Genomic DNA, 190,929 nt, shown 5'->3' with positions numbered 1-190,929 from the left:
GACTCAAACAGGTCGCCTGGCTACCGACGAGATAAGACTGGGGGAAGAATCAGCGCAATACATCACCTGCAAATGCGCTTGGATCTCGCGCATACCTTGACAAGAAGCGGTCACAGCCACACTTAGAAAAGTTAAGTTTTGGAGCCTAAACTTGGCTCAAAATCAGCAAAAGCTAACTAAAAGCTTTGCGCTGACACAGGATTGAGAAAAAGAAGATGCTGGGCAGGCTGGAAAACTAGTGGCCATGAGGGCTCGGCTGCAGATCGTAAAACGTGACTAAAATTTAATAGGACAGATAGACGTTGTGCGCCATCTTGCCGATTTCCAGGTGGAAGGCATCGTTGTAGAGCACGCGGTTTTCCACGTCCTGGGTCTCGATGGCCTGGCGGAACTGTGCCTGGATGGCCTTGAGCCCCTCTATTTCCTGCGCCGTGGCGTGGGTCGCCGCCAGCTGCGTGGTGGCGATGTAGATCAGCGGCGCAGCCAGGAAGAAGCTGTGCAATGAGTCGTGGTTCATCGCCGCCACCCGGGGCGCGCGATTGGCTTCCAGCTCGATGTAGCCCTCGGCCGCGATCTGGCGCAGCAGCTCGCGCACCGGGGGCCGCGACAGGCCGAACTCTTCGCACATCGCCAGTTCGTCGACCACCGCGCCAGGCGCCAGCTCCATGCTGAGGATGCGTCGGCGCAGGGCGTCGGCGAGGACGCCCTTGCGGTCGAGGGGCACATCGCCAGTGGTTGAGTGGACATCAGCGTTGGCTTTCATGGAGGCCTTTTTGGTTGTCATAGGTCTGTGTCTACAATTTGTATAATGACTATAGGTTAGCGCTAGACAATGTGTCTACAGCTTTTTCGATGAGCGGTTACAGGGCCAGCAAGCCCTTCGTCACGCCCTGGGTATTTGAGCACATCGCCAAATGCGGCGCGCCCCGAGCACGTGAACGATCAATTGCCGCACACGCTTATCCATTAGCGACGAAATCATGCCCGGCAGCGACGAATTCCGCTCGCCTGCGCCCAGGCCAAGCTTCGCTCAAACCCGTGAACGTGCGGGGACGGCGAGTATTCTGACTGAATTTTTTAGGTATACACAAAGAATACAATTCGATTGACCGACTTTCGATCCCGTGCCAATTTCGTAGCACAGCCCTGCGGCGGCCTCGGCCCGGCCCCGGTTCTGCGCAGGTGAATTTCAACAACAAAGGGCGCCAACGCCCAATCGCCACCACGAAGGAGCAGCACATGAATCGCATCCGCAAGGCGCTGTGCGCGCTGGCCATGGTCGGGCTTGGCCTGTGCCAGGCCCAGGCCGAAGAAAAGGTCATCAACATGGGCACCCTGTCGTGGGAAGACCTCACGCCCATCACCGGCATCACCAAGAAGGCCCTGGAAGACGCCGGCTACACGGTCAAGGTGACCTCCTTCTCCGAATGGGGCATCGCCTACGCCGCACTGACCAAGGGTGACGTGCAGCTCCTCGCCTCGCAGATCGACTACGTGGCCCAGGACTTCTGGAACAAGAACAAGAACCGCCTGGAAAAGCTCTCGCCGGTCTCCCACGGCCTGTACCAGGCCATTGCCGTGCCCAAGTACGTGCCCATCGACTCCATCGAACAGCTCAACGAAAACGCCGACAAGTTCGGCAACAAGATCATCGGCATCGAGCCAGGTTCCGGCCTGATGAACGAAGCCGCCAATGCCGTGAAACAGTACGACCTCAAGCTCAACCTGCTCGAAGGCAGCACCGCGGCGATGACCGCTGCGCTCAAGTCGGCAGTCGACCGCAAGGAATGGGTGGCCGTGACCCTGTGGGAGCCCACCTGGATGGCACTCAAGTACGACACCAAGTTCCTCAAGGACCCCAAGGGTGTGTTCGCCCCACCGCAGGGCTACTACTGGATCGGCCAGAAGGGCTTCGCCGCCGCCAACCCCCAGGCCCGCGAGGTGATCGCCAGCGTCTACGTGCCGCTGGCCGACATCGCCGCGATCAACGCCGCCGTCAACGATGGCAAGAGCATGGACCAGGCCATCAAGGACTGGACCGACAGCCACGCCGACCTGCTCAAGCGCTGGGAAAACATAAAAAAGTACTGATTGCGGCGTAACCGCCTTTGCCACTGCCGAACTTGAACACAAGAACACACCAGAAAACTCTGGTTCGGGTGCACCTATGAATACCGATAATGCTGTTGAAACCCTGGTCGATTGCCGCGGCGTCTGGAAGATCTTCGGCGACCGCGCGCCGGCCGCCCTGCAAGCCTACCGCGAGCGCGGCCTGAGCAAGACCCAGATCCTCCAGGAATACGGCTGCGTGGTGGGCGTCTCGGACGTCAGCCTGCAGGTCCGCCGCGGCGAGATCTTCTGCATCATGGGCCTGTCGGGGAGCGGCAAGTCCACGCTGATCCGCCTGCTCAACCGGCTCATCACCCCCACCAGCGGCGAAGTGCTGGTCAAGGGCCGCGACATCGCCAAGCTCGATGCCGCCACCCTGCGCGACGTACGCGCCAAGCACATTGGCATGGTGTTCCAGAGCGTCGCCCTGCTGCCCCACCGCACGGTGCTGGAGAACGCCGCCTTCGGCCTTGAAGTGCAGGGTGTGAACAAGGCCGAGCGCCATGCAGTGGCCGGGCGCGCCCTGGCCAAGGTGGGCCTGAGCGACTGGGCCAACCGCTACCCGTCCGAGTTGTCCGGCGGCATGCAGCAACGCGTGGGCCTGGCCCGGGCGATTGCCTCCGACCCGGAAGTGATCCTCATGGACGAGCCGTTCAGCGCCCTCGACCCGCTGATTCGCCGCCAACTGCAGGAAGAGTTCCGTCAGCTGACCAAATCGCTGGGCAAGTCGGCGGTGTTCATCACCCACGACCTGGAAGAAGCCATCCGCATCGGCGACCGCATCGCCATCATGAAAGACGGGGTGATCATCCAGGAAGGCACCGCCGAGGACATCGTGCTCAGCCCCGCCGACGACTACGTGGCCGAGTTCGTCGCCGGTATCTCGCGCCTGCACCTGGTCAAGGCCCACTCGATCATGCAGCCACCCGCCAGGGGCGAGAACCTCGAACACCTTGAATGCGCCAGCCCCGACAGCGACCTCGATACCCTGATCAACCTGCTGATCCGCTCCGGGCAGGATGCCGTGGGCATCCGCGACAACGGCGTGCTGGTTGGGGTAATCAGCCAGCGCGCCCTGCTGCGCGCGGTGCAGGGCGTACCACCGGAAACCCCGCTGCACGCGGTGCCCACCTCGCGGGAGGGCTCGGCATGAACCCCGCCGACTTTGCCGCTGCCTTCGACGAAACCGTCGACAACGGCCTGATGTGGCTATCGGATAACGCCTCGCAGCTGTTCGACGCGATCAACGACGTGCTCAAGGCGCTGTACGAGGCAGTGCTGGCCGTCACCACCCTGGCGCCCTTCTATGTGGTCGCCGTGCTGTTCGCCCTGCTGGCCTGGCGCCTGGCCGGGCGGCGCTTCGCCCTCGGCACCTTGGCCGCGCTGCTTTTGTGTGCAGTGATGGGGCTGTGGCCACAGACCATGAGCACCCTGGCCCTGGTGTTGACCGCCACCAGCCTGGCACTGCTGGTGGGCATCCCCTGCGGGGTGGCCGCTGGCCTGTCACCCACCCTGTACCGCATCAGCGAACCGGTGATGGACCTGATCCAGACCCTGCCACCGTACATCTACCTGCTGCCGGCCATCGCCCTGCTCGGCTACGGCGCGGGCACCGCGCTGGTGGCCACCTTCATCGTCGCCGTGCCGCCGGTGGTGCGCCTGACCGCGCTGGGCATCCGCATGACCCCCAAGGTGTTCATCGAGCTGGGCCACGCCAGCGGCACCACCGCTTGGCAGCAGTTCGTCAAGATCCGCCTGCCGTTCGCCCTGCCGAGCATCATGACCGGCATCAACCAGAGCCTGATGATGGCCTTCGGCATGGTGGTGATCGCCGGTATCGTCGGCTCCGGCGGGCTGGGCGAGGTGATCTACAGCGCCATCCGCACGTTGGACATCGCCCGTTCGATCAATGCCGCCATCGCCATCGTGGTGCTGACCCTGATCCTCGACCGCCTCGCCCAGAGCGGCACTCGCCAGGAGCCCGGCCATGACCCTCACTGAGCTGAACGTTTCCCCCGGCGCCTACCTGGCCCCGCTGTTCGACTGGCTCAACGCCAACCTGCACGGCCTGTTCGTCGCCATCAGCCACTTCGTCGAGGCGGTGCTCGGCGCCATCGAAGCCGCCCTGCTGCTGCCACCGGCCTGGGCGTTGATCGCCGTGGTGTGCGGGCTGACCGCAGTGTTCATCAACCTGCGCAGCGCGCTGCTGGCCGGAGTGCTGCTCGGCTTCTGCTGGCTAAGCGGTTTCTGGACCGCGTCGATGCAGACCATCGCGCTGGTTTCGGTGGCGGTGCTGATCGCCGTGGCCGTGGCCTTTCCGCTGGGCATCCTGGCGGCGCGGGTGAAGCGCTTCGACGAGGCGATCGGGCCGCTGCTCAACATCATGCAGACCGTGCCGCCTTGGGTGTACCTGATCCCGGCCGTGATCATCTTCAGCCTGGGCAAGGTGCCGGCGATCATCGCCACCATCATCTACGGCATCCCGCCGATGCTGCGCCTGACCAGCCTGGGCTTTCGCCAGGTACCCAAGGACCTGCTGGAGCTCGGCCAGGCCACCGGCGCCACGCCGCGCACCATCCTGCTCAAGATCGAACTGCCCAGTGCCCTGCCCACCCTGCTGGTGGGCCTGAACCAGTGCATCTTGCTGTCGCTGGCCATGGTGGTGCTGGCCGGGCTGGTCGGTGCCGGTGGCCTGGGTGCGGAAGTGACCCGTGGCCTGACCCGCATGGAGATGGGCCTGGGCCTGCGCGCAGGGCTGGCGATCGTCGCCGTGGCGCTGTTGCTCGACCGCCTCTCCCGTGGCCTGCTCGAACGACGCAAGGGGGCGCTGCCCAGCCACTGACTCAATGGCGGCGGGCCCCAGCGCCCGCCGTTTTCCCACGTGCCTGCAAGAAGAGAAACACCCGTTGCTCCCGACACGACATTTCAGCAACGCCCTGCAAGGGCACAACTCACGCTTCACCAGCAACGCAGCACCGCCCACCGGCCAACAGGCCCGCGTGGGCTTTCTGCTGCTGGAGCACTTTTCCTTGCCGGCCTTCACCCAAGCCCTGGACACGCTGGTGACCGCCAACCTGATCCAACCCGACGCCTGCGTCAGCACCACCTTCAGCCTCGACGGCAGCTCGGTGACCAGCGACCTGGGGATCGTCATCTGCCCCGCCGGGGCCATGGCCCACAGCCTCGAGCAACCGCTGGACCTGTTCGTGGTGTGCGGCGGGCTGCGCACCGCGCTGTCGGCATCAGCGGAGCTGGCCGGCCTGTTACAGGCCCTGGCGCGCAAAGGCGTGGCCCTGGCCGGGTTGTGGAACGGCGCCTGGTTCCTCGGCCAGGCCGGGCTGCTGGACGGCCATCGCTGCGCCGTGCACCCGGAGCACCGCGGCGCGGTGGCCGAGATCGCCCGGCACAGCCAGGTCTCGAGCGACAGTTTCGTGGTCGACCGCGACCGCCTCAGCGCCGCCAGCCCCAGCGGCGCGTTCGGTATGGTGCAGGAATGGCTCGGCCGCCTGCGCGGCAGCGAGCTGGCCGAGGGCATCGGCGCGATCCTGGCGTTCGAGGCGTCACGCTACAAGCGCGCCACGCCAGCGCCGCAGACCAACATCAGCGAGCCCCTGCGCGAGGCGATCAACCTGATGAGCGCGAACCTCGAAGAGCCGCTGAGCCAAGACCAGCTGGCCGACTATGTGGGCCGCTCCAAGCGCCAGATCGGGCGGTTGTTCCAGCACCAGCTGGGCACCACGCCGGTGCGCTACTACCTGGAGCTGAGGATTACCGAAAGCCGGCGGCTGCTGCAGTATTGCGACCTGCCGATCCTGGACGTGGCGGTGGCCTGCGGCTTTGTTTCGGCGAGCCACTTCAGCAAGTGCTATGCATCGTTCTTTGGCTACAGCCCGTCGCGGGAGAAGCGGTTTGGCTGTGTGAAAGCGCCGTCCAGGTAGTGGATACACAGACTGTAGGAGCGGCCTTGTGTCGCTAAAGGGCTGCGCAGCAGCCCCAACAATCCATGCAGCGACACTGAGATCCTGGGGCCGCTTTGCGGCCCTTTCGCGACACAAGGCCGCTCCTACAAAATCAGGCTTGCACCAGCATTTGCGTCTGCTTGTGCCGCCGCTGATTGACCACCCCGACCAACAGAATCACCACCGCCAACCCAAGGGTCAACGACACCTCCAACCGATGCTGCGGCATCACGAACATCACCCCCAACGCAAACACGATGAAGCCGATCACCGCCCAGGTCAGCCAGGGGTACAGCCACATCTTGAAGGCGACCTGCTGGTTCTGCTGCTCCAGCAACGCCCGCATGCGCAGCTGCGAGCAGGCGATCGCCAGGTACACCAGCAAGGCGATCGAACCCGAGCTGGCCAGCAGGAAGCCAAACACCTCGGCCGGCGCAAAGTAGTTGACCACGGTGGTGAGCATGCCGATCAGCGTGCTGCCGATCACCGCCGCCCGCGGCACCCCGACCTTGGACGTACGCCCGATGGCCGCCGGGGCGTCACCGCGCTTGGCCAGCGAGAACAGCATGCGCGAGGAAATGTAGATCGACGAGTTCAGGCAACTGGCCACCGCCACCAGCACCACCATGTCCACCAGCAGCTTGGCGTAGGGGATCTGCATGATCTCCAGCGCCCGCTGGTAAGAACCCTGCACCGGCAGCAGCGGGTCGTTCCACGGCACCACCGAGATGATCACGAAGATCGACAGCAGGTAGAACACGCTGATGCGCCAGATCACCGAACGGGTGGCCTTGGCGATATTGCGCGCCGGGTCCGAGGACTCGGAGGCAGCGATGGTCACAGCTTCGGTGCCCAGGTAACTGAACATGGTGGTCAGCAGGGCACCGATAATCGCCGTCCAACCATTGGGCATGAAGCCGCCGTGTGCGTTCATCAACTGCGCCAGGCCACTGACCTCGCGCGCCGGCAAGGCACCCGCCAGGGCAAACGCACCCAAGGCGATGAAGGCGACGATGGCGATAACCTTGAGCATGGCGAACCAGAATTCGAACTCGCCGTACTTGGCCACGCTGAACAGGTTGGTGGCGGTCAGCAGCACGGTCATTGCCAAGGCGAAACACCAGGGCTCGATGTGCGGCAACCAGTTGTTCAGCACCACCCCGGCGGCGATGGCCTCGATGGGGATCACCAGCACCCAGAACCACCAATACAACCAGCCGATGGTGAACCCGGCCCAGCGCCCGATGGCGCGGTCGGCGTAGGTAGAGAACGAGCCGGTGTCGGGGCTGGCCACGGCCATCTCGCCGAGCATGCGCATCACCAGCACCACCAGGGTGCCGGCCAGTGCGTAGGCGACGATGGCCGCGGGGCCCGCGGCGGCGATGGCATGGCCGGAGCCGACGAACAGCCCGGCCCCGATCACCCCGGCGATCGACAGCATGGTCACGTGCCGGGGTTTGAAACCTTGCGCCAGCTGGCCGCTGGCGCTTCCCGCGCTTGGATTGGTCATCCTGGTCCCTTCTTGGTGTTGTTATGGGAAAGGGCGAAGCCTGGCAGGCCAAGGCCCCGCTGCGAATCAAGCTATGCCAGCGCGCCCGCCACCAGTTGCCCAAGGCGGTCGCGCAGTTGGCCAGGAAGGTCGGCGGGCGATTGCACTGAACGGCCTCGGCCCGGCCACGGTCTGCTGGATATCACTGACCAGAGGAGACCGTGCAATGCTCGATATCCATTCATCCCCGGCCGTGCCGGAACACAATGTCCAAGGCCTGGAGCGCATCAGTTCGCTGGCCGGTGGCGTGCTGATGATCAGCAAGGGCCTGCGCCATGGCGGGCTGCTGGGGATGCTGCAGGTGGCCGTGGGTGGCCTGGCCCTGGCACGGGGTGTCAGCGGGCATTGTTCGACCAAGGCGTGGTGGCGGCGCCATCGAGCGGAGTATCACCGCCTACAGCGCGACATCGAGCGCGGGGCGGCGCAGTTGCAGGCGCTCAAGGCCAGTGCCGATGCGGCGACCCGCGGGGTGACGGTGACGGGCAAGGATCCGTTGGCCGGCAGTTGAGAATGCAATCGCGGGGCAAGCCCGCTCCCACGCGATAGAACGTGGGAGCGGGCTTGCCCCGCGATAGGTTTCAGATCAGCGCAACAGCTTGCTCTGCAACACCTCGGACTGGCGCCCGAGCACGTTCTCGCTGATCTGCACGAACTCTTCGGTGCTGACGCTGGACAGGCGCATCAGCGCCCGGGCGACGTCATCCAGCGAGCGCTTGTCGTGGTTGTGCAGGCGGATCTCCTTGTCCAGTGCCTGCAACAGCAACACGCCACGGGCAACCTGCGCGGCCCCGGCCTGCTCGCCCTTGAGCTGCGTGACCTTGTCGCCGAGGCTGTGCAGGCGTGCCTGCAACACGGCGTAGCGATCGTCGCTCATGCCCCCGGCGCGACGCAGCAGTTCCGTGGCGTAGTAGTCGGCGAAGCTCTCGCCGAGCCAGTCGCTGGCGTCGCGATCATTGATCTGGGCGAACAGCTGCACGATTTCGCGCAGCAGCGGGCTGTTGCCGTTGTCGTTGATCAGCGGGCTGGCGCTGTGCAGGTACACCGAGTTGCTGCCGGCCAAGGCGCCGCGCCACATGCCGTCGCGGGCACCAACCAGCAGCAGCTTGGAGGGGTTGCGTGGGTACACAGCCTGCAACTGCGGCCAGACGAACGTCAGCAGGGTGAGCGTGTCCATGCGCCGCATGCCCTGCCCTTGTGGCGCGGCCACGGTGACTTCGGTCTCGCCCAGGCGCGCGCGGCGGCTGCCGAGGTTGCCGGCAAGCATCCAGCCGGTGGGGCGGTCGAACAGCCGCGACACATCATCGATACGGAATTTCTGCCGGCCGATGCGTGGCCAGGCGGTTTCCACGCTTTTCCAGCCGGCCGGCAACTCGACGCTCAGGCGCGCTACCAGCTCGGTGCCATCTTGCTGATCGAGGCGTGCCGGCGGCACCAGTTGATCGCCCCGCAACAGCGCCCAGTGCGAAGTAATGCGTGCCTCATGACTGGCGCCATGCAACTGGTCCAGAAGCACCCGGTAACTCAGGCTGGTCTTGCCCGGCGCCGGGTGCCAGACCCCACGCCCGTCTTGTGCCTGCCACTGGCCATCGGCTGCAAAGTCGCTGTAGGCCCCGGCCTTGCCCAGGTCGAAATCCAGGCTGCGCACCACGCTGCCGTCGGCCAGGGTCAGGCGTACCTCGGCCTGGCCGCTCTGCGGCAGCAGGCGCACCTGGTAATCGAGGTCGACTTTCTTGGCCAGGACCTGCGAGCTGGCCAGCAGGCCAAGCAGCAACAACAGCGGGCGACGCATACAGAAACTCCTTGTTCCCCAGAGGCGAGAGCGCTTCAACCAGCGCGAAAAATCAGGTGGTCTTCCCAGTCGTCTTCATCCACGTCGTTCTCGCTGAGCATGCGCCCGGACCGGGAGATACGCTGCTCGTGGACCTGCTCGCGATCACCGCACACCAGGTGGTGCCAGGCCGGCAGATCCTTGCCTTCGCTGACCAGGCGATAGCCGCAGGTGGGCGGCAGCCACTTGAACTGGTCGGCCTTGCCGGGCGTCAGTTGAATGCAGTCAGGCACCTGGGCGAAGCGATTGGGGTAGTCGCTGCACTGGCAGGTGGTGAGGTCGAGCAGCTTGCAGGCGATGCTGGTGTAGTAGACGCTGTTGTCCTCTTCGTCCTCGAGCTTCTGCAGGCAGCACAGCCCGCAGCCGTCGCACAGCGACTCCCACTCCTGCGGGTCGAGTTCATCGAGGGTCTTGCGCCGCCAGAAGGGCGCGGTATCGGCGATCATCACACGTGTTCCTGCAATCCACTTGAATCCGCGGCGCGCGGCGGCGCCAGTCTAGAGGCTGTCTGGTGGCAAAGCCAGACCGCTTGTCAGTGCTCGTCGGAGGCAGTAGCGTGCGCTTTTCGCCCATTCACGCAGGAGCATCCATGAGCGCCACCCCTCGCATCGCCGACTACGCCATCAACGAGCAGTTCATCAACCGCTGGTCGCCACGGGCGTTCACCGCCGAGCCGATCAGCCAGGAAACCCTGCTGAGCTTCCTCGAAGCCGCGCGCTGGGCCCCCTCGGCCTACAACTCGCAACCCTGGCGCTTCCTTTATGCGCGCCGCGACACGCCAAGCTGGGAGCGCTACCTGGGCATCCTCAACGAGTTCAACCGCAGCTGGGCGCAGCACGCATCGGCCCTGGTGCTGGTGATCTCCAAGACCACCTTCGCCGCGCCTGGCTCGGACGAAGAAAAGCCGGCCCTGTGGCACACCTTCGACACCGGCTCCGCCTGGGGCCACCTGGCGCTGCAAGCCAGCATCAGCGGCTGGCACACCCACGGCATGGCCGGTTTCGACCAGGACCTGGCCCGCAGCGAGCTGAAGATCCCCGAGGGCTACGTGCTGCACGCCATGGTGGCGATCGGCAAGCTGGGCGACAAGGCGACCCTGGCCGAGGCCCTGCAAGCCCGTGAAGTGCCAAGCCCGCGTCGGCCGCTGAGCGAGCTGGCGGCTGAGGGTGAGTTCAGCCTCTGATCAGCTGCAAGCTCAAAGCTAGAAGCTGCAAGAAGAAGCGCGAACACACTTTCTTGCAGCTTGAAGCTTGAATCTTGTCACTAGTAACCCCGGGCGAAGTCCACCTCGCCACGCAACCCCTGCCCCGCTGCATACGCCCGCGCATTCTCGACGAACAGCCGCACCATCGCCGAAGGCGAAGTCGGTGCCGAGCTGTGCCCGGTCAGCAGCAAGCCCCAGGCGGTCCAGAACGGATGGCGCTGGGGCAGTGGCTCCTGGCGGCACACATCGATTACCGCGCCGGCCAGATGGCCCTGTTTCAATGCTTCGACCAGGTCCGCATCGACCACCGCCGCGCCACGCCCGGCATTGATGAACAGCGCGCTGGGCAGGAAGCGCTTGAACAGCGCCGCGTTGTAGAGGTCGTGGGTGGCGGGGGTGTCGGGCAGCAGGTTGAGCACGTAGTCGACCTGTTCGACCATCCGCGGCAGCTGGTCGAGCCCGGCCACTTCGACAAAGGGCGCCTGCTCACGCGCGCTGCTGGCCACCCCGTACAGGGTGACACCGAACGGCACGAGGAACTCGGCGACCCGCTGGCCGATATCGCCGGTGCCGACGATCAGTACCCGACGCCCCTCCAGCGTGCGCCCGGGGCGGTCGTCCCAGCGCCGTTCCACCTGGCTGACCAACCGCGACAGCACCTCACGCTCGTGCGCCAGCATATAGGTGAGCATGTACTCGGCCATCACCTGGCCGAAGATACCCACCGCGCGGGTCAGCCGGTAGTCGCGGGGCAGGCCCTCGGCCAGCAGTGGGGTGATGCCGGCCCAGGTCGACTGCATCCACTGGGGTTTGTGGCCCTGGCGCAGCAGGCTGGCCAGCAGATCCGGCTGGCCCAGCCAGACCCGGCAGTCGGGGGCGTAGCGGGACAGCTCGGCGGAATCACCGCTGGTCAGGACCTCCAAGTCCGGTGCCGCCTCGCCCAGCAGGCGAGCGTAGTGGGCATGATCCTGTTCGGCGATCAGAACGCGCATGTGCAACACAACCTTGGCAAACAACGAAAGCGGCCCGCCAGGCGGGCCACGGGGAGAGAACGAACGCGGCCGGATCAGGCCGGGTCGTTGCGGCGCAGCAGCTCTTCGGGCAGGTGTTCGATGTAGTCATCGTCCGGCGGCGGCATCTGCAGGTGATAACCCTGGTTGTCGAGGTTCTCCAACACTTTTGCGATGTCTTCGCGGGCCAGCTTGCGCTCAGGGGTGAGCACCAGGTCGAAGGCGTGCTTGGGGGTGCCAAAGAACGGCAACAGGCCTTCCGGTACGCGTTCCAGGCCATCGGCCTTGAGCACGTAGAGGTACATTTCGTTCTTGCGTGGGCTCTTGTAGATCGAGCAGATACGTTTCATTGCTTGTCTCCGGCGCCTGCCAGGTCGTCCAGCAGGGCCTGGCCCATGCGCTCACGGCGCCAGCCGCGCAGCGAATCGGGCAGTTGATAGGGGCCGTTGGGGTAGCCGCTCTTGAGCAGGGCTTCGAGGGCCTTCTTGCGCAGCATCAGCTCCGGGGCGATCTGCAAGCGCTCGCCTTCGGCCTGGCCGATGGCGCGCAGGCGCTTGAGGATGCCGGCGGCTTCGATCGGCAGCGGCTCGGGCAGGCGCTGCGGCCACTGCTCGGCGGGTTGCGAGGCGGCGCGCTTGATCAGCTGGAGGAGGGCCTCCCCATCCTGACGGATGGTGCGCGGGTGCATCTCCTCGATTTTCGCCAGGGCCGACAGGCTGTCGGGTTGGCCCTTGGCCATGGGCCACAGCGAGTGTTCCTTGAGAATACGGTTGCGCGGCACATCGCGGCTGCGGGCTTCGCGCTCGCGCCAGGCGCACAGCTCGCGCAACACCGCCAACTGTTGCGGGCCCAGTTTCCAGGCCAGCTTGACATCGCGGTACAGGGTTTCGGGCTCGACTTCGCGGCGCATCGCCGCCACCAGTTCGGCGCCATCGTCGAGCACCCAGGCATATTTGTCGTCGGACAATTTCGGGCGCAGGGCGCTGAACAGCTCGGCCAGGTGCACGGCGTCCTCGGCGGCGTAGCTCACCTGGGTGTCGGACAACGGGCGTTGCAGCCAGTCGGAGCGGGTCTCGCCTTTGGGTAGCTCCAGCCCCAGCACCTCTTGCACCAGGCGCGAGTAGCCCATGGAGAAGCCGATGTTGAGGTAGCCGGCGGCCAGCTGGGTGTCGAACAGCGGTTGCGGCAGCTTGCCGGTCAGGCGCAGCAACACTTCGAGGTCTTCGCTGCAGGCATGCAGCACCTTGACCACGCTGCTGTCATCGAGCAGTTCGCCCAGCGGCTGCCAGTCACGAATCAGCAGCGGGTCGATCAGGAAAGCGTGCTTGCCATCACCGACCTGGACCAAGCCGGCCTTCGGGTAGAAGGTGTCGACCCGCATGAATTCGGTATCGACCGCCACGAAGGGCAGTTCGCGCCACGTTCGGCAGTGTTCGGCCAGGGTCTGGTCGTCACGGATCCAGTGTATTTCAATGGCCACGAGGCTCTCCCACTAACATTGGCGCGCAGTATATACGGCGCGGCCCCTGGGGGTGAAACCTCGCGCCTTCCATGGTGCCGGGCGGTCGTGCGCTCAGCGTCCCGCCGCCAGCCACGGCCGGCAGCTGGCGAACATGTCCAGCGATGGTTTGTAGACCTCGGTGTGCACCTGCAACAGGCCGAGCATCGAATGGAACAGGTTGTCCTGGGACAGCGGCGCATCGCGCAGTTTGGCCATGCAGTCGGTGTCCAGGCCAAAGTCCTGGCGGTAGCTGTCGGAGAACCAGGCCAGCAGCGGCACGTGTTTCTGCTGGTCCGGCGCCATCATATACGGCGTGCCGTGCAGGTACAGGTTGTATTCGCCCAGCGACTCGCCATGGTCGGACAGGTAGAGCATCGCGGTGTCGACCTTGTCCTGCTTGCTGCGCAGGGTGTCGATCAGTGCCGACAGCACCTTGTCGGTATAGGCCAGGGTGTTGTCGTAGCCGTTGATGATTTCCTGCTGGCTGCACTGGTTCAGCGCGTTGCTGTGGCATACCGGGGTGAACGGCTCGGTGCCCGGCGGGTAGCGCTTGAAGTACTCGGGGCCGTGGCTGCCCATCTGGTGCAGCACCAGCACGGTGTCCTGGTCGAGGTTGTCGATCAACTCGCCCAGGCCCTGCAAAAGGATTTCGTCGTGGCACTCGCCCGTGGCGCACAGGGCGGGGTCCTTGAGATTGCTCACGTCGACGAACTGCACGCGATCGCAGGTGCCCTTGCAGCCGGACTGGTTGTCGCGCCACTGCACGGCGAGCCCCGCGCGCTGGAGGATGTCGAGCAGGCCTTCACGGTTCTTGGCAACCCGCGCGTCATAGTCCTTGCGGCCCATGCCGGAGAACATGCACGGCACCGACACGGCGGTCTCGGTGCCGCAGGAGTGAACGTCGGTGAAACTCAGCAAACCGTCCTGCTTGGCCAGATGCGGTGTGGTGTCGCGGGCATAGCCGAGCAGGCCGAAGTTATCCGCCCGGGCACTTTCCCCGACCACCAGTACGGTGAGTGACTTGCGCGCATGGTGCTGCCAGGCGGCATCGCGACGGGCATCTTCGCCGTATTGCTGGAAGGGCCGCGCGGCAGTACCGACCTTTTCACTGACATAGCCGATGGAGGCGCCGACGATATTGCTCGGGGTGAGCATCAGACGCAGTTCATGGTGGTTGCGAAACAGTGATGACAGCCCTTGGTAATTGACCAGCGCCACCGACCCCAGGGCCGCCACGCAGGCGCCGCTGACCACCAGCTTACCCAGCAGCTCACGGTGCCAGGGACGGTAGGCGATGTTCGCCTTCCACACCAACAACGAAGGCAGTACGCCCAACAGCAGTATATAGAGGGCAAACTTCAGGGAGAGCAGGTCGCAAACTTCCGCGACATTGGTTTCCGCGATATTGCGGAACATGCCGACATCAATAAGTACGCCATATTGATTCATGAAGTAAGCAACCCCAGCGCCACTCATGAACAACAGGATCAATACCGGTTTCAATACATAACGAAACGCCAACAGTGTCAGGATCAGATTGAACGCGAACAGCATCAGTACGGCAAACGCCAGGCCCAGCCACAAGCCCACCATGCCGGGCGGCACGATGGCTTCGAGGTGTTGCCAGAGAAACGCGTTCAGGCCGATCAACAGGTAAAGGCTGGCCAGCAGCGTGACCCATTCGGTCCGCAGGGATTTGACGTTGAGCATGGCGTTCGCAAGTAGAGTTCATGAGTGGCCAGGGTGCCCGGGCGGGCACCTTGGGAAGTTGGCCGAACTCTAGAAAGCCTAGCATCAATTTTTTGTGAAAAACTTGGTAACAATTGGTGGGGCAGCGTGTTTCATCAATTAAACAAGTTTCATTCAGCGAATGTTCAGCCGGGCAACCGCAGCTTGGCGTACGGCGCACGGTCGATGTCCAGCACCTCGACGCACAGCTGGATATCCAGCCCGGCCTTGGCCGGAATTGCCTCGTGCAGGACATCGAGCAGGCTGCTGGACAGTTGCTGCTTCACCTGTTCCGAACGCCCGCTGAGAATCGCCAGGCGCACATGGGCGAAGGCGCGCTCGCCCGGTGCGGTGCCCACGCGGTATTGGCCGAAGGCCTGGGCGCGGCTTTTGATGTCCAGTTCCTCGGCGAACTGGCCACTGCCGACCAGGGCGTGGTTCAGGCGCAGCAGCAGCACATCGACGTTGAGTTCGTGCAGGTTGTCGCTGTATTCCAGGTTCAGGTGAGGCATGGCACAGGTTCCAGTCACGGGAAGATGGGCGACAGCCTACCCCAGTCCCGCAATGTGGCAAAGGCGACTATCCTCATGGTTCAGGCTCGTTCGACAACCCCTCCAGAGAGGTGAAGAAATGCCAGTTCCGCATGATTTGCTCGCCGACCTGCACGTGACCGCCGACCAGTTCCAGGCACTGATAGACAAGGACCACGACCTGCACAAGCTGCACAAGGAATACAACGCCAAGGACAAGGAGGTGGTGGCCGCCGAAGGCAATGGCACCAACGATGAGGCGGTCAACCGCCTGCGCAAGGAGCGACTGCTGCTCAAGGACAAGATCGAACGGATCGTCCACCCGCCCAAGTCATGATGAGAATTCACTGACCCTATCGCCGGCAAGCCGGCGATAGGGCATCCATCTTCACACGGCAGCCGATGCCTTCAACGCCGTATCCAGGTCCTCGATCAAGTCGCGGTAATCCTCGATCCCCATCGACAACCGCACCAGGTTCTCGCTGATCCCCATCACCCCTTTCTGCTCCGGGCTGAGCGAGTTGTGCGACATGCTCCAGGAGTGGTTGATCATGCTCTCCACCCCACCCAGCGAGTCGGCCAAGACGAAGATCTGCAAGGCCTCGACCAGCCGGTTGACCGCCGCCCGGTCACCCTTGATGCGCATGGCCACCACCGCCCCGCCGGTACGCATCTGGCGCTTGCACAGAGCATGCTGCGGGTGGCTCTCCAGCCCTGGGTAGTACACCTGCTCGACCTGCGGATGGCCTTCGAGGTACTGCGCCACGCGCAGGGCGTTGGCGCTCTGGCGCTCCATGCGCACGTCGAGGGTCTTGAGCCCGCGCAGGGCCAGGTAGCAGTCGAACGGCCCCTGGATCGCGCCCACCGCCATGCTGATCTTGCGCAGGCGCCCCAGCAGTTCCTGGTTGGCCGCCACCACCACGCCGCCGGTAAGGTCGGAGTGGCCACCGATGTACTTGCTCGCTGAATGCATCACCAGGTCCACACCCAGGGTGATCGGCTGCTGGTTCCAAGGCGAGCAGAAGGTGTTGTCGATGCAGGTCATCACGCCACGGGAGCGGGCCAGGTCGCACACGGCCTTGATATCCACCAGGTGCAGCAGCGGGTTGGTCGGCGACTCGATCCAGATCAGTTGCGTCTCGGGACGGATCGCCGCGGCCACGGCGTCGATGTCGTTGAGGTCGACGTAGGTGGTGGTCAGGCCCGAGGTGCGCCCACGGTAGTCTTCCAGCAGACGGAAGGTACCGCCGTAGACACCGTTCATCACCACCACGTGGGCGTCCTTGGACAGCAGTTCGAGCACCGTGGCCGTGGCGCTGACGCCCGAGGCGCAGGCGACCGCGCCGACGCCCTCCTCCAGCGCGGCAACGCAGGTCTCGTAGGCATGCCGGGTGGGGTTGCTGACGCGGCTGTAGGCGTATTCAGGGTGGTCATCCAGGCCGCGCTTGATGAACGAGCTGGAGGTGACGATGGCCGGGAAGATGGCGTTGTCGGCGACGCTGGACTGCTCGCCGGCGTGGATGGTGCGGGTGGCAAAATTGCGCGGCTTTTCGGACATGGTCGGGTCCATTGACTGAAGGTGGAAAAGCGCAACTATCTCATATCCTTCAGCTGCCGGCGTCGCAGGAACGCTAACACCTCACGGACAAGGCCTGGATTCCAAGCCACCTCGCAAAAGGCTAATCTCTGGAAAAATTTTCTCGCCTCGGGCCGCATGACGCCATGGACAGTTTCGACCAGCACATCCTCACCCTGCTCCAGCGCGACGCCTCGCTGTCCCTCAAGGACCTGGCCGAGGCGGTCAACCTGACCACCACCCCCTGCTGGAAGCGGGTCAAGCGCCTGGAAGAGGAAGGCTATATCCGCGGCCGTGTCGCCCTGCTCGATCCCGAACGCCTGGGCCTGGGCCTGACGGTGTTCGTCCAGCTCAAGACCCAGCGCCACGACAGTGCCTGGCTTGCCCAGTTCGCCGCCACGGTGACGGCGTTCGAGGAGGTGATGGAGGTGTACCGCATGTCCGGCGACTGGGACTACATGCTGCGGGTGGTGGTGGGTGACATCGCCGCCTACGACCGTTTCTACAAGAAGCTGATCACCAGTACCGACGGGCTGTCGAACATCACCTCGAGCTTTGCCATGGAGCAGATGAAGTACACCACGGCGTACCCGGTACATCGCTGATTTCACTGTCAGCAGGCCCGGCCTCATCGCCGGCAAGCCGGCTCCCACAGTTACGGGAGCAACTGTCTTGCACGGTTTTTCTGTGGGAGCCGGCTTGCCGGCGATGAGGCCTTTGACGGCAACCGATCAATCAGCCACCGTCGCCGCGATCCGATTCCCCGCCTGGGCCTTCTGCAACTTGATCGCCACGAACTTCGAGGTCGGCGTATAGGTCCCCTCGCCATAGCTCTCCAACGGCACCAGCGGATTGGTCTCCGGGTAATACGCTGCCGCCTGGCCCTGCGGTACGTCATAGGCCACCAGGCGGAACCCCGACACCCGCCGCTCGACACCGTCCTCCCACAGCGACACCAGGTCCACCTGCTCACCCGGCTCGAAGCCCAGGCGGCGGATGTCGGCCTCGTTGACGAACACCACTTCGCGCAGGCCGAACACGCCACGGTAGCGGTCGTCCAGCCCATACAGCGTGGTGTTGTACTGATCGTGCGAGCGCAGGGTCTGAAGGATCAGGTCCGGCTTGTCGCCCCGTGCCAGCACCGCCGCATTCACCAATTGTTCGGGCAATGCGCTGGCGGTGAAGCGCGCCTTGCCGGTGGCAGTACGGAACTGGCGATCCGCGGCATTGTTGCCCAGGTGAAAACCACCCGGATGCTGCAAGCGCTCGTTGAACGCGGTGAAACCCGGGATCACGTCGGCGATCATGCTGCGGATGCGGCCGTAGTCGGCAATCGCGTATGCCCAGTCGATCGGTTTGTTGCCCAGGGTGGCCTTGGCCATGCCAGCGACAATCGCCGGCTCCGAACGCAGGTGCGGCGAACGGGGTTTGAGCTGGCCGTGGGAGAGATGCACCATGCTGAAGGTGTCCTCGACCGTCACACCCTGCGGCCCTTCGGCCTGCAGGTCGATCTCGGTACGCCCCAGGCACGGCAGGATCAGCGCATCGCGCCCGGTGACCAGGTGCGAACGGTTGAGCTTGGTGGAGATCTGCACGGTCAGTGCGCAGTTGCGCAGCGCCGCATGGGTGCGTGGGGTATCCGGCGTGGCCTGGGCGAAGTTGCCGCCAAGGCCGATGAACACCTTGGCCCGCCCCTGCTCCATCGCCTGGATCGCCAGCACGGCATTGTGCCCGTGCTCACGCGGCACCTTGAACTGGAAGCGTTTTTCGAGGGCATCGAGCAGCTGCGCCTTGGGCTTCTCGTCGATGCCCATGGTGCGGTCGCCCTGCACATTGCTGTGGCCACGCACCGGCGACAGGCCGGCGCCCGGTTTGCCGACATTGCCGCGCAGCAGTTGCAGGTTGACGATCTCCTGCACCGTCGGCACCGAATGGCGGTGCTGGGTGACGCCCATGGCCCAGCACATGATCACCCGCTCGGCCTTGCGGTACATGCGTGCGGCCAGTTCGATCTCGGCCTTGCTCAGGCCGGACTGCTCGACGATGTGCGCCCACGAGGTGGCGTCCACCAACGCCAGGTAGTCCTCGACGCCGCTGGTGTGTTCGGCAATGAACGCATGGTCGAGCACCGGCGGCTCGTCTTTGAGCTGCGCCTCGCGCTCCCACTGCAACAGGAACTTGGCGATGCCGCGCATGGCCGCCATGTCACCGCCCAACGCCGGACGGAAGTAGGCGGTGTTGGTCGGCTCGGAACCGTTGCTGAGCATCTCGAACGGGTGCTGCGGGTGCTGGAAGCGCTCCAGGCCACGCTCCTTGAGCGGGTTGAAGCACACCACCTGGGCACCGCGCTTGACCGCCTCGCGCAACGGTTCGAGCATGCGCGGGTGGTTGGTACCAGGGTTCTGGCCGATGACGAAGATCGCGTCGGCCAGTTCCAGGTCGTGAAACACCACGGTACCCTTGCCCACCCCGAGGGTTTCGGCCATGCCCACGCCACTGGCTTCATGGCACATGTTCGAGCAATCGGGGAAGTTGTTGGTGCCATAGGCGCGGACGAACAGCTGGTAGAGGAACGCCGCCTCGTTGCTGGCCCGGCCCGAGGTGTAGAACTCGGCCTGGTCGGGTGATTCCAGACTGTTCAAGTGCCTGGCGACCAAGGCGAAGGCCTCGTCCCAGCTGATCTCGACGTAATGGTCGGTGCTGGCGTCATAGCGCATCGGGTGGGTCAGGCGCCCCTGGTATTCAAGCCAGTAGTCGCTCTGCTCAAGCAGTGCGCTGACGCTGTAACGGGTGAAGAACGCCGGGTCCACCGAACGGCCGGTGGCCTCCCAGTTGACCGCCTTGGCGCCGTTCTCGCAGAACTTGACCATGTCGCTTTCGGGCGATTCGCCCCAGGCGCAACCGGGGCAGTCGAAACCGCCGTTCTGGTTGGTCTTGAGCATGGCCCGCAGGTTCTTGAAGGCGTTCTCGCTGCCCAGCCAGCTCTTGGTCACGCTCTTGAGCGCGCCCCAGCCGGCCGCCGGCCCCTTGTAGTCCCTGATGTGTTCGTCCTGGCTCATGCTCTGATTGCCCCGCGCGGTATTTTTACCAGCCTAAAAAGCGCCCCCTGTTACGTCCAATCGATATGAATGAAGGCGTGATAAACCGCGTCGATCACCCGATGCAGGCCTTGACAGCCGTGGCCTTGAGCCGTGATAGAGGAGACTGATCGAACGGTCGGGCAAAGCAATTTGACGCCACTGGACGCAGGTTATAGCTTGAATCTTGTCCGCGGCCTCAAGCCGCCCCCACCACCTCACAGGTCGAGCGCGAACGTGGAAAAGAACCCCCAGGCCCTGATCGACGGTTTCAACCGCAAAGTCGACTACCTGCGGATGTCGGTCACCGACCGCTGCGACTTCCGCTGCGTCTACTGCATGGCCGAAGACATGCAGTTCCTGCCGCGCCAGCAGATCCTCAGCCTCGAAGAGCTGTACCAGGTGGCCGAACGCTTCGTCGCCCTGGGCACCCGCAAGATCCGCCTGACCGGTGGTGAGCCGTTGGTACGCCAGGGTATCGTCGGGCTCTGCGAGCGCATCGCGGCGTTGCCCGGCCTGCGCGAATTGTGCCTGACCAGCAACGGCTCGCAGCTCGGCCGCCTGGCCCAACCGCTGTTCGACGCCGGCGTGTCGCGCCTGAACATCAGCCTCGACAGCCTCGACCGCGACCGCTTCCGCGCCCTGACCCGCACCGGCGACCTCGACCAGGTCATCGCCGGCATCGACGCCGCGCGCGCCGCGGGCTTTCGCCGCACCAAGCTCAACGCGGTGGTGCTCAAGGGCCGCAACGACCATGAAATCGTCGACCTGGTGCGCTTCGCCATCGACCGCGAGCTGGATATCTCCTTCATCGAGGAAATGCCCCTGGGCGTGATCAGCGAGCATGAGCGCGGTGAGTCGTTCTGCTCCAGCGACGACGTGCGCGCACGCCTGGCCGAGCACTTCTCACTGGTCGAATCGGCCGAATCCTCGCAAGGCCCGGCACGCTACTGGCGCCTGGCCGAGGCGCCAAACACCCGGGTCGGGTTCATTTCGCCGCACAGCCACAACTTCTGCGCCACCTGCAACCGCGTGCGCCTCACCGTCGAAGGCCGCCTGCTGCTGTGCCTGGGCAACGAGCATTCGATGGACCTCAAGCAGGTCCTGCGCCAGCACCCCGGCGACAGCGCGCGCCTGGAAAAGGCCATCCGCGACGCCATGCAGCTCAAGCCCTACCGCCACCATTTCGAAGTGGGCGGCGAGGTGCAGATCCTGCGCTTCATGAACATGACCGGCGGCTGATCGGCCGCCTCTGGAACCGCCTTGATCGTCCATCCACGCCCCGACATGCTGCGCGTGCTGTTCACCCTCAAGGGCTCTATCGTCAAGGGCATCGCCCTGCGCTGCCTGGGGGTCACCCTGCTGGCGGCGCTGATCGTGCTGGTCGAGCGGCACTACCCGGCGCTGTTCTACCCAGTCAGCGCCACGCCCTTCACCCTGCTCGGGCTGTCGCTGTCGATCTTCATGAGCTTTCGCAACAACGCCTGCTACGACCGCTGGTGGGAGGGGCGCAAGGCCTGGGGGCGGCTGATCATCGAGGTGCGTTCGTTCGTGCGCGAAAGCGTGGTGATCGACGACCAGGCGCTGCGCGCGCAAATGCTGCGCGGCCTGTGCGGCTTCGCCCACGCCCTCAACGCGCGGCTGCGCAACGAAGACGAGCTGCCCCTGGCCCGCACCTGGCTGGCCGATGCGGCACCGGTCACCCCGCACAACGTGTGCGACGGCATCCTGCGCAACATCGGCGCACAGTGCTCTCACCTGGCCAAGGACGGGGCCATCAGCGAGTTCCGCTACACCCTGCTGGAGCAGCGCTTGACCGGTCTGTCGGAGGTACAAGCCATATGCGAAAGGATCAAGGGCACGCCATTGCCGTTCCCCTATACCCTGCTACTGCACCGCACCATCTACATCTTCTGCCTGCTGCTGCCGTTCGCCCTGGCCGAGCCGCTGGGCTGGCTGGCGCCACTGTTCACCACCATCGTCAGCTACACGTTCTTCGGCCTGGATGCGATCGGCAACGAACTGGAGGACCCGTTCGGACGTGACGAGAACGACCTGCCGACCGATGCGCTGGTGCGCACCGTCGAGCGCGACGTGTTGTCGGCGTTGGGGTATGAGCCGCTGCCACCGGCGATGGTGCCGGTGGATCATGTGTTGAGCTGAAATCGCCGGGGCTGCCTGGCAGCCCTTTCGCCAGCAAGCCGGCTCCCACACCGACGGCGCGAGTCTTGAGCAAGGCGCAGTGGGAGCAACTGCATTGAACCGCTTTTTGGTAGGAGCGGCCTCGTGTCGCGAAAGGGGTGCGCAGCGCCCCCAGGATCTCGAATACACCTCAAGATCGCCGAGGCCGCTTTGCGGCCTGTTCGCGACACTAGGCCGCTCCTACAGAGATCGCGCAAGATGTGGGTGCCGGCTTGCCGGTGATGAGGCCCTGGCGTTCAGCCGCGACTTGCGCAGGCGTCGATCGGCTTCAGGTGCGCGACGAAATTGCACGGCCGGTGCCGCGCATCCAGCTGCTCGGCGAGAATCCCTTCCCATGCGGTGCGGCAGGCACCGGTAGAGCCCGGCAGGCAGCACACCAACGTGCCGTTGGCCAACCCGGCCAAGGCTCGGCTCTGCACAGTCGAGGTGCCGATATCGAGGATCGACAGCGCGCGGAACAACTCGCCAAACCCATCAATGCGCTTGTCCAACAGGCATTCCACCGCCTCGGGAGTACTGTCGCGCCCGGTGAACCCAGTACCGCCGGTGATCAGCACCACCTGCACCTGCTCGTCAGCGATCCAGGTCGCCACCTGGGCGCGGACCCGGTACAGGTCATCCTTGAGCAACGCCCGCGCCACCAGGCGATGGCCGATCTCCACCGCACGGCTGGCCAGCAGCTCGCCGGAGGTGTCGTTGTCGTAGGTGCGGGTATCGCTGACGGTCAGCACGGCGATGTTCAGCGGCACGAACACCGCGTCCGGTTTCACACTCATGGGTTCTGCTCCTGGATTGGCATCGCGCCACGTTAGAAGCATGCCCTGGCAGCGTCCAATCGATAGCGCATACCGCACGATCAAGGGCCTCTATCAACGGCCGATCAAGCGCCTCTATCAACCGGTCACCATTTAGAATTGGCCACCCACCGCAGAGTTGGTTAAGGTCGCGGAACCCGCCCACCCCGCTCGCCAGGCCGCCTTCATGGACATCAAACAGCTCAAGTTCCTCATCGCCCTCGACAAGACCCGCCACTTCGGCCAGGCCGCGGCGCTGTGCCACATCACTCAACCCACGCTGTCCATGCGCCTGCGCAACCTCGAAGACGAACTCGACCTGGTACTGGTCAAGCGCGGCCAGCGCTTCGAGGGTTTCACCGAGGCCGGCGAGCGCATCCTGGCCTGGGCCCGCACCCTGCTCGCCGCCCATGACGGCCTGCAGGCCGAGGCCGCCAGCTGCCGTGGCCAAGTGGTCGGCAGCCTGCGCCTGGGCACCGTGCCGCTGGCCAGCTTCAACCCCATGCAGCTGTTGATGCCGCTGCGCGAGAAATACCCCGAGCTGAACTTCCAGCTGTCGTCACTGAGCTCCGAACAGATCGTCGACGGCCTGTCGCGCAACCAGCTTGACCTGGGCATCTGCTACCTCGACCAGGTCAACGCCAGCTTCTTCGAAGTGATCGAGCTGAGCACCACCACCATGGGCCTGCTGCACGACACCCGGCACTTTGGCTTCGAAACGGACACGGTGCGCTGGGACGCACTGGGCGATCTGCCCTTGGGCCTGCTGAGCAAGGGCATGCACTACCGCCAGTCCCTGGACCTCAGTTTCCGCAGCCGGGGCCTGGAGCCCAACGCGGTACTGGAAAGCGACTCGACCTTCCAGCTGATCCAGGCCATCAACGCTGGCGTGTGCTGCGCGGTGATGCCACTGGACTGCGGCCTGGAAGACCTCAGCGAGCACATGCGCATCGTTCCGATCGCCGACGCCAGCATCCACAGCCCGGTGGGCCTGCTGCTGCGCCGCAGCGAACCACGGTCGGCAATCGCCGAGCAATGTTTCGACGAGGCACGGGCGCTGTTCAGCCAGCGCTGATCAGTACTTGATCAATGCAAGCATGGCCACGTTGCGCGGGCGGGTAACCCCGGAATAACCACGGTCGCCGAACAGGCCTGGCAACGAGTAGTTGACGCGCGCATCGACCCCGCCCAGCGAGATGGTTGCGTATTCGGCCGTCGAGTAGGCATCCACACCCATCGCGACTTGCGAAGCCGGGCCGGCATTCTGCGAGGTCGATGCACTCCAGACGCCATTGGCAATGCCTTCGGTCGTGTCGTAAGGGTAGAGGCTGCCTTTCTGCCGCGAACCGAATACACGGCCCTGGTCAATGCCGCGACCGTCATCGAAGCCTCGAATGAATTCGCCGCGCAGATCGGGCAGGCCGAAGGTGGTGGCACCGTCGCCGGCCCCATAGGTGATGCCGATGGCCGCAAACAGCGCGGCATACTCGGCGCGCGACACCACAGCCCCATCAGCCTTGAGCCAACCCACTGGAACGGCGTTGACTGCGGAGTATTTGATGTCGCCCGGGGCGAAACCGGAGAAGCCGATCAGTTGGCCGAGTGTCACGGCGTGTTGGCTGTGGGTGGCATTGGCCACCTGCTGCGCGCCGCCCTCGCAGCTCAGCAGGATCCAGCAGAGCGCGCCATTGTTGAGCAGTGGCCCAAGGTAGGAGACCAGGGTCACGTTGCCGCCAGCCACGATCTCGTTACCTTGCAGGGGTTGCCCACCCAGGCCGTAGATCGGTGCAGCGGCCAGGCCGTCGGGTGCATAGGATGCATCGGCAGTGTTGGTGCTGCTTGCACGAAAGTGCTGGACGATGCCGTCGGTGGTCGGCAGTAGCGCAAACGGCAGGGAATTCTTGGCGGTGAAAAGGGTAGTCATCATGAACATCCTGTATCAGAAATGATTTTTTAACCCACCAGGTTAGGGGATCGAAAACCACTCTATGCATTTACGCATATACAGTCAATGCATAAATGCATTTACAATCATTCAAAGGCCTGCCGCCTGCCGGTACTGGCGCGGGGTGAACCCGGTCAGCTGACGGAACTGCCGGCTGAACGCGCTGTGGTCGGTGTAGCCGCAGCGCAAAGCCACCTCGATGATCGGCAAGTCACTGTGCAATAACTGGTGGGCGTGCTCCAGGCGGGCCTTGTGGATCATCTGCCGCGGGGTGAGGTGGAACACCCGCTTGCAGTAACGCTCCAGTTGCGCCACCGAAATACCGGCGATGCGGGTCAGCTCGTTCATGCTGATCGGCTGGTGAAAGTGCGTGCGGATATGCGCGTCCACCGCAGCCAGGCGCTGGTAGGCGGGGTGGGTGTCGGCGGCGGATTGCAGGTCGACGGAGATCCCCGCCAGGCCAATGATCCTGCCGGCGGGGTCATACAACGGGCGCTTGTGGGTGAGGCACCAGCCCGGCTCGCGGCTACCGTACAGGTGCAACTCAAGTTGATCTTCCAGCACCAGCCCCTGTTCCAGCACCCGCCGGTCCTGCTCGGTGTAACCCGGGCCCAGGCGTGCCGGGAACACCTCGGCGCTGGTCTTGCCCAGCAGCGGCTGCAACTGCCTGAGGCCACAGCGCTGCACCAGCGTGCGGTTGGCCAGTACGTAGCGCGCCTGCTCGTCCTTGATGAAGATCGCCGCGTTGGCGATGACGTCGAGCATGGGCAGGAGCCAGACCACGCCGGTGAGCAGCGCCTCCAGGGATTCGGGGCGGTGTTGATCCAGCTGCTGGTACAGGGTGGCCAGTGGGTTGTTGGTCATCGGCTTGCATCTCCAGTGGCTGTTACGGCCCTTTCGCGGGCAAGCCCGCTCCCACAGGGACGGCGCTGAGTGCGGAATTGGCGCCGGACCAGTGGGAACGGGCTTGCCCGCGAAAGGGCCAGCACCGCCACTGCATATCTGAAGCCCGCACCGGGTATGCCCCGCAGACTATTCACCGGGCAATACAAGGCGCCAGCATTTTTTGCAACTGTGCCGATTTCGTCATCCACCTTGCAGAAAACCATCAAGAACCGAGACCCCGATCGGTCCACGCTATGCCCCACGCAAGCCGCACCACGACCTACAAGAACGCGGCGGACAAAGCCGCATCGTGACATCAGACCTGCCTATCCAAAACCTACAAAAAGGCGACCCCATGTCAGGCAAATTCAAGAAACAGCTGTCATTGCTGGACCTCACCTTCATCGGCCTGGGAGCCATCTTCGGCTCCGGCTGGCTGTTCGCCGCCAGCCACGTGTCGGCCATCGCCGGCCCGGCCGGCATCCTCTCCTGGTTCCTCGGCGGCTTCGCCGTGCTGCTGCTGGGCATCGTCTACTGCGAGCTCGGCGCCGCCCTGCCGCGCGCCGGTGGCGTGGTGCGCTACCCGGTGTACTCCCACGGCCCGCTGCTGGGCTATCTGATGGGCTTCATCACCCTGATCGCCTTCTCTAGCCTGATCGCCATCGAAGTGGTCGCCTCGCGCCAGTACGCCGCGGCCTGGTTCCCCAGCCTGACCAAGGCCGGCTCCAGCGACCCCACGGTGCTCGGCTGGCTGGTGCAGTTCGCCCTGCTGGGGCTGTTCTTCGCGCTCAACTACCGCAGCGTGAAGACCTTCGCCAAGGCCAACAACCTGGTCAGCGTGTTCAAGTTCATCGTGCCGCTGCTGGTGATCGGTGTGCTGTTCACCTTCTTCAAACCGGAAAATTTCGAGGTGCAGGGCTTTGCCCCGTTCGGGATGTCCGGCGTGGAAATGGCCGTGTCGGCCGGCGGCATCATCTTCGCCTACCTGGGCCTGACCCCGATCATCTCGGTGGCCAGCGAAGTGAAGAACCCGCAGCGCACCATCCCCATCGCACTGATCCTCTCGGTACTGTTGTCCACCGCCATCTACGCCCTGCTGCAACTGGCCTTCCTCGGCAGCGTACCCACCGAGATGCTGGCCAACGGCTGGGCCGGCGTAACCCAGGAACTGGCCCTGCCCTACCGTGACATCGCCCTGGCCCTGGGCGTCGGCTGGCTGGCCTACCTGGTGGTGGCCGACGCGGTGATCTCGCCCAGCGGCTGCGGCAACATCTACATGAACGCCACCCCGCGCGTGGTCTACGGCTGGGCGCAGACCGGCACCTTCTTCAAGTACTTCACCCGTATCGACGAGCAGTCCGGCATCCCGCGCCCAGCGCTGTGGCTGACCTTCGCCCTGTCGGTGTTCTGGACCCTGCCGTTCCCGTCCTGGGAAGCGCTGATCAACGTGGTCTCCGCCGCCCTGGTGCTGAGCTACGCCGTGGCCCCGGTGACCGTCGCCGCCCTGCGCCGCAACGCCCCCGGCATGGCCCGGCCGTTCCGGGTCAAGGGCATGGGCGTGCTCGGCCCGCTGTCGTTCATCATCGCCGCGCTGATCGTCTACTGGTCGGGCTGGAACACCGTGTCCTGGCTGCTGGCCCTGCAGATCGTGATGTTCGTGCTGTACCTGCTGTGCCGCCGCTTCGTGCCCACCGAGCATCTGTCCATCGCCCAACAAGTGCGCTCGTCGGCGTGGCTGATCGGCTTCTACGCCGTGACCATCCTGCTGTCCTGGCTGGGCAGCTTCGGTGGCCTGGGGGTGATCGGGCATCCGTTCGACACGGCGGTCGTGGCTGCTGCGGCGCTGGGCATCTACTACTGGGGCGCAGCGACTGGCGTGCCGGCGCACCTGGTGCGGCTGGATGGCGAGGATGAGAGCGAGGCCGGTGCCGAAGGCCAATTCAGCCAGCGTCCAGCTGCGGTTGCTTCGTGAACCGTACGTGCCCTTTCGCCGGCAAGCCGGCTCCTACATCAGCCATGGACAAACCCATGAAACAGATCCACGTCATCGATTCCCACACCGGCGGCGAACCAACCCGCCTGGTGATGGACGGTTTCCCGCAGTTGACCGGCCGCAGCATGGCCGAGCAGCGCGACGAGCTGCGCGAACTGCACGACCACTGGCGCCGCGCCTGCCTGCTGGAGCCACGCGGCAACGATGTGCTGGTCGGCGCGCTGTACTGCCCACCGGTCTCGGCGGATGCCACCTGCGGGGTGATCTTCTTCAACAACGCCGGCTACCTGAACATGTGCGGCCACGGCACCATCGGCCTGGTCGCCTCCTTGCAGCACCTGGGGCTGATCGCGCCCGGCGTGCACCGCATCGACACCCCGGTCGGCCAGGTCAGCGCCACCCTGCACGAGGACGGCGCGATCACCGTCGGCAACGTACCCGCCTACCGCTACCGCCAGCAGGTGGCGGTCGAAGTGCCGGGCCATGACGTGGTGCACGGTGATATCGCCTGGGGCGGCAACTGGTTCTTCCTGGTCAGCGACCACGGCCAGCGCATCGAACTGGACAACGTCGAAGCCCTCACCGCCTACACCTGGGCCCTGCTCAAGGCCCTCGAAACCCAGGGCATCACCGGCGAGCACGGCGCCATGATCGACCACGTCGAGCTGTTCGCCGACGACGCCCACGCCGACAGCCGCAACTTCGTGATGTGCCCGGGCAAGGCCTACGACCGCTCGCCCTGCGGCACCGGCACCAGCGCCAAGCTGGCGTGCCTGGCCGCCGACGGCAAGCTCGCCGAGGGCCAGGTATGGACCCAGGCGAGCATCACCGGCAGCCAGTTCCAGGGCCGTTTCGAACGCGACGGCGAACGCATCCGCCCGTTCATCACCGGCCGTGCCTACATGACCGCCGACAGCACGCTTTTGATCGACGAACACGACCCGTTTGCCTGGGGCATCTGACCCCTCTAACCCCCACGAACACAGCTAGGAGTGACAACCATGACCGACAACATCTTCACCGGCTGCATGCCCGCCCTGATGACCCCTTGCACCGCGCAGCGCACGCCCGACTTCGACGCCCTGGTGCGCAAGGGCCGTGAGCTGATCGAGGCCGGCATGAGCGCCGTGGTGTACTGCGGTTCGATGGGCGACTGGCCGCTGCTGACCGAGGCCGAGCGCCAGGAAGGCGTGGCGCGCCTGGTGGCCGCCGGCATCCCGACCATCGTCGGCACTGGCGCGGTGAACACCCGTGAAGCGGTATCCCATGCCGCCCATGCCGCCAAGGTCGGCGCCGCCGGGCTGATGGTCATCCCCCGCGTGCTGTCCCGTGGCGCCTCGTTGATCGCCCAGAAGCATCACTTCGCAGCGATCCTCGCGGCGGCACCGAAACTGCCGGCGGTGATCTACAACAGCCCCTACTACGGCTTCGCCACCCGTGCCGACCTGTTCTTCGAACTGCGCCGCGAATACCCCAACCTGATCGGTTTCAAGGAGTTCGGCGGCGGTGCCGACCTGCGCTACGCCGCCGAGCACATCACCTCGAAGGATGACGACGTGACCCTGATGGTCGGCGTCGACACCCAAGTGGTGCACGGCTTCGTCAACTGCAACGCCACCGGCGCCATCACCGGCATCGGCAACGCCCTGCCGCGCCAGGTGCTGCAACTGGTAAGCCTGAGCAAGCAAGCCGCCAAGGGTGATGCCAAGGCCCGGCGCCTGGCCCGGGAGCTGGAGTCGGCACTGGCGGTGCTGTCGTCGTTCGATGAAGGCTGCGACCTGGTGCTGTACTACAAGCACCTGATGGTGCTCAACGGCGATACCGAATACAGCCTGCACTTCAACCAGACCGATGCGCTGACCGACGCCCAGCGCCACTACGCCGAGCAGCAGTACACGCTGTTCCGCCAGTGGTACGCCAACTGGTCGGCCGAGCAGAACGTCGCTTGATCATTAGGCCGGGGGCTGCTGTGCAGCCCATCGCGACACAAGGCCGCTCCTACAGAAAAGCGCGATCTCCTGTAGGAGCGGCCTTGCGTCGCGAAAGGGCTGCGCAGCGGCCCCTGATCACCGAATAGCCATAGCCTCGAACTCCAAGGACACCCCATGACCCTGACAGGCAACCTGTTGATCGGCCAGCGCGCCGTAACCGGCACCCAGGCCGCGATCCACGCCATCAACCCGGCCACCGACACACCGCTCGCTCCGCCCTACCCCGGCGCCAGCGCCGAACATGTGGCCCAAGCCTGTGCCCTGGCCTGGGCGGCGTTCGATGAATACCGCGAAACGCCACTTGAACAGCGCGCACGCTTTCTCGACACCATCGCCGAACAGATCGAAGCCCTGGGCGATGAACTGATCGACCGCGCCCATGCCGAAACCGGCCTGCCCAAGCCACGCCTGCTGGGCGAACGCGGCCGCACCTGCACCCAGCTGCGCACCTTCGCCCGGGTGGTACGCGCCGGCGAGTGGCTGGACCTGCGTGTGGACAACGCCCTGCCCGAGCGCCAACCCCTGCCGCGCCCGGACTTGCGTCAGCGCCAGGTAGCCCTGGGCCCGGTGGCGGTGTTCGGCGCCAGCAACTTCCCCCTGGCCTTCTCGGTGGCCGGCGGCGATACCGCCTCGGCCCTGGCCGCCGGCTGCCCGGTGGTGGTCAAGGCCCACGGTGCCCACCCGGGCACCAGCGAGCTGGTCGGCCAGGCGGTGGCACGGGCGGTGCAGCAGTGCGAACTGCCCGCAGGGGTGTTCTCGCTGCTGTACGGCGCAGGCCGCGAAGTGGGCATCGGCCTGGTCAGCGACCCACGCATCAAGGCCGTCGGTTTCACCGGTTCGCGCAGCGGCGGTATCGCCTTGTGCCAGGCGGCCCAGGCGCGGCCGGAACCGATCCCGGTGTATGCCGAGATGAGCTCGATCAACCCGGTGCTGCTGTTCGACGCCGCGCTGCAAGCCCGGGGCGACGCCCTGGCGCACGGGTTCGTTGCTTCGTTGACCCAAGGCGCCGGCCAATTCTGCACCAACCCCGGCCTGGTGATCGCCCGCCAGGGGCCGGCGCTGGAGCGCTTTATCGCCGCCGCCAGCGCACACCTGCACCAGGCAGTGGCGCAGACCATGCTCACACCCGGTATCGCCAGTACCTACGCCAAGGGTGTAGCGGCGCTTGGCGATAACCACAACACCCAGACTGCCGCCAGTGGCTTGCCCGCCCAGGGCCCGAGCCAGTGCCAGACGCAGTTGTTCGTCACCTCGGCTCAGGCGTTCCTGTCGGACCCAGCCCTGCAAACCGAAGTGTTCGGCGCCGCCTCGCTGGTGGTGGCCTGCGACAGTGACGAGCAGATCGGCGAGATCGCCGAGCACCTGGAGGGCCAACTGACCGCCACCCTGCATCTGGATGAAGCCGACCTCGACAGCGCCCGCCGGCTGCTGCCAGTGCTGGAACGCAAGGCCGGGCGGCTGCTGGTCAACGGCTGGCCGACCGGTGTGGAGGTGTGCGATGCGATGGTCCACGGCGGGCCGTTCCCGGCCACCTCGGATGCCCGCAGCACCTCGGTGGGTACTGCGGCGATCCTGCGTTTCCTGCGGCCGGTGTGCTACCAGGACTTCCCCGAGGCACTGCTGCCGCAGGCCCTGCAGCACGGCAACCCGCTGGGCTTGCGGCGGCTGCTCGACGGCCAGCGGGAAGGCTGAGCGATGACCGCCACTGAAACTGACATCGCCGTGGTCGGCGCTGGCATCGTCGGCGTCGCCTGTGCCTTGCAACTGGCCCGCCAGGGCCGCCGAGTGCTGCTGATCGACTGCCAGGCACCCGGCCACGGCGCGTCCTGGGGCAATGCCGGGCACCTAGCCACCGAGCAGGTATTCCCCATTGCCGACCTGTCGATTCTCAAGCGCCTGCCGGGCATGCTGCTGGACCCGATGGGCCCGCTGCGCCTGGACTGGAAGTACCTGCCCAAGGCATTGCCCTGGTTCACTCGCCTGCTGCTCAACCTGCGCCCGGCGCCATTCCAGCGCAGCGTGGCCGGTATCCGCGCGTTGAACGAGGGCAGCCTCGGCGCCTGGCAGCGGCTGCTGGGCTCCATCGGAGGCAGTGATCTGTTCAGGGAGGACGGCTCGCTGCTGATGTTTGAACGCCCTGAGTCTCGCCCACTGCTCGAGGCCTTGCAGGCACGCATGCGCCAGCAGGCGGTGGCGGTGCAGGCCTGGTCGGCGCAGCAGGTCCGCGACGCGGCGCCGCAGTTGAGCCGTACGATACAAGGGGGGCTGTTCTTCCCGCGTACCGGTCACTTCATCGACCCCTACCGAGTCGTTTGTGCCTTGTTCGACGCCGCCCAGACGGCAGGTGTGCGGTTCGCCAAGCGGCAGGTGAGCGGCGGCCAACTACATGCCAACGGCGTCACCCTGCACAGTGACCAGGGTGAGTTGCCGGCTCGCCAAGTGCTGATCGCCTGCGGTGCGCATTCGGCGAAGCTGGTGCACGCCTTGACCGGCAAGCGCGTGCCACTGGACACCGAACGCGGCTACCACCTGATGTTGCCCAATGAGCATGAGCGGCTGCCGTTCGCCGTCACCTCGCTGGAACGCAAGTTCATCATGACGCCCATGGCCGGCGGTTTGCGCCTGGCCGGCACGGTGGAGTTCGCCGGGCTGGACGCGGCACCGAACATGCAGCGGGCCAGGCAGTTGCATCGGTTGAGCGAGGGACTGTTCCAGCGTGAACTGGATGCCGAGGGGGCGACGCCGTGGATGGGCTTCAGGCCGTCGTTGCCGGATTCGCTGCCGGTGATCGACCAAGTGGCGGACGGCAGGGTGCTATTGGCGTTCGGGCACCAGCACCTGGGGTTGACCCAGGCGGCGGTGACGGCGGAGTGGGTGGCCGGGTTCGCCACAGGTGGGGACACGCCTGCGGCTTACAGGCTGGATAGGTTTTGATACAGAGGGGCCGCTGTGCGGCCCATTCGCGGGTAAACCCGCTCCCACAGGTTCTGCGTTGCCCTTGGGTTTACCTGCGAAAGGGGCTGCGCAGCAGCCCCTTGCAATCTCAGCGATAACGCTCGAGCCAGTGCGCGTAAGGCGCTGGCAACGTCCACGACGCCTTGTCCACACCCAGCGCCTTGGCCGCAGCATACGGCCAGTGCGGGTCCGCCAGGTGCGCGCGCCCCACCGACACCAGGTCGAGCTGATTGGCTTGCAAGGCGCCTTCGGCCAGCTCCGGCGTACCAAAGCCCCAGGCCGAGGTCACCGGCAGTTTCGCCTCGCGACGCACGCGCTCGGCAATCGACCCCATGAACGCCGGGCCCCAGGGAATGTTGGTCTCGGGGATGGTGAAACCGACGCTGACACTCAACAGGTCCAGGCCACCGGCCTTGAAGCGACGAGCTAGTTCGATGGATTCCTGCAAGGTCTGCTCGTCACGCCCGTCATACTCCAGCACACCGAAGCGTGCGGTCAGCGGCAGGTGCTCGGGCCATACCTCACGCACCGCGGCCAAGGTCTCGAGGAGGAAACGGCTGCGGTTGTCGAAGCTGCCGCCGTAGGCGTCGGTACGCTGGTTGGAATGCTCGGAGAAGAAGCTCTGGCCCAGGTAGCCGTGGGCGAAGTGCAGCTCGATCCACTCAAAACCGGCATCGCGCGCGCGGCGGGCGGCGTCGACGAAGTCCTGCTTGACCCGGGCGATGTCGTCCAGGGTCATGGCCTTGGGCACTTTTGGCAGGTGGGCGCCAAAGGCGATGGCGGACGGGGCAATGGTGTCCCAGCCACGGGCATCGTCGGCCGCGATATGGTCATCGCCTTCCCACGGGCGGTTGGCGCTGGCCTTGCGCCCGGCATGGGCGATCTGGATGCCTGGTACGGCACCAGCGGCCTTGATCGCCTGCACCACTGGCACGAAGGCCTGGGCATGGGCGTCGCTCCAGATCCCGGCGCAACCGGGGGTGATGCGCCCTTCCGGCGATACCGCGGTGGCCTCGACCACCAGCAGCCCGGCGCCGCCACGGGCCAGGCCGGCCAGGTGCACGTGGTGCCAGTCGTTGATCATGCCGTCCTCGGCCATGTACTGGCACATCGGCGGGATGGCGATGCGGTTGCGCAGGGTGACGTCCTTGAGGGTGTAGGGTTCGAACAATGCGGCCATGACGGAACTCCGGGGTGCGTTAACTTACGATTGTTCGATCATATTCGAACTATGGCAATTTGTGAAACCCCCGTTATCATGTCGCCATGCGAACCTATACCCACCCCTCCCCCGACAACCTCACCCTGGAGCGCCTGCTCTACGCGCTGAGCGACCCCGTGCGCATGGAGATCGTCCGCCACCTGGCCGGCGTGGCCGAGGCCAGCTGCGGCGAACTGGACGGCGGGCGGCCGAAGTCGAGCATGTCCCATCACTTCCGCGTGCTGCGCGAGGCGGGGCTGGTGTTTACCCGCAACGTGGGCACCACGCACATGAATTCGCTGCGCAGCGACGAACTCGAAGGGCGTTTCCCTGGGCTGCTGGGCAGCATTCTCGGGCAGCGCTGATACACGATGCGTGGGAGCGGGCTTGCGCCGCGATTTCGCCATGAGACATAAACACCGCTAGCTGTATCGACGCGATCGCGGGTCAAGCCCGCTCCCACAATATCCGGCGTACTGACCTGCAGGCACAAAAAAACCACGAGGCCGCCAGGGGCGACGCTCGTGGTTGGTGTTGCCGGGCACGCCCGGCAAGCAGTCAGGCCTTACAGCGCCATGTCGTTCGCAGGCTTGCTCTCGACCGGTGCGGCTGGCGCAACGCGGGTGCTGACGCTCTGGTCGATCACGGGTGGCTTCTCCAGCTGCAGCACCTCAGCGGTGTAGTCCCACTCTTTCTGGGTGGCCGCCGCCGAATCGTTCAGCTTGGTGCCGTAGCTTGGGACGATCTCCTTGATCTTGGCCTGCCACTCTGGGGTAGCAACCTTTTCCTTGAACACCGTCTGCAGCACATTGAGCATGATCGGCGCGGCGGTCGAGGCGCCTGGCGAGGCACCCAGCAGGCCGGCGATGGTGCGGTCTTGCGAGGCCACCACTTCGGTGCCCAGCTTCAGCACGCCGCCCTTCTCTTCGTCACGCTTGATGATCTGCACGCGCTGACCAGCCTGCCACAGCTTCCAGTCTTCCTTCTTGGCGTTCGGGAAGTAGGTCTGCAGGGCTGCGAAGCGGTCGTCGTCGGACTGCATCAGCTGGCCGGCGAGGTACTCCACCAGCGGGTACTGGTCGATACCGACGCGGGCCATAGGCCAGACGTTGTGGGTGGTGGCGCTGCTCAGCAGGTCCAGGTACGAGCCATTCTTCAGGAACTTGGTCGAGAAGGTGGCGAATGGCCCGAACAGGATCACGCGCTTGCCGTCGAGCACGCGGGTATCCAGGTGCGGTACCGACATGGGTGGTGCACCGGTGGAGGCGATGCCGTAGGCCTTGGCCATGTGCTGCATGGCGACGGTCGGGTTCTCGGTGACCAGGAACGAACCACCCACCGGGAAGCCTGCGTATTCCTTGGCCTCGGGGATGCCCGACTTCTGCAGCAGCTTCAGCGCGCCGCCGCCGGCACCGATGAACAGGAACTTGGCGTCGGTGGCGTGCTTGGTGCCATCCTTCAGGTTCTTGTACTCGACGTGCCAGGAGCCGTCTTCGTTGCGGGTGATGTCCTGCACTTCGCTGGAGAGCTTCAGGTCGAAGTTCTGTTTGGTCTGCAGGTGGCCGACGAACTGGCGGGTGATCTCACCGAAGTTCACGTCGGTGCCGATCGGCGTCCAGGTCACGGCCAGTTTCTGGTTGGGGTCACGCCCTTCCATCATCAGCGGGACCCACTTGGCGATCTGCGCGTGGTCCTCGGAGTACTGCATCGGGCGGAACAGCGGGCTGGCCTGCAGGGCGTCGTAGCGCTTCTTCAGGAACTTGATGTTGTCATCGCCCCAGACGAAGCTCATGTGCGGGGTGGTGTTGATGAACGAGTGCGGGTTCTTGAGCACGCCCTGGCGAACCTGCCAGGCCCAGAACTGGCGGGAGATCTGGAACGACTCGTTGATCTCGATGGCCTTGGTGATGTTGACGTTGCCGTCTTTGTCTTCCGGGGTGTAGTTCAGCTCGGCCAGCGCGGAGTGGCCGGTACCGGCGTTGTTCCAGCCGTTGGAGCTTTCTTCGGCGACGCCGTCCAGGCGCTCGACCATTTCCATCGACCAACTCGGTTCCAGCTCGTTGAGCCAGACCGCGAGGGTGGAACTCATGATGCCGCCGCCGACCAGCAGCACGTCGACTTTCTTGGTGTCTTCGGCGTGCGCTTGCATGAAGCTCGCCGCAACAGCCAGACCCAGCAAGGTCTTGCCAGCTTTCTTGAACATTGATCAATCCCAGTGTGTAGAACGGAGGGTGGGCCTGTGGCTGGCCCAAGGGTTCCATGTTCTTCAGCGCAGGCTTGTTGTGATCATTGTTCAGCAGCCAGAGAGCATTGGACGCGCCAGCCTTTGGTCGGATTGACCGACAAGGCTGAAACGATTTACGGATTGTATATGAATTGCCAGCACAAACAAATTGCGCGGCCAGACGCAAGGCGGCGGGTTGCCACGCGACAAGCCGCCACGCCCCTGGCATGGCCCTGTGCTCGAATCAATGTCCACAAAACAAAAACCCCCGGCCACATCCATGGCCGGGGGTCTTGGATCGGGTCATCAATGACCCGATCGGGGTACTACCAAGATTACTGCTGCTGAGGCAGCTTATCGATCGCGCCGCAGCCGCCGATGATCTTGGAGATGGAAACCGATGGGTGGAACAGGTAGTCGTACGAGCAGTTCTTAGGCTGGTTGTAGACCTGGCCGGTGCAGCCGGACAGCAGGGCAACGCCCGAAACGAGAGCAACAGCAACAGTAGCTTTGATCAGCTTTTTCATCTAGAAAATCCTTTAGTCCATGATCCGCCATCATTCTGATGGCCGGCGGATCATACGGGAAAAGTTCATCTAATCAAAGCGTGTTAGTACATCTGCACTAATGGCATGAGCAATTAAGTAAGATGCTTGACGTCAACTAAAAATCAACCCAAGAGGCGGTTATCGGCACGGGCGCAAGAATATTTAGCAATCCCTGTGTATTTTCGTATCTGGTCCGCGCCCACCCCAGCTGCGATCGGACTTGCGGCAAGCTACAACCTTCGGGCATGGCAATGCGCGGGAGCGAGATCAAGCGCGAATACTCAGCCATTTGATTTCGTGCTTGCCCGCTTATTAGATCGGTGCTCCCAAGCACAATCTACATGCTGTTCAAGTAGGCCGGATGAAGATCATATTTATCCCCGAACCGCCTCGAATTGCAGCAGTTTCGAACATAAGCGTCGATTTCAGAACTTGGTGATCCGCGTGCAATTACTGCATGCCACCGATTGAAAACGGGAGCATTTTGCCGACAGGGAAACTGACAGCTTCCGACTACTCGTTGTCCATTTCCGAATTGGCTGTGCACTAGCCTCTGTCCTTCACTGCACACGCAAGGCGCAACGAACCGCCACCTTCCAGCGCAAGCGCTTCGCCTAAACAGCACCGCACAAATGAAAAAAGCCCCGAGACGTTAATCTCGGGGCTTTCTCATGTATGGCGGAGAGATAGGGATTTGAACCCTAGGTACTGTTGCCAGTACAACGGATTTCGAATCCGTCCCGTTCGACCACTCCGGCATCTCTCCAATGGCGCGCATCATACCAGCGTTTTCGTTTCTGGCAAATCTTTTTTGAAAAAAATTCGCGTGGTATCAGGCGCTTGCGTGAACGCGCCGGTTACAGCGGCACGCCCAGGCGCTTGGCAACTTCTTCGTAGGCTTCGATCACGTCGCCCAGGCCCTGGCGGAAGCGGTCCTTGTCCATCTTCTTGCGGGTTTCTTTGTCCCACAGGCGGCAACCATCCGGGCTGAACTCGTCACCCAGGACGATCTGGCCGTGGAACACGCCGAACTCCAGCTTGAAGTCGACCAGCAGCAGGCCTGCGTCGTCGAACAGCTTGCTCAGCACTTCGTTGACCTTCAGCGACAGCTTCTTCATCTCGACCAGTTGCTCGGCGGTGCCCCAGCCGAAGGCGACGACGTGGGATTCGTTGATGAAGGGGTCGCCCTTCTCGTCGTTCTTCAGGAACAGCTCGAAGGTCGACGGTTCGAGCTTGATGCCCTCTTCCACGCCCAGGCGCTTGACCAGGCTGCCGGCGGCGTAGTTACGCACCACGCACTCGACCGGGATCATGTCGAGCTTCTTCACCAGGCACTCGTTGTCGCCCAGCAGCTTGTCGAACTGGGTCGGCACGCCGGCTTCTTCGAGCTTCTGCATGATGAAGGCGTTGAACTTGTTGTTCACCATGCCCTTGCGGTCCAACTGCTCGATGCGCTTGCCGTCGAACGCCGAGGTGTCGTTGCGGAACAGCAGGATCAAGCGGTCGGCGTCGTCGGTCTTGAATACCGATTTGGCCTTGCCGCGGTAGAGTTCGTCGCGTTTTTCCATGATGGGCTCCGCTTGCTTGAGTAGGTGGGCTAGGCGATCAGGCGCCAGTCGAGCCCATGGTCTTGATTAGCCACCTGGAGCCAGTCCGGGTCGCACCCGAGGGCGTCGACGAAGCACTGGCGGGCCAGATGTGGCAGGTTGTTCTTGCTGCTGAGGTGGGCCAGCACCAGGTGCTGTAGGTTCTGCCAACCCAGCTCGGCCACCAGGCTCGCGGCCTGGTGGTTGTTCAGATGTCCTTGGCTGCCGCCGACCCGTCGCTTGAGGAACTGCGGGTAATGCCCGCGCGCCAGCAGGTCACGGCAGTGATTGGCCTCGATCAGCAAGGCGTCGAGGCCCTGGTAACGCTCCAGCAGGTGCATGTCGTAGCTGCCCAGGTCGGTCAGCATGCCGAAACGCCGGCGGCCGTCGCTGATCACGTATTGCAGCGGCTCGTAAGCGTCATGCTCGACCCGTGCAGCGCTGACCTGCAGCTCACCAACCTGCAGCACATCGCCACAACCGAGAAAACCGGCCACTTCCACCGGCTTGCGCAGGCCACGCAAAGTGCCCTGGCTCATGTAGACCGGTACATTGTAGCGGCGCGACAGCAACCCCACCCCATGCACGTGGTCGGCATGTTCGTGGGTCACCAGCACCGCGCTCAGCTGCGTGGCCGACACCCCGAGCAGCGCCAGGCGCCGCTCGGTCTCTCGTAGCGAAAAGCCGCAGTCGACCAGGATCAACGAGTCACCGCTGGCGATCAGCGTGCCGTTTCCCTGGCTACCGCTTCCAAGAACCGCGAAGCGCACTTAGCCCAGGCGGTCCTGGATCGCGCTCAGCACGCGGCGGGCCACATCGGCCGGGGCCACGGTGTTGATGTTCTTCTCGACGGTTACCTGGACGTTGTCACCCACCTTGCTCAGGCGTACCTGGTAACGCTCGGCGCGGGCTTCACGCTCTTCCTTGGTCGCTTCGCTGCCGAACAGGCGGCTGAAGAAGCCAGGCTCCTTCTGCTTGTCGTCGGGCTTCTCGGACAGGTTGATGTAGTACAGGCCCAGGCTGCGGTTGATATCTTCCACACGCCACTCGCCCTGCTCCAGGGCGCGGCCGACGCCAGACCAGGCGCGGTCGAGGTCGGAACCGAGGTACAGCACCGGGTTGCCACTGCCGTCCTCGGTGAGGCTGACCTGGCTCGGTGCGTCGAAGTCACGCGCGGCCAGCAGCGACACCGAACCGCCCTTCTCGGCGTTGCGGTTCATGCTGGCGAGCATCTCGTCGACCAGCAGCGCATCGGCGCCGGTGTTGCTCGAAGTCGCCGGGAAGTCCGGTTCGGCGCTGCTGCCGGCCGGGCGCTCGACGCTGACCACGTACACTTCCGAGGTGTTGCGCTGCACGCCAGGCTCCATGCGCACACGCACGCGCACTTCGCTGTCCGGGCTGCTGGAGGCGCTGGCCAGGCGTTGGCCAAGGGATGCCGACAACTCGTCGAAACGCTGCCAGGTGGTGTTGAACTCACCGGTCTGCGGGCGTTCTTCGGCGATGCGGAAGCCGTTGTCCTCGAAGAACTGGCGAGTCACCGGCCAGACTTCGGCGGGTGCACGCTGGGCCAACACCCAACGGCTGCTGCCGCTGCGTTGCAGGCTGAAATCGCTGATGTCGGCGCTGGCCGACAACGGTTGCGGGCGCGGCACCTCGAACTCGCCGGTGGCGCGATCGTCGGCGACGTTACGCGGGATCGGCAGCAGCGGATCCATGCGCTTGACGTTGGCCGCGTCCGGCGGCAGCTGCATCGGCGCGGTAGGGTGCGCCTGCAGGTAGTCGCTGCCACGGTCGCGGAAATAGCCATCCTCGCCCCACAGCCAACCGCAACCGCTGGTGCTGGAGATGATCAGGGCAAGGGTGGAAAGACCAGCCAGTCGCTTCATGCGGTGTACTTCCTCGTTCAAACCAGTACGCCGGACTGGCGCAAGGCAGTACGGACTTTTTCGTGACAACCTTCGCTCAGCCAGGTCAGTGGCAGGCGGATGCCCTGCTGCATCAGGCCCATTTCGACGAGCGCCCATTTCACCGGGATCGGGTTGGCTTCGCAGAACAGGTCTTTGTGCAGCGGCATGAGTTTTTCGTTGATCGCGCGGGCCTTCTCGGCATTGCCCTCAAGGGCGGCCTCGCACAGGTCGGCCATCGCGCGCGGGGCGACGTTGGCGGTGACCGAGATGTTGCCTTTGCCGCCCATCAGGATCAGCTCGACGGCGGTCGGATCATCGCCGGACAGGACGATGAAATCCTTGTCGACGCCGTCGATGATCTGCTTGGCGCGCACCAGGTCGCCGGTGGCTTCCTTGATGCCGATGATGTTCTTCACGTTCGACAGGCGGATCACGGTGTCGGCCTGCATGTCGCAGGAGGTGCGGCCGGGTACGTTGTACAGGATCTGCGGGATGTCGACGGCTTCGGCGATGTGCTTGAAGTGCTGGTACAAACCTTCTTGCGTTGGCTTGTTGTAGTAGGGGACTACCAGCAGGCAGGCATCGGCGCCGGCATTCTTGGCATTCTGCGTGAGGTGGACGGCTTCGGCGGTGGAGTTGGCACCGGTACCGGCAATGACCGGAATGCGCTTCTTGCTGTGCTTGACGCGCTCGACGACGTGCTTGATGACCAGGATGTGTTCTTCGACGTCGAGGGTGGCGGATTCACCGGTGGTGCCGACAGCGACGATCGCGTGGGTGCCATTTTCCAGGTGGAAGTCTACAAGTTTGTCGAGGCTGTCCCAGTCAAGACGCCCTTGTGCATCCATGGGAGTGACCAATGCCACCATACTGCCCGCAATCATGTAACTGCTCCTGCCGGAAAAAGAGAGCGGTAATGGTACTGGGGGCATCGGCCTTGCACAAGCGAAGCAGGCGGGCGGAGCATTCCCCTTCGCGCCGCTTTTCGCTACCCTTGATCCTTTGATCGGTACAGCGCGGCCCGCCGGGCCGTCGACAGTGCTCCCGGCCTGTGCTCACCGCCGCCAAACCACGGCTGTGAGCTGGCGCAAACCGCAGGCTTGCCCCCGTCCTGTACCGACCGCTCATCGCTTTAGGAATGCTGCATGTCCACCCCCACCGTTCGCGAACAATTCCTCGTCATCAGCGCCCTGGGGCCCAACCCCATGGAACTGGCCAATGTTCTGAGCCGCGCAGCTTTCGAAAACCGCTGCGCGGTGATCACCTCGCGCCTGAGCCGCCACGGCGAAACCAGCGCCCTGGTGCTGCAGGTCGGCGGTAGCTGGGATGCCCTGGCCCGCCTCGAAACCACGCTGCCGGGCCTGGCCAAGAAACACGGCCTGACCCTGGACGTGGTGCGCAGCGCCGAGCAGGAAGTGCGCCCGCAGGCCCTGCCTTATGTGGCTTATGTCAGCGCCGCCTATCGCCCGGACATCATCAACGAGCTGTGCCAGTTCTTCCTCGACCACCGCGTCGAGCTGGATGCGATGACCTGCGACACCTACCTCGCCCCGCAGACCGGCAGCAGCATGCTCAACGCCCAGTTCACCGTGATCCTGCCGGCCGGCACCCAGATCAGCTGGCTGCGCGACCAGTTCCTCGACTTCGCCGACGCGCTCAACCTCGATGCGCTGATCGAACCGTGGCGCCCACAGAACCCCGTGTAAGGAAGCATTCCATGGCCGTAGCACTCGACCAACCCGTCGCCGACTTCCAGGCCCAGGCCACCAGCGGCCAGGCCGTCAGCCTCGCGGGGCTGAAGGGCCAGCAGGTGGTGCTGTACTTCTACCCCAAGGACAGCACCCCGGGCTGCACCACCGAAGGCCAGGGTTTCCGTGACCAGCATGCGGCATTCCAGGCCGCCAACACCGTGGTGTTCGGCGTGTCGCGCGATGGCCTCAAGTCGCATGAGAACTTCAAGGCCAAGCAAGGCTTCCCCTTCGAGCTGATCAGCGACAAGGACGAGGCGCTGTGCCAGCTGTTCGACGTGATCAAGCTGAAGAAGCTGTACGGCAAGGAATACCTGGGCGTGGACCGCAGCACCTTCCTGATCGACAAGGACGGTGTGCTGCGCCAGGAATGGCGTGGGGTGAAGGTGCCAGGGCATGTGGATGCGGTGCTGGCGGCGGCACAGGCCTTGAACAAGGCTTGAGATCGCAGGGGCCCCTTTCGCGGCACAAGGCTGCTCCTACAGGACCACGCGATCCCCTGTAGGAGCGGCCTTGTGCCGCGAAAGGGCTGCAAAGCAGCCCCAGCAATTACAGCATCGGCGCGACCGATACCTCCTGCCGCGGCCAGGCATCGAGCACGGCCTTGAACAGCGTCGCCAGCGGGATGGCGAAGAAGATCCCCCAGAACCCCCACAACCCACCAAACAGCAGCACCGCGCAGATGATCGCCACCGGGTGCAAGCTCACCGCCTCGGAGAACAGCAGCGGCACCAGCACGTTGCCGTCGAGCGCCTGGATGATCGCGTACACCGCCATCAGGTAGATGAACTGGTCGCCCCACCCCCATTGGAACAGTGCGATCAACGTGACCGGTACGGTTACCACCACCGCCCCGACGTAAGGCACCACCACCGACAAGCCCACCAGCAGCGCCAGCAAGGCGGCGTAGTTGAGCCCCAGGCTGATGAAGGCGATGTAGGTGGCGATCCCGCAGATCAGGATCTCGATGCCCTTGCCGCGAATGTAGTTGGCGATCTGCCGGTTCATCTCGTCCCCCACCCGGTTGAGCAGGTTGCGCTCGCGCGGCAGGTAGCCACTGACCCAGCGGCCGATCAGCTCGCGGTCCTTGAGGAAGAAGAACACCAGGATCGGCACCAGCACCAGGTAGATCATGGCGTTGACCAGCAGCGGCAGGCTCGACAGCGAGAAGGTCAGCGCCCACTGGCCGAACTTGCCGATCTCGCCGCGCACCGACTCGATGGCGCGCAGCACCTGCTCGTCCGACACCAGGTGCGGGTAGCGCTCGGGCAGCAGCAACAACAGCGACTGCCACTTACCCAGCATCCCCGGCAGCTCGTTGAACAGCGTGATCAGCTGATGCCAGAGCAACGGCACCAGCACCAGCATGAACACCGCCAGCGCCCCCATGAACAGGGCGAACACCAGCCACACCGCCAGGTGGGACGGCACCTTCAATTTTTCCAGGGCATTGACCAGCCCCTGCATCAGGAACGCCAGGACCATGCCCGCCAGCACCGGCGCGAGCATGCCGCCCAGCGTCAGCACTACGGTGAAGGCCAGGAACAGCAGGACCGCCAGCACCACCGCCTCCTCGTCGGAGAAGTAGCGCTGCATCCAGTCGCGTAGCACTTTGAACATTGACGATCCTTGAAAGAAAGACTCAGGCCTTGCGCAACCAGTAGGTGTACACCCCGGCCTCGGCCGTTTCGCGCAGCAGCGTATGACCGGCCAGCCGGGCAAAAGTGCGGAAGTCGCGCTGTGAACCGGCGTCGGTGGCGATCACCTTGAGCACCGCGCCACTGGCCAGGCGGTTGAGCTCCATCTTGGCCTTGAGCAGTGGCAGCGGGCAGTTCAGCCCGCTGGCGTCGAGTTCGGCGTCGCAGGTCGGGGTGTCACTCATCGGGTTCGCCTCCGGGGCGGTGCGGGGAAGCCCGCTAGGATAGCGCCACTGGTCGGCTTCGCGCGACCCGGCTACAGTAAGGCTTTTGACCGACACGAGCTCGTGCATGAATCTACTGCGCCCCACCCTGCTGGCACTGGCCTGCCTGATGGCCCTCCCCGGCCACGCCGATGACCTGCCATCACTGGGCGATGCCAGTTCCGCGATCGTTTCGCCGCAACAGGAGCACCAGCTCGGCCGCGCCTGGCTGAGCCTGCTGCGTGGCCAAGTCAACCAGTTGAACGACCCGCAGCTCAAGGACTATGTAGAGACCAGCGTGTACAAGCTGGCCGAAACCAGCCAGCTGCAGGACCGGCGCCTGGAATTCATCCTCATCGACAGCCGCGAGCTCAACGCCTTCGCTGCCCCGGGCGGGATCGTCGGGGTCAATGGCGGGCTGTTCCTCAACGCACAGACCGAAGGCGAGTACGCCTCGGTGCTGGCCCACGAACTGGCGCACTTGTCGCAACGCCACTTCGCCCGTGGCGTCGAGGCCCAGCAGCGCATGCAACTGCCCATGATGGCCGCGCTGCTGGCCGGTATCGTGCTGGCCGCAGGTGGCGGCGGCGATGCCGGCATCGGCCTGATCGCCGGCACCCAGGCTGCGGCGATCCAGGAGCAGCGGCGCTTCTCCCGGCAAAACGAACAGGAAGCCGACCGCATCGGCATCCTCAACCTGGAAAAGGCCGGCTACGACCCGCGCAACATGCCATCGATGTTCGAGCGCCTGGCCCGCCAGTACCGCTATGACGCCAAACCCCCGGAATTCCTGCTGACCCACCCGGTCACCGAATCGCGTATCGCCGACACCCGCAACCGCGCCGAGCAGGCCCCCAAGGGCGGTGTCGAGGACAGCCAGCGCTACCAGCTGATCCGCGCCCGCGTCGCCCTCACCTACGAAGGCACCCCGGGCCTGGCCGCCAAGCGCTTCCGCGCCCAGCTTGACGAAAACCCAAACCTGGATGCTGCGCGCTACGGGCTCGCACTCGCGCTGATCAAGGGCGGCCAGCTCAACGAAGCACGGGAAAACCTCAAGCCTCTGCTGGCCAAGGCGCCCAACGACATCACGTACAACCTGGCGCAGATCGACCTGGACATCACCAACAATCGCCTGGCCGACGCCCAGCAGCGCGCCACGCGCCTGCAAGGGCTGTACCCGGGCAACTACCCGCTCAAGCAAGTACGCGCCGACCTGCTGGTCAAGCAAGGCAAGCCGGCCGAAGCGGAGAAAGTGCTGGATGACCTGGTGAAGAACCGCCCGGACGATCCGGACGTGTGGTACGACGTGGCCGAAGTGCGCGGCCTGTCGGGCAACACCATCGGCCTGCACCGCGCCCGCGCCGAGTACTTCACATTGGTGGGTGACTTCGACCAGGCGATCCAGCAGCTCGACTACGCCAAGCGCCGCGCCGGCAGCAACTTCCCGCTGGCCTCGCAGATCGACCAGCGCCAGCGTGAAGTGATGGAGCAGCAGCGCATGGTCAAGGACATGATGGGGCGTTAGCACCAACCGCCGGTAAGCCGCCTCCTACAGGGCCAGTGCAGGCCTGAAGGTTATTCGATACCTGTAGGAGCGGCCTTGTGTCGCGAAAGGGGCGCGCAGCGGCCCCAAGATCCGCGCATCTAACCCGCAATCGCGGGGGCCGCCTTGCGGCCCTTTGGCGACACAAGGCCGCTCCTACTAGGCCCGTGCAAGCAAGTCAGGCGTTGCCCGACAACTTCAACCGCGCCGCCTGGGTGAAATCGAGCATGCGGTTCAGCGGCTTGATCGCCTTGGGGATCAGCGCCGGCTCGACGAAGATTTCGTTGCTGCCGGTACGCAGGCAATCCAGCACCCGCTCCAGGGTGTTCATGGCCATCCACGGGCAGTGCGCGCAGCTGCGGCAGGCCGCGCCGTTACCGGCGGTGGGGGCTTCGACGAATTCCTTGTCCGGGCACAGCTGCTGCATCTTGTAGAAGATGCCGCGGTCGGTGGCGACGATGAAGGTCTTGTTCGGCAGGGTCTGCGCGGCCTTGATCAATTGGCTGGTGGAGCCCACGGCGTCGGCCAGCTCGATCACCGCCTCCGGCGACTCCGGGTGCACCAGGATCGCCGCGTCCGGGTACAGCGCTTTCATGTCGGCCAACTGACGCGACTTGAATTCTTCGTGCACGATACAGGCGCCATCCCACAGCAGCATGTCGGCCCCGGTCTGCTTCTGGATGTAGCGGCCCAGGTGCTGGTCCGGGCCCCAGATGATGGTCTCGCCGTTGTCCATCAGGCTTTCGACGATTTCCAGCGCGCAACTGGAGGTCACCACCCAATCGGCCCGCGCCTTCACCGCAGCGGAGGTGTTGGCGTAGACCACCACGGTACGCTCCGGGTGCTGGTCGCAGAAGTCCGAGAACTCCTTGACCGGGCAGCCCAGGTCGAGCGAGCAGGTGGCTTCCAGCGTGGGCATCAGCACGCGCTTTTCCGGGGTGAGGATCTTGGCCGTCTCACCCATGAAGCGCACCCCGGCCACGATCACCGTTTCTGCTGGGTGGTTCTTGCCGAAGCGGGCCATTTCCAGCGAGTCGGACACGCAACCACCGGTTTCCTCGGCCAGGGCCTGGATCACCGGGTCGCAATAGTAGTGGGCGACCAGCACGGCGTTCTGCTGCTTAAGCTCAGCGGCGATGGCCGCACGGTATTCGGCCTCTTGCGCGGGCGTCAGCGGGTTGGGCTGCTTGGCATCGAGGTGGGCCTGAACCAACAGGCGTTCGGAAATCTGGGTCATGATCGCTGGACCTGCGGGGCGCGTGCGCGCGTCAGTCGAGTGTATCACCCGGCCCTGACAGATCGGCTAATGGTGCCGGACGGCCTGCATGGCGGGCCTTCGCGGCCCCTTCTGTGGGCGCGGACTATTATCGGACGGCGAAGGCTACAGGCAATCCGTGCGATGCAAAAGGGGTTTTTGCTTTGCCTGAGCCAACGCAATCGCGGGGCAAGCCCGCTCCCACGCAACGCACTGTATCGGGCTTGCGTGGGAGCGGGCTTGCCCCGCGATCAGGGTGCTGCGCGGGCGATCAACCTTGTGGCTGCAAGGCCGCCAGGTGGGCGCTGATCAGCATGGCGAACTCTTCCACGGTCATCTTCTTGCCGTTGAAGTCGACCATGCCATCGGCGTACTGCAAGCTCGACACCACGTCGGTGCCCTGCACAGTCCCCATGCCGCTCTGCACCGCCATCAAACCGACCATTTCACCGGCCTGGCTGGACTGCTGGGCGATGGCTTGCGCGTCGGTCTCGCCGTCCAGCAATGCCTGCAAGGTGGCCAGGTCGCCGACCATTGGCTTGGACACGCTCAGCTTGCTGTTCAGGCGGCTGACCAGCTGCTTGCCCAACTGATCAGGCGGCAGGTCGAAGGAGCTCGGGGCGGTGAAGTCCATGGCCAGGCTGAAGTGGCTTTCGCCGTTGGCGGTCTTGAACGACAACTTGTCGATCGCCAGCTTCGGCTGGCCCGCCAGCAGCTTGCTCAAGTCCTGCTTGGCCTTGGCCTGGCCCTGGATAAGGGACTCCACCGTTGACACGTCCTTGCCTTCGACAGCCGCCTGCTGGATGACCGGCAGATTGCCCTGATACCACTGCATCAACCCCTGCATGGCCGGGATATCGATGGACTTCATGGTGACGACCATCTCGCCGCTGCCCACCTTGCGCCCGGCGTAGGTGATGTCGCCGACCTTGTATTCAAGACGCCCGGACAACTTGTCCTTGGCCTCGCCATCGGCGCTGTAGAGGTTGTTCTGCTGCAGGTTCTTGAGTACCAGCACGTCCTGCTTCGGCCCGCTGGTGACCTGCACATCGGCCACGGCCAGGTCGATGTTGCCGACATAGACCATGTCGTGTTGGGTCTCGCTGAGCTTGCCGCCAATCTTGAAGCCATTGAGCAGCAGCTTGACCGGCGCCTGCTGTTCGTCAGCGAAGTTGATCTCCAGGCGGTCGGCATTGGCATGAACCTCGGCGGCCTTGCCTTCACGGTCGCCACGCACCCGCAACTGCATGCCGGAGAAATCCAGGACCTTGTCGCCATCCTGTTCAAGCTTGACTGGCGCGAGGCGAATATCGCTTTCGACGGTGCCACCGTAGCCCAGGCTGACTTGGCCGGTAACCGGCGCCTGATCGCCAGCGGCGGCGAACCACGGCGCGGTGAAGTCATCCTTTTCCAGCGCGCTGTTGCTGGTGGCCATCACCGGCATCAGCTTGAACGCCTTGACCCGCGACCAGGGGAACGGGCCGTGCTCGATCTGGTCGACCACGCCGACATCGAAGCTCAGCGTCTCGTTCTCGCCGAGCTGGATATCCTTGGCCTTGAGGCGGTAGTGCGCGGTGCTGGTGAAGAAGCGCTGCTCCAGCGAGGCCAGCTCGATGGTCATGCTGCCACCGCTGCCGACCAGGGCCTTCTTCAACTCGTCGTTACCCTGGACGATGGAGCGCTCCAGCTCCGCCGGCAGCTGTTTGCCGGTGTACCAGGCGCCAGCGGTGGTGGCGACGGCGATGGCGACGGCCAGGCCGGAAAGGATACCTACTGATTTCTTCATGAATAGAACCGATTGCTGTCCATAGGAGTGCGGCTGGCAAGGATAGCCCATTGCCGATGGCCACTGCACGGGCCCAATCGCGAGGCAAGCCCACCGCCTCCAAAACCCATGGGATCGTAAATTTTTACGAACACTGGAATCGATTTACGCACTATCCCACGGGTAAAAAGCACCGCGTTTCGGCCAAAAAAACCGATTCACCCTTCATCTCTGTAACACTTTGTCATGTTTAACTTGACACCCACCTAGGCATCGTTTTTTATTTCACCCACCTTGCAAGCGCCCCATCCAACGAAGAAGAAAAACGCGCCGCCATGCCCCTACGCACCAGCCCCCACGCGCCCTCTTTTTCGTCCCGGCGCAGCCAGCCCTGACACCCGCGCCCTCTCCGCGCACTTCGTAGCTCCAACATAAAAGGTGAACAACATGGAGCCCACCCGCTCGACCCTGCCGTGCCCGTCGCACGCCGCGCCCGTTGTCCAGGTAGAGGAGCATCGCCCGCATGCAGCCTGACCACAGCGCCACCGGCAACGGCCAGTTCCGTAAATCCCTGCGCCTCTGGCACGTGGTGATCATCGGCTTGGCCTACCTCACCCCGATGACCGTGTTCGACACCTTCGGCATCGTCTCCGGCATCACTGCCGGGCACGTACCCAGCGCCTATATCCTGGCCCTGGTCGGCATATTGTTCACCGCGGTGAGCTACGGCACCCTGGTACGGCGTTTCCCACAGTCGGGCTCGGCCTACACCTACACCCAACGCGCCATCAACCCGAGCGTGGGCTTCCTGGTCGGCTGGTCGTCGCTGTTGGACTACCTGCTGCTGCCAATGGTCAACGCGCTGCTGGCCAAGCTGTACCTGTCGGCGATGTTCCCCGAGGTGCCCGAGTGGATGTGGGTGGCCGGCTTCGTCACCCTGATCAGCCTGATCAACATGCGCAGCATCAACCTGGTGGCGCATTTCAACCTGCTGTTCGTGATTGTCCAGGTGGCGATCATCAGCGTGTTCATCTATCTCTGCGTACGTGGCCTGGATCAAGGAGAGGGCCTGGGCACGACGTGGAGCTTGATACCTTTTGCCGACCAGCAGACCCAGTTCAGTGCGCTGGCCGCGGGTGCGACCATCCTGTGCTTCTCGTTCCTGGGCTTCGACGCGGTCACCTGCCTGTCGGAAGAAACCCGCGATCCGGGCAAGACCATTCCCCGGGCGATCTTCCTCACCGCGTTGATCGGCGGCGTGGTGTTCATCAGCGTGTCGTACTTCATCCAGGCCTACTTCCCGACCATGCAGCGCTTCCATGACCAGGAAGCGGCGCTGCCGGAAATCGCCCTGTACGTGGGTGGCAAGCTGTTCCAGTCGGTGTTCATCGCCTGCACCGTGATCAACACCATCGCCTCGGGCCTGGCCTCGCAGACCAGCGTATCGCGCCTGCTGTACGTAATGGGCCGCGACAATGTGATCCCCGCCAGCGTGTTCTCGCGCCTGCACCCAAGCTACAAGACCCCGGTGCTGAACATCGCGGTGGTCGGCCTGATCGCCATGTCGGCAGTGTTCTTCGACCTGGTGACCGCCACCTCGATCATCAACTTCGGCGCGCTGGTGGCGTTCAGCTTCGTCAACCTGTCGGTGATCAACCACTGCTACTTGCGCGAAGGCAACCGCCAAGGCCTGGCGAACAAGATGAAATACCTGGTGCTGCCGACCATCGGCTTCTGCATCATCGTTTCACTGTGGCTGGACCTGAATGAACACTCGCTGATGTTCGGCGGGGTCTGGGCGGCACTGGGCGTGCTGTACCTGGCCTGGCTGACCAAGGCCTTCAGGGTTGCACCACCGAACTGCATCGCTGAGTGACCCACACCCGACGCCCGCCTGACCGCGGGCGTCGGCATGTTCATCGAGAAGGAAAAGCCCATGTCGCCGCGCCGCCTCTCCATCCAGTGGAAGATCACCCTGCTCGCCGGCCTGTGCCTGCTGGCCATCGTCATCCTGCTGGTGGCCACCTCGCTGCTGCAGGCCCGGCGTAACGCCGAACAGGTGTTCCAGGCCAACACCGAGCTGCTCGACCACAGCGCCCGCCTGCGCTTGCAGGCCCATGGCGAGACCCAGGCGCTGCGCATCCAGCGCTACTTCATGGACGCCTACCAGTACGGCAACGGCTTTGCCCGCCTGGTGCAAGCGCTCAAGGCCCGCGGCGGCGCCGAGCTGCGCCCTGAACTCAACCGCGAGGCGCGCGCCGCCCTGGCTGGCAACCCCGACCTGATCGGCCTGTACCTGGTGTTCCAGCCCAATGCCCTGGATCAGCAGGATGCCCACTTCGTCGGCCGCGCCGACGCCGGCAGCAACGACAGCGGCCGTTTCTCGCTGTACTGGTCGCAAAGCAGCCCGGGGGCGTTGGAAACCGAGGCCATGCCCGAAGCCATGCTTGCCGACGCCAGCATTGGCGCCAACGGCTCGCCCTACAACCGTTGGCTGACCTGCCCGCTGGAAACCGCCAAGGCCTGCGTGCTGGACCCGTACTTCGACGAGATCAACGGCAAACAGGTGCTGATGACCAGCATCGCCCTGCCGCTGCTCGAAGGCGGCAAGGTGGTCGGCGTGATCGGCCTGGACATCGGCCTGGACAACCTGCAGCAGCTGAGCCTGGCCGGGCGCCAGGAGCTGTTCGACGGCCAGGGCCAGGTGAGCATCGTCAGCCCGGCCGGGCTGCTGGCCGGTCACAGCCAGGATGCCACGCAACTGAGCAAGACCCTGGAACAGGCCTTTGGCAGCGCCGCCTCGGCTTTCACCGCCCCGATGCGCGCGGGCCAGGCGGTCGAGCGCCTGGATGGCGGCATGATGCGCATCTCCCGCCCCTTTACCCCGATTCCCGGTGCCGCCCCCTGGCAGGTGCTGCTGGAACTGCCGGAAAGCGTGCTGCAGGCACCGGCAGTCGCCCTCAACCAGCGCCTGGACGAGCACAACCAGCATGCCAACCTCACCAGCCTGCTGATCGGCCTGGGCGCCGCGGTGGCGGGCCTGCTGCTGGTGTGGCTGACCGCCCGCGGCGTGACCCGGCCAATCCTGGCCGTGGCGGCGCGGCTGAAGGATATCGCCAGTGGCGAAGGCGACCTGACCCGGCGCCTGGACTACCAGCGCGACGATGAACTGGGGCAGCTGACCGGCTGGTTCAACCGCTTCCTCGACAAGCTCCAGCCGGTGATCGCCCAGGTCAAGGGCTCGCTGCAGGAAGCCCGTGGTACTGCCGACCAGTCGGCGCTGATCGCCAGCCAGACCAGCGCCGGCATGCAGCAGCAACACCGCGAGATCGAGCAGGTGGCCACCGCCGCCAACGAGATGAGCGCCACCGCCCAGGACGTCGCCCGCAACGCCTCCCAGGCGGCCCAGGCCGCGCGCGGCGCCGACCAGGCCACCCGTGAAGGCCTGACTCTGGTCGCCGCCACCCGCGAGGCCATCGAGCAGTTGGCCGACGGCATGGACGCGGCGATGGCGCAAGCGCGCTCGCTGGAAAGCCGTGGCGAGCAGATCGGCTCGGTGCTCGAGGTGATCCGCGCCATCGCCGAGCAGACCAACCTGCTGGCACTCAACGCCGCCATCGAAGCCGCCCGTGCCGGCGAAGCCGGGCGCGGCTTCGCGGTGGTCGCCGACGAGGTGCGCAACCTGGCCCAGCGCACCCAGGTGTCGGTAGAGGAGATCCGCCAGGTGATCGAAGGCTTGCAGCAGGGCACCCAGGACGTGGTCGGCGCCATGCACGGTGGCCAGCGCCAGGCCCAGGACAGCGCGGCGCAGATGGAGCAAACCCTGCCGGCGTTGCAACGCATCGGCCAGGCGGTGACGGTGATCACCGACATGAACCTGCAGATCGCCTCCGCCGCCGAAGAGCAGAGCGCGGTGGCCGAGGAAGTGAACCGTAACGTGGCGGGGATCCGCGACGTGACCGAGTCGCTGTCCGGGCAGGCCGATGAGTCGGCGCGGATCAGCCAGGCGTTGAATCGCCTGGCCAACCAGCAGCAGGCGCTGATGGAGCAGTTCCGCGTGTAGCGACAAGGGTGACCCTGTGCGAGCAATCGTCTGACGGTGCTTGCACTGGCCTCATCGCCGGCAAGCCGGCTCCCACAGTCTTTGGGCTTGCACGTTACCTGTAGGAGCGGCCTTGAGCCGCGAATGGGCCGCAAAGCGGTCCCAACGACCTTGAATGCCATAGAGAAACCAAGGACCGTTCTACGGCCCATTCGCGGCACAAGGCCGCTCCTACAGAGCCCCGTGAACGACAGTTGCTCCCAGACAATCAGGAACATCCGCCAACTTCGATAGTTTTCATATCCTGTTGACGATCTTTTCACCCCCGCTCACTTAGCGTCGCCCCCTACTGGCCGCCAGTGTTCACGCGGCCTCCAGGCTTGCGAGGCGCACGTGACCAGCTCCACCCCTTCCACACCAAAACCCATCGATTGGGCCGGCCTCGGCTGGCTCCTGCTGTTCTTCTGGTACTTCTCCGGCGTCACCCAGGCCCTGCTGCTGTTCAGCGGCACCACCGGCTTCGCCGGTTTTCGCGACGCCTTGATTCTCAGCAGCCTGTGGCTGGCACCGGTGCTGTTGCTGCCACGCCTGACCCGCCCGCTGTCGGCGTTGATAGGGCTGGTGCTGTGGGCGAGCTCGCTGGTGGGCCTGAGCTATTTCGGCATCTACCGCCAGGAGTTCTCGCAGAGCGTGATCTTCGTGATGTTCGAGTCGAACACAGCCGAAGCCGGCGAATATTTCAGCCAGTACTTCAGCCTGACGCTGTGCCTGGCGCTGCTGGCCTACACCGTGGTGGCGGTATTGCTGTGGACGCGCATCCGCCCGGTCACCCTGCCCCTGCGCAGCCGCGTGCCGCTGGTCGCCGCGCTGCTGCTGGCGATCCTGGTCTACCCCTTCTACAAGCAGATGGTCACCCAGCAACGCAGCTTCGCCGACGCCCGGGAAAAGGTCGAACAACGCATGGAGCCGGCAGTGCCCTGGCAGTTGCTGGTCGGCTACCGGCAATACCGCCAGCAGCTGGACAACATGCAGGCGCTGCTGGAGCAGAACGCCGCCCTGCCACCGCTGCAAAACCTGAAGGACAGCAGTGGCGACGCACCGCGCACCCTGGTGCTGGTACTGGGCGAATCGACCACCCGCGAGCACATGGGCCTGTATGGCTACAACCGCGACACCACGCCCAACCTTGACGCCCTGGCCGCCAGCGACAAGGGCCTTACGGTGTTCCGCAACGTGGTTTCGCCGCGCCCGTACACCATCGAGGTGATGCAACAGATCCTTACCTTCGGCGACGAGCAGCACCCGGACCGCTTCCTCACCGATCCATCGCTGATCAACCTGATGAAACAGGCGGGCTACAAGACCTTCTGGATCACCAACCAGCAGACCATGACCAAGCGCAACACCATGCTCACCACCTTCGCCCAGCAGACCGACGAGCAGGTGTACCTGAACAACCAGCGCAACCAGAACGCCCGCCAGTATGACGAAGTGGTGCTGGCGCCCTTCGACAAGGCACTGCACGACCCGGCGCAGAAGAAGCTCATCATCGTCCACCTGCTCGGCACGCACATGGACTACCGCTACCGTTATCCAGCGGACTACGAGCATTTCAAGGACAGCACCGGCGCCCCGCCTGCGCTGTCACCCGAGCAGGTGAAAACCTACAACTTCTATGACAACGCGGTGCGCTACAACGACTTCGTGGTGTCCAGCCTGATCAAGCGCTATTCGGCGAGCAGCCCGAACGGTTTTCTGCTCTACCTGTCCGACCATGGCGAGGACGTCTACAGTTCGGGCAAGCACGACCGCCTGGGGCGCAACGAAGGCGACCCGACCCGGCCGATGTACACCATCCCCTTCCTGCTGTGGACCTCGCCGAGCTGGCAGGCCAGCCACCCACGCGATCTGCAGGCCATGGCCGGGCGCCCTTACAGCAGTTCGCACTTGATCCACACCGTGTCCGACCTGGCCGGGCTCAGCTACGACCGCTACGAGCCAGGCAAGAGCCTGGTCAGCCCGCAATTCGTCGCCAGCCCGCGCTGGATCGGCAACCCCTATGCCAAGAATGGCCTACATGAGTTCGACCGGCTGCCCGGTAGCCAGGTCAAGGACCAGCAGCGCACCGCCGCCACCGACAAGGCGCGGCCAGGCGAAGGATGACGTGCTGCATTCACGAATTGCCCTGTGGGAGCCGGGGCCCCCACAGGGCAATTTGCCAAACGACAAAAACGAAAAAGCCCGCCATGAAGGCGGGCTTTTCGTACTGCAATATGGTGGGTCGTGTAGGATTCGAACCTACGACCAATTGGTTAAAAGCCAACTGCTCTACCAACTGAGCTAACGACCCGTTGGATGGCGCGTATATTACTGATTTCCCACGAGAAATCAACACCCCATCAGAAAAAAATCAAAAATACCGGGTCGGATCCTCGACACCGGCGGCCTTGAAGCCATCGGCACGCAGGCGGCAGCTGTCGCACTTGCCACATGCACGGCCATCGTCGTCGGCCTGGTAGCAGGAGACCGTCAGGCTGTAGTCCACACCGCGGGCAATACCGGCCTGAACGATTTGCGCCTTGCTCAGGTTCTGCAGCGGCGCCTGGATCCTGAAGCCCTGCCCCTCCACGCCCGCCTTGGTGGCCAGGTTGGCCATGCGCTCGAACGCCTCGACGAACTCGGGGCGGCAGTCGGGGTAACCGGAGTAATCGACGGCGTTGACGCCGATGAAGATGTCACGCGCCTCCAGCACTTCCGCCCAGCCCAGGGCCAGCGACAGGAACACGGTGTTGCGCGCCGGCACGTAGGTGACCGGGATGCCTTCGCTAGGCGCCTCGGGCACGTCGATGCTGCTGTCGGTCAGGGCCGAGCCGCCGATGCCGTTCAGGTTCAGGCCGATCACCTTGTGCTCGACCACACCCAGGTCACGGGCCACTCGCGCCGCCGCTTCGAGCTCGGCCCGGTGGCGCTGGCCGTAGTCGAAACTCATGGTGTAGCAGGCATAGCCTTCGGCTTTGGCCATGGCCACCACGGTGGCCGAGTCCAGGCCACCGGACAGCAGGATTACCGCACGTTTGTCAGTCATGTCTTTTCTCTCAGCGTCCAGGTTCGTCGTTCCACAGCAGCTTGTGCAGCTGCAGCTGGAAACGCACGGGCAAGTTGTCGGCGACGATCCAGTCGGCCAGGTCGGAGGCTTTCACCTGATGGTGGCTGGGCGAGAACAGCACCTCGCCGGCACGCTCGGCCAGGTTGTACTGGATCAGCTTGGACACTGCCCAGTCGTAGTCCTCGCGGGAACAGATGACGAACTTGACCTGGTCGTTGCGGGTCAGCAGCTCGATGTTCTCGTAGCGGTTGCGGTGCGACTCTTCGGAACCCGGGGTCTTGAGGTCGACCACCCGGCTGACACGCACGTCGGCGCCGGAGATATCCAGCGCGCCGCTGGTTTCCAGAGACACTTCATAGCCGGCATCGCACAGGCGCTTGAGCAACGGCAAGGCATTGGGCTGGGCCAGCGGCTCGCCACCCGTCACGCAGACATAGCGCGGCTTGAAGCCGGCCACTTGCTCGAGGATGGAGTCGAGGCTGCGGATGGTGCCGCCGGTAAAGGCATAGGCACTGTCGCAGTACTGGCAGCGCAGGGGGCAACCGGTCAGGCGCACGAATACCGTGGGCAGCCCAGCCGTTCGTGTTTCACCCTGCAACGAGTAAAAGACTTCGGTGATGCGTAATGTGTCTTGCATGATCGCCACGGGCGTGACAGCTAAACAGGCTGTCCGCCTCCGTCAGGCACTGTCGCGGACTCGACATGGCGTTATCCGCGGCAGCGTGTTTACGAAAAAAGGGCAGTGATTCTAACGAAAAAACCCGCGACAGGCGCGGGTTTCTTCATGAACGCTTCGCTCAGAGCTTCTGCAGGTCGCGTTGAGCCAGTTGCGCGGCGGAAGTGCCGGGGTACTGGGTGATGACTTGCTGCAGGATGCCCTTGACCTTGTCGGTGTGGCCCAGGCGGCGCTCGACGTCGGCCAACTTGTACAGCGAATCCGGCACTTTGCTGTGCTGCGGATACAGCTGGCTGACCTTGGCGAAGGCCTGGCCGGCGCCCTGCAGGTCGCCTTTGGCGAGGTTCACTTCACCCAACCAGTATTGCGCGTTGCCGGCGTACTGGCTGTTGGGGTACTTGCGCAGGAAGGCGCCGAAGGCCTGGCTGGCCTTGTCGAAGTCTTTCTGCTTGATCAGGTCGAACGCGGCGTCGTAGTACAGCTTTTCTTTGGCCGGATCGCCCGGCTCGCTGCTGGCGGCCGGTTGTTGCTGCGCGGCGCTGGCGCCGGCGGCGGCACCCGTGGCTGCGTTGTTCGCACCACCGGTGGAGGAATTGTCGGGAGTCGCGGCAGGCGCGGTACCACTGCCGATGCGGCGGTCCAGGTCCTGATAGCGCTCGAGGTTTTCCTGCTTCATGCGCGACACATCGTTTTGTAGCTCTTCGATGATGCCTTGCTGGCGGGAAAGCTGGTCCTGCATCTGCTGCAGCTGCATGAACAGCTGGCCATTTGCAGAAGCAGGGGCCGAAGCCCCTGCTCCGGCATAGGCGCCGCTCGTGCCATAACCCGCAGGTGGATAGCCACCCGCGTTGTCATCTACTACGGGAACCGCAGCCCACGCCGAAAGCGGCAGGCTGAGTGCGAGGACGGTTACTACACGGCGGCACATACGCATAAGAACTTACTTACGCAGTTCTACGCGACGGTTCTGAGCCCAGGACTGCTCGTCGTTGCCAGTGGCAACCGGACGCTCTTCGCCGTAGGAGACCAGTTCCAGCTGAGCAGGGGAAACGCCCTGCAGAACCAGGTAACGCTGAACGGCCTTGGCACGACGCTCACCCAGAGCCATGTTGTACTCGCGGGTGCCGCGCTCGTCGGTGTTGCCTTCCAGAACAACGCGGTTGCCGTTGGCTTTCAGGTCCTTGGCGTGAACGTCCAGGGAGCGCATGGCTTCTGGCTTCAGGTCCGAGCTGTCGTATTCGAAGTAGAAGGTGGTGATTGCGCGCAGGGCGGCTTCTTCGCTCAGGGAACCGTCGACAGCGCCAGTGTTGGCACCGTAGCCAGCGTTAGGGTCAACAGCGCCTTCACCAGCGTTGTCACCGCCCTTCGAGGAGCAACCTACAGCTACGGCCATGGCCAGAGCCAGCGCAGCAAACTTACCAAACTTCAGCATTTCCATCTTGAAACTCCTAATGAAACCCCAATGTGTTAAGCAAAACGTGTTACGCCGCAATCAGTTCAGGTAAGGGGACCAGGACGGTTCTCTGACTTCGCCTTGAGCGGTAGGAAGTGGGAGCCTCACGCGGCCGTTAAGCGACACGAGCATCAAGACTCCCCGGCCCTGCTGGCGGGTGGCGTAGATTAGCATGGTGCCGTTTGGCGCAACAGTGGGTGACTCATCAAGACTGGTCTCGGTGAGAATCTTTACACTTCCACGTTGCAGGTCCTGGGCAGCCACTTTGAAGTTGGTGAACCCTTGCTGGCGGTGAATCATCACCAGGGTCTTTTCGTCCGCCGACAGTTTCGGGTTGGCGTTGTAGTTACCGACGAAAGTTACCCGCTCGGCGCCACCACCACTGACCGACTGTTTGTAGATCTGCGGCTTGCCGCCACGGTCGGAGGTGAAGTACAGGGTGTTGCCATCCTTGCCCCAGAACGGCTCGGTATTGATACCGGGGCCGGCGGTGACACGGCTGATCTGACGCGAGGCCACGTTCATCACGTAGATGTCCGGGTTGCCGTCCTTGGACAGCACGAACGCCAGGCGAGTACCGTCAGGCGACCAGGCCGGTGCGCCGTTCAGGCCTTCGAAGTTGGTGACCTGTTCGCGGCGGCCGGTGTCGATGTGCTGAATGAAGATGCGCGGACGCTTCTGCTCGAACGACACGTAGGCGATGCGCTTGCCATCTGGAGCGAAACGTGGCGACAGGATCGGCTCGCGCGACTGCAACAGCGTCACCGCACGGGCGCCGTCATAGTCCGAGCGCTGCAGGGTGTAACGGGTGTTGTTGGTCGAGAAACGCTCGGCGGTCACGTACAGCATACGGGTGGAGAACGCACCCTTGATGCCGGTGAGTTTCTCGAACGACTGGTCGGCGATGTAGTGGGACATGTCTCGCAGTTGATCCACGCCGCCGGCGACGCTGCCGGTCAGCACTTGCTGCTCGGTGGCGACGTTGAACAGGGCGTAGCTCACCTGCAGGCGACCGCCGGCCGGCACGATGCTGCCAACCATGACGTACTGCGCGCCCAGTGCTTTCCAGTCGCGGAAGATGACTTCGCTGGCCTGGGTGGGCTGGCTGATCATGTTCTGCTTTGGAATGGGCGAGTAGTAGCCGGAGTTGCGCAGGTCATTGCCGATGATATCGGCCATGTCCTCGGGCAGCACGCTGCCGCCCTGCACACCGAACGGTACAACTGCGATTGGGGTGGCCCGGTCGCTACCGCTGGTGACCAGGATGTTCTTTTCTTCTGCCATGGCCATGCCTGCCACGCAGCACAGCAAGACCAGGAGTCCTCTCAGACGTTTAATCACAACGCTAGATCCTCAGGTGTAAATGTCATCTTGAATGAGCGATACGGATTGAAATCGCTCGGCTTCAAGCCCTGCATTTCAGTCAACCGACCAATGTTCTTCACCGCGGCCACGGCCGAGCTGTCGAACGGACCGTCGCCGCTGGACTTGGCCACACTCACGTTGGTGATGGTGCCGTCCGGCAACATGTTGATCTGCAGAACTACCGTCATGCCCTTGCGCGCGGATGGCGGACGCGCCCAGCCTTCGGCTGCACGCATACGGATCAGGTCGTCGAAGTCGCCGGCTACCTGGTCACCCTGCTCGTCGGCCAGCGCCTGCTGCCGCTCGGTGGTGTCGGACAACAGCTCGGCCAGTGCCTGAGCCTTCTTGTCTTCCGCCGACTTGCGGGCCGCTTCCTGTGCCTTTTTCTTCTGGGCGTCTGCCGCGGCCTTTTTCTTGGCCTCTTCAGCTGCCTTCTTCTTCGCCTCCTCGGCCGCCGCTTTCTTCTTGGCGTCCTCGGCTGCTTTTTTCTTCGCGTCTTCGGCGGCTTTCTTCTTCGCCTCTTCCGCGGCTTGTTTCTTGGCTTCTTCCTCGGCCTGTTTCTTGGCCTCTTCTTCAGCCTTTTTCTTGGCGATGTCGGCCTGCTGCTTTTCAGCGGCCTTCTTGGCCTCTTCGGCTTTCTTCTGTTCGGCGGCTTTCTTCTGCTCGGTGGCCTTGGCGGCCTCTTCCGCTTTCTTCGCCTCGGCGGCCTCGCGGGCTTCCTCGGCTTTTTGAGCGGCGTCGGCTTTCTTTTGTTCCGCAGCCTTCACGGCTTCCTGCTCGACCTTCTTCTGCTCCAGCTGCTCGACTTCGGTCTGGCGCGAGGCGGTCTTCTTCGCTTCCCCGGCAATCTTCTGATTGGTCTGGGTGGTCGCCTGGCTCTTGGACTTGAGCTGGTACAGCGTAGCCTGGACGATCGGCTTGGAGGGCGGCAGCTCGGGTGTCATGGCAAAGCTGACGAACAGCATGCCGAACACCAGCACGTGCAGGCCAATGGCCCAGACACTGGGCCAGAAGTAGCTTTCCGAGGCGGATGGCTCTCGCTGCTGCATCAGGGCGCCTCGGTAATCAGGCCAACGTTACCGACACCGGCCTTCTGCAACCCGCCCATGGCACCCATGACCGCGCCGTAGTCGACAGCCTTGTCGCCACGAATGAAGACCTGGGTCTGTTTACCCTGGTCGCGACCGGCGGCGATGATCTTGGTCACCGCGCTGGTCATTTCCGGCAAGGTCATGGCCTTGTCCATCTGCTTTTCGGTGTCGACTTCGCTTCCCAGGTTCCAGAAGTAAGTCTTGTCGGCCTTGATCGAGATGGTCAGGACCTGGACGTTGTTGTCCTGCGGCAGGGCTTCGCTGGAAACCTTGGGCAGGTCCACCTTCACGCCCTGGTTGAGCATGGGGGCGGTCACCATGAAGATGACCAGCAGCACCAGCATCACGTCGATGTAGGGCACCACGTTCATCTCGGCGACCGGCTTGCGTTTGTGGCGAACTCGGGCCATGGGTTTCTACCTGATCACTCTTCGCTGGTGTGTACTTTGCGGTGCAGGATCGCCTGGAACTCGTCGGCGAAGGTGTAGTAACGGCCAATCAGCACTTCACTGCGTGCGGCAAAGCGGTTGTAGGCGATGACCGCCGGGATCGCGGCGAACAGGCCGATCGCAGTGGCGATCAGGGCCTCGGCGATACCGGGTGCCACGGTGGCCAGCGTGGCCTGCTGGGCGCTGGCCAGGCCGCGGAAGGAGTTCATGATGCCCCAGACGGTACCGAACAGGCCGATGTACGGGCTGGTGGAACCGACGGTGGCCAGGAACGGCAGGCTCTGCTCGAGCTTCTCTTCTTCACGGGAGATGGCAACGCGCATGGCACGACCAACGCCTTCCATCACCGCGTCCGGGTCGACACCCGGCTGCTGGCGCAGGCGCGAGAACTCTTTGAAACCGGCGCGGAACACTTGCTCGACGCCCGAGTCCGGGTCTGGGTTGCTGCCGGCCTGGCGATACAGCTTGGACAGGTCGATACCCGACCAGAAACGCTCTTCGAAGGCGTCCAGGGCACGACGACCGGCACGCAGCATAGTGCTGCGCTGGAAGATCATGATCCAGGACATGACCGAGGCGGCCACCAGAGTCAGCATGACTAGCTGAACCACGATACTGGCATTGGCGACCAGGCTCCACATGGAGGTATGGTCGACGACGTTTGCTTCCACGCTTATTCTCCTGCGTTGGATTGAGTACCCGCGCCGTCCGCCAGGAAGGCGTCACGCAGCTCCTGGGGTATGGCACGGGGTTTGAAAGTGTCGGCACGCACGGCGGCCACAAGGAACTGCCCTTCGCAGAGCAGCACTTCATCCTTTGCTCGCCATACCTGCTGCACAAAGCGCAGGCTGGCGCGATTCAACTCAAGCACTTGCGCGGTTACCCGCAATTCGTCGTCCAGCCGCGCCGGCGCGTGGTAGCGCGCTTCGCTGGAATGCACGACGAACAAAAGATTGTCACCGGCCAGTTGCGTCTGGGAGAAGCCCAGGTGGCGCAGGCGTTCGGTGCGCGCCCGCTCCATGAACTTGAGATAGTTCACGTAGTACACCACCCCACCGGCGTCGGTATCCTCGTAATAGACGCGACAGCGGTGTGCGAACGGTTCCAGCCCATTTTGCGCGCGCATACTCTAGTGCTTACTCCTGATCTTGCCAATCCGCCCTGGCAACTGTTTTTGCCGGGTTAATGTCGTATTGCCAGCGTTTGATGGGCATGCCTGCGGTAGGACCACGAAAACGCCGGTTCGATCTGTCATTCGTCGTCCTGTGCCGCATATTCCCCACCTTCGCAGAACCGACCCGGGATATTGAGGCCGAAATGCAAGTAGGCATGGCGCGTGACCACACGCCCGCGGGGCGTACGCATGATGTAGCCCTGCTGGATCAGGTACGGCTCCAGCACGTCTTCGATGGTGTGACGCTCTTCGCTGATGGCCGCGGCCAGGTTGTCGACCCCCACCGGGCCGCCGTCGAATTTCTCGATCATGGTCAGCAGCAGGCGCCGGTCGGAATGGTCGAAACCACGCTCGTCGACATCCAGCAGGTTGAGTGCCATGTCCGCCACGGCCTTGGTGATCTCGCCCTTGCCACGCACTTCGGCGTAGTCGCGCACACGGCGCAGCAGGCGGTTGGCAATACGGGGAGTGCCCCGCGCACGGCGGGCGATCTCGAAGGCGCCCTTGTCTTCGATCGACAACCCGAGAATGCCGGCCGAGCGGCTGACGATGGTCGCCAGGTCACGGTCACTGTAGAACTCCAGGCGCTGGACGATACCGAAACGGTCGCGCAGCGGGTTGGTCAGCATGCCAGCGCGGGTGGTGGCGCCGACCAGGGTGAACGGTGGCAGGTCGAGCTTGATCGACCGCGCCGCCGGCCCTTCACCAATCATGATGTCCAGCTGGAAGTCTTCCATGGCTGGGTACAACACTTCTTCGACCACCGGCGAAAGACGGTGAATTTCGTCGATGAACAGCACATCGTGGGGCTCGAGGTTGGTGAGCATCGCCGCCAGGTCACCGGGGCGCTCGAGGATCGGGCCCGAAGTGCTCTTGACCGACACGCCCATCTCCTGGGCGATGATGTTGGCCAGGGTGGTCTTGCCCAGGCCTGGCGGGCCGAAGATCAAGGTGTGGTCCAACGACTCGTTGCGACCGCGCGCGGCCTGGATGAACAGCGCCATCTGCTCGCGCACCACTGGCTGGCCGATGTACTCCTCCAGGCGCAGTGGACGGATCGCGCGGTCCTGGACCTCTTCGCGGTCGCGTCCGGAGGCGGCGATCAGTCGGTCGGTCTCGATCACTTGGTAATCATCCCTTTGAGGCTGCGACGAATCAGTTCTTCACTGCTCAGGTTGGCCTTGCCTTCGATGGCAGAGATCGCCTTGCTGGCCTCCTGCGGCTTGTAGCCCAGCGACACCAGCGCACTGACCGCGTCGGCTTCAGCCGTGTTGACGCTGGCCGCCGGCAGCGGGCCGTCGGACACCAGGGTGAACATGGCGGGCGACGTTTCCCAGGCTTTGAAACGATCCTTGAGCTCGACCAGCAGGCGCTCGGCGGTTTTCTTGCCTACGCCTGGCACGCGCACCAGCACGGCCGCGTCCTGGGCTTGCACGCAACGCACCAGGTCGTCCACTTCAAGCCCGGACATCAGTGCCAAGGCCAGCTTCGGGCCAACGCCGTTGAGCCGGATCAGCTCGCGGAACAGTTCGCGCTCGCGCTTTTCCGCGAAGCCATAGAGCAGATGGGCATCTTCACGTACCACCTGGTGGGTATGCAGGGTGACCACCTCCCCCACTTTGGGCAGGCGGTACAGCGTGGTCATCGGCACTTCGAGCTCATAGCCCAGGCCGTTGACGTCGACAATCAAGTGCGGCGGCTGTTTTTCCGCCAGGGTGCCGCGCAAACGTCCAATCACGTTCCGATCCTTCCTCTCGGGTGCCGGTCAGAAACCGCACAACCCTATCAGCAAATGCGCCGGGCGAACGTTTCACCCGGCCAAAATGTGTATCAGCGCATGAAGCCGTTACAGACGCAAGCGCCCGCCGCGCCTTCGCGCCGTGCTCAGGCCATGCGGAATCAGGCTGGAGCGTGTGTGCGCATGGCACAAGGCGATGGCCAGGGCGTCAGAGGCGTCGACCTGAGGCTTCTGCGTGAGTTTGAGCAGGTGCATGACCATCATCATCACCTGCTCTTTATTGGCGCCGCCGGTCCCCGCCACCGCCTGCTTGACCTGGCTGGCGGTGTATTCGGCGATTTCCAGGCCCGCCTCGGCGGCGGCGACGATGGCCGCGCCCCGGGCTTGCCCGAGCTTGAGCGCCGAATCGGCATTGCGGGCCATGAACACGCGCTCGATACCCATGGTCACCGGGCCATGTTGGCGAATGATCTCGCTGACGCCACGAAACACGACGAGCAGCCGATCGTGCAGCTCGCCATCACCGGTGCGGATACAGCCCGAGGTCACGTACTCGCAGCCGCGCGCAGTCTGGCGCACCACGCCGAAACCGGTGATGCGCGAACCGGGGTCGATACCAAGAATCAGAGTCATAACGCCTGCATCAATTGCATTTCATATTGGTCTATTCGCGGGCAAGCCCGCTCCCACAGGTAGTGCGCCATCTAGACGAACTGCGCACTACCTGTGGGAGCGGGCTTGCCCGCGAATAGGCCTGACGGTTACCGCCAACCTTAACCCAGCGCTTCCATGATCTCGTCGGAGATCTGGGCATTGGAATAGACGTTCTGCACGTCGTCCAGGTCTTCGAGCATGTCGATCAGCTTGAGCACCTTCTCGGCGCCCTCCTGATCCAGCTCTGCGCTGGTGGTTGGCTGCATCACGATCTCGGCATCCGAAGCCTTGAAACCGGCCTCTTCCAACGCATTACGCACGGCGTAGAAGCTGTTGAACGAGGTGAACACGTCGAAAGAGCCGTCGTCGTTGACCACCACGTCGTCGGCATCGGCCTCCATCGCGGCTTCCATCAGCGCATCTTCATCAATGGCCAGCTCGGCGGCGAAGCTGATCTGCCCCTTGCGCTCGAACAGGTAGGCCACCGAGCCGTCGGTACCGAGGTTGCCACCGCACTTGGTGAAGGCATGGCGCACGGCCGCAGCGGTACGGTTGCGGTTGTCGGTCATGGCTTCGACCATGATCGCCACGCCGCCTGGGCCGTAACCTTCGTAGCTGAGCTCTTCGACGTTGTCGCTTTCGTTGGTGCCGGCACCCCGGGCCACGGCGCGATCGATGATATCGCGGCTCATGTTGGCACCCAGGGCCTTGTCCAGCGCCAGGCGCAGACGCGGGTTGGACGCCGGGTCACCACCACCCTGCTTGGCGGCGACGGTCAGCTCGCGGATCCACTTGGTGAAGATCTTGCCTCTCTTGGCATCCTGGCGCTCTTTGCGGTGCTTGATGTTCGCCCACTTGGAATGACCAGCCATAACGACTCCGAATCCTTGAAACAGAAACAGGTTCCGCCCCGAAGGGCGGAACGCGAAAAATACGTGGGCGCAGCGCTACCGTTGCGCCCGAGGTCGTAATTACTCGACCTTGGTCTGCTCGCGCAGACGGATGTGCAGCTCGCGCAGGGCCTTGGCGTCGACCAGGCCAGGGGCCTGGGTCATCACGCACGCAGCGCTTTGGGTTTTCGGGAAGGCGATCACTTCACGGATCGACTGCGCACCGGTCATCAGCATGACCAGGCGATCCAGGCCGAAGGCCAGGCCACCGTGGGGCGGTGCACCGAACTTCAGGGCGTCGAGCAGGAAGCCGAATTTCTCTTCCTGTTCCGCCGCCTCGATACCCAGCAGACGGAACACCGCCTGTTGCATCTCTTTGCGGTGGATACGGATCGAGCCGCCACCCAGTTCGGTGCCGTTGAGCACCATGTCGTAGGCACGCGACAGCGCGGTGGCCGGGTTGGCCTCCAGCTCTTGCGGCGAGCACTTGGGTGCGGTGAACGGGTGGTGCAGTGCGGTGAAGCTGCCGTCTTCGTTCTCTTCGAACATCGGGAAGTCGACGACCCACATTGGGGCCCACTCGCAGGTCAGCAGCTCGAAGTCGTGGCCCAGGCGGATACGCAGCGCGCCCAGGGCTTCGCTGACGACCTTGAACTTGTCGGCGCCGAAGAACACGATGTCGCCATCGACCGCACCCACGCGGTCGAGGATGTTGTTGAGGTTGGCCTCGGGGATGTTCTTGACGATCGGCGACTGCAGACCTTCGACACCCTTGGCGCGCTCGTTGACCTTGATGTAGGCCAGGCCCTTGGCACCATAGATGCCGACGAACTTGGTGTACTCGTCGATCTTGCTGCGCGGCATGCTGGCGCCGCCTGGCAGGCGCAGGGCGGTGACACGGCATTTAGGGTCGTTGGCGGGGCCGGCGAAGACCTTGAAGTCGACGTCTTTGAGCTGGTCGGCAACGTCTACCAGTTCCAGCGGGATACGCAGGTCCGGCTTGTCGGAACCGTAGCGGCGCATGGCCTCTTCGAAGGTCATGTGCGGGAAATCACCGAACTCCAGATCCAGCACTTCCTTGAACAACTTGCGGATCATGCTTTCGGTCAGGCCCATGATCTCGCTTTCATCGAGGAAGCTGGTCTCGATGTCGATCTGGGTGAATTCCGGCTGGCGGTCGGCGCGCAGGTCTTCGTCGCGGAAGCACTTGGCGATCTGGTAGTAGCGATCGAAGCCAGCGACCATCAGCAGCTGCTTGAACAGCTGTGGCGACTGCGGCAGGGCGAAGAAGCTGCCGGCGTGGGTGCGGCTCGGTACCAGGTAGTCACGCGCGCCTTCTGGCGTAGCGCGGGTGAGGATCGGGGTTTCGACGTCGAGGAAGCCGTTTTCGTCGAGGAAGCGACGGATGCTGCTGGTGATGCGCGAGCGCAGGCGCAGCTTGTCGGCCATTTCCGGGCGACGCAGGTCGATGAAGCGGTAACGCAGGCGGGTTTCCTCGCCCACATCGGAGTATTCGTTCAGCGGGAACGGCGGGGTTTCCGCTTCGTTGAGCACGTTCAGCTGGTAGCCGAGGATCTCGATGGCGCCGGAGGCCATGTTGGCGTTCACCGCGCCGTCCGGGCGCTTGCGCACCTTGCCGGTGATCTGCACGACGTACTCACTGCGCACGCGGTCGGCGGCGGCAAAGGTTTCGGCGCGATCCGGGTCGAACACGACCTGGGCCATGCCTTCGCGGTCACGGATGTCGAGGAAGATCACCCCGCCGTGGTCGCGGCGACGATGGACCCAGCCGCAAAGGGTGACTTCCTGGCCGTCCAGGCTCTCGTTTAGTTGGCCGCAATAATGGCTGCGCATCATGGTCGTGGTTTCGCTTCTCGTGATTCGTGTATTCGGTGGAGGTCTTCGCCGCCCAAGGGGCTAATACTGCAAGACCCGGTCGGTGCAATTCAACTCAGTCGGCCTTGTCGCCGCCTGCCAGGTTCTTTTTCGCCCCGGTCTTGAAGTCGGTCTCGTACCAGCCATTGCCGCTCAGGCGAAAGCCGGGGACCGACAGCAGCTTCTTCAATGCCGGTGCCTGGCACGCCGGGCAATCGGTCAGCGGCGCTGCGCTGATCTTCTGCAACACCTCCATCTGGTGTTCGCAGGCTGCACATTGATAGTCGTAAAGGGGCATGGGTGTCTCTCGTCAACCACATCGCACGCTGCCCAGGGCAGCAAAGAGCGGGATTATATATGGTTAACAGGAGCAGTGCAGCCCGCCCGGCGATCAGTGCGCATCCGGCGCCTCCTGCAACCACGCCACGCAGATGACCCGGATCAGCCCGCTGAAATTCCTCACCCCACCATGGCGAAGGTGCACCTCGCGGTCCACGTAGGACAGTACGGCGCTGACCGAGCAGCGATTAGCCTGGGCAATGCGCTCGAGAATTCGCCAGTACACCGCCTCCAGGCGCAAGCAGGTGGCAAAGCCATTGAGCCGCACCGAACGTGAGACCGGCCCGGCCTGCTGCATATCGAAATCCATCCGGAACGGGTCGATGCTCGGCCTTCCCGCGCCCTGCCCCAATCCACTTTTCAAACCTTGCGCCACACCGTCCATCGCACCGCTCCATCGTCACGAAACTCCCCGTTCGTCAGAGCGAACGGAATCCATGACGCCAATGAAGCGCTACGCTGCATCTGGATTGCAGCGGCAAGGCCTTCCCCTCAAACGGCCGGGGCCTGCACCGACTGCGATGCAGGCCCCGGCCCTCACGCATTGCATGCGATGCAAGCGGTAATCAGTTCCCGTCGAGCAATACGCGCAACATCCACGCGGTTTTCTCGTGGACCTGCATGCGCTGGGTCAGCAGGTCGGCGGTCGGTTCGTCGCTGACCTTGTCGACCACCGGGAAGATGCTGCGTGCAGTGCGCACCACCGCTTCCTGCCCTTGGACCAGCTGGCGGATCATTTCTTCCGCTGCCGGCACCCCCTCCTCCTCCTTGATCGAAGAATGGCTCGCATAAAAGGCATAGGAACCCGGTGCCGGGAAACCCAGTGCACGGATGCGTTCGGCAATGGAATCCACCGCCAGCGCCAGCTCGTTGTATTGCTCCTCGAACATCAAGTGCAGGGTCCGGAAAGACGGCCCCGTAACGTTCCAGTGGAAGTTGTGGGTCTTCAGATAGAGCACGTAGGTATCCGACAAGAGCCTTGACAGCCCATCCACGATGGACTTGCGATCTTCTTCACTGATACCGATATCGATTGCCATGAAGTTCCCCTTTGCATGAGGCCTGATCGTGCAGGCGGGCGTGATTCACTGTAGCAAGCACCGCCCGCTGGCGCATGCATCAAGACGCCACTGGCCGCCTGCGGTTTGAGAAGCCTGCGCCTTTGCTGTTAAATAGGCAGCGTGCCACCCGTGCGGACAGTCATTGCCGGGTGCATAGGCGGGTTCGCCACGTTTTCGCGCCTACACCTCACGCGCACCGTGCGATCCGCTCATCCTGTGATCGGCCTTATTAATGTGAGCCAAACCAAATGTTCAAGATCGTCCATCTGGTGACGGGCGTGGCGGCCTTGCTGCTATCGCTCATACCCAGCCTCAGAACCGACGCGACACCCCTGCTGCAAGAACCCGAGGCCGTCTACCTGGCGCTGCTCGGTCTGCTCAACCTGATCCTGGCCTCCGCCTTGCCGCTGTACTACAAAGGCATGCGCCAGCAACTGCATCGCGCGGCAAGCATCCTGCTGGTGCTGGCCGTGGCCCTGCAAACCCTCACCCTGCTGGCCCGCCCGGAGCTGGGCAGCCTGCCGGCACTGGCTTGCGCCGTGCTGGCCAGCGTGCTCCAACTGCTCGCCAGCTTCGCCCGCCCCCCGCGTAAAGCGCGCAACCCGGGCGTTGCACAGGATATCGGCAAGCGCGATACCGGCACCGTGAAGTGGTTCAACACGTCAAAGGGCTTCGGCTTCATTTCGCGCGACTCCGGTGACGATATCTTCGTGCACTTTCGCGCCATCCGCGGTGAAGGCCACCGCGTGCTGGTCGAAGGCCAGCGCGTGGAGTTCTCGGTGATGCACCGCGACAAAGGCCTGCAGGCCGAAGACGTGGTCGCGGTTTCGCGCCGCTGACCACCCTGCTCCGCCGTCTTCAGTAATGAGGCGGTGGAGCCTCTTCCCCCTCGCTGCCGTACTGGCCGACCATCTCCTCGTAACGTTTGATCAGCTCAGCCACCTGCAACTGCAGGCGCTCGATCACCCGCCCTTGCTCGACCACCACGTCATTGAGCGCCTGAATGGTGTCATCCTGGAACGCCTGGCGGGTTTCCAGCTCTATGATCTGCTCTTGCAGGCTCATACCTCAGCTTCCTTGAAACTGTCACCTAGCAGCATGCGCACTCGCTCACGGATGCCCTCCACCTGCTCAGGCGCGTACGCAACGGCCGGCACCTTGCCCCAGACTGGTGCAGGCCAGGCCGCATCGCCATGGCGGCGAACAATGACATGCATGTGCAGCTGGCTGACTACGTTACCCAAGGTCGCGACATTCATCTTGTCGGCGGCGAACGCATCCTTCAACGCCTCGGCCAACGCGGTGGTCTCCTCCCACAATTGCCGCTGGTCAGCCTCGTCGAGGTCGAACAGCTCACTGACCTCGGCACGCCGCGGCACGAGGATGAACCAGGGGTAATTGGCGTCCTTGCTCAGCAGCAGACGGCAAAGCGGCAAGTCGCCCAGCGCCAGGGAATCCTGTTGCAGGCGAGAATCGAGGGTGAACACGGCGAACCTCCTGAAAAACCAAATGCCCGCCCATGCAGCGGGAACAGGGGCGAAGGATACCCTGCCGGTTGCGTTCCCACACCCGCAAAACACACAGACGGGACGACGCCCCAGCCCCACTTCGGTAACACCGCGCTACTTTTCGCACCACAATGATGCGGCTCGTCACCGCACCACCACACTTTCGTCACAGAAAACAGCCAGGATCAACAGTCAGCGGTAACACCTTGACTTTCAAGGCAGCTCGCAAGCACGCAAACCATTGCTCGAACGTTTGCGCCGACACCGGGCCATCACCCCCGCGTTTGCTGAGGTTTCCCCTTGGCGCGACGGGCATTTGTGAAAATTTCATCAAGCGTTCGCAATTTTGAGCACGCTTGTTGCATTCGCTTGACGCCAAGTCGGCACGACACCTGCATTGGCAGGTGAACGCGACAAATGACAACAGCGGCATCGGATCCACCAGGGAGTTAGTCGGCCGCACTTTGTGTTTACACATAAATGACGGCTTGACAGCAGCGCTGGCGTTATACGCCCAACTAAGCAGGGCGTGATTTGCGACATGGAAATAACTGTAAGCGACACGGCCATAAAGTTAACGAAAGGTTGTTTTTACCCGTATCGCCAAGAATAGTCTGCGTGATATACATTTTCGCCGACATAACAAGAAAGAGCTGCCCCGATAACTAAAAAACCTGGGCGCAGCGGTACTCTTCCTAAAAACCAAAGGAGCAAATCACGATGCGCGTGATGAAGTGGAGCATGATCGCCCTGGCCGTTGCGGCGGGAACCTCGCAGCTGGCCATCGCCTCTTCGCAAGATGAATCCAAAGGCTTCATTGAAGACAGCAAGCTGAACGTCAAGACCCGGATGCTGTACTTCAGCCGTGACTTCCGCAACAACCCGCACGACGAGAAGAGCCGCGTTGAAGAAACCGGTCTGGGCTTCCTCGGCACCTACGAGTCCGGCTTCACCCAGGGCACCGTGGGCGTGGGCATCGACGCCATCGGCATGCTCGGCCTGAAACTCGACAGCGGCAAGGGCCGTGCCGGCACCGGCCTGTTCCCGACCGGCAGCGATGGCCGTTCGCAGGACGATTACTCCAAAGGCGGCGGCGCGGTCAAATTCCGCGTATCCGACACCGTGCTGAAGGTGGGTGACCAGTTCACCGCGCTGCCGGTGTTCGCCACCGACGACAGCCGCTTGCTGCCAGAGATCGCCCAGGGCGCGCTGATCACCAGCAACGAAATCAAGGGCCTGACCCTGCACGCCGGTCGCTTCACCAGCCTGACCGCGCAAGCTGAAACCAACCGCGACAGCCTGCACCTCAAGGAAGCTGATGTCGTCGGCGGCACCTATGCCTTCACCGACTCCCTGAGCACCAGCCTGTACTACTCCAAGGTCGAAGACTACTGGCGCAAATACTACGCCAACATCAACTGGGCGCTGCCGATCTCCGACAAGCAAGGCCTGGTGTTCGACTTCAACATCTATGACACCAAGAGCGACGGCGCTGCCCTGTACAAGGCCTTCGACGGCGACAAACTGGACAACCGTGCATTCAGCCTGTCCGGCGCCTACAACATTGGCGCGCACACCTTCACCGTGGCCTACCAGAAAGTTACCGGTGACGGCGACTACGGCTACGGCGTGGACGGCGGCGGCACCATCTTCCTGGCCAACTCCATCGCCCGTTCCGACTTCAACGCCGAAGACGAGAAGTCCTGGCAGGCTCGCTACGACCTGAACTTCGCCGAGTACGGCATTCCGGGCCTGACCTTCATGACCCGTTATGTCCGCGGCACCGGCGCCAACGTCGCCGGCACCGACAACGGCAAGGAATGGGAACGCGACGTGGACATCAAGTACGTGCTGCAGGAAGGCCCGGCGAAAGACCTGAGCTTCCGCGTCCGTCAGGCCACCTACCGCTCCAGCGATGGCGTTTACTACGGTTCGAGCTCGATCGACGAACTGCGTCTGATCGTCGAGTACCCGCTGAGCATCCTGTAAGCCTCTGCTTGCACTGCCCCGCGAACAAAAAGCCCGGCCCAGTGCCGGGCTTTTTCATGGCTGACAAGCACATGCGCCTGGGGCATCCTGTACGCTTTCGTTTCGCCCCCGTACAATGCGGGGTCATTTCACATTCAGGCAATCGACACGGCTCACCATGCGCACCAGTCAATATTTGCTCGCCACCCAGAAAGAAACCCCGGCAGATGCCGTGGTCATCAGCCACCAGCTCATGCTGCGTGCCGGCATGATCCGCAAACTGGCTTCCGGCCTGTACACCTGGCTGCCGATGGGCCTGCGGGTGATGCGCAAGGTCGAGGCCGTGGTGCGCGAGGAAATGAACGCCGCCGGTGCCCTGGAAGTGCTGATGCCGAGCATCCAGCCCGCCGAGCTGTGGCAGGAGTCCGGCCGCTGGGAGCAGTACGGCCCTGAGCTGCTGCGCCTGAAGGACCGTCACCAGCGCGAATTCTGCGTCGGCCCAACCCATGAAGAGGTCATCACCGACCTCGCGCGCAACGAGCTGTCCAGCTACAAGCAGCTGCCGCTGAACATGTACCAGATCCAGACCAAGTTCCGTGACGAGATCCGTCCGCGCTTCGGCCTGATGCGCGGCCGCGAATTCATCATGAAGGACGCCTACTCCTTCCATGCCGACCAGGCTTCCCTGCAGGAAACCTACGACCGCATGCACCTGGCGTACTCCAACATCTTCACCCGCCTGGGCCTGGACTTCCGCCCAGTGCAGGCCGACACCGGCTCCATCGGTGGTAGCTACTCCCACGAATTCCACGTACTCGCCTCGTCCGGCGAAGACGATGTGATCTTCAGCGACAGCTCCGACTACGCCGCCAACATCGAGAAAGCCGAGGCCATCCCGCGCGAAACCGTGCGCCCGGCCCCAAGTGAAGAGCTGCGCCTGGTCGACACCCCGGACGCCAAGACCATCGCGCAACTGGTCGAAAACTTCGGCCTGCCGATCGAGAAGACCGTCAAGACCCTGATCGTGCATGGCGCCGAAGAAGGCAAGCTGGTCGCGCTGGTCGTCCGTGGCGACCACGAGCTCAACGAAATCAAGGCCACCAAGCTGGAGCAGGTCGCCGACCCGCTGGTCATGGCCAGCGATGCCGAGCTGCGCGACGCCATCGGCGCTGGCGCAGGCTCGCTCGGCCCGCTGAACCTGCCGCTGGAATGCATCATCGACCGCTCGGTCGCCCTGATGAGCGACTTCGGCATCGGCGCCAACATCGACGACAAGCACTACTTCGGCGTGAACTGGGAGCGTGACCTGCCCGTCCCACAGGTCGCCGACCTGCGCAACGTCGTCGAAGGCGACCCGAGCCCGGACGGCCAGGGCACCCTGGTGATCAAGCGCGGCATCGAAGTCGGCCACATCTTCCAGCTCGGCACCAAGTACAGCGAAGCACTCAAGTGCCAGGTACTGGGCGAGAACGGCAAGCCAGTGGTGCTGTCGATGGGCTGCTACGGCATTGGCGTGTCCCGCGTGGTCGCTGCCGCCATCGAGCAGAGCTACGACGACAAAGGCATCATCTGGAACGACGCCCTGGCCCCCTTCCAGATCGCCCTGGTACCGCTGCGCTATGAAACCGACGTGGTGCGCGAGGCCACCGACAAGCTGTACGCCGAACTGACCGCCGCCGGCTTCGAAGTGCTGCTGGACGACCGTGACAAGAAGACCAGCCCCGGCATCAAGTTCGCCGACATGGAGCTGATCGGCATCCCACACCGCATCGTCGTCAGCGACCGCGGCCTGGCCGATGGCAACCTGGAGTACAAGCACCGCACCGAGTCCGAGGCCCAGGCCTTGCCGCTCAATGAAGTGCTGAGCTTCCTTCAGGCCCGCATCCGCCGCTGATAAACCGTTGCGCGAGTGATCATGTCCAAGCGAAGTACCTACACCCTGGGGGGCGCCGCACTGTGCGGCGCCCTGCTCCTCGGCGGCTGTGCCAACCAGATGTCCCAGCGCAGCGACCATGAGGAGCGCGTCGAGCGCAAGCTGCTCGAACACAGTCTGCAGATCGATGTCGGCGAGCCCAAGGTGATGGAGCTTCCGCAGCGGCGCGTGCGCATCCACGAACAACAGCGTTTCGAGGTGACCGAGTTCGAGGTGACCCGCCGCTACGACCGCTACACGCCCTACCAGCCCTGGCGGGAGATCTACGAGATTCCGCTGGGCGCGGTGGCAGTGGTGGCCGGTATCGGTGCCAACGTGGTCAACGTGTTCGCCCTGGGTAACCTGCCGGACAGCGTCACCCACGACTGGCTCAGCTATGGCGTCGACGGGCTCAACCCGTTCATGAACGTGCCGTCCAACGGCCGTGCCCAGCAGAACCTGGCCGGCATCAGTGAAGTCGAGAAAGGCAAGCGCGAAGAGTTCACCAGCCTGCCCTGGAACGAGCGACTGGTGGAGGTCAAGGCTGGCAAGAAGACCCATGAGCTGACCACCGACAAGAATGGCGTGCTGCGCCTGAACCTGCTGGACAGCCCATTCTCGGAGCAGAACCTCAACCATGTCGGCACCCTGCATTTGCAGGTGATCGATGAGGACAACGGCGTGCGCGGCGATGCCAGCCTGCTGGTCAGCGGCAACCTGCGGGGCAAGCTGCTCGAAGCCCACGAATTGATCTTCGACGACCTTGAGGACGACGATGTCGGCCAATGGGTGCATCGGGTCAAGCGCCTGTCGGAACTGGGCCTGGAAGAAGAAGCCAGCGAACTGGAGCAGAGCCTGATCGAGCTGACCCGCAACGATCCGGAGCTGCAACAGGAGTTTCTCAAGAGCCTGACCAAGGCGACTGGGCGACTGGTGGCCGATCCGGGCGCGCAGTAATGCAAAAAAGGGGCTGCAGTGCAGCCCCTTTTCTATAGGTCGCCGAACAACTCCAACTGTTCATGCGCCCCGCGCAGATCACGCAACCTCACCCCAACCCCCAGCAAACGCACTGGCTTGCCGCCCCGGGCAAACGCCTGGCTGAGCAACTGCCGGTAGCTCTCCACATCCCGCCCCGCCCCCGCCTGCTCCAGGGTCGTCTGGCTGAAATCGTGAAACTTGACCTTCACGAAAGGCTTGTCGGGCCGATAGCTGCTGTCCATGCGGGCAATGCGTTCATTCAGGCTGGCCAGCAGGTCGGGCAGCTTTTCCAGGCAACTGGCGAGATCCGGCAGATCGTGATCATAGGTGTTCTCCACACTGACCGACTGGCGCCGACTGTCCGTCTGCACCACGCGTTCGTCGATGCCCCGCGCCAGGCCCCACAAGCGCTCACCGAAGCTGCCGAATTCACGCACCAGCGCCAACCGCGACCAGTCGCGCAACGACAGGCAGGTATCGATGCCCAGACGCGCCAGCTTGTCTGCCGTGACCTTGCCCACGCCATGCAGGCGCGCCACGGGCAAGACCGCGACGAACGCTTCCACCTGGTCCGGGGTAATCACGAACAAGCCATTGGGCTTGCGCCAGTCGCTGGCGATCTTGGCCAGGAACTTGTTCGGCGCCACCCCGGCCGAGACGGTGATATGCAACTGCCGGGCGACCCGACGACGGATGTCCTCGGCGATCCGCGTGGCGCTGCCGGCAAACCACTGGCTGTCACTGACATCCAGATAGGCCTCGTCCAACGACAGCGGCTCGATCAGCTCGGTGTAGTCACGAAAGATCGCGTGGATCTCCCGCGAGGCCTCGCGGTATGCCTCGAAACGCGGCTTGACGATAAGCAGGTCCGGGCACAGTTTCAGCGCATGCCCCGACGACATCGCCGAACGCACCCCATAGGCGCGCGCCTCGTAGTTGCACGTGGCGATCACCCCACGCTGCCCCGGCTGCCCGCCTACCGCCATGGGGCGACCCGCCAGGCGCGGGTCATCACGCATCTCGATGGCAGCGTAGAAACAGTCACAATCGATGTGGATGATCTTGCGCTGGGACATGGACCACGGCCGACACTGTAAATTCATACAGATGGTACTCCAGGCCAGGCACACGAAACAGCCTGGCCACGAAATCGGCCTGCAAGCCCCGTCATACCTGAGCCGAAGCCCGATCAACAGCGCTAAGGGTTTGAACAAAAAAGGATTTTCTCAAGTTTTCGCTTGACACCTGGAAACAAATCCGTAGAATTCGATCTCACAGGCGCGGGATGGAGCAGCCTGGTAGCTCGTCGGGCTCATAACCCGAAGGTCGTCGGTTCAAATCCGGCTCCCGCAACCAGATTCAAGAAAAGGCCACTGTTTCGACAGTGGCCTTTTTTATTGCCTTGAAGAAAGCGTCTGCAGGCATCCAATCGCACAGGACAGCATTAATGCTTGACAGTGCACCAGCAATCCGTAGAATGCGCACCTCTGACGCGGGATGGAGCAGCCTGGTAGCTCGTCGGGCTCATAACCCGAAGGTCGTCGGTTCAAATCCGGCTCCCGCAACCAGATTCTAGAAAGGCCACTGTTTTTGACAGTGGCCTTTTTTATTGCCTGTGCTCAGCCTCACAGAAATTTCAAAATAAAATCAGGTACTTATGCTTGACAGCCGATGAATAATCGGTAGAATCCGCCCCACTGACGCGGGATGGAGCAGCCTGGTAGCTCGTCGGGCTCATAACCCGAAGGTCGTCGGTTCAAATCCGGCTCCCGCAACCATATTCGTCAGAACAAACCCCGCCTATCGAAAGATAGCGCGGGGTTTGTTGCATTCAGCCCCCACACATTGCCTCCACGCCGCCCCCGCCTGCGTGCGTATGCTCCTGCCTGGCCGCGCGGCTGGATGAACTATCTTTAACTATCCTGAAACAGATTAAGCACCCGGCCCGGAGTAATATTCGGATACGTTTTCCAAAGGGACTTTCACTTGGCCGTACCTTGCCCCCACCTCGCGCTGATCGCTCGGGGTAACCCATGACCGCCCCCACTCCCGAAACCCAGGCACCGCTCACCGCGGCCTTGCCTGGCGCCGCGCAGCATCTGCCCTGGCTGGAGCGCCTGAGCAGGTACCGCCAACCGCTGGGCCTGGCGCTGACCCTGCTGCTGTTCGCCATGGGCCTGATCGCCTGCCGACACCTGCTCAGTGAACTGGATATCTACGCCCTGCACGACGCAATGCTGGGTGTGTCGGCAAGTGCATTGGCCGGTGCCCTGCTGGCGACCGTGGTCGGCTTCGTCATCCTGCTCGGCTACGAGTGGTCGGCCAGCCGCTATGCCGACGTGCAACTGCCAGCACGCAGCCTGGTACTGGGCGGCTTCAGCGCCTTTGCCATTGGCAATGCGATCGGTCTGTCGATGCTCTCGGGCGGCTCGGTGCGCTACCGCCTGTATGCTCGTCAGGGCCTCGGCGCCGCGGAAGTCGCACGCATGACCGTGTTCGCCAGCCTGTCGCTCGGCTGTGCCCTGCCGCCACTGGCGGCACTGGCCACCCTCAGCAACCTGCCCGCAGCCGCCACCGCCTTGCGCCTTCCAGCGACGCTGCTCGGCGGCATTGCCGTGGCCGTGCTGGCGGTGAGCGTGGCGCTGGTGGTCGGCCTCTACCGTCGGCGCCTGGCCGAGCAACCTTTGCGCGACAGCCTGCTGGTGCAGTTCGGTCGCCGCACCCTGCGCCTGCCCAGTGGCCGCCTGGCCGCCTTGCAACTGCTGATCACCGCACTGGACGTGTTGGCCGCCGCCACGGTGCTCTATCTGCTGCTGCCGGAAGCACCGCCCTTCGGCGCCTTTGTGCTGGTCTATCTGCTCGCCCTTGCCGCGGGCGTGCTCAGCCATGTGCCGGGCGGCGTTGGCGTGTTCGAGGCGGTCCTGCTGGCAGCATTCGCCAACCAGTTGGGTGCCGCACCACTGGCCGCCGCCCTGCTGCTGTACCGATTGATCTACGTGGTACTGCCGTTGCTGGTCGCCTGCGTGCTGCTACTGGCCAACGAAGCGCGCCGCCTGCTGTTCGCCCAGCAGGCGATACGCGCCGCCTCCGGGCTGGCCGCGCCGGTGCTGGCGATCCTGGTGTTCCTGTCCGGTGTGGTGCTGTTGTTCTCCGGCGCTACCCCCGAGATCGACAGCCGTCTGGAGCACATGGGCTTCCTGATTCCGCACCGCCTGATCGATGCCTCGCACTTCGGCGCCAGCCTGATCGGCGTGCTCTGCCTGCTTTTGGCCCAAGGCCTGCGCCGCCGCTTGTCAGCGGCCTGGTTACTGACCACGGTGCTGCTGCTGGTGGGTGCGCTGCTGTCGCTGCTCAAGGGCTTCGACTGGGAAGAAGCCTCGCTGATGTGCTTCACCGCCGCCCTGCTGGCCATGTTCCGCCGCTCGTTCTACCGCCCCAGCCGCCTGCTCGAACTGCCGTTCTCGCCGGTGTACCTGGTGGCCAGCGCCTGCGTGGTCGGGGCCTCTGTCTGGCTGTTGCTGTTCGCCTACCAGGACGTGCCCTACAGCCATCAACTGTGGTGGCAGTTCACCCTCGACGCCGACGCCCCGCGCGGCCTGCGCGCGGCCATGGGCAGTGCGGTGCTGCTGGTGATCGTCGCCCTGACCTGGCTGCTGCGCACCGCGCGCCCGGTGATCCACCTGCCCAGCGACGACGAGCTGCAACGCGCCAACCGCATCCTGCTGGCCTCCGACCAGCCCGATGGCGGCCTGGCCCTGACCGGTGACAAGGCTCTGCTGTTCCACCCCAGCGACAACGCCTTCCTCATGTACGCCCGTCGCGGGCGCAGCCTGGTAGCGCTGTACGACCCCATCGGCCCGGCCCAGGAACGCGCCGAGATGATCTGGCAGTTCCGCGACCTGTGCGACCTGCACCACGCCCGCCCGGTGTTCTACCAGGTGCGCGCGGAGAACCTGCCGTTCTACATGGACATTGGCCTGACGGCCATCAAGCTGGGCGAAGAGGCCCGCGTCGACCTGCGCCGCTTCGACATCGAGGCCAAGGGCAAGGAGATGAAGGACCTGCGCTACACCTGGAACCGGGGTGGCCGCGACGGCCTCACGCTGGAGATCCACGAGCCCGGCCACGCCCCGCTGGCCGAGCTCAAGGAGATTTCCGACGCCTGGCTCGACGGCAAGAACGTGCGCGAGAAAGGCTTCTCCCTTGGCCGGTTCAGCCCTGAGTACCTGCAGCATTTCCGCATCGCGCTGATCCGCTTCCAGGGCCGTCCGGTGGCATTCGCCAACCTGCTGGAAACCCACAGCAACGAGCTGGCCAGCCTGGACCTGATGCGCGCCCACCCAGAAGCACCAAAACTGACCATGGAATTCATGATGGTCGGCCTGATCCTTCACTACAAAAGCCATGACTATGGCCGTTTCAGCCTGGGGATGGTCCCCCTTTCCGGCTTGCAGCCGCGCCGTGGCGCGCCCCTGACCCAGCGCCTGGGTTCGATGGTGTTCCAGCGTGGCGAGCAGCTGTACAACTTCCAGGGCCTGCGGCGCTTCAAGGACAAGTTCCAGCCGGACTGGGAACCCCGCTACATGGCCGTGCCAGCCGGGCTCGACCCGCTGGTGGCACTGGCTGATACCGCCGCCCTGATCGCTGGCGGCCTGACTGGATTGGTGAAACGTTGATGATCCGACGCTATTGGCTGTACGTACTGATTCCCCTGCTGCTGGCCGTGCTGGCCGGCGGCGCGGCGTTCTGGCTGTGGACCCGCCCGGCCCCCGAGGCACGCCTGGAGCACCTCACCCTCGGTGACGGCAGCAGCCTGACCCGTGCCACCCCCGGCGTGCATGCCAAGGCCCGGGTGGCCATCGGTGTGCCACAGGACCAGGCCTTGAGCGACAAGCAGCTGCTGGACCTGAGCCAGGCCGGTGAGGCCCAGCTGGTGCAGGTGATCCTGCCACCGGCCGACTGCGTCAAGCAGCAGGCAAGCATGAATGAAGCGCTGACCCAGCTGGCCGACAAGCCAACCCTGGTTGCTGGCATCGGCCCGGGCGCCGCCCAGGCCTGGCGCTGGCTGGCCACGCAAAGCGATGACAAGGCCCGGGCCATCTCGGTGGACTTCACCCTCGAGCAGCCTGGCTGCCAGGCCGCGCTGCCCAAGACCGCCGCCCACGGCCACTGGAACGTGGCCTGGAACGACAACCCGGACGACGCCAGCGCCGCCTTCGTGCGTGACCAGGCCAACGCCGAAACGAGCATTGCCGACTACGACATCCACCTGCCCCAGGTGCTCAAGGCCCAGTTGACCCAAGCCCTGGTCGGCCAGGACGGCAACGCCCTGGCCATCCCGGTGGTGGAAGTCCCGGCCGGCCAGACCACCGACACCGTCACCCTGTTCCTCTCCGGTGACGGTGGCTGGCGCGACCTGGACCGCGACGTGGCTGGCGAGATGGCCAAGCTCGGCTTCCCGGTGGTGGGCATCGACACCCTGCGCTACTACTGGCAGCACAAGACCCCGGAACAGAGCGCCGCCGACCTGTCCGAACTGATGCAGCACTACCGTCAGAAATGGGGCACCAAGCGCTTCGTGCTGACGGGCTATTCGTTCGGCGCCGACGTACTGCCGGCCATCTACAACCGCCTGCCCGAAGAGGACCAGAAGCGGGTCGACGCGGTGATCCTGCTAGCGTTCGCCCGCAGTGGCAGCTTCGAGATCGAAGTCGAGGGCTGGTTGGGCAAGGAAGGCCAGGAAGCCCCGACCGGCCAGGAGATGGCCAAGCTGCCGGCAGCCAAGGTGGTGTGCGTGTATGGCGTGGAAGAAACCGACGAGAGCGGCTGCACCGACAAGACCGCGGTGGGCGAGCGCATGAAGCTGCCCGGCGGCCACCACTTCGACGAGAACTACCCGGCATTGGCCAAGCGCCTGATCAACGAGATCGAAACGCGCCAGGGCAAGTCCAGCGTCGCTGAGAAGTAGTGTGCAAAGGGGGCCGCGGTGCGGCCCATTCGCCGGCAAAGTCGGCTCCTACGGGCGAGTGCATGCCCCTGTAGGAGCCGGCTTGCCGGCGAAGGGGCTGCAAAGCAGCCCCATACGATCTCAGATCTCGACCTGCGTCCCCAACTCGATCACCCGATTGAGCGGCAGGTTGAAGAACCTCAGGTTGCCGTTGGCGTTCTTCAGCAGGAACGCGAACAGGTTCCCCCGCCAGCGCGACATCCCCTCCAACCGTGAAGCGATCACCGTCTCCCGACTGAGGAAATAGGTGGTGCGCATCGGGCTGAAATCCAGCGCATCAAGATGGCACAGCTTCAACGCCGCCGGCACGTCCGGCTCGTCCATGAAGCCGAAGTGCAACAGCACCCGGAAGAACCCGTCGCCATAGGCTTCCACCTCGAATCGCTCATGCTCCGGCACCCGTGGCCGATCTTCACTGACCACCGTCAGCAGCACCACCTGGCTGTGCAGCACCTGGTTGTGCAGCATGTTGTGCAGCAGCGCGTGGGGCACCGCGTCCGAACGCGCGGTGAGGAACACCGCGGTGCCCTCGACTCGGTGCGGCGGCTGCACGCGGATGCTGCTGATGAACAGCGGCAGCGGCAGCGCGCCTTCGTCGATGCGCTCGACCAGGATCTGCTTGCCGCGCTTCCAGGTGCTCATCAGCAGGTACAGCACGCCCCCCGCCAGCACCGGGAAGGCGCCGCCCTGGACGATCTTCGGCACGTTGGCGGCGAAGAACAACCCGTCAACGAACAGAAAGCCCAGCAGGATCGGCACCGCCAGCACCGGTGGCCACTTCCACAGCAGCAACATCACCGCCGACACCAATATCGTGGTCATCAGCATGGTGCCGGTCACCGCTACGCCGTAGGCCGCCGCCAGGGCGCCGGACGACTCGAAACCGATCACCAGCAGCACCACGCCGACCATCAGCGTCCAGTTCACCGCACCGATATAGATCTGCCCCTGCTCGTCGCTGGAGGTGTGCTGGATCTGCATGCGCGGAATGTAGCCAAGCTGAATGGCCTGGCGGGTCAGCGAGAACGCTCCGGAAATCACCGCCTGCGAGGCGATCACCGTGGCCATGGTGGCCAGCCCGACCAGCGGCAGCAAGGCCCAGCTCGGTGCCAACAGGTAGAACGGGTTGCGCGCCGCGTCGGGGTTCTGCAGCAGGATCGCGCCCTGGCCAAAATAATTGAGCACCAGCGCCGGCAACACCAAGGCGAACCAGGCGCGGGCAATCGGTTTACGGCCAAAGTGGCCCATGTCGGCGTACAGCGCCTCGGCACCGGTCAGCGCCAGCACCACCGCGCCCAGGATCGCTACACCCATGCCTGGGTGAACGATGAAGAAGTTCAACGCCCACCACGGATTGAAAGCCTTGAGCACTTCCGGGCTTTGCGAAATGCCATGCACCCCCAAGGCCCCCAGCACCACGAACCAGGTGACCATGATCGGGCCGAACAGCTTGCCGATCTTCTCGGTGCCGTGCTTCTGCACCAGGAACAGCGCCACCAGCACCACCAGCGAGATCGGCACCACCCAGTGGTCGATGCCGTCGAACGCCAGGCCCATGCCCTCTACCGCCGACAGCACCGACACCGCCGGGGTGATCATGCTGTCGCCGTAGAACAGCGAAGCGCCGATCAAGCCGCAGATGACCATCAGCGTCCGCAGTTTCGGGTAGTTGGCCGTGGCCCGCCGCGCCAGCGCGGTGAGCGCCATGGTGCCGCCCTCGCCCTGGTTGTCGGCGCGCAGGATGAACATCACGTACTTGAACGAAACCACCCACAACAACGACCAGAGGATCAGCGACAGGATCCCCAGCACGCCATCATGGTTGACCGGCACGCCGTAACCGCCGGTGAAGACCTCTTTGAGGGTATACAACGGGCTGGTGCCGATATCGCCATAGACCACCCCGACAGCTGCCACGAGCAGGCCCAACGACCGTGTCGCGCCCTGCCCGCCTTCGGCGTGACTGCTTGCCTGAACCATCGACCACTCCCGCAGAAGGCCTGTTAGACCGTTTGAATTGACACCCACGCCAAGGCATCCCCGATGCCCCCGCGCAACGGCGCGAAGCATAGCGCAGCGTTCGTCGTATTTCTGCTGGTAAAGCGCCCCTCTGCTCGCTAGAATTGCGCACTTTTTGATCAGAGGCGCCAAAAGCGTCCGCCAGGATCGCCCCCGTTACCGGCCGGGCGACCTGTATTCAATACCGAGGTTAGCCATGTCCACCACTCCCGCCACCCCGAAGGTCGGCTTCGTCTCCCTGGGCTGCCCCAAGGCCCTGGTCGATTCCGAGCGCATCCTCACCCAGCTGCGCATGGAAGGCTATGAAGTCGTGCCCACCTACGAGGACGCCGACGTGGTGGTGGTCAACACCTGCGGCTTCATCGACAGCGCCAAGGCCGAGTCGCTGGAAGTGATTGGCGAAGCCATCAAGGAAAACGGCAAGGTCATCGTCACCGGCTGCATGGGTGTCGAGGAAGGCAGCATCCGTGACGTGCACCCCAGCGTGCTGTCGGTCACCGGCCCCCAGCAGTACGAGCAAGTGGTCAACGCCGTGCACGAAGTGGTGCCTCCACGCCAGGACCACAACCCGCTGATCGACCTGGTGCCCCCGCAAGGCGTCAAGCTCACCCCGCGCCACTACGCCTACCTGAAGATCTCCGAAGGCTGCAACCACAGCTGCAGCTTCTGCATCATTCCGTCGATGCGCGGCAAGCTGGTCAGCCGCCCGGTCGGTGAAGTGCTCAGCGAAGCCGAGCGCCTGGTCAAGGCCGGCGTCAAGGAGATCCTGGTGATCTCCCAGGACACCAGCGCCTACGGCGTGGACGTCAAGTACAAGACCGACTTCTGGAACGGCCGCCCGGTCAAGACCCGCATGCTCGAGCTGTGCGAAGCGCTGAGCAGCCTGGGCGCCTGGGTGCGCCTGCACTACGTGTATCCGTACCCGAACGTCGACGACGTGATCCCGCTGATGGCTGCCGGCAAGATCCTGCCGTACCTGGACATCCCGTTCCAGCACGCCAGCCCCAAGGTGCTCAAGTCGATGAAGCGCCCGGCCTTCGAAGACCGCACCCTGGCCCGCATCAAGAGCTGGCGCGAGCAGTGCCCGGAGCTGGTGATCCGTTCGACCTTCATCGTCGGCTTCCCTGGCGAGACCGAAGAAGACTTCCAGTACCTGCTCGACTGGCTGACCGAAGCCCAGCTCGACCGCGTGGGCTGCTTCCAGTACTCCCCGGTCGAAGGCGCACCGGCCAACGATCTGGGCCTTGACGAAGTGCCGGACGAGGTCAAACAAGACCGCTGGGACCGCTTCATGGCTCACCAGCAGGCCATCAGCACCGCCCGCCTGCAACTGCGCATCGGCAAGGAAATCGAAGTGCTGATCGACGAAGTCGAGGAACAGGGCTCGGTAGGCCGCAGCTTCTTCGACGCACCGGAAATCGACGGCAGCGTGTTCATCGATGGCGACCACGGTTTCAAGCCGGGCGACAAGGTGCGCTGCCGCATCGTCGATGCCGATGAGTACGACATGTGGGCCGAGCCGGTCTGATCGAGCTTTGCGCAATGAAGATACCCCGCCCAGTGGCGGGGTATTTTTTTGCATCTATGTTTGTGCAATGGGCATCACGCACCGGAGCCGGCCAGGATGAAGCCATTGCAGACCTTGCACACGCCGCGCTACAGCGACTACCCGGAGCTGGCGCGGATCTGGGAAGACGCGGTGCGCGCCACCCATAACTTCCTGCCTGAAGGCTACATTCAGCTGCTGCGCGAGCATGTGCTGGGCAAGTACCTGGACGCGGTGATGCTGGTCTGTTGCAAGGATGGTCAGGGGCATATCCTGGGCTTCGCCGGTGTGGCCAATCATCGCGTCGACTTGCTGTTCGTCGACCCACGCTTTCGCGGCCAGGGCGTCGGCCAGCGCTTGCTGCGCCATGCCGTGGCCGAGCTGAACGCCGAGCGCCTGGACGTCAACGAGCAGAACCCGCAGGCCCTGGGTTTCTATCTGCACGAGGGCTTCGAGGTGATCGGCCGCTCTGAGACGGACGGCCTCGGGCAACCCTACCCCCTGCTGCACATGCGCCTGGCGCCGGGGCACACACACTCATCAGCGAAATGGCGCAAATGACACCGATTTGCCGCCGCAAGCGTGCCGGGGCAGGTACAATGGCGCCTTTTCCTGCCCTGTGAAGCCATTGTCCATGTCCGACTCCATCCGCCTGTCCAAACGCCTTGTCGAGCAGCTTGGCTGCTCGCGCCGAGAGGCCGAACTGTATATCGAGGGCGGTTGGGTCACGGTCGACGGCGTGGTGGTCGAACAGCCACAGTTCAAGGTGGGCGACCAGCGTGTCGAACTGCTGCCCGGCGCCCGCGCCGAGGCGCTGGAACCGGTGACGCTGTTGCTCAACCAGCAGGCCGGCCAGGACGTCGCCAGTGCCCAGGCCGGGATGGGCATGGCCAGCTTGAGCGAGGCCCATCGCGAAGGCGTACGCCCGCTGCACGGGCATTTCGTGCGCCAGGCGTGCATCGCCCCGCTGTTGCCCGGCGCCAGCGGCCTGCAGCTGTTCACCCAGGACTGGCGGGTAACCCGCAAGCTCGATGCCGACCTGCGCCGCATGGAGCAGGAATACATCGTCCAGGTCAGTGGCGAGGCCAAACCCGGCGCCCTGGAACGCCTGGCCCGTGGCGTTGAACGCAAGGGTGTCGAACTGCCGAAGGCCAAGGCCAGTTGGCAGAACGAACAGCACCTGCGCATGGTGGTGAAAAACCCACAACCCGGTGTCATCGAACAACTGTGCGAAACCGCCGGCCTCAAGGTGCTGGGCATGCGCCGCATCCGCCTGGGGGGCGTGTCCATGGGCAAGCTGCCCCTGGGGCAATGGCGCTACGTGGCCGCCACCGAACGTTTCTAGCATTACCGCCGCGCGGATGGGTGCGGCGCTTGAACAGGATTTGCTGCAATGAACCATAACGACGTCATGCGTAGCCTGCGCTACATGATCAAGGCCAACGACCAGAAGATGGCCGAGATCATCGGCCTGACTGGCCTGCAGGTCAGCGCAGAGGCCATCGCCAGCTACGTGAAGAAGGAAGAGGAACCCGGCTTCGTGCAGTGCCCGGACAAGGTCATGGCCCATTTTCTCGATGGCCTGGTGATCCACCGCCGCGGGCGCGACGACAGCCGCCCGCCACAGCCGATCGAGCTGCCGGTGACCAACAACACCATCCTCAAGAAACTGCGGGTGGCCTTCGAGCTGAAGGAAGACGACCTGCACGCAGTGCTCAAGGCGGTCAACTTCCCAGTGTCCAAGCCCGAGCTCAGCGCGCTGTTCCGTAAAGTCGGCCACGACAACTACCGCCCTTGCGGCGACCAGCTGCTGCGCAACTTCCTCAAAGGCCTCACCCAACGCGTGCGTGGCTGATGCAACACACGGTCTCGCCGGTTGGTATCGTCCGCTCCTGCTTCAAGGAGAAGTTCGCCATCCCGCGCCAACCGCAACTCGCGCCAGCGGCGCGCGGCGTGCTGGAACTGCTGCCACCTTTCGACCAGGGCGATGCGGTGCAGGGGCTGGAGCAGGTCAGTCACGTGTGGTTGCTGTTCCTGTTCCACGAGGCGCTGGAAGAAAAGCCACGGCTGAAGGTGCGCCCACCGCGCCTGGGTGGCAACAAGAGCATGGGTGTGTTCGCCACCCGCGCCACCCACCGCCCCAATGGCATCGGCCAATCGGTGGTACGCCTGGAAGGCGTCGAACCCGGGCGCCTGCTGTTGTCCGGCATCGACCTGCTCGACGGTACGCCGGTGCTGGATATCAAGCCGTATGTGCCGTATGCCGACAGCATTCTTCAGGCGACCAACCAGATGGCTGGCGCTGCGCCCGAGCCCATAGCCGTGCAGTGGAGCGACACCGCCCTGCCCCAGGCTCGCGAACACGCGCTGCGCCTGGGCGAGCCGCTGGTGGCGTTGATCGAGCAGTGCCTGGCGCAGGATCCGCGGCCAGCGTACCAGGTGCCACCGCCAGAGCGCGTGTATGGGGTCAGGTTCTGGGATGTACAGGTGCGCTGGCACTACCCAGCGATCGATACCATCCGGGTGCTGGAAGTCGTGCGCGAAGCCTGAGCTTCATCGGTTTTCTGTTCCGGCCTCTTCGCGGGTAAACCCGCTCCCACAGGATCTACGCGGTTTCCAGGCTTGTGGATACCCTGTGGGAGCGGGCTTGCCCGCGAAGAGGCCGCCACTGACCGAACGCAAAAGCTCCAGGCAAAAAAAACGCAGGCCAAGGCCTGCGTTTTTCGTTTGCCGCGTTCGCCTTACTTCTCGACGAAAGCACGCTCAATCAGGTAGTCACCCGGCTCACGCATGCGCGCCGAGATCTTCAGGCCGAAGCTGTCGAGCACTTCGCTGGTCTCGTCGAGCATGCTCGGGCTGCCGCAGATCATCGCGCGGTCGTCCTGCGGGTTGATCGGTGGCAGGCCGATGTCGCTGAACAGCTTGCCGCTGCGCATCAGGTCGGTCAGACGGCCCTGGTTCTCGAACGGCTCGCGGGTCACGGTGGGGTAGTAGATCAGCTTGTCGCGCACCGACTCGCCGAAGAACTCGTTCTGCGGCAGGTGCTCGGTGATGAACTCGCGGTAGGCGACTTCGTTCACGTAGCGCACGCCGTGGACCAGGATGACCTTCTCGAAACGCTCGTAGGTCTCGGGGTCCTGGATGACGCTCATGAATGGCGCCAGGCCAGTGCCGGTGCTCAGCAGGTACAGGTGCTTGCCCGGGTTCAGGTCGTCGAGCACCAGCGTGCCGGTGGGCTTCTTGCTGATGATGATCTCGTCGCCTTCCTTCAGGTGCTGCAGCTGGGAGGTCAGCGGGCCGTCCGGCACCTTGATGCTGAAGAACTCCAGGTGCTCTTCCCAGTTCGGCGAGGCGATGGAATAGGCGCGCATGAGCGGACGGCCGCTGTCCTGCTGCAGGCCGATCATCACGAACTGACCGTTCTCGAAGCGCAGGCCCGGGTCGCGGGTGCACTTGAAGCTGAACAGGGTGTCGTTCCAGTGGTGAACACTGAGGACACGTTCGTGGTTCATGTTGCTCATCTAGGGGGCTCCTGAAGAAAAACGCAGCGCGCACAAGACGCACAGTTGCGCGATAGTTTAGGGGCAGCGACAATATCTGTTAACTGAATTATCAAGATATGTGTTATCGGTTATATAGATATGCGATTCACTCTTCGTCAACTCCAGGTCTTCGTTGCCGTCGCCCAGCACCAGAGCGTGTCGCGGGCCGCCGGCGTGCTGGCCCTGTCGCAATCGGCCGCCAGCACCTCGATCACCGAACTCGAGCGCCAGTCCAGCTGCCAGCTGTTCGACCGCGCCGGCAAGCGCCTGAGCCTCAATGCCCTGGGCCATCAACTGCTGCCCCAGGCCGTGGCCCTGCTCGACCAGGCCAAGGAGATCGAAGACCTGCTCAACGGCAAGTCGGGGTTCGGCTCGCTTGCGGTGGGTGCCACGCTGACCATCGGCAACTACCTGGCCACGCTATTGATCGGCAGCTTCATGCAGGTGCACCCGGAGAGCCAGGTCAAGCTGCATGTGCAGAACACTGCGCATATCGTGCAACAGGTGGCCCATTACGAAATTGACCTGGGTCTAATCGAAGGCGACTGCAACCACCCCGACCTGGAAGTGCAGCCGTGGGTGGAGGATGAACTGGTGGTGTTCTGTGCGCCGCAGCATCCCCTGGCGAAGGCCGGCCACGCCAGCATCGAGCAGCTCGCCCACGAAGCCTGGATTCTGCGCGAGCAGGGGTCGGGCACCCGCCTGACCTTCGACCAGGCCATGCGCCATCATCGCGCCAACCTCAACATCCGCCTGGAGCTAGAGCACACCGAAGCAATCAAGCGCGCCGTCGAGTCGGGATTGGGGATTGGTTGCATCTCACGCCTGGCCCTGCGCGACGCCTTCCGCCGCGGCAGCCTGGTGCCGGTGGAAACCCCGGCCCTGGACCTGGCGCGGCAGTTCTACTTCATCTGGCACAAGCAGAAGTACCAGACCTCGGCCATGCGCGAGTTCCTCGAACTGTGCCGCAGCTTCACCGCCGGAGTGCAGCGCAGCGACGAAATCGTCCTGCCGCCGATTGCCTGAAGGTTACCCCAGCAGGATCACGCCCCAGACCACCGCCACCATGGTCATCGCCACCAACTGCGCGGCGCTGCCCATGTCCTTGGCGTTCTTCGACAACGGGTGGCGCTCCAGCGAAATGCGGTCGATGGCCGCCTCCACCGCCGAATTCAGCAACTCGACGATCAGCCCCAGCAGGCACACCGCAATGAGTATCGCCCGCTCCACGCGGCTTACCGGCAACCAGAAGGCAGTGGGGATCAGCAGCACGTTGAGCAGCACCAACTGGCGGAAGGCAGCCTCGCCCTTGAAGGCGGTACGCAGGCCATCCAGCGAATAGCCGGCGGCATTGAAAATTCGTTTGAGGCCGGTCTGGCCCTTGAATGGCGACATGTGTCAGTCACTTCACCGAGAAAAGGCCGGCAGGCTAGACCAGGCCGGGTCAAAAAAGCGTGAAGGCGCGGGCAGTTAGCTGGCCGAAACCGATTCAAGTTGTTGCAGCAGCAACGCCGCCTGGGTCCGCGTGCGCACCCCAAGCTTGCGGAAGATCGCGGTCACGTGGGCCTTGATGGTCGCTTCCGACACATTCAGCTCATAGGCGATCTGCTTGTTCAGCAGGCCTTCGCAAACCATGGTCAGCACCCGGAACTGTTGCGGCGTGAGACTGGCCAAACCTTCGCTGGCCGCCTTGGCCTCGGCCGATACATCGACTTTTTCGAATGCCTGGGGCGGCCACCACACATCGCCGTCGAGTACGTTGCGCACCGCTTCCTGGATCTTGCTCAGTTCGCTGGACTTGGGAATGAAACCGCTGGCACCGAATTCGCGGGACTTCACCACGACGGCCGCTTCTTCCTGCGCCGACACCATCACCACCGGGATTTGCGGGTATTGCCCACGCAGCAGGACCAGCCCAGAGAAGCCATAGGCACCCGGCATGTTGAGGTCCAGCAGGACCAGGTCCCAATCGGATTTTTCCGTAAGGCTGGTTTCCAGCTCGGCGATACTCGCCACTTCGACCAGGCGCACGTCCGGGCCCAGGCCGAGGGTTACGGCCTGACGCAGCGCGCTGCGGAACAATGGGTGGTCATCGGCAATCAGGATTTCGTACGTGGCCATCGATCTATGGATCCTGTTCTGTGCCAGGCGCGGGGGTAGGGGGTGTGCCTGGCGGGCAACTCAAGGCGCAAGCGGCAGGGCCGCCGGCCGGGATGGCACGGCGAAGTCCGGGGTAACAGCAGCTTCGTCGTGGCCGAATCGGCGCCAAGGATGCCGAGCACGTCCCGGGTGGTCAAGCCAATTGCCCGGTCGTCCCCGCCTCCCTGGCTGCCAGCCCCGACAGTATGAACCAATCCGCCGGGCCTGCCCCTTGGACTATAGGAAGGTATGCAAACGCTGGTGGACCTCGTCCTGCTCATCCAACGGCAAACGACGCTTGCCACTGAGGTAGTGCAGGCTGAACACGTCCAGGTAGGCGTCCAGGGCCTGGGATGCCTGGCTGTCACCGGCCAGGTCCAGGCACATGGCGGCCACTTCCGCGGTGCAGAAGTGATCGTCGCGTTTGGAACGGCGCAGGCGATAGCGTGACATCTGCTCGGCCTGCAGGCTCAGCACCGGGAAACGGTCCAGATACGGGCTCTTGCGGAACATCTTGCGCGCTTCGGTCCAGGTGGCGTCGAGCAGGATGAACAGCGGCCGTTTGCCGGGCTCGCGCACCACTTCGCTCACCACCCGTTCCTGGGCGACGAACTCGCCGGGGAAGACGATGTAGGGTTGCCACTGCGGGTTGTCGAGCAGCGCCAGCAATTGCTCGTCCACCGACGTACGCAGCCAGCCAAAGGCCGAGGTATCCTCGATCAGGTCAGCGATCAGCCAGCCAGTATTGGTCGGCTTCAACGGCTCGGTGTCATGCATCAGCAGGCATACGCCGGAGTCGGCCTGTACTCGAGGCTTCCAGGCGCACAGGCAGTGCGTGGCGATGACCCGGCAGTCCGTGCAGCGTTCGGCCCGCGAGCCACGAGCGATAAAAGGTTTGACGCTGCGCGCCAGGCGTTCGGCGCGCAAGCGCGCTACCGCGTGGCTCATGGCAGCAGGCCTGAATTGATGGGTGGGAAAAACACTGGACGGGACTCAGCTTGCAACAAAGCGCCAGTCTACCAGAAGCCGCGTCATTTGCCGTGCAGCCGGCTCGGCAGCTCCCTTATAATCGTGCCTTTGGCGGCCGCACACCCTGCGGTTGCAGGGAACGCCACCCGCCGGCGCAGGTCCAAGCGCCAGTCATCGAACCAGGAGAGATTCATGCTGCGTCTTATTGCCCCGACCCTGAGCCTGTTGCTCGCCCTGCCCCTCGCCGCCCAGGCGGCCTCCAAGCAGGAGTACGAGCTGACCCAGATGCTGGAGAAGGTCGCCAAGGAAAGCAGCGTCGGCACACCACGCGCCGTCAACGAAGACATCCTCGACCAGGGCTACACCGTCGAGAAAGGCAAGGCGCTGGTCAACCACCTGAGCGTGCGCGAAGAGCATGCCCAACGCATGCTGGCCAACCCGCAGCAAGTGCGCAGCCAGTTGGGTGACAGCGTGTGCCGCAACAATGGCTATCGCCAGCTGATGTCCAAGGGCGCCGTGCTGGTCTACCGCTTCACGGTCTACAAGACCAACCAGCCAGTCATGGACCAGGCGTTCGACGCCGCCAGCTGCGTGGCCGGCGGCAAGAAGAAGTGACTCAGGCGAGCTGATCGCTCGCGCGGGCGCGCCGCTGTTCCTCATCGGCGCGCAATTCCGCCAACAGGATCTGTACATAGCGTGAATGCGGCTCGTGGCCCTGCAAACGGCGCAAACACTCGCCTTCCAGGCTCAAGTGATGGTCCTGCGCTTCTCGCGCCAGCACCCGCAACAGTTGCCCATCCACCTCGATTACCAGCCGATGCATACCGCTACCTCCTGCATCGCGCCCCACAACCCCCTCCCAGTAAACCAAAGCCCCACGCAGCCTGGCTGCGAGCCGACCAGCGGCCGTTTTTCACTGGGGGCGGCGCAAGGTCGCACCAGCGTCTAGATTGATAGCGAGCACCCACAACAATCACAACAAGATGGACTGACCACTGCAACACGGCCTTGAAGGCCTACTGCAATGCTCGAGGCGCACACTCGGGCCACGGCAGCCAGCGACACACGCAGTGTCGCGGCCGGGTTACCCCATCGACCCGGTCAGAGGTTTTGCTGCAGAAGGAGACGTTGAATGCCCTACCAACCGAATGAGCTGCTGTTCAACCACTTCAGGGAACATGGCATCGACCTGGAGCACATCGACAAGCAACTGCAACTGGTCGCACCGAACAGCCCCAACCTGCCGCTGTACCGCGACATGATGCTGACCATCCTGCGCATGGCCCACGACGACCGTAATCGCTGGAACGCCAAGATCACCCTCCAGGCCCTGCGCGAGCTCGACCATTCGTTCCGCATCCTTGAGCGCTACAAAGGCCGGCGCAAAGTGACGGTGTTCGGCTCGGCGCGCACGCCCCTGGAGCACCCGATGTATGCCCTGGCCCGGGAGTTGGGCGCCACCCTGGCGCGCTCGGACCTGATGGTCATCACCGGTGCCGGCGGCGGCATCATGGCCGCCGCCCATGAAGGCGCCGGCACCGGGCACAGCCTGGGTTTCAACATCACCCTGCCTTTCGAGCAGCATGCCAACCCCACGGTCGGCGGCACGGACCAACTGCTGCCGTTCCACTTCTTCTTCATTCGCAAACTGTTCTTCGTCAAGGAGGCCGACGCACTGGTGCTGTGCCCAGGCGGCTTCGGCACCCTCGATGAAGCACTTGAAGTGCTGACCCTCATCCAGACCGGCAAGAGCCCGTTGGTACCCGTCGTTTTGCTGGACTCGCCAGGGGGTAGTTTCTGGCGTGACTGCCTCGACTTCATCAGCCGCCAGCTGGAAGAGAACCGCTACATCCTGCCCACTGACCTCAAGCTAGTGCGCTTGGTCCACAGTGCCGACGAGGCGGTGGAAGAGATCAACCAGTTCTACAGCAACTACCACTCCAGCCGTTGGTTGAAGAGCCAGTTCGTGATTCGCATGCACCACCCGCTGAGCGAAGCGGCGCTGCACGACATCGAGGAGGGTTTCGCCGACCTGCGCCTGAGCGGGCGCTACCATCAGCAACCTGATAGCGGCGTCGAACACGAACAGGGCAACTACAGCCACCTGACGCGCCTGACGTTCGCCTTCAATGGCCGCGACCAAGGGCGTCTGCGCGAACTGGTGGACTTCATCAACCTGCCGGAAAACTGGGCCAAACCCCAGCCGATGCACACCACTCAACGCGCCCGGGAGGCGTTGAAGGTGAGCTGAACGAAAAATGCCCCGCCTGACCGCCTCTCAAGAGGCGACCAGGCGAGGCATCAGTAGTCGTCGAGATCACGGCCGCTGAGCAGCCGGCCGATCATATCCATGGAAAAACCACGGTAGGCGAGAAAACGCGTCTGCTGCGCGCGGCTGCGCGGGTCGTGAGGACGTTGCCCGGCGAACTTGCGCTGCCAGACATCCCGTAGCTGCGCCGCCCAGTCCACTTCGCTTTCACGTAGCGCCTGGTCGATATCGCCACGGGCGAGGCCGCGCTGGCCAAGCTCCTCGCAAATACGCGCAGGGCCGTAGCCGGCGCTGGAGCGATAACGGATGAAACTCTCGAGATAACGGGCCTCACTGAGCAGCCCTTCTTCGGCCAGCCGATCGAGCGCAGGCTCGATCAGCTCATCCGGCGCGCCGCGCTGGCGCAACTTGCGCGTCAGCTCGACGCGACCATGCTCGCGGCGTGCGAGCAGGTCCATGGCTGTCCGCCGAACGGCGACGGGGGTGTCGAGTACGGCGGACATGGGGCAGATCAATAGCCGGCGTCGGCGTCAGCCATGTCGTCGGCATCGGCTTCGGCAGCTGCAGCCTTGCCGGCAGCCGCGACAGCGCCCGAGGTGAGCAGCTTCTCGCGGACCTGCTTCTCGATCTCGGCGCCGATGGCCGGGTTCTCTTGCAGGTACTTGGCGGCGTTGGCCTTGCCCTGGCCGATCTTGTTGCCCTGGTAGCTGTACCAGGCACCGGCCTTTTCCACGAACCCGTGGGCCACGCCCAGGTCGATGACCTCGCCGTTACGGTAGATGCCCTTGCCGTACAGGATCTGGAACTCGGCCTGACGGAACGGTGGCGAAACCTTGTTCTTGACGATCTTGACGCGGGTTTCGCTGCCGACCACCTCGTCGCCTTCCTTGACCGCGCCGGTACGGCGGATGTCCAGGCGTACCGAAGCGTAGAACTTCAGGGCGTTACCGCCGGTGGTGGTTTCCGGGCTACCGAACATCACGCCGATCTTCATGCGGATCTGGTTGATGAAGATGACCAGGCAGTTGGCGTTCTTGATGTTACCGGTGATCTTGCGCAGCGCCTGGGACATCAGGCGGGCCTGCAGGCCGACGTGCATGTCGCCCATCTCGCCTTCGATCTCGGCCTTGGGGACCAGGGCAGCCACGGAGTCGACGATGATCACGTCGACGGCGTTGGAGCGCACCAGCATGTCGGTGATTTCCAGGGCCTGCTCGCCGGTGTCCGGCTGCGAAACCAGCAGGTCGTCGACGTTGACGCCCAGCTTGCCGGCGTATTCAGGGTCCAGCGCGTGTTCGGCGTCGACGAAGGCGCAGGTGGCGCCGTTCTTCTGGGCCTCGGCGATGACCGACAGGGTCAGCGTGGTTTTACCGGAGGATTCCGGGCCGTAGATTTCAACGATACGGCCTTTGGGCAGGCCGCCGATGCCGAGCGCGATATCCAGGCCCAGCGAGCCGGTGGAGATAGCAGGGATGCCTTGGCGCTCGTGGTCGCCCATGCGCATGACCGCGCCCTTGCCGAATTGGCGTTCGATCTGACCCAGGGCCGCAGCCAAGGCGCGCTTTTTGTTGTCGTCCATTGAAATCCTCGCGTGTTCGACGTGGCCCTGACGGCCGGAATACCTGTATAAGTAGCCAGTATTATTCCACAGGGAATCGCTCGCGCAAACCCCCGCCGGGCGATTTACTCCGCGCCAAGCTGTAACAAGCCGTCTAGCGCGGCGATTACCGTCTGTCGCCGCACCGCTTCGCGGTCGCCGTCGAAGTGGCGCCGTTCGCTGATCACATGCTCGCCGTCGGCCCAGGCCAGCCACACCGTGCCCACCGGTTTGGCCGGCGAGCCGCCGTCCGGCCCGGCCACACCGCTGACCGCCACGGCGAAACGCGCACCGCTGGCGGCCCGGGCGCCACGGACCATGGCCTCGACCACCTCCTGGCTGACCGCGCCGACCTGGCTGAACAAGGGCTCGGGCACGTCCAGCTGGCGTGTCTTCTGGGCATTGGAATAGGTGACGTAACCCGCCTCAAACCACGCTGAGCTACCGGGGATACGGGTGATGGCCTCGGCGATGCCGCCGCCGGTGCAGGATTCAGCGGTGGTCACCTGGGCGTTGAGGCGTCGCAGGTGTTCACCCAGTCGGGTGGCAAGGGGGGTGATCGGGTCCATGGCGAACTCCTGGCTGAAGTGCGCCCTACCCTACCACCCTCGCCCACACAGGCAAGGGCTCACTTGGCTAGGGCACGTACGTAGTCCTGGCAGGCACGCAGGGCGATCAGTCCGCGGTCGCCGTCGTCGGTGATGGCGACAATTCGTCGAGCATGCGCCGGGTCAAGTCGGGCGCGTACGGGGCCATGATCCACGCCGCCGGTGGTGGCGGAGGCAGGCACTGCGGCGCAGGTGGCGTCGCGCTCGACCAGGACCGACAACCGCAGATCGGCAGTAGCAAGGCGATCACGCAGGCGAGCCTGAGTCTGTTGGGCATCGGTCAGCTCCTGGTAATGAAGGGTCTGGTTGTCATGCAGGCGCCGCTCGAGCACCTGGCGCTGTTCGCGTTCGGCCAACAGCTGGGTGTTGAAGGCGGCGACCTGCTCGATCTGCTGTTGCGCCAGCACGCGCTCGTAGCGCCAGGCCTGGACCTGCCAGGCCAAAGCCGCGCACGCTGACATCGACGCCAGCCACAGGCCGAGTTGCAGGCGGCTCAACACAGCACCTCGCGGGCCCGCTGCCACAGTTCCAGACGATCGGGCAGGCCATTCAACCCGCCATTGATATGCCGCGTGATGCGGTTGAACTCGCCCTGGTCGGCCAGGGCGTTGAGCCCCCGCGAGTGCCAGAACCAGGCCGCCGACTCACACGCCCAACGCGGCTGTTCGAGCATCTGCGGCTGGGCCAGCAGGCGCTCGTCGCCGAACAGCGCACGGCTGCAGGCCTGGTAGTTGTTGCGCCCGGTGACCTGGATCAGGCCACGGCCGCAGTACAGCTGGCCATCGCCATCGGCCTCGGGGGTATTGCCCAGGCGCAACGCCAGGCTACCGGTGTCATAGCGCGCCAGATAGCGCTCGCCGCCCAGCTCCTTGACGTAACGCAGTTGCCCGGACTCGTGGCCGACCTGGGCGAGGAACGCAGCGATGCGCTTGGGGTGGTCGATGGCCCAGTTGGCCATGGCCGTATTGAGGGCCGGCAGGAACGCCGCGGCACGCTGGCCGGCAAGCGGGTAGATCTGGCGTAGTTGCTGTTCAGTGAGCGTCATCGAGGCATTCTCCAGGGTGGACGGGTCGAACGGCGGCAGGTGCCGCCGGTGGCTCGCTCAGGGGCGATGGCTCGAAGCGCGTGGCTTTCACATGATTCAGGGTGCGGCAGCGGCCGCACTTGATCTGGAGCTCGGAAGCGGAGGTGATGCGGGCCAGCAGCTTGTGGCACTGGCCGCAGCGCAAATCGTGGAGCATGGGTGCGGTCTCGGGGCGGTGAGCGCCGGGAAGGCCCGGCAGTTGAGGCATATGCCCTGTCTGCGCCCGACTATAGAAAGCACGCACGCCCAACTGCACCGGGAAAGCCTCCCGGTCGTTCACCTCAAGCAGGATCCGCCGCCACTCATTCCAGCCCTGGCGCGCGTAGTTGGCGCAGTGACTCGAGGGCCTGGTCGCGTGCGCTACGTGCCTGTTCCACATCAGCGCAGGCGCGGATGTTCTCCTTGGCTTGCAGGCGCAATGCGCGAACCTGCAACAGCAGCTCATCGAAAGCCTGGGCCTTGGCCACGATGTCTTCGGCAGCCTGCCTGGCCGTGCGCTGTTCGGTCACCCAGGCCTGCACGGCCAGTGGTACGGCGGTGGAAGGCGCACCAGCGGCAAGGAAGGCGTGGGCATCATCGGCGGCCAGTTGATGCTCCAGGGCTCGCAAAGGATCGCCGGAAAGCGAGGTCCGTACCCCGTCGGCGGCACGGTCGACGTCGGCACACAGCGCCAGTAGGCGGTTGGCCAGGTTGCGAGCCTGCAACTGAGCATCGAGCACCCAGGTTTCGCCGCTCCAGATATGGTTTTCCGAAGGCGCAGGCGGCAGCAGCTTGCCATCGTGATCATGTACGTCCTGGATGACTTTCATCGAATCAGCTCCCATGCCAATTGCAGGTTGACGGCACTGGCGAAGTTGAGCGCGATGCCAGTCTGATATTCCGGTGCTGCATGGCCCTTCATCGCCATGCTGAACAAAAGCTCGTCGCTGGCCGCATCAGCAGCACCGAAGAGGTGTTCGGCCTGGTAGAGGTTCCACAATGACCGTCCGATCCCATGATCGAAACTGACGTTGGCATTGGCAATGGTCACGTCTCCGACGACATTGTTGGTGAAGACGGCATAACCCGACGGAGTTTTCCAGCCATCGTGGTTGTAGATGGTATTGCCCACAGTGGGGTTGAGGTACGAATAGTTCGATCCTAGCCAGCCTGTAGCCGGGAAGGACAAGCCAGTTACCTGGGTAGGGTGAGGAATGACGTTGGCCGCCAGCAGCCGCGCCCCACGGGCCAGCGGATCCATCGGCAGGTACACCACACCGGTGCCATTGAGATTCTGCGTCCACAGCAAGCTGCCGCGGTTGTACACCGTCACCACGGTCGGCGCACTTCCCGTCGCCCCGGTCCTGATCCAGGCCAGGCACACATCCAGTGCGGTACTCGGGTAGCCGCCCCCCGCTGCCGAACGCGGGTCGCCCTTGAGCAGCGCCGGCGCCGTGTCGAACAACGTCCCCTGCTGCACATAGACCTGCAAGCCCCCCGACACCACCTGCGCACGCAGGAAGTAAGTGCTGTTGGCCAGCAGGTCGGCGCTGCTCCAGGCGCTGGTGACGAAGGCCCCGGCTCGGCCATAGGCACCGTCACCGTAGCTTTCCGACAGGGCGATCGGCACACCGGCAGCGATGGCCACCTTGCCGCCGCTGCCGGCCGCCGCCAGCGACGTGACCGGCAAGCGCCCGTCACTGGTCTGCACCACCGCCTGCGGCAGCGACGATACCGGCAGGCGCAGGCCTAGCCCCGACTGCTTGAGCGACTGCCACAACTGGTCGTTGCGCGCCTCGTCAGGCGTACCGCCCGACAAGCGAATGACGTTGAGCACCTCCTCGGTCAGCGCATTGCCCCAGCTCGCCGGAATCAGCGACCCCGGCATCCCCGTGGCGGGGTTTTCGTCGACGAACTTGCCGTTCACCAGCCCGACGCTGGGCACACTTTTCGGATAATCCACATTGCTCTCCTCTAGTCGTAATTGATCCGCACCTGCGTGTGCGCCGGTGCGCTGCGCCGTATCAGGCACTCCAGGGCATTGCCCGGGTTGACGCCGAAGCGCTCGCCGAAATAGCTGGCGCCAAACCGCCGGCCCAGGCGCTGGCGCCCGCCGGTGTTCAAGGTCCAGATGAACTGCGCCTGCCAGGTGCCGAAGCAGTCCCGGCCAAAGCGCACCCGGCCGAAACGCGGCGCCTGGTGCTCGGTGATGCTCGGCGACGGATAGCCCTGGCCACGGGCCAGCTCCAGGTAATAGGCGATGTGCTGGCCGCCCACCGCCAGCAAGCGCTGGCGCACGGCCAGGCGGCGGTCCTCGAAAGCCGCCGACGGGCCGAGGCAGGCATCGGGCAGTTGCATCACCCGCTCCCAGTCGGGCACCAGCTCGCTGAAGGTCGCCGGGTCCATCTCGAACAGCAGGTCGCGGATGCGCCCGTCCACCCGCGCCAGTTCCTCGGCGGCGCCGGCCAGTACCTGGTCCAGTTCCGGCACCCGCTCCGGGTCCCAGGCCGGGCCGTTGGGCAGCAAGGCACGCAGTTGCTGGAGGTAGTCGTCAGCGGTTCTCACGCCAGCCATTGGCAACCTCCGTACACCAGCAACTGGTTGGGCTGCGCCGGCACATCGGCGTTGGGCCAGTCGAGGCGGTGGTCGCGCTCGCCGCTGGCACCGCTGATGGCTTCGCGGATGTGGCTGAGCAGCAAAGGCTCGCCCAGCTCGGCCTCGCGCTTGTGCAGGTCGGCCAGTTGCGCCTCGACGGCGGCGCGCACGGCGCTGCTGTCTGGGGTAAGGCGCAGGCGGTAGGTCACCGCGACCGGCGACGGGGCCAGCACAAACACTTCGGCGGTGACCGGCCGCAAGGGCTCGATGTAGGTCTTCACCGCCGCCAGCTGCGCAGCGTCCGGCAAGGGCTCGGCATCCTCGTCACGCATCACGAACACACCCACGGTGCCCGGCCCGAGGTAGTTGCGCCGGCACCAGGCGCGGGTCACGCCCGGGCACTCCAGCGCCCAGGTCACGTAGTCGTCGGCCGAGCCACCATGGGGGATCACCCGATACGAGCGGATCACGCGCGCCCGCAGGGCCTCCAGGCTCTCGACCGCGACACCGCCACGCAGGCCCGGCGCCAGCACGTTGAAGGGGCCACCAACACCGGCCACCGGCTGTACCGAGAACAAGGCCAGCCCAGCCTCGGCATTGCCTTCGCTGCCGGGGTCGAGGGCCTCGACCGCGACTGCGTTGACACCGGCCACCAGCACCGGCGTTTCGCTGATGCGGTAGCTGCGGCCATCGTCGCTCTGCAACAGCGTGTCCGGCTCCAGGCGCGCGCCGGCTAGGGCCGTGAAGGCCACCTTGCCGGTGGCACGCTGGGCGGCTTTGCGCGGTTGCTTGAGGCGCAGCGCCGCCATGCGCTCGAGGGTGTCCTCGTCGGCGCTGTCCGGCAGGATCTGCTCGGCAATCCAGTCCAGGTAGCCGTACAGGCCATAGGCGGCGCCGCTGATGGCCCGGGCCAGCACCTGGCCGTCGGCGCGGCGCAGCGGCGCGCGGCCCAGGTCGTTCTGGGTGCGGTCGATCAGTTGCGCAAGATTGGGGGTTTCAAAGGGCATAGTTCACCTGCCAGCCGTCTCCCAGGTTGATCTCCAGGCGCTCGCCGTCGGCGAGCACCAGTGTGGTGAGCAAGGCCAGCCGTTGCAGGCCACGGCGTTCGCCGCGCACCTCGAGCGCACGGCAATGGCCGTCGTCGATCAGCCACTGCAAGGCCTCGCGGGCATAGAACTCGGCGTCGCGGCGGGTCTGCTCGGTCAGCTTGACCCGTTGCAGCAGCCACAACCGCGAACCGATACGGTCGTCGGCCACATCCGGGAAGCTGTCGCCCCACCAGCCGTGGCGCTGTTCGTCGTCGAGCGGATCGTCCGGCGCGGCGCGGCGCCAGCTGAACAGGCTGATCAGCACGGCGCGCTCCAACCGCGCCTTGAGCGCGGGCGCCAGGTTCATGCCGGCCTCCCGGTCTGGCCGTTGCCGCCCTGCACGCCGCCGTGCACGTGCTGCACCTGGCTGATGCCGGCGGCCACCTGGTCGCCTTGGGAAACGATGCGGCCGCTATGACTGAGCAACGGCGACTCGATGTTCACCGCGGTGCTGGCGCGGATGTTCAGGGTTGCGGTGTCGATGTCGATGATGCGCCCGCGCTTGAAATGCAGGCGATCGCCCTCGTCGGTGTACAACGCCACCTCGCCCGGTGCCAGGGCCTGCAAGCGGTAGCGGCGATCGCTCAGGTTCAGCACCACGCCGTGGGAGCGGTCACCGCCGATGAAGGCGACGATGCCCTCGGCGCCGGGGTGCGGATGGCTGGTAAGGCCATAGGGCTCGAAGTGCTCCAGGTCGTCCTGCAGCTCCCCAGCCATAAGGCGCATCTGCAGGCGTTGCAGCTTGCCGGCGGAATGGGCGAGCACCAGGCTGCCGCGCGCCAGCATGCGCGTGAGTAGGTTCATGGGATGTGCCTTTGCTGGTGAGCGATCAGCTGCCAGCGGCCTTGGGCCGCTGCGGATCGCTCGGGTTGAGTTCGAACTTGGCCGGCGGGGCCACCTCCAGGGTGGTCAGCGTGCCGTTGCCATCGAGGCTGTAGGTGACCTTGGCGATCAGCATCCAGCGGTCCAGCCCAATGATCGGGTCCTTGACCCGCACCAGGGTGTTCTGCCGCCACAGCTCACCGTTGGACTGCCGCCAGCCCTGCACCTTGTAGGTCGCCTGCCAGGTCTGCGCCTCGCGACTGCGCGCCTCCCAGTCGACCCGGCGCTGGGCGTCGGCTTCGCTCATGGCGCCACCTTCGTTGATCAGCAGCACCCGCCGGCGCACGGCCGGGTCGAAGGCCGTGGCCTCGACCTCGCAGGCCTGGCGGGCCGCCTCGCCATCCTTGCCCTTGCGCTGGCTGCACACCCGGTACTCGGCGAAGCGCTTTTGCTGGCTCAACGCGGCGCTGCCGGACAGCACGTTGCGGCCCACCTCGAGGGCATCGCAGGCCTGCCCGCCACTGCCGGGGCGAATCAGCACCAGGCGCCCTTCGGCGTCGTCGGTGGAATAGGCCATCTGCGTGGTGAGCAGGCGGTCCAGGGACTGGAATACCGTCTCGCCGGGTTGGATGGCGTGGTTGGCAATCGGTTTGAGCGGCCCCAGTTCGCTGCGCACCCGCACCCCGTAGGGCGCGGCCAGCGCCAGGGCGATCTGCTCCAGTTGCTGCTGGCGCCACTGGCCCGGGCGGTTGATCGCCGAGCATTCGACCAGGTCGACGGTCAGCGACTCGCCCTGCACCGTCAGCCCCGTTTGCTGGTGCGAATGCTCGATCGGGGTGGCCGATACCCAGCCTGTCAGCACCCGATCAGCGCCGATGCGCACCTCGCAGCGGTCACCCGCCTGGATGCGTACCGCCGCGCCCTGCCCCGGCCATTGCCAGGTGATGCCCAGCTTGAAGCTGCGCGCCTGCTGCTCGAAGCCGGCGCTGATGCTGACGCTGGTCCAGCCGCCGTAGTCCAGGCCGTTGACGCTCAGGGTCACGGCATTGCGAAAATCGACCATGACTCACTCCCTCGCCATCTGCAACGGCTGCGGCGGCACGAAGCCCGGGTGGCGGACCCGGTTGCGCTGCACCACTTCGCCGGCCCGGGTTGCATCGGCGAAACGCCGATACGCCAGGACCAGCGCCGGCAAGGGCTGCTCGGGCTGCACCGTGACCAGGCGCACCCCCGAAGCCGCCACGGCGTCCAGGTGCTCGTCGAGCTGGCGGCGCAAGTCGCAGAGCGCCTGGTAGTCGGTGGCTTCGGCCTTGAGCGCGGCCTGCCAGATCAGCGCGTCGAGCCGCTCGCGCAGGGCCAGCACATCGTCGGCTACCGGCACTTGCGCACGCTGCACCGGCTGCACGCGCTGCACCGCCAGCGACGGCGTCTCGCGCAGCGACTCGCTGCGTGGGTTGACCGGCATGCGCGCCAGCAACAGCGCCAGCTGCACCAGCAACGCGGCCTGCAACAGGTCGGCCAAGGCCTGGGCGGCGAGCTGGGTGTCCTTGCCGCCGCCAGGCGGTGGTGCATCCAGCGTGGCTGCCGCCTCGGCCTGTTGCGTGGCGCTGGCCAGCACGCCGCGATAGCCGCGCCCCAGCGCCTGGTTCAAGGCCGCGGCCGGGCTGCCCGGGGCATCGGCAGCCACGCTGGAAAACGTACCCAGGTTGCCTTGCAGGTCGCTGAAGTAGTTGCCCAGCAACGCCCCCAGCGCCCGTGGCGCATTGACCAGCGAATCCACCAGCGCCCCCAGGCTGTCGACGGTCGCCAGCAGCGGCTTGAACTGCTGGTTGACCAGGTTGTAGAACCCGGACAAGCGGCTGCGCAGCGCCTGCAGGTTGATCCGCGCCCGGTCGACCTGAGCCATGGTCGCCTGGAAGCGCGCCAAGGCGGTATCGAGCCAGGTTTGCGAGGCCTGCTCCAGTTGCCGTCGAGTATTGACCTGAGCCGTCGGGTACGTAAGTGGCGTGTCGGGGTGGAACTTCATGGTCAGGCTGGCCACCCCGCCCGCCTTGCGCTCATGGCTCAGGGTGCATTCGCCCACCTTGACCTGTAGCCGCCCAAGCCAAGGGTGCAGCAGTTCGCCGCTGCCCTTGGCCAGGGCGGCGAGCAGGCGGTCGCGTTGGGCGAAGCAATCCGCACCGACGATGAAGCCGTTGAGCTCGTGCACCTGGGCCTGGCGGCCGAGGCTTTCGAAATACGCCTGGTCGCGCTGCGGGTATTCATGCAGCGCCCCCTTGCGCCCCACCGGCACGCTGGCCTTCTCGACCCAGAACTTCACCCCGGCGAAGCTCGCCGGCAGCAGGCTCTCGGTCCAGTCACGGTTCATAGGCACCTCCTTGCGACAGTGAACGCACGCCCACGTTGGAGCGGATATTCAGGCCTGGCTGGTTGCTCTGGCTGGTAACCAGCGCCAGGCCCGGCGGCGGGTTCTCGAAGCGCAGCAGCAAGCTGCCGTCCAGCGAGGTGCGCCGGGCTTCGGCGGTTTGCTGCACCAGGCCGCTGCTGCCTTCACCGACCAGCGGGCTGCTCAACGGCGCAGTGGATACCGGCGGCGCGGCCGACTGCGGGGCCTCGCCGCGTTCACCGAAGGTGTCGAACACGGCGGAAAACGCGCCGCTGAAGAACGCCCGGATCGGTTCGACGATCGGTGCCAGCTTGGCCCACCAGTCACTGAGCCAGGCCGCCACTGGCGTCCATTGCTGTTGCAGCCACTCCAGGGGCGATCCGCCGAACAGGTTGGCCAATGCCTCTTGGATCGGCGCCATGCCCGCCAGCAGTTGGTTCCACAGCTCGCCGAAGAAGCCGCTGACCGCGCCCCAGGCCACGCCCAGCACCTCCATCGGTGACCATTGCAACAGTGCGCCGAGCATCGTCCAGCCCTGTGCGAGCACGCCAAGGGCCTGGTTCGCCAGGTCGCCCAGCCAGCCGACGATGCTGCCCCAGTTGTTGTACAACAGCGCCAGCGGGCTCCAGGCCAGCACTGCCTGCAAACCTTGCCAACCTTGCGCGAGCACTTCCTGTGCCCGGCCAGCCAGGCCGGCGAGCCAGTCGACGACGCTGCCCCAGTTGTTATACAGCAGCGCCAGCGGGCTCCAGGCCAGCACCGCCTGGAGCATGCCCCAGGCGCTCTGCAAGCCCGCCAGCAGCGATCCCCAGAGCTCGCCGAAAAAGCCCGTCAACGCGCTCCAGCCGCTTTGCAGCGCGGCCATCGGGTCCCACTGCAACAGCGCGTCGAATGCCGCGCCCATGGCCTGGAACACGGCGCCGACACGCTCGCCGACCGCCGCGAAGAAACCCGAGATCGGCTCCCAATAGGCCACGATCAAACCCACCGCCAAGGCCACGGCACTGACCACCAAACCAATGGGGGTGGCGTTGAACGCCAGCATCGCCAAGGTGGCGGCGACCCTGAGGCCGGTGAAGGCCGCCGCAGCCGCAGCAACCCCCTCCACCAGCTGCGGGTTGGCCACGATCAGGTTGGCAACCCCCTGAACCAGCGGTGTCAGCGCCTGGGCCACTGCCGTGAAGGCCGGCAGCAAGGCCAGGCCAAAGACCAGGGTCACACCCTTGATCGCCCCTTGCAGCTGCTCCAGGCTTTCCTGGCCCTGGCGCACACCGGCCTCGGGCAACAGCGCGGCCAGCGCGTCCCGTTGCAGGCCGGTGTTCTCCAGCGGGTCGTCCTTGACCGGCCCCAGTTCCAGGTCGTGCATATGCTGCTCGAACGCCAGGGCAGCCTCGATGCCACTGACGAACGGTGCCGCGAGCCCTTCGCCCTTGAGCAGCCCGCCGAGGTCCAGCTCGCCGAGCTTGCTCTTCTCCAGCGCGTCGGAAAACCCTTCCACCTTGGGTGCCTGGCTCACCACCTGGCGCACCTGCTGGTTGACCTGCACCAGGTTGACCGCCAGGCGCCGGGCATCGAGCACCAGCGTATTGAGCTGTAGTTGTTCTGCCATCATTGCACCTGCTGCATCGCATTGATCCGTTGCGCGTGCTCCAGGGACTCCCGCAGCACGTCCAGGGGCCTGGCCAGGACCTGTTCGGGGTCTACCCGCCAGAACCAGGCCAGGTCATAGGCAATCGCGATCAGAGCGCTGATGCTGGTGACGCCGCACTCATGAAAAAACCGGCGACGACCCAGCTGGCGGTGTTCAGGTCGGCCAGGTCCATCTGGTTGACCGAGGACGGCGGGATGCCGGCGCAGACGGCGATGTACTTGGCCGCCACGTCCATGTCCAGGCTGACCTCCTCGCGCTTGTCGATGCGGTACGGCAGCGCCTTGATGGTCCGGACTTCCTGTACGGTCGGGCGGCGCAGGGCCAGTTCCTGGAGCAGTTCGCCGTGGGCCTCCAGCGGCACGTTGAGCTTGAGCACCTGGGTCATTGCCAGCTCCCCTTGATGCCGTCGAACTCCAGCGCCACTTCGGCGTCGTCGCCCTTGCTCACCGGCTCGCCCACCAGGTAGGCGCCGGCCAGCACGTACACGCGGCCGTTGCTGAACTCGCAGGTGATGGTCATGTCGGTGCCGTTGACCAGCTTCTTCAGCGGGAAGTCTGGCGTGTGCAGCGCGGTGACCTTGAGCGACGGGCGCCGCTCCTCTTCCTTGTAGTAACCCGGCACCAGGGTGGTGCGGTTGACCTCCATCAGCGGGGCCTCGCAGCCGCCCTTGATGGTCAGTTGGGCACCGTCGACCTTGACGTAGCAGGTGCCCGCGATTTTCTGCCCCATGGCATCTCTCCATAAAAACAGGCCCGCTCAGGGCGGGCCGGGTTGGGTGGTGGTGGCCGCGGCTCAGGCGGCGTCTTCGTACTGCAGGCGGAACTGGTTGAGCAGCGCGAACACGCGCAGGCCGTTGATGTAGTCCGGCGGGAACAGCACGTTGACCCGGCTCGGGTCGGTGCTCGAACGCTCCACCACCAGGTGCTCGGCGAACAGCTCGGCGTTTTCCACGTGGCCTTCCTGTTCGAGCCGCGCGTACTGGGCGATCAGCTCGCCGCGCAGGGTGCTGGGGGTGACGATCGGCTGGCCGGCGCCGAAGCGGGTGCCGTCGCTGGCCAGTTTGTGGCGGCCGTACTTGCTGGTGATCACCCCTTGCAGGCGGCGGATGATGAAGGCCGACTGGTGCAGGGTTTCGCTGTCCAGGTAGGAGTTGTCCGGCTGGCCGTAGGCGTTCTTCTGGTAGGTGGTGATCGCCCGCTGGATGCGCAGCGCGCCGCCTTCGTAGTACGCGGTGGCGATACCGTAGCTGAGCAGCGACTGACGCTCGCTGAGGCTGAAGCGCTCGCTGGCCGGGGCAGGTTCCAGGCCCGGCAAGGTGCCGCTCTGGGTCGGGCGGCTGGCATCGGCGGAAATGAACGCCGCCGAGCGCGCGGCGAAGCTCGCGGCATGCAGCCACACCGGTTGCGGCGCGCCACGCTCGACCGCCAGCAGGCTGGCGTGCTGGTCGTTGCGCAGTTGGCCGGCAGCCACCAGGCTGCCCACCGTGCCGCGCTTGGCGCCGTACACATGGCCATACAGCTGACGGCTCCAGGACCAGCGCCCGGCGCTGTCGTCCATGGCCAGCTTCCAGGCATCCAGGCTGGCGCTGTCGGACCACGGCAGGCAGATGAACTCGAACGGCTCGTCCCCCACCGCCGCCAGGGCCTGGACCTGGTCCGGCACGCCGGCGCCTGCGGCGAACGCGGTCACGGTCAGCACCAGGCCGGCCGGGGTCTGTTCACCGTTGCTCAAGCCCAGGCGGTTGAGTTGCAGGGCGATGTCGTTGCCGCTGTCGCCGGTCCACTTGCAGCTCAGGCTGAGCACGCCAGCGGCGGCCACGGCGGTCACCGGCAGGTCGGGGTTGGCATTGACCTTCAGCGCCAGGGCGCTGGCCACCTGGGCGGCGGTGCTGCCCAGGGCCACACCGGCCTGCACCCGCACACCGGCCACGTACAGGTTGATCAGGCCGGCCTCGGTGGCGCTGCCCTCGACCTTCACTTCGGCCTTGGCCACGGCGCCTTCGCTGTTGCGCAGTGGCAGGCACCAGATTTCGCCCAGCGGGTCGGCCTTGCGCCAGGTGTCGTACATGGCCGCGAGCATCGAGCCCTGGCCGCCGATCTGCTTGGCTACCGCCAGGCTGGACACCAGCACCAGCTTGCCGGCCTGTTCAGGGCCGACGTTGTCGTTGACCTGGGCGACGATCAGCCGGCGCAGGTTGGACGAAGCGCTGTTGGCCACCGAGTTGTCCATCTCGGCGTAGAACAGCGGAACACGGATGTCCGCGGGGATGTTGCTGAATCCGACCGACATTATTTCGCTCCCTGTGGTTTTGCCGCCTTGGCGGCCTTGAGGATCACATCGCCATCCGCCAGGCGGCGGCGCCACCAGACGGAGTCCGGCACGTCGCGGCCCTCGGCGGGCAGCAGGTCGCCGGATTGCGGATCCGGCACCGCCCGGCCTGTGGCCGGGATCACGGTGATGCGTGCTGTCATGGGTTGAAGGTTCCTTGGAAGGTCATTTCGATGCGCCCGTCGGGGCCTGGCTGGCGCAGGTTCGGGTCTGCCGGGTCGATGGCGTCCAGGTTCACCGTGACGCCGGTCAATGCCGGCAGGCTGTCGAGCTGGCGCTCGTGCCAGGTTTCGGCGGGCTCGCTGGCCCGGCTGCGGCCCAGCTGCAGCGGGGCGATGAAGCGGTGGCGGTACAGCACGCGGCGGCTGTCGCAGCGCAGCAGTTCGCCGCCGTCGTACTCCACCGGCTCGCGGCCGGGGGCGGGTTTCCAACCGACCAGCGCCAGCCACAGTTCGGCGCGCAGCTCGTCCAGGCGTTCGAGCGCCTGGGCGGTGCCGTGCGTCGTGCTGTCGAGCAGCAACAGCACCTCGAAGCGCTCGCGCAGGGCTTGGCGTGTGGCGTTCTGCAGGTCGTTGCGTTCGGCCTCGACAGCGGCCAGCAGCAGGCAGGCGATGGGGTGCGGTTGGGGGGTGAGGGTGTCGATGGCCGCCAGGTCGAGGCCGACCATGGCGGAGCCGCCGAGGCTCGGGCAAAGCGCCAGTTGGGCGCTGAGCAAGCTGGGTTTCATGGGGGTCTCCGAGTTCAGGTGGCCTGTGCGCGAGCAAGGCCGCTCCTACAGGCAGGCGCTTGTTGTTGGCCGCCGCTAGGCCTTCATCGCGCCCGAGCGCCGTGGCGCGGCGCCCTTGGCCTTGGCCTTGCCTTGCTTGCCGCCGTTGCACTGCACCGTGCTGCGCCAGCCGGAGCTGGTGAACACCTGCTCGACCGACTCGACCAGGTACAGGCCATCCAGCCCGGCCACGAAGCCCTGCAANGTGCTGTCGAGCAGCAACAGCACCTCGAAGCGCTCGCGCAGGGCTTGGCGTGTGGCGTTCTGCAGGTCGTTGCGTTCGGCCTCGACAGCGGCCAGCAGCAGGCAGGCGATGGGGTGCGGTTGGGGGGTGAGGGTGTCGATGGCCGCCAGGTCGAGGCCGACCATGGCGGAGCCGCCGAGGCTCGGGCAAAGCGCCAGTTGGGCGCTGAGCAAGCTGGGTTTCATGGGGGTCTCCGAGTTCAGGTGGCCTGTGCGCGAGCAAGGCCGCGCCCGATGGCCCGTGTAGGAGCGGCCTTGCCGGGGCGCCGGACCGGTCGGAAAGGGCCGCAAAGCGGCCCCAGCGATCGATCGGGCTACACAAATGGCTGGGGCCGCTACGCGGCCCTTTCCGGCCGGTCCGGCGCCCCGGCAAGGCCGCTCCTACAGGCAGGCGCTTGTTGTTGGCCGCCGCTAGGCCTTCATCGCGCCCGAGCGCCGTGGCGCGGCGCCCTTGGCCTTGGCCTTGCCTTGCTTGCCGCCGTTGCACTGCACCGTGCTGCGCCAGCCGGAGCTGGTGAACACCTGCTCGACCGACTCGACCAGGTACAGGCCATCCAGCCCGGCCACGAAGCCCTGCAATTCGAGGCTGCGTTCGGCGAACAGGTCGGTGCGCCCGGGCATGTCCAGGCGCACGCTGGCGGTGTCGCGGTTGAAGCTGGCCAGGCGGNGGCCTTGCCTTGCTTGCCGCCGTTGCACTGCACCGTGCTGCGCCAGCCGGAGCTGGTGAACACCTGCTCGACCGACTCGACCAGGTACAGGCCATCCAGCCCGGCCACGAAGCCCTGCAATTCGAGGCTGCGTTCGGCGAACAGGTCGGTGCGCCCGGGCATGTCCAGGCGCACGCTGGCGGTGTCGCGGTTGAAGCTGGCCAGGCGGGCCTTGGCAGCCTGCTCGGCGGCGGCGCGGTTGGGGTACAGGTGGCGGTCGGTGTACACCGCCTGCACGCCGGGTGGCGCGTCGTCGTTGCCCAGTTCGACCACGCTCAGCTTGCCGCTGGCAGGGTCCTGGTGGCGGGTACGCACGGCCTTGTGGGTGCTCTTGTCGGCCAGGCGGAACTGCCACTGGCTGACGTCGCTGCGGGCCAGGGTCACCACGCCCAGCGCCTTGCCACTGGCGCTGTGCCCGCCCTGGCGCGGCAGCACCAGCAGCTGGCCGTTGGCGAGCTTGGCGGTGCAGTCGTGCAGGCGCGCCAGGCGGGTGATGAAGTTGAAGTCCGACTCGCTGTACTGGTCCACCCGCGGTATGGGCTGGGTCGACGGGCACACCGCCTGCCAGCCATTGCGTGCGCCAATGTCGGCGACGATGCGTTGCAGCGTGGTGTTCTCCCAGCTGCCGCTGCGGATGCTCTTGCCACTGCCGCGCAGGTCGCTGGCCTTACCGCGGATTACCAGGGTGTCCGGCGGGCCGGACAACTCGACCTCATCGACGCTGTAGCGGCCCAGACGCTGCAGCGGCTGCCCGGCATACCCCAGGTACACCTCGAGCGCCGCGCCCCGTGCGGGCAAGGCCACCGCGCCGTCGCGCGCATCGATGCGCAGCTCGAACTCGTCCGACTCCATGCCGGGCTTGTCGGTGGTGCGCATCAGCAGCAGGCGGTCGTTGATCAGCGCGGTGATGTCCTTGCCATCGGCTTCGATGCGGAACACAGGTTTCATCATGCGGCTCCTGTCAGTCCCACAGCTGGAGGGTATTGCCGGTCACCACCGGCAACGCCGGCAGCACGATCCTCACCCCGGCGCGAAACGGCTGGGCCTCGTCCGCCAGGCCCTGGTTGGCGTCCAGCACCGCCTCCACCGTACCGTCCAGCTGCCCGTAGTAGTGCTGGCAGAGGGTGTCGAGCAGGTCGCCCTCAGACGTTGTGCAGGTCTTGCCCATAGCTTACGAACTCCAGTGAAAAGCCCTGTTTGCGCGGAATGCCACCGGCCTGCAGGAGGCTCTGTTCCTCTTCGAGGCTGGTCAGGCACCAGGTGCCGAGCACCTCGCCGTAACCGGTGGTCAGCGACAACGGCAACAGTTGGCGGCCAATGCTGCGCAAGGTCTGCAACTGGCCGAGGCCGCCCTTGAACCCGGGGAAGATCGCACCGCGGATGCTGATGCTCTCCTCGCCCAGGCTGACCGCCTGCTGCGCGTTGGCGCGGCTCAGGCGTTCCTGGCCGGCCCAGCGGAAGCGGGTTTGCCGGCGCAACTGATCGAAGGCGGCGGTGTCGAGGTTGAAGTAGTAAGGCGCGGCGCCCGGCTTGAGCGGTTGCAGCACCAGCAGGTGGGGGAACGGCTTGACCGCTTCGGCTGCCGGCGTCGCTTCGGGCGCGAAGCCCAGGGTCGACAGCACGCCGTTGACGGTGGTGCGCACCTCGCCCACCACCCGCCGGATCGCCGCCCCGGCCTTGGCCACATGCCCGGCGAAGCCATCGATGCGGTCACGCACCTGGCGCACCACGCCAAGGGCCTGGTCGTACGTGGCGATCACCTTGTTGACCCGGGCCTGGGCATTGCTGATCGCCCGCAGGGTGCGTTGCAGCTTGGCGCCAATGACCGGCCCGACCACCGGCAAGCCTTCCAGCTCGCCGACCGCGCCCTGTATGTGCCCGATCGCCTCGTTCATCGGGTCGAGCATGGCGTCGGCACGCCGACGCCCCGCTTCCCCCGCCTTGACCAGGGCGTGCAGCGTGGCTTGCAGCTGCTCCAGATAGGTCATGGTTGCTCCTGTTCAGAGTGCATGGGAGGGGTCGGTCATCTGCGCGTTGTAGGCCTGCCTCTGCAGGTCCAGCATCACGCGTTTGATCGTCTCCTCGAGTTGCTCGGCAAGCAGGTTGGGGGAATCCACCCTGCCCTGCACGGTGATGGGCATGTTCGCGGTGAAGGTGAGCTGCTGGGGGGCCGGCGGTGGGGTCACCGCCGACGGCTGGCTCGGGGGCTGCGCGACTTCCGGCAGCACCGTTGGGCCAGGCGGCAGATGTACTTGAGCCGGCGTCCCTGGCTGCATGTCCTGCCATCTGGCAGACCTGCTTGCCACCAGTGCAGCCGGAGTGCCCGGCGACTGCGCGACTTCCGGCAGCACCGCTGGGTCAGGCGGCAGATGTACTTGAGCTGGCGTCCCTGGCTGCATGTCCTGCCATCTGGCAGACCTGCTTGCCACCAGTGCAGCCGGAGTGCCCGGCGAAAGCTGCGCGGCGCTGCGGGTATCCTTCTGCGCATCACGGACGTCACCCACAGCAGCGGGTGTAGCGTGCCGAGGATTGCTCAGGGTGGTCGCAGGCTTGGATTTTCCATTCGCATCGGTAAAGAAGGTCTTGCCGCCCCATCCGCCGATCACACTGCCGAGCTTGTCGCCAACCATATTGCCGATCAGCATCCCGACCGGTGGACTGACAAAACCGCCCAGCAGTAACCCTCCCAGCGCCGTCCCCACCGCGCCACCAATCGCCCCACCATAACCGGCCCCCTTCTCCTCGGGCGTCTTGGCGGTGGCGTAGGTGTAGGCCCCCTTCACCCCGGCCTCGATCCAAGGCAGCTTGCCGGATGCCTTGAAGGCATCCTTGAACGTGGCCCAGCGGCCTGCCGAGGGATTGATTCCAGTGGGCGACGGCCCAGCGTCCGCCCCCAGTGGATAGGGCTCATCCGGCACCCTGCCGCGCTTACCGCGGGCCAGATCGAGCAGCCGCCCTCGGTGCTTGAAGGCTGCGGCACCCGCGCCTACCCCTACGGCACTGGCCAGGGTGCCCCACAGGGTGGTCGCCGGTGATGGCGACGTCGGCTGTCCGTTGCCAGCGTCGCTTGCCGATGCACCTTGTGTTGGCGTCGCAGGCGTGGCCATCAACCCTTTGCCCACCGCGCCACCGACCTTGTCGCCGGCGAAGCCAGCCATCATCGAGGTGGCAGCGGCGCCCACCTTGAAGCGGCTACCTAGCATGGCGCCGCCCACCGCCCCGGTGAAACCACCCAAGGCAGCGCCCACACCTTCGCCCTTCTGCTCGGGCGTGGACGCGGTGGTCGCCGTGAAGGTGAGTTTCATCAAGGCATCCAGGCCAGCCAGGCCAGAGGCCGACTTGCCGGCCTGCAACGCCTGCGCCCAACGCCCGGGCTCAGCCGGCCTGGGCTCAGCCGGCCTGGGCACCGGGGCTGGCGTCGCATCCGCACCAAGGGCAGGATCGGCTCCACTTACTATCGTCGCCGGCAGGACCACGGCGCCCGTATGGGCGGGCGCGCTGCCCTGGGCTTGGTCAACAAGCCCCTCGGCGCCAGGCGGTGTCCGGGTACTGGCCCGTGCCTTGTTGATCGCCGCCTGTGCCTGGGCGACGCCCTTCGCCGCCAGGTAACCACCACTGGCGATCAGCATCGACTCCCCTGCATCGCGCATCGTCTGCCCGACCTGGGGCAGCAACCCTGGCCCGGGCGGGGCCTTCCAGGCCTCCAGGGCACGCTCCAGCAGCCCCTTTTGTTGCTCAAGCAACCCGAGCTGTTTTTGCTGCACGCTCAACGATTCGGGCTGCTCGTCCTTCCCCTTTACTGCCTCCGTCTGCTGCGGGGGCGCCCCCTCACGGGTTGCGCCACCGAGGCCGGAAGTGCGCTGTGTAATGCCCAGCGCCACCTTGGGTACCGCGCTACCAGGCAGGCCCTCGTGAGGGCCTGCGAGCGTCGGGACGGTGGCATCGGCAGCGCTTGGCGCCACCGTTGATCTGTTCGCCATCCGTGTCTCCCTGTCAGTCCGTCAGCCACCAGACCATGTCACTGAACGACATGGTCATGATTTCGCTGGCGGAAAAGTTCAGCTCCTTGGCCAGCCGCCTTGCGGCGGCCTTCTGCCGGGCAGGGTCAAACCTCGTCGTCCTGCACCAGGCGAAAGTAGCCCGTCTGCAAGCGGCTGTAGTCCTTCAGGGCGAGCCCTTCGAGGTCCTTGACGCCCACTTCGGCGAGGGAGGCGAACAGATTCAGTTCACGCTGCTCGTCATCCGTGGCGCCACCGATCTGGGCGTTGCGCACGTCACGCACGGTCGGCGCGCGCAGGCTCAGGCTGTCGACCTGCACACCGTTGGCTTCGCTGGGGCGAGACAGGCGCACGGTCACGCGCTCGGCGTCCACTGTCAGCCATTGCGGCAGTTTTTTCGCTTGTGCCATGGGGGGTTCTCCTTACAGGCCGAGGGCGGCGCGCTGGGCGGCCAGTTGGTCGACACCATCGATCACGCGCTTCATGCCCAGGGCATCGATCTCGTAGATCAGGCGGCCATCGACTTCGAGCTTGTAGTAGGTGACGCCGACGCTGTGCTTCACCTCGGCCTTGTCGCCGGATTTCCAGTCACCCATGTCGACCTCTTTGAGGGTGCCGCGCAGGGTGACCACTACCGGGTTGATCTTGCCCTTCAGGCCCTTGAAGGCGCCGCGGAAGGTGCCGTTGAAGCCGTTGCCGTCGGCCAGGCCGAAGAACTTCAGGGCTTCGCGGCGCACACCGGTGGTGGTGAAGGCCGCTTCCTGCTTCTCCATGCCCTGGTCCATCTCGACCGCCATGTCCATGCCGCCGGGGCGGTACTCCTCCATCTTCAGGGTGAGCTTGGGCAGGGTCAGGCTGGGCACATCGCCCTGGAAGCTGACGCCGTCGACGAACAGGTTCAGGTTGGCCAGGGTTTCGGGAATCATTGCCATGTCATGCGCTCCTTAAGCGGCGGAATCGAGGACTTCGGTCAGCCACTGGTTGGTGACTTCGACGCGGAAGTTGGGGTTTTCGGCGGGCGGTACGTCGGTGAAGCGGATGTTCCAGTACACCTTGCCCTGCTCAAGCTGGCTGGCGGTGTTCAGCTCCGGGTCGGCGAAGACCTCGAAGTTGATGATCGCGCCCTGGTTCTTCAGATCACGCATGAAGGCCTGCAGGCCCTCGGTGACGTCCTTGACGTAGGTGGCGGTGATGGAGCGGTCGACGGCCCACTTGTGGCCGTAGAGGATCGCGTCCATGACGATGTCCATGGTGCGCACGCGGGTGACGAAGGCCCATTTCGGGTCGCTCGACAGGGTGCGGTTGCCCCACAGGCGGAAGCCGTCGTCGCGGATGATGGTGGCGATGTTGGCGTTGTTCAGCAGGTTGGCGCGGCAGCTGTCGTCGCCATCGAGGAACTCCACCGCACGGCTGGTGCCGGTGATACCCACGAACTCCTTGTTCGAAGGCGAGGCCCAGAAGCCGTACTCGCGGTCGGTGAAGGCGAACAGGCCGGCGACCCAGGCCGAGCCCGGCGCGTCGACGGTGGCTTCGGCTGCGTTGTCCCAGTAGCGCACGCCCGGGTCGACCAGGAACGCGCGCTTGGCGCCGAAGTTCTTGGCGTAGGCGATGGCCGCTTCATCGGTGGTGTTGGGGCCGTCGATGATGGCGATGGCGCGCAACTTGTCGGCCAGGGCCACCAGGGCGGTGCCGACGGCCTGGGTGGCGCTGTGCTTGGGCGTTACCAGCAGGCGCGGCTGGGCGTTGAAACGGCTCTTGCCGTCGAGCAGCGCTTGCAGTCCGGTGCGCTTGCCGTCAGCCAGCACGTTGCCGATGATCGCCGAGGTCTGCTCGGCGGCGTCCTCGACCTTGGCCACGCCGCAAGCGACGATGACCGCCCTGGCGCGGCTGTAGATGGCGCGGCAGGCCTTGGTGATGGCTGCGTCCTGGCCGAACGCCGCGACCGCTTCGCGCTCGCTGGTGATCAGCACCAGGTCGTTGGCCTTGGCGGTGGCGGTCGGGCCTTCGGTGAAGGTGTCGACCAGGCCGATGATCGAGGACGACGGCAACGCGATGCTGCGTGCGCCGGTGTCGACGTTGGTCACGGTGACGCCGTGGAAGAATCCACTCATAGAGGTTTGCTCCGGGTTCGGGTGTGAAAAGGCCCTGCGGGTGCAGAGCCTTGAGAGGTTGATTGCGGATGGAAAAACGCCCCGACGGGGCGGGGCGTTGGTGGCAGTGACGGATAATCACTCGGGGAGTGTCTGGGTGATCGTCACTAGAGCCACGTCAGATCATCTTGATTCGTGCGGGGTAAGCGATATTGCGCGGTCGGGCGGCGCCGCTATGCGATGAAAGGGGGGCAGGATTGGGTGTAGAGCCGGATTGAGTAGGCGAATACCGCACGGTTCCAGCTGCTGGCGCCCCCATGAACGGTTCCCAACCGAGGCCGGCTTTGTCAGTCGAGTCGTGGACATAGATGATTTCGTCATTCAAGTTATTGTCACCTGGCAGGTAGCTGCCGATCTGCGAGCTGCCTGCCGTCCGAGCGCTGTCGACACCTCGAGCCTCATCAAGCACCCGCAGGAACTCGCCACGGCCATCTGGGCTGCGGAACGTTGTAGCACCGTCACCCGAGGTCCAGCCCCCTTCCCTGCCGACCCTTGTAGCCTCGGTGGCCAACATGCCGGAGGCCTGGGCGTGATCCCATAACCAGGGCCAATCCGCTCGGTTGAGCAGCGCGCCGTTCAGCGCGCCCCAACCACCTGGCGAAAATGCCGTGGTCGATTCGAACACCAGGCGGCCCAGTGGCGTGCCGTCCTGCCGGTCCAGCAGTCGCCAGGCCCCCTCGCCATCGCTACGCAGGTGCCAGTAATCTCCGGCCCCCAGCAGGACAAAGAACCCATAGCCGGCTTGGCGCAGATGGGTATGGAACCTGACCGCTTCGCTGCCAGCCGCCTGGACGACCAGACGATTGGCGCTGTTGTCGATGCGCTGTATGCGTATGTCCATCAGGCGATTGGCGGGCGGCAAGGTAACGGTCACCGCCCCAGACGAGGCATCGACCAGCAACATGCCGGTTTCGTGGGCCGACAACACCTTGTCGGCGGTGATGGGGATGTTGTTCAGACCGCGCATGGCGGCCAGGCCGCGCTCAAGCTCGGCCAAGTCATCGGCGCGGCTCATTGCTCACCCCTCATCTGTTCAAGGAATTCCGGCGGCACGGGGCGCGCCGAGGTGTCGGGGAAGGCCGCCGACTGCGGCCAGTCGCGCAGGGCCTGCAAGAACACCAGCAGCGTGTTGAACTGCTCGGCGGGCAACGTGGGCTCGACGCCAATCTCCAATTGGTCGCGATGGCGATCCCTGAGCCAACTCAAGCGAGTGATTTCCCCGTCTCGCCAGATACGTTCAGCGAGCGCAGGACCGCCCTCTTTCAAGTCGCCAATCAACGCGATAAATGCCATGTAACGGGCATCGTTCGCATCAAGCTGTGCCTGATGGGGATAGAACTCGGGATCCTGTGGCCCGCTGAACTCCGCGACCACTCGCGCCTGCGCGTCGTCGGCAAACTGTACAAATACGTCCATTTCGGGCCCTCAGAACTCGTATCGCGAAATCGAAATGGTGAAGCCGGTTGTCCCACCGTTCGATTGATTCGTGTAGTAGATGGTGCCCGGCGTCAGCACAGAGATGCTGGCCGTGCTGCTCAGGAACGTGAGCGGCGAGCCGGACATGTATTGATCCCCCAAGCCACTCTGGCTGGAAGCTACCGAGATCCCTACGGCCCCGGCCGCTGCGGCGCTGAGCCCTAGCTGACAGAGAACACGGCGGGCATTGAGCGGGATCCCGGTCATCTGCAAAGGCGTTCGCCCAGCGGTTATCGCCGTGGTGTTCAGCACTTGCAGTGCGGATGTCACGAAGCGGTCGCGCTGTGCCCAGGGCTGGAGCAGTCCGGCAGCAGTGGTCGACCAGACGCTCACCAGCGCCGACGCCGTATACCCGGCAGGGAGTACCCCCGCGCAAAGATTCGGAGCCACGGTGCCCGTGGCGTTAACCGCAATAAGCCCGTGCTGTCTTGCCTCAGGGTTGTACAGCGCGTAGAGCGCTACTACGCCACTGGCCGGCGCACTCCCCGCATCCATTGCCCCGAGCCCCTTGGTCACCGAGGCCAGATTGATCGACTGGTTGAAGTTCCTGAGTCGATACGCTCGCCCCGTGCTATCCCCCACGACAATTTCATCGGCAGTGAATGTGCCGCTGGCCGACGCTGTCGGCACAGTCATGGCCGCATTGCTCATGGTGCCAATCACAGGCCCATTCACGCCGAGCACGTCCACCTGAGCCGCCAGGGCCGCCACATCGATATGCCCTTGATTCACCGGCGCATTCCAAGCCTTGATGCACCACATCACGGCAAGGTTGCGAGGACGGACGACACCGGTTTGTAGAGATGTAAGCGCGCCAGTCGCGGTCGTAATGTAGAAATTGACGTTACCTGGATCATCAAACTCGTTGTTGTACCAGATATTCCCCTGAGTTCCTTGGCTACCGCTACTCGCGGTTCCGCGCAGACCTGAACCTGCCTGCTTGCTACCAATCGCCCGCCCAACATCCACCCCGCGCCCATGGTCCCAGCCGCGCAAGAACTCGCCGCGGTAGTCCGGCAGCCGGAAGTTACCGGCGCCCTCATCACCCTTGTTGTAGGTAGTGCCCAGGTAAGTCGCCAGGTCCGGGTAGGTAGAAGCGCTCTGGACACTCCCGTCTAACTCAAGATACCCAGGAGGTACCTGGGTCGTTGGGAACGGCATAATGGCGCCGACCGGGGTGGATGAACGCAGCGAGGTCAGTTCGGCGACCAGCGCGGCCACGTCGAGCTGGCCTTGGTTCACCGGGGCGTTCCAGGCTTTGAGGCACCACATCACCGCCAGGTTTCTCGGCCGTGTTTCATCTCCTCCCGCTGTGCCAGTCTTCATGACAATTGCGCTGCCATTCACCCAGGGGGCCGCTGCCCCGCCATTCGTGGAGGAAACACTGGCATAGAGACCTCCGGCCCACATCTCGTGATTGTGCGACTGCATCGAATGAGGCTGAGTACTGCCTAGAGTACGCTGGAGGTCCACACCTCGACCGTGGTCCCAGCCACGCAAAAACTCTCCTCGCGAGTCTGGCAAACGGAAGTTTCCTGCCCCTTCATCTCCCTTGTCGAACGCACCACCTAGATAGGTCGCCAAGTCCGGGTAGACCGCCGCGCTTTGCACACTGCCATCGACTTCAAGGAAGCCTGCCGGCACGCTGCCCTTGGGGAACGGCAACATCGCCCCCACCGGTAATGCCGACGCAGTGTTCAATAGCGCCTGCATTTCGGCCTTGGTATACGTATCCGCCGCCTGGAACGCACTGAACGCCAGGATCTCCACCGCCTCGCCCAGGCTGCACGGTGCCCGGAAGGTGATCTTCTGGCCATCCGCCAGGTAGTCGGTCACTTCCCGGCCGTTGCGCAGGACGATGGTGTTGCCCACGGTATGCGGGACGTTGAATATCGTCTGGCCAATCGAGGCCTCGAACGAGAATCGCTCGAACGCCTTGCTGCCACCCACACCGCCGCCCAGCTGGAAGTAGGTGCCGTCGTAGTTGAGGTCGTACAGCGCACCGGCGCGCACGTCGCCTGCGACCAGGTCGACCAGCCCGGCACCGCCGGACTTCTTCACCGCCACGGCGGCCAGGCCGTTGATACGCGCAGTCAGCGCACCGGTGTTGGTTGCGGTGGCCTGGAACTGGAAGCGCTGGCCGGCGGCATAGGCCGTCAGTACCGCTTCGCTGCTCTTGAGCTTGAGCACCAGCGCATCGGCTGTACCGGTTGCGGCACCCAGCCAGGCCAGGGGGCCGGCATCCTTGCCGACATCGGCGCGGCGCAGGTATTGCGGGTGCGGGTCGGCCGCCTCGACATGGGCCTTGAGCTGGTTGCGTGCATACAGCTCGGCCGCCTCGCGGGCTTTGTCCACATAGTCGCGGGTGGCCAGGACGATGCTCGGGTCGACCTTCAGGGTGACGTTGGCCAGGTTGCCGAACACCACGTGCATGCGGATGGTCTGGGTACGCCCCGAGCCTTGCGCCAGCAGCGGCTTGTAGCTCGGCGCCGGCTTGGCCACGGCGATGAAGTTGCCATTGGCGTCTTCCAGCGCCAGCTCGCGGATCCACCAGCCGCCGGTTTCCGGTGGCAGCACCAGCTCGGCCACCAGCACGCCGGGGTCGGCCGGGGATTGATACAGCGCGTTCAATTGCGCCCGGTAGACCTGGCGCACCAACGCGTTCTGGGTCGGTTTCGGGGTCGGGTCGGGGGTTTGCGAAGGTTCGCCGCCGGCATCGCCGATCAGCATGTGGGTGATGTTCCAGGGCAGCCCCAGCGCGGCGGTATTGGCCTGCTGGGCGATGCCGACGTTGGTCAGGAACCCACCGAATTGGGTGGTTGCGTTAGCCATTGAGGTAGATGTCCAGTATGTCCAGGGTGTGGTCGTTGACCAGGTTGCCGGCGCCCACGCGCACCTCGATGTCCGAGGCCTGCCAGGGGTGCACTTCCAGCAGCTCGCCTTCGTACAGGCCGACGGCCTGGTAGGCGGGGATCAGGCTTTCCAGGCTGATGTCGAGGCCGATCAGGTGGCGGCTGACGGGCTTGGCGTCGTCGATCAGGCGAGTCAGTTCCTGGTAGGTCTGCTCGTCGATGCCGCTGTCCGCCACGCCGACTTTCAAGGCGAAGGTGCCTGGCACGCCGGCAGGCTCGGCCTGCCACCATTCCTGCACCTCGATCAGGTAGCCGAACGGCTCGACCACCCGGCGCAGGGCGCCGAGGGTGCCTTTGTGGGCGTGCACGAAGAACGCCGAGCGGATCACCGAGCGCTTGATCGCCTCGCTCCAGCTGTCGTCCCAGCGGTCCACCGACCAGGCCCAGGCCAGCTGGTAGAGCAAGTGCGCCGGGCAGGTGTCGGGGTTGTACAGGCTGCGTAGGCCGGCCTTGAGGTCCTCGTCGCTGGCGGCTTCGAGGGCCCGCTCCAGCGCTGTGCGGTTGAGCGGCAAGAGGCTCTGCATGTCAGCCTCCGCGCTTGAGGTCGAAGCCGCTGCACCAGGCCGCCTGCGCCTTGGTTGGCCGCAGGTCGCTCCAGCCGGTCAGCTCGACGCGGCTGACGCCATCGATATGCAGCAGGGCATCGATGGCCGAGCGGGCCACTTCCACGCCCAGGCGTCGCCGGGGGTTGATGGCGGCCTGCACGCGGCGCTGGCACTCGGCGAGGATCGCCTCGTACTCCGGGCCATTGCCGGCCATGTGCAGCACGGCGTCGATGCGGTACGGCAGGATCTCGGCGCTGCGCACCGCGACCCGGTCGGCGACCGGGCGGATGTCGTCGTCGTTGAGGTAGGCCGATACCTCGGCCAGTAGCTCGGGGCTGGCGCTGCCATCACCGTCCAGACTAAGCACGGTGATGTCCACGACCGCCGGCGACGGGCTTTCGGCGGTGGCATCGGCCACGCGGCCGGAGGCGTTGCGGGCATGCAGGATGTAGCTGTTGCGCGGGCCGGCAGTGGTCAGGCCCTCGTAGACCAACTGCACCCGCTCGCGCAGGGCGTCGTCGGACTCGAGCAACGCTTCGACCGGCGGCACCGCGCTCGGGTCGGCAGCCTGGATCAGCAGGCGTTGCAGGTTGACGTTGGCGGCCAGCTGCTCCAGGTCGCTGCCCTGGGCGTAGGCCAGCAGCAGCGCCTTGGCCGCATCGTTGATGCGTGCCCGGTTGAGCAGCTTGCGGTAGGCCCCCACCTCCAGCAGCTTGGTCACCGGGTCGCTTTCCAGGTTGGCGGTCCAGCCATCGCCAAGGCGACTTTTGAACGCCTCCAGGTCGTCCTGGTACAGCACCTCGAAATCGAGGTCTTCGAGCAGCTGCGGCGCCGGCAGTTTCGACAGGTCGACCTGGCTCATACGGTCACCTCCACCAGGGCGTCGTCACCCAGGTAGCGGCCGCTCAGGGCCAGACTGACCTGGCCGTCGAGCACCGCCACCACCCGCACCCGCTCCAATTGCAGGCGTGGCTCCCAGCGCCCGAGGGCACGGGCGACCTCGGCCTGCACCGCGCTTTTCCAGCCGTCGTTGACTGGCAGGTCGACGTAGCGTCGTAGCTGGCTGCCGTATTCCGGGCGCATGCGTCGGCTGCCCAGCGGGGTGGTGAGAATGTCTTCGATGGATTGGCGCAGGTGGGCGATGCCGCTCAGCGGCTGGCCGGTGCGGCGGTCCAGGCCGATCATCGGCTACCTCCCTGGGCGCGCACGCCCTTGTCGTGAATGGGCATGACGTTCTCCTAATCTGTGCGCTGGCGAGTGCAAGCACTCGCCAGGCGGGCTCAGGCCACGAAGTCCCAGGTCAGCGCGATGGCTGCACCCGAGGCGTTCGCGGCGGCCCACAAACCATGGCCGGCGGGAATGAACAGCGGGTAGGCGAGCTGGTACTGCATGTTGGTGGTACCGGCAACGCCACCGAAGATGCCAGCGGCGACCGGGTCACCGATGCGGCTTGGCGCGACCTTGCCGCTGTAGAGGTTCAAGGTGCCGCCCGCCGTGACCAGCGTGGCAGTGCGCAGGTAGACACCATCGGTGTTCTGCGCCGGGTCGACGACCTGGGCGACGCTGTTGGGGAAGGTGGTGGGATAAACAGTGATGAAGTGCTTGCCTACTTTTACGGCTTCCATGTTGGGTTACCTGCGAAGTTGAATGATGGGTGCGCACAACGGCGCGTTCATGTCGCTCGCAGGCGATCGTTCAGGGCTCGAGGCCTTGGCATGATTCAAGGTGCCGCAACGCGGGCACTTGATCTGCAGTTCGGTGAAACCGCCCGTACGGGCGAGCAGTCGCGCGCAGTGGCCGCAACGCAGGTCATTGAGCATGTGTATGCCTCCCTGGCATCGGCTGGGCGGGGTCAGTGCTTGTGGTTGGCGGTGTTGCCGGCGGTGTCGATGATGCGCCCGCCGCCGTTGATGTCGCCGCTGACGACCAGCGGGCCGTTGATGGCGACGTTGCCGGTGAGGGTGATGGACGCGGCATCGAGGGTGATGGCGCTGTCGCTGACCAGCAGCGTGCTGGCGCCCACTTTCACGCTGGCGTTGCCGCTGGGCAGCTGGATGTCGTAGCGCTTGGCCTGCCAGTCGTAGGTCAGCGTGCCGCCGTCCTCGAAGCGCCAGACCTCTACATGGTCGCGGTTATCCGGCGGGCTGCCGGCATTGCCATACAGCCCGGGTACGAAGGTGCCCTGGGCCGGGTCGCCGCTGGGGCTGACCAGCACGCCCTGCTCGCCCAGGCTCGGCGCCCGCCAATGGCGAGCCTTGCCGGCGGCCTGGGCATGCCAGCGCAGCCAGGCGCTGGTCCAGTCGCCGCCATCGGATACCCGCACCCGCGCCGCGGCCAGGTCCACCGCCACCACCTGGCAGGGGATGACCAGGCTGGCGAGCATGCGGTCGTGCATAGCACTGGCGTGGCTCATGCCAGGTCCTCCGGCGCATGGTACAGGGCCTCGTTGCCGGCGCCGGTGTCAGGGGCGAAGCCCAGCATCAGGCTGCCCGGCGGTTGGTCCGGCCATTGCCACTGCACCTCGCCCAGCAGCACCGGCTGGTCCCAGCGCACCGTCCAGCCGGCACCTTCGAACTGTGCCTGGACGTTACGGCTCGCTTCGACGAAGTCCAGGCCCCACAGCTGCTGGCGCAGCAGGTCCATCAACTGCCCGGCGAGCACGCAGCCCTGCAGGCGCGCCTCGGGGTTGGCGTTGTCGGGGGTGATGTCCGCCTCGAAGGTGGCAATCAGCACCGAGCGCCCATCCCGTGGGGCGGCATCGGCGACCATGCGCACGATGCCGTGACGCAGGGCGGGCAGTGGCGAGGCGTTGCCTGCAACAGCATGGGCATCGACTGACGCAAGTTCCGGTATCGCCTCACGAATGGTGGCGGTCAGCGCCGCATGCAAAGTGGCCAGTTCGCTCATCCGGGATCCTCCTAGTGTTCATCGGCCCGAGGTGCTTCACGCAACCCCAGGCGCTTGATCGCCCAACGCTCGTAGAGGCCGATGGCCACGTCGGCCCCGGCCATGGCGGTGAGGCAGCCAAAGGCGCTGGCGCTCCAGATCGACATGCCCGTGGCATACAGCAGCATGACCGTCGAAACACCACACACCATGCAGGCCCCGGAGCGCAGCGCCAGCCGCCTGAGCAGCCCCCAGCCCCTGGCGCCGGCCTTGTCCGCCCGCCACATCTCGCCGGAAAGACCGCCCAGCAATGCCAGGACGATCACCAGCCAGAGCGGCATCTCCAGCAACGTCTGTTGCTCGTTCGTCACTGTCCTGTACTCCTTGTGTAATGCCCGCCGACGACATGCCGGCGGGCGGGATGTTGTTGCCTTCGGCATTCCAAAAAGCCCGGGCTCCCAGGCTTTTCAGTAATGCGTTGGCGAACCGCCGGCCACGACTGGTGACGCCGCACGGTTCCGCTTCAAATTGGTGACTCCGACCGCGGCCGCCTGCCCGCCGGATAACTGATCGTGGTGCTTTACGCTGCACACCCGGGCCAGTTGCCAACCCTCTGAACAGTCGAGGCCTGTTCATCGCTGCCTGTGTAACAACCGGTTGCTGTCCGGCTTGAGACACAGGTTATGCATTGATGCATATGCAGTCAATGCATTTTGCAAAACTTTTATGCATTGGATTTTGCTGAAATGCATGGAGGCTTTGTCGCGTAAGGGGTGTAGGGCTTTTCTGTAGGCGAAAAAAAACCCGCCGGGGCGGGTTTTCGTTGTGCGGGGTGTGCCTCAGCGGGCGTACATACCCCACCAGAAGACGTGGCCGAGCAGGCTGATCTGCTCCTCCTGCATCTGCTGGAAGCTGTAGTCCTCGTCGGGGTGCTCGTCGCGGTTGAAGCTGCGCAGGCGAATGCCGGTGGGCAGCCGGTAGACTTGCTTGACCCGCAGCTGGCCATGGTGGTTGATGGCGTAGAGATCGCCATCGATGATGTCGCCGATCGAGCACTTGGCGGTGTTGACCCCGACCGTGGCACCGTCGCGCAGTACCGGCAGCATGCTGTTGCCACGCACCGTCACGCACTTGGCATGGTCGAACTGCACGCCGTTATGGCGCAGGCTGCGCTTGCCGAAGCGCAAGCGCGCATGCTCGCTCTCTTCGATGACGAATCTTCCTGATCCTGCTGCCAATTCGACCTCACGAAGAAAAGGAACGGAAACCTCGTCGTCCTCGACGGGGGTCTCGTCGTCCCACAGGCTGATGTCGCTCAACGCCGCATGGCCTTCGGTGAGCGGCGCCGCTTCACGAGAGTCGCCCAGCTCGACGCGGCCGCGCAACTGGTCGGTGCTCACGCCGAAGTACTCGGCGATCTTCGACACATGCTTGTCGGACGGGTCGACGATCTTCTCGCTGAGGATGCGCGACAAGGTGGATTGCGGAACGCCCGTGCGCCGATGCAGCTCTGTCGGGGACAGGCCGTGGCGGTCGAGCAGTGCTCTGAGTGTGGAAGCTACGTTGCGTTTTTGCATAGCGTGCATAATGCAGCCACGCCAGACGGAATGCAATCACTGCGTACAACGGCTTGCCCTACCTTGTCTGCCGCGGTGGTGGCCGGTATCGTCACGCCGTGCTCCATCTATTGCAGGGATTCGAACACCGACATGGACCTCTCCCTTCGGCGCCAATGGCCACGGCAACTGCTTGCCTGGTTTGTGTTGCTTCTGATGCTGATATTCAACATTCAGCAATTGCCTTCCTTTGAACGCCCCCGCCGAGTGTTCACCCGGGGCTTCGTGATGTTCTGCGTTTTCGTGGTGGTGTTCGAACTGCTGCTGCTCAACCACTATTACGGGTGATGCGCAGATTTGCCCCACCCTTCGCCCCTGCATCGGGTGGAAAAAGCCTGTACCATTACGCGTTTCGAAACATGCCACCAGACCACCCGCTGTAAGGCCCTGAATGTCTGATCTCTCCGCACACACCCCGATGATGCAGCAGTACTGGAAGCTCAAGCACCAGCACCCAGACCAGCTGATGTTCTACCGCATGGGCGACTTCTACGAAATCTTCTACGAGGATGCGAAGAAAGCCGCGAAACTGCTGGATATCACCCTGACCGCCCGCGGGCAGTCGGCGGGCCAGTCGATCCCCATGTGCGGGATTCCGTTCCATTCGCTGGAAGGCTATCTGGCCAAGCTGGTCAAGCTCGGCGAGTCGGTGGTGATCTGCGAGCAGATCGGTGACCCGGCCACCAGCAAGGGCCCGGTGGAGCGCCAGGTGGTGCGGATCATCACCCCGGGCACCATCAGCGACGAGGCCCTGCTCGACGAGCGCCGCGACAACCTGATCGCCGCCCTGCTGGGTGACGAGCGGCTGTTCGGCCTGGCGGTGCTGGACATCACCAGCGGCAACTTCAGCGTGCAGGAGATCAAGGGCTGGGAAAACCTGCTGGCGGAGCTCGAGCGGATCAACCCGGTGGAACTGCTGATCCCCGACGACTGGCCACAGGGCCTGCCGGCCGAGAAGCGCCCAGGCGCCCGCCGCCGTGCGCCGTGGGACTTCGACCGTGAGTCGGCGCGCAAGAGCCTGTGCCAACAGTTCGCCACCAAAGACCTCAAGGGCTTCGGTTGCGACAAGCTGACCCTGGCCATCGGCGCCGCCGGCTGCCTGCTGACCTACGCCAAGGAAACCCAGCGCACCGCCCTGCCCCACCTGCGCAGCCTGCGCCATGAGCGCATGGACGACACCGTCATCCTCGACGGTGCCAGCCGCCGCAACCTGGAGCTGGACATCAACCTGGCGGGTGGGCGCGACAACACCTTGCAATCGGTAATCGACCGTTGCCAGACCGCCATGGCCAGCCGCCTGCTGAGCCGCTGGCTGAACCGCCCGTTGCGCGACCTGAAAGTGCTCAAGGCGCGCCAGGACTCGATCCGCTGCCTGCTCGACGGCTACCGCTTTGAAAAGCTGCAACCGCAGCTCAAAGAGATCGGCGATATCGAGCGGATTCTCGCCCGTATCGGCCTGCGCAATGCCCGCCCCCGCGACCTGGCACGCCTGCGCGACGCCCTGGGTGCCCTGCCCGAGCTGCAGAACGCCATGGCCGAGCTGGAGGCACCGCACCTGGCGCGCCTGGCCGCGATCACCGGCACCTACCCGGAACTGTCTGGCCTGCTGGAGCGGGCAATCATCGACACACCGCCCGCGGTCATCCGCGACGGCGGCGTGCTCAAGACCGGTTACGACAGCGAACTGGACGAACTGCTGGCCATGAGCGAGAACGCCGGCCAGTTCCTCATCGACCTGGAAGCCCGCGAGAAGGCCCGCACCGGCCTGGCCAACCTCAAGGTCGGCTACAACCGTGTCCATGGCTATTTCATCGAGCTGCCGACCAAGCAGGCCGAGCAGGCGCCAGGCGACTATATCCGCCGCCAGACCCTCAAGGGCGCCGAACGCTTCATCACCCCTGAGCTCAAGGCCTTCGAGGACAAGGCGCTGTCAGCTAAAAGCCGCGCCCTGGCCCGGGAAAAGATGCTCTACGACGCCCTGCTCGAAACCCTCATCGGCCACTTGGCGCCGTTGCAGGACAGCGCCGCGGCCCTGGCCGAGCTGGACGTGCTGAGCAACCTCGCCGAGCGCGCGCTCAACCTTGACCTGAACTGCCCAAGCTTCGTCGACGAACCCTGCCTGCGCATCGAGCAGGGCCGCCACCCAGTGGTCGAGCAGGTGCTGACCACGCCGTTCGTGGCCAACGACCTGGGGCTCGACAACAGCACGCGCATGTTGATCATCACCGGCCCGAACATGGGCGGTAAGTCCACCTACATGCGCCAGACCGCACTGATCGTGCTGATGGCCCATATCGGCAGCTTCGTCCCGGCCGCCCGTTGCGAACTGTCGCCGGTCGACCGCATCTTCACCCGCATCGGCTCCAGCGACGACCTGGCCGGCGGGCGCTCGACCTTCATGGTCGAGATGAGCGAGACCGCCAACATCCTGCACAACGCCACCGACCGCAGCCTGGTGCTGATGGACGAAGTGGGCCGTGGTACCAGCACCTTCGACGGCCTGTCGCTGGCCTGGGCCGCCGCCGAGCGCCTGGCCCAGCTGCGCGCCTACACGCTGTTCGCCACCCACTACTTCGAGCTGACCGTACTGCCGGAGAGCGAACCGCTGGTGGCCAACGTGCACCTGAACGCCACCGAGCACAACGAGCGCATCGTGTTCCTGCACCATGTGCTGCCGGGCCCGGCCAGCCAGAGCTACGGCCTGGCCGTGGCGCAGCTGGCCGGTGTGCCAGGAGCGGTAATCCAGCGCGCCCGCGAGCACCTGGGCCGCCTGGAAACCAGCAGCCTGCCCCATGAAGCGCCGATTGCCAGCAAGAGCAAGGGCGAGCCAGGCGTGCCGCACCAAAGCGACCTGTTCGCCAGCCTGCCGCACCCAGCCATCGAGAAGCTGGGCAAGCTGGACCTGGACGACATGACGCCGCGCCAAGCTATCGAAATGCTATATCAACTAAAGAACCTGTTATAACGGCCACCCGCGCAAGCTGGTAGAATCCGGCGCGGTTCGCGAGCGCTGCAGGTTATTAGCCTGGCCTGCTGCCACCACCGTGAACCGCGCTGCCCTGGAAGGAAGGGCAAGCTGCCGTCGCCTGAGGAGAGAATTAGAAATGACCTTCGTCGTCACCGACAACTGCATCAAATGCAAGTACACCGACTGCGTGGAAGTCTGTCCGGTGGACTGCTTCTACGAAGGCCCGAACTTCCTGGTGATTCACCCGGACGAGTGCATCGATTGCGCACTGTGCGAGCCTGAATGCCCGGCCCAGGCCATCTTCTCGGAAGACGAGATCCCTGCCGGCATGGAAAACTTCATCGAGCTCAATGCCGAACTCGCAGAAATCTGGCCGAACATCACCGAGCGCAAGGATGCCCTGCCTGACGCTGAAGAGTGGGATGGCAAGACCGGCAAGATCGCTGACCTGGAGCGCTGAGCACAGGTGTGAAAAAGGCCCGTAACGGGCCTTTTTTCGTTTTCGCAGGCAAAAAAAAAGGGGCGGTATGAACCGCCCACATTTTTTTCCGTAGTCCCTGTATATCCCACTCATCGTCCTGATGAATCGCGTCTTGCGATGTCCTTGGCCTTCATCCTGAAAGCCTGTGTCAGTCCGTCGACACAGTTCGAATACTAGCGATTTCGAGACCGCATACAAGCGGTGAATCTCTCCGATCGTTTCAGATGAAACTTTTACAAATAAAAATAAACCCTTATTTTTCATGACTTTAGAAAAAGTATGTCATTGAAAACGACTTTGATTTACCGATCCCTACAGCAATCGCTTACACAACGCGTAAGCGATTGCTTACATGCAATGGCACTAGGGTAGATAAGTAAATGTTCAGCAACGTGGCGCTTTCGTAGGAGCCGGCTTGCCGGCGAACAGGCCATTCCCAAATCCCAAAAACGCAAACGCCCCGAACAAGTCGGGGCGTCTCGACAGCTACGTCAGTACTACTGGAACAGCGACTCGCTGGACAGGCCGTTCTTCTCGAGGATCTCGCGCAGCCGCTTGAGGCCCTCGACCTGGATCTGCCGCACCCGCTCGCGGGTCAGGCCAATTTCCAGCCCCACATCCTCCAGCGTGCTGCTTTCGTGCCCGCGCAGGCCGAACCGACGCACCACCACCTCACGTTGCTTGTCGGTCAATTCGCCCAGCCACTGGTCGATGCTCTGTGACAGGTCATCGTCCTGCAGCAACTCGCAGGGGTCGGTCGGGCGATCGTCGGTGAGCGTGTCGAGCAGCGTCTTGTCCGAGTCCGGGCCCAGCGAGACATCCACCGAAGAGACCCGCTCGTTAAGGCCGAGCATGCGCTTGACCTCGGCCACGGGTTTCTCCAGCAGGCTGGCGATTTCTTCCGGGGACGGTTCATGGTCGAGCTTTTGCGTCAGCTCCCGCGCGGCGCGCAGGTAGACGTTGAGCTCCTTGACCACATGGATCGGCAGGCGAATGGTGCGGGTCTGGTTCATGATCGCCCGCTCGATGGTCTGGCGAATCCACCAGGTCGCGTAGGTCGAGAAACGGAAACCGCGTTCAGGGTCGAACTTCTCCACCGCACGAATCAGGCCCAGGTTGCCTTCCTCGATCAGGTCGAGCAGCGACAGGCCACGATTGACGTAACGGCGGGCAATCTTGACCACCAGGCGCAGGTTACTTTCGATCATGCGCTTGCGCCCGGCAGGGTCGCCCTTTTGCGACAGGCGCGCGAAATGCACTTCCTCTTCCGGCGAGAGCAGCGGCGAGAAGCCAATTTCGTTGAGATACAGCTGCGTGGCATCAAGCGCCCGACTATAGTCGATGTACTTGTGCTGCTTGAGCGATGCGCCCTGTTTCGACTTGGTCCGAACCGAAGGTACAGCAGGTTCGTCTGACACCACATCCGTTTCCAAAACGATGCCTGTCTCCATCAAGAGCAGGTCGTCGTCGATGTCAAACTCCGGCACTTCTTTACTGAGAGCCATTGTTATAGTCCTTTGCTGAGTTCGAACTCAGACTCGAGCGTCACCTTTCCGTGGCAGCGCTGGAGCCTGTCCCCTCTACATCCAAGGAACAGGCTGGGACAACGGTCAACGGCGTGGGAGGAACTGGAGAGGATCGACGGGTTTGCCCTGGCGGCGAATCTCGAAATGCAGCTTCACCCGATCAGTGCCCGTGGACCCCATCTCTGCGATCGTCTGCCCTGCCTTGACCTGCTGCCCCTCCCGAACCAAAAGCCTGCGGTTGTGACCGTAGGCACTGACGTAGGTATCGCTGTGCTTGATGATGACCAGCTCGCCGTAACCCCTCAAGCCACTGCCGGCGTAAACCACCGCACCATCAGACGCAGCAAAAACAGGCTGTCCCAAATCACCGGCGATATCAATGCCTTTATTCAAACTGCCGTTTGAAGCAAATTTTCCAATCAGCACACCGTTCGCCGGCCACGTCCAACCGCCTACGGCGCGCTCTGCGGCGGGCACCGTGGCAACCGTTTGCGTGGAGGGCGTAGGCGCCGGAGTGGCCGATTTGCCATTGTTGGCAGCTGGCGTGGTGGGGTTGACTGGACGGCGAATCACGGTGGTCCTGCTCGACGAAGACGGACCACTGACCACGGTGGTGGTGCCCCCGGCGGCACTGCTGAAACGGATGGGCTGGCCGGGACGGATGGTATAGGGCGCGGCAATGTTGTTGCGCGCCGCCAGCTCCTTGTAGTCCCAACCGTAGCGGAAGGCGATGGAGAACAGCGTGTCACCGGGCTTGACGATGTATTGCCCAGAAGTAACGGCCGGGCGCTTGGGCGCCGCGTTATTGCGGTCGACCACGCGGGCACCGCTGGAGCCTGTGCTCGAGCAGCCGGCCAACAGGGTGCCCATGGCCAGCGCAATCGCCAGAAGCTTCAAACCCGATCGATCCTTGCGCTGCCGCATGCCTGTGTGACCCACCCGCGCTCCCCTCATGGTGCAAAAAGATGACGATACCAAATGCAATATTGTTGCAATTATAACCGAGCCGCCTCGCTTGAGGTGGCCCGTGAGCGCGGCTAACGCCTGCACCACGCCAGATAGACAGGGCACGGGGGCAGTAATTCGTCGCTGACGCAAATATTCCTGGTGCGTCGCTCAGGCCAGGGGGCCATTGAGCAGCGGTACGAAGCGCACCGCGCCCAGCACGCGCCGAGAAAAACCATGCTCTTCACGCACGATCAGCATCAGTTGCTGCACCTCGCCCGCCGGCCCGACCGGAATGACCATGCGCCCACCCGGTGCCAGTTGGTCAAGCAAGGCCTGCGGTACTTCCGGCGCCACCGCGGTGACGATGATGCCGTTGTACGGCGCCAGCGCCGGCCAGCCTTCGCAACCATCGCCCCAGCGGAACACCACGTTGCGCAGGTTGAGCTCGACCAGGCGCTCCTTGGCGCGGTCCTGCAGGACCTTGATGCGCTCCACCGAGAACACCCGCTCGACCAGTTGCGCCAGGATCGCGGTCTGGTAGCCAGACCCGGTACCGATTTCAAGCACCTTGTCCAGCGGCCCCGCCTCCAGCAGCAACTCGCTCATGTGCGCGACCATGAACGGCTGCGAGATGGTCTGGTTATGGCCGATCGGCAGCGCGGTATCTTCGTAGGCGCGATGCGCCAGGGCTTCATCGACGAACAGGTGGCGAGGGGTGCGACGAATGGTATCGAGCACCTTGGGGTTCGAGACGCCCTCCTCGCACAAACGCTGGATCAGCCGCTCACGGGTACGCTGCGAGGTCATGCCGATACCACGCCGTTGCAGATCGTCCTGTTCGCGCATCAGAGCACACCCTCTAGCCAGCCCTCGAAGCGCTCGAAGGCATCGTTGAAGGTGCGGTCCAGTTGCAAGGGGGTGATCGATACGTAGCCTTGCATGACGGCATGGAAGTCGGTGCCAGGCCCGCCGTCTTCGGCGTCGCCGGCCACGGCGATCCAGTAGCCTTCCTTGCCACGCGGATTGACCACTTTGGTCGGCGCCGCCGCCCGTGCCCGATGCCCCAGGCGCGTCAGCTGGATACCACGGATGTGCTCCAGCGGCAGGTTGGGGATATTGATATTCAGCACCGTGCGCGGCGGCAGTTCCAGGCGCGCCTGCGCCTCGACCAGGCGACGGGCGATATGGGCGGCGGCCGGCAGATTGTCGGGCTGGCGCGAAAGCAGCGAGAAGGCCAGTGAAGTACCGCCCAGGAAACGCCCCTCCAGCGCGGCGGCGACCGTGCCGGAATACAGCACGTCGTCACCCAGGTTGGCGCCCAGGTTGATGCCGGACACCACCATGTCGGGGGTATGCGGCAGCAGCCCGTTGAGCCCCAGGTGCACGCAGTCGGTCGGCGTGCCGTTGAGGCTGATGAAGCCGTTGGCCAGGGTTTGCGGGTGCAGCGGCCGGTCGAGGGTCAGTGAGCTGCTGGCGCCGCTCTTGTCTTGATCCGGGGCAATCACCGCGCACTCGGCGTAGTCCGCCAGCGCAGCGTGCAGCGCGGCGAGGCCGGGTGCGGTAACACCGTCGTCATTCGAAATCAGAATACGCATGGGCTGTCCGTCTGCCCTGCCGGCACCAGATCGACGAGTTCGCGCACCACCACGGTGGCGAAGCATCCGGCCGGAAGGACGAATTCCAGTTGCAGGATATCAGGCTCGGGATAATGCCACGTCAGCCGCCCAATAGGGAGCCGCAGTATGCGCCGTTCGTGATCCATGCCCGCGCGCGCCAACCACTGGCACAGCGCTGGGTGACGTTCGGCGATGGTCGACTCGACAGCCTGCGTGGCACCGCTGCTGGGCGCTTCGCCTTCGCCCCACATCGGGCCGGTGGGGTGCAGGTCGAGAATCGCCAGCCGTGGGTCGCTGCATTCGGCCTCGCCGGCCGGGAAGAAGCTGCGGCTGTCGGTGAAGGCCAGCAGGTCACCCACCTGGGCGCGCTGCCAGCTGCCGTCGGCCACCCGTGCGGCGAGCACCTGGTTGAACAGGTAACTGCGCGCGGCGGAGAGCAGCCGCGAACGGACGTTGCGTTGTTCCGGCAGGGCCTGGCGCGCGGCCCACTCCTGGGCATCGTGGACGTTGCCGCCGGCATGGCCGAAGCGCTGGCCACCGAAGTAATTGGGCACACCGTGCTGCTTGAGCTGCTCGAGGCGTTCATCAAGGGCTTGGTGGTCAGCGGTCAGACCCGTCAGGCGCAAGGTGAAACCGTTGGCCGAATGGGCGCCGCGTTGCAGCTTGCGCGAGTGGCGCACCTGCTTGAGCACGCGCAGGGTGTCGTCCTCTGCGCGGGACAGGTCCGGGTCGGCCTTGCCTGGCAAGTGCAGGCTGAACCATTGACGGGTCAAGGCCTGGCGGTCCTTGAGGCCGGCATAGCTGATCGAACGCACGGGCACGCCAGCGGCGCGGGCCAGGCGGCGGGCGGCCTCTTCGGTGTTGAGGTCGCGCTTCTCGACCCACAGCCACAGGTGCTCGCCCTGGCCGGACAGCGGGATATCCAGCACTTCATCGACCTGGAAGTCTTCGGCTACCGCCTTGAGCACCGCGGTGCCCAGTGCATCACCCGAGGCGCGCGGCCCCAGCAGTTCCAGTTCGGTCATACGGGTAGCAGCAGGGCAACCGCGTGCACGGCGATGCCCTCCTCACGGCCGGTGAAGCCCAGCTTCTCTTCGGTGGTGGCCTTGACGTTGACCTGGTCGAGCTCGACCTGCAGGTCTTCGGCGATGTACTGGCGCATGGTTTCGATGTGTGGGGCCATCTTCGGTGCCTGGGCGACGATGGTGGCGTCGACGTTGCCCACTTTCCAGCCTTTGTCGCGGACCACAACGACCACATGACGCAGCAGCACGCGGCTGTCGGCGCCCTTGAACTGCGGGTCGGTGTCGGGGAAGTGCTTGCCGATATCGCCCAACGCCGCGGCACCCAGCAGGGCATCGCTCAGGGCGTGCAGCAGCACATCGCCGTCGGAATGGGCCAGCAGGCCGTATTTGTGGGGGATACGCACCCCGCCCAGGGTAATGAAATCACCGTCGCAGAAACGGTGGACATCGTAGCCATGGCCAATACGCATAGAAAAACGCCCTGATTGAGTCAGGGCGTGATTCTACCTGCTTTTGAGGTGTTGGGGCTGCTTCGCAGCCCATCGCCGGCAAGCCGGCTCCCACAAGGACCGCATTGTGGGAGCCGGCTTGCCGGCGATCAGGCCGACCTCGCGACTACGGCCTACACCCTCCCCAATGCCACCGCATGATGGCGCAGGTGCTCATCGATGAAGCTGGCGATGAAGTAGTAGCTGTGGTCATAGCCCGGCTGCAAGCGCAGGGTCAGCCGGTGGCCGCCCTTGCGCGCGGCCTGCTCCAGCGCCTGCGGCTTGAGCTGCTTTTCCAGGAAGTCGTCACGATCGCCCTGGTCCACCAGCAACGGCGGACATTCGCTAGCCTCGGCCAGCAACACACTGGCATCCCACTCGCGCCAGCGCGCCCGGTCTTCACCGAGATATCGAGAGAACGCCTTCTCACCCCACGGGCAATCCATCGGGTTGCTGATGGGGGAGAACGCCGACACCGAACGGTAACGCCCCGGATTGCGCAGCGCGCACACCAGCGCGCCATGCCCGCCCATGGAGTGACCGCTGATGCTGCGCTGGTCGGAGGCCGGGAAGTGCGCCTCGATCAACGCCGGCAGCTCGTCCACCACGTAGTCGTGCATGCGGTAGTGCTGGGCCCAGGGCTGCTGGGTGGCGTTGAGGTAGAAGCCGGCACCCAGGCCAAAATCCCACGCGCCATCCGGGTCACCCGGCACCCCTTCACCGCGCGGGCTGGTGTCGGGGGCGACGATGATCAGCCCGAGTTCCGCGGCCAGACGCTGGGCGCCGGCCTTCTGCATGAAGTTCTCGTCGGTGCAGGTCAGGCCGCTGAGCCAGTACAGCACCGGCAGCTTTTCGCCTTGCTCGGCCTGGGGTGGCAAGTACACGGCGAACACCATGTCGCAGCCAAGCACCTTGGAGGTGTGCCGGTAGCGCTTGTGCCAGCCGCCGAAGCTTTTCTGGCAGGAGATGTTTTCCAGCGTCATGGCAAGGCCTCAGAAGTGGATAACGCTGCGGATGCTCTTGCCTTCGTGCATCAGGTCGAAGGCCTTGTTGATGTCTTCCAGGCCCATGGTATGGGTGATGAAGGTGTCCAGCGGGATCTCGCCTTTCTCGGCCATGTCGACGTAGCTTGGCAGTTCGCTGCGCCCGCGCACGCCACCAAAGGCCGAACCGCGCCAGACGCGGCCGGTGACCAGCTGGAATGGGCGGGTGGCAATTTCCTGGCCGGCACCGGCCACACCGATGATCACCGACTCACCCCAACCCTTGTGGCAGCACTCCAGCGCCGCGCGCATCAGTTGGACGTTGCCGATGCACTCGAAGGAGAAGTCCACGCCGCCGTCGGTGAGGTCGACAATCACCTCCTGAATCGGGCGGTCGTAGTCTTTCGGGTTGATGCAGTCAGTGGCGCCCAACTGGCGGGCGATCTCGAACTTGGCTGGGTTGATGTCGATGGCGATGATGCGCGAGGCCTTGGCCTTCACTGCACCGATCACCGCCGACAAACCAATGCCGCCCAGGCCGAAGATGGCCACGGTGTCACCCGCCTTGACCTTGGCGGTATTGAGCACCGCACCGATACCGGTGGTCACGCCGCAACCCAGCAGGCAGACCTTTTCCAGCGGCGCCTCCTTCTGGATCTTGGCCACGGAGATTTCCGGCAGCACGGTGTATTCCGAGAAGGTCGAGGTGCCCATGTAGTGGAACAGCTGCTGGCCCTTGTAGCTGAAGCGGGTGGTGCCGTCGGGCATCAGGCCCTTGCCCTGGGTGGCGCGGATCGCCTGGCACAGGTTGGTCTTGCCGGAGCGGCAGAACTTGCACTGGCCGCACTCCGGGGTGTACAGCGGGATCACATGGTCGCCGACCGCCACCGAAGTCACGCCCTCACCCACGGCTTCGACGATCGCCCCACCCTCGTGACCCAGGATCGACGGGAAGATGCCTTCCGGGTCGGCGCCGGACAGGGTGTAGGCGTCGGTGTGGCAAACCCCCGAAGCGACCACCCGCAGCAGCACTTCGCCGGCCTTGGGCATGGCCACGTCGACTTCGACGATTTCCAGGGGTTTCTTGGCCTCGAAGGCTACGGCAGCACGGGACTTGATCATCAAAGGTCTCCAGACAGGGTGTGGAATTTCAGTCTTGCAGTGTAATTCACCGCTTTTTTATGAATAATCCAGCAGATCACAAAACATTATTGCCATGCAGGGATAATCAATGAGCAGTCGCTGGGAAGGCATCGACGAATTCGTCGCCGTTGCCGAGTCAGGCCAGTTCACGGCGGCTGCAGAGCGCCTGGGGGTGTCCTCGTCGCATATCAGCCGCCAGATCGCCCGCCTCGAAGAGCGCTTGCAGACCCGCCTGCTCTATCGCAGCACGCGGCGGGTCACGCTGAGCGAGGCGGGCCAGACCTTCCTGCAACATTGCCAGCGCCTGCAAGACGGCCGTGAAGAGGCCCTGCGCGCCATGGGCGACCTGGCCAGTGAACCGAAGGGTTTGCTGCGCATGACCTGTGCCGTGGCTTATGGCGAACGTTTCATCGTGCCGTTGGTGACGCGGTTCATGGGCCTGTACCCGCAACTGCGGGTCGACGTTGAGTTGAGCAACCGCACCCTGGACCTGTTGCATGAGGGCATGGACCTGGCCATCCGCCTGGGGCGCCTGCAAGATTCGCGGCTGGTGGCCACGCGCCTGGCGCCGCGGCGCATGTACCTGTGCGCATCGCCCGCCTACCTGGAGCGCTATGGACGGCCCCATAGCCTGTCGGAGCTGGCGCGGCATAACTGCCTGATCGGTAGCTCCGACTTGTGGGCGCTGCAGCAGGATGGGCGGGAGTTCAGCCAGCGGGTGCAAGGTAACTGGCGCTGCAACAGCGGGCAGGCGGTTCTGGATGCGGCGTTGCAGGGGATGGGGTTGTGCCAGCTGCCGGACTATTACGTGCTGGAGCATCTGCACAACGGGGCGCTGGTGTCGCTGCTCGAAGGGCACCAGCCGCCCAATACGGCGGTGTGGGCGCTGTATCCGCAGCAGCGGCATCTGTCGCCGAAGGTGCGGCGGTTGGTGGACTACCTCAAGGAAGGGTTGGCGCAGTTGCCGGAATATCGGCAGGGCTGAATGACGTGTGCTGGGTTTACCGGCCTCTTCGCGGGCAAGCCCGCTCCCACAGGGACCCCACAGATTTCAAAACAAGTGGAGATCCTGTGGGATCGGGCTTGCCCGCGAAAGGGCCATTGCTGCACTGAAGCTTCAGCGTCGAGCGGCCCAACGCTGGCGCAACCACTCCAAATCTTCCGGCCGAGTCACCTTGATATTGTCGCTGCGCCCTTCAACCAGGCGCGGGGCATACCCGGCCCATTCGACCGCAGACGACTCGTCGGTAACCGCCACATCGGACACCAGGCACTCGGCCAGCGCCCCGTGCAGCATCCCAAGGCGGAACATCTGCGGGGTGTAGGCCTGCCAGACGGTGCTGCGATCGACCGTCGCCGCTACCCTCCCCTCGCCGTCGGCACGCTTGAGCGTGTCCCGAGCAGGGACGGCCAGCAAGCCACCGACCGGGTCGTCAGCCAGGGTTGACAGCAACTTGTCCAGATCGCTACGCGCCAGGTTCGGCCGCGCCGCATCGTGCACCAACACCCAGTCGTCATCGCTCGCCCCTTGGGCGTGCAGCAGCAACAACGCATTGAGCACCGAATCGGCCCGCTCGCGGCCACCGGCCGCACGCTGGATGCGCCCATCGCTGGCGCAACGCAGGCCGGGCCAGTACGGGTCATCATCGGCAATGCTGACCACCACGCCCTTGAGCGCGGGGTGGCCAAGAAAACAGTCGAGGCTATGCTCGAGGATGGTCTGCCCGCCCAGTTGCAGGTACTGCTTGGGGCGGTCGGCAGCCATGCGGGCACCAACGCCCGCAGCAGGAATCACGGCCCAGAAGGCCGGCAATACATGAGTCATTTTTGCGGCAGCTGGTAGAGGGTTTCGCCTTCCTTGACCATCCCCAGTTCATGACGAGCCCGTTCTTCCACGGTCTCCATACCTTTCTTCAACTCCAGTACCTCAGCATCGAGCACGCGATTGCGCTCCAGCAGCCGTTCGTTCTCGGCGTGCTGTTCGTCAATCTGCTGCTTGAGCTCGGTCACTTGCGCCAGGCTGCCATTACCGACCCAAAGGCGATATTGCAGGCCGCCGAGCAGCAGGAGCAGGACGAGGAACAACCAATAGGGACTGCGCATGAAGATTTCCAGGTATTAAGGCCGCCGCAGCGAGCTTCCGATAGCACGAAGCCTGGCCGAGGCCAGGCTTCGTCGACAGAAACCCGTGGGAGACGCCTGAAAGTTCAGTACGAACGTTCAGGCTGCCCCGGCTGCTGCCTTTTTACCATCTCTTGCTCAGCCGCGAAACTCGGCACGGCCGCGGTAAACGGCCTTGGCGCCCAGTTGCTCTTCGATGCGCAGCAGCTGGTTGTACTTGCTGACGCGGTCGGAACGGCACAGCGAGCCGGTCTTGATCTGGCCGGCAGCGGTACCCACGGCCAGGTCGGCGATGGTCGAGTCTTCGGTTTCACCGGAACGGTGCGAGATCACCGCGGTGTAGCCGGCAGCCTTGGCCATCTGGATGGCTTCCAGGGTTTCGGTCAGCGAGCCGATCTGGTTGAACTTGATCAGGATCGAGTTACCGATGCCCTTCTCGATGCCTTCCTTGAGGATCTTGGTGTTGGTGACGAACAGGTCGTCGCCCACCAGCTGGACGTTCTTGCCGATCTTGTCGGTGAGGATCTTCCAGCCAGCCCAGTCAGACTCGTCCAGGCCGTCTTCGATCGAGATGATCGGGAAGCGCTCGGTCAGGCCTTTGAGGTACTCGGCGAAACCTTCGGCGTCGAACGACTTGCCTTCACCAGACAGGTTGTACTTGCCGTCTTCGTAGAATTCCGAGGCAGCGCAGTCCAGGGCCAGGGTCACGTCGGTGCCCAGCTTGTAGCCGGCCTTCTCGACGGCTTCGGCGATGGCGGCCAGAGCGTCTTCGTTGGAAGCCAGGTTCGGGGCGAAGCCACCTTCGTCACCAACGGCGGTGTTCAGGCCACGGGCCTTCAGCACGGCCTTGAGGTGGTGGAAGATCTCGGTGCCCATGCGCAGGCCGTCGGAGAAGGTCTTGGCGCCAACCGGCTGAACCATGAACTCCTGGATGTCGACGTTGTTGTCGGCGTGCTCGCCGCCGTTGATGATGTTCATCATCGGAACCGGCATGGAGTACTGGCCCGGGGTGCCGTTGAGGTTGGCGATGTGCGCGTACAGCGGCAGGTCCTGGTCCTGGGCGGCGGCCTTGGCGGCAGCGAGCGAGACGGCCAGGATGGCATTGGCGCCCAGCTTGGCCTTGTTCTCGGTACCGTCCAGTTCGATCATGGCGCGGTCCAGGGCTTTCTGGTCGGATGGATCCTTGCCCAGCAGCAGGTCGCGGATCGGGCCGTTGATGTTGCCGACGGCTTTCAGCACGCCCTTGCCCAGGTAACGGCTCTTGTCGCCATCACGCAGCTCCAGCGCTTCGCGCGAGCCAGTGGAAGCACCGGACGGCGCGCAGGCGCTGCCGATGATGCCGTTGTCGAGCAGCACATCGGCTTCCACGGTAGGGTTGCCACGCGAATCGAGAACTTCACGACCTTTGATGTCGACGATCTTTGCCATTGTTGTAAGCACTCCAGAATTGACGAAACTAACGCAACTTTTGGGAATTCTTGCCGTTCACCAGGCGACATGGCACGGGCAGGCCTGGCGAAGGGAGCCCCTGACCGATAGGTCAGGGGTTGGAACGGGCGGTACTTTACCCGAGAAATGAGCTTTACGCGGTTTCTACCGTCGGAAAACTTTTCACCAGGTCGTCCAGTTGCTTGAGCTGGGCGAGGAACGGCTCCAGCTTGTCCAGGCGCAGGGCACAGGGGCCGTCGCACTTGGCGTTGTCTGGATCAGGATGGGCTTCGAGGAACAGCCCCGCCAAACCCTGGCTCATGCCGGCCTTGGCCAGGTCGGTAACCTGTGCACGGCGGCCACCAGCAGAGTCGGCACGGCCGCCTGGCGTCTGCAGCGAGTGGGTGACGTCGAAGAACACCGGGTACTCGAACTGCTTCATGATGCCGAAGCCGAGCATGTCCACCACCAGGTTGTTGTAGCCGAAGCTCGAACCACGCTCGCAGAGGATGAGTTGATCGTTACCGGCCTCGACGCACTTGGCGAGGATGTGCTTCATCTCGTGAGGCGCGAGGAACTGCGCCTTCTTGATGTTGATCACCGCACCGGTCTTGGCCATCGCCACCACCAGGTCGGTCTGGCGCGACAGGAAGGCCGGCAACTGGATGATGTCGCACACCTTGGCCACCGGTTCGCACTGGTAGGGTTCGTGCACATCGGTGATCACCGGCACGTTGAAGGTGCGCTTGATCTCTTCGAAGATCTTCAGGCCTTCTTCCATGCCTGGGCCGCGGTACGAGGTGACCGACGAACGGTTGGCCTTGTCGAAGCTGGCCTTGAACACGTACGGGATACCGAGCTTCTCGGTCACCCGCACGTACTCCTCGCAGACCTTCAGGGCCAGGTCACGGGACTCCAGGACGTTCATGCCGCCGAACAGGACGAACGGCTTGTCGTTGGCGATCTCGATGTTACCGACGCGAATGATCTTCTGAGTCATGGATCAGGCCTTGTTCTTCTGTGCCAGGGCTGCCTTGACGAAACCGCTGAACAGCGGGTGGCCGTCACGTGGCGTCGAGGTGAACTCCGGGTGGAACTGGCAGGCGACGAACCATGGGTGGTCCTTCGACTCGACCACTTCGACCAGCGCACCGTCTTCGGAGCGGCCGGAAACCTGCAGGCCGGCTTCAACCAGCTGTGGCAGCAGGTTGTTGTTCACTTCGTAGCGGTGGCGGTGACGCTCGGTGATCACATCCTTGCCGTAGCAGTCGTGCACCTTGGAGCCCGCTGCCAGCTGGCAGTCCTGTGCGCCCAGGCGCATGGTGCCGCCCAGGTCGGACGCTTCGGTACGGGTCTCGACCGCGCCGGTGGCGTCGGCCCACTCGGTGATCAAACCAACAACCGGGTGGCCGCTGTTGCGGTCGAATTCGGTGGAGTTGGCGTCTTTCCAGCCCATCACGTTACGGGCGAACTCGATCACGGCCACTTGCATGCCCAGGCAGATGCCCAGGTACGGGACTTTGTTCTCACGGGCGTACTGCACCGCGGTGATCTTGCCTTCCACGCCACGCAGGCCGAAACCGCCTGGTACCAGAATCGCGTCGGCGCCTTCGAGCAGGCTGGTGCCCTGGTTCTCGATGTCTTCGGAATCGATGTAACGCAGGTTGACCTTGGTGCGGTTGGTGATGCCGGCGTGGCTCATCGCTTCGATCAGCGACTTGTACGCGTCCAGCAGCTCCATGTACTTGCCGACCATGGCGATGGTCACTTCCTGCTCAGGGTTGAGCTTGGCGTCCACCACCTTGTCCCACTCGGACAGGTCGGCGCTGTTGCACTGCAGGCCGAAGCGCTCGACGACGAAGTCGTCCAGGCCTTGAGCGTGCAGCACGCCAGGGATCTTGTAGATGGTGTCGACGTCTTCCAGCGAGATCACCGCACGCTCTTCAACGTTGGTGAACAGCGCGATCTTGCGACGCGACGAAGCATCGACCGGGTGGTCGGAGCGGCAGATCAGCACATCCGGCTGCAGGCCGATGGAACGCAGCTCTTTCACCGAGTGCTGGGTCGGCTTGGTCTTGGTTTCGCCGGCGGTGGCGATGTACGGCACCAGTGTGAGGTGCATCAGCATGGCGCGCTTGGAGCCTACTTCGACGCGCAGCTGGCGGATCGCCTCGAGGAACGGCTGCGACTCGATGTCACCCACGGTGCCGCCGATCTCGACCAGCGCGACGTCGGCGTCGCCGGCACCCTTGATGATGCGGCGCTTGATTTCGTCGGTGATGTGCGGGATGACCTGGATGGTCGCGCCCAGGTAGTCGCCACGGCGCTCTTTACGCAGCACGTGCTCGTAGATGCGGCCGGTGGTGAAGTTGTTGTTCTGGGTCATCGTGGTGCGGATGAACCGCTCGTAGTGGCCCAGGTCGAGGTCGGTCTCGGCGCCGTCGTGGGTGACGAACACTTCACCGTGCTGGAACGGGCTCATGGTGCCCGGGTCGACGTTGATGTACGGGTCCAGCTTGAGCATGGTGACCTTCAGGCCCCGCGCTTCCAGGATGGCCGCCAGGGAAGCCGAGGCAATGCCTTTCCCCAATGAAGAAACAACACCGCCCGTGACGAATATGTAGCGCGTCATGAAAAACCCTAGAAGTCTGCGTTAAGGCGGCATGCGCCGCCGGAGAAAGCGAAGGAAGGCCGAAGCCCCCGATCACCTGCGTCAATCACAGTGCATCTCGAACAACTGCCGCGTCTGTACAGACCAGGGGTATCCCCGGTTTGGAGCTCGCTCGTCATTTTAAGAATCAGCCCAGCAAAAAACTGCTTGGTAATCGGCAACTGCTGTGTTTTCGAGGAACCCACAGAAGCTGTATCAAGAAGGGAGGGTAGTCTACCCGAATGTACCCTTCAGCTCAAACCTTGCACGCAGGTTGGTGGCTGCCAGTGCAGCTGGCAATCCGCCTGCCCGAGCCCATGCAGATTGGCCACCGCGACCAGCTGATCGCCGCGCCACAGCAGCGGCAGGCGCGGGCGCACGAAGTGCGGGACCTGTGCTTCGTTGAGCAGGCGTTTGAGATCGCGTCGGCCACGGCCGGGCACCTGGATAACTTCACCGCCACGGCGATAGGTAATGCGCAAGTCAGCGCCGCCCTGGCCGCCTGTCAGCCAGACACGGCCATTGCCAGGCAGGGAAAACGCCTGGCCAGGGTCGGGCCACGCCAGCCCGGCAGGCACCTTGCCTAGCCATGCCCCGCTCAACCACCAGAGGCGTCCGTGGCTGCGATGCAGTTCGCCATCGGTCAGGCGCCACACTGGGCAGGCATCGGGCGCCGCGTCACGCAGGTCGTGCCAGCCCGCCCAATGACGGCTGTCGGGCAACCGGGAGCGCTGGCTGAGCCAGTACTGCAAGGCGTTGCGCTGGCGCGCCGGCGACAGCATGGCGAGGGCCGCAAGGTCGAGGGAGTCCAGCCCGAGCCAAGGCAGCGGCGCATTGCCGCAGGCCGCTTCAAGGTCATCGGCAGCCAGTTCATCCAGCAGCCCCAGTGCCTCGCCCAGGTGTTCGGCGCTGCGCGCCAGGTTGCCTTCGGCCTGTGGCCAGCGCTCATGCAGCAGTGGGAAGACTTTGCCACGCAGGAAGTTGCGGGCGAAAGCGGTGTCGGCGTTGGACGGATCCTCGACCCACACCAGCCCATGGCTGATGGCGTAGGTGTGCAATTGCTGGCGCGACAGTTTCAGCAGCGGCCGCACCAGGCTGCCCTGCCCCAGCGCCCTGGCAACGGGCATCGCCGTCAGCCCACGCAGGCCGGCGCCGCGCAGCAGACGAAACAGCAGGGTCTCGGCCTGGTCGTCGCGGTGCTGGCCGGTGAACATTACCGCGCCTGGGGCAAGCAGCTTTTCGAACGCGGTGTAACGGGCATTGCGGGCAGTCTGCTCAAGACTGGCACCCGGGGCTGCCTGAACATGAATAACGTCGAGTTCGATGCCCAGGGCATCACAGACGGTCTTGCAGTGGGCTGGCCATGCATCGGCGGCAACTTGCAGACCATGATGCACATGGACGGCACGCAGCGGCGGCGCGGGGTAGTTGCGGGCGTAGTCGGCCAGCAGGTGCAGGAGGACGGTGGAGTCGAGGCCGCCGGAGAAGGCGATGTACCAGGCGGGGGCTGAAAGCCAGGGGGTGAGGTTGAGCATCAGGGCCTCACAGGGCTCGGGGTTGCCGGGTGCGCTATGCGCCCCTTCGCGGGCAAGCCCGCTCCCACATTGACGGCGCAACCCTCAATAGCAGCGCTGTACCTGTGGGAGCGGGCTTGCCCGCGAAGGGGCGCAGAGCGGCCCCGTACCGATCAGAGACCGTAGCTCATCAGGCGATCGTAACGGCGCTTGAGCAGCGCGTCGTTGTCGAGCTTGCCGAGCATGTCCAGCTGTTCGATCAGGTCGGCGCGGATGCTCGCGGACATCTTGGCCGGGTCACGGTGGGCGCCGCCCAGCGGCTCCTGGATGACCTTGTCGACGATGTTCAGGCTCTTCAGGCGCTCGGCGGTGATGCCCATGGCCTCGGCGGCGTCGGCGGCCTTGTCGGCGGTCTTCCACAGGATCGAGGCGCAGCCTTCGGGCGAGATCACCGAGTAGGTGGAGTACTGCAGCATGTTCAGCTGGTCGCACACACCGATGGCCAGTGCGCCGCCGGAACCACCCTCACCAATTACGGTGGCGATGATCGGGGTCTTCAGGCGCGCCATGACGCGCAGGTTCCAGGCGATGGCTTCGCTCTGGTTGCGCTCCTCGGCGTCGATGCCAGGGTAGGCACCTGGGGTATCGATGAAGGTCAGGATCGGCATCTTGAAGCGCTCGGCCATTTCCATCAGGCGGCAAGCCTTGCGGTAGCCTTCAGGTCGCGGCATGCCGAAGTTGCGGCGTACTTTCTCGCGCACTTCGCGGCCTTTCTGGTGGCCGATGACCATCACCGGCTTGTCGTTCAGACGTGCGGTGCCACCGACGATCGCGGCGTCGTCGGCGAAGTGACGGTCGCCGTGCAGCTCTTCGAACTCGGTGAAGATGTGGTCGATGTAGTCGAGGGTGTACGGGCGGCGTGGGTGACGCGCCATGCGGGCGATCTGCCAGCTGGTCAGGTTGCCGAAGATGCTCTCGGTCAGGGTGCTGCTCTTGTCCTGCAGACGGGCAATTTCATCGCTGATGTTCAGCGAGTTGTCGTTGCCCACCAGGCGCAGCTCTTCGATCTTGGCTTGCAGGTCGGCAATCGGCTGTTCGAAATCGAGGAAATTCGGGTTCATAGGCTTCCGTCTTGGGTCTACGGCCAGGCGGCCGGCCGGTTGATCCGTGTGGCGCCCTACCTTAAGGGATCAGGCGCATGAAGGTCGAGATTAAAATACGTCGTTTCAACGGTATTGCAGGAAGACGTTCTCACGCCCGAACTGGTCACGCAGCGCCTGAATCAGGCCATCGGCCGGGTCGATGCACCACTGGTCGCCGAATTGCAGCATCGCTTTTGCGTCGCTGCCGGTGTACTCGAGGGTGATCGGGCAGCCACCGCGGTGTCGGGTGATCAGCTCACCCAGCCAGTTCAGGCGGTCGCCCTTGAGCGCATCGTGGGCGATCTTCAAGCGCAGGCTCTCGGCCAGCTTGGTCCGCGCATCCTCCATGGTCATCACCGTCTTGACCCGCAGGCGCAGGCCGCCGGAGAAGTCATCGTTGCTCACCTCCCCTTCCACCACCACCATGGCGTCGGTCTGCAGCAGGGCCTGGGCGGCCATGAAGGCGTCGGCGAACAGCGAGGCCTCAATGCGCCCGGAACGGTCGTCGAGGGTGACGAAGCCCATCTTGTCGCCCTTCTTGTTCTTCATCACCCGCAGGGCAATGATCATGCCGGCGATGGTCTGGGTGTCGCGCGCCGGCTTGAGGTCGACGATGCGCTGACGGGCGAAGCGGCGGATCTCGGTCTCGTACTCGTCGATCGGGTGGCCGGTGAGGTACAGGCCGAGGGTATCCTTTTCGCCCTTGAGGCGCTCTTTGAGCGTCAGTTCGCGCACCTTGCGGTGGTTGGCGTAGACATCCGCATCGGCGGCGTCGAACATCCCGCCGAACAAGTCGACGTGACCACTGTCGGCGGTATGCGCGGCCTGCTCGGCGGCCTTGACGGCCTCGCCCAGCGCTGACAGCAAGGTGGCGCGGTTGCGGTCGATGTTGGCCTGGTAGGCCTTGATCTCGTCATGGAAGTGCGGGCCCAGGCGGTCCAGCGCACCACTGCGGATCAGCGCATCGAGAGTGCGTTTGTTGACCCGTTTGAGGTCGATGCGCGCGCAGAAGTCGAACAGGTCCTTGAACGGGCCGCCTTGCGCGCGGGCCTCGACGATCGCCTCCACCGGCCCCTCGCCCACGCCCTTGATCGCACCCAGGCCGTAGACGATGCGCCCGTCGTTGTTGACGGTGAACTTGAAGTCGGAAAAGTTCACGTCCGGTGCGTCGAGGCGCAGCTTCATGCTGCGCACTTCCTCGACCAGCACCACCACCTTGTCGGTGTTGTGCATGTCCGCCGACAGTACCGCGGCCATGAACGGCGCCGGGTAGTGGGTTTTCAACCAAGCGGTCTGGTAGGACACCAGGCCATAGGCGGCGGAGTGGGATTTGTTGAAGCCGTAGCCGGCGAATTTTTCTACCAGGTCGAAGATGTTACCGGCCAGGTCCGCATCGATGTTGTTGCCAACGCAACCCTCGATGAAACCACCGCGCTGCTTGGCCATCTCCTCGGGCTTTTTCTTACCCATGGCTCGACGCAGCATGTCGGCGCCACCCAGGGTGTAGCCGGCCATCACCTGGGCGATCTGCATCACCTGCTCTTGATACAGGATGATGCCGTAGGTCGGTGCCAGTACCGGCTTGAGGCCTTCGTACTGGTAGTCGGCGTGCGGATAGGCCAGCTCGGCGCGGCCGTGCTTGCGGTTGATGAAGTCATCCACCATGCCCGACTGCAGCGGGCCCGGACGGAACAACGCCACCAGTGCGATCAGGTCTTCCAGGCAGTCGGGCTTGAGTTTCTTGATCAGCTCCTTCATGCCGCGGGATTCGAGCTGGAACACCGCGGTGGTCTCGGCCTTCTGCAGTAGCTCGTAGGTCTTGCGGTCATCCAGTGGGATGAAGTCAATGTTGACGTCGGGCAGGTCTTTCTTTTTCTGCTCGCGATTGATGATTTCCATCGCCCACTTGATGATGGTCAGGGTACGCAGGCCGAGGAAGTCGAACTTCACCAGGCCCGCAGCCTCGACGTCGTCCTTGTCGAACTGGGTCACCAGGCCGCCGCCCTCTTCATCACAGGCGATCGGCGAGAAGTCAGTGAGCTTGGTCGGCGCGATCACCACGCCACCGGCGTGCTTGCCGGTACCGCGGGTAACGCCCTCGAGCTTGAGGGCCATGTCCCAGATTTCTCGGCCATCCTCGTCGCTCTTGAGGAAGTCGCGCAGGATTTCTTCCTGCTCGTAGGCCTTCTCCAGGGTCATGCCCACTTCGAAGGGGATCATCTTCGACAGGCGGTCGGCCAGGCCGTAGGACTTGCCCTGTACCCGCGCCACGTCGCGCACCACCGCCTTGGCGGCCATGGTACCGAAGGTGATGATCTGGCTGACCGCGTTACGCCCGTAAGCCTCGGCCACATAGTCGATTACCCGGTCGCGGCCATCCATGCAGAAGTCGACGTCGAAGTCGGGCATGGAAATACGTTCAGGGTTTAGGAAACGTTCGAACAGCAGGTCGTAGGCCAGCGGGTCGAGGTCGGTGATCTTCAGCACATAGGCCACCAGCGAGCCGGCACCCGAACCACGGCCCGGGCCCACCGGCACGTCGTTGTTCTTGGCCCACTTGATGAAGTCCATAACGATCAGGAAGTAACCGGGGAAGCCCATCTGAATGATGATGTCCAGCTCGAACTTCAGACGATCGAGATAGACCTGGCGCTTTTCTTCGTAGTTGGGCGTGGTGTCTTTCGGCCACAGCACCGCCAGGCGCTCTTCCAGGCCTTCGTGGGAAACATGGCGCAGGTAGTCGTCGATGCCCATGCCATTGGGCGTGGGGAAGTCGGGGAGGAAGTACTTGCCCAGCTGCACGGTGATGTTGCAGCGCTTGGCGATTTCCACGGTGTTGGCGATGGCGTCCGGCAGGTCGCTGAACAGCTCGGCCATCTCTTCGGCGGACTTGAGGTACTGCTGGTCGCTGTAGCCACGCGGGCGACGCGGATCGTCGAGGGTCCAGCCCTCACCGATGCACACGCGGGTCTCGTGGGCGTCGAAGTCCGACTGCTTGACGAAGCGCACGTCGTTGGTCGCCACCAGCGGAGCACCGAGCTTGTCAGCCAAGGCCACGGCGGCGTGCACGTATTCTTCGTCACCGGCGCGGTTGGTGCGCTGCACTTCGACGTAGAAGCGCTCGGGGAACATCCCCATCCACTCGCCGAGCAAGGCCTGAGCGTCGTCCTGACGACCGTTCATCAGGGCCATGCCGATATCGCCTTCCTTGCCCGCCGACAGGGCGATCAGCCCCTCGCTGGCGGGGGCGATCCAGTCGCGCTGGATGATCACCAGGCCGTTGCGCTGGCCGTCGGTCCAGCCGCGCGAGATCAGCTCGGTGAGGTTGCGATAACCCTTGGCGTTCATGGCCAGGAAGCAGATGCGCGACAGCGGCGCGTCCGGATCATCGCCGGCCAGCCACAGGTCGGCGCCGCAGATCGGCTTGATGCCGGCGCCCATGGCGGTCTTGTAGAACTTCACCAGCGAGCACATGTTGCTCTGGTCGGTGATCGCCACCGCCGGCATGTTCATCCCGGCCAAGGCCTTGGCCAGCGGCTTGATCCGCACCAGGCCGTCGACCAGGGAGAATTCGGAGTGCACGCGTAGGTGAACGAAGGAGACCGACATGGAGGATCCTGTAGCAGTGCTGAACGACAAGGGCGGGATTGTAGCGTAAATGGCGGAGGGTGTTTGAGCGCATCGCGGGGCAAGCCCGCTCCCACGCTTTACCAGCGAGCGTGGGAGCGGGCTTGCCCCGCGATGGGCATCAATACGATCAGATCAACGAGCTGGAGAACCCCTCACGGGCCTCCCAAGCCGCCCTCACCGGCGCGAACGAGCGTCGATGGATCGGCGTCGGCCCCAGCCGCGCCAAGGCTTCCAGGTGCACTGGGGTTGGGTACCCCTTGTGCCCGCCAATTCCATACCCCGGGTAGATCAGCTCGAAGGCGCTCATTTCGCGATCGCGAGTAACCTTGGCCAGGATCGACGCGGCGGCGATGGCCGGCACCTGGGAATCACCCTTGACCACTGGTGCCGCCGGCACCGCGAGCTTGGGGCAGCGGTTGCCGTCGATCAGCGCCAGTTTCGGCGTGACGTGCAACCCTTCCACGGCACGCTGCATGGCCAGCATGGTGGCCTGAAGAATGTTCAGGCGGTCGATCTCTTCCACCTCGGCACGGGCGATGCAGAAGCTCAGCGCCTTCTCACAGATCTCGTCGAACAGCGCTTCGCGTTTGGCTTCGGTGAGTTTCTTCGAGTCGTTCAGGCCAAGGATCGGGCGGTTCGGGTCGAGAATCACCGCGGCGGTGACCACCGCGCCGCACAGCGGGCCACGGCCCACTTCATCGACCCCGGCCACCAGGTCCTCGACCAGGTTGAAATCCAGTCCCATCTGCATGTCAGCGGTCCTTCAACAGGGCCAGCACCGCGTCAGCCGCCTGGTTGGAGGCATCGCGGCGCAGGGTTCGGTGGATCTGGTCAAAGCTGTCGGTCTGTTGCGAACCGTCCTGTACCAGCGGCGCCACGGTCTGGGCCAGGGCCTCGCTGGTGGCGGCGTCCTGCAACAGCTCGGGCACCAGCAGGCGCTGGGCCAGCAGGTTGGGCAATGACACGTAGGGGCTCTTGACCATGCGCTTGAGGATCCAGTACGTCAGCGGCGCGAGGCGGTAGGCCACCACCATCGGGCGCTTGTACAGCATCGCCTCGAGGGTGGCGGTACCGGAGGCGATCAGCACCGCATCGCAGGCCGCCAGGGCCTGGTGCGACTGGCCGTCGAGCAGGGTCAGCGGCAGCTCGCGCCCGGCGAGCATCTGCTCGACCTGGGCGCGACGCGCGGCGTTGGCGCAGGGCAGCACGAAGCGCACCCCAGGCACCAGCTCACGCAGGCGCTGGGCGGCGTCGAGAAACAACGCCCCCAGGCGCCCCACTTCGCCGCCACGGCTGCCAGGCATCAGCGCGACCACCGGCCCGTCAGCCAGCCCCAGCTCGGCACGCGCCGCTGCGCGGTCGGCCTCGAGGGGAATGGTGTCCGCCAGCGGGTGCCCAACGAAACGCACCGGCACGCCCTGCTCTTCATAGAAGCGCGCCTCGAAAGGCAGCAGGGTCAGCATCAGGTCGCAGCCTTCGCGGATCTTGAGCACCCGCTTCTGCCGCCAGGCCCAGACCGACGGGCTGACGTAATGCACGGTCTTGATTCCGGCCTGACGCAGCTTGAGTTCGATGTTGAGGGTGAAATCGGGCGCGTCGATGCCGATGAACACGTCAGGCTTTTCGCCGATCAGTGTCTCGATCAACAGCTTGCGCCGCTTGAGCAGCTCGCGCAGGCGCCCCAGCACTTCCACCAGGCCCATGACCGCCAGGCGCTCCATGGGGAAGTAGGAGGTCATGCCTTCGGCTTCCATCAACGGCCCGCCCACACCGATGAAGCGCACATCGGGATGGCGCGCCTTGATGGCGCGCATCAGGCCGGAACCGAGGATGTCGCCGCTGGCCTCGCCCGCGACCAGTGCAACACAGAGCTGAGCCATGTCAGCGAGTGATGCCGCGGGCGGAATCGATGATCGACTGGCGGAACAGGTCGACTTCGGGGAACTGGCTTACCAGCTCATCCAGCTCCTTGATCGCCTCTTCGACGGTCAGGCCCTGGCGATAGACGATCTTGTAGGCGCGGCGCAGCGCATGCAGCACCTCGTCGCTGAAACCACGACGGCGCAGGCCTTCGAAGTTCATGCTGCGGGCTTCGGCGGGGCTGCCGAACACCGTAACGTAGGCCGGTACGTCCTTGCCGATCGCCGTGCCCATGCCTGAGAAGGCGTGGGCGCCGATGTGGCAGTACTGGTGCACCAGGGTGTAGCCGGAAAGAATGGCGTAGTCGCCGACATGCACATGGCCGGCCAACGCGGTGTTGTTGACCAGGATGCAGTGGTTGCCGATCACGCTGTCGTGGCCGATGTGGGCATAGGCCATGATCAGGTTGTGGTCGCCCAGCGTGGTTTCCGAGCGATCCTGCACGGTGCCGCGGTGAATGGTGACACCCTCGCGGATCACGTTATGGTCACCAATCACCAGGCGCGTCGCTTCACCCTTGTACTTGAGGTCAGGGGTGTCTTCACCGATGGAGCTGAACTGGTAGATGCGGTTGTGTTTGCCGATGCGGGTCGGCCCCTTGAGCACCACGTGTGGACCAATGACGGTGCCCTCCCCGATTTCCACATCGGGGCCTACGATCGACCAGGGACCGACCTCGACACCTGCGGCCAGCTTGGCCGAAGGGTCGATGATCGCCCGAGGGTCAATCGAATTCATAGGGAGCGTTCCGCGCAGGTGATCTCGGCCGAGCAGACGGGCTTGCCGTCAACCAGGGCGCGGCATTCGAACTTCCAGATCATGCTCTTGCGGCTGAGGAACTTGGCTTCCAGGACCAGCTGATCGCCTGGCAGCACCGGCTGACGGAAGCGCAGCTTGTCGGAGCCGACGAAGTAGTAGAGGGTGCCGTCCGCCGGCTTGGCGTCGAGCATCTTGAAGCCGAGAATCCCGGCCGCCTGGGCCATTGCCTCGATGATCAGCACGCCGGGCATGATCGGATGCGCCGGGAAGTGGCCGTTGAAGAACGGCTCGTTGATGCTGACATTCTTGTAGGCACGAATGCTCTGGGCCTCGAAATCCAGGTCCGTAACGCGGTCCACCAGCAGGAACGGGTAACGGTGAGGCAGGTATTCGCGAATCTCGTTGATGTCCATCATTTCGGGGGGAAGCCTGTAATAAGAATAGGGAGCGCAGGTGCTGACCACACGCTCCTTTTGCAGATCCAAAGAGGAGCCGGCTGGCGACTGTTCACTCTGGCTCAGGAAATGGTATCAGCCTTCTGATGTCGGCTGGCCACCTGAGGTCACGGTATCGACACGTTTCTCCAGTTGCCCGAGACGTTTCGACATCTCGTCCAGCTGGCGGATACGCGCGGCGCTCTTGCGCCATTCGGCCAGCGGTTGCATGGCCGTGCCGGAAGAATAGCCGCCCGGCTCGGTGATCGAGCGAGTGACCATGGTCATGCCGGAAACGAATACGTTGTCGCACACATCGATGTGCCCGACCATGCCGACGCCACCAGCGATCATGCAGTGCTTGCCGATCTTGGTGCTGCCGGAAATGCCGACGCAGGCCGCCATCGCCGTGTGGTCACCGACCTGCACGTTGTGGGCGATCTGGATCTGGTTGTCGAGTTTGACGCCATTGCCGATACGCGTGTCGGACAGCGCGCCACGGTCGACGGCGGTGTTGACGCCGATTTCCACGTCGTCGCCGAGCGTCACGCCACCAATCTGGGCGATCTTCTGCCACACGCCCTTTTCGTTGGCGAAGCCGAAGCCTTCGCCACCGATGACCGCGCCGGACTGGATAACCACGCGCTTGCCGACGGTCACGTCGTGGTACAGCGTGACGCGCGGCGCCAGCCAGCCACCTTCGCCAATGACGCAACGAGCGCCGATGAAGCAATGGGCGCCGACCGTCACGTTCGCACCGATGCGCGCACCCTGCTCGATCACCGCGAACGGGCCGATGCTGGCACTGGCATCCACCTGGGCGTCCTCATGTACCACGGCGCTGGGATGAATACCCGCCACAGCCTTTGGTTTGGGGTCGAACAGGTGTGAAATGCGTGCGTAGGCGATATACGGGTCGGCCACGATCAGCGCGTTGCCGGCAAAGCCTTCGGCGTCCTCGGCCTTGAGCAGCACCGCGCTGGCGCCACTGGCGTCCAGGAACTTGCGGTACTGCTTGTTGGCGAGGAAGCTCAGCTGCCCCGGCCCGGCCTCCTGCAAGGTGGCCAGCCCGGTGATCGGCAGCGCCTCGGGGCCTTTGAGTTGCGCCCCGAGGGCTTCGGCCAGCTGGCCGAGCGTCATGGTCAGGGTCATATCAACGGGCTTGGTTCATGCGCTCGATGACCTGGCGGGTGATGTCGTACTGTGGTTTGACATCGATGACCGCGCCACGCTCGAGCACCAGGTCGAAGCCGCCCTTCTTGATCACTTCCTCGACAGCGCCATCCAGTTTTGGTTTGAGCTGCTTGAGCATGTCACGGTCGGCAACGGCCTTGGCTTCGTTCAGTTCCTTAGACTGGAACTGGAAGTCACGGGCTTTTTGCTTGAATTCAAGCTCCAGGCGCTCGCGCTCTGGTTGAGGCATCTTGTCGCCACCCTTGATCAGGCGGTCCTGGATGCCCTTGGCGCTGCTTTCCAGGCCCTTGAGCTTGGTCAGTTGCGGACCGAACTTCTTCTCGGCGTCGACAGCGTACTTCTTCGCGGCGTCGGATTCGAGCAGGGCCATCTGATAGTTCAGCACGGCAACCTTCATTTCGGCGAAAGCCGGGGTGGCGACCAGCGCCGCGGCCACGAAGGCCAGTTGGGTCAACTTACGCACGATGCACTCCTGGAAAATCCGTTGTCGTTATGCAAGGGCCGACCTCAGAAGGTCTGGCCCAGAGAGAATTGGAACACTTGCGTATCGGCGTCGTCCGGCTTCTTGATCGGCATCGCCAAACTGAAGCTCAACGGGCCCAAGGCGGTGATCCAGGTCACGCCCAGACCGACCGAGCTGGCCATGTCCGAGAAGCCGACCTTCGCGCAATCAGGCTTGCTACCGCAGTTGGTGTCGAACACGTTACCCACGTCCCAGAACACGGAGGTGCGCAGCGAGCGCTGATCCTTGACGAACGGCAGTGGGAACAGCAGTTCCACACCACCCTGGACCAGCACGTTGCCACCGAACGGCAGCGGATCCTGGTCCGGGTCGGCGATGGTGCCTTGGTTACCGGTCACAGCCGCACCGCGGCTTGGCGTACTACGTGGGCCGAGGCTGCTGTCCTTGAAGCCACGGACCGAGTTGAAACCACCGGCGTAGTAGTTCTCGTAGAACGGCAGGCCCGAAGTGCTGCCGTAGCCATCACCATAGCCCAGCTCGGTGTGCAGGCGCAGGGTGTAGTCGTTGTTGATTGGCTTGAACAGCTGGCCGCGGTAGTCGAGTTTGTAGAACGACAGGTCGCTGCCCGGCACGGTGGTTTCCAGGGTCAGGCTTTGCGAGTGGCCACGGGTTGCCAGAACACCTTTGTTCAGGGTCGATTCGGACCAGCCGATCGAGGCCTTGAAGTTCAGGAAGCTATCACCCTCGTCCTGAATGAACTTGAAAATCTCATCGACGGTGTAACGCCCAGTCTTGAGCTTGTCCTGCTGCACGGTCAGGCCGTAGGTCAGGCGCGAAGTCTCGCTGATCGGGTAGCCGAGGCTGACGCCGGCACCGAGGCTGTCGACCGCATAGCTGGCCACATCGACATCGAGGTCGTCGTAGTCGGTGCTGCGGTAGAAGGCGTTGTAGCCCAGGCTGACGCCGTCGGCGGTGAAGTAGGGGTCGACGAAGCCGAAGTTGTAGCGGGTCTGGTATTCCGAACGGGTCAGGCCGATGGACACCTTGTTACCGGTACCCAGGAAGTTGGTCTGGCTGATCGAACCACCCAGAATGAGGCCGGCGCTCTGGGCGAAACCGACGCTGGCGGTGATCGAGCCGGAAGCCTGCTCCTCGACGCTGTAGTTGACGTCGACCTGGTCGTCGGTGCCCGGCACCGGCGGGGTCTCGACGTTGACTTCCTTGAAGAAGCCCAGGCGCTCGAGACGGGTTTTCGACTGGTCGATCAGATAGGTCGACGCCCAGCCGCCTTCCATCTGGCGCATCTCGCGGCGCAGCACTTCGTCTTCGGTCTTGGTGTTGCCGCGGTAGTTGATGCGGTTGACGTAGGCACGCTTGCCCGGATCGACGACGAACATGATGTCGACGGTGTGATCCTGGTCATTTGGTTGTGGCACGCCGTTGACGTTGGCGAAGGTGTAGCCTTCGTTACCCAGGCGGCGAGTGATCAGGTCGGAGCTGGTGGTCATCACCTTGCGCGAAAACACCTGGCCTGGCTGCACCAGCAGCAGCGACTTGACCTGGTCTTCCGGGACTTTCAAATCGCCGGAGAGCTTCACGTCGCGGACGGTGTACTTCTCGCCTTCATTGATGTTGACGGTGATGTAGACGTGCTTCTTGTCCGGGGTGATCGACACCTGGGTGGACGCGATGTCCATGTTGATGTAGCCGCGGTCCAGGTAGTAGGAGCGCAGGCGCTCGAGGTCACCGGACAGTTTTTCACGGGCGTACTTGTCATCGTTCTTGAAGAATGACAGCCAGTTGGTGGTCTTCAGCTCGAACAGCTGGCCCAGCTCTTCATCGTCGAAGACCGTGTTGCCCACCACGTTGATGTGCTGGATCGCCGCCACGGTGCCTTCGTTGATCTTGATCTTCAGGCCGACACGGTTGCGCGGCTGCGGCACGACTTCGGCGTCGACTTCGGCCGAATAGCGGCCCTGGGCAACGTACTGGCGCTGCAGCTCGTTACGCACGCCTTCGAGCGTCGCACGCTGGAAGATCTCGCCTTCGGCGAGGCCCGACTGCTTCAGGCCTTTCATCAGGTCTTCGGTGCTGATCGCCTTGTTGCCTTCGATCTCGATACTGGAAACCGACGGGCGCTCGACCACATTGATGATCAGCACGTTGCCATCGCGGTTCAGCTGGATGTCCTGGAAGAAACCGGTCTTGAACAGCGAGCGAGTGGAGTCGACCAGGCGGCGGTCGTCGACCTGATCGCCGACGTTCAGCGGCAAGGCGCCGAACACGCTGCCGGCGGAAACCCGCTGCAGGCCGTTGACACGAATATCGGAGATAGTGAAGGACTCGGCGTGAACTTCAGCGATCATCAGTGCGGAGAGGACCGCAGTTAGCAGCAGACGTTTCATGAAGTCCTTTTATTCCAACTGGCAATAAACAACCCGCCGCGATGAGGCGGCAGGTTTTTCGCGATTGAGCGAAGCTTTTATAGTCGACCCAGATCGTTGATCAGGGCGAGCAACATCACCCCGACGACCAAACTGATACCGATCTGGACCCCCCAACCTTGCACCCGATCCGAAAGCGGGCGACCGCGCGCCCATTCGATCAGGTAGAACAGCAAATGCCCCCCATCCAGTACCGGGATGGGCAGCAAATTCAGAACCCCCAGGCTTATGCTCAGGTAGGCCAGGAAATTCAGGAAATCCCCAATGCCCGACTGGGCTGAAGCGCCCGCCACTTTAGCAATGGTTATCGGTCCGCTCAAGTTTTTTACCGAGAGCTCTCCGAACAGCATTTTCTTCAGCGATTCAAGGGTCAGGACGCTCATGCTCCAGGTTCGCGAGAGCCCCTCCCCCACGGCCTCCAGCGGCCCATAGCTGACCTGGCGCAGCATTTGCGCCGGCCACTCGGTGGCCTTCACGCCAGCACCGAGATAACCGCCGGACGCCTGGCCTTCACCTTTGCGCGCAAGCGTGACCGGCACCTCGAGCTGTGCACCATCACGCTCGATGCGCAGCGTCACCTTACGCTCAGGGCGGGCCCGCACCGCATCGACCACCTGTTGCCAGTCGGCCAAGGCCACGCCATCGAGCGCCAGCAGCTTGTCGCCCGCCTGTAGCCCGGCGGCCGCGGCCGGCCCCTTCGCGTCGATCTCGGCCAGTACCGGCACGACTGCCGGACGCCACGGGCGCAGCCCCAGCGACTGGATCGGGTCGGGCTCATCGACGCCCTTGAGCCAGTGGCTCAGTTGGATATCGCGCTGCTGCGGGGCCGTCGCGCCTTCATCGAGCACGCCTACGCGCAAGGTGCCGCTCTCGCCAAGGCGGCGTACCAGTTGCAGGTTGACCGCCGACCAGCCATTGGTCGGCTCACCATCGATGGAGACAATCTCCTGGCCAACGTTCAGGCCGGCGACTGCCGCCAGGCTGCCGGGCTCGATCGCGCCGATCACTGGCCGCACCTGCTGCGAGCCAAGCATGGCGACCACCCAGAAGAACAGGATGGCGAGCAGGAAGTTGGCGACCGGGCCGGCGGCGACGATGGCGATGCGCTGGCGCACCGACTTGCGATTGAACGACTGCTCGATCAGCGCCGGCGGCACCTCGCCCTCGCGCTCGTCGAGCATCTTGACGTAGCCACCCAACGGAATGGCGGCAACCACGAACTCGGTACCCTGGCGATCATGCCAGCGCAGCAACGGCGTACCGAAGCCCACCGAGAAGCGCAGGACCTTGACCCCGCAGCGCCGCGCCACCCAGAAGTGGCCGAATTCGTGGAAAGTGACGAGCACGCCCAATGCCACCAGGGTGCCGACAATCATGTAGAGCGCACTCATGTCCAATACTCCGGATGAGGTTCAGTGCAGCCGCCGTTACCGCTCAGCGGCCATGGCGCCTTAGCCACTCGCGGGACAGTTCCCGGGCCCGCTGGTCGGCGGCGAACACCGCGTCGAGCGAGGCAAGTGGCACCACGGGCTCCTGGTCAAGCACCTGTTCGATCATACCCGCGATCTCCGGGAAGCGGATACGCCGTGCCAGGAACGCGTCTACCGCGATCTCATTGGCGGCATTGAGCACCGCAGGCGCACTGTTGCCCGCCTCGGCAGCCTGACGCGCCAAGCGCAGGCATGGGAAGCGCTGTTCGTCGGGGGCCTGGAAATCCAGACGCGCGATGGCGAACAGGTCCAGCGGCGCCACACCGGAATCGATACGCTCCGGCCAGGCCAAGGCATTGGCGATCGGCGTGCGCATGTCGGGGTTGCCCAGCTGCGCAAGCACCGAACCGTCGACATAGTCGACCAGCGAATGAATGACACTCTGCGGATGCACCACCACTTCGACCAACGACGGTTTCGCATCGAACAACCAGCAGGCCTCGATCAGTTCCAGCCCCTTGTTCATCATGCTCGCCGAGTCGACCGAGATCTTGCGCCCCATCGACCAATTGGGGTGGGCGCAGGCCTGCTCGGGCGTGACATCCGCGAGCGCGGCCGCCGGGGTTTCCCGGAACGGCCCACCGGAGGCGGTGAGCAGGATGCGGCGCACGCCCACCGCGTTCAGGCCACGGGCATAGTCGCCGGGCATGCACTGGAAGATGGCGTTGTGTTCACTGTCGATCGGCAACAGCACCGAGCCACTGCGGCGCACAGCCTCCATGAACAGCGCCCCGGACATCACCAGGGCCTCCTTGTTGGCCAGCAGCACTTTCTTGCCGGCCTCGACCGCCGCCAGCGTCGGGCGCAGGCCCGCAGCGCCGACGATGGCCGCCATCACCGCATCCACTTCGGTGGCGGACGCGACCTGGCACAGCCCCGCCTCGCCCTCGAGCACTTCGGTGTTGCAGCCGCTGGACGCCAAGCCATCACGCAGTCGTGTGGCCGCCTCGGTGGAGGGCACCACGGCGAAGCTCGGACGATGCCGCAGGCACAGGGCCAGCAGCTCGTCGATGCGCGAATAGCCGCTCAGGGCGAACACCTGGTAGCGGTCAGGATGTCGAGCGATCACATCCAGCGTACTGAGACCGATAGAACCGGTGGCGCCCAGGACCGTAATGCGTTGCGGCCTCGTCACATCACACCCCACTCGGCAGCCCACAGCAGCACGGCGAACATCGGAATGGCTGCGGTCAGGCTGTCGATGCGATCGAGCACGCCACCATGACCGGGCAGCAGGTTGCTGCTGTCCTTGATACCCTCACGGCGCTTGAACATGCTCTCGGTCAGGTCACCGACCACCGAGGACATGACCACCACCACCGCTCCGAGCAAGCCGAGCAGCAGCTGGCCGATGCTCCAGTCGCGGTACAGGGCAACGGCGAGGGTGATCAGCAGGCTGACCGCCATGCCGCCATACACACCCTCCCAGCTCTTGCCCGGGCTGACCTGCGGCGCCAGCTTGCGCTTGCCGAAGGCACGCCCCGAGAAATAGGCGCCGATATCGGCGGCCCAGACCAGCACCATGACCGCCAGGATCAGCCAGTTACCTTGCGGCCAGTGCTTGAGCAACACCAAGCCCTGCCAGGCTGGCAGCAGCACCAGCAGGCCGATCAGCAGGCGGCAGGCGGCGCTGGCCCACAGCTCGTTGCTGCGTGGATAGGTGAGCACCAGCCAGGTGGCCAGCGCCCACCAGATCACCGAGGCACCCAGCACCCAGGGCGCAAGATCCGGCATCAAGTGGAGCAGCATCAACGCGCCGGCGACCACCGCGGCATAGGCAATGCGCAGTGGCTGGGCCATCAGCCCGGCCAGGCGTGCCCACTCCCAAGCCCCCAGGGTGACCACGAAGCCGATGAACAGGGCGAAATCCCCGCCGTTGAGCAGGAAGAAACCACCCAGCGCGATCGGCAACAGGATCAGCGCGGTAATGATGCGTTGTTTAAGCATTAAGCACGGGCTCCGGCTTCGACCTGCTCGCTGGTCTTACCGAAGCGGCGCTGGCGCGAAGCGAAATCGGCCAGCGCGCTGCGCATGGCCTCGTGTTTGAAGTCCGGCCAGAACAGGTCGGAGAAGTACAGCTCGGCATAGGCCAGCTGCCATAGCAGGAAGTTGCTGATGCGGTGCTCGCCACCGGTGCGGATGCACAGGTCGGGCAGCGGCAGGTCACCGGTGGCAAGGCAGGTCTGCAATAGATCCGGGGTGATATCGTCCGGACGCAGATGCCCGGCCTGGACTTCCCGCGCCAGGCGTTGGGCAGCCTGGGCGATATCCCACTGGCCGCCGTAGTTGGCGGCGATCTGCAGGATGAACCGATTGCTGCCCGCCGTGGCCGCCTCGGCTTCGCGCATCGCCGCCTGCAATTCAGGGTGGAAGCGCGAGCGGTCACCGATGATGCGCAGGCTGATGTTGTTGTCGTTGAGGCGCTTGGCCTCGCGGCGCAATGCCGAGAAGAACAACTCCATCAACGCACCGACCTCTTCGGCCGGGCGCTGCCAGTTCTCGCTGGAGAAGGCGAACAGGGTCAGCACCTCGACCCCGGACTCGGCGCAGACTTCGATGACCGCACGCACGGCATCGACGCCCGCCTTGTGCCCGGCTACGCCGGGCAGCAGGCGCTTCTTCGCCCAGCGATTGTTGCCATCCATGATGATCGCGACGTGACGCGGCACCGATGACGGTGCCGCCAGCTTGGTCTTTTCCATTAAAAAACCTCGGCCTTAGACGGCCAACAGGTCCTTTTCCTTGGCTTTGAAGGCAGCGTCGATTTCAGCGACGAACTTGTCGGTCAGCTTCTGGATCTCGTCAGCCGCGCGACGTTCTTCGTCTTCGCTGATTTCCTTGTCCTTGGTCAGCTTCTTCAGGTCGGCAAGCGCGTCACGACGTACGTTGCGCACGGCCACCTTGGCGTCTTCGGCCACGCCGCTGGCCTGCTTGGTGTAGCCCTTGCGGGTTTCCTCGGTCAGGGCCGGCATCGGCACGCGAATGGTGGTGCCGGCGCTGGACGGGTTCAGGCCCAGGTCGGAGGTCAGGATGGCCTTCTCGATGGCGGCGCTGAGGTTCTTGTCGTGAGCGACGATTTTCAGTGTACGGGCATCTTCGACGGTGATCGCGGCCACCTGGTTCAGCGGCATGTCGCTACCCCAGGCCGGCACCTTGACGCTGTCCAGGATGCTCGGGTGGGCACGGCCGGTGCGGATGGCGGCCAGGTTGCGGCCAAGGGCCTCGATGGACTTGCCCATGCGGTCCTGGGCATCTTTCTTGATGTCGTTGATCATTTCTGAACTTCCTCGATCAGGGTTCCTTCAGCGCCACCATGCACGATATTCAGCAGGGCGCCGGGCTTGTTCATGTTGAAGACGCGCAGCGGCATCTTGTGGTCGCGGCACAGGCAAATTGCCGTCAGGTCCATTACCCCCAGCTTGCGATCCAGCACTTCATCGTAGGTCAGATGATCGAACTTCTCGGCATGCGGGTCTTTGAATGGGTCTGCAGTGTATACACCATCGACCTTGGTTGCTTTCAAAACTACGTCGGCATCGATTTCGATGGCACGCAGGCAAGCGGCGGAGTCGGTGGTGAAGAACGGGTTGCCGGTACCGGCAGCGAAGATCACGACTTCTTTCGAATTCAGGTGGCGCATGGCCTTGCGGCGATCGTAGTGATCGGTCACACCAACCATGGAGATGGCCGACATGACGATGGCGGTGATGTTCGCGCGCTCCAGCGCATCGCGCATGGCCAGGCCGTTCATCACGGTCGCCAGCATGCCCATGTGGTCACCGGTGACCCGATCCATGCCGGCTGCACTGAGCGCCGCGCCACGGAACAGGTTGCCACCGCCGATCACCAGACCGACCTGGACACCGATACCGACCAGTTGGCCGACTTCCAGTGCCATGCGATCCAGGACCTTGGGGTCGATCCCGAACTCTTCCGAGCCCATCAGGGCCTCGCCGCTAAGTTTGAGTAGAATGCGTTTATAGCGAGCCTGATAACCACTGCCCTGCTGAGCCATTGCGAATCTCTCCTGCGGCGTTTGAAAAAAATCTGGCGGGCTGTATCAGCCTGCGCGTAACTCTAGCGTGACGCAGCTTCTGCGTCAGCGAAACACGGCCTTGTGAACCATGCCCGCTTTGACAAAGAGGCTGCGCGCGTGAGCGGGCAGCCTCTTTGGGGCGACAGACGAGTCCGTCTTACTGCTTGGCGGCAGCTACCTGGGCGGCAACTTCGGCAGCGAAGTCGTCAACCGGCTTCTCGATGCCTTCGCCAACCTTGAAGTAGGTGAAGGAAACGATTTCGGCACCGGCTTTCTTGGCCAGCTCGCCAACTTTGACTTCTGGGTTCATGACGAAGGCTTGCTCTTTCAGCGAGGCTTCGGCTTTGAACTTGGCGATACGACCGGCAACCATGTTCTCAACGATGTTTTCCGGCTTGCCGGCGATCTTGTCAGCGTTCAGCTGCAGGAATACGCCCTTCTCGCGCTCGATGGCCTCGGCGGAGATTTCCGACGAATCCAGGAACTCTGGGTTCGAAGCTGCAACGTGCATGGCGATGTTCTTGGCCAGCTCGACGTCGCCACCTTTCAGAACGACGGTAGCGCCGATCTTGTTGCCGTGCAGGTAGGCACCGACAACGTCACCTTCAACGCGCACCAGGCGACGGATGTTGACGTTTTCGCCGCACTTGGCGACCAGGGCTTCACGAGCAGCTTCACGCGAGGCGATCAGCGGCGCGGCATCGGTCAGCTTCTGGGCGAAGGCTTCTTCCAGGCTTTCAGCCACGAAGCTCTTGAAGTCGTCTTGCAGGGCCAGGAAGTCGGTCTGCGAGTTCACTTCCAGCAGAACGGCGGCTTTGCCGTCGGTCTTGACCGCGATGGCGCCTTCGGCGGCAACGTTGCCAGCCTTCTTGGCGGCCTTGATGGCGCCCGAGGCGCGCATGTCGTCAATGGCTTTCTCGATGTCGCCGCCGGCCTTTTCCAGGGCCTTCTTGCAATCCATCATGCCTTCGCCGGTACGCTCGCGCAGTTCTTTGACCAGCGCTGCAGTAATTGCTGCCATTTCAAAATCCTCTTGGAAAGTTTTTCAACCATTCCACCCGCTCTTCACGGGCGTTAAATTCTGCAAATCCGCTGCCTTGATCTCAGCCGGCCCATGATGCGGGGCCATTGCTGACAGCAGGATTTCAAGGTGGCAAAAAGGGGGCCAAGCCCCCTTTTTGCGTGCCAAGTCAGACGCTAAGCGTCAATTACTCAGCAGCAGGTGCAGCCGCTTCTTCTGCGTAGACTTCGGTGCCGCCAGCAACGTTGTTGCGGCCGCGGATGACAGCGTCAGCCATCGAAGTCATGTACAGCTCGATGGCGCGGATGGCGTCATCGTTACCTGGAATGATGTAGTCAACACCTTCTGGGCTGCTGTTGGTATCGACAACGCCGATGACCGGGATGCCCAGCTTGTTGGCTTCGGTGATGGCAATGCGCTCGTGATCGACGTCGATCACGAACAGGGCATCAGGCAGGCCGCCCATGTCCTTGATACCACCCAGGCTGCGGTCCAGCTTTTCCAGATCGCGCGAACGCATCAGGGCTTCTTTCTTGGTCAGCTTGGCAAAGGTGCCGTCTTCGGCCTGGGTTTCCAGGTCGCGCAGACGCTTGATCGAAGCGCGGATGGTCTTGTAGTTGGTCAGCATGCCGCCCAACCAGCGGTGGTCAACGTATGGCGAACCGCAACGAGCAGCTTGCTCGGCGACGATCTTGCCGGCGGAACGCTTGGTGCCGACGAACATGATCTTGTTCTTGCCCTGGGCCAGGCGCTCTACGAACGACAGAGCGTCGTTGAACATCGGCAGGGTTTTTTCCAGGTTGATGATGTGAATCTTGTTACGCGCGCCGAAAATGTACTTGCCCATTTTCGGGTTCCAGTAACGGGTCTGGTGGCCGAAGTGCACACCGGCCTTCAGCATATCGCGCATGTTGACTTGGGACATGATAGTTCCTTGATAAGTCGGGTTGGGCCTCCACGTATCCCAATGACCAACCCGCACTTGAAACCAAGCGGGGCACCCAGGCCATCGTGTCGACACGTGTGTGGGTTTGAGCTGACGGGGTCGTCCCCGAAAGCGGCGCATTTTATACCACAGACCGCGAACGAACGGAACCCGGATATTGCTTCGTCCGTCAGCGGCTTTTGCAGCACCCGGGCTTTGGGCCCAGAATGCCTTCAATAGACCACCGGATATCCTGGTTTATCCCGCCAGATCGCCACCACGCTCTGGTAGAATCCGGCCTTTCCCGTTCGTTCGCGCCCTACGCGGCGCCGTAGAGAGCCTGTATGACCGTCACCATCAAGACCCCAGAAGACATCGAACAGATGCGCATCGCCGGCCGCCTGGCCGCCGAAGTCCTGGAAATGATCGAAGAACACGTCAAGCCCGGCGTCACCACCGAAGAGCTCGACCGCCTCTGCCACGACTACATCGTCAACGTCCAGCAGGCGATCCCGGCGCCGCTCAACTACAAAGGCTTCCCCAAGTCGATCTGCACCTCGATCAACCACGTGGTCTGCCACGGCATTCCCAACGACAAGCCACTCAAAGACGGCGACACCATCAACATCGACGTCACCGTGATCAAGAACGGCTACCACGGCGACACCAGCCGCATGTTCCATGTCGGCACGGTCGCCCCCTGGGCCGAGCGCCTGTCCAAGGTGACGCAAGAGTGCCTGTACAAGGCCATCGAACTGGTCAAGCCGGGCTGCCGCCTGGGCGATATCGGCGAAGTGATCCAGAAGCACGCCGAGAAGAACGGTTTTTCGGTGGTCCGCGAGTTCTGCGGCCACGGCATCGGCAAGGTGTTCCATGAAGAGCCGCAGATCCTGCACTACGGCCGTGCCGGCACCGGCATGGAGTTGAAGGAAGGCATGACCTTCACCATCGAACCGATGATCAACCAGGGCAAGGCCGACACCAAGGTGCTGGGCGACGGCTGGACCGCCATCACCAAGGACCGCAAGCTCTCGGCGCAGTGGGAACACACGATGGTGGTCACCGCCGACGGCTACGAGATCTTCACCCTGCGCAAGGACGACACCATCGCGCGTACTTCGGCCTGATCTTCATATAAAGGAACGCGACTCGATGCCCCAGGTGGATCCCGAGCTGTTCGACCGTGGCCAGTTCCAGGCGGAACTGGCCCTCAAGGCTAGCCCCATCGCCGCTTTCAAGAAGGCCATTCGCCTGGCCGGCGAGGTGCTCGACAAGCGTTTCCGTGACGGTGGTGAAATCCGCCGGTTGATCAACGACCGCGCCTGGTTCGTCGACAACATCCTGCAGCAAGCCTGGAACCAGTTCGACTGGGGGCAGCCGGACGGCATCGCGCTGGTCGCGGTGGGGGGCTACGGGCGAGGCGAGCTGCACCCCTGGTCGGACATCGACCTGCTGATCCTGCTCGACGCCGCCGCCCACGAACAGTACCGCGACGCCATCGAGCGCTTCCTGACGTTGCTGTGGGACATTGGCCTGGAAGTCGGCCAGAGCGTGCGCACCGTCGACGAATGCGCAGAGCAAGCCCGCGCCGACCTGACGGTGATCACCAACCTGATGGAAAGCCGCACCATCGCTGGCCCCGAGCCGTTGCGCCAGCGCATGCTGGAAGCTACCAGCACGGCGCACATGTGGCCGAGCAGGGAGTTCTTCCTGGCCAAGCGCGCCGAGCTCAAGGCCCGCCACCACAAGTACAACGACACCGAGTACAACCTCGAGCCCAACGTCAAGGGCGGCCCAGGTGGCCTGCGCGACATCCAGACCGTGCTGTGGGTGGCCCGCCGCCAGTACGGCACGCTCAATCTTCACGCCCTGGCCGGCGAGGACTTCCTGCTGGAAAGCGAGAGCGAACTGCTGGCGTCCTCGCAAGCCTTCCTCTGGCGCGTGCGCTACGCCCTGCACATGCTCGCCGGGCGCGCCGAGGACCGCCTGCTGTTCGACCACCAGCGCAGCATCGCCGCGCTGCTGGGCTACGCCGACGAGAACCCCAAGCGGGCCATCGAGCGCTTCATGCAGCAGTACTACCGGGTGGTGATGAGCATCAGCCAGTTGTGCGACCTGATCATCCAGCACTTCGAGGAAGTGATCCTCGCCGATGACGACAGCGGCACCACCACGCCACTCAATGCCCGCTTCCGCCTGCACGACGGCTACATCGAAGCGGTCAGCCCGAACGTGTTCCGCCGCACCCCGTTCGCCATGCTCGAGATCTTCGTGCTGATGGCCCAGCACCCCGAGATCAAGGGCGTGCGTGCCGACACCGTGCGCCTGCTGCGCGAGCATCGGCACCTGATCGACGACAAGTTCCGCCACGACATCCGCAACACCAGCCTGTTCATCGAGCTGTTCAAGTGCGAAATCGGCATCCACCGCAACCTGCGGCGGATGAACCGCTACGGCATCCTCGGCCGCTACCTGCCGGAATTCGGCCTGATCGTCGGGCAGATGCAGCACGACCTGTTCCACATCTATACGGTCGATGCGCACACCCTCAACCTGATCAAGCACCTGCGCAAGCTGCAATACACCCCGGTGTCGGAAAAATTCCCACTGGCCAGCAAGCTCATGGGCCGCCTGCCCAAGCCCGAGCTGATCTACCTGGCCGGCCTGTACCACGACATCGGCAAGGGCCGCCAGGGCGACCACTCCGAGCTCGGCGCAGTGGACGCCCAGGCGTTCTGCCAGCGCCACCAGCTCCCCGCCTGGGACAGCCGGCTGATTGCCTGGCTGGTGCTCAACCACCTGGTGATGTCCACCACCGCCCAGCGCAAGGACCTGTCCGACCCGCAGGTGATCAACGACTTCGCTCTGCATGTCGGTGACGAGACCCGCCTGGACTACCTCTATGTGCTGACCGTGGCCGACATCAATGCCACCAACCCCAGCCTGTGGAACTCCTGGCGCGCCAGCTTGCTGCGCCAGCTCTACACCGAGACCAAGCGAGCGCTGCGCCGGGGCCTGGAAAACCCGCTGGACCGCGAGGAGCAGATCCGCCAGACGCAAAGTGCGGCCCTGGACATCCTGATCCGCGAAGGCACCGACCCGGACGACGTCGAGCAGCTGTGGTCGCAGCTGGGCGACGATTACTTCCTCAAGCACACCGCCGCCGACGTGGCCTGGCACAGCGATGCGATCCTCCAGCAGCCGGCCGATGGCGGTCCGCTGGTGCTGATCAAGGAAACCACCCAGCGCGAGTTCGAGGGCGGCACGCAGATCTTCATCTATGCTCCCGACCAGCACGACTTCTTCGCGGTGACGGTGGCGGCGATGGCGCAGCTCAACCTGAACATCCATGACGCACGGATCATCACTTCCAGCAGCCAGTTCACCCTCGACACCTACATCGTGCTCGACAATGACGGCGGCTCGATCGGCGACAACCCGCAGCGTGTGAAGCAGATCCGCGACGGCCTGACCGAAGCCCTGCGCAACCCCGAGGACTACCCGACCATCATCCAGCGCCGGGTACCGCGCCAGCTCAAGCACTTCACCTTCCCGCCCCAGGTGACCATCCTCAACGACGCCCAGCGCCCGGTGACCGTCCTCGAGATCACCGCCCCCGACCGCCCCGGCTTGCTGGCGCGGATCGGGCGGATCTTCCTCGAGTTCGACATTTCGCTGCAGAACGCCAAGATCGCCACCCTCGGCGAGCGGGTGGAAGACGTGTTCTTCATTACCGACGCCGACAACCAGCCGCTGTCCGACCCACAGCTGTGCAGCCGCCTGCAGGAAGCCATCGTCCAGCAGTTGCAGGCCGGCCAAGCCAGCGACGCCAGCCCAACCCGCATGACCTTTTGACGATTAACGAGACCTTGCGCCGATGAACCACGCCTTGACCCAGCTCCAGCCCTACCCGTTCGAGAAACTGCGCGCCCTGCTGGGCACCGTGAAACCGGCAGCCGACAAGCGCGCCATCGCCCTGTCGATCGGCGAACCGAAGCATGAGTCGCCGGCGTTCGTCGCCAAGGCCATGGCCGACAACCTCGACAAGCTGGCGGTGTACCCGAGCACAATCGGCCTGCCCGCCCTGCGCCAGGCCATCGGCCAGTGGTGCGAGCGCCGCTTCAAGGTGCCGGCCGGCTGGCTCGATGCCGACCGCCACATCCTGCCGGTCAACGGCACCCGCGAGGCGCTGTTCGCCTTCACCCAGGCCGTGGTCAACCGCGCCGATGACGGCCTGGTGGTCAGCCCCAACCCCTTCTACCAGATCTACGAAGGTGCGGCGCTGCTGGCCGGCGCCACCCCGCACTACCTGCCATGCCTCGAGACCAACGGCTTCAACCCCGACTTCGACGCCGTGCCAGCCGAGGTCTGGAAGCGCTGCCAGATCCTGTTCCTGTGCTCGCCGGGCAACCCCACCGGCGCCCTGGTGCCCATGGACACCCTGAAAAAACTGATTGCCCTGGCTGACGAGTACGATTTCGTGATCGCCGCCGACGAGTGCTACAGCGAGCTGTACTTCGACGAAGACGCCCCACCACCCGGCCTGCTCAGCGCCTGCGCCGAGCTGGGCCGCAACGATTTCAAGCGTTGCGTGGTGTTCCACAGCCTGTCCAAACGCTCCAACCTGCCCGGCCTGCGCTCGGGCTTCGTCGCTGGCGACGCCAGCATCATCAAGCCATTCCTGCTCTACCGCACCTACCACGGCTGCGCCATGCCGGTGCAAACGCAACTGGCCAGCATCGCCGCCTGGCAGGACGAGGCCCACGTACGTGAGAACCGTGACCAGTACCGCGCCAAGTACGACGCCGTGCTCGACATCCTGCAACCGGTGATGGACGTGCAGCGCCCGGACGGCAGCTTCTACCTGTGGGCCAAGGTGCCGGGCAGCGACGCCGATTTCACCCGCGACCTGTTCGAGGCCGAGCATGTGACCGTGGTGCCGGGTTCGTACCTTTCCCGTGAAGTGGACGGCGTCAACCCAGGTGCCGGGCGTGTGCGCATGGCGCTGGTCGCACCATTGGCTGAGTGCATCGAGGCGGCCGAGCGTATTCGCGCGTTCCTCGACCGCTGAGACTGAGGCGACGCCACTCGGGGTCGCCAGACCAAGCAATATGTACCGCATCGACCGGTACCGCAGCGGGAAAACTTCGCCCCCCCACTTACGGAGTTTTCCCGATGCATCCGCTCGTACTTCCTCGCCGCATTACCCCTTCGAACCTACAGCTCGCGCGTGAGCTGGCGATTGCCGAGAACCCGCGCAATGCTGGCGGCGGCATTGCCAATGGACATCGTCAAAAACGCTCGCACGGCACCGTTGGCAAGCTCTGGCAGCCTGGTCGCACCCTGTGGGTATCCTTTCTTGGTACGCCTGATCGGCGCCTCAAGACCGGCATCTTCGATCTGGCCTGCCAATGGCTTGATCTGTCCGATGCCAATTTGTACCTCGATCTGACCCACGATAACGACCCGACTGCGCAGATCAGGGTTCGAACAGGGCGTTCGCTCGCACGCAACGAGTCCTACGTAGGCACCGACGCCCTGACGGCGACCGCCGAGACCATGAACCTCAATGTCCAGCCGGGTGATGCCAGCTTCGAGCATGTGGTACTGCACGAGTTCGGCCACGCGCTGGGGGCGGAACACGAACACCAGCACCCGGATGCCGCGATCCCGTGGAACATGATCGAAGTCCTCAAGCAGGTGTCCGAATCGCTGGGCTGGAGCTACCAGGAAATCATGGAGGAAATGATCGGCACTCGCGACGACGTGGGTCTGGTGAAAACCGCCTACGACCCGACCTCGGTCATGCACTACGCGGTGCCACAGGCATTCACCCACGGCGACTGGGAGGTCGGCCTGAACAGCACGCTGAGCGAAAAGGACCTGGCCTTCATGCGCCTGGCCTACCCTTTAGACGCCTGATCAGCTACCTGACCTGCCCCAGCTTCGCCTCGCTCAGGTCCAGTTCGCCCAGTACCTGGCGCACCACCTCATCCCCCACCCGATGCTGGCGGTGCAGGTTGTACAGCTCCAGCCGCTGGGCGCGCAGCGCACGCAGGCGCAGGCGGCGCTCCAGCAGGTCCATCTGTTCGGCCAGGGCGCGGGCCTCGGCACTGTCGTTGTAACTGTCGAGTTCATCCCGGTACTCGGCCATCAACCGCGCCTTGAGCTCGACCGCCAGGGCAGCCTGGGCAGCGTCCTGGGGCGCATTGGCATCCGTCACTTCTTGCGCCTCCAGTGCGTGGATCGCTGCTTCCGCGGTTCGTCGCCAGGCTTCCTGGACCTCCTGACGCAGGCGCTCGTCCGGGCTGCGGGTGACCCCGCGCAACAGGATCGGCAAGGCGATCACGGCACTGATCAGCGACAACAAAATGACCCCGGCGGCGATGAAAATCAGCAGGTCGCGCTCGGGGAAGGCCTTGCCGGCCCCGATCAGCAGCGGGATCGACATGACACCGGCCAGGGTCACCGCCCCGCGCACCCCACCCAGGGTCAGCAGCCAGCAGGACCGCGCGGTCGGCATCAGCACCAGCGCCGGCTTGCCACGCCAGCGCCGCACCACACCGATGGCGCGCCAGATGCTCTGCACCCAGACGAAGCGCAGCAGTACTAGTGCCGCGAAGATCGCCACGACATCCAGGCAGCGCCAGGCCAGGGTCGGCCAGGCCGCCGCCTCGTCACTCACCACCGCCTTGATGATGTCCGGCAATTGCAAACCAAGCAGCAGGAAGATCAGGCCGTTGAAGGCAAACTCCAGCAACGACCAGACACTGCGGTTTAACAGGCGCGTGCTGGTCTGGCGCGGCAACAGGTCGAGCCAGCTCTGCATCATCCCTGCCGCCACCGCCGAGAGAATCCCCGAAACGCCCAGGCGTTCGGCCAGCACGTAGGCAGCGAACGGCAGCAACAGCATGAACACCACATGGGTGGCCGGGTCATCCCAACCGCGGGTGATCATCCACATGCGCAGGCGCCCCACCAGCCAGCTCAGCACCACCCCCACCGCCAGGCCGCCCAGGGCGACCAGGACGAAGGTGAGGCTGGCTTCGGCCAGGGAGAATACCCCGGTGATGGCCGCGACCAGGGCGAACTTGAAGGTCACCAGGCCCGAGGCGTCGTTCATCAGCGCCTCGCCCTGGAGCATGTGCATCAGCGGCGTGGGCAGGCGGTCCTGGGCAATGGCCGATACCGCCACGGCATCGGTGGGCGACAGCACCGCCGCCAGGGCGAAGGCCACCGCCAAGGGAATGCTCGGCAGCAGCCAGTGAATGAAGTAGCCGGCCCCGACCACGGTGAACAGCACCAGCCCTACCGCCAGTGCCACCACCGGGCCGCGGATGCGCCACAACTCGCGCTTGGGCATGCGCCAGCCATCGGCGAACAGCAGAGGAGGCAAGAACAGGAACAGGAACAGCTCAGGGTCCAGCGCCACATGCAAACCCAGCGTGGGCCAGGCCAGCAACGCACCTGCGCCGATCTGCACCAACGGCAGTGGCAGCGGCACCACCCGCCCCACCAGCTTTGACAGGCTTACCAGCATCAGCAGGATGAGAACGGTATAGGCTGACTGCATGGGCAAAACTTCCTGTGTAGGCGGAAAGACGCCAGCGAGGGCGAAACAGCGTCATGGAAACAATATGTTAGCGACCCCGCAGCAAACACGAACGCTACACAATGGTCGCAGGCGAGCAGCGAATATGTAACGCGATGATACATGGCGACGGATGGCAGCGATCCCGTCCATACCAAGGTTGAATCAAGTCATATGCCACGTATACTTCACCCATAACGAATAACGTTAAGCATTCCAACCCCATGATTAGAAGTTTTCGCTGCGATGAGACGCAAGCCTTGTTCATGACCGGAAAAACCCGCCGTTGGTCAGAGATCAAATCCGTCGCCGAACGCAAGCTGGCCATGCTGGACGCCAGCAAGGCGCTCCGGGACCTGCGATCGCCCCCAGGTAATCGTCTCGAACAGCTGTCGGGTAACCGTTCAGGGCAACACAGCATCCGCGTGAACGATCAATGGCGCGTGTGCTTCACCTGGACCGAAGACGGCCCGGCAAACGTTGAAATCGTCGACTACCACTGAGGTGAACTATGATCCAAAACGGTATGCGTCCCATCCATCCAGGCGAAGTCCTGCGTGAAGACTTCCAGAAGGAAATGGGCTTCAGCGCCGCTGCCCTGGCCCGCGCCCTCGGCGTTGCCACCCCGACCGTGAACAACATCTTGCGTGAGCGCGGTGGCGTTTCCGCCGACATGGCCTTGCGCCTGTCGGTCTGCCTGGACACCACGCCGGAGTTCTGGCTCAACCTGCAATCGTCGTTCGACCTGCGCATGGCGCAGCAGCAACATGGCGATGAGATCATCGGTTCGGTCCAGCGCCTGGTGGCCTGACGCCGAGCCACAGGCGTGGCGCAACAAGGGTCGATAACGCATAATCCTGCAACTCATTTTCGGGAGACTCCGGGGGCCAACCAGTAACCCCCGAACTAATCAATGGCTTACACTCTCTACGGCATCAAAGCCTGCGACACCATGAAAAAGGCCCGTACCTGGCTTGAAGAAAAGGCCATCGGCTTCGAGTTCCACGACTACAAGACCCAAGGCATCGACCGTGACAGCCTCGAACGCTGGTGCGACGAGCACGGCTGGGAAGTCGTGCTGAACCGCGCAGGGACCACCTTCCGCAAGCTCGACGACGCCAGCAAGGCCGACCTCGACCAGGCGAAGGCCGTCGAACTGATGCTCGCCCAACCGTCGATGATCAAGCGCCCGGTGCTCGACCTTGGTGGTCGCACCCTGGTCGGCTTCAAGCCCGACCTGTACGCCGCAGCGCTGGCCTGATCCCGCATTACGCTCCATCCCCCTTTTCGCATGAGGTAATCGCATGTCTCAATCGCTGTTCAGCCTGGCCTTCGGTGTCGGCACCCAGAACCGCCAGGGCGCCTGGCTGGAAGTCTTCTACGCGCAGCCAGTGCTCAAGCCGTCGGCTGAGCTGGTCGCCGCGATCGCCCCGGTGCTCGGCTACGAAGGTGGCAACCAGGCCATCGCCTTCAGCACCGCCCAGGCCGCGCAACTGGCCGAAGCCGTGAAAGGTGTCGATGCCACCCAAGCCGCCCTGCTGACCCGCCTGGCCGAGAGCCACAAGCCGCTGGTCGCCACACTGCTGGCCGAAGACGGCGCACTGGCTTCCACCCCCGAGGCCTACCTCAAGCTGCACCTGCTGTCGCACCGCCTGGTCAAGCCGCATGGCGTTTCGCTGGCCGGCATCTTCCCGCTGCTGCCAAACGTCGCCTGGACCAACCAGGGCGCCGTCGACCTCTCTGAACTGGCCGAACTGCAATTGGAAGCACGCCTGAAGGGCGAACTGCTGGAAGTGTTCTCGGTGGACAAGTTCCCGAAGATGACCGATTACGTCGTGCCGGCCGGCGTGCGTATCGCCGACACCGCCCGTGTGCGCCTGGGCGCCTACATCGGCGAAGGCACCACCATCATGCACGAGGGCTTCGTCAACTTTAACGCTGGCACCGAAGGCCCGGGCATGATCGAAGGCCGCGTCTCCGCTGGCGTGTTCGTCGGCAAGGGCTCGGACCTGGGCGGCGGCTGCTCGACCATGGGCACCCTGTCCGGTGGCGGCAACATCGTGATCAAGGTCGGCGAAGGCTGCCTGATTGGCGCCAACGCCGGTATTGGCATCCCGCTGGGCGACCGTAACACCGTCGAAGCCGGCCTGTACATCACCGCCGGCACCAAGGTGAACCTGCTGGATGAGAACAACCAGCTGGTCAAAGTGGTCAAGGCGCGCGACCTGGCCGGCCAGACCGACCTGCTGTTCCGCCGCAATTCGCTCAACGGCGCAGTGGAGTGCAAGACCCACAAGTCGGCCATCGAGCTGAACGAAGCGCTGCACGCCCACAACTGAGCCCCCCGTCCGTAGGACCGGCTTGCCGGCGAACACCGGCGTAGCCGGTGCCAACCACCGCGGCCTGCGGACCTTGGCAGGGTTGAAGTGATAAGATCGGGGCTGGCCGCAAGGTCAGCCCCGATTTTTCATTCCAGGCCCCCGCGAACATGTTCCAGCCCTCTCCCTGGCGTGCCGACTTCCCCGCCATCGCCGCCCTGCAACGGCAGCACCAGACCTACCTGGACAGCGCCGCCACCACGCAGAAACCCCAGGCCCTGCTCGACGCCCTGAGCCACTACTACGGCCACGGCGCGGCCAACGTGCACCGTGCCCAGCACCTGCCAGGCGCCCTCGCGACCCAGGCTTTCGAAGCCTCGCGCGACAAGGCCGCCGCCTGGCTCAACGCCGCCGATTCACGGCAGATCATCTTCACCCACGGCGCCACCTCGGCGCTGAACCTGCTGGCCTACGGCCTGGAACACCGTTTCGAAGCCGGTGACGAGATCGCCGTCAGCGCCCTGGAGCACCATGCCAACCTGCTGCCCTGGCAGCAGCTGGTCCATCGTCGCAAGCTGCGCCTGGTGGTACTGCCGGTGAACGAGCATGGCGTGGTCGACCTGGAACAGGCCCTGCAACTGATCGGCCCACGCACCCGCCTGCTCGCCATCAGCCAGCTGTCCAACGTGCTCGGCACCTGGCAGCCATTGGCGCCCCTGCTCGCCCATGCCCACGCCCAAGGCGCGCTGACCGTGGTCGACGGTGCCCAGGGCGTGGTCCACGGCCGTCATGACGTGCAGCAACTGGGCTGTGATTTCTACGTGTTTTCCAGCCACAAGCTCTATGGCCCGGAAGGCGTCGGTGTGCTGTACGGCCGCACCCAGGCGCTGGAGCTGTTGCGCCACTGGCAGTTTGGCGGCGAGATGGTGCAGTTGGCCGACTACCACAGCGCCAGCTTCCGCCCGGCCCCCCTGGGCTTCGAAGCCGGCACCCCGCCCATCGCCGGCGTGATCGGCCTGGGCGCGACCCTGGATTACCTGGCCAGTCTCGATGCCGGTGCCGTCGCCAGTCATGAAACCAGCCTGCACCAGCAATTGCTGCGTGGCCTGGCCGACCGCGAGGGTATCCGCGTGCTGGGCTCGCCCCAGGCGGCGCTGGCCAGCTTCGTCATCGACGGTGTGCACAACGCCGATATCGCCCACCTGCTGACCGAGCAGGGCATCGCCGTGCGCGCCGGCCACCATTGCGCCATGCCACTGCTCAAGGGGCTTGGGCTGGAGGGGGCGATCCGCGTGTCACTCGGGCTGTACACCGACAGCGATGACCTGCAGCGCTTCTTCGAGGCAATGGACCAGGGCCTGGAGTTGCTGCGATGAGCCTTTGCACGCAAGCAAGCCAGGCATTGGAAAGCTTCGAGCAGGCCCGGGGCTGGGAACAGCGGGCGCGCCTGCTGATGCAATGGGGCGACCGTCTTGCACCGCTGGACGACAGCGAAAAGACCGAGGTCAACCGGGTGCATGGCTGCGAGAGCATGGTGTGGCTGGTGGCCACTCAAGAGAACGGGCAGTGGCGGTTCAAGGCCAGCAGCGATGCGCGGCTGTTGCGCGGGTTGCTGGCGCTTTTGCTGGTCAGGGTGCAAGGGCTTTCCAGCACTGAGCTGGCAACCATGGACCTCAATGGCTGGTTCACCCAGCTCGGGTTGGAGCGGCAGTTGTCACCGTCGCGCAGCAATGGGCTGCATGCCGTATTGCGGCGAATGGCTGATCTAGCCAATGGCCGCTGATCCCATCGCGGGGCAAGCCCGCTCCCACGATGTTCATGCCCCCTTTGCGAGGGGGTGTGGGAGCGGGTTTGCCCCGCGATGGCTTACTCGGCCTTGACCCGCTCCGACGGCCGCCGCGCGCCGGCCACCAGTTTCTCCACCGCCTTGCTCGCCGCCACCATGCCGAATGTGGCGGTAACCATCATCACCGCCCCGAACCCGCCCGAGCAGTCCAGGCGCACGCCCTCCCCCACGAAGCTCTTCTGCAGGCACACGCTGCCATCGCCCTTGGGGTAACGCAGCTGTTCGCTGGAGAACACGCACGGCACCTGGTAATTACGGCTGGTATTACGCGAGAAGTTGTAGTCCCGGCGCAGGGTCGAGCGCACCCGCGAGGCCAGCGGGTCGTTGAAGGTCTTGTTGAGGTCGGCGATCTGGATCTGCGTCGGGTCGATCTGCCCACCCGCGCCACCGGTGGTGATGATGGCGATCTTGCGCCGCTTGCACCAGGCGATCAGCGCGGCCTTGGCCATCACGCTGTCGATGCAGTCGATCACGCAGTCCAGCTGCTCGGTGATGTACTCGGCCATGGTGTCGCGGGTGACGAAGTCGGCCACCGCATGCACCGTGCAGGCTGGATTGATCGCGCGCAGGCGCTCGGCCATCACCTCGACCTTGGGGCGCCCCACCTGGCCTTCCAGCGCATGGGCCTGGCGGTTGGTGTTGCTGACGCAGACATCGTCCAGGTCGAACAGGGTGATCTCGCCCACGCCACTGCGGGCCAGCGCCTCGGCCGCCCACGAGCCCACCCCGCCAATGCCGACGATGGCCACATGGGCATCGCGCAGGCGTTGCAGGCCGTCGTCGCCGTAAAGCCGGGCAACGCCGGCGAAGCGTGGGTCTTCTGTGCTCATGTTGCTACCTCGAAAAATTCGGCGCGCATTATATGCCAAGCGGCAAGTATCTGGGCCGGCGTTGGAAACTGCCCTGCCAAGCCTGCTTTAATGTCCTGTCACGCAGAATGATCTGACCGACAACCGAACGGGAACAGAACTTCACTCCCTGGCGAAAATCCAACGCACCGCCATCTCAGGCAGTGTAGGACCCACAGTTCGCCACCCGCGCCTCTCTTCGGAACCGCCAACGCCCATGTCATCACGCAAATTTGGTCTCAACCTGGTGGTGGTCCTGGCCATCGCCGCCCTGTTCACCGGGTTCTGGGCCCTGATCAACCGCCCGGTGTCCGCACCGGCCTGGCCGGAACAGATCTCCGGTTTTTCCTACTCGCCGTTCCGCCTCGGGCAGAGCCCGCAGAAGGGTCAATACCCCAGCGAAGACGAAATCCGCCAGGACCTCGAACAGCTCAACCAGCTGACCGACAACATCCGCATCTACACCGTCGAAGGCACCCAGGCCGAGGTCCCGCGCCTGGCCGAAGAACTGGGCCTGCGCGTCACCCTGGGGATCTGGATCAGCAACGACCTTGCGCGCAACGAGCGCGAGATCGAAAAGGCCATCGGCCTGGCCAACACCTCGCGCAGCGTGGTGCGGGTGGTGCTCGGCAACGAAGCGCTGTTCCGCGAAGAGGTCACCAGCGAACAATTGATCGGCTACCTCGACCGGGTACGCGCCGCGGTGAAGGTGCCGGTGACCACCAGCGAACAGTGGCATATCTGGAAGGAACATCCCGAGCTGGCCAAGCACGTCGACCTGATCGCCGCGCACATCCTGCCGTACTGGGAGTTCGTGCCGATGCAGGACTCGGTTCAGTTCGTCCTGGACCGCGCCCGCGAGCTGCGCAAGCAGTTCCCACGCAAGCCGCTGCTGCTCTCCGAAGTCGGCTGGCCGAGCAACGGCCGCATGCGCGGCGGCGCCGACGCCACCCAGGCCGACCAGGCGATCTACCTGCGCACCCTGGTCAACACCCTCAACCGTCGCGGCTACAACTACTTCGTCATCGAAGCCTACGACCAGCCGTGGAAGGCCAGCGACGAAGGCTCGGTGGGCGCCTACTGGGGTGTGTACAACGCCGAGCGCCAGCAGAAGTTCAACTTCGAAGGCCCGATCGTGGCGATCCCGCAATGGCGCGCCCTGGCCGTGGCCTCGGTGGTACTGGCGATGATCGCCCTGACGGTGCTGTTGATCGACGGCTCGGCCCTGCGCCAACGTGGGCGCACCTTCCTCACCTTCATCACCTTCCTCGGCGGCTCGGTGCTGGTGTGGATTGCCTATGACTACAGCCAGCAGTACAGCACCTGGTTCAGCCTGACGGTGGGTGTACTGCTGGCGTTGGGTGCCGTGGGCGTGTTCATCGTGTTGATGACCGAGGCCCACGAACTGGCCGAAGCGGTGTGGATCAACAAGCGCCGCCGCGAATTCCTGCCGGTGCAGGGCGACAGCGCCTACCGGCCGAAAGTCTCGGTGCACGTGCCGTGCTACAACGAGCCGCCGGAGATGGTGAAGCAGACCCTCGACGCCCTCGCCGCGCTGGACTACCCCGACTATGAAGTGCTGGTGATCGACAACAACACCAAGGACCCGGCGGTGTGGGAGCCGCTCAAGGCCCACTGCGAGAAGCTCGGTGAGCGCTTCCGCTTCTTCCATGTCGCCCCTCTGGCGGGCTTCAAGGGCGGTGCGCTGAACTACCTGATCCCGCACACCGCCAAGGACGCCGAAGTGATCGCGGTGATCGACTCGGACTACTGCGTCGACCGCAACTGGCTCAAGCACATGGTGCCGCACTTCGCTGACCCGAAGATCGCCGTGGTGCAGTCGCCACAGGACTACCGCGACCAGCATGAAAGCACTTTCAAGAAGCTGTGCTACAGCGAGTACAAGGGCTTCTTCCACATCGGCATGGTCACCCGCAACGACCGCGACGCGATCATCCAGCACGGCACCATGACCATGACAAGGCGCAGCGTGCTCGAAGAGCTGGGCTGGGCCGAATGGTGCATCTGCGAGGACGCCGAGCTGGGCCTGCGGGTGTTCGAGAAGGGCCTGTCGGCCGCCTATGCCCACAACAGCTACGGCAAGGGCCTGATGCCTGACACCTTCATCGACTTCAAGAAGCAACGTTTCCGCTGGGCCTATGGCGCCATCCAGATCATCAAGCACCACGCCGGCGCCCTGCTGCGCGGCAAGGGCAGCGAACTGACGCGTGGCCAGCGCTACCACTTCCTGGCCGGATGGCTGCCGTGGATCGCCGACGGCATGAACATCTTCTTCACCGTCGGCGCGCTGCTGTGGTCGGCGGCGATGATCATCGTGCCGCACCGGGTCGACCCGCCGCTGATGATGTTCGCCATCCCGCCCCTGGCGCTGTTCTTCTTCAAGGTCGGCAAGATCCTGTTCCTCTATCGCCGCGCGGTGGGCGTAAACCTGAAAGACGCCTTCGCCGCCGCGCTGGCAGGCTTGGCGCTGTCACATACCATCGCCAAGGCGGTGCTGTACGGCTTCTTCACCAGCAGCATGCCGTTTTTCCGCACCCCGAAGAATGCCGATAGCCATGGCCTGCTGGTGGCGCTCGCCGAAGCGCGCGAGGAGTTGTTCATCATGCTGCTGCTGTGGGGAGCGGCGCTGGGCATCTACCTGGTGCAGGGGCTGCCGAGTTCGGACATGAAGTTCTGGGTGGCGATGCTGCTGGTGCAATCGTTGCCCTATGTGGCGGCGTTGGTGATGGCGTTGCTGTCGTCGTTGCCAAAGCCTGCGCAGAAGGCTGCCGAGGTGCAGCAGGCTTGAGATCGCCGGGGGCTGCTACGCAGCCCATCGCGACGCAAGGCCGCTCCTACAAGAACATGCGGTCTCCTGTAGGAGCGGCCTTGTGTCGCGAAAGGGGCGCGACGCGGCCCCAATGGCCCGTGCCCGCCGAAAACATTTGATATAAGATAACGCCCCTAAGATTTTCCCGCCTTGCCTTGCCCCCGGAGTCCTTCAATGACGGCCCCAGCCGAGCTTTCGCCTACCCTGCAACTGGCCTGCGACCTGATCCGCCGCCCGTCGGTCACCCCGGTCGATGCCGACTGCCAGGCACAAATGATGAACCGCCTGGGCGCCGTCGGCTTCCAGCTCGAACCGCTGCGTTTCGAAGACGTCGACAACTTCTGGGCCACCCACGGCACCCAGGATGGCCCGGTGCTGTGCTTCGCCGGCCACACCGACGTGGTCCCCACCGGCCCGGTGCAGCAATGGCAGCACGAGCCGTTCGAAGCGCTGATCGACCAGGACGGCATGCTCTGCGGCCGTGGCGCCGCCGACATGAAAGGCAGCCTGGCGTCGATGGTGGTGGCCTGCGAGCGTTTCGTGCAGGACTACCCCAACCACCGCGGCAAGGTCGCCTTCCTGATCACCAGCGACGAGGAAGGCCCGGCCCACCATGGCACCAAGGCCGTGGTCGAGCTGCTCAAGGCCCGCAACGAGCGCCTGGACTGGTGCATCGTCGGCGAACCGTCGAGCACCACCCTGCTCGGTGACGTGGTCAAGAATGGCCGCCGTGGTTCGCTCGGCGCCAAGCTGACCGTGCGCGGCAAGCAGGGCCACGTGGCCTACCCGCACCTGGCGCGCAACCCGATCCACCTGGCCGCCCCGGCCCTGGCTGAATTGGCTGCCGAGCATTGGGACGAAGGCAACGCGTTCTTCCCGCCGACCAGCTTCCAGATCTCCAACCTCAATTCCGGTACCGGCGCCACCAACGTGGTCCCCGGTGACCTGACGGCCCTGTTCAACTTCCGTTTCTCCACCGAGTCGACCGTCGAAGGCTTGCAGCAGCGCGTCGCGGCGATCCTCGACAAGCACCAGTTGGAGTGGTCGATCGACTGGGCGCTGTCGGGCCTGCCGTTCCTCACCGAGCCGGGCGAGTTGCTCGACGCGGTGTCGTCGAGCATCAAGGCCGTCACCGGCCGCGAAACCCAACCGTCGACCAGCGGCGGCACCTCCGACGGCCGCTTCATCGCCACCATGGGCACGCAGGTGGTCGAGCTCGGCCCGGTCAACGCCACCATCCACCAGGTGGACGAGCGCATCCTGGCCAGCGACCTCGAGCTCCTGACCGAGATCTACTACCAGACCCTGGTGCGGTTGCTCGCCTGATGCTCGCCTGCCCACTCTGCCAGGCGCCGCTGGCGCGGCTCGACAACGGTGTGGCCTGCCCCGCCGGCCACCGTTTCGACCGTGCCCGCCAGGGCTACCTGAACCTGCTGCCGGTGCAGCACAAGAACAGCCGTGACCCAGGTGACAACCAAGCCATGGTCGAAGCCCGCCGTGACTTCCTCGACGCCGGCCACTACGCCCCTGTGGCGCGTCGCCTGGCTGAACTGGCCGCCGAACGTGCCCCCGGCACCTGGCTGGACATCGGCTGCGGCGAGGGTTATTACACCGCACAGATCGCCCAGGCGCTGCCGGCGGCCGACGGCTACGCCCTGGACATCTCCCGCGAAGCGGTCAAACGCGCCTGCCGCCGCGCCCCGCAAGTGACCTGGATGGTCGCCAGCATGGCCCGCGTGCCCATGGCCGACGCCAGCTGCGGCTTTATCGCCAGCGTGTTCAGCCCGCTCGACTGGGCCGAGGCCAAGCGCTTGCTGGCGCCCGGCGGCGGCCTGATGCGGGTCGGCCCGACCAGCGGCCACCTGATGGAACTGCGCGAGGTGCTCTACGATGAAGTGCGCCCCTATGCCGACGACAAGCACCTGGCCCTGGTGCCCGAGGGCATGGCCCACGCCCATGGCGAAGTGCTCGAGTTTCGCTTGAGCCTGGCGCAGCCCAAGGCCCGTGCCAACCTGCTGGCCATGACCCCGCACGGCTGGCGCGCCAGCGCCGAAAAGCGCGCCCAGGTGATCGACCAGCCCGAGCCGTTCGAGGTCACGGTTTCCATGCGTTATGACTATTTCGTGCGCCAAGACTGAGCACACTCAGGAGCCCCCCAATGCGCCAACCCGATATCGAGATTTATCTGAAGGACGCCGACGTCGATCACAAGCAGATCGCCGACTGGCTTGCCCAGGCCCTGGGCCCGTGCAGCGAATGGAAGCAGAAAGGCCAGACCTTCAAGTGCACGGCCGGTAACATTCCGGTCACCTGGTTACCGAAAGCTGTGGGGAAATGGAACAGCCTGTACCTGGAAAGCGACCAGACCCCCTGGGCCGATGACATTGCCTGCGCCCGCGCGGCATTCGCCGCACTGAATGTCGAAGTGCGTTGCGCGCCCGGTAGCTGGGCTGAAGAAGATGGTGAAGAAGATGCCGATCGCTGGATCCGCATCAGCGCCGACGGTGAAGAAGAAATCACCTGGCGCACCAGCTGAACGCTATTCGCATCAGGCTGCAAGTTCCACGGTCAACTTGCAGCTTGAGCGTGTAGCGCAAGGCTCAGAGCCCGACTACATCCTCGGCCTGCAGGCCTTTCTGGCCCTGCACGAGCGCGTATTCCACCTGCTGCCCTTCGACCAGGGTACGATGCCCCTCACCGCGGATAGCCCGATAGTGGACGAACACATCCGCACCACCTTCGCGCTGAATGAAGCCATAACCCTTGGCATCGTTGAACCACTTCACATTCCCAGTCTCACGAGACGACATCTGAACTACTCCGGATTTTTATTTTGAAGATCGCCTTGCTGACGCGGGCTCACTGCCCGTGCCGACGCCGCTTGACGAAATATTAAGCAAGCGGCAGGCCGAGTATATGACAGGGAACAAAAAATTTTCATGACGGTGCCGAATTTTGCTGAACTTACGCAGATACGGCAGACTAACCCCCTGTAAAAACAGCGAAACTTCACCAGAGCCCCACCCCATGACCCGTTCCCCCCTGCGCCGTCTGATTTTCGGCGCCCTGCGCCGCGTGCTGTACCTGTGGGTGCGTTCCGAGACCATCAACCAGTCTTCGCTCACCCTCAAGCTCGACCGCAGCCGCCCGGTGTTCTACGCCCTGCCCTCGCCGTCGCTCACCGACCTGGCCGTGATCGACCACGAGTGCACCAAAGCAGGGCTGCCGCGCCCGGTACTGCCGGTGGCAGTCGGTCCACTGCACGAGCCGGCGGCGTTCTTCTACCTGACCCCCGACCCGGACTGGCTCGGCCGTCAGGATAAACGCGGTGCACCGCCCACCCTGGAGCGGCTGGTCGCGGCGATCAGCCAGCACGCGGAGGAAGATGCGCAGATCATCCCGGTCAGTGTGTTCTGGGGGCAGACCCCGGCCAGCGAATCGAGCCCCTGGAAGCTGCTGTTCGCCGACAGCTGGGCGGTCACCGGGCGCCTGCGTCGATTGCTCAGTGTGCTGATCCTCGGGCGCAAGACCCGGGTGCAGTTCTCCGCGCCCATCCACCTGCGCGAACTGGTCGCCCACAACAAAGGCCATGAACGCACCGTGCGCATGGCCCAGCGGGTGATGCGGGTGCATTTTCGCAACCTCAAGACCGCGGTCATCGGCCCGGACATCTCGCACCGGCGCAACCTGGTCAAGGGCCTGGTGCACGACCCACTGGTGCGCCAGGCCATCAGCGATGAGGCCGAACGCGAGAAAATCCCCTACGCCAAGGCCGAGGCCAAGGCCCTGCACTACGGCAACGAGATCGCCTCGGACTACACCTACACCGCGATCCGCTTCCTCGAAGTGGTGCTCAGCTGGTTCTGGAACAAGATCTACGACGGCATCAAGGTCAATCACATCGAGCAGGTGCAGGGCATCGCGCCTGGCCACGAAGTAATCTACGTCCCCTGCCACCGCAGCCACATCGACTACCTGCTGTTGTCCTACCTGCTGTTCCGCAACGGCCTGACGCCGCCGCACATCGCCGCCGGCATCAACCTCAACATGCCGGTGATCGGCGGCCTGCTGCGCCGCGGCGGGGCGTTCTTCATGCGCCGCACGTTCAAGGGCAACCCGCTGTACACCGCGGTATTCAATGAGTACCTGCATACCCTGTTCACCAAGGGCTTCCCGGTGGAGTACTTCGTCGAGGGCGGGCGTTCGCGCACCGGGCGCATGCTGCAGCCGCGCACCGGCATGCTGGCGATCACCCTGCGCAGCTTCCTGCGCTCCTCGCGCACACCGATCGTCTTCGTGCCGGTGTACATCGGCTATGAACGGGTGCTGGAAGGCCGCACCTACCTGGGCGAACTGCGTGGTGCGAGCAAGAAGAAAGAGTCGATCTTCGACATCTTCAAGGTCATCGGTGCGCTGAAGCAGCGTTTCGGGCAGGTCTACGTCAACTTTGGCGAACCCATCCGCCTGGCCGGTTTCCTTGATGAGCAACAGCCCGGCTGGCGTGAGCAGGCGCTCGCCCCACAGTTCCGCCCGGATTGGCTCAACGACGCCACCACGCGCCTGGGCGAGACCGTCGCCCGCCACCTCAACGAGGCGGCGGCGATCAACCCGGTCAACCTGGTGGCCCTGGCGCTGCTGTCGACCAGCCGCCTGGCCCTCGACGAACGCGCCCTGACCCGTGTGCTCGACCTGTACCTGGCGTTGCTGCGCCAGGTGCCCTACTCGGCGCACACCACCTTGCCCGAGGGCGACGGCAGCGCGCTGATCAAGCACGTGCTGGGCATGGACCTGCTGGCTGAACAGAAGGATGCGCTGGGCCGCATCCTGTACCTGGACGAAGCCAACGCGGTACTGATGACCTACTACCGCAACAACGTGCTGCATATCTTCGCCCTGCCGGCGCTGCTGGCGAGCTTCTTCCTCAGCAGCTCGCGCATGAGCCGCGACCTGGTCGGCCAGTACGTCAAGGCGCTGTACCCGTACTTGCAGGCCGAACTGTTCCTGCGCTGGACGCCGGCGCAACTGGACGAGGTCATCGACCAATGGCTGGCGGCGCTGGTCGAGCAAGGCCTGCTGCGCTTCGAGAACGGTGTGTACCTGCGCCCGGCACCGAGCTCGCGGCAATTCGTGCTGCTGACGCTGCTGGCGCGCACCATTACCCAGACCCTGCAGCGGTTCTACATGGCCACTTCGTTGTTGCTCAACAGTGGCCAGCACACGCTGACGGCCGAAGAGCTGGAGGAGCTGTGCGTGATGATGGCCCAGCGCCTGTCGATCCTGCATGGGCTCAACGCCCCGGAGTTCTTCGACAAGACCCTGTTCCGCCACTTTATCCAGACGCTGGTGCGCGAAGGGGTGCTGCGCCCCGACGGCAACGGCAAGCTGGGTTATCACGACAAGCTGGCGGAACTGGCTGAAGGTGTGGCCAAGCGCGTGCTGTCGGCCGAGCTGCGGCTGTCGATTCGTCAGGTGGCGTTGCACCGCGATGAGGCGCTGGAGCCTGCTTCGGTCGAGTAACAACTAATGGGACTGCTGCGCAGCCCTTTCGCGGGCAAGCCCGCTCCCACAGGTACAGCGCCAACTTCGGGAGTGCGCTGTACCTGTGGGAGCGGGCTTGCCCGCGAAAGGGCCGCGCTGCGGCCCTGGTACGGATGGCCGCACACCACGCGAAAATCCGCTAAAGTCCCCGCAGTTGGCCACAAGCCGACCCCCTGTACACCGGAGATCCCATGAAAAAACTCTTCACCCTGTGCTGCGCTACCCTGCTTGCAGCCTGCTCCAGCAACACCCCGTCGAACCAGGCCAGCCTGGATGGCGAAGTCTTCTACCTGCAGCGCATCGCCCTGCCACCGGCCGCCACCCTCAACGTGGCCCTGCAGGACGTGTCGCTGATGGACGCCCCGGCCGTCACCCTGGCCAGCCAGAATGGCCCGGTCAAAGGCAACGTGCCGCTGCCCTTCCACCTCAAGTACGACCCGGCCCAGATCAAACCCGGCCACCGCTACGCGGTGAGCGCGCGCATCGAGCTGGACGGCAAGCTGCTGTTCATCAACACCGAGCACCATGGCGTGATGCTCGACGGCAGCGACCAGCAGCCGGTGCGGATCAAGGTCGACCCAGTCCGCTGAGCCTCGCCCCTCTTTGCCCATAAGGAAATACCCATGCTCCGCACCTCCCTGCGCTTCACCACCCTTTGCGCCGGCCTGCTGCTGTCGGCCAGCGCCCTGGCCCTGTCGCTGGGCGACCTGTCGCAAAGCGATGCCAGCGGCGGCCTGAAGGACGCCCTCACCCAAGGCACGCAGATTGCCGTCAAGCAACTGAGCACCCCGGGCGGTTTCAGCAACAACCCGGACGTGCGCATCGAACTGCCGGGCAACCTCGGCAAGGCCGCCAAGGCCATGAAGATGTTCGGCAAGGGCGACCAGGTCGAAGCCCTGGAAACCAGCATGAACAAGGCGGCCGAGGCGGCCGTGCCCCAGGCCCAGGCGATCCTGGTGGATGCGGTGAAGAAGATGACCGTGACCGATGCCAAGGGCATCCTCAGCGGCGGCCAGGATTCGGCCACGCAGTACCTGAACAAGAGCAGCCGCGAGCAGATCCGCGCCAAGTTCCTGCCGATCGTCAAGCAGGCCACCGACCAGGTCGGCCTGGCCCAGCAGTACAACAGCTTTGCTGGGCAGGCCAAGGGTCTGGGGCTGATCAAGGATGACGCCAATATCGAGAACTACGTGACCGAGAAGGCGTTGGACGGGCTGTTCGAAATGATCGGCAAGCAGGAAGAGAGCATTCGCCAGAACCCGGCGGGGGCGGCGACCAGCCTGGCCAAGAAGGTATTTGGCGCGCTGTGATGCTGAGCTGAGAACCAGTGGGCTGCTGCGCAGCCCTTTCGCGGCACGAGGCCGCTCCTACAGGGGTTCGCGCTCGCCTGTAGGAGCGGCCTTGTGCCGCGAATGGAGGGCAAAGCCCTCCCACTGGTTCTTCAGTCCTTCCTGACCCTGAACCACGCCGCATACAACGCCGGCAGGAACAGCAGCGTCAGTACCGTGGCCACGATCAGCCCGCCCATGATCGCCACCGCCATCGGCCCGTAGAACACACTCCTAGACAGCGGAATCATCGCCAGCACCGCCGCCAGCGCGGTCAGCACGATCGGCCTGAAGCGCCGCACCGTAGCCTCGATGATCGCCTGCCAGCGGTCCAACCCGGCGGCGATATCCTGCTCGATCTGGTCCACCAGGATTACCGAGTTACGCATGATCATCCCCGCCAGGGCGATGGTCCCGAGCATGGCGACGAAGCCGAACGGCTGGCGGAACACCAGCAGGAACAACGTCACGCCGATCAACCCCAGGGGGGCGGTGAGGAACACCATGAACATCCGCGAGAAGCTGCGCAGCTGGATCATCAGCAAGCTCAGCACCACCACGATGAACAATGGCATGCCGGCGTTCACCGAGCGTTGCCCGCGCTCGGAGTCTTCCACCGTGCCACCCACGTCCAGCAAGTAGCCGTCTGGCAGTTCGCTCTTGATCTGCTGCAAGGTCGGCTGAATCTGCTTCACCAGCGTCGCAGGTTGTTCCTTGTCGTAGATGTCAGCACGCACGGTCACCGTCGGCAGGCGGTTGCGGTGCCAGATGATGCCTTCCTCGAAGCCGTACTCCAGGGTCGCCACCTGCGACAGCACCACACTCTGACCGTTGTCGGTGGGCACCGCCAGGCTGCCCAGGTTACCCAGCTCACGGCGTTCCTCGGGGGTGCCGCGCAACAGGATCTCGATCAGCTCGTTGTCTTCACGGTACTGGCTGACGTTGCTGCCGGTCAGCGAGCTTTGCAGGAAACTCGACAAGTGCGCCGTGCTCACGCCCAGGGCGCGTGCGCGGTCCTGATCGATATCCAGGTAGACCGCCTTGCTCGGTTCTTCCCAATCCAAGTGCACGTTGACCACATGGGGGTTCTCACGCACCTTGGCTGCCACTTCACGGGCCAGCGCACGGACCTTCTCGATGTGCTCACCAGTGACGCGGAACTGCACCGGGTAGCCCACGGGCGGGCCGTTTTCCAGGCGGGTGACCCGCGAACGCAGGTCGGGGAACTGCTCATCGAGGGTGGCGATCAACCAACTGCGCAGGCGCTCACGCTCTTCCAGCGACTTGGCCAGCACCACGAACTGGGCGAAGCTCGCCGCCGGCAGTTGCTGGTCCAGCGGCAGGTAGAAACGCGGCGAACCGGTGCCGACATAGGCAACGTAGTTGTCGATGCCGTCCTGTTGCTTGAGCAGTGCCTCCAACTGCTTGACCCGTTCGGCGGTGTTGTTCAGCGAGGCGCCTTCGGCCAGCTTGAGGTCGACCATCAGCTCCGGGCGCCCGGAGGCCGGGAAGAACTGTTGAGGCACGAAGCGGAACAGCAGGATGCTGCCGACGAACGCGGCGATGGTCAGCACGATGACCGTCTTGCGTCGCCGCACGCACCACTCCACCACCCGCCGCACACGCTGATAGAACGGCGTGGCGTACGGATCGGGCGCATGCCCGTCGCTGCCATGGCGCGCCGCATGCAGCTTGGCCAGGTCCGGCAGCAGGCGCTCGCCCAGGTAAGGCACGAACACCACCGCCGCCACCCACGAGGTCAGCAGGGCGATGGTCACCACCTGGAAGATCGAACGGGTGTACTCACCGGTGCTCGACGCCGCCGTGGCGATCGGCAGGAAGCCCGCCGCGGTGATCAGGGTGCCGGTGAGCATCGGGAAGGCCGTGCTGCTCCAGGCATAGCTGGCCGCCTTGAGCCGGTCGTAGCCCTGCTCCATCTTGATCGCCATCATCTCCACGGCGATGATCGCATCGTCCACCAGCAGCCCCAGCGCCAGCACCAGCGCCCCCAGCGAGATCTTGTGCAGGCCGATGCCGAAGTAGTGCATCAGGGCGAAGGTCATGGCCAGCACCAGCGGAATCGCCAGCGCCACCACCAGCCCGGTGCGCATGCCCAGTGAGAAGAAACTCACCAGCAATACGATGGCCAGGGCCTCGACCAGCACCTGGACGAACTCGCCGACGCCCGCCTTCACCGCGGCCGGCTGGTCGGACACCTTGCGCAGCTGCATGCCTGCCGGCAGCCCTTCTGCCAAGCGGGCAAACTCGCCTTCCAGGGCCTTGCCCAGCACCAGAATGTCTCCGCCGTCCTTCATCGACACCGCAAGCCCAATGGCGTCCTCACCCATAAAGCGCATGCGCGGTGCGGGTGGGTCATTGAACCCGCGCTGCACGTCGGCGACATCGCCGATACGGAAGGTGCGGTCGCCCACCCGAATGGGGAACTGACGGATCTGCTCGACACTGTCGAAGCGCCCACTGACCCTAAGTTGCAGGCGCTCGCTGGGGGTTTCGAAAAAGCCTGCGGTGCTCACCGCGTTCTGCTCGCGCAACGCCTGCTGTACCGCGGCCAGCGGAACACCGAGTGTCGCCAGCTTGACGTTGGACAGCTCGATCCAGATTTTCTCGTCCTGCAAGCCGATCAGCTCGACCTTGCCCACGTCCTTGACCCGTTGCAGCTGGATCTGGATGCGGTCGGCGTAATCCTTTAGTACCGCGTAGTCGAAGCCTTGGCCGGTCAGTGCGTAGATGTTGCCGAAGGTGGTACCGAACTCATCGTTGAAGAACGGCCCCTGGGCCTCGGGTGGCAGGGTGTGCTTGATGTCCGCGACCTTCTTGCGGATCTGGTACCACAGCTCGGGGATATCCTTGGAATGCATCGAGTCGCGGGCCATGAAGGTGACCTGGGACTCGCCCGGCCGGGAGAACGAGACGATTTTCTCGTACTCGCCGGTCTCCATCAGCTTCTTCTCGATGCGCTCGGTGACCTGGCGCGACACTTCTTCAGCGGTTGCCCCTGGCCACAGCGTGCGAATGACCATGGCCTTGAACGTGAACGGCGGATCTTCGCTCTGCCCGAGCTTGGTGTAGGACATGGCGCCAATGGCTGCCAACAGGATCATCAGGAACAGTACGATCTGGCGATTGCGCAGCGCCCAGGCGGAAAGGTTGAAACCCATCGGGACTTACTCCTTGGCCGCCAGGTTCACTTCACGGTTGCTGCGGTCCACTGGCCGCACCTGCTGCCCCTCGCGCAGCACATGGCCGCCGGCGGCAACCACCCAGTCGCTGGCCTGAAGGCCCTCGAGCACGGGTACGCTGTCGGCACCGTAGGGGCCCAGGCGCACCGGGGCGCGTTCGAGGCGGTTGTCCTTGCCGACGCGCCAGACATAGGCCTGCCCGGCCTCCGCGGTGACGGCCGAGAGCGGCACCGCCAGGGGTGCGCGCTCGGCGTGGGCGATGAACACCCGGGCGCTTTGGCCCAGTTCGGCTGGCGCGTTGCTGGAGGTGAAGGCGATGCGCGCGGCGAAGGTCCGGGAGCGGGGGTCAGCCGCTGGCGACAGCTCGCGAATACGCCCTTCGAACCGTTGGTTCGGGTGCGTCCAGAGCTCGACACTGACCGCCTGGCCGACGGCGAAGCGGGCGAACTGCTGTTCTGGCAGGCCGATCGCCACTTCACGCTCGCCGTCGGCGGCCAGGGTGAACACCGTCTGCCCGGCGCCCACCACCTGCCCTACCTCAACCTGGCGCTTGGCGATCACCCCGGCCTGGGGCGCGCGCAGCACGGCGTATTCGGCTTGGTTACCGGCCACCTCGAACTCAGCCTTGGCCTGCTTCAGGCGGGCAAGGCCGGCACGGTAGAGGTTCTCGGCGTTATCGAACTGGGAGTGGCTGACCATCTGCCTATCAAGCAACTTCTGATAGCGATCACGCTCGGTGCGCACCAGCGCCAGGTTGGCTTCGGCGGCAGCCACCTGGGCGCGGTTGGCTTCCAGTTGCAGGCGCACATCCTGCGGGTCGAGTTCGGCCAGCGGCTGTTCGGCCTTGACCCGCTGCCCCTCCTCCACCAGGCGCCTGGTTACCTTGCCGCCGATGCGGAAGGCCAGCTCCGGCTCGAAACGCGCGCGTACTTCGCCGGGGTAGCTGTCTGCCGAGGCCCCCGCCGGCTGGGGCTGAACCACCAGCGCCGGGCGCGGCGCCGTGGGTGGCGCGGCCTGCTGGCCGCAGGCGGTGAGCAGCACGAGGGCCGCGGGCAGGGTGAGGGACAACGCACGACGCAACATGATGGAAGACCTTTGGCAGAGGGCGCATCGAATATTTATACTGGCGAGTATATTAAATCAGCAAAACGGGCCGGGGAAGCGGGCAGGCGCGAGAAAAAACGTAATAGCGTGGCGACGTACGCTACAGCCTGACAGTCCGCGACCCGGTAAGATGCTCACCTTTCACCAACGATACGGTTCCCAATGTCCAACGACGCACCCATCGGCCCTGGCCGGCCGAAGGACCTGGCCAAGCGCGAGGCCATCCTCGAAGCCGCCAAGTCGCTGTTCCTCAGCCTTGGCTATGCCAACACCAGCATGGATGCGGTCGCTGCGGCGGCAGGTGTTTCAAAACTCACGGTCTACAGCCATTTCACCGACAAGCAGACGCTGTTCGGCGCGGCGGTCATGGCGACGTGCCAGACGCAATTGCCCGACTTGATCTTCGAGTACCCCGAGGGGGTGCCGCTGGAGGATGTGTTGCTGAATATCGCCCGGGGGTTCCAGGCGCTGATCAGCTCGGACGAGTCGGTCAAGCTCAGCCGGTTGATCATTGCCCTGGGCAGCCAAGACCCGAGTTTCGGGCAGTACTTCTACGAGGCCGGGCCCAAGCGGGTGGTGGCGGGGATGGAGGCGTTGCTGCGTGGGGTCGGTCAACGGGGGTTGCTGCGGATCGATAACCCGTTGCGGGCGGCGGAGCAGTTCTTCTGCCTGGTCAAGGGGGCGCCGGATTATCGGTTGTTGATCGGGTGTGCACCGGCGCTTACGGGGGATGAGGCGGAGGTGCATGTGCGGGAGGCGGTTGAGGTGTTTGTTCGGGCTTATCGGGTTTAGGGGTCGGGCTCGGGCTCGGGCTCGGGCTCGGGCTCGGGCTCGGGGGTTAGTGTGCTGGTTTTTAGATTTCGGTGCATATCCATTCACGATAGCGACCTTTCGGCACCTTTCCGCCCTTACGGCGGCTTACTTTTTTCTTGCCTCGCCGGCCGCGTCAAAAGTAAGCATGGGCCTGTCCCGTGACAACGGACGCCAAAAAGCTGGTTATTTAGCCTTCTGCCTTAAGCTCTTGGCATATTCGTTCGGAGAACGGTAGCCAAGGGCGGAGTGCAGCCGACAGCTGTTGTAAAAACCATGAACATAGCTGGCGATGGCTAGTTGAGCATGTCGTTTACTGGGATATGCACTGAATGCTTCTTCCCTTTTCAGCGTAGCGAAGAAGCTCTCAGCCACTGCGTTGTCCCAGCAGTTTCCCTTTCGGCTCATGCTTTGCGTGAAGTCTTTCCTGGCCAGTACCGATTGGAA

The 190,929-nt window shown here is 64.4% G+C and carries 185 protein-coding genes, 5 tRNA genes and 5 pseudogenes; 64 read left to right on the top strand and 131 right to left on the bottom strand.

Translation table 11 applies throughout. The annotated features are described in order from the left end of the window. Positions 1-292: 292 nt before the first annotated feature. A pseudogene (locus IX761_RS14260) lies at positions 293-763 on the bottom strand (GntR family transcriptional regulator); the annotation flags it as partial. 476 nt (positions 764-1,239) lie between these two features. Here IX761_RS14260 and IX761_RS14255 point away from each other — a divergent pair. The 5 genes from IX761_RS14255 to IX761_RS14235 all read left to right on the top strand — a co-directional run bounded on the left by IX761_RS14255 (position 1,240) and on the right by IX761_RS14235 (position 6,047). After that, on the top strand, positions 1,240-2,091 hold the full coding sequence (locus IX761_RS14255; protein WP_194790209.1) for a glycine betaine ABC transporter substrate-binding protein: 852 nt from the start codon (positions 1,240-1,242) through the stop codon (positions 2,089-2,091). A gap of 76 nt (positions 2,092-2,167) precedes the next feature. Beyond that, the gene (locus IX761_RS14250; RefSeq protein ID WP_194790208.1) at positions 2,168-3,262 is read left to right on the top strand and encodes a quaternary amine ABC transporter ATP-binding protein; all 1,095 of its coding nucleotides are present in this window, start codon (positions 2,168-2,170) and stop codon (positions 3,260-3,262) included. Continuing rightward, on the top strand, positions 3,259-4,110 hold the full coding sequence (locus IX761_RS14245; RefSeq protein ID WP_194790207.1) for an ABC transporter permease: 852 nt from the start codon (positions 3,259-3,261) through the stop codon (positions 4,108-4,110). Before IX761_RS14250 ends, IX761_RS14245 begins: the two co-directional genes overlap by 4 nt. Further along, entirely contained in the window at positions 4,097-4,951 is an 855-nt protein-coding gene (locus IX761_RS14240) for an ABC transporter permease (RefSeq protein ID WP_194790206.1), read from the top strand. The genes IX761_RS14245 and IX761_RS14240 overlap by 14 nt, the downstream gene beginning before the upstream one ends. Positions 4,952-5,015: 64 nt before the next feature. Then, positions 5,016-6,047: a GlxA family transcriptional regulator gene (locus IX761_RS14235; RefSeq protein ID WP_194790205.1), complete on the top strand. Its 1,032-nt coding sequence runs from the start codon at positions 5,016-5,018 to the stop codon at positions 6,045-6,047. Between the two features lie 133 nt (positions 6,048-6,180). Here the strand turns inward: IX761_RS14235 and gabP are convergent, their stop codons facing one another. Then, on the bottom strand, positions 6,181-7,578 hold the full coding sequence (gene gabP, locus IX761_RS14230; RefSeq protein ID WP_194790204.1) for a GABA permease: 1,398 nt from the start codon (positions 7,576-7,578) through the stop codon (positions 6,181-6,183). Positions 7,579-7,783: 205 nt separating this feature from the next. On the opposite strand from gabP, the gene IX761_RS14225 reads away from it, so the two are divergent. Further along, positions 7,784-8,125, top strand: coding sequence for a YgaP-like transmembrane domain (locus tag IX761_RS14225; protein ID WP_194790203.1), 342 nt, complete (start codon positions 7,784-7,786; stop codon positions 8,123-8,125). A gap of 75 nt (positions 8,126-8,200) precedes the next feature. On the opposite strand, the gene IX761_RS14220 is transcribed toward IX761_RS14225, so the two are convergent. Together IX761_RS14220 and IX761_RS14215 are read right to left on the bottom strand one after the other, a co-directional pair. After that, positions 8,201-9,406, bottom strand: a complete 1,206-nt coding sequence (locus IX761_RS14220; RefSeq protein WP_194790202.1) for a hypothetical protein — start codon at positions 9,404-9,406, stop codon at positions 8,201-8,203. 35 nt (positions 9,407-9,441) lie between these two features. Further along, entirely contained in the window at positions 9,442-9,891 is a 450-nt protein-coding gene (locus tag IX761_RS14215; protein WP_194790201.1) for a YcgN family cysteine cluster protein, read from the bottom strand. 143 nt (positions 9,892-10,034) lie between these two features. Here IX761_RS14215 and IX761_RS14210 point away from each other — a divergent pair, with 143 nt between their 5' ends. Next, entirely contained in the window at positions 10,035-10,628 is a 594-nt protein-coding gene (locus tag IX761_RS14210; protein WP_194790200.1) for a nitroreductase family protein, read from the top strand. 80 nt (positions 10,629-10,708) lie between these two features. On the opposite strand, the gene IX761_RS14205 is transcribed toward IX761_RS14210, so the two are convergent. From IX761_RS14205 to IX761_RS14185, 5 genes are all read right to left on the bottom strand, one after another. Next, positions 10,709-11,641 carry a D-2-hydroxyacid dehydrogenase gene (locus tag IX761_RS14205; protein WP_194790199.1) on the bottom strand — a complete coding sequence of 311 codons (933 nt, stop codon included), beginning with the start codon at positions 11,639-11,641 and terminating at the stop codon, positions 10,709-10,711. Between the two features lie 74 nt (positions 11,642-11,715). Next, on the bottom strand, positions 11,716-12,009 hold the full coding sequence (locus IX761_RS14200; protein WP_194790198.1) for a YcgL domain-containing protein: 294 nt from the start codon (positions 12,007-12,009) through the stop codon (positions 11,716-11,718). Next, a complete protein-coding gene (rnd, locus tag IX761_RS14195; protein WP_194790197.1) occupies positions 12,006-13,139 on the bottom strand; it encodes a ribonuclease D in 1,134 nt (377 codons plus the stop codon). Before rnd ends, IX761_RS14200 begins: the two co-directional genes overlap by 4 nt. A 93-nt stretch (positions 13,140-13,232) precedes the next feature. Then, on the bottom strand, positions 13,233-14,870 hold the full coding sequence (locus IX761_RS14190) for a phosphoethanolamine transferase (protein ID WP_194790196.1): 1,638 nt from the start codon (positions 14,868-14,870) through the stop codon (positions 13,233-13,235). A 164-nt stretch (positions 14,871-15,034) separates the two neighbouring features. After that, a complete protein-coding gene (locus IX761_RS14185; protein WP_194790195.1) occupies positions 15,035-15,400 on the bottom strand; it encodes a 5-carboxymethyl-2-hydroxymuconate Delta-isomerase in 366 nt (121 codons plus the stop codon). A gap of 118 nt (positions 15,401-15,518) precedes the next feature. Between IX761_RS14185 and IX761_RS14180 the strand changes: the two genes are divergently transcribed. Continuing rightward, positions 15,519-15,755, top strand: coding sequence for a YdcH family protein (locus IX761_RS14180; protein ID WP_194790194.1), 237 nt, complete (start codon positions 15,519-15,521; stop codon positions 15,753-15,755). A 51-nt stretch (positions 15,756-15,806) separates the two neighbouring features. Here IX761_RS14180 and IX761_RS14175 read toward each other — a convergent pair whose 3' ends face one another. Beyond that, on the bottom strand, positions 15,807-16,988 hold the full coding sequence (locus IX761_RS14175; protein WP_194790193.1) for a trans-sulfuration enzyme family protein: 1,182 nt from the start codon (positions 16,986-16,988) through the stop codon (positions 15,807-15,809). 152 nt (positions 16,989-17,140) lie between these two features. On the opposite strand from IX761_RS14175, the gene IX761_RS14170 reads away from it, so the two are divergent. Beyond that, complete coding sequence (locus tag IX761_RS14170) at positions 17,141-17,599, top strand: Lrp/AsnC family transcriptional regulator (RefSeq protein ID WP_194790192.1); 459 nt, start codon at positions 17,141-17,143, stop codon at positions 17,597-17,599. A 126-nt stretch (positions 17,600-17,725) separates the two neighbouring features. Here the strand turns inward: IX761_RS14170 and IX761_RS14165 are convergent, their stop codons facing one another. Further along, a complete protein-coding gene (locus tag IX761_RS14165; RefSeq protein WP_194790191.1) occupies positions 17,726-20,053 on the bottom strand; it encodes an FdhF/YdeP family oxidoreductase in 2,328 nt (775 codons plus the stop codon). A gap of 255 nt (positions 20,054-20,308) precedes the next feature. Between IX761_RS14165 and moaA the strand changes: the two genes are divergently transcribed. After that, positions 20,309-21,313, top strand: a complete 1,005-nt coding sequence (gene moaA / locus IX761_RS14160; protein ID WP_194790190.1) for a GTP 3',8-cyclase MoaA — start codon at positions 20,309-20,311, stop codon at positions 21,311-21,313. Positions 21,314-21,334: 21 nt separating this feature from the next. Continuing rightward, the gene (locus IX761_RS14155; RefSeq protein WP_194790189.1) at positions 21,335-22,234 is read left to right on the top strand and encodes a bestrophin family protein; all 900 of its coding nucleotides are present in this window, start codon (positions 21,335-21,337) and stop codon (positions 22,232-22,234) included. A 275-nt stretch (positions 22,235-22,509) separates the two neighbouring features. Here the strand turns inward: IX761_RS14155 and moaB are convergent, their stop codons facing one another. Further along, positions 22,510-23,049, bottom strand: coding sequence for a molybdenum cofactor biosynthesis protein B (gene moaB / locus IX761_RS14150; protein WP_194790188.1), 540 nt, complete (start codon positions 23,047-23,049; stop codon positions 22,510-22,512). Between the two features lie 205 nt (positions 23,050-23,254). Here moaB and IX761_RS14145 point away from each other — a divergent pair, with 205 nt between their 5' ends. Continuing rightward, positions 23,255-24,142: a LysR family transcriptional regulator gene (locus IX761_RS14145; protein WP_194790187.1), complete on the top strand. Its 888-nt coding sequence runs from the start codon at positions 23,255-23,257 to the stop codon at positions 24,140-24,142. Here IX761_RS14145 and IX761_RS27140 read toward each other — a convergent pair whose 3' ends face one another. Together IX761_RS27140 and IX761_RS14135 are read right to left on the bottom strand one after the other, a co-directional pair. Next, positions 24,143-24,994, bottom strand: a complete 852-nt coding sequence (locus IX761_RS27140) for a phage tail protein (protein ID WP_228533540.1) — start codon at positions 24,992-24,994, stop codon at positions 24,143-24,145. 108 nt (positions 24,995-25,102) lie between these two features. Then, complete coding sequence (locus IX761_RS14135; RefSeq protein ID WP_194790186.1) at positions 25,103-25,876, bottom strand: AraC family transcriptional regulator; 774 nt, start codon at positions 25,874-25,876, stop codon at positions 25,103-25,105. Between the two features lie 376 nt (positions 25,877-26,252). Between IX761_RS14135 and IX761_RS14130 the strand changes: the two genes are divergently transcribed. The 5 genes from IX761_RS14130 to IX761_RS14110 all read left to right on the top strand — a co-directional run bounded on the left by IX761_RS14130 (position 26,253) and on the right by IX761_RS14110 (position 32,815). Beyond that, positions 26,253-27,869 (top strand): APC family permease, encoded by a 1,617-nt coding sequence (locus tag IX761_RS14130; protein WP_194790185.1) that lies wholly within the window; start codon positions 26,253-26,255, stop codon positions 27,867-27,869. A 56-nt stretch (positions 27,870-27,925) separates the two neighbouring features. Continuing rightward, positions 27,926-28,852 (top strand): 4-hydroxyproline epimerase, encoded by a 927-nt coding sequence (locus IX761_RS14125; protein WP_194790184.1) that lies wholly within the window; start codon positions 27,926-27,928, stop codon positions 28,850-28,852. 39 nt (positions 28,853-28,891) lie between these two features. Then, on the top strand, positions 28,892-29,839 hold the full coding sequence (locus IX761_RS14120) for a dihydrodipicolinate synthase family protein (RefSeq protein WP_194790183.1): 948 nt from the start codon (positions 28,892-28,894) through the stop codon (positions 29,837-29,839). Between the two features lie 156 nt (positions 29,840-29,995). After that, the gene (locus IX761_RS14115; protein ID WP_194790182.1) at positions 29,996-31,573 is read left to right on the top strand and encodes an aldehyde dehydrogenase (NADP(+)); all 1,578 of its coding nucleotides are present in this window, start codon (positions 29,996-29,998) and stop codon (positions 31,571-31,573) included. Positions 31,574-31,576: 3 nt separating this feature from the next. Next, a complete protein-coding gene (locus IX761_RS14110) occupies positions 31,577-32,815 on the top strand; it encodes an NAD(P)/FAD-dependent oxidoreductase (protein WP_194790181.1) in 1,239 nt (412 codons plus the stop codon). A gap of 109 nt (positions 32,816-32,924) precedes the next feature. Here the strand turns inward: IX761_RS14110 and xenA are convergent, their stop codons facing one another. Further along, positions 32,925-34,016: a xenobiotic reductase XenA gene (xenA, locus tag IX761_RS14105; RefSeq protein WP_194790180.1), complete on the bottom strand. Its 1,092-nt coding sequence runs from the start codon at positions 34,014-34,016 to the stop codon at positions 32,925-32,927. Between the two features lie 86 nt (positions 34,017-34,102). Between xenA and IX761_RS14100 the strand changes: the two genes are divergently transcribed. After that, positions 34,103-34,402 (top strand): ArsR/SmtB family transcription factor, encoded by a 300-nt coding sequence (locus tag IX761_RS14100; protein ID WP_194790179.1) that lies wholly within the window; start codon positions 34,103-34,105, stop codon positions 34,400-34,402. A 200-nt stretch (positions 34,403-34,602) separates the two neighbouring features. Here IX761_RS14100 and mqo read toward each other — a convergent pair whose 3' ends face one another. The 7 genes from mqo to dapA form a co-directional block, all read right to left on the bottom strand. After that, positions 34,603-36,240 (bottom strand): malate dehydrogenase (quinone), encoded by a 1,638-nt coding sequence (gene mqo / locus IX761_RS14095; RefSeq protein ID WP_194790178.1) that lies wholly within the window; start codon positions 36,238-36,240, stop codon positions 34,603-34,605. A 356-nt stretch (positions 36,241-36,596) separates the two neighbouring features. Continuing rightward, on the bottom strand, positions 36,597-36,788 hold the full coding sequence (locus IX761_RS14090) for a YhfL family protein (RefSeq protein WP_194790177.1): 192 nt from the start codon (positions 36,786-36,788) through the stop codon (positions 36,597-36,599). A 697-nt stretch (positions 36,789-37,485) separates the two neighbouring features. Beyond that, positions 37,486-37,575, bottom strand: a tRNA-Ser gene (locus tag IX761_RS14085). A 91-nt stretch (positions 37,576-37,666) separates the two neighbouring features. Further along, positions 37,667-38,377, bottom strand: a complete 711-nt coding sequence (gene purC / locus IX761_RS14080; RefSeq protein ID WP_012273747.1) for a phosphoribosylaminoimidazolesuccinocarboxamide synthase — start codon at positions 38,375-38,377, stop codon at positions 37,667-37,669. Between the two features lie 29 nt (positions 38,378-38,406). Next, the gene (locus tag IX761_RS14075) at positions 38,407-39,165 is read right to left on the bottom strand and encodes an MBL fold metallo-hydrolase (RefSeq protein WP_194790176.1); all 759 of its coding nucleotides are present in this window, start codon (positions 39,163-39,165) and stop codon (positions 38,407-38,409) included. Next, complete coding sequence (gene bamC, locus IX761_RS14070; protein ID WP_194790175.1) at positions 39,166-40,281, bottom strand: outer membrane protein assembly factor BamC; 1,116 nt, start codon at positions 40,279-40,281, stop codon at positions 39,166-39,168. A 17-nt stretch (positions 40,282-40,298) separates the two neighbouring features. Then, the gene (dapA, locus tag IX761_RS14065) at positions 40,299-41,186 is read right to left on the bottom strand and encodes a 4-hydroxy-tetrahydrodipicolinate synthase (protein WP_194790174.1); all 888 of its coding nucleotides are present in this window, start codon (positions 41,184-41,186) and stop codon (positions 40,299-40,301) included. Positions 41,187-41,447: 261 nt separating this feature from the next. Here dapA and IX761_RS14060 point away from each other — a divergent pair, with 261 nt between their 5' ends. Beyond that, positions 41,448-42,008: a glycine cleavage system protein R gene (locus IX761_RS14060; RefSeq protein ID WP_194790173.1), complete on the top strand. Its 561-nt coding sequence runs from the start codon at positions 41,448-41,450 to the stop codon at positions 42,006-42,008. Positions 42,009-42,019: 11 nt separating this feature from the next. Further along, entirely contained in the window at positions 42,020-42,493 is a 474-nt protein-coding gene (locus tag IX761_RS14055) for a peroxiredoxin (RefSeq protein WP_194790172.1), read from the top strand. Positions 42,494-42,599: 106 nt separating this feature from the next. Here IX761_RS14055 and IX761_RS14050 read toward each other — a convergent pair whose 3' ends face one another. Both IX761_RS14050 and IX761_RS14045 read right to left on the bottom strand, forming a co-directional pair. Next, a complete protein-coding gene (locus tag IX761_RS14050; protein ID WP_194790171.1) occupies positions 42,600-43,670 on the bottom strand; it encodes an AI-2E family transporter in 1,071 nt (356 codons plus the stop codon). Between the two features lie 22 nt (positions 43,671-43,692). Further along, entirely contained in the window at positions 43,693-43,932 is a 240-nt protein-coding gene (locus IX761_RS14045) for a sulfurtransferase TusA family protein (protein ID WP_194790170.1), read from the bottom strand. Between the two features lie 106 nt (positions 43,933-44,038). Here IX761_RS14045 and IX761_RS14040 point away from each other — a divergent pair, with 106 nt between their 5' ends. Then, positions 44,039-45,475, top strand: coding sequence for a M48 family metalloprotease (locus IX761_RS14040; protein WP_194790169.1), 1,437 nt, complete (start codon positions 44,039-44,041; stop codon positions 45,473-45,475). A 196-nt stretch (positions 45,476-45,671) separates the two neighbouring features. Here IX761_RS14040 and nadA read toward each other — a convergent pair whose 3' ends face one another. Together nadA and IX761_RS14030 are read right to left on the bottom strand one after the other, a co-directional pair. Beyond that, positions 45,672-46,730, bottom strand: coding sequence for a quinolinate synthase NadA (gene nadA / locus IX761_RS14035; protein WP_194790168.1), 1,059 nt, complete (start codon positions 46,728-46,730; stop codon positions 45,672-45,674). Between the two features lie 289 nt (positions 46,731-47,019). Then, positions 47,020-48,534 (bottom strand): YdgA family protein, encoded by a 1,515-nt coding sequence (locus IX761_RS14030; protein WP_194790167.1) that lies wholly within the window; start codon positions 48,532-48,534, stop codon positions 47,020-47,022. 502 nt (positions 48,535-49,036) lie between these two features. On the opposite strand from IX761_RS14030, the gene IX761_RS14025 reads away from it, so the two are divergent. From IX761_RS14025 to IX761_RS14015, 4 genes and pseudogenes are all read left to right on the top strand, one after another. Further along, positions 49,037-50,389, top strand: a complete 1,353-nt coding sequence (locus IX761_RS14025) for an APC family permease (RefSeq protein ID WP_194790166.1) — start codon at positions 49,037-49,039, stop codon at positions 50,387-50,389. A 36-nt stretch (positions 50,390-50,425) separates the two neighbouring features. Further along, a pseudogene (locus IX761_RS27640) lies at positions 50,426-51,718 on the top strand (HAMP domain-containing protein); the annotation flags it as partial. Positions 51,719-51,820: 102 nt separating this feature from the next. Continuing rightward, positions 51,821-52,576, top strand: a complete 756-nt coding sequence (locus IX761_RS27635) for a methyl-accepting chemotaxis protein (RefSeq protein ID WP_416366784.1) — start codon at positions 51,821-51,823, stop codon at positions 52,574-52,576. 372 nt (positions 52,577-52,948) lie between these two features. Next, positions 52,949-54,718: a phosphoethanolamine transferase CptA gene (locus IX761_RS14015; protein WP_194790164.1), complete on the top strand. Its 1,770-nt coding sequence runs from the start codon at positions 52,949-52,951 to the stop codon at positions 54,716-54,718. A gap of 111 nt (positions 54,719-54,829) precedes the next feature. Here IX761_RS14015 and IX761_RS14010 read toward each other — a convergent pair. From IX761_RS14010 to IX761_RS13925, 18 genes are all read right to left on the bottom strand, one after another. Next, positions 54,830-54,905: transfer RNA gene (locus IX761_RS14010), tRNA-Lys, on the bottom strand. A gap of 60 nt (positions 54,906-54,965) precedes the next feature. Then, complete coding sequence (queC, locus tag IX761_RS14005; protein ID WP_194790163.1) at positions 54,966-55,640, bottom strand: 7-cyano-7-deazaguanine synthase QueC; 675 nt, start codon at positions 55,638-55,640, stop codon at positions 54,966-54,968. A gap of 10 nt (positions 55,641-55,650) precedes the next feature. After that, positions 55,651-56,298 (bottom strand): 7-carboxy-7-deazaguanine synthase QueE, encoded by a 648-nt coding sequence (queE, locus tag IX761_RS14000; protein WP_194790162.1) that lies wholly within the window; start codon positions 56,296-56,298, stop codon positions 55,651-55,653. Positions 56,299-56,458: 160 nt separating this feature from the next. After that, the gene (ybgF, locus tag IX761_RS13995) at positions 56,459-57,271 is read right to left on the bottom strand and encodes a tol-pal system protein YbgF (RefSeq protein WP_194790161.1); all 813 of its coding nucleotides are present in this window, start codon (positions 57,269-57,271) and stop codon (positions 56,459-56,461) included. A 6-nt stretch (positions 57,272-57,277) separates the two neighbouring features. Next, entirely contained in the window at positions 57,278-57,775 is a 498-nt protein-coding gene (gene pal, locus IX761_RS13990) for a peptidoglycan-associated lipoprotein Pal (protein WP_028690581.1), read from the bottom strand. Positions 57,776-57,829: 54 nt separating this feature from the next. Beyond that, positions 57,830-59,080 (bottom strand): Tol-Pal system beta propeller repeat protein TolB, encoded by a 1,251-nt coding sequence (gene tolB, locus IX761_RS13985; RefSeq protein WP_223277225.1) that lies wholly within the window; start codon positions 59,078-59,080, stop codon positions 57,830-57,832. 47 nt (positions 59,081-59,127) lie between these two features. Continuing rightward, complete coding sequence (gene tolA / locus IX761_RS13980; RefSeq protein WP_194790160.1) at positions 59,128-60,204, bottom strand: cell envelope integrity protein TolA; 1,077 nt, start codon at positions 60,202-60,204, stop codon at positions 59,128-59,130. Then, positions 60,204-60,656, bottom strand: a complete 453-nt coding sequence (tolR, locus tag IX761_RS13975) for a protein TolR (RefSeq protein WP_194790159.1) — start codon at positions 60,654-60,656, stop codon at positions 60,204-60,206. Before tolR ends, tolA begins: the two co-directional genes overlap by 1 nt. A gap of 14 nt (positions 60,657-60,670) precedes the next feature. Next, the gene (gene tolQ, locus IX761_RS13970; protein WP_194790158.1) at positions 60,671-61,366 is read right to left on the bottom strand and encodes a protein TolQ; all 696 of its coding nucleotides are present in this window, start codon (positions 61,364-61,366) and stop codon (positions 60,671-60,673) included. Between the two features lie 2 nt (positions 61,367-61,368). Further along, positions 61,369-61,821: a tol-pal system-associated acyl-CoA thioesterase gene (gene ybgC / locus IX761_RS13965; protein WP_194790157.1), complete on the bottom strand. Its 453-nt coding sequence runs from the start codon at positions 61,819-61,821 to the stop codon at positions 61,369-61,371. A 125-nt stretch (positions 61,822-61,946) separates the two neighbouring features. Beyond that, on the bottom strand, positions 61,947-62,993 hold the full coding sequence (gene ruvB / locus IX761_RS13960) for a Holliday junction branch migration DNA helicase RuvB (RefSeq protein ID WP_194790156.1): 1,047 nt from the start codon (positions 62,991-62,993) through the stop codon (positions 61,947-61,949). Next, entirely contained in the window at positions 62,990-63,607 is a 618-nt protein-coding gene (gene ruvA / locus IX761_RS13955) for a Holliday junction branch migration protein RuvA (RefSeq protein ID WP_194790155.1), read from the bottom strand. The genes ruvB and ruvA overlap by 4 nt, the downstream gene beginning before the upstream one ends. 108 nt (positions 63,608-63,715) lie before the next feature. Beyond that, complete coding sequence (ruvC, locus tag IX761_RS13950) at positions 63,716-64,240, bottom strand: crossover junction endodeoxyribonuclease RuvC (RefSeq protein ID WP_194790154.1); 525 nt, start codon at positions 64,238-64,240, stop codon at positions 63,716-63,718. Positions 64,241-64,380: 140 nt separating this feature from the next. Beyond that, on the bottom strand, positions 64,381-65,133 hold the full coding sequence (locus IX761_RS13945) for a YebC/PmpR family DNA-binding transcriptional regulator (protein WP_194790153.1): 753 nt from the start codon (positions 65,131-65,133) through the stop codon (positions 64,381-64,383). A gap of 99 nt (positions 65,134-65,232) precedes the next feature. Further along, positions 65,233-67,008, bottom strand: coding sequence for an aspartate--tRNA ligase (aspS, locus tag IX761_RS13940; RefSeq protein ID WP_194790152.1), 1,776 nt, complete (start codon positions 67,006-67,008; stop codon positions 65,233-65,235). Between the two features lie 94 nt (positions 67,009-67,102). Continuing rightward, positions 67,103-67,324 (bottom strand): FmdB family zinc ribbon protein, encoded by a 222-nt coding sequence (locus IX761_RS13935; RefSeq protein WP_186662379.1) that lies wholly within the window; start codon positions 67,322-67,324, stop codon positions 67,103-67,105. A 93-nt stretch (positions 67,325-67,417) separates the two neighbouring features. Continuing rightward, on the bottom strand, positions 67,418-67,750 hold the full coding sequence (locus IX761_RS13930) for a ribbon-helix-helix domain-containing protein (protein ID WP_194790151.1): 333 nt from the start codon (positions 67,748-67,750) through the stop codon (positions 67,418-67,420). Between the two features lie 181 nt (positions 67,751-67,931). Beyond that, positions 67,932-68,405, bottom strand: coding sequence for a Dps family protein (locus tag IX761_RS13925; protein ID WP_194790150.1), 474 nt, complete (start codon positions 68,403-68,405; stop codon positions 67,932-67,934). 269 nt (positions 68,406-68,674) lie between these two features. On the opposite strand from IX761_RS13925, the gene IX761_RS27405 reads away from it, so the two are divergent. Then, positions 68,675-69,265: a cold-shock protein gene (locus IX761_RS27405; protein ID WP_323744572.1), complete on the top strand. Its 591-nt coding sequence runs from the start codon at positions 68,675-68,677 to the stop codon at positions 69,263-69,265. Positions 69,266-69,284: 19 nt separating this feature from the next. On the opposite strand, the gene IX761_RS13915 is transcribed toward IX761_RS27405, so the two are convergent. Together IX761_RS13915 and IX761_RS13910 are read right to left on the bottom strand one after the other, a co-directional pair. Further along, positions 69,285-69,491, bottom strand: a complete 207-nt coding sequence (locus tag IX761_RS13915) for a SlyX family protein (protein ID WP_194790149.1) — start codon at positions 69,489-69,491, stop codon at positions 69,285-69,287. Continuing rightward, the gene (locus IX761_RS13910; RefSeq protein WP_194790148.1) at positions 69,488-69,913 is read right to left on the bottom strand and encodes an HIT family protein; all 426 of its coding nucleotides are present in this window, start codon (positions 69,911-69,913) and stop codon (positions 69,488-69,490) included. Before IX761_RS13910 ends, IX761_RS13915 begins: the two co-directional genes overlap by 4 nt. Positions 69,914-70,654: 741 nt before the next feature. On the opposite strand from IX761_RS13910, the gene IX761_RS13905 reads away from it, so the two are divergent. From IX761_RS13905 to IX761_RS13895, 3 genes are all read left to right on the top strand, one after another. Next, on the top strand, positions 70,655-71,923 hold the full coding sequence (locus IX761_RS13905) for an OprD family porin (protein ID WP_194790147.1): 1,269 nt from the start codon (positions 70,655-70,657) through the stop codon (positions 71,921-71,923). Positions 71,924-72,080: 157 nt separating this feature from the next. Next, positions 72,081-73,796: a proline--tRNA ligase gene (locus IX761_RS13900; RefSeq protein ID WP_194790146.1), complete on the top strand. Its 1,716-nt coding sequence runs from the start codon at positions 72,081-72,083 to the stop codon at positions 73,794-73,796. Between the two features lie 21 nt (positions 73,797-73,817). After that, on the top strand, positions 73,818-74,771 hold the full coding sequence (locus tag IX761_RS13895; protein ID WP_194790145.1) for a hypothetical protein: 954 nt from the start codon (positions 73,818-73,820) through the stop codon (positions 74,769-74,771). A 32-nt stretch (positions 74,772-74,803) separates the two neighbouring features. On the opposite strand, the gene dinB is transcribed toward IX761_RS13895, so the two are convergent. Then, complete coding sequence (gene dinB, locus IX761_RS13890; protein WP_194790144.1) at positions 74,804-75,868, bottom strand: DNA polymerase IV; 1,065 nt, start codon at positions 75,866-75,868, stop codon at positions 74,804-74,806. A 203-nt stretch (positions 75,869-76,071) separates the two neighbouring features. On the opposite strand from dinB, the gene IX761_RS13885 reads away from it, so the two are divergent. From IX761_RS13885 to IX761_RS13865, 5 genes are all read left to right on the top strand, one after another. Further along, a tRNA-Met gene (locus tag IX761_RS13885) sits at positions 76,072-76,148 on the top strand. A gap of 135 nt (positions 76,149-76,283) precedes the next feature. Beyond that, a tRNA-Met gene (locus IX761_RS13880) sits at positions 76,284-76,360 on the top strand. 133 nt (positions 76,361-76,493) lie between these two features. Beyond that, positions 76,494-76,570 (top strand) — tRNA-Met (locus IX761_RS13875). A gap of 255 nt (positions 76,571-76,825) precedes the next feature. Beyond that, positions 76,826-79,468, top strand: coding sequence for a bifunctional lysylphosphatidylglycerol flippase/synthetase MprF (mprF, locus tag IX761_RS13870; protein ID WP_194790143.1), 2,643 nt, complete (start codon positions 76,826-76,828; stop codon positions 79,466-79,468). Next, complete coding sequence (locus tag IX761_RS13865; RefSeq protein WP_194790142.1) at positions 79,468-80,760, top strand: virulence factor family protein; 1,293 nt, start codon at positions 79,468-79,470, stop codon at positions 80,758-80,760. Before mprF ends, IX761_RS13865 begins: the two co-directional genes overlap by 1 nt. 120 nt (positions 80,761-80,880) lie before the next feature. Here the strand turns inward: IX761_RS13865 and IX761_RS13860 are convergent, their stop codons facing one another. Continuing rightward, positions 80,881-82,779, bottom strand: coding sequence for a potassium transporter Kup (locus tag IX761_RS13860; protein WP_194790141.1), 1,899 nt, complete (start codon positions 82,777-82,779; stop codon positions 80,881-80,883). Between the two features lie 235 nt (positions 82,780-83,014). Between IX761_RS13860 and rimO the strand changes: the two genes are divergently transcribed. From rimO to tsaA, 5 genes are all read left to right on the top strand, one after another. Continuing rightward, on the top strand, positions 83,015-84,346 hold the full coding sequence (gene rimO / locus IX761_RS13855; RefSeq protein WP_194790140.1) for a 30S ribosomal protein S12 methylthiotransferase RimO: 1,332 nt from the start codon (positions 83,015-83,017) through the stop codon (positions 84,344-84,346). A gap of 96 nt (positions 84,347-84,442) precedes the next feature. After that, positions 84,443-84,925, top strand: a complete 483-nt coding sequence (locus IX761_RS13850) for a GNAT family N-acetyltransferase (protein WP_194790139.1) — start codon at positions 84,443-84,445, stop codon at positions 84,923-84,925. A gap of 73 nt (positions 84,926-84,998) precedes the next feature. Beyond that, positions 84,999-85,709, top strand: coding sequence for an rRNA pseudouridine synthase (locus tag IX761_RS13845; RefSeq protein ID WP_194790138.1), 711 nt, complete (start codon positions 84,999-85,001; stop codon positions 85,707-85,709). A 48-nt stretch (positions 85,710-85,757) separates the two neighbouring features. After that, positions 85,758-86,219 carry a DUF1456 family protein gene (locus tag IX761_RS13840; protein ID WP_194790137.1) on the top strand — a complete coding sequence of 154 codons (462 nt, stop codon included), beginning with the start codon at positions 85,758-85,760 and terminating at the stop codon, positions 86,217-86,219. Next, on the top strand, positions 86,219-86,914 hold the full coding sequence (gene tsaA / locus IX761_RS13835) for a tRNA (N6-threonylcarbamoyladenosine(37)-N6)-methyltransferase TrmO (protein WP_194790136.1): 696 nt from the start codon (positions 86,219-86,221) through the stop codon (positions 86,912-86,914). The genes IX761_RS13840 and tsaA overlap by 1 nt, the downstream gene beginning before the upstream one ends. Before the next feature lie 191 nt (positions 86,915-87,105). Here tsaA and fpr read toward each other — a convergent pair whose 3' ends face one another. Continuing rightward, a complete protein-coding gene (fpr, locus tag IX761_RS13830) occupies positions 87,106-87,885 on the bottom strand; it encodes a ferredoxin-NADP reductase (protein WP_046856781.1) in 780 nt (259 codons plus the stop codon). A 120-nt stretch (positions 87,886-88,005) separates the two neighbouring features. Here fpr and finR point away from each other — a divergent pair, with 120 nt between their 5' ends. Next, positions 88,006-88,932 (top strand): LysR family transcriptional regulator FinR, encoded by a 927-nt coding sequence (gene finR / locus IX761_RS13825; protein ID WP_194790135.1) that lies wholly within the window; start codon positions 88,006-88,008, stop codon positions 88,930-88,932. Positions 88,933-88,935: 3 nt separating this feature from the next. Here finR and IX761_RS13820 read toward each other — a convergent pair whose 3' ends face one another. The 3 genes from IX761_RS13820 to IX761_RS13810 all read right to left on the bottom strand — a co-directional run bounded on the left by IX761_RS13820 (position 88,936) and on the right by IX761_RS13810 (position 90,993). Continuing rightward, entirely contained in the window at positions 88,936-89,301 is a 366-nt protein-coding gene (locus IX761_RS13820) for a diacylglycerol kinase (protein WP_194790134.1), read from the bottom strand. A 75-nt stretch (positions 89,302-89,376) separates the two neighbouring features. Continuing rightward, positions 89,377-90,027: a response regulator transcription factor ErdR gene (gene erdR, locus IX761_RS13815; RefSeq protein ID WP_194790133.1), complete on the bottom strand. Its 651-nt coding sequence runs from the start codon at positions 90,025-90,027 to the stop codon at positions 89,377-89,379. A gap of 255 nt (positions 90,028-90,282) precedes the next feature. Next, on the bottom strand, positions 90,283-90,993 hold the full coding sequence (locus tag IX761_RS13810) for a tRNA-uridine aminocarboxypropyltransferase (RefSeq protein WP_194790132.1): 711 nt from the start codon (positions 90,991-90,993) through the stop codon (positions 90,283-90,285). A gap of 213 nt (positions 90,994-91,206) precedes the next feature. Here IX761_RS13810 and IX761_RS13805 point away from each other — a divergent pair, with 213 nt between their 5' ends. Then, complete coding sequence (locus IX761_RS13805; protein WP_194790131.1) at positions 91,207-91,629, top strand: quorum-sensing-regulated virulence factor family protein; 423 nt, start codon at positions 91,207-91,209, stop codon at positions 91,627-91,629. A 1-nt stretch (position 91,630) separates the two neighbouring features. On the opposite strand, the gene IX761_RS13800 is transcribed toward IX761_RS13805, so the two are convergent. Beyond that, complete coding sequence (locus tag IX761_RS13800; protein WP_194790130.1) at positions 91,631-91,837, bottom strand: hypothetical protein; 207 nt, start codon at positions 91,835-91,837, stop codon at positions 91,631-91,633. Positions 91,838-92,146: 309 nt separating this feature from the next. Here IX761_RS13800 and IX761_RS13795 point away from each other — a divergent pair, with 309 nt between their 5' ends. Continuing rightward, positions 92,147-93,265: an LOG family protein gene (locus IX761_RS13795; RefSeq protein ID WP_194790129.1), complete on the top strand. Its 1,119-nt coding sequence runs from the start codon at positions 92,147-92,149 to the stop codon at positions 93,263-93,265. 50 nt (positions 93,266-93,315) lie between these two features. Here the strand turns inward: IX761_RS13795 and recX are convergent, their stop codons facing one another. From recX to IX761_RS13595, 41 genes and pseudogenes are all read right to left on the bottom strand, one after another. Next, positions 93,316-93,786, bottom strand: coding sequence for a recombination regulator RecX (gene recX, locus IX761_RS13790; protein ID WP_194790128.1), 471 nt, complete (start codon positions 93,784-93,786; stop codon positions 93,316-93,318). 8 nt (positions 93,787-93,794) lie between these two features. Further along, positions 93,795-94,862, bottom strand: coding sequence for a recombinase RecA (recA, locus tag IX761_RS13785; RefSeq protein ID WP_194790127.1), 1,068 nt, complete (start codon positions 94,860-94,862; stop codon positions 93,795-93,797). Positions 94,863-94,966: 104 nt separating this feature from the next. Beyond that, on the bottom strand, positions 94,967-95,449 hold the full coding sequence (locus tag IX761_RS13780; protein ID WP_194790126.1) for a CinA family protein: 483 nt from the start codon (positions 95,447-95,449) through the stop codon (positions 94,967-94,969). A 59-nt stretch (positions 95,450-95,508) separates the two neighbouring features. Continuing rightward, positions 95,509-95,949 (bottom strand): lysis system i-spanin subunit Rz, encoded by a 441-nt coding sequence (locus IX761_RS13775; protein WP_194790213.1) that lies wholly within the window; start codon positions 95,947-95,949, stop codon positions 95,509-95,511. A gap of 32 nt (positions 95,950-95,981) precedes the next feature. After that, positions 95,982-96,533: a glycoside hydrolase family 19 protein gene (locus IX761_RS13770; protein ID WP_194790125.1), complete on the bottom strand. Its 552-nt coding sequence runs from the start codon at positions 96,531-96,533 to the stop codon at positions 95,982-95,984. Continuing rightward, entirely contained in the window at positions 96,520-96,729 is a 210-nt protein-coding gene (locus IX761_RS13765) for a Com family DNA-binding transcriptional regulator (RefSeq protein WP_194790124.1), read from the bottom strand. Before IX761_RS13765 ends, IX761_RS13770 begins: the two co-directional genes overlap by 14 nt. A gap of 145 nt (positions 96,730-96,874) precedes the next feature. Then, complete coding sequence (locus IX761_RS13760; RefSeq protein WP_194790123.1) at positions 96,875-97,381, bottom strand: phage tail protein; 507 nt, start codon at positions 97,379-97,381, stop codon at positions 96,875-96,877. Next, the gene (locus IX761_RS13755) at positions 97,378-98,514 is read right to left on the bottom strand and encodes a phage tail protein (RefSeq protein ID WP_194790122.1); all 1,137 of its coding nucleotides are present in this window, start codon (positions 98,512-98,514) and stop codon (positions 97,378-97,380) included. The genes IX761_RS13760 and IX761_RS13755 overlap by 4 nt, the downstream gene beginning before the upstream one ends. Positions 98,515-98,525: 11 nt before the next feature. Beyond that, a complete protein-coding gene (locus IX761_RS13750; RefSeq protein WP_194790121.1) occupies positions 98,526-99,125 on the bottom strand; it encodes a YmfQ family protein in 600 nt (199 codons plus the stop codon). Then, the gene (locus tag IX761_RS13745; RefSeq protein WP_194790120.1) at positions 99,113-100,153 is read right to left on the bottom strand and encodes a baseplate J/gp47 family protein; all 1,041 of its coding nucleotides are present in this window, start codon (positions 100,151-100,153) and stop codon (positions 99,113-99,115) included. Before IX761_RS13745 ends, IX761_RS13750 begins: the two co-directional genes overlap by 13 nt. After that, positions 100,143-100,541 (bottom strand): phage GP46 family protein, encoded by a 399-nt coding sequence (locus IX761_RS13740; RefSeq protein ID WP_194790119.1) that lies wholly within the window; start codon positions 100,539-100,541, stop codon positions 100,143-100,145. Before IX761_RS13740 ends, IX761_RS13745 begins: the two co-directional genes overlap by 11 nt. Then, entirely contained in the window at positions 100,538-101,038 is a 501-nt protein-coding gene (locus tag IX761_RS13735; RefSeq protein ID WP_194790118.1) for a phage baseplate assembly protein V, read from the bottom strand. The genes IX761_RS13740 and IX761_RS13735 overlap by 4 nt, the downstream gene beginning before the upstream one ends. Positions 101,039-101,063: 25 nt before the next feature. Next, positions 101,064-102,119 (bottom strand): phage baseplate assembly protein, encoded by a 1,056-nt coding sequence (locus tag IX761_RS13730; protein ID WP_194790117.1) that lies wholly within the window; start codon positions 102,117-102,119, stop codon positions 101,064-101,066. Between the two features lie 3 nt (positions 102,120-102,122). Next, positions 102,123-103,424, bottom strand: a complete 1,302-nt coding sequence (locus IX761_RS13725) for a DNA circularization protein (RefSeq protein ID WP_194790116.1) — start codon at positions 103,422-103,424, stop codon at positions 102,123-102,125. Further along, complete coding sequence (locus IX761_RS13720) at positions 103,414-105,051, bottom strand: phage tail tape measure protein (protein ID WP_194790115.1); 1,638 nt, start codon at positions 105,049-105,051, stop codon at positions 103,414-103,416. The genes IX761_RS13725 and IX761_RS13720 overlap by 11 nt, the downstream gene beginning before the upstream one ends. A 130-nt stretch (positions 105,052-105,181) precedes the next feature. Then, positions 105,182-105,478, bottom strand: a complete 297-nt coding sequence (locus tag IX761_RS13715; RefSeq protein WP_194790114.1) for a phage tail assembly protein — start codon at positions 105,476-105,478, stop codon at positions 105,182-105,184. After that, positions 105,475-105,822 (bottom strand): phage tail tube protein, encoded by a 348-nt coding sequence (locus tag IX761_RS13710; protein WP_011535205.1) that lies wholly within the window; start codon positions 105,820-105,822, stop codon positions 105,475-105,477. The genes IX761_RS13715 and IX761_RS13710 overlap by 4 nt, the downstream gene beginning before the upstream one ends. Before the next feature lie 63 nt (positions 105,823-105,885). Then, complete coding sequence (locus IX761_RS13705; RefSeq protein WP_194790113.1) at positions 105,886-107,382, bottom strand: phage tail sheath subtilisin-like domain-containing protein; 1,497 nt, start codon at positions 107,380-107,382, stop codon at positions 105,886-105,888. Continuing rightward, complete coding sequence (locus tag IX761_RS13700) at positions 107,382-107,564, bottom strand: DUF2635 domain-containing protein (protein ID WP_194790112.1); 183 nt, start codon at positions 107,562-107,564, stop codon at positions 107,382-107,384. The genes IX761_RS13705 and IX761_RS13700 overlap by 1 nt, the downstream gene beginning before the upstream one ends. After that, positions 107,561-108,148: a hypothetical protein gene (locus IX761_RS13695; RefSeq protein ID WP_194790111.1), complete on the bottom strand. Its 588-nt coding sequence runs from the start codon at positions 108,146-108,148 to the stop codon at positions 107,561-107,563. The genes IX761_RS13700 and IX761_RS13695 overlap by 4 nt, the downstream gene beginning before the upstream one ends. Positions 108,149-108,223: 75 nt before the next feature. After that, positions 108,224-108,388: pseudogene (locus IX761_RS13690) on the bottom strand (late control protein); the annotation flags it as partial. A 453-nt stretch (positions 108,389-108,841) separates the two neighbouring features. Then, positions 108,842-109,096: pseudogene (locus IX761_RS27630) on the bottom strand (late control protein); the annotation flags it as partial. Continuing rightward, a pseudogene (locus tag IX761_RS13685) lies at positions 109,093-110,085 on the bottom strand (phage late control D family protein); the annotation flags it as partial. The pseudogenes IX761_RS27630 and IX761_RS13685, both read right to left, overlap by 4 nt. A gap of 13 nt (positions 110,086-110,098) precedes the next feature. Further along, entirely contained in the window at positions 110,099-110,305 is a 207-nt protein-coding gene (locus IX761_RS13680) for a tail protein X (protein ID WP_194790110.1), read from the bottom strand. Further along, positions 110,280-111,125, bottom strand: coding sequence for a phage tail protein (locus IX761_RS13675; RefSeq protein WP_194790109.1), 846 nt, complete (start codon positions 111,123-111,125; stop codon positions 110,280-110,282). Before IX761_RS13675 ends, IX761_RS13680 begins: the two co-directional genes overlap by 26 nt. A gap of 12 nt (positions 111,126-111,137) precedes the next feature. After that, positions 111,138-113,117: a hypothetical protein gene (locus tag IX761_RS13670; protein WP_194790108.1), complete on the bottom strand. Its 1,980-nt coding sequence runs from the start codon at positions 113,115-113,117 to the stop codon at positions 111,138-111,140. A gap of 125 nt (positions 113,118-113,242) precedes the next feature. Further along, a complete protein-coding gene (locus tag IX761_RS13665; RefSeq protein WP_194790107.1) occupies positions 113,243-113,545 on the bottom strand; it encodes a phage tail assembly protein in 303 nt (100 codons plus the stop codon). Positions 113,546-113,557: 12 nt separating this feature from the next. After that, positions 113,558-114,067, bottom strand: a complete 510-nt coding sequence (locus IX761_RS13660) for a phage major tail tube protein (protein ID WP_194790106.1) — start codon at positions 114,065-114,067, stop codon at positions 113,558-113,560. 12 nt (positions 114,068-114,079) lie between these two features. Further along, positions 114,080-115,246: a phage tail sheath family protein gene (locus tag IX761_RS13655; RefSeq protein WP_194790105.1), complete on the bottom strand. Its 1,167-nt coding sequence runs from the start codon at positions 115,244-115,246 to the stop codon at positions 114,080-114,082. 157 nt (positions 115,247-115,403) lie between these two features. Then, positions 115,404-116,300, bottom strand: a complete 897-nt coding sequence (locus IX761_RS13650) for a tail fiber protein (RefSeq protein WP_194790104.1) — start codon at positions 116,298-116,300, stop codon at positions 115,404-115,406. Continuing rightward, on the bottom strand, positions 116,297-116,701 hold the full coding sequence (locus tag IX761_RS13645; RefSeq protein WP_228533538.1) for a phage tail assembly chaperone: 405 nt from the start codon (positions 116,699-116,701) through the stop codon (positions 116,297-116,299). Before IX761_RS13645 ends, IX761_RS13650 begins: the two co-directional genes overlap by 4 nt. Positions 116,702-116,710: 9 nt before the next feature. Then, positions 116,711-119,593 (bottom strand): phage tail protein, encoded by a 2,883-nt coding sequence (locus IX761_RS13640; RefSeq protein WP_228533537.1) that lies wholly within the window; start codon positions 119,591-119,593, stop codon positions 116,711-116,713. Beyond that, positions 119,586-120,197 carry a phage tail protein I gene (locus IX761_RS13635; RefSeq protein WP_194790103.1) on the bottom strand — a complete coding sequence of 204 codons (612 nt, stop codon included), beginning with the start codon at positions 120,195-120,197 and terminating at the stop codon, positions 119,586-119,588. Before IX761_RS13635 ends, IX761_RS13640 begins: the two co-directional genes overlap by 8 nt. Before the next feature lies 1 nt (position 120,198). Then, positions 120,199-121,080, bottom strand: coding sequence for a baseplate assembly protein (locus tag IX761_RS13630; protein WP_194790102.1), 882 nt, complete (start codon positions 121,078-121,080; stop codon positions 120,199-120,201). Continuing rightward, positions 121,077-121,403: a GPW/gp25 family protein gene (locus tag IX761_RS13625; protein ID WP_194790101.1), complete on the bottom strand. Its 327-nt coding sequence runs from the start codon at positions 121,401-121,403 to the stop codon at positions 121,077-121,079. Before IX761_RS13625 ends, IX761_RS13630 begins: the two co-directional genes overlap by 4 nt. Positions 121,404-121,498: 95 nt before the next feature. After that, positions 121,499-121,843 (bottom strand): hypothetical protein, encoded by a 345-nt coding sequence (locus tag IX761_RS13620; RefSeq protein ID WP_194790100.1) that lies wholly within the window; start codon positions 121,841-121,843, stop codon positions 121,499-121,501. A 6-nt stretch (positions 121,844-121,849) separates the two neighbouring features. Next, positions 121,850-122,038, bottom strand: a complete 189-nt coding sequence (locus IX761_RS13615) for a Com family DNA-binding transcriptional regulator (RefSeq protein WP_194790099.1) — start codon at positions 122,036-122,038, stop codon at positions 121,850-121,852. Positions 122,039-122,070: 32 nt separating this feature from the next. Further along, complete coding sequence (locus IX761_RS13610) at positions 122,071-122,631, bottom strand: phage baseplate assembly protein V (protein WP_194790098.1); 561 nt, start codon at positions 122,629-122,631, stop codon at positions 122,071-122,073. After that, positions 122,628-123,125 carry a hypothetical protein gene (locus IX761_RS13605; protein ID WP_194790097.1) on the bottom strand — a complete coding sequence of 166 codons (498 nt, stop codon included), beginning with the start codon at positions 123,123-123,125 and terminating at the stop codon, positions 122,628-122,630. Before IX761_RS13605 ends, IX761_RS13610 begins: the two co-directional genes overlap by 4 nt. A gap of 11 nt (positions 123,126-123,136) precedes the next feature. Beyond that, on the bottom strand, positions 123,137-123,475 hold the full coding sequence (locus tag IX761_RS13600) for a phage holin family protein (protein WP_194790096.1): 339 nt from the start codon (positions 123,473-123,475) through the stop codon (positions 123,137-123,139). Positions 123,476-123,943: 468 nt separating this feature from the next. Continuing rightward, positions 123,944-124,690, bottom strand: a complete 747-nt coding sequence (locus IX761_RS13595; RefSeq protein WP_194790095.1) for a LexA family transcriptional regulator — start codon at positions 124,688-124,690, stop codon at positions 123,944-123,946. A gap of 21 nt (positions 124,691-124,711) precedes the next feature. Between IX761_RS13595 and IX761_RS13590 the strand changes: the two genes are divergently transcribed. The 3 genes from IX761_RS13590 to fdxA all read left to right on the top strand — a co-directional run bounded on the left by IX761_RS13590 (position 124,712) and on the right by fdxA (position 128,148). Continuing rightward, positions 124,712-125,008: a hypothetical protein gene (locus IX761_RS13590; protein ID WP_194790215.1), complete on the top strand. Its 297-nt coding sequence runs from the start codon at positions 124,712-124,714 to the stop codon at positions 125,006-125,008. Positions 125,009-125,111: 103 nt separating this feature from the next. Beyond that, positions 125,112-127,685, top strand: a complete 2,574-nt coding sequence (gene mutS / locus IX761_RS13585) for a DNA mismatch repair protein MutS (protein WP_194790094.1) — start codon at positions 125,112-125,114, stop codon at positions 127,683-127,685. A gap of 139 nt (positions 127,686-127,824) precedes the next feature. Continuing rightward, the gene (gene fdxA, locus IX761_RS13580) at positions 127,825-128,148 is read left to right on the top strand and encodes a ferredoxin FdxA (protein ID WP_051097441.1); all 324 of its coding nucleotides are present in this window, start codon (positions 127,825-127,827) and stop codon (positions 128,146-128,148) included. Between the two features lie 518 nt (positions 128,149-128,666). Here fdxA and rpoS read toward each other — a convergent pair. The 8 genes from rpoS to IX761_RS13540 all read right to left on the bottom strand — a co-directional run bounded on the left by rpoS (position 128,667) and on the right by IX761_RS13540 (position 135,877). Beyond that, positions 128,667-129,674, bottom strand: coding sequence for an RNA polymerase sigma factor RpoS (gene rpoS, locus IX761_RS13575; RefSeq protein WP_011535249.1), 1,008 nt, complete (start codon positions 129,672-129,674; stop codon positions 128,667-128,669). Positions 129,675-129,779: 105 nt separating this feature from the next. Next, on the bottom strand, positions 129,780-130,634 hold the full coding sequence (locus IX761_RS13570) for a peptidoglycan DD-metalloendopeptidase family protein (protein WP_194790093.1): 855 nt from the start codon (positions 130,632-130,634) through the stop codon (positions 129,780-129,782). A 177-nt stretch (positions 130,635-130,811) separates the two neighbouring features. Continuing rightward, positions 130,812-131,450, bottom strand: a complete 639-nt coding sequence (locus tag IX761_RS13565; RefSeq protein ID WP_194790210.1) for a protein-L-isoaspartate(D-aspartate) O-methyltransferase — start codon at positions 131,448-131,450, stop codon at positions 130,812-130,814. Between the two features lie 38 nt (positions 131,451-131,488). Then, positions 131,489-132,238 carry a 5'/3'-nucleotidase SurE gene (surE, locus tag IX761_RS13560; RefSeq protein WP_194790092.1) on the bottom strand — a complete coding sequence of 250 codons (750 nt, stop codon included), beginning with the start codon at positions 132,236-132,238 and terminating at the stop codon, positions 131,489-131,491. Then, complete coding sequence (gene truD / locus IX761_RS13555) at positions 132,226-133,284, bottom strand: tRNA pseudouridine(13) synthase TruD (RefSeq protein ID WP_194790091.1); 1,059 nt, start codon at positions 133,282-133,284, stop codon at positions 132,226-132,228. Before truD ends, surE begins: the two co-directional genes overlap by 13 nt. Beyond that, on the bottom strand, positions 133,281-133,754 hold the full coding sequence (ispF, locus tag IX761_RS13550) for a 2-C-methyl-D-erythritol 2,4-cyclodiphosphate synthase (RefSeq protein ID WP_194790090.1): 474 nt from the start codon (positions 133,752-133,754) through the stop codon (positions 133,281-133,283). The genes truD and ispF overlap by 4 nt, the downstream gene beginning before the upstream one ends. 152 nt (positions 133,755-133,906) lie before the next feature. Further along, positions 133,907-134,755, bottom strand: a complete 849-nt coding sequence (gene fghA, locus IX761_RS13545) for an S-formylglutathione hydrolase (RefSeq protein WP_194790089.1) — start codon at positions 134,753-134,755, stop codon at positions 133,907-133,909. Between the two features lie 9 nt (positions 134,756-134,764). Next, positions 134,765-135,877, bottom strand: coding sequence for an S-(hydroxymethyl)glutathione dehydrogenase/class III alcohol dehydrogenase (locus tag IX761_RS13540; RefSeq protein ID WP_194790088.1), 1,113 nt, complete (start codon positions 135,875-135,877; stop codon positions 134,765-134,767). 109 nt (positions 135,878-135,986) lie between these two features. On the opposite strand from IX761_RS13540, the gene IX761_RS13535 reads away from it, so the two are divergent. Further along, complete coding sequence (locus tag IX761_RS13535; RefSeq protein ID WP_194790087.1) at positions 135,987-136,883, top strand: LysR substrate-binding domain-containing protein; 897 nt, start codon at positions 135,987-135,989, stop codon at positions 136,881-136,883. Between the two features lie 132 nt (positions 136,884-137,015). Here IX761_RS13535 and ispD read toward each other — a convergent pair whose 3' ends face one another. The 23 genes from ispD to rpsB form a co-directional block, all read right to left on the bottom strand. Beyond that, entirely contained in the window at positions 137,016-137,723 is a 708-nt protein-coding gene (ispD, locus tag IX761_RS13530; protein WP_194790086.1) for a 2-C-methyl-D-erythritol 4-phosphate cytidylyltransferase, read from the bottom strand. Further along, a complete protein-coding gene (gene ftsB / locus IX761_RS13525; protein WP_110992403.1) occupies positions 137,720-138,001 on the bottom strand; it encodes a cell division protein FtsB in 282 nt (93 codons plus the stop codon). The genes ispD and ftsB overlap by 4 nt, the downstream gene beginning before the upstream one ends. 156 nt (positions 138,002-138,157) lie before the next feature. Continuing rightward, positions 138,158-139,447: a phosphopyruvate hydratase gene (eno, locus tag IX761_RS13520; RefSeq protein WP_194790085.1), complete on the bottom strand. Its 1,290-nt coding sequence runs from the start codon at positions 139,445-139,447 to the stop codon at positions 138,158-138,160. 154 nt (positions 139,448-139,601) lie between these two features. Continuing rightward, a complete protein-coding gene (kdsA, locus tag IX761_RS13515) occupies positions 139,602-140,447 on the bottom strand; it encodes a 3-deoxy-8-phosphooctulonate synthase (RefSeq protein WP_194790084.1) in 846 nt (281 codons plus the stop codon). A gap of 3 nt (positions 140,448-140,450) precedes the next feature. Further along, positions 140,451-142,079, bottom strand: coding sequence for a CTP synthase (locus tag IX761_RS13510; protein WP_194790083.1), 1,629 nt, complete (start codon positions 142,077-142,079; stop codon positions 140,451-140,453). A 269-nt stretch (positions 142,080-142,348) separates the two neighbouring features. Beyond that, entirely contained in the window at positions 142,349-143,632 is a 1,284-nt protein-coding gene (tilS, locus tag IX761_RS13505; protein ID WP_194790082.1) for a tRNA lysidine(34) synthetase TilS, read from the bottom strand. Positions 143,633-143,784: 152 nt separating this feature from the next. Beyond that, positions 143,785-144,732 carry an acetyl-CoA carboxylase carboxyltransferase subunit alpha gene (locus IX761_RS13500; RefSeq protein WP_194790081.1) on the bottom strand — a complete coding sequence of 316 codons (948 nt, stop codon included), beginning with the start codon at positions 144,730-144,732 and terminating at the stop codon, positions 143,785-143,787. Positions 144,733-144,837: 105 nt separating this feature from the next. Then, a complete protein-coding gene (gene dnaE / locus IX761_RS13495) occupies positions 144,838-148,362 on the bottom strand; it encodes a DNA polymerase III subunit alpha (RefSeq protein ID WP_194790080.1) in 3,525 nt (1,174 codons plus the stop codon). A 148-nt stretch (positions 148,363-148,510) separates the two neighbouring features. Then, positions 148,511-149,134 (bottom strand): ribonuclease HII, encoded by a 624-nt coding sequence (gene rnhB / locus IX761_RS13490; RefSeq protein ID WP_194790079.1) that lies wholly within the window; start codon positions 149,132-149,134, stop codon positions 148,511-148,513. A gap of 1 nt (position 149,135) precedes the next feature. After that, positions 149,136-150,263: a lipid-A-disaccharide synthase gene (lpxB, locus tag IX761_RS13485; RefSeq protein WP_194790078.1), complete on the bottom strand. Its 1,128-nt coding sequence runs from the start codon at positions 150,261-150,263 to the stop codon at positions 149,136-149,138. A 1-nt stretch (position 150,264) separates the two neighbouring features. Beyond that, positions 150,265-151,041 carry an acyl-ACP--UDP-N-acetylglucosamine O-acyltransferase gene (gene lpxA, locus IX761_RS13480; RefSeq protein ID WP_194790077.1) on the bottom strand — a complete coding sequence of 259 codons (777 nt, stop codon included), beginning with the start codon at positions 151,039-151,041 and terminating at the stop codon, positions 150,265-150,267. Beyond that, on the bottom strand, positions 151,038-151,478 hold the full coding sequence (gene fabZ / locus IX761_RS13475; protein WP_003252314.1) for a 3-hydroxyacyl-ACP dehydratase FabZ: 441 nt from the start codon (positions 151,476-151,478) through the stop codon (positions 151,038-151,040). The genes lpxA and fabZ overlap by 4 nt, the downstream gene beginning before the upstream one ends. 114 nt (positions 151,479-151,592) lie before the next feature. Continuing rightward, positions 151,593-152,648 (bottom strand): UDP-3-O-(3-hydroxymyristoyl)glucosamine N-acyltransferase, encoded by a 1,056-nt coding sequence (gene lpxD / locus IX761_RS13470; RefSeq protein WP_194790076.1) that lies wholly within the window; start codon positions 152,646-152,648, stop codon positions 151,593-151,595. Position 152,649: 1 nt separating this feature from the next. Next, positions 152,650-153,153 (bottom strand): OmpH family outer membrane protein, encoded by a 504-nt coding sequence (locus tag IX761_RS13465; RefSeq protein ID WP_028690669.1) that lies wholly within the window; start codon positions 153,151-153,153, stop codon positions 152,650-152,652. Between the two features lie 44 nt (positions 153,154-153,197). Next, on the bottom strand, positions 153,198-155,558 hold the full coding sequence (gene bamA, locus IX761_RS13460) for an outer membrane protein assembly factor BamA (RefSeq protein ID WP_194790075.1): 2,361 nt from the start codon (positions 155,556-155,558) through the stop codon (positions 153,198-153,200). Positions 155,559-155,635: 77 nt separating this feature from the next. Continuing rightward, complete coding sequence (rseP, locus tag IX761_RS13455; protein WP_194790074.1) at positions 155,636-156,988, bottom strand: sigma E protease regulator RseP; 1,353 nt, start codon at positions 156,986-156,988, stop codon at positions 155,636-155,638. Positions 156,989-157,031: 43 nt separating this feature from the next. Continuing rightward, positions 157,032-158,222: a 1-deoxy-D-xylulose-5-phosphate reductoisomerase gene (gene ispC / locus IX761_RS13450; RefSeq protein WP_194790073.1), complete on the bottom strand. Its 1,191-nt coding sequence runs from the start codon at positions 158,220-158,222 to the stop codon at positions 157,032-157,034. Further along, complete coding sequence (locus tag IX761_RS13445; RefSeq protein ID WP_194790072.1) at positions 158,219-159,034, bottom strand: phosphatidate cytidylyltransferase; 816 nt, start codon at positions 159,032-159,034, stop codon at positions 158,219-158,221. The genes ispC and IX761_RS13445 overlap by 4 nt, the downstream gene beginning before the upstream one ends. Beyond that, the gene (gene uppS, locus IX761_RS13440) at positions 159,034-159,789 is read right to left on the bottom strand and encodes a polyprenyl diphosphate synthase (protein ID WP_194790071.1); all 756 of its coding nucleotides are present in this window, start codon (positions 159,787-159,789) and stop codon (positions 159,034-159,036) included. The genes IX761_RS13445 and uppS overlap by 1 nt, the downstream gene beginning before the upstream one ends. Before the next feature lie 15 nt (positions 159,790-159,804). Continuing rightward, positions 159,805-160,362, bottom strand: a complete 558-nt coding sequence (gene frr, locus IX761_RS13435; protein WP_194790070.1) for a ribosome recycling factor — start codon at positions 160,360-160,362, stop codon at positions 159,805-159,807. After that, positions 160,359-161,102: a UMP kinase gene (gene pyrH, locus IX761_RS13430; protein ID WP_010224848.1), complete on the bottom strand. Its 744-nt coding sequence runs from the start codon at positions 161,100-161,102 to the stop codon at positions 160,359-160,361. The genes frr and pyrH overlap by 4 nt, the downstream gene beginning before the upstream one ends. 178 nt (positions 161,103-161,280) lie before the next feature. After that, positions 161,281-162,144 carry a translation elongation factor Ts gene (tsf, locus tag IX761_RS13425; protein WP_194790069.1) on the bottom strand — a complete coding sequence of 288 codons (864 nt, stop codon included), beginning with the start codon at positions 162,142-162,144 and terminating at the stop codon, positions 161,281-161,283. Between the two features lie 187 nt (positions 162,145-162,331). Further along, the gene (gene rpsB / locus IX761_RS13420) at positions 162,332-163,069 is read right to left on the bottom strand and encodes a 30S ribosomal protein S2 (protein ID WP_012315900.1); all 738 of its coding nucleotides are present in this window, start codon (positions 163,067-163,069) and stop codon (positions 162,332-162,334) included. A gap of 344 nt (positions 163,070-163,413) precedes the next feature. Here rpsB and map point away from each other — a divergent pair, with 344 nt between their 5' ends. The 4 genes from map to IX761_RS13400 all read left to right on the top strand — a co-directional run bounded on the left by map (position 163,414) and on the right by IX761_RS13400 (position 168,991). Beyond that, positions 163,414-164,196 carry a type I methionyl aminopeptidase gene (gene map / locus IX761_RS13415; protein WP_194790068.1) on the top strand — a complete coding sequence of 261 codons (783 nt, stop codon included), beginning with the start codon at positions 163,414-163,416 and terminating at the stop codon, positions 164,194-164,196. 25 nt (positions 164,197-164,221) lie between these two features. Then, positions 164,222-166,924 carry a [protein-PII] uridylyltransferase gene (locus IX761_RS13410; RefSeq protein WP_194790067.1) on the top strand — a complete coding sequence of 901 codons (2,703 nt, stop codon included), beginning with the start codon at positions 164,222-164,224 and terminating at the stop codon, positions 166,922-166,924. A gap of 22 nt (positions 166,925-166,946) precedes the next feature. Further along, positions 166,947-168,140, top strand: coding sequence for a succinyldiaminopimelate transaminase (gene dapC / locus IX761_RS13405; RefSeq protein ID WP_194790066.1), 1,194 nt, complete (start codon positions 166,947-166,949; stop codon positions 168,138-168,140). Between the two features lie 104 nt (positions 168,141-168,244). Continuing rightward, entirely contained in the window at positions 168,245-168,991 is a 747-nt protein-coding gene (locus IX761_RS13400; protein ID WP_194790065.1) for a M12 family metallopeptidase, read from the top strand. Between the two features lie 4 nt (positions 168,992-168,995). On the opposite strand, the gene IX761_RS13395 is transcribed toward IX761_RS13400, so the two are convergent. Beyond that, positions 168,996-170,642: a Na+/H+ antiporter gene (locus IX761_RS13395; protein ID WP_194790064.1), complete on the bottom strand. Its 1,647-nt coding sequence runs from the start codon at positions 170,640-170,642 to the stop codon at positions 168,996-168,998. A gap of 242 nt (positions 170,643-170,884) precedes the next feature. Between IX761_RS13395 and IX761_RS13390 the strand changes: the two genes are divergently transcribed. The 6 genes from IX761_RS13390 (at position 170,885) to IX761_RS13365 (ending at position 174,761) form a co-directional block, all read left to right on the top strand. Continuing rightward, on the top strand, positions 170,885-171,163 hold the full coding sequence (locus tag IX761_RS13390; protein WP_194790063.1) for a type II toxin-antitoxin system RelE/ParE family toxin: 279 nt from the start codon (positions 170,885-170,887) through the stop codon (positions 171,161-171,163). 8 nt (positions 171,164-171,171) lie between these two features. Then, on the top strand, positions 171,172-171,471 hold the full coding sequence (locus IX761_RS13385) for a HigA family addiction module antitoxin (RefSeq protein ID WP_194790062.1): 300 nt from the start codon (positions 171,172-171,174) through the stop codon (positions 171,469-171,471). A gap of 102 nt (positions 171,472-171,573) precedes the next feature. Then, complete coding sequence (locus IX761_RS13380; RefSeq protein WP_194790061.1) at positions 171,574-171,921, top strand: ArsC family reductase; 348 nt, start codon at positions 171,574-171,576, stop codon at positions 171,919-171,921. A gap of 43 nt (positions 171,922-171,964) precedes the next feature. After that, positions 171,965-172,999, top strand: a complete 1,035-nt coding sequence (gene dapD / locus IX761_RS13375) for a 2,3,4,5-tetrahydropyridine-2,6-dicarboxylate N-succinyltransferase (RefSeq protein ID WP_194790060.1) — start codon at positions 171,965-171,967, stop codon at positions 172,997-172,999. Positions 173,000-173,148: 149 nt separating this feature from the next. Then, the gene (locus tag IX761_RS13370; RefSeq protein ID WP_194790059.1) at positions 173,149-174,354 is read left to right on the top strand and encodes a cysteine desulfurase; all 1,206 of its coding nucleotides are present in this window, start codon (positions 173,149-173,151) and stop codon (positions 174,352-174,354) included. Further along, complete coding sequence (locus tag IX761_RS13365; RefSeq protein ID WP_194790058.1) at positions 174,351-174,761, top strand: SufE family protein; 411 nt, start codon at positions 174,351-174,353, stop codon at positions 174,759-174,761. Before IX761_RS13370 ends, IX761_RS13365 begins: the two co-directional genes overlap by 4 nt. 83 nt (positions 174,762-174,844) lie before the next feature. Here IX761_RS13365 and tcdA read toward each other — a convergent pair whose 3' ends face one another. After that, positions 174,845-175,654, bottom strand: a complete 810-nt coding sequence (gene tcdA, locus IX761_RS13360) for a tRNA cyclic N6-threonylcarbamoyladenosine(37) synthase TcdA (protein ID WP_194790057.1) — start codon at positions 175,652-175,654, stop codon at positions 174,845-174,847. 235 nt (positions 175,655-175,889) lie between these two features. Here tcdA and IX761_RS13355 point away from each other — a divergent pair, with 235 nt between their 5' ends. From IX761_RS13355 to IX761_RS13340, 4 genes are all read left to right on the top strand, one after another. Beyond that, positions 175,890-178,481, top strand: coding sequence for a glycosyltransferase (locus IX761_RS13355; RefSeq protein ID WP_194790056.1), 2,592 nt, complete (start codon positions 175,890-175,892; stop codon positions 178,479-178,481). Positions 178,482-178,676: 195 nt separating this feature from the next. Beyond that, positions 178,677-179,828, top strand: a complete 1,152-nt coding sequence (gene dapE, locus IX761_RS13350; protein ID WP_194790055.1) for a succinyl-diaminopimelate desuccinylase — start codon at positions 178,677-178,679, stop codon at positions 179,826-179,828. Then, positions 179,828-180,640, top strand: a complete 813-nt coding sequence (locus IX761_RS13345) for a putative RNA methyltransferase (RefSeq protein WP_194790054.1) — start codon at positions 179,828-179,830, stop codon at positions 180,638-180,640. The genes dapE and IX761_RS13345 overlap by 1 nt, the downstream gene beginning before the upstream one ends. Before the next feature lie 20 nt (positions 180,641-180,660). Beyond that, complete coding sequence (locus IX761_RS13340; RefSeq protein WP_194790053.1) at positions 180,661-181,038, top strand: hypothetical protein; 378 nt, start codon at positions 180,661-180,663, stop codon at positions 181,036-181,038. A 64-nt stretch (positions 181,039-181,102) separates the two neighbouring features. Here IX761_RS13340 and IX761_RS13335 read toward each other — a convergent pair whose 3' ends face one another. Then, complete coding sequence (locus IX761_RS13335; protein ID WP_011535295.1) at positions 181,103-181,312, bottom strand: cold-shock protein; 210 nt, start codon at positions 181,310-181,312, stop codon at positions 181,103-181,105. A gap of 217 nt (positions 181,313-181,529) precedes the next feature. On the opposite strand from IX761_RS13335, the gene plsB reads away from it, so the two are divergent. The 3 genes from plsB to IX761_RS13320 all read left to right on the top strand — a co-directional run bounded on the left by plsB (position 181,530) and on the right by IX761_RS13320 (position 185,350). Further along, positions 181,530-184,019, top strand: a complete 2,490-nt coding sequence (gene plsB, locus IX761_RS13330) for a glycerol-3-phosphate 1-O-acyltransferase PlsB (protein ID WP_194790052.1) — start codon at positions 181,530-181,532, stop codon at positions 184,017-184,019. Positions 184,020-184,231: 212 nt separating this feature from the next. Next, entirely contained in the window at positions 184,232-184,630 is a 399-nt protein-coding gene (locus IX761_RS13325; protein ID WP_194790051.1) for a YbaY family lipoprotein, read from the top strand. Between the two features lie 33 nt (positions 184,631-184,663). Next, a complete protein-coding gene (locus IX761_RS13320; protein ID WP_194790050.1) occupies positions 184,664-185,350 on the top strand; it encodes a DUF4197 domain-containing protein in 687 nt (228 codons plus the stop codon). Between the two features lie 131 nt (positions 185,351-185,481). On the opposite strand, the gene IX761_RS13315 is transcribed toward IX761_RS13320, so the two are convergent. Both IX761_RS13315 and IX761_RS13310 read right to left on the bottom strand, forming a co-directional pair. Further along, positions 185,482-188,547, bottom strand: coding sequence for an efflux RND transporter permease subunit (locus IX761_RS13315; RefSeq protein ID WP_194790049.1), 3,066 nt, complete (start codon positions 188,545-188,547; stop codon positions 185,482-185,484). A gap of 6 nt (positions 188,548-188,553) precedes the next feature. Further along, entirely contained in the window at positions 188,554-189,651 is a 1,098-nt protein-coding gene (locus IX761_RS13310) for an efflux RND transporter periplasmic adaptor subunit (protein ID WP_194790048.1), read from the bottom strand. Positions 189,652-189,834: 183 nt separating this feature from the next. On the opposite strand from IX761_RS13310, the gene IX761_RS13305 reads away from it, so the two are divergent. After that, positions 189,835-190,464 carry a TetR/AcrR family transcriptional regulator gene (locus tag IX761_RS13305; protein WP_194790047.1) on the top strand — a complete coding sequence of 210 codons (630 nt, stop codon included), beginning with the start codon at positions 189,835-189,837 and terminating at the stop codon, positions 190,462-190,464. 204 nt (positions 190,465-190,668) lie between these two features. Here IX761_RS13305 and IX761_RS13300 read toward each other — a convergent pair. Further along, positions 190,669-190,929: integrase core domain-containing protein (locus IX761_RS13300; protein ID WP_194790046.1), on the bottom strand; the 261-nt coding region annotated here is incomplete at its 5' end.

Origin of the sequence: Pseudomonas sp. UFMG81 (genome assembly GCF_015354575.1) — a bacterium.
Lineage (GTDB): Bacteria > Pseudomonadota > Gammaproteobacteria > Pseudomonadales > Pseudomonadaceae > Aquipseudomonas.
The sequence above is the reverse complement of the archived record's forward strand: the minus strand, read 5'-3'. Positions and strand labels throughout refer to the sequence as shown.

Bases quoted from the DNA above. Each gene is read 5' to 3' on its own strand.
- IX761_RS14255 (WP_194790209.1), top strand. From the start codon at position 1,240: ATGAATCGCATCCGCAAGGCGCTGTGCGCGCTGGCCATGGTCGGGCTT.
- IX761_RS14250 (WP_194790208.1), top strand. From the start codon at position 2,168: ATGAATACCGATAATGCTGTTGAAACCCTGGTCGATTGCCGCGGCGTC.
- IX761_RS14245 (WP_194790207.1), top strand. From the start codon at position 3,259: ATGAACCCCGCCGACTTTGCCGCTGCCTTCGACGAAACCGTCGACAAC.
- IX761_RS14240 (WP_194790206.1), top strand. From the start codon at position 4,097: ATGACCCTCACTGAGCTGAACGTTTCCCCCGGCGCCTACCTGGCCCCG.
- gabP (WP_194790204.1), bottom strand. From the start codon at position 7,578: ATGACCAATCCAAGCGCGGGAAGCGCCAGCGGCCAGCTGGCGCAAGGT.
- IX761_RS14225 (WP_194790203.1), top strand. From the start codon at position 7,784: ATGCTCGATATCCATTCATCCCCGGCCGTGCCGGAACACAATGTCCAA.
- IX761_RS14220 (WP_194790202.1), bottom strand. From the start codon at position 9,406: ATGCGTCGCCCGCTGTTGTTGCTGCTTGGCCTGCTGGCCAGCTCGCAG.
- IX761_RS14215 (WP_194790201.1), bottom strand. From the start codon at position 9,891: ATGATCGCCGATACCGCGCCCTTCTGGCGGCGCAAGACCCTCGATGAA.
- IX761_RS14210 (WP_194790200.1), top strand. From the start codon at position 10,035: ATGAGCGCCACCCCTCGCATCGCCGACTACGCCATCAACGAGCAGTTC.
- IX761_RS14205 (WP_194790199.1), bottom strand. From the start codon at position 11,641: ATGCGCGTTCTGATCGCCGAACAGGATCATGCCCACTACGCTCGCCTG.
- IX761_RS14200 (WP_194790198.1), bottom strand. From the start codon at position 12,009: ATGAAACGTATCTGCTCGATCTACAAGAGCCCACGCAAGAACGAAATG.
- IX761_RS14190 (WP_194790196.1), bottom strand. From the start codon at position 14,870: ATGCTCAACGTCAAATCCCTGCGGACCGAATGGGTCACGCTGCTGGCC.
- IX761_RS14185 (WP_194790195.1), bottom strand. From the start codon at position 15,400: ATGCCTCACCTGAACCTGGAATACAGCGACAACCTGCACGAACTCAAC.
- IX761_RS14180 (WP_194790194.1), top strand. From the start codon at position 15,519: ATGCCAGTTCCGCATGATTTGCTCGCCGACCTGCACGTGACCGCCGAC.
- IX761_RS14175 (WP_194790193.1), bottom strand. From the start codon at position 16,988: ATGGACCCGACCATGTCCGAAAAGCCGCGCAATTTTGCCACCCGCACC.
- IX761_RS14170 (WP_194790192.1), top strand. From the start codon at position 17,141: ATGGACAGTTTCGACCAGCACATCCTCACCCTGCTCCAGCGCGACGCC.
- IX761_RS14165 (WP_194790191.1), bottom strand. From the start codon at position 20,053: ATGAGCCAGGACGAACACATCAGGGACTACAAGGGGCCGGCGGCCGGC.
- moaB (WP_194790188.1), bottom strand. From the start codon at position 23,049: ATGAGTGTGAAACCGGACGCGGTGTTCGTGCCGCTGAACATCGCCGTG.
- IX761_RS14145 (WP_194790187.1), top strand. From the start codon at position 23,255: ATGGACATCAAACAGCTCAAGTTCCTCATCGCCCTCGACAAGACCCGC.
- IX761_RS27140 (WP_228533540.1), bottom strand. From the start codon at position 24,994: ATGATGACTACCCTTTTCACCGCCAAGAATTCCCTGCCGTTTGCGCTA.
- IX761_RS14135 (WP_194790186.1), bottom strand. From the start codon at position 25,876: ATGACCAACAACCCACTGGCCACCCTGTACCAGCAGCTGGATCAACAC.
- IX761_RS14130 (WP_194790185.1), top strand. From the start codon at position 26,253: ATGTCAGGCAAATTCAAGAAACAGCTGTCATTGCTGGACCTCACCTTC.
- IX761_RS14125 (WP_194790184.1), top strand. From the start codon at position 27,926: ATGAAACAGATCCACGTCATCGATTCCCACACCGGCGGCGAACCAACC.
- IX761_RS14120 (WP_194790183.1), top strand. From the start codon at position 28,892: ATGACCGACAACATCTTCACCGGCTGCATGCCCGCCCTGATGACCCCT.
- IX761_RS14115 (WP_194790182.1), top strand. From the start codon at position 29,996: ATGACCCTGACAGGCAACCTGTTGATCGGCCAGCGCGCCGTAACCGGC.
- IX761_RS14110 (WP_194790181.1), top strand. From the start codon at position 31,577: ATGACCGCCACTGAAACTGACATCGCCGTGGTCGGCGCTGGCATCGTC.
- xenA (WP_194790180.1), bottom strand. From the start codon at position 34,016: ATGGCCGCATTGTTCGAACCCTACACCCTCAAGGACGTCACCCTGCGC.
- IX761_RS14100 (WP_194790179.1), top strand. From the start codon at position 34,103: ATGCGAACCTATACCCACCCCTCCCCCGACAACCTCACCCTGGAGCGC.
- mqo (WP_194790178.1), bottom strand. From the start codon at position 36,240: ATGTTCAAGAAAGCTGGCAAGACCTTGCTGGGTCTGGCTGTTGCGGCG.
- IX761_RS14090 (WP_194790177.1), bottom strand. From the start codon at position 36,788: ATGAAAAAGCTGATCAAAGCTACTGTTGCTGTTGCTCTCGTTTCGGGC.
- purC (WP_012273747.1), bottom strand. From the start codon at position 38,377: ATGGAAAAACGCGACGAACTCTACCGCGGCAAGGCCAAATCGGTATTC.
- bamC (WP_194790175.1), bottom strand. From the start codon at position 40,281: ATGAAGCGACTGGCTGGTCTTTCCACCCTTGCCCTGATCATCTCCAGC.
- dapA (WP_194790174.1), bottom strand. From the start codon at position 41,186: ATGATTGCGGGCAGTATGGTGGCATTGGTCACTCCCATGGATGCACAA.
- IX761_RS14060 (WP_194790173.1), top strand. From the start codon at position 41,448: ATGTCCACCCCCACCGTTCGCGAACAATTCCTCGTCATCAGCGCCCTG.
- IX761_RS14055 (WP_194790172.1), top strand. From the start codon at position 42,020: ATGGCCGTAGCACTCGACCAACCCGTCGCCGACTTCCAGGCCCAGGCC.
- IX761_RS14050 (WP_194790171.1), bottom strand. From the start codon at position 43,670: ATGTTCAAAGTGCTACGCGACTGGATGCAGCGCTACTTCTCCGACGAG.
- IX761_RS14045 (WP_194790170.1), bottom strand. From the start codon at position 43,932: ATGAGTGACACCCCGACCTGCGACGCCGAACTCGACGCCAGCGGGCTG.
- IX761_RS14040 (WP_194790169.1), top strand. From the start codon at position 44,039: ATGAATCTACTGCGCCCCACCCTGCTGGCACTGGCCTGCCTGATGGCC.
- nadA (WP_194790168.1), bottom strand. From the start codon at position 46,730: ATGACCCAGATTTCCGAACGCCTGTTGGTTCAGGCCCACCTCGATGCC.
- IX761_RS14030 (WP_194790167.1), bottom strand. From the start codon at position 48,534: ATGAAGAAATCAGTAGGTATCCTTTCCGGCCTGGCCGTCGCCATCGCC.
- IX761_RS14025 (WP_194790166.1), top strand. From the start codon at position 49,037: ATGCAGCCTGACCACAGCGCCACCGGCAACGGCCAGTTCCGTAAATCC.
- IX761_RS27635 (WP_416366784.1), top strand. From the start codon at position 51,821: ATGCAGCAGCAACACCGCGAGATCGAGCAGGTGGCCACCGCCGCCAAC.
- queC (WP_194790163.1), bottom strand. From the start codon at position 55,640: ATGACTGACAAACGTGCGGTAATCCTGCTGTCCGGTGGCCTGGACTCG.
- queE (WP_194790162.1), bottom strand. From the start codon at position 56,298: ATGCAAGACACATTACGCATCACCGAAGTCTTTTACTCGTTGCAGGGT.
- ybgF (WP_194790161.1), bottom strand. From the start codon at position 57,271: ATGCGTATGTGCCGCCGTGTAGTAACCGTCCTCGCACTCAGCCTGCCG.
- pal (WP_028690581.1), bottom strand. From the start codon at position 57,775: ATGGAAATGCTGAAGTTTGGTAAGTTTGCTGCGCTGGCTCTGGCCATG.
- tolB (WP_223277225.1), bottom strand. From the start codon at position 59,080: ATGGCCATGGCAGAAGAAAAGAACATCCTGGTCACCAGCGGTAGCGAC.
- tolA (WP_194790160.1), bottom strand. From the start codon at position 60,204: ATGCAGCAGCGAGAGCCATCCGCCTCGGAAAGCTACTTCTGGCCCAGT.
- tolR (WP_194790159.1), bottom strand. From the start codon at position 60,656: ATGGCCCGAGTTCGCCACAAACGCAAGCCGGTCGCCGAGATGAACGTG.
- ybgC (WP_194790157.1), bottom strand. From the start codon at position 61,821: ATGCGCGCGCAAAATGGGCTGGAACCGTTCGCACACCGCTGTCGCGTC.
- ruvC (WP_194790154.1), bottom strand. From the start codon at position 64,240: ATGACTCTGATTCTTGGTATCGACCCCGGTTCGCGCATCACCGGTTTC.
- IX761_RS13945 (WP_194790153.1), bottom strand. From the start codon at position 65,133: ATGGCTGGTCATTCCAAGTGGGCGAACATCAAGCACCGCAAAGAGCGC.
- aspS (WP_194790152.1), bottom strand. From the start codon at position 67,008: ATGATGCGCAGCCATTATTGCGGCCAACTAAACGAGAGCCTGGACGGC.
- IX761_RS13935 (WP_186662379.1), bottom strand. From the start codon at position 67,324: ATGCCCCTTTACGACTATCAATGTGCAGCCTGCGAACACCAGATGGAG.
- IX761_RS13930 (WP_194790151.1), bottom strand. From the start codon at position 67,750: ATGGACGGTGTGGCGCAAGGTTTGAAAAGTGGATTGGGGCAGGGCGCG.
- IX761_RS13925 (WP_194790150.1), bottom strand. From the start codon at position 68,405: ATGGCAATCGATATCGGTATCAGTGAAGAAGATCGCAAGTCCATCGTG.
- IX761_RS27405 (WP_323744572.1), top strand. From the start codon at position 68,675: ATGTTCAAGATCGTCCATCTGGTGACGGGCGTGGCGGCCTTGCTGCTA.
- IX761_RS13915 (WP_194790149.1), bottom strand. From the start codon at position 69,491: ATGAGCCTGCAAGAGCAGATCATAGAGCTGGAAACCCGCCAGGCGTTC.
- IX761_RS13905 (WP_194790147.1), top strand. From the start codon at position 70,655: ATGCGCGTGATGAAGTGGAGCATGATCGCCCTGGCCGTTGCGGCGGGA.
- IX761_RS13900 (WP_194790146.1), top strand. From the start codon at position 72,081: ATGCGCACCAGTCAATATTTGCTCGCCACCCAGAAAGAAACCCCGGCA.
- IX761_RS13895 (WP_194790145.1), top strand. From the start codon at position 73,818: ATGTCCAAGCGAAGTACCTACACCCTGGGGGGCGCCGCACTGTGCGGC.
- dinB (WP_194790144.1), bottom strand. From the start codon at position 75,868: ATGTCCCAGCGCAAGATCATCCACATCGATTGTGACTGTTTCTACGCT.
- mprF (WP_194790143.1), top strand. From the start codon at position 76,826: ATGACCGCCCCCACTCCCGAAACCCAGGCACCGCTCACCGCGGCCTTG.
- IX761_RS13865 (WP_194790142.1), top strand. From the start codon at position 79,468: ATGATCCGACGCTATTGGCTGTACGTACTGATTCCCCTGCTGCTGGCC.
- IX761_RS13860 (WP_194790141.1), bottom strand. From the start codon at position 82,779: ATGGTTCAGGCAAGCAGTCACGCCGAAGGCGGGCAGGGCGCGACACGG.
- rimO (WP_194790140.1), top strand. From the start codon at position 83,015: ATGTCCACCACTCCCGCCACCCCGAAGGTCGGCTTCGTCTCCCTGGGC.
- IX761_RS13850 (WP_194790139.1), top strand. From the start codon at position 84,443: ATGAAGCCATTGCAGACCTTGCACACGCCGCGCTACAGCGACTACCCG.
- IX761_RS13845 (WP_194790138.1), top strand. From the start codon at position 84,999: ATGTCCGACTCCATCCGCCTGTCCAAACGCCTTGTCGAGCAGCTTGGC.
- IX761_RS13840 (WP_194790137.1), top strand. From the start codon at position 85,758: ATGAACCATAACGACGTCATGCGTAGCCTGCGCTACATGATCAAGGCC.
- tsaA (WP_194790136.1), top strand. From the start codon at position 86,219: ATGCAACACACGGTCTCGCCGGTTGGTATCGTCCGCTCCTGCTTCAAG.
- fpr (WP_046856781.1), bottom strand. From the start codon at position 87,885: ATGAGCAACATGAACCACGAACGTGTCCTCAGTGTTCACCACTGGAAC.
- finR (WP_194790135.1), top strand. From the start codon at position 88,006: ATGCGATTCACTCTTCGTCAACTCCAGGTCTTCGTTGCCGTCGCCCAG.
- IX761_RS13820 (WP_194790134.1), bottom strand. From the start codon at position 89,301: ATGTCGCCATTCAAGGGCCAGACCGGCCTCAAACGAATTTTCAATGCC.
- erdR (WP_194790133.1), bottom strand. From the start codon at position 90,027: ATGGCCACGTACGAAATCCTGATTGCCGATGACCACCCATTGTTCCGC.
- IX761_RS13810 (WP_194790132.1), bottom strand. From the start codon at position 90,993: ATGAGCCACGCGGTAGCGCGCTTGCGCGCCGAACGCCTGGCGCGCAGC.
- IX761_RS13805 (WP_194790131.1), top strand. From the start codon at position 91,207: ATGCTGCGTCTTATTGCCCCGACCCTGAGCCTGTTGCTCGCCCTGCCC.
- IX761_RS13800 (WP_194790130.1), bottom strand. From the start codon at position 91,837: ATGCATCGGCTGGTAATCGAGGTGGATGGGCAACTGTTGCGGGTGCTG.
- IX761_RS13795 (WP_194790129.1), top strand. From the start codon at position 92,147: ATGCCCTACCAACCGAATGAGCTGCTGTTCAACCACTTCAGGGAACAT.
- recX (WP_194790128.1), bottom strand. From the start codon at position 93,786: ATGTCCGCCGTACTCGACACCCCCGTCGCCGTTCGGCGGACAGCCATG.
- recA (WP_194790127.1), bottom strand. From the start codon at position 94,862: ATGGACGACAACAAAAAGCGCGCCTTGGCTGCGGCCCTGGGTCAGATC.
- IX761_RS13780 (WP_194790126.1), bottom strand. From the start codon at position 95,449: ATGGACCCGATCACCCCCCTTGCCACCCGACTGGGTGAACACCTGCGA.
- IX761_RS13775 (WP_194790213.1), bottom strand. From the start codon at position 95,949: ATGTCAGCGTGCGCGGCTTTGGCCTGGCAGGTCCAGGCCTGGCGCTAC.
- IX761_RS13770 (WP_194790125.1), bottom strand. From the start codon at position 96,533: ATGACGCTCACTGAACAGCAACTACGCCAGATCTACCCGCTTGCCGGC.
- IX761_RS13765 (WP_194790124.1), bottom strand. From the start codon at position 96,729: ATGCTCCACGATTTGCGCTGCGGCCAGTGCCACAAGCTGCTGGCCCGC.
- IX761_RS13760 (WP_194790123.1), bottom strand. From the start codon at position 97,381: ATGAAAGTCATCCAGGACGTACATGATCACGATGGCAAGCTGCTGCCG.
- IX761_RS13750 (WP_194790121.1), bottom strand. From the start codon at position 99,125: ATGGCTGGCGTGAGAACCGCTGACGACTACCTCCAGCAACTGCGTGCC.
- IX761_RS13745 (WP_194790120.1), bottom strand. From the start codon at position 100,153: ATGCCCTTTGAAACCCCCAATCTTGCGCAACTGATCGACCGCACCCAG.
- IX761_RS13740 (WP_194790119.1), bottom strand. From the start codon at position 100,541: ATGAACCTGGCGCCCGCGCTCAAGGCGCGGTTGGAGCGCGCCGTGCTG.
- IX761_RS13735 (WP_194790118.1), bottom strand. From the start codon at position 101,038: ATGAACCTACTCACGCGCATGCTGGCGCGCGGCAGCCTGGTGCTCGCC.
- IX761_RS13730 (WP_194790117.1), bottom strand. From the start codon at position 102,119: ATGGTCGATTTTCGCAATGCCGTGACCCTGAGCGTCAACGGCCTGGAC.
- IX761_RS13725 (WP_194790116.1), bottom strand. From the start codon at position 103,424: ATGAACCGTGACTGGACCGAGAGCCTGCTGCCGGCGAGCTTCGCCGGG.
- IX761_RS13720 (WP_194790115.1), bottom strand. From the start codon at position 105,051: ATGGCAGAACAACTACAGCTCAATACGCTGGTGCTCGATGCCCGGCGC.
- IX761_RS13715 (WP_194790114.1), bottom strand. From the start codon at position 105,478: ATGACCCAGGTGCTCAAGCTCAACGTGCCGCTGGAGGCCCACGGCGAA.
- IX761_RS13710 (WP_011535205.1), bottom strand. From the start codon at position 105,822: ATGGGGCAGAAAATCGCGGGCACCTGCTACGTCAAGGTCGACGGTGCC.
- IX761_RS13705 (WP_194790113.1), bottom strand. From the start codon at position 107,382: ATGTCGGTCGGATTCAGCAACATCCCCGCGGACATCCGTGTTCCGCTG.
- IX761_RS13700 (WP_194790112.1), bottom strand. From the start codon at position 107,564: ATGACAGCACGCATCACCGTGATCCCGGCCACAGGCCGGGCGGTGCCG.
- IX761_RS13695 (WP_194790111.1), bottom strand. From the start codon at position 108,148: ATGAAACCCAGCTTGCTCAGCGCCCAACTGGCGCTTTGCCCGAGCCTC.
- IX761_RS13680 (WP_194790110.1), bottom strand. From the start codon at position 110,305: ATGGGCAAGACCTGCACAACGTCTGAGGGCGACCTGCTCGACACCCTC.
- IX761_RS13675 (WP_194790109.1), bottom strand. From the start codon at position 111,125: ATGACCTATCTGGAGCAGCTGCAAGCCACGCTGCACGCCCTGGTCAAG.
- IX761_RS13670 (WP_194790108.1), bottom strand. From the start codon at position 113,117: ATGGCGAACAGATCAACGGTGGCGCCAAGCGCTGCCGATGCCACCGTC.
- IX761_RS13665 (WP_194790107.1), bottom strand. From the start codon at position 113,545: ATGGCACAAGCGAAAAAACTGCCGCAATGGCTGACAGTGGACGCCGAG.
- IX761_RS13660 (WP_194790106.1), bottom strand. From the start codon at position 114,067: ATGGCAATGATTCCCGAAACCCTGGCCAACCTGAACCTGTTCGTCGAC.
- IX761_RS13655 (WP_194790105.1), bottom strand. From the start codon at position 115,246: ATGAGTGGATTCTTCCACGGCGTCACCGTGACCAACGTCGACACCGGC.
- IX761_RS13650 (WP_194790104.1), bottom strand. From the start codon at position 116,300: ATGAGCCGCGCCGATGACTTGGCCGAGCTTGAGCGCGGCCTGGCCGCC.
- IX761_RS13645 (WP_228533538.1), bottom strand. From the start codon at position 116,701: ATGGACGTATTTGTACAGTTTGCCGACGACGCGCAGGCGCGAGTGGTC.
- IX761_RS13640 (WP_228533537.1), bottom strand. From the start codon at position 119,593: ATGGCTAACGCAACCACCCAATTCGGTGGGTTCCTGACCAACGTCGGC.
- IX761_RS13635 (WP_194790103.1), bottom strand. From the start codon at position 120,197: ATGCAGAGCCTCTTGCCGCTCAACCGCACAGCGCTGGAGCGGGCCCTC.
- IX761_RS13630 (WP_194790102.1), bottom strand. From the start codon at position 121,080: ATGAGCCAGGTCGACCTGTCGAAACTGCCGGCGCCGCAGCTGCTCGAA.
- IX761_RS13625 (WP_194790101.1), bottom strand. From the start codon at position 121,403: ATGATCGGCCTGGACCGCCGCACCGGCCAGCCGCTGAGCGGCATCGCC.
- IX761_RS13620 (WP_194790100.1), bottom strand. From the start codon at position 121,843: ATGGAAGCCGTAAAAGTAGGCAAGCACTTCATCACTGTTTATCCCACC.
- IX761_RS13615 (WP_194790099.1), bottom strand. From the start codon at position 122,038: ATGCTCAATGACCTGCGTTGCGGCCACTGCGCGCGACTGCTCGCCCGT.
- IX761_RS13610 (WP_194790098.1), bottom strand. From the start codon at position 122,631: ATGAGCCACGCCAGTGCTATGCACGACCGCATGCTCGCCAGCCTGGTC.
- IX761_RS13605 (WP_194790097.1), bottom strand. From the start codon at position 123,125: ATGAGCGAACTGGCCACTTTGCATGCGGCGCTGACCGCCACCATTCGT.
- IX761_RS13595 (WP_194790095.1), bottom strand. From the start codon at position 124,690: ATGCACGCTATGCAAAAACGCAACGTAGCTTCCACACTCAGAGCACTG.
- IX761_RS13590 (WP_194790215.1), top strand. From the start codon at position 124,712: ATGCAATCACTGCGTACAACGGCTTGCCCTACCTTGTCTGCCGCGGTG.
- mutS (WP_194790094.1), top strand. From the start codon at position 125,112: ATGTCTGATCTCTCCGCACACACCCCGATGATGCAGCAGTACTGGAAG.
- fdxA (WP_051097441.1), top strand. From the start codon at position 127,825: ATGACCTTCGTCGTCACCGACAACTGCATCAAATGCAAGTACACCGAC.
- rpoS (WP_011535249.1), bottom strand. From the start codon at position 129,674: ATGGCTCTCAGTAAAGAAGTGCCGGAGTTTGACATCGACGACGACCTG.
- IX761_RS13565 (WP_194790210.1), bottom strand. From the start codon at position 131,450: ATGACCTCGCAGCGTACCCGTGAGCGGCTGATCCAGCGTTTGTGCGAG.
- surE (WP_194790092.1), bottom strand. From the start codon at position 132,238: ATGCGTATTCTGATTTCGAATGACGACGGTGTTACCGCACCCGGCCTC.
- truD (WP_194790091.1), bottom strand. From the start codon at position 133,284: ATGACCGAACTGGAACTGCTGGGGCCGCGCGCCTCGGGTGATGCACTG.
- ispF (WP_194790090.1), bottom strand. From the start codon at position 133,754: ATGCGTATTGGCCATGGCTACGATGTCCACCGTTTCTGCGACGGTGAT.
- fghA (WP_194790089.1), bottom strand. From the start codon at position 134,755: ATGACGCTGGAAAACATCTCCTGCCAGAAAAGCTTCGGCGGCTGGCAC.
- IX761_RS13540 (WP_194790088.1), bottom strand. From the start codon at position 135,877: ATGATCAAGTCCCGTGCTGCCGTAGCCTTCGAGGCCAAGAAACCCCTG.
- IX761_RS13535 (WP_194790087.1), top strand. From the start codon at position 135,987: ATGAGCAGTCGCTGGGAAGGCATCGACGAATTCGTCGCCGTTGCCGAG.
- ispD (WP_194790086.1), bottom strand. From the start codon at position 137,723: ATGACTCATGTATTGCCGGCCTTCTGGGCCGTGATTCCTGCTGCGGGC.
- ftsB (WP_110992403.1), bottom strand. From the start codon at position 138,001: ATGCGCAGTCCCTATTGGTTGTTCCTCGTCCTGCTCCTGCTGCTCGGC.
- eno (WP_194790085.1), bottom strand. From the start codon at position 139,447: ATGGCAAAGATCGTCGACATCAAAGGTCGTGAAGTTCTCGATTCGCGT.
- kdsA (WP_194790084.1), bottom strand. From the start codon at position 140,447: ATGACTCAGAAGATCATTCGCGTCGGTAACATCGAGATCGCCAACGAC.
- IX761_RS13510 (WP_194790083.1), bottom strand. From the start codon at position 142,079: ATGACGCGCTACATATTCGTCACGGGCGGTGTTGTTTCTTCATTGGGG.
- tilS (WP_194790082.1), bottom strand. From the start codon at position 143,632: ATGCTCAACCTCACCCCCTGGCTTTCAGCCCCCGCCTGGTACATCGCC.
- IX761_RS13500 (WP_194790081.1), bottom strand. From the start codon at position 144,732: ATGAACCCGAATTTCCTCGATTTCGAACAGCCGATTGCCGACCTGCAA.
- dnaE (WP_194790080.1), bottom strand. From the start codon at position 148,362: ATGTCGGTCTCCTTCGTTCACCTACGCGTGCACTCCGAATTCTCCCTG.
- rnhB (WP_194790079.1), bottom strand. From the start codon at position 149,134: ATGCAGATGGGACTGGATTTCAACCTGGTCGAGGACCTGGTGGCCGGG.
- lpxB (WP_194790078.1), bottom strand. From the start codon at position 150,263: ATGGCTCAGCTCTGTGTTGCACTGGTCGCGGGCGAGGCCAGCGGCGAC.
- lpxA (WP_194790077.1), bottom strand. From the start codon at position 151,041: ATGAATTCGATTGACCCTCGGGCGATCATCGACCCTTCGGCCAAGCTG.
- fabZ (WP_003252314.1), bottom strand. From the start codon at position 151,478: ATGATGGACATCAACGAGATTCGCGAATACCTGCCTCACCGTTACCCG.
- lpxD (WP_194790076.1), bottom strand. From the start codon at position 152,648: ATGACCCTGACCATGACGCTCGGCCAGCTGGCCGAAGCCCTCGGGGCG.
- bamA (WP_194790075.1), bottom strand. From the start codon at position 155,558: ATGAAACGTCTGCTGCTAACTGCGGTCCTCTCCGCACTGATGATCGCT.
- rseP (WP_194790074.1), bottom strand. From the start codon at position 156,988: ATGAGTGCGCTCTACATGATTGTCGGCACCCTGGTGGCATTGGGCGTG.
- IX761_RS13445 (WP_194790072.1), bottom strand. From the start codon at position 159,034: ATGCTTAAACAACGCATCATTACCGCGCTGATCCTGTTGCCGATCGCG.
- uppS (WP_194790071.1), bottom strand. From the start codon at position 159,789: ATGGAAAAGACCAAGCTGGCGGCACCGTCATCGGTGCCGCGTCACGTC.
- frr (WP_194790070.1), bottom strand. From the start codon at position 160,362: ATGATCAACGACATCAAGAAAGATGCCCAGGACCGCATGGGCAAGTCC.
- pyrH (WP_010224848.1), bottom strand. From the start codon at position 161,102: ATGGCTCAGCAGGGCAGTGGTTATCAGGCTCGCTATAAACGCATTCTA.
- tsf (WP_194790069.1), bottom strand. From the start codon at position 162,144: ATGGCAGCAATTACTGCAGCGCTGGTCAAAGAACTGCGCGAGCGTACC.
- rpsB (WP_012315900.1), bottom strand. From the start codon at position 163,069: ATGTCCCAAGTCAACATGCGCGATATGCTGAAGGCCGGTGTGCACTTC.
- map (WP_194790068.1), top strand. From the start codon at position 163,414: ATGACCGTCACCATCAAGACCCCAGAAGACATCGAACAGATGCGCATC.
- IX761_RS13410 (WP_194790067.1), top strand. From the start codon at position 164,222: ATGCCCCAGGTGGATCCCGAGCTGTTCGACCGTGGCCAGTTCCAGGCG.
- dapC (WP_194790066.1), top strand. From the start codon at position 166,947: ATGAACCACGCCTTGACCCAGCTCCAGCCCTACCCGTTCGAGAAACTG.
- IX761_RS13400 (WP_194790065.1), top strand. From the start codon at position 168,245: ATGCATCCGCTCGTACTTCCTCGCCGCATTACCCCTTCGAACCTACAG.
- IX761_RS13395 (WP_194790064.1), bottom strand. From the start codon at position 170,642: ATGCAGTCAGCCTATACCGTTCTCATCCTGCTGATGCTGGTAAGCCTG.
- IX761_RS13390 (WP_194790063.1), top strand. From the start codon at position 170,885: ATGATTAGAAGTTTTCGCTGCGATGAGACGCAAGCCTTGTTCATGACC.
- IX761_RS13385 (WP_194790062.1), top strand. From the start codon at position 171,172: ATGATCCAAAACGGTATGCGTCCCATCCATCCAGGCGAAGTCCTGCGT.
- IX761_RS13380 (WP_194790061.1), top strand. From the start codon at position 171,574: ATGGCTTACACTCTCTACGGCATCAAAGCCTGCGACACCATGAAAAAG.
- dapD (WP_194790060.1), top strand. From the start codon at position 171,965: ATGTCTCAATCGCTGTTCAGCCTGGCCTTCGGTGTCGGCACCCAGAAC.
- IX761_RS13370 (WP_194790059.1), top strand. From the start codon at position 173,149: ATGTTCCAGCCCTCTCCCTGGCGTGCCGACTTCCCCGCCATCGCCGCC.
- IX761_RS13365 (WP_194790058.1), top strand. From the start codon at position 174,351: ATGAGCCTTTGCACGCAAGCAAGCCAGGCATTGGAAAGCTTCGAGCAG.
- tcdA (WP_194790057.1), bottom strand. From the start codon at position 175,654: ATGAGCACAGAAGACCCACGCTTCGCCGGCGTTGCCCGGCTTTACGGC.
- IX761_RS13355 (WP_194790056.1), top strand. From the start codon at position 175,890: ATGTCATCACGCAAATTTGGTCTCAACCTGGTGGTGGTCCTGGCCATC.
- dapE (WP_194790055.1), top strand. From the start codon at position 178,677: ATGACGGCCCCAGCCGAGCTTTCGCCTACCCTGCAACTGGCCTGCGAC.
- IX761_RS13345 (WP_194790054.1), top strand. From the start codon at position 179,828: ATGCTCGCCTGCCCACTCTGCCAGGCGCCGCTGGCGCGGCTCGACAAC.
- IX761_RS13340 (WP_194790053.1), top strand. From the start codon at position 180,661: ATGCGCCAACCCGATATCGAGATTTATCTGAAGGACGCCGACGTCGAT.
- IX761_RS13335 (WP_011535295.1), bottom strand. From the start codon at position 181,312: ATGTCGTCTCGTGAGACTGGGAATGTGAAGTGGTTCAACGATGCCAAG.
- plsB (WP_194790052.1), top strand. From the start codon at position 181,530: ATGACCCGTTCCCCCCTGCGCCGTCTGATTTTCGGCGCCCTGCGCCGC.
- IX761_RS13325 (WP_194790051.1), top strand. From the start codon at position 184,232: ATGAAAAAACTCTTCACCCTGTGCTGCGCTACCCTGCTTGCAGCCTGC.
- IX761_RS13320 (WP_194790050.1), top strand. From the start codon at position 184,664: ATGCTCCGCACCTCCCTGCGCTTCACCACCCTTTGCGCCGGCCTGCTG.
- IX761_RS13315 (WP_194790049.1), bottom strand. From the start codon at position 188,547: ATGGGTTTCAACCTTTCCGCCTGGGCGCTGCGCAATCGCCAGATCGTA.
- IX761_RS13310 (WP_194790048.1), bottom strand. From the start codon at position 189,651: ATGTTGCGTCGTGCGTTGTCCCTCACCCTGCCCGCGGCCCTCGTGCTG.
- IX761_RS13305 (WP_194790047.1), top strand. From the start codon at position 189,835: ATGTCCAACGACGCACCCATCGGCCCTGGCCGGCCGAAGGACCTGGCC.